212 protein-coding genes, 4 pseudogenes and 2 riboswitches (2 of these 218 running past the window's edge) are annotated in these 226,931 nt (G+C 67.2%); of the genes and pseudogenes, 117 read left to right on the top strand and 99 right to left on the bottom strand.

Features of this window, described 5'->3' with window-relative positions:
* On the bottom strand, positions 1-560 hold part of the coding region annotated (locus IB225_RS17060) for a DUF11 domain-containing protein (RefSeq protein WP_192312791.1) (this coding region is incomplete at its 3' end). 2,936 nt of the annotated region lie to the left of the window's left edge; 560 of 3,496 annotated nt are visible.
* A 408-nt stretch (positions 561-968) separates the two neighbouring features.
* Positions 969-1,718, bottom strand: a complete 750-nt coding sequence (locus tag IB225_RS17055; protein WP_162338810.1) for a GntR family transcriptional regulator — start codon at positions 1,716-1,718, stop codon at positions 969-971.
* 122 nt (positions 1,719-1,840) lie between these two features.
* Between IB225_RS17055 and zwf the strand changes: the two genes are divergently transcribed.
* From zwf to IB225_RS17035, 4 genes are all read left to right on the top strand, one after another.
* Entirely contained in the window at positions 1,841-3,319 is a 1,479-nt protein-coding gene (zwf, locus tag IB225_RS17050; RefSeq protein ID WP_192312788.1) for a glucose-6-phosphate dehydrogenase, read from the top strand.
* 88 nt (positions 3,320-3,407) lie between these two features.
* Positions 3,408-4,121, top strand: coding sequence for a 6-phosphogluconolactonase (gene pgl / locus IB225_RS17045; protein WP_192312785.1), 714 nt, complete (start codon positions 3,408-3,410; stop codon positions 4,119-4,121).
* A gap of 134 nt (positions 4,122-4,255) precedes the next feature.
* Complete coding sequence (locus IB225_RS17040; RefSeq protein WP_192312782.1) at positions 4,256-4,774, top strand: c-type cytochrome; 519 nt, start codon at positions 4,256-4,258, stop codon at positions 4,772-4,774.
* A gap of 334 nt (positions 4,775-5,108) precedes the next feature.
* Positions 5,109-6,833 carry an ExeM/NucH family extracellular endonuclease gene (locus IB225_RS17035; RefSeq protein ID WP_192312779.1) on the top strand — a complete coding sequence of 575 codons (1,725 nt, stop codon included), beginning with the start codon at positions 5,109-5,111 and terminating at the stop codon, positions 6,831-6,833.
* Positions 6,834-7,162: 329 nt separating this feature from the next.
* Here IB225_RS17035 and IB225_RS17030 read toward each other — a convergent pair whose 3' ends face one another.
* The 8 genes from IB225_RS17030 to IB225_RS16995 form a co-directional block, all read right to left on the bottom strand.
* Positions 7,163-7,585: a hypothetical protein gene (locus IB225_RS17030; protein ID WP_192312774.1), complete on the bottom strand. Its 423-nt coding sequence runs from the start codon at positions 7,583-7,585 to the stop codon at positions 7,163-7,165.
* Between the two features lie 33 nt (positions 7,586-7,618).
* Complete coding sequence (locus IB225_RS17025) at positions 7,619-8,164, bottom strand: DUF1697 domain-containing protein (protein WP_192312771.1); 546 nt, start codon at positions 8,162-8,164, stop codon at positions 7,619-7,621.
* Between the two features lie 502 nt (positions 8,165-8,666).
* Positions 8,667-8,897, bottom strand: coding sequence for a DUF1653 domain-containing protein (locus tag IB225_RS17020; protein WP_192312769.1), 231 nt, complete (start codon positions 8,895-8,897; stop codon positions 8,667-8,669).
* 59 nt (positions 8,898-8,956) lie between these two features.
* The gene (locus IB225_RS17015) at positions 8,957-9,349 is read right to left on the bottom strand and encodes a hypothetical protein (protein WP_192312767.1); all 393 of its coding nucleotides are present in this window, start codon (positions 9,347-9,349) and stop codon (positions 8,957-8,959) included.
* Between the two features lie 77 nt (positions 9,350-9,426).
* Entirely contained in the window at positions 9,427-10,089 is a 663-nt protein-coding gene (locus IB225_RS17010) for a type II CAAX endopeptidase family protein (protein ID WP_192312765.1), read from the bottom strand.
* Between the two features lie 194 nt (positions 10,090-10,283).
* The gene (locus tag IB225_RS17005) at positions 10,284-11,111 is read right to left on the bottom strand and encodes a hypothetical protein (RefSeq protein ID WP_192312763.1); all 828 of its coding nucleotides are present in this window, start codon (positions 11,109-11,111) and stop codon (positions 10,284-10,286) included.
* Between the two features lie 105 nt (positions 11,112-11,216).
* Complete coding sequence (gene ggt, locus IB225_RS17000) at positions 11,217-12,983, bottom strand: gamma-glutamyltransferase (RefSeq protein ID WP_225583931.1); 1,767 nt, start codon at positions 12,981-12,983, stop codon at positions 11,217-11,219.
* A gap of 16 nt (positions 12,984-12,999) precedes the next feature.
* Positions 13,000-13,632, bottom strand: coding sequence for a tetratricopeptide repeat protein (locus IB225_RS16995; protein WP_345776639.1), 633 nt, complete (start codon positions 13,630-13,632; stop codon positions 13,000-13,002).
* A gap of 155 nt (positions 13,633-13,787) precedes the next feature.
* Between IB225_RS16995 and IB225_RS16990 the strand changes: the two genes are divergently transcribed.
* On the top strand, positions 13,788-17,495 hold the full coding sequence (locus IB225_RS16990; protein ID WP_192312761.1) for an indolepyruvate ferredoxin oxidoreductase family protein: 3,708 nt from the start codon (positions 13,788-13,790) through the stop codon (positions 17,493-17,495).
* A gap of 42 nt (positions 17,496-17,537) precedes the next feature.
* Here IB225_RS16990 and IB225_RS16985 read toward each other — a convergent pair whose 3' ends face one another.
* The gene (locus IB225_RS16985; protein WP_192312759.1) at positions 17,538-18,371 is read right to left on the bottom strand and encodes a hypothetical protein; all 834 of its coding nucleotides are present in this window, start codon (positions 18,369-18,371) and stop codon (positions 17,538-17,540) included.
* Between the two features lie 211 nt (positions 18,372-18,582).
* On the opposite strand from IB225_RS16985, the gene IB225_RS16980 reads away from it, so the two are divergent.
* Together IB225_RS16980 and IB225_RS16975 are read left to right on the top strand one after the other, a co-directional pair.
* Positions 18,583-19,305 (top strand): iron-containing redox enzyme family protein, encoded by a 723-nt coding sequence (locus IB225_RS16980; protein ID WP_192312757.1) that lies wholly within the window; start codon positions 18,583-18,585, stop codon positions 19,303-19,305.
* Positions 19,302-19,736 carry a VOC family protein gene (locus tag IB225_RS16975; RefSeq protein WP_345776638.1) on the top strand — a complete coding sequence of 145 codons (435 nt, stop codon included), beginning with the start codon at positions 19,302-19,304 and terminating at the stop codon, positions 19,734-19,736. The genes IB225_RS16980 and IB225_RS16975 overlap by 4 nt, the downstream gene beginning before the upstream one ends.
* Positions 19,737-19,788: 52 nt before the next feature.
* Here IB225_RS16975 and IB225_RS16970 read toward each other — a convergent pair whose 3' ends face one another.
* From IB225_RS16970 to IB225_RS16960, 3 genes are all read right to left on the bottom strand, one after another.
* Positions 19,789-23,523 (bottom strand): M48 family metallopeptidase, encoded by a 3,735-nt coding sequence (locus tag IB225_RS16970; protein WP_192312944.1) that lies wholly within the window; start codon positions 23,521-23,523, stop codon positions 19,789-19,791.
* Positions 23,524-23,783: 260 nt separating this feature from the next.
* A complete protein-coding gene (locus tag IB225_RS16965; RefSeq protein WP_192312754.1) occupies positions 23,784-24,383 on the bottom strand; it encodes a DUF938 domain-containing protein in 600 nt (199 codons plus the stop codon).
* Positions 24,383-25,219: an NYN domain-containing protein gene (locus IB225_RS16960; RefSeq protein WP_192312751.1), complete on the bottom strand. Its 837-nt coding sequence runs from the start codon at positions 25,217-25,219 to the stop codon at positions 24,383-24,385. The genes IB225_RS16965 and IB225_RS16960 overlap by 1 nt, the downstream gene beginning before the upstream one ends.
* 124 nt (positions 25,220-25,343) lie before the next feature.
* Here IB225_RS16960 and IB225_RS16955 point away from each other — a divergent pair, with 124 nt between their 5' ends.
* The 12 genes from IB225_RS16955 (at position 25,344) to IB225_RS16900 (ending at position 45,079) form a co-directional block, all read left to right on the top strand.
* The gene (locus tag IB225_RS16955) at positions 25,344-26,972 is read left to right on the top strand and encodes a TldD/PmbA family protein (RefSeq protein ID WP_192312748.1); all 1,629 of its coding nucleotides are present in this window, start codon (positions 25,344-25,346) and stop codon (positions 26,970-26,972) included.
* Positions 26,973-27,266: 294 nt separating this feature from the next.
* Positions 27,267-28,901 (top strand): TldD/PmbA family protein, encoded by a 1,635-nt coding sequence (locus tag IB225_RS16950; RefSeq protein ID WP_192312745.1) that lies wholly within the window; start codon positions 27,267-27,269, stop codon positions 28,899-28,901.
* Positions 28,902-28,927: 26 nt separating this feature from the next.
* Positions 28,928-30,262: a TldD/PmbA family protein gene (locus tag IB225_RS16945; RefSeq protein WP_192312742.1), complete on the top strand. Its 1,335-nt coding sequence runs from the start codon at positions 28,928-28,930 to the stop codon at positions 30,260-30,262.
* 190 nt (positions 30,263-30,452) lie between these two features.
* Positions 30,453-31,124, top strand: a complete 672-nt coding sequence (locus IB225_RS16940) for a DUF4159 domain-containing protein (RefSeq protein WP_225583929.1) — start codon at positions 30,453-30,455, stop codon at positions 31,122-31,124.
* 187 nt (positions 31,125-31,311) lie between these two features.
* Complete coding sequence (locus IB225_RS16935) at positions 31,312-32,304, top strand: MoxR family ATPase (RefSeq protein ID WP_192312736.1); 993 nt, start codon at positions 31,312-31,314, stop codon at positions 32,302-32,304.
* Between the two features lie 13 nt (positions 32,305-32,317).
* Positions 32,318-33,208, top strand: a complete 891-nt coding sequence (locus IB225_RS16930) for a DUF58 domain-containing protein (RefSeq protein ID WP_192312732.1) — start codon at positions 32,318-32,320, stop codon at positions 33,206-33,208.
* Positions 33,205-34,368 (top strand): BatA domain-containing protein, encoded by a 1,164-nt coding sequence (locus IB225_RS16925; protein ID WP_192312729.1) that lies wholly within the window; start codon positions 33,205-33,207, stop codon positions 34,366-34,368. Before IB225_RS16930 ends, IB225_RS16925 begins: the two co-directional genes overlap by 4 nt.
* Positions 34,365-36,536: a DUF4175 domain-containing protein gene (locus IB225_RS16920; RefSeq protein ID WP_225583927.1), complete on the top strand. Its 2,172-nt coding sequence runs from the start codon at positions 34,365-34,367 to the stop codon at positions 36,534-36,536. The genes IB225_RS16925 and IB225_RS16920 overlap by 4 nt, the downstream gene beginning before the upstream one ends.
* A complete protein-coding gene (locus IB225_RS16915; RefSeq protein WP_192312726.1) occupies positions 36,533-38,356 on the top strand; it encodes a carboxypeptidase-like regulatory domain-containing protein in 1,824 nt (607 codons plus the stop codon). The genes IB225_RS16920 and IB225_RS16915 overlap by 4 nt, the downstream gene beginning before the upstream one ends.
* Before the next feature lie 59 nt (positions 38,357-38,415).
* Entirely contained in the window at positions 38,416-38,781 is a 366-nt protein-coding gene (locus IB225_RS16910; RefSeq protein ID WP_192312724.1) for an I78 family peptidase inhibitor, read from the top strand.
* A gap of 240 nt (positions 38,782-39,021) precedes the next feature.
* Complete coding sequence (gene gltB / locus IB225_RS16905; protein WP_192312721.1) at positions 39,022-43,494, top strand: glutamate synthase large subunit; 4,473 nt, start codon at positions 39,022-39,024, stop codon at positions 43,492-43,494.
* A 136-nt stretch (positions 43,495-43,630) separates the two neighbouring features.
* Positions 43,631-45,079 (top strand): FAD-dependent oxidoreductase, encoded by a 1,449-nt coding sequence (locus tag IB225_RS16900; RefSeq protein ID WP_192312718.1) that lies wholly within the window; start codon positions 43,631-43,633, stop codon positions 45,077-45,079.
* Between the two features lie 47 nt (positions 45,080-45,126).
* On the opposite strand, the gene IB225_RS16895 is transcribed toward IB225_RS16900, so the two are convergent.
* Positions 45,127-46,179, bottom strand: coding sequence for an NAD(P)-dependent alcohol dehydrogenase (locus tag IB225_RS16895; protein WP_192312715.1), 1,053 nt, complete (start codon positions 46,177-46,179; stop codon positions 45,127-45,129).
* A 145-nt stretch (positions 46,180-46,324) separates the two neighbouring features.
* On the opposite strand from IB225_RS16895, the gene IB225_RS16890 reads away from it, so the two are divergent.
* From IB225_RS16890 to IB225_RS16880, 3 genes are all read left to right on the top strand, one after another.
* Positions 46,325-47,209, top strand: coding sequence for a methylglyoxal synthase (locus IB225_RS16890; RefSeq protein WP_192312712.1), 885 nt, complete (start codon positions 46,325-46,327; stop codon positions 47,207-47,209).
* Between the two features lie 98 nt (positions 47,210-47,307).
* Positions 47,308-48,486: a benzoate/H(+) symporter BenE family transporter gene (locus tag IB225_RS16885; protein ID WP_192312709.1), complete on the top strand. Its 1,179-nt coding sequence runs from the start codon at positions 47,308-47,310 to the stop codon at positions 48,484-48,486.
* Positions 48,487-48,615: 129 nt separating this feature from the next.
* The gene (locus tag IB225_RS16880; protein ID WP_192312706.1) at positions 48,616-49,074 is read left to right on the top strand and encodes a PepSY domain-containing protein; all 459 of its coding nucleotides are present in this window, start codon (positions 48,616-48,618) and stop codon (positions 49,072-49,074) included.
* A 54-nt stretch (positions 49,075-49,128) separates the two neighbouring features.
* Here IB225_RS16880 and IB225_RS16875 read toward each other — a convergent pair whose 3' ends face one another.
* The 3 genes and pseudogenes from IB225_RS16875 to IB225_RS16860 all read right to left on the bottom strand — a co-directional run bounded on the left by IB225_RS16875 (position 49,129) and on the right by IB225_RS16860 (position 53,243).
* Positions 49,129-50,370 (bottom strand): TCR/Tet family MFS transporter, encoded by a 1,242-nt coding sequence (locus tag IB225_RS16875; RefSeq protein ID WP_345776637.1) that lies wholly within the window; start codon positions 50,368-50,370, stop codon positions 49,129-49,131.
* 199 nt (positions 50,371-50,569) lie between these two features.
* A pseudogene (locus IB225_RS20430) lies at positions 50,570-52,575 on the bottom strand (lytic murein transglycosylase).
* Between the two features lie 245 nt (positions 52,576-52,820).
* Positions 52,821-53,243: a protease inhibitor I42 family protein gene (locus IB225_RS16860; RefSeq protein ID WP_192312696.1), complete on the bottom strand. Its 423-nt coding sequence runs from the start codon at positions 53,241-53,243 to the stop codon at positions 52,821-52,823.
* Positions 53,244-53,312: 69 nt separating this feature from the next.
* On the opposite strand from IB225_RS16860, the gene queF reads away from it, so the two are divergent.
* The 9 genes from queF (at position 53,313) to IB225_RS16820 (ending at position 60,304) form a co-directional block, all read left to right on the top strand.
* A complete protein-coding gene (gene queF, locus IB225_RS16855) occupies positions 53,313-54,131 on the top strand; it encodes an NADPH-dependent 7-cyano-7-deazaguanine reductase QueF (RefSeq protein ID WP_192312693.1) in 819 nt (272 codons plus the stop codon).
* Between the two features lie 107 nt (positions 54,132-54,238).
* Positions 54,239-54,544: a LysM peptidoglycan-binding domain-containing protein gene (locus IB225_RS16850; RefSeq protein ID WP_192312690.1), complete on the top strand. Its 306-nt coding sequence runs from the start codon at positions 54,239-54,241 to the stop codon at positions 54,542-54,544.
* 32 nt (positions 54,545-54,576) lie between these two features.
* Positions 54,577-55,062 (top strand): hypothetical protein, encoded by a 486-nt coding sequence (locus IB225_RS16845; RefSeq protein WP_192312687.1) that lies wholly within the window; start codon positions 54,577-54,579, stop codon positions 55,060-55,062.
* Between the two features lie 254 nt (positions 55,063-55,316).
* Positions 55,317-57,542: an NADP-dependent isocitrate dehydrogenase gene (locus IB225_RS16840; protein WP_192312684.1), complete on the top strand. Its 2,226-nt coding sequence runs from the start codon at positions 55,317-55,319 to the stop codon at positions 57,540-57,542.
* Between the two features lie 234 nt (positions 57,543-57,776).
* Positions 57,777-58,502 carry a hypothetical protein gene (locus IB225_RS20425; protein ID WP_225583925.1) on the top strand — a complete coding sequence of 242 codons (726 nt, stop codon included), beginning with the start codon at positions 57,777-57,779 and terminating at the stop codon, positions 58,500-58,502.
* Positions 58,499-59,050 (top strand): ATP/GTP-binding protein, encoded by a 552-nt coding sequence (locus tag IB225_RS16835; protein ID WP_345776636.1) that lies wholly within the window; start codon positions 58,499-58,501, stop codon positions 59,048-59,050. The genes IB225_RS20425 and IB225_RS16835 overlap by 4 nt, the downstream gene beginning before the upstream one ends.
* On the top strand, positions 59,043-59,459 hold the full coding sequence (locus IB225_RS16830) for a roadblock/LC7 domain-containing protein (protein WP_192312677.1): 417 nt from the start codon (positions 59,043-59,045) through the stop codon (positions 59,457-59,459). The genes IB225_RS16835 and IB225_RS16830 overlap by 8 nt, the downstream gene beginning before the upstream one ends.
* A 54-nt stretch (positions 59,460-59,513) precedes the next feature.
* Positions 59,514-59,873, top strand: a complete 360-nt coding sequence (locus IB225_RS16825; RefSeq protein ID WP_192312665.1) for a hypothetical protein — start codon at positions 59,514-59,516, stop codon at positions 59,871-59,873.
* Between the two features lie 86 nt (positions 59,874-59,959).
* On the top strand, positions 59,960-60,304 hold the full coding sequence (locus IB225_RS16820; RefSeq protein ID WP_192312662.1) for a gamma-glutamylcyclotransferase family protein: 345 nt from the start codon (positions 59,960-59,962) through the stop codon (positions 60,302-60,304).
* 103 nt (positions 60,305-60,407) lie between these two features.
* On the opposite strand, the gene IB225_RS16815 is transcribed toward IB225_RS16820, so the two are convergent.
* Positions 60,408-60,635 carry a hypothetical protein gene (locus IB225_RS16815; RefSeq protein ID WP_192312660.1) on the bottom strand — a complete coding sequence of 76 codons (228 nt, stop codon included), beginning with the start codon at positions 60,633-60,635 and terminating at the stop codon, positions 60,408-60,410.
* A gap of 109 nt (positions 60,636-60,744) precedes the next feature.
* Between IB225_RS16815 and IB225_RS16810 the strand changes: the two genes are divergently transcribed.
* Complete coding sequence (locus IB225_RS16810; RefSeq protein ID WP_192312658.1) at positions 60,745-61,623, top strand: LysR substrate-binding domain-containing protein; 879 nt, start codon at positions 60,745-60,747, stop codon at positions 61,621-61,623.
* A 29-nt stretch (positions 61,624-61,652) separates the two neighbouring features.
* Positions 61,653-63,362 carry a bifunctional isocitrate dehydrogenase kinase/phosphatase gene (aceK, locus tag IB225_RS16805; protein ID WP_192312656.1) on the top strand — a complete coding sequence of 570 codons (1,710 nt, stop codon included), beginning with the start codon at positions 61,653-61,655 and terminating at the stop codon, positions 63,360-63,362.
* Here aceK and IB225_RS16800 read toward each other — a convergent pair.
* Entirely contained in the window at positions 63,359-63,913 is a 555-nt protein-coding gene (locus tag IB225_RS16800; RefSeq protein ID WP_192312654.1) for a hypothetical protein, read from the bottom strand. The two genes, aceK and IB225_RS16800, sit on opposite strands and share 4 nt — an antisense overlap.
* 81 nt (positions 63,914-63,994) lie before the next feature.
* On the opposite strand from IB225_RS16800, the gene IB225_RS16795 reads away from it, so the two are divergent.
* Together IB225_RS16795 and IB225_RS16790 are read left to right on the top strand one after the other, a co-directional pair.
* On the top strand, positions 63,995-66,700 hold the full coding sequence (locus tag IB225_RS16795; protein ID WP_192312652.1) for a bifunctional acetate--CoA ligase family protein/GNAT family N-acetyltransferase: 2,706 nt from the start codon (positions 63,995-63,997) through the stop codon (positions 66,698-66,700).
* Positions 66,697-67,617: a hypothetical protein gene (locus IB225_RS16790; RefSeq protein ID WP_192312650.1), complete on the top strand. Its 921-nt coding sequence runs from the start codon at positions 66,697-66,699 to the stop codon at positions 67,615-67,617. The genes IB225_RS16795 and IB225_RS16790 overlap by 4 nt, the downstream gene beginning before the upstream one ends.
* Before the next feature lie 10 nt (positions 67,618-67,627).
* On the opposite strand, the gene IB225_RS16785 is transcribed toward IB225_RS16790, so the two are convergent.
* The gene (locus tag IB225_RS16785; RefSeq protein WP_192312648.1) at positions 67,628-68,656 is read right to left on the bottom strand and encodes an NADP-dependent oxidoreductase; all 1,029 of its coding nucleotides are present in this window, start codon (positions 68,654-68,656) and stop codon (positions 67,628-67,630) included.
* Between the two features lie 143 nt (positions 68,657-68,799).
* Between IB225_RS16785 and IB225_RS16780 the strand changes: the two genes are divergently transcribed.
* Both IB225_RS16780 and IB225_RS16775 read left to right on the top strand, forming a co-directional pair.
* Positions 68,800-69,663: a class I SAM-dependent methyltransferase gene (locus IB225_RS16780; protein ID WP_192312645.1), complete on the top strand. Its 864-nt coding sequence runs from the start codon at positions 68,800-68,802 to the stop codon at positions 69,661-69,663.
* A gap of 62 nt (positions 69,664-69,725) precedes the next feature.
* Positions 69,726-70,262, top strand: coding sequence for a pseudouridine synthase (locus tag IB225_RS16775; RefSeq protein WP_192312642.1), 537 nt, complete (start codon positions 69,726-69,728; stop codon positions 70,260-70,262).
* A 26-nt stretch (positions 70,263-70,288) separates the two neighbouring features.
* On the opposite strand, the gene IB225_RS16770 is transcribed toward IB225_RS16775, so the two are convergent.
* From IB225_RS16770 to IB225_RS20650, 3 genes and pseudogenes are all read right to left on the bottom strand, one after another.
* Positions 70,289-70,663 (bottom strand): hypothetical protein, encoded by a 375-nt coding sequence (locus IB225_RS16770; protein WP_225583923.1) that lies wholly within the window; start codon positions 70,661-70,663, stop codon positions 70,289-70,291.
* 114 nt (positions 70,664-70,777) lie between these two features.
* Positions 70,778-72,535, bottom strand: a pseudogene (hrpB, locus tag IB225_RS16765) (ATP-dependent helicase HrpB); the annotation flags it as partial.
* A gap of 174 nt (positions 72,536-72,709) precedes the next feature.
* Positions 72,710-73,399 (bottom strand): annotated as a pseudogene (locus IB225_RS20650) (DEAD/DEAH box helicase); the annotation flags it as partial.
* Positions 73,400-73,559: 160 nt separating this feature from the next.
* Here IB225_RS20650 and IB225_RS16755 point away from each other — a divergent pair.
* Positions 73,560-74,357: a TatD family hydrolase gene (locus IB225_RS16755; RefSeq protein ID WP_192312639.1), complete on the top strand. Its 798-nt coding sequence runs from the start codon at positions 73,560-73,562 to the stop codon at positions 74,355-74,357.
* Between the two features lie 12 nt (positions 74,358-74,369).
* Here the strand turns inward: IB225_RS16755 and IB225_RS16750 are convergent, their stop codons facing one another.
* The 5 genes from IB225_RS16750 to IB225_RS16730 all read right to left on the bottom strand — a co-directional run bounded on the left by IB225_RS16750 (position 74,370) and on the right by IB225_RS16730 (position 79,240).
* On the bottom strand, positions 74,370-74,885 hold the full coding sequence (locus IB225_RS16750) for a hypothetical protein (protein WP_192312636.1): 516 nt from the start codon (positions 74,883-74,885) through the stop codon (positions 74,370-74,372).
* Between the two features lie 72 nt (positions 74,886-74,957).
* Complete coding sequence (locus IB225_RS16745) at positions 74,958-76,481, bottom strand: OmpA family protein (protein WP_225583920.1); 1,524 nt, start codon at positions 76,479-76,481, stop codon at positions 74,958-74,960.
* A gap of 94 nt (positions 76,482-76,575) precedes the next feature.
* A complete protein-coding gene (gene panE, locus IB225_RS16740) occupies positions 76,576-77,505 on the bottom strand; it encodes a 2-dehydropantoate 2-reductase (RefSeq protein WP_192312630.1) in 930 nt (309 codons plus the stop codon).
* The gene (locus IB225_RS16735; protein WP_192312627.1) at positions 77,505-78,275 is read right to left on the bottom strand and encodes an ABC transporter permease; all 771 of its coding nucleotides are present in this window, start codon (positions 78,273-78,275) and stop codon (positions 77,505-77,507) included. Before IB225_RS16735 ends, panE begins: the two co-directional genes overlap by 1 nt.
* Positions 78,272-79,240, bottom strand: coding sequence for an ABC transporter ATP-binding protein (locus IB225_RS16730; protein ID WP_192312624.1), 969 nt, complete (start codon positions 79,238-79,240; stop codon positions 78,272-78,274). Before IB225_RS16730 ends, IB225_RS16735 begins: the two co-directional genes overlap by 4 nt.
* A gap of 99 nt (positions 79,241-79,339) precedes the next feature.
* On the opposite strand from IB225_RS16730, the gene IB225_RS16725 reads away from it, so the two are divergent.
* From IB225_RS16725 to IB225_RS16710, 4 genes are all read left to right on the top strand, one after another.
* Positions 79,340-80,092 (top strand): ferredoxin--NADP reductase, encoded by a 753-nt coding sequence (locus IB225_RS16725; RefSeq protein ID WP_192312621.1) that lies wholly within the window; start codon positions 79,340-79,342, stop codon positions 80,090-80,092.
* Between the two features lie 92 nt (positions 80,093-80,184).
* On the top strand, positions 80,185-81,690 hold the full coding sequence (locus IB225_RS16720) for an alpha/beta hydrolase (RefSeq protein WP_192312618.1): 1,506 nt from the start codon (positions 80,185-80,187) through the stop codon (positions 81,688-81,690).
* Between the two features lie 42 nt (positions 81,691-81,732).
* Positions 81,733-82,479, top strand: coding sequence for an ATP-binding cassette domain-containing protein (locus tag IB225_RS16715; RefSeq protein WP_192312615.1), 747 nt, complete (start codon positions 81,733-81,735; stop codon positions 82,477-82,479).
* Positions 82,476-83,657, top strand: a complete 1,182-nt coding sequence (locus IB225_RS16710; protein ID WP_192312603.1) for an ABC transporter permease — start codon at positions 82,476-82,478, stop codon at positions 83,655-83,657. The genes IB225_RS16715 and IB225_RS16710 overlap by 4 nt, the downstream gene beginning before the upstream one ends.
* A 366-nt stretch (positions 83,658-84,023) precedes the next feature.
* Here the strand turns inward: IB225_RS16710 and IB225_RS16705 are convergent, their stop codons facing one another.
* The 5 genes from IB225_RS16705 to rpmH form a co-directional block, all read right to left on the bottom strand.
* Positions 84,024-85,016 (bottom strand): energy transducer TonB, encoded by a 993-nt coding sequence (locus IB225_RS16705; protein ID WP_192312601.1) that lies wholly within the window; start codon positions 85,014-85,016, stop codon positions 84,024-84,026.
* A 234-nt stretch (positions 85,017-85,250) separates the two neighbouring features.
* Entirely contained in the window at positions 85,251-86,591 is a 1,341-nt protein-coding gene (mnmE, locus tag IB225_RS16700; protein ID WP_192312599.1) for a tRNA uridine-5-carboxymethylaminomethyl(34) synthesis GTPase MnmE, read from the bottom strand.
* An 88-nt stretch (positions 86,592-86,679) separates the two neighbouring features.
* The gene (gene yidC / locus IB225_RS16695) at positions 86,680-88,386 is read right to left on the bottom strand and encodes a membrane protein insertase YidC (protein ID WP_192312597.1); all 1,707 of its coding nucleotides are present in this window, start codon (positions 88,384-88,386) and stop codon (positions 86,680-86,682) included.
* Between the two features lie 13 nt (positions 88,387-88,399).
* Complete coding sequence (gene rnpA / locus IB225_RS16690) at positions 88,400-88,840, bottom strand: ribonuclease P protein component (protein ID WP_192312595.1); 441 nt, start codon at positions 88,838-88,840, stop codon at positions 88,400-88,402.
* 85 nt (positions 88,841-88,925) lie between these two features.
* On the bottom strand, positions 88,926-89,066 hold the full coding sequence (rpmH, locus tag IB225_RS16685) for a 50S ribosomal protein L34 (RefSeq protein WP_027083663.1): 141 nt from the start codon (positions 89,064-89,066) through the stop codon (positions 88,926-88,928).
* Positions 89,067-89,335: 269 nt separating this feature from the next.
* Between rpmH and dnaA the strand changes: the two genes are divergently transcribed.
* The 12 genes from dnaA (at position 89,336) to IB225_RS16625 (ending at position 102,234) form a co-directional block, all read left to right on the top strand.
* Positions 89,336-90,664 (top strand): chromosomal replication initiator protein DnaA, encoded by a 1,329-nt coding sequence (gene dnaA / locus IB225_RS16680; RefSeq protein ID WP_192312917.1) that lies wholly within the window; start codon positions 89,336-89,338, stop codon positions 90,662-90,664.
* A 473-nt stretch (positions 90,665-91,137) separates the two neighbouring features.
* Positions 91,138-92,238, top strand: a complete 1,101-nt coding sequence (dnaN, locus tag IB225_RS16675; RefSeq protein ID WP_192312593.1) for a DNA polymerase III subunit beta — start codon at positions 91,138-91,140, stop codon at positions 92,236-92,238.
* A 204-nt stretch (positions 92,239-92,442) separates the two neighbouring features.
* The gene (gene recF / locus IB225_RS16670) at positions 92,443-93,525 is read left to right on the top strand and encodes a DNA replication/repair protein RecF (protein WP_225583986.1); all 1,083 of its coding nucleotides are present in this window, start codon (positions 92,443-92,445) and stop codon (positions 93,523-93,525) included.
* Positions 93,526-93,646: 121 nt separating this feature from the next.
* Positions 93,647-96,112, top strand: coding sequence for a DNA topoisomerase (ATP-hydrolyzing) subunit B (gene gyrB / locus IB225_RS16665; protein ID WP_192312585.1), 2,466 nt, complete (start codon positions 93,647-93,649; stop codon positions 96,110-96,112).
* Between the two features lie 10 nt (positions 96,113-96,122).
* Positions 96,123-96,956 carry a CPBP family intramembrane glutamic endopeptidase gene (locus IB225_RS16660; protein ID WP_192312584.1) on the top strand — a complete coding sequence of 278 codons (834 nt, stop codon included), beginning with the start codon at positions 96,123-96,125 and terminating at the stop codon, positions 96,954-96,956.
* 69 nt (positions 96,957-97,025) lie between these two features.
* Positions 97,026-97,832: a M48 family metallopeptidase gene (locus IB225_RS16655; RefSeq protein ID WP_192312583.1), complete on the top strand. Its 807-nt coding sequence runs from the start codon at positions 97,026-97,028 to the stop codon at positions 97,830-97,832.
* Positions 97,833-97,966: 134 nt separating this feature from the next.
* Positions 97,967-99,163 (top strand): tetratricopeptide repeat protein, encoded by a 1,197-nt coding sequence (locus IB225_RS16650; protein ID WP_192312582.1) that lies wholly within the window; start codon positions 97,967-97,969, stop codon positions 99,161-99,163.
* A gap of 158 nt (positions 99,164-99,321) precedes the next feature.
* Entirely contained in the window at positions 99,322-99,996 is a 675-nt protein-coding gene (locus IB225_RS16645) for an energy transducer TonB (protein ID WP_192312581.1), read from the top strand.
* A gap of 73 nt (positions 99,997-100,069) precedes the next feature.
* Positions 100,070-100,819 carry a TonB-system energizer ExbB gene (exbB, locus tag IB225_RS16640; RefSeq protein ID WP_192312579.1) on the top strand — a complete coding sequence of 250 codons (750 nt, stop codon included), beginning with the start codon at positions 100,070-100,072 and terminating at the stop codon, positions 100,817-100,819.
* Positions 100,820-100,865: 46 nt separating this feature from the next.
* Positions 100,866-101,291 carry a biopolymer transporter ExbD gene (locus IB225_RS16635; RefSeq protein ID WP_192312577.1) on the top strand — a complete coding sequence of 142 codons (426 nt, stop codon included), beginning with the start codon at positions 100,866-100,868 and terminating at the stop codon, positions 101,289-101,291.
* Positions 101,292-101,294: 3 nt separating this feature from the next.
* Positions 101,295-101,705: a biopolymer transporter ExbD gene (locus IB225_RS16630; RefSeq protein ID WP_192312575.1), complete on the top strand. Its 411-nt coding sequence runs from the start codon at positions 101,295-101,297 to the stop codon at positions 101,703-101,705.
* A gap of 133 nt (positions 101,706-101,838) precedes the next feature.
* Positions 101,839-102,234 (top strand): biopolymer transporter ExbD, encoded by a 396-nt coding sequence (locus IB225_RS16625; protein ID WP_192312573.1) that lies wholly within the window; start codon positions 101,839-101,841, stop codon positions 102,232-102,234.
* Positions 102,235-102,258: 24 nt separating this feature from the next.
* Here the strand turns inward: IB225_RS16625 and IB225_RS16620 are convergent, their stop codons facing one another.
* The 3 genes from IB225_RS16620 to cls form a co-directional block, all read right to left on the bottom strand.
* The gene (locus IB225_RS16620) at positions 102,259-103,029 is read right to left on the bottom strand and encodes a pyridoxine 5'-phosphate synthase (RefSeq protein WP_192312571.1); all 771 of its coding nucleotides are present in this window, start codon (positions 103,027-103,029) and stop codon (positions 102,259-102,261) included.
* Positions 103,026-103,286: a hypothetical protein gene (locus IB225_RS16615; RefSeq protein ID WP_192312569.1), complete on the bottom strand. Its 261-nt coding sequence runs from the start codon at positions 103,284-103,286 to the stop codon at positions 103,026-103,028. Before IB225_RS16615 ends, IB225_RS16620 begins: the two co-directional genes overlap by 4 nt.
* 65 nt (positions 103,287-103,351) lie before the next feature.
* The gene (gene cls, locus IB225_RS16610; protein ID WP_225583982.1) at positions 103,352-104,797 is read right to left on the bottom strand and encodes a cardiolipin synthase; all 1,446 of its coding nucleotides are present in this window, start codon (positions 104,795-104,797) and stop codon (positions 103,352-103,354) included.
* 66 nt (positions 104,798-104,863) lie between these two features.
* Between cls and IB225_RS16605 the strand changes: the two genes are divergently transcribed.
* Positions 104,864-105,952: a PA0069 family radical SAM protein gene (locus IB225_RS16605; protein ID WP_192312565.1), complete on the top strand. Its 1,089-nt coding sequence runs from the start codon at positions 104,864-104,866 to the stop codon at positions 105,950-105,952.
* An 84-nt stretch (positions 105,953-106,036) separates the two neighbouring features.
* Positions 106,037-106,588: a nucleoside 2-deoxyribosyltransferase gene (locus IB225_RS16600; RefSeq protein ID WP_192312563.1), complete on the top strand. Its 552-nt coding sequence runs from the start codon at positions 106,037-106,039 to the stop codon at positions 106,586-106,588.
* Here the strand turns inward: IB225_RS16600 and IB225_RS16595 are convergent.
* Genes IB225_RS16595 through IB225_RS16585 form a run of 3 tightly spaced genes read right to left on the bottom strand, consistent with a single transcriptional unit; the run spans position 106,571 to position 108,908 of the window.
* The gene (locus tag IB225_RS16595) at positions 106,571-107,269 is read right to left on the bottom strand and encodes a 2OG-Fe(II) oxygenase (protein WP_192312561.1); all 699 of its coding nucleotides are present in this window, start codon (positions 107,267-107,269) and stop codon (positions 106,571-106,573) included. The two genes, IB225_RS16600 and IB225_RS16595, sit on opposite strands and share 18 nt — an antisense overlap.
* A gap of 16 nt (positions 107,270-107,285) precedes the next feature.
* Entirely contained in the window at positions 107,286-107,843 is a 558-nt protein-coding gene (locus IB225_RS16590; protein WP_192312559.1) for a hypothetical protein, read from the bottom strand.
* A gap of 33 nt (positions 107,844-107,876) precedes the next feature.
* Positions 107,877-108,908, bottom strand: coding sequence for a class 1 fructose-bisphosphatase (locus tag IB225_RS16585; RefSeq protein ID WP_192312557.1), 1,032 nt, complete (start codon positions 108,906-108,908; stop codon positions 107,877-107,879).
* Positions 108,909-109,005: 97 nt separating this feature from the next.
* Here IB225_RS16585 and IB225_RS16580 point away from each other — a divergent pair, with 97 nt between their 5' ends.
* Complete coding sequence (locus tag IB225_RS16580) at positions 109,006-110,241, top strand: DUF4010 domain-containing protein (protein WP_192312555.1); 1,236 nt, start codon at positions 109,006-109,008, stop codon at positions 110,239-110,241.
* 105 nt (positions 110,242-110,346) lie between these two features.
* Here IB225_RS16580 and IB225_RS16575 read toward each other — a convergent pair whose 3' ends face one another.
* From IB225_RS16575 to phhA, 8 genes are all read right to left on the bottom strand, one after another.
* Entirely contained in the window at positions 110,347-110,976 is a 630-nt protein-coding gene (locus IB225_RS16575) for a response regulator transcription factor (protein WP_192312553.1), read from the bottom strand.
* The gene (locus IB225_RS20645) at positions 110,973-111,683 is read right to left on the bottom strand and encodes a histidine kinase (protein WP_345776640.1); all 711 of its coding nucleotides are present in this window, start codon (positions 111,681-111,683) and stop codon (positions 110,973-110,975) included. Before IB225_RS20645 ends, IB225_RS16575 begins: the two co-directional genes overlap by 4 nt.
* 477 nt (positions 111,684-112,160) lie before the next feature.
* The gene (prpF, locus tag IB225_RS16565; protein WP_192312549.1) at positions 112,161-113,354 is read right to left on the bottom strand and encodes a 2-methylaconitate cis-trans isomerase PrpF; all 1,194 of its coding nucleotides are present in this window, start codon (positions 113,352-113,354) and stop codon (positions 112,161-112,163) included.
* Positions 113,355-113,366: 12 nt separating this feature from the next.
* The gene (locus IB225_RS16560; protein ID WP_192312547.1) at positions 113,367-113,753 is read right to left on the bottom strand and encodes an endonuclease domain-containing protein; all 387 of its coding nucleotides are present in this window, start codon (positions 113,751-113,753) and stop codon (positions 113,367-113,369) included.
* Positions 113,754-113,836: 83 nt separating this feature from the next.
* Positions 113,837-114,301: an SRPBCC family protein gene (locus tag IB225_RS16555; RefSeq protein WP_192312546.1), complete on the bottom strand. Its 465-nt coding sequence runs from the start codon at positions 114,299-114,301 to the stop codon at positions 113,837-113,839.
* 43 nt (positions 114,302-114,344) lie between these two features.
* On the bottom strand, positions 114,345-116,960 hold the full coding sequence (gene acnD, locus IB225_RS16550) for a Fe/S-dependent 2-methylisocitrate dehydratase AcnD (protein WP_192312544.1): 2,616 nt from the start codon (positions 116,958-116,960) through the stop codon (positions 114,345-114,347).
* A gap of 151 nt (positions 116,961-117,111) precedes the next feature.
* Entirely contained in the window at positions 117,112-117,567 is a 456-nt protein-coding gene (gene azu, locus IB225_RS16545) for an azurin (protein WP_192312542.1), read from the bottom strand.
* A 45-nt stretch (positions 117,568-117,612) separates the two neighbouring features.
* Positions 117,613-118,497 carry a phenylalanine 4-monooxygenase gene (phhA, locus tag IB225_RS16540; RefSeq protein ID WP_192312540.1) on the bottom strand — a complete coding sequence of 295 codons (885 nt, stop codon included), beginning with the start codon at positions 118,495-118,497 and terminating at the stop codon, positions 117,613-117,615.
* A 129-nt stretch (positions 118,498-118,626) separates the two neighbouring features.
* Between phhA and IB225_RS16535 the strand changes: the two genes are divergently transcribed.
* The 4 genes from IB225_RS16535 (at position 118,627) to IB225_RS16520 (ending at position 120,872) form a co-directional block, all read left to right on the top strand.
* Complete coding sequence (locus IB225_RS16535; RefSeq protein ID WP_192312538.1) at positions 118,627-119,109, top strand: Lrp/AsnC family transcriptional regulator; 483 nt, start codon at positions 118,627-118,629, stop codon at positions 119,107-119,109.
* Positions 119,106-119,786, top strand: a complete 681-nt coding sequence (locus IB225_RS16530) for a hypothetical protein (RefSeq protein ID WP_192312536.1) — start codon at positions 119,106-119,108, stop codon at positions 119,784-119,786. Before IB225_RS16535 ends, IB225_RS16530 begins: the two co-directional genes overlap by 4 nt.
* A 44-nt stretch (positions 119,787-119,830) precedes the next feature.
* A complete protein-coding gene (locus IB225_RS16525; RefSeq protein ID WP_192312534.1) occupies positions 119,831-120,133 on the top strand; it encodes a putative quinol monooxygenase in 303 nt (100 codons plus the stop codon).
* 127 nt (positions 120,134-120,260) lie between these two features.
* Positions 120,261-120,872 carry an N-methyl-D-aspartate receptor NMDAR2C subunit gene (locus IB225_RS16520; protein ID WP_192312532.1) on the top strand — a complete coding sequence of 204 codons (612 nt, stop codon included), beginning with the start codon at positions 120,261-120,263 and terminating at the stop codon, positions 120,870-120,872.
* Between the two features lie 4 nt (positions 120,873-120,876).
* Here the strand turns inward: IB225_RS16520 and IB225_RS16515 are convergent, their stop codons facing one another.
* The gene (locus IB225_RS16515) at positions 120,877-121,914 is read right to left on the bottom strand and encodes a patatin-like phospholipase family protein (RefSeq protein ID WP_192312530.1); all 1,038 of its coding nucleotides are present in this window, start codon (positions 121,912-121,914) and stop codon (positions 120,877-120,879) included.
* Positions 121,915-121,993: 79 nt separating this feature from the next.
* Entirely contained in the window at positions 121,994-123,013 is a 1,020-nt protein-coding gene (locus tag IB225_RS16510; RefSeq protein ID WP_192312528.1) for a TIGR00266 family protein, read from the bottom strand.
* A gap of 263 nt (positions 123,014-123,276) precedes the next feature.
* Between IB225_RS16510 and IB225_RS16505 the strand changes: the two genes are divergently transcribed.
* A complete protein-coding gene (locus IB225_RS16505; protein ID WP_192312526.1) occupies positions 123,277-125,562 on the top strand; it encodes a TonB-dependent receptor in 2,286 nt (761 codons plus the stop codon).
* A 72-nt stretch (positions 125,563-125,634) separates the two neighbouring features.
* On the opposite strand, the gene IB225_RS16500 is transcribed toward IB225_RS16505, so the two are convergent.
* From IB225_RS16500 to IB225_RS16490, 3 genes are all read right to left on the bottom strand, one after another.
* Positions 125,635-126,759, bottom strand: a complete 1,125-nt coding sequence (locus tag IB225_RS16500) for a glycoside hydrolase family 18 protein (protein WP_192312524.1) — start codon at positions 126,757-126,759, stop codon at positions 125,635-125,637.
* A 53-nt stretch (positions 126,760-126,812) separates the two neighbouring features.
* Complete coding sequence (locus tag IB225_RS16495; RefSeq protein WP_192312522.1) at positions 126,813-127,592, bottom strand: rhomboid family intramembrane serine protease; 780 nt, start codon at positions 127,590-127,592, stop codon at positions 126,813-126,815.
* Positions 127,593-127,682: 90 nt separating this feature from the next.
* Complete coding sequence (locus IB225_RS16490) at positions 127,683-128,642, bottom strand: TerC family protein (protein WP_192312514.1); 960 nt, start codon at positions 128,640-128,642, stop codon at positions 127,683-127,685.
* A 242-nt stretch (positions 128,643-128,884) separates the two neighbouring features.
* On the opposite strand from IB225_RS16490, the gene IB225_RS16485 reads away from it, so the two are divergent.
* Together IB225_RS16485 and IB225_RS16480 are read left to right on the top strand one after the other, a co-directional pair.
* Positions 128,885-130,054 carry a class I SAM-dependent rRNA methyltransferase gene (locus IB225_RS16485; protein WP_192312512.1) on the top strand — a complete coding sequence of 390 codons (1,170 nt, stop codon included), beginning with the start codon at positions 128,885-128,887 and terminating at the stop codon, positions 130,052-130,054.
* A 1-nt stretch (position 130,055) separates the two neighbouring features.
* Positions 130,056-130,724, top strand: a complete 669-nt coding sequence (locus tag IB225_RS16480) for a DUF1080 domain-containing protein (protein WP_192312510.1) — start codon at positions 130,056-130,058, stop codon at positions 130,722-130,724.
* A 138-nt stretch (positions 130,725-130,862) separates the two neighbouring features.
* Here the strand turns inward: IB225_RS16480 and fabV are convergent, their stop codons facing one another.
* The 3 genes from fabV to IB225_RS16465 form a co-directional block, all read right to left on the bottom strand.
* Positions 130,863-132,080 carry an enoyl-ACP reductase FabV gene (fabV, locus tag IB225_RS16475; protein WP_192312507.1) on the bottom strand — a complete coding sequence of 406 codons (1,218 nt, stop codon included), beginning with the start codon at positions 132,078-132,080 and terminating at the stop codon, positions 130,863-130,865.
* A 170-nt stretch (positions 132,081-132,250) separates the two neighbouring features.
* The gene (locus IB225_RS16470; RefSeq protein WP_192312505.1) at positions 132,251-133,687 is read right to left on the bottom strand and encodes an amino acid permease; all 1,437 of its coding nucleotides are present in this window, start codon (positions 133,685-133,687) and stop codon (positions 132,251-132,253) included.
* Between the two features lie 156 nt (positions 133,688-133,843).
* Positions 133,844-134,551 carry a suppressor of fused domain protein gene (locus IB225_RS16465; protein ID WP_192312503.1) on the bottom strand — a complete coding sequence of 236 codons (708 nt, stop codon included), beginning with the start codon at positions 134,549-134,551 and terminating at the stop codon, positions 133,844-133,846.
* A 94-nt stretch (positions 134,552-134,645) separates the two neighbouring features.
* Between IB225_RS16465 and rmuC the strand changes: the two genes are divergently transcribed.
* Entirely contained in the window at positions 134,646-136,001 is a 1,356-nt protein-coding gene (gene rmuC, locus IB225_RS16460; RefSeq protein ID WP_192312501.1) for a DNA recombination protein RmuC, read from the top strand.
* Positions 136,002-136,036: 35 nt separating this feature from the next.
* On the top strand, positions 136,037-136,579 hold the full coding sequence (locus tag IB225_RS16455; RefSeq protein ID WP_192312499.1) for a glutathione peroxidase: 543 nt from the start codon (positions 136,037-136,039) through the stop codon (positions 136,577-136,579).
* A gap of 69 nt (positions 136,580-136,648) precedes the next feature.
* On the opposite strand, the gene IB225_RS16450 is transcribed toward IB225_RS16455, so the two are convergent.
* Genes IB225_RS16450 through IB225_RS16425 form a run of 6 tightly spaced genes read right to left on the bottom strand, consistent with a single transcriptional unit; the run spans position 136,649 to position 140,723 of the window.
* Positions 136,649-137,653 (bottom strand): VacJ family lipoprotein, encoded by a 1,005-nt coding sequence (locus IB225_RS16450; protein WP_192312491.1) that lies wholly within the window; start codon positions 137,651-137,653, stop codon positions 136,649-136,651.
* Positions 137,654-137,681: 28 nt separating this feature from the next.
* Complete coding sequence (locus tag IB225_RS16445) at positions 137,682-137,984, bottom strand: STAS domain-containing protein (RefSeq protein ID WP_345776635.1); 303 nt, start codon at positions 137,982-137,984, stop codon at positions 137,682-137,684.
* Positions 137,968-138,630 carry an ABC transporter substrate-binding protein gene (locus IB225_RS16440; protein ID WP_192312914.1) on the bottom strand — a complete coding sequence of 221 codons (663 nt, stop codon included), beginning with the start codon at positions 138,628-138,630 and terminating at the stop codon, positions 137,968-137,970. Before IB225_RS16440 ends, IB225_RS16445 begins: the two co-directional genes overlap by 17 nt.
* Positions 138,631-138,638: 8 nt before the next feature.
* On the bottom strand, positions 138,639-139,178 hold the full coding sequence (gene mlaD, locus IB225_RS16435) for an outer membrane lipid asymmetry maintenance protein MlaD (RefSeq protein WP_192312487.1): 540 nt from the start codon (positions 139,176-139,178) through the stop codon (positions 138,639-138,641).
* 4 nt (positions 139,179-139,182) lie between these two features.
* A complete protein-coding gene (locus tag IB225_RS16430; protein ID WP_192312485.1) occupies positions 139,183-139,935 on the bottom strand; it encodes an MlaE family lipid ABC transporter permease subunit in 753 nt (250 codons plus the stop codon).
* On the bottom strand, positions 139,935-140,723 hold the full coding sequence (locus tag IB225_RS16425; protein WP_192312483.1) for an ATP-binding cassette domain-containing protein: 789 nt from the start codon (positions 140,721-140,723) through the stop codon (positions 139,935-139,937). The genes IB225_RS16430 and IB225_RS16425 overlap by 1 nt, the downstream gene beginning before the upstream one ends.
* Before the next feature lie 214 nt (positions 140,724-140,937).
* Between IB225_RS16425 and recC the strand changes: the two genes are divergently transcribed.
* The 5 genes from recC (at position 140,938) to IB225_RS16400 (ending at position 151,455) form a co-directional block, all read left to right on the top strand.
* Entirely contained in the window at positions 140,938-144,261 is a 3,324-nt protein-coding gene (gene recC / locus IB225_RS16420) for an exodeoxyribonuclease V subunit gamma (RefSeq protein WP_192312481.1), read from the top strand.
* Positions 144,258-147,887, top strand: a complete 3,630-nt coding sequence (locus tag IB225_RS16415; protein WP_192312479.1) for an exodeoxyribonuclease V subunit beta — start codon at positions 144,258-144,260, stop codon at positions 147,885-147,887. The genes recC and IB225_RS16415 overlap by 4 nt, the downstream gene beginning before the upstream one ends.
* Positions 147,884-149,749: an exodeoxyribonuclease V subunit alpha gene (recD, locus tag IB225_RS16410; RefSeq protein ID WP_192312477.1), complete on the top strand. Its 1,866-nt coding sequence runs from the start codon at positions 147,884-147,886 to the stop codon at positions 149,747-149,749. Before IB225_RS16415 ends, recD begins: the two co-directional genes overlap by 4 nt.
* A 31-nt stretch (positions 149,750-149,780) precedes the next feature.
* Complete coding sequence (locus IB225_RS16405) at positions 149,781-150,824, top strand: virulence RhuM family protein (protein ID WP_192312475.1); 1,044 nt, start codon at positions 149,781-149,783, stop codon at positions 150,822-150,824.
* A 322-nt stretch (positions 150,825-151,146) separates the two neighbouring features.
* Complete coding sequence (locus IB225_RS16400) at positions 151,147-151,455, top strand: hypothetical protein (RefSeq protein ID WP_192312474.1); 309 nt, start codon at positions 151,147-151,149, stop codon at positions 151,453-151,455.
* Positions 151,456-151,517: 62 nt separating this feature from the next.
* Here the strand turns inward: IB225_RS16400 and IB225_RS16395 are convergent, their stop codons facing one another.
* On the bottom strand, positions 151,518-153,755 hold the full coding sequence (locus tag IB225_RS16395) for a CocE/NonD family hydrolase (protein WP_192312473.1): 2,238 nt from the start codon (positions 153,753-153,755) through the stop codon (positions 151,518-151,520).
* 213 nt (positions 153,756-153,968) lie between these two features.
* On the opposite strand from IB225_RS16395, the gene IB225_RS16390 reads away from it, so the two are divergent.
* From IB225_RS16390 to IB225_RS16340, 11 genes are all read left to right on the top strand, one after another.
* On the top strand, positions 153,969-154,805 hold the full coding sequence (locus tag IB225_RS16390) for a restriction endonuclease (protein ID WP_192312472.1): 837 nt from the start codon (positions 153,969-153,971) through the stop codon (positions 154,803-154,805).
* A 227-nt stretch (positions 154,806-155,032) separates the two neighbouring features.
* Positions 155,033-155,980 (top strand): retron St85 family effector protein, encoded by a 948-nt coding sequence (locus IB225_RS16385; protein ID WP_192312471.1) that lies wholly within the window; start codon positions 155,033-155,035, stop codon positions 155,978-155,980.
* On the top strand, positions 155,977-156,906 hold the full coding sequence (locus IB225_RS16380) for a retron St85 family RNA-directed DNA polymerase (RefSeq protein ID WP_192312470.1): 930 nt from the start codon (positions 155,977-155,979) through the stop codon (positions 156,904-156,906). Before IB225_RS16385 ends, IB225_RS16380 begins: the two co-directional genes overlap by 4 nt.
* Before the next feature lie 155 nt (positions 156,907-157,061).
* A complete protein-coding gene (locus IB225_RS16375) occupies positions 157,062-157,532 on the top strand; it encodes a hypothetical protein (RefSeq protein ID WP_192312469.1) in 471 nt (156 codons plus the stop codon).
* A 127-nt stretch (positions 157,533-157,659) separates the two neighbouring features.
* Entirely contained in the window at positions 157,660-158,100 is a 441-nt protein-coding gene (locus tag IB225_RS16370) for a GNAT family N-acetyltransferase (protein ID WP_192312468.1), read from the top strand.
* A gap of 8 nt (positions 158,101-158,108) precedes the next feature.
* Positions 158,109-158,507, top strand: coding sequence for a hypothetical protein (locus IB225_RS16365; protein ID WP_192312467.1), 399 nt, complete (start codon positions 158,109-158,111; stop codon positions 158,505-158,507).
* A gap of 14 nt (positions 158,508-158,521) precedes the next feature.
* Positions 158,522-158,890, top strand: coding sequence for a GFA family protein (locus IB225_RS16360; RefSeq protein ID WP_192312465.1), 369 nt, complete (start codon positions 158,522-158,524; stop codon positions 158,888-158,890).
* Between the two features lie 74 nt (positions 158,891-158,964).
* On the top strand, positions 158,965-159,543 hold the full coding sequence (locus IB225_RS16355) for a hypothetical protein (RefSeq protein WP_192312463.1): 579 nt from the start codon (positions 158,965-158,967) through the stop codon (positions 159,541-159,543).
* 30 nt (positions 159,544-159,573) lie between these two features.
* Complete coding sequence (locus IB225_RS16350) at positions 159,574-159,984, top strand: hypothetical protein (protein ID WP_192312461.1); 411 nt, start codon at positions 159,574-159,576, stop codon at positions 159,982-159,984.
* A gap of 21 nt (positions 159,985-160,005) precedes the next feature.
* Positions 160,006-160,356, top strand: a complete 351-nt coding sequence (locus IB225_RS16345; protein WP_192312459.1) for a PDZ domain-containing protein — start codon at positions 160,006-160,008, stop codon at positions 160,354-160,356.
* An 82-nt stretch (positions 160,357-160,438) separates the two neighbouring features.
* Entirely contained in the window at positions 160,439-161,491 is a 1,053-nt protein-coding gene (locus IB225_RS16340; RefSeq protein ID WP_192312457.1) for a prolyl oligopeptidase family serine peptidase, read from the top strand.
* A 17-nt stretch (positions 161,492-161,508) separates the two neighbouring features.
* Here IB225_RS16340 and IB225_RS16335 read toward each other — a convergent pair whose 3' ends face one another.
* Positions 161,509-162,438: an alpha/beta hydrolase gene (locus IB225_RS16335; RefSeq protein ID WP_192312455.1), complete on the bottom strand. Its 930-nt coding sequence runs from the start codon at positions 162,436-162,438 to the stop codon at positions 161,509-161,511.
* 99 nt (positions 162,439-162,537) lie between these two features.
* A complete protein-coding gene (locus IB225_RS16330) occupies positions 162,538-163,287 on the bottom strand; it encodes an SDR family oxidoreductase (protein ID WP_192312453.1) in 750 nt (249 codons plus the stop codon).
* 105 nt (positions 163,288-163,392) lie between these two features.
* Here IB225_RS16330 and IB225_RS16325 point away from each other — a divergent pair, with 105 nt between their 5' ends.
* The 4 genes from IB225_RS16325 to IB225_RS16310 all read left to right on the top strand — a co-directional run bounded on the left by IB225_RS16325 (position 163,393) and on the right by IB225_RS16310 (position 166,052).
* Positions 163,393-164,313 carry a LysR family transcriptional regulator gene (locus IB225_RS16325; protein WP_192312451.1) on the top strand — a complete coding sequence of 307 codons (921 nt, stop codon included), beginning with the start codon at positions 163,393-163,395 and terminating at the stop codon, positions 164,311-164,313.
* A 137-nt stretch (positions 164,314-164,450) separates the two neighbouring features.
* Positions 164,451-164,936, top strand: a complete 486-nt coding sequence (locus tag IB225_RS16320; RefSeq protein WP_192312449.1) for a hypothetical protein — start codon at positions 164,451-164,453, stop codon at positions 164,934-164,936.
* Between the two features lie 9 nt (positions 164,937-164,945).
* Positions 164,946-165,500, top strand: a complete 555-nt coding sequence (locus IB225_RS16315) for a hypothetical protein (protein WP_192312447.1) — start codon at positions 164,946-164,948, stop codon at positions 165,498-165,500.
* A gap of 90 nt (positions 165,501-165,590) precedes the next feature.
* Positions 165,591-166,052, top strand: a complete 462-nt coding sequence (locus IB225_RS16310; RefSeq protein WP_192312445.1) for a hypothetical protein — start codon at positions 165,591-165,593, stop codon at positions 166,050-166,052.
* 67 nt (positions 166,053-166,119) lie between these two features.
* Here IB225_RS16310 and IB225_RS16305 read toward each other — a convergent pair whose 3' ends face one another.
* The 3 genes from IB225_RS16305 to IB225_RS16295 all read right to left on the bottom strand — a co-directional run bounded on the left by IB225_RS16305 (position 166,120) and on the right by IB225_RS16295 (position 168,589).
* The gene (locus IB225_RS16305) at positions 166,120-167,223 is read right to left on the bottom strand and encodes a hypothetical protein (protein ID WP_192312443.1); all 1,104 of its coding nucleotides are present in this window, start codon (positions 167,221-167,223) and stop codon (positions 166,120-166,122) included.
* A 55-nt stretch (positions 167,224-167,278) separates the two neighbouring features.
* Complete coding sequence (locus tag IB225_RS16300; RefSeq protein WP_192312441.1) at positions 167,279-167,974, bottom strand: class I SAM-dependent methyltransferase; 696 nt, start codon at positions 167,972-167,974, stop codon at positions 167,279-167,281.
* A 66-nt stretch (positions 167,975-168,040) separates the two neighbouring features.
* Positions 168,041-168,589: a DUF2058 domain-containing protein gene (locus IB225_RS16295; protein ID WP_192312439.1), complete on the bottom strand. Its 549-nt coding sequence runs from the start codon at positions 168,587-168,589 to the stop codon at positions 168,041-168,043.
* 68 nt (positions 168,590-168,657) lie between these two features.
* On the opposite strand from IB225_RS16295, the gene IB225_RS16290 reads away from it, so the two are divergent.
* Positions 168,658-169,158 (top strand): M48 family metallopeptidase, encoded by a 501-nt coding sequence (locus IB225_RS16290; RefSeq protein ID WP_192312437.1) that lies wholly within the window; start codon positions 168,658-168,660, stop codon positions 169,156-169,158.
* A gap of 34 nt (positions 169,159-169,192) precedes the next feature.
* On the opposite strand, the gene IB225_RS20565 is transcribed toward IB225_RS16290, so the two are convergent.
* The 4 genes from IB225_RS20565 to IB225_RS16275 all read right to left on the bottom strand — a co-directional run bounded on the left by IB225_RS20565 (position 169,193) and on the right by IB225_RS16275 (position 171,410).
* Positions 169,193-169,324 carry a hypothetical protein gene (locus tag IB225_RS20565; protein WP_255527988.1) on the bottom strand — a complete coding sequence of 44 codons (132 nt, stop codon included), beginning with the start codon at positions 169,322-169,324 and terminating at the stop codon, positions 169,193-169,195.
* 3 nt (positions 169,325-169,327) lie between these two features.
* Positions 169,328-169,798: a LuxR family transcriptional regulator gene (locus IB225_RS16285; protein ID WP_192312435.1), complete on the bottom strand. Its 471-nt coding sequence runs from the start codon at positions 169,796-169,798 to the stop codon at positions 169,328-169,330.
* 69 nt (positions 169,799-169,867) lie between these two features.
* Complete coding sequence (locus IB225_RS16280) at positions 169,868-170,911, bottom strand: lipid A deacylase LpxR family protein (protein ID WP_192312433.1); 1,044 nt, start codon at positions 170,909-170,911, stop codon at positions 169,868-169,870.
* Positions 170,912-170,981: 70 nt separating this feature from the next.
* Complete coding sequence (locus IB225_RS16275; RefSeq protein ID WP_192312431.1) at positions 170,982-171,410, bottom strand: hypothetical protein; 429 nt, start codon at positions 171,408-171,410, stop codon at positions 170,982-170,984.
* Between the two features lie 142 nt (positions 171,411-171,552).
* Here IB225_RS16275 and IB225_RS16270 point away from each other — a divergent pair, with 142 nt between their 5' ends.
* Positions 171,553-172,104 carry a YdeI/OmpD-associated family protein gene (locus tag IB225_RS16270; protein ID WP_192312429.1) on the top strand — a complete coding sequence of 184 codons (552 nt, stop codon included), beginning with the start codon at positions 171,553-171,555 and terminating at the stop codon, positions 172,102-172,104.
* A 65-nt stretch (positions 172,105-172,169) separates the two neighbouring features.
* Here the strand turns inward: IB225_RS16270 and IB225_RS16265 are convergent, their stop codons facing one another.
* Together IB225_RS16265 and IB225_RS16260 are read right to left on the bottom strand one after the other, a co-directional pair.
* A complete protein-coding gene (locus tag IB225_RS16265; RefSeq protein WP_192312427.1) occupies positions 172,170-172,658 on the bottom strand; it encodes a nuclear transport factor 2 family protein in 489 nt (162 codons plus the stop codon).
* Positions 172,659-172,685: 27 nt separating this feature from the next.
* Positions 172,686-173,072 (bottom strand): Atu4866 domain-containing protein, encoded by a 387-nt coding sequence (locus IB225_RS16260; RefSeq protein ID WP_345776634.1) that lies wholly within the window; start codon positions 173,070-173,072, stop codon positions 172,686-172,688.
* Positions 173,073-173,173: 101 nt separating this feature from the next.
* Between IB225_RS16260 and IB225_RS16255 the strand changes: the two genes are divergently transcribed.
* Positions 173,174-174,070, top strand: coding sequence for a LysR family transcriptional regulator (locus tag IB225_RS16255; protein WP_192312426.1), 897 nt, complete (start codon positions 173,174-173,176; stop codon positions 174,068-174,070).
* Here IB225_RS16255 and IB225_RS16250 read toward each other — a convergent pair.
* Together IB225_RS16250 and IB225_RS16245 are read right to left on the bottom strand one after the other, a co-directional pair.
* Positions 174,067-174,372 (bottom strand): putative quinol monooxygenase, encoded by a 306-nt coding sequence (locus IB225_RS16250; RefSeq protein ID WP_192312425.1) that lies wholly within the window; start codon positions 174,370-174,372, stop codon positions 174,067-174,069. The two genes, IB225_RS16255 and IB225_RS16250, sit on opposite strands and share 4 nt — an antisense overlap.
* Positions 174,372-175,049: a type 1 glutamine amidotransferase domain-containing protein gene (locus IB225_RS16245; protein ID WP_192312424.1), complete on the bottom strand. Its 678-nt coding sequence runs from the start codon at positions 175,047-175,049 to the stop codon at positions 174,372-174,374. Before IB225_RS16245 ends, IB225_RS16250 begins: the two co-directional genes overlap by 1 nt.
* A 123-nt stretch (positions 175,050-175,172) precedes the next feature.
* Between IB225_RS16245 and IB225_RS16240 the strand changes: the two genes are divergently transcribed.
* Positions 175,173-176,099, top strand: coding sequence for a LysR family transcriptional regulator (locus tag IB225_RS16240; protein WP_345776633.1), 927 nt, complete (start codon positions 175,173-175,175; stop codon positions 176,097-176,099).
* Here IB225_RS16240 and IB225_RS16235 read toward each other — a convergent pair.
* The 3 genes from IB225_RS16235 to dcp form a co-directional block, all read right to left on the bottom strand.
* Positions 176,081-177,283 carry a glycosyltransferase gene (locus tag IB225_RS16235; RefSeq protein ID WP_192312423.1) on the bottom strand — a complete coding sequence of 401 codons (1,203 nt, stop codon included), beginning with the start codon at positions 177,281-177,283 and terminating at the stop codon, positions 176,081-176,083. The genes IB225_RS16240 and IB225_RS16235 overlap by 19 nt on opposite strands.
* A gap of 58 nt (positions 177,284-177,341) precedes the next feature.
* Entirely contained in the window at positions 177,342-177,725 is a 384-nt protein-coding gene (locus tag IB225_RS16230; RefSeq protein ID WP_192312422.1) for a hypothetical protein, read from the bottom strand.
* A gap of 161 nt (positions 177,726-177,886) precedes the next feature.
* A complete protein-coding gene (dcp, locus tag IB225_RS16225; RefSeq protein ID WP_192312421.1) occupies positions 177,887-180,034 on the bottom strand; it encodes a peptidyl-dipeptidase Dcp in 2,148 nt (715 codons plus the stop codon).
* A 242-nt stretch (positions 180,035-180,276) separates the two neighbouring features.
* Here dcp and folE point away from each other — a divergent pair, with 242 nt between their 5' ends.
* Both folE and IB225_RS16215 read left to right on the top strand, forming a co-directional pair.
* Positions 180,277-180,882 (top strand): GTP cyclohydrolase I FolE, encoded by a 606-nt coding sequence (gene folE / locus IB225_RS16220; RefSeq protein ID WP_192312420.1) that lies wholly within the window; start codon positions 180,277-180,279, stop codon positions 180,880-180,882.
* Positions 180,883-180,985: 103 nt separating this feature from the next.
* A complete protein-coding gene (locus IB225_RS16215) occupies positions 180,986-181,369 on the top strand; it encodes a YchJ family metal-binding protein (RefSeq protein WP_192312418.1) in 384 nt (127 codons plus the stop codon).
* Positions 181,370-181,420: 51 nt separating this feature from the next.
* Here IB225_RS16215 and IB225_RS16210 read toward each other — a convergent pair whose 3' ends face one another.
* Positions 181,421-182,749: a M20 family metallopeptidase gene (locus IB225_RS16210; protein WP_192312905.1), complete on the bottom strand. Its 1,329-nt coding sequence runs from the start codon at positions 182,747-182,749 to the stop codon at positions 181,421-181,423.
* Positions 182,750-182,941: 192 nt separating this feature from the next.
* Here IB225_RS16210 and IB225_RS16205 point away from each other — a divergent pair, with 192 nt between their 5' ends.
* Positions 182,942-183,730 (top strand): TSUP family transporter, encoded by a 789-nt coding sequence (locus tag IB225_RS16205; RefSeq protein ID WP_192274131.1) that lies wholly within the window; start codon positions 182,942-182,944, stop codon positions 183,728-183,730.
* A gap of 97 nt (positions 183,731-183,827) precedes the next feature.
* Here IB225_RS16205 and IB225_RS16200 read toward each other — a convergent pair whose 3' ends face one another.
* Positions 183,828-185,132 (bottom strand): M20 family metallopeptidase, encoded by a 1,305-nt coding sequence (locus IB225_RS16200; RefSeq protein WP_192312416.1) that lies wholly within the window; start codon positions 185,130-185,132, stop codon positions 183,828-183,830.
* Positions 185,133-185,283: 151 nt separating this feature from the next.
* On the opposite strand from IB225_RS16200, the gene IB225_RS16195 reads away from it, so the two are divergent.
* Positions 185,284-186,621, top strand: coding sequence for an APC family permease (locus tag IB225_RS16195; RefSeq protein WP_192312414.1), 1,338 nt, complete (start codon positions 185,284-185,286; stop codon positions 186,619-186,621).
* 123 nt (positions 186,622-186,744) lie between these two features.
* Here IB225_RS16195 and purU read toward each other — a convergent pair whose 3' ends face one another.
* Together purU and IB225_RS16185 are read right to left on the bottom strand one after the other, a co-directional pair.
* A complete protein-coding gene (purU, locus tag IB225_RS16190; protein ID WP_192312411.1) occupies positions 186,745-187,596 on the bottom strand; it encodes a formyltetrahydrofolate deformylase in 852 nt (283 codons plus the stop codon).
* A gap of 20 nt (positions 187,597-187,616) precedes the next feature.
* A complete protein-coding gene (locus tag IB225_RS16185) occupies positions 187,617-187,934 on the bottom strand; it encodes a hypothetical protein (RefSeq protein ID WP_192312410.1) in 318 nt (105 codons plus the stop codon).
* Positions 187,935-188,036: 102 nt separating this feature from the next.
* On the opposite strand from IB225_RS16185, the gene IB225_RS16180 reads away from it, so the two are divergent.
* Entirely contained in the window at positions 188,037-189,095 is a 1,059-nt protein-coding gene (locus IB225_RS16180; protein WP_192312408.1) for a linear amide C-N hydrolase, read from the top strand.
* A gap of 175 nt (positions 189,096-189,270) precedes the next feature.
* The gene (locus IB225_RS16175) at positions 189,271-191,319 is read left to right on the top strand and encodes a DUF11 domain-containing protein (protein WP_192312406.1); all 2,049 of its coding nucleotides are present in this window, start codon (positions 189,271-189,273) and stop codon (positions 191,317-191,319) included.
* Positions 191,320-191,395: 76 nt separating this feature from the next.
* On the opposite strand, the gene IB225_RS16170 is transcribed toward IB225_RS16175, so the two are convergent.
* Positions 191,396-192,652, bottom strand: a complete 1,257-nt coding sequence (locus tag IB225_RS16170) for a serine hydrolase domain-containing protein (protein WP_192312404.1) — start codon at positions 192,650-192,652, stop codon at positions 191,396-191,398.
* Positions 192,653-192,821: 169 nt separating this feature from the next.
* On the opposite strand from IB225_RS16170, the gene IB225_RS16165 reads away from it, so the two are divergent.
* The 3 genes from IB225_RS16165 (at position 192,822) to IB225_RS16155 (ending at position 196,829) form a co-directional block, all read left to right on the top strand.
* The gene (locus tag IB225_RS16165; RefSeq protein ID WP_225583917.1) at positions 192,822-193,328 is read left to right on the top strand and encodes a hypothetical protein; all 507 of its coding nucleotides are present in this window, start codon (positions 192,822-192,824) and stop codon (positions 193,326-193,328) included.
* Between the two features lie 42 nt (positions 193,329-193,370).
* Positions 193,371-193,605: riboswitch (cobalamin riboswitch) on the top strand.
* A 197-nt stretch (positions 193,606-193,802) separates the two neighbouring features.
* A complete protein-coding gene (gene metE / locus IB225_RS16160; protein WP_192312400.1) occupies positions 193,803-196,094 on the top strand; it encodes a 5-methyltetrahydropteroyltriglutamate--homocysteine S-methyltransferase in 2,292 nt (763 codons plus the stop codon).
* A gap of 99 nt (positions 196,095-196,193) precedes the next feature.
* Entirely contained in the window at positions 196,194-196,829 is a 636-nt protein-coding gene (locus IB225_RS16155; RefSeq protein WP_192312398.1) for a nicotinamidase, read from the top strand.
* A 116-nt stretch (positions 196,830-196,945) separates the two neighbouring features.
* Here the strand turns inward: IB225_RS16155 and IB225_RS16150 are convergent, their stop codons facing one another.
* Positions 196,946-197,353 carry an acyl-CoA thioesterase gene (locus tag IB225_RS16150; protein WP_192274141.1) on the bottom strand — a complete coding sequence of 136 codons (408 nt, stop codon included), beginning with the start codon at positions 197,351-197,353 and terminating at the stop codon, positions 196,946-196,948.
* Positions 197,354-197,585: 232 nt separating this feature from the next.
* On the opposite strand from IB225_RS16150, the gene IB225_RS16145 reads away from it, so the two are divergent.
* Positions 197,586-199,634 (top strand): S9 family peptidase, encoded by a 2,049-nt coding sequence (locus tag IB225_RS16145; RefSeq protein ID WP_192312396.1) that lies wholly within the window; start codon positions 197,586-197,588, stop codon positions 199,632-199,634.
* 237 nt (positions 199,635-199,871) lie between these two features.
* Here the strand turns inward: IB225_RS16145 and IB225_RS16140 are convergent, their stop codons facing one another.
* From IB225_RS16140 to IB225_RS16115, 6 genes and pseudogenes are all read right to left on the bottom strand, one after another.
* On the bottom strand, positions 199,872-200,891 hold the full coding sequence (locus IB225_RS16140) for a ribonucleotide-diphosphate reductase subunit beta (protein ID WP_192312394.1): 1,020 nt from the start codon (positions 200,889-200,891) through the stop codon (positions 199,872-199,874).
* Positions 200,892-201,210: 319 nt separating this feature from the next.
* On the bottom strand, positions 201,211-203,547 hold the full coding sequence (locus tag IB225_RS16135) for a ribonucleoside-diphosphate reductase subunit alpha (protein WP_225583976.1): 2,337 nt from the start codon (positions 203,545-203,547) through the stop codon (positions 201,211-201,213).
* A 274-nt stretch (positions 203,548-203,821) separates the two neighbouring features.
* Positions 203,822-204,041: riboswitch (cobalamin riboswitch) on the bottom strand.
* A 132-nt stretch (positions 204,042-204,173) separates the two neighbouring features.
* Positions 204,174-205,538: a VOC family protein gene (locus IB225_RS16130; RefSeq protein WP_192312390.1), complete on the bottom strand. Its 1,365-nt coding sequence runs from the start codon at positions 205,536-205,538 to the stop codon at positions 204,174-204,176.
* Between the two features lie 78 nt (positions 205,539-205,616).
* Entirely contained in the window at positions 205,617-206,480 is an 864-nt protein-coding gene (locus IB225_RS16125) for a sterol desaturase family protein (protein ID WP_192312388.1), read from the bottom strand.
* 33 nt (positions 206,481-206,513) lie between these two features.
* Positions 206,514-206,783: pseudogene (locus IB225_RS20560) on the bottom strand (hypothetical protein); the annotation flags it as partial.
* A gap of 109 nt (positions 206,784-206,892) precedes the next feature.
* Positions 206,893-207,417 carry a hypothetical protein gene (locus IB225_RS16115; RefSeq protein ID WP_192312384.1) on the bottom strand — a complete coding sequence of 175 codons (525 nt, stop codon included), beginning with the start codon at positions 207,415-207,417 and terminating at the stop codon, positions 206,893-206,895.
* A 192-nt stretch (positions 207,418-207,609) separates the two neighbouring features.
* Here IB225_RS16115 and ompR point away from each other — a divergent pair, with 192 nt between their 5' ends.
* The 3 genes from ompR to IB225_RS16100 are packed head-to-tail and all read left to right on the top strand — an operon-like array spanning position 207,610 to position 210,526.
* A complete protein-coding gene (gene ompR / locus IB225_RS16110; RefSeq protein ID WP_192312382.1) occupies positions 207,610-208,329 on the top strand; it encodes a two-component system response regulator OmpR in 720 nt (239 codons plus the stop codon).
* The gene (locus IB225_RS16105) at positions 208,326-209,591 is read left to right on the top strand and encodes an ATP-binding protein (RefSeq protein ID WP_192312372.1); all 1,266 of its coding nucleotides are present in this window, start codon (positions 208,326-208,328) and stop codon (positions 209,589-209,591) included. Before ompR ends, IB225_RS16105 begins: the two co-directional genes overlap by 4 nt.
* Positions 209,592-209,617: 26 nt before the next feature.
* Positions 209,618-210,526 carry an alpha/beta hydrolase gene (locus IB225_RS16100; RefSeq protein WP_192312370.1) on the top strand — a complete coding sequence of 303 codons (909 nt, stop codon included), beginning with the start codon at positions 209,618-209,620 and terminating at the stop codon, positions 210,524-210,526.
* A gap of 144 nt (positions 210,527-210,670) precedes the next feature.
* On the opposite strand, the gene IB225_RS16095 is transcribed toward IB225_RS16100, so the two are convergent.
* The 5 genes from IB225_RS16095 to IB225_RS16075 form a co-directional block, all read right to left on the bottom strand.
* Positions 210,671-211,342 carry a hypothetical protein gene (locus IB225_RS16095; RefSeq protein ID WP_192312368.1) on the bottom strand — a complete coding sequence of 224 codons (672 nt, stop codon included), beginning with the start codon at positions 211,340-211,342 and terminating at the stop codon, positions 210,671-210,673.
* A 75-nt stretch (positions 211,343-211,417) separates the two neighbouring features.
* Positions 211,418-211,852, bottom strand: coding sequence for a hypothetical protein (locus IB225_RS16090; RefSeq protein ID WP_192312366.1), 435 nt, complete (start codon positions 211,850-211,852; stop codon positions 211,418-211,420).
* Between the two features lie 164 nt (positions 211,853-212,016).
* Positions 212,017-212,793 carry an NAD-dependent deacylase gene (locus IB225_RS16085; protein WP_345776632.1) on the bottom strand — a complete coding sequence of 259 codons (777 nt, stop codon included), beginning with the start codon at positions 212,791-212,793 and terminating at the stop codon, positions 212,017-212,019.
* 4 nt (positions 212,794-212,797) lie between these two features.
* On the bottom strand, positions 212,798-213,949 hold the full coding sequence (gene zapE, locus IB225_RS16080) for a cell division protein ZapE (protein WP_192312364.1): 1,152 nt from the start codon (positions 213,947-213,949) through the stop codon (positions 212,798-212,800).
* Positions 213,949-214,608 (bottom strand): alpha/beta fold hydrolase, encoded by a 660-nt coding sequence (locus IB225_RS16075; RefSeq protein ID WP_192312362.1) that lies wholly within the window; start codon positions 214,606-214,608, stop codon positions 213,949-213,951. Before IB225_RS16075 ends, zapE begins: the two co-directional genes overlap by 1 nt.
* Before the next feature lie 130 nt (positions 214,609-214,738).
* Here IB225_RS16075 and IB225_RS16070 point away from each other — a divergent pair, with 130 nt between their 5' ends.
* Positions 214,739-215,653 carry an AEC family transporter gene (locus IB225_RS16070; RefSeq protein ID WP_192312360.1) on the top strand — a complete coding sequence of 305 codons (915 nt, stop codon included), beginning with the start codon at positions 214,739-214,741 and terminating at the stop codon, positions 215,651-215,653.
* 6 nt (positions 215,654-215,659) lie between these two features.
* Here the strand turns inward: IB225_RS16070 and IB225_RS16065 are convergent, their stop codons facing one another.
* Positions 215,660-217,111 (bottom strand): PLP-dependent aminotransferase family protein, encoded by a 1,452-nt coding sequence (locus IB225_RS16065; RefSeq protein ID WP_192312358.1) that lies wholly within the window; start codon positions 217,109-217,111, stop codon positions 215,660-215,662.
* A gap of 60 nt (positions 217,112-217,171) precedes the next feature.
* Between IB225_RS16065 and IB225_RS16060 the strand changes: the two genes are divergently transcribed.
* Both IB225_RS16060 and IB225_RS16055 read left to right on the top strand, forming a co-directional pair.
* A complete protein-coding gene (locus tag IB225_RS16060; protein ID WP_192312356.1) occupies positions 217,172-217,852 on the top strand; it encodes a hypothetical protein in 681 nt (226 codons plus the stop codon).
* The gene (locus IB225_RS16055) at positions 217,849-218,691 is read left to right on the top strand and encodes a PhzF family phenazine biosynthesis isomerase (RefSeq protein ID WP_192312354.1); all 843 of its coding nucleotides are present in this window, start codon (positions 217,849-217,851) and stop codon (positions 218,689-218,691) included. The genes IB225_RS16060 and IB225_RS16055 overlap by 4 nt, the downstream gene beginning before the upstream one ends.
* A 13-nt stretch (positions 218,692-218,704) precedes the next feature.
* Here IB225_RS16055 and IB225_RS16050 read toward each other — a convergent pair whose 3' ends face one another.
* On the bottom strand, positions 218,705-219,844 hold the full coding sequence (locus IB225_RS16050; protein WP_192312352.1) for a hypothetical protein: 1,140 nt from the start codon (positions 219,842-219,844) through the stop codon (positions 218,705-218,707).
* A gap of 174 nt (positions 219,845-220,018) precedes the next feature.
* Here IB225_RS16050 and IB225_RS16045 point away from each other — a divergent pair, with 174 nt between their 5' ends.
* The 10 genes from IB225_RS16045 (at position 220,019) to IB225_RS16000 (ending at position 225,097) form a co-directional block, all read left to right on the top strand.
* Entirely contained in the window at positions 220,019-221,176 is a 1,158-nt protein-coding gene (locus tag IB225_RS16045) for a hypothetical protein (protein WP_192312351.1), read from the top strand.
* 85 nt (positions 221,177-221,261) lie between these two features.
* Positions 221,262-221,594: a hypothetical protein gene (locus IB225_RS16040; RefSeq protein WP_192312349.1), complete on the top strand. Its 333-nt coding sequence runs from the start codon at positions 221,262-221,264 to the stop codon at positions 221,592-221,594.
* Positions 221,595-221,781: 187 nt separating this feature from the next.
* On the top strand, positions 221,782-222,111 hold the full coding sequence (locus IB225_RS16035) for a hypothetical protein (RefSeq protein ID WP_192312347.1): 330 nt from the start codon (positions 221,782-221,784) through the stop codon (positions 222,109-222,111).
* 71 nt (positions 222,112-222,182) lie between these two features.
* Positions 222,183-222,572 (top strand): molecular chaperone DnaJ, encoded by a 390-nt coding sequence (locus IB225_RS16030; RefSeq protein WP_192312345.1) that lies wholly within the window; start codon positions 222,183-222,185, stop codon positions 222,570-222,572.
* 64 nt (positions 222,573-222,636) lie between these two features.
* On the top strand, positions 222,637-222,933 hold the full coding sequence (locus IB225_RS16025; protein WP_192312343.1) for a hypothetical protein: 297 nt from the start codon (positions 222,637-222,639) through the stop codon (positions 222,931-222,933).
* Between the two features lie 42 nt (positions 222,934-222,975).
* Positions 222,976-223,161 carry a hypothetical protein gene (locus IB225_RS16020; protein WP_192312341.1) on the top strand — a complete coding sequence of 62 codons (186 nt, stop codon included), beginning with the start codon at positions 222,976-222,978 and terminating at the stop codon, positions 223,159-223,161.
* 277 nt (positions 223,162-223,438) lie between these two features.
* Positions 223,439-223,846: a hypothetical protein gene (locus IB225_RS16015; protein WP_192312339.1), complete on the top strand. Its 408-nt coding sequence runs from the start codon at positions 223,439-223,441 to the stop codon at positions 223,844-223,846.
* Positions 223,847-223,927: 81 nt separating this feature from the next.
* Positions 223,928-224,170, top strand: a complete 243-nt coding sequence (locus IB225_RS16010) for a hypothetical protein (protein ID WP_192312337.1) — start codon at positions 223,928-223,930, stop codon at positions 224,168-224,170.
* A gap of 34 nt (positions 224,171-224,204) precedes the next feature.
* Complete coding sequence (locus IB225_RS16005) at positions 224,205-224,609, top strand: VOC family protein (protein ID WP_192312335.1); 405 nt, start codon at positions 224,205-224,207, stop codon at positions 224,607-224,609.
* Between the two features lie 23 nt (positions 224,610-224,632).
* Positions 224,633-225,097, top strand: coding sequence for a hypothetical protein (locus IB225_RS16000; RefSeq protein ID WP_192312333.1), 465 nt, complete (start codon positions 224,633-224,635; stop codon positions 225,095-225,097).
* A 57-nt stretch (positions 225,098-225,154) separates the two neighbouring features.
* On the opposite strand, the gene IB225_RS15995 is transcribed toward IB225_RS16000, so the two are convergent.
* Positions 225,155-226,654: an AAA family ATPase gene (locus tag IB225_RS15995; protein ID WP_192312331.1), complete on the bottom strand. Its 1,500-nt coding sequence runs from the start codon at positions 226,652-226,654 to the stop codon at positions 225,155-225,157.
* A gap of 156 nt (positions 226,655-226,810) precedes the next feature.
* Between IB225_RS15995 and IB225_RS15990 the strand changes: the two genes are divergently transcribed.
* Positions 226,811-226,931, top strand: partial view of a ParA family protein gene (locus IB225_RS15990; RefSeq protein ID WP_192274192.1) — the start only. The gene runs 512 nt beyond the window's last position; 121 of the gene's 633 nt are visible here — the first part of the coding sequence; the start codon lies at positions 226,811-226,813; its stop codon lies off the right edge, out of view.

The raw sequence follows: 226,931 nt of genomic DNA, 5'->3' as shown, positions 1-226,931 counted from the left end.
GTACCGCCGTTGTCGTTGATAACCGTCTTGACCAGCGTCAGCGTCGCCGCCTGGTCATTGTTGGTGATGGTGCAGGTGGCGACATCGCCGCCCACCAGGCTAATCGTGTTGGCGGCGACGGCCGCACCACCGTTCTTGACGCAGTTCCACGTGCTGGCCGCGTATCCGGCGGGGCCGCCGGACTCCGTCAATGCATACGAGCCTGCCTGCACTGCCGCGGACGTGACGGCGGCGGTACCCGTCGCTCCTGAAATCGTGGTGGCGGGGCCTGTCGCCGTGAGCGTCCAGGCCGTCGCGACGGCCGTGCCGCCGTTGTCGTTTACCACCTGCTTGACCAGCGTCAGGCGGGGCAGCGCCTGGACCGCCACCGTCACGCTGGACGTGTTGTTGGCCGTATTGGAATCGACGATCCCGGTCGGCAGCGTGACATTTGCCGTGTTGGTGACCTGGGTCTGCGCCAGCACCGGTGTCGCGAACGCGCCATGGAGAGCCAGTGCTCCGAGTACAAGGAGGGAGCGGCTCTTCTGGGCCAAACGACGGAAGTGAGTGGAGACGTACACGGTGGTCCCTTACGCTGGATCGGGAGAAAAGCCAGCCGGGACTGCCTCCCCCAAGGCTGTCTTGAAGTCGCATTACCCCTCGGCGGCCTGATTGGCCTGCCTGAATGGGCATACGTCACAAATCGCGCTTCGCTCTGTAGAGCGGACATCTCTCACAATGAAGTGAGATGTCTATTACACATTTACTTTAAATTAACGTCAACTCATTGACGTCAATAGGTAAGCGCGTGAACTTCATCACAGAAGCACATCAAGGCGGCGTCAGGATGTCGCCGCGGCCGACCAAAGGTTCGTCCTGACGGATCAGCGGCGAGGGATTTGCGCGGAAACGACGGCTACCCCGCCCATCCAGGCGAGGACAGGCAGGGTCAGAGATAGGCGGGAAAGGCCGGTCTTGCCGGCCGGAAGTCAGTCGCTCTGAAGCTCGGCGACGAAGTCGTAGGCGTCGCCGCGGTAGTACGAACGAGTGGACTCGACCACCCGGCCGTCTTCGAGGAAGGCGCGGCGCTCCACCAGCAGGCCCGGGGCGCCGACGGGCAGTTCCAGATGGCGGGCTGCCTCCTCATCTAGAGCAACGGCGCGCAGGCGCTGGAGGGCCCGGCGAGGCCGATGGCCATAGGCATCCAGCGCCTCGTACAGCGAGGTCGTCACGCTGTCGGGGTCCGGCAGCAGGGCGTAGGGCACCAGCGTGCGCTCGATGGCGATCGGCGATCCGTCCACATGCCGCAACCGGTACATGCGCACCACGCCACTGCCCGGCGACAGGTTCAGGGCCATCGATTCTTCCGGCGTCACTTCGCCGACGGAGCGCTCCAGGAACTTCACCTGCGGATTCAAGCCGCGCTCGCGCAGGTCGTCGGTGAAGCTGGTCAGGCGCGAGAACTGGCGCAGGATCCGCTCGGCTACGAACGTGCCCGCACCCTGCCGCTGCACGAGCAGACCACTTTCGATCAGGCCGGCCAGCGCCTTGCGAATGGTCACCCGCGACAGGTCCAGCAACTGGGCCAGGTCGCGCTCGCTCGGCAGCGCCTGCCCGGGCCGCAACACGCCGGCATCCATCAGGTTCTGCAGCGCGCGACGCAGGCGCAGGTAAGCCACGGCCCGGGTGGACTCACCGGTCTGCAGCCGCTGGTATTCCTCGAGCAGGTTCGTTTGCATGCGAATCAAGATACCAGTGACGTACCAATACCGCAACAATCCTTTTACAAAGCGGACCTGTTGGCATCCCGTGGTACCGCGGTGGTATTGTTGCCTCTCACTTCAGCTGCACCGAGACGCCCGTGACCGCGAAGACCCTGCCCGTCGACACTTTCGATCTCGTCATCTTCGGCGGCACTGGCGACCTGGCGCTGCGCAAGCTGCTGCCCGGCCTGCTGCGTCGCTACGCCGACGGCCAGATCCCCGAGGACAGCCGCATCATCGGCGTCGCCCGCGACAAGCAGGGCGATGCCGAATACCAGACCAAGGTCGGCGAAGCGCTGGCCCGCATCGCCGCCAGCGATGAAACCCTCAAGGCCAAGCTGCCCGCCTTCCTGCAGAAGCTCGGCTATCTGGCGCTGGATGCCACCAAGGACGAAGGCTGGGACGAGTTCGCCAGCCGCCTGCAGTCCACGGGCGACCGCATCCGCGTCTTCTACCTGTCCACCAGCCCGACCCTGTTCGTGGCCATCTGCGACCGCCTGCGCGCGCACGGCCTGAACACTGGCAACGCCCGCGTGGTCATCGAGAAGCCGATCGGCCACGACTCGGCCAGCGCCGCGGTCATCAACGACGCCGTCGGCAGCGCGTTCGCGGAAAACCAGATCTTCCGCATCGACCATTACCTGGGCAAAGAGACCGTCCAGAACCTGCTGGCCCTGCGCTTCGCCAACATCCTGTTCGAGCCGCTGTGGAATGCCAGCCGCATCGACCACGTGCAGATCACCGTGGCCGAAACCGTCGGCCTGGAGAAGCGCGCCGGCTATTACGACACCTCCGGCGCGCTGCGCGACATGGTGCAGAACCACCTGCTGCAGTTGCTGTGCATGGTGGCGATGGAACCGCCGGCCGCGCTGCAGGCCGATGCCGTGCGCGACGAGAAGCTCAAGGTGCTGCGCTCGCTCAAGCCGATGCGCGGCGAAGACGTGGGCCACCTGTCCGTGCGCGGCCAGTACCGCGCCGGCGCCAGCAGCGGTGCCGCCGTGCCGGGTTACCTGGAAGAACTCGGCAAGCCCGATTCGCGTACCGAGACCTTCGTGGCGCTGAAGGCCGAAGTGGACAACTGGCGCTGGGCCGGCGTGCCGTTCTACCTGCGCACCGGCAAGCGCCTTTCGGAGCGCGTGTCCGAGATCGTCATCGCCTTCAAGCAGATCCCGCACTCCATCTTCGAGGACAGCGCCGGCCCGGTGATGGGCAACAAGCTGGTGCTGCGCCTGCAGCCGGACGAAGGCGTCAAGCTGTGGCTGATGATCAAGGACCCCGGTCCGGGTGGCCTGCGCCTGCAGCACGTGCCGCTGGACATGAGCTTCGCCGAGGCCTTCGGCGTGCACCAGCCGGAAGCCTACGAGCGCCTGCTGATGGATGTGGTGCGCGGCAACCAGACGCTCTTCATGCGCCGCGACGAAGTGGAAGCCGCGTGGGCGTGGATCGACCCGATCCTCGCCGCGTGGGAGACCCAGCGCGACGCGCCCAAGCCCTACACCGCCGGCTCGTGGGGCCCCAGTGCCGCGGTGGCCCTGGTCGAACGCGACGGCCGCACCTGGCACGAAGACACCGTCTGACGCACCCGGCCCCGCGTTCGCGGGGCCTTCTTTCCGGCGCACCGCCGGCCTGTCTTCCCCCGGGAAGCCCCCACTCCCGAGACCCGCAATGCCCCCCACCGATCTCTCGCTGCAGATCCAGCTGCACCCGTTCCCCGACGGCGACGCCGTCGCCTCCGCCCTGGCCCAGGCGGTCGCCGACGACCTGCGCACGGCGCTGACCCTGCGCGGCCACGCCAGCGTGGCGCTGTCCGGAGGCACCACGCCGCGCCGCTTCCTGCAGGCCCTGTCTAAGCAGCCGCTGGACTGGGCGAACGTCACCGTGACCCTGGTCGACGAGCGCTGGGTGCCCGACGACCACGACCGCTCCAACGCACGCCTGGTCAGCGAACACCTGCTGCAGCACGAAGCCGCCGCTGCCCGCTTCGTTCCCCTCTACCGCCCCACCACCACGCCGGACGACGCCCTGGCCGACGTCGCCGCCGCGCTGCCGGCAACCCTGGATGTCGCAGTGCTGGGCATGGGCGGCGACGGGCACACCGCGTCGTTCTTCCCCGGCGGCGACCGCCTGGCCGACGCGATGGACCCGGTCACGACCGCGACCGTGCTGCCGATGCGCGCCCCCGGTGCCGGCGAACCCCGCATCACCCTGACCCTGCCCGTCCTGCGCGATGCCGGCCAGCTGTACCTGCATATCGAAGGCGGCGAGAAGCGGCAGGTGCTCCAGCAGGCCCTGTCGGGCCATGGTCCGGGTGCGCAGTACCCGATGCACCAGGTGCTGCAGGCCCTGCGCGCGCCGCTGCAGGTCTACCTGACCGCCTGAGCCGAGGCCGCCGGTGTTGAGGCAAAGCCGGCCGCCCTGCTTATAATGTGGTCTTGTCCGCGGCACCCCGGTGCGCGCCGACCCCCGTTTTCGTAGCCATGCGCGGCCAGCGGCCGTGCTGCCAAAGGTGGAAAGTGCGTAACTACGACCTCGAATTCCTCAAGCATTTCTCGATGGTGATCGGCTTCCTGATGCTGGTCACCGCGGGCCTGATCGTCGGCGCGTACTTCCTGCACGACAGCATCCCGCCGGAAGTGAACCCGAAGGCCGTGCAGATCACCGAGGCGCGCATCGCGCCGGCCGGTTCGGTCTATGCCGGTGAAACCGGTGCCGCCGCGCAGGCCGCTGCAGCGGCCGCCGCCGCTGCCGCCGCTGCGTCCCAGGTCGCCTACGGCGGCACGCTGGATGGCGGCGAGATCTACAAGAACCTCTGCGGCGCCTGCCACACCAACGGCGTGGGCAAGGCCCCGATGCTGACCGCCGCCGGCATGGGCGCACGCGCCAGCAAGGGCGTGGACACGCTGTACAAGCACGCCATCGAAGGCTTCACCGGTCCGGACGGCGGCATCATGCCCCCGAAGGGCGGCAACCCGGCCATCACCGACGAGCAGATCCACGCCACCGTCGACTGGATGCTGGCCAACAGCAAGTAAGGCGCACCGCCTTCCAGAAAACGCCGCCTCCGGGCGGCGTTTTCGTTTGTGTCGCCCAGCAGCGCTGCCAGAGATATCCCTTCTCCCCCGCCACGGGGGAGAAGGTGGCCGAAGGCCGGATGAGGGGGCGAACGAAGTCCGCATCCAACGATCCAAGGCCACCTCTCCACACTCGACCTGTCGCGACAACGCTCGTTCCATGGCGCCGTCGCCCCTCACCCGCCCTCCGGGCACCCTCTCCCCGCAGGCGGGGCGAGGGGAAGCACGTGGCCGCCACATCTCCCGTCACCCAATCCGTTTACCCTTGCCGCCTCGCTTCAACGGTCGCCTCACGATGACGTCCCCCCACTCGCTGCTCACCCTCGCCCTGCTCGCCTCCCTCGCCCTGCCCGCCTGCGCGGCGGCGCCGAAGGAGCGCGTCATTCCCATCGGCCACGTGCAGGGCGAAGGCGAACGCAGCGCGCTCGACGGCCAGACCGTCACCATCGAAGGTGTCGTCACCGGTGCCTTCCTCGAAGGCCTCGGCGGCTTCTTCGTGCAGGACAGCGGCGACGGCAATCCGAAGACCTCCGATGCCCTCTTCGTCGCTCTGGAAGAAGGCGCGCCGCCGCCTTCGGTCACCGCAGGCGACCGCGTCCGCGTGCGCGGCATCGTCGGCGAGCGCAAGGCCGGCGGCGACGGCACGCTGACCGCGCTGCATGCGCCGGTGATCCAGCCGCGCGGCAAAGGCGACGTTGCACCCGCCGTGCTGGCCTCGCAGCCCAGCGACTGGGAACGCTACGAGGGCATGCTGGTACGCATCGACGCCCCGCTCACACTCAGCGGCACCCACACGCTGGAGCGCTTCGGCGAACTGATCGCCAGCTTCGACGGCCGCCTGTGGCAGCCCAGCGAACGCGCCACGCCCGGCAGCGCGGAAGCCAAACAACTGGCTGCCAACAACGCACGCCGCACCCTGCTGCTGGACGACGGCAGCAGCCAGCGCGATCCCGCCACCGTCTGGTACGTGAAGGGCGGCCAGCCGCTGCGCACCGGCACCGTGCTGACCGGCGTGCAGGGCATCGTCGAACAGCGCCTCGGCGGCTGGCGCCTGCAGCTCACCGCAGCGCCGACCATCGCCGCGCCGCAGCGCCCGGCCGCGCCGCAGGTCGCCGGCAACGTGCGCGTCGCCGCGTTCAATCTGGAAAACCTGTTCAACGGCGACGGCAAGGGCGGCGGCTTCCCCACCGAGCGCGGTGCGAAGACGCCGGAACAGCTGAAAGCCCAGGTGGCCAAGCTCACCGCCGCGATCCGCGGCCTGAACCCCGACATCGCCGCGCTGATGGAACTGGAGAACGACGGCTACGGCGCCGACTCCAGCCTGGCGCAGCTGGTCGCCGCATTGAACGCCGGTGGCGGCACGTGGCGCTTCGTCGACGCGAAGCAAGGCCCCGGCCCGGACACCATCCGCGTCGGCCTCATCTACCGCAGCGACAAGGTGAAGCCGACCGGCAAGCCCGCCACGCTGGAGGAAGGCCCGTTCGGCGAACGCAGCCGCAGCCCGCTGGCGCAGGCGTTCGTGCGCGGCAATGGCCAGCCGTTCGTCGTGGTCGCCAACCACCTGAAATCGAAGGGCTGCTCCGAAGCGACCGGACTCGACACCGACCAGAAGGACGGCGCCGGCTGCTGGAACGCGCTGCGGCTGGATTCGTCCAAACGCCTGGACGCCTGGCTGAAGACCGACCCCACCCGCACGCGCGGCGACCGCGTGGTGATGCTGGGCGACTTCAACGCCTACGCGATGGAAGACCCGGTGCGCTGGCTGCGCGACGACGCCGGCTGGATCGACGCGTTCACGCAGGCCGGCGTCGAACAGCCCTACAGCTACGTCTACAACGGCCTGACCGGCCGCCTCGACCACGCCCTGCTCAGCCCGTCACTGGCGAAGCAGCTGCGCGGCGCCGCCGAATGGCACATCAACGCCGACGAACAGGACGCGCAGGGTTACGCCGATGGCGACGCCAGCGTGCCCTTCCGCAGCTCCGACCACGACCCGCTGCTGCTGGGCTTCGACCTGTAACGCAGCGCCGACGACGGGTGCGGTGTTCCCTCACCCGTCCTGCAGGGCCGCATCAAGGCTCGGAAGTCCGCTGGTGAAGCTTTTTTCTTCGACGTCGAAGCACTTAAGTGCCATGACGAGGCATTGAAGTGAGTCGACGAAGCTTCAAGGTGAGATGCCGCACCACGGAGGTGCGGACCTCGATGCTTTTTTGTTCGATGACGAAGCATTGAGGTGAGATGACGAGGCTTTTCTGTTCCATGACGAACAAAAATGCCTCGCTCACGAAGCTTCTTTCTTCGGCGTCGAAGAAAAAAGCTTCGCCAGGGAAGAAAAGAACCTCGACGGCCTTACTGTCGGGGTGCCGGTCCCGCCTCGAAGCGCGCCGCGACCGGTGAAAAATACGCCAGCGCCAGGCAGGCGCCCCAGAGCAGGTTCGATGCATCGGTCAGCATCGATTCCAGCGGCGACGACAGCGTGGGACCCGTCAGCAGATACAGGGGGAAGGCGAGCACGGTGAGGGCCAGCGACAGGGCGCGGCCCCAGCGCATCAACAGAAAGAGGCCCACGTACCCCGCGATCATGAGCGCCAGCGCCACGCCCCCCACCCCGACCATCAGCCCTTCGTGTTCGAACAACCACGGCGGCGGCTCGCTGGCATAGGCATCGGCCAGCGCCTGCGAGTAACCGTCGGGCAGGAAGACCGTCGCGATCGTCGCGAGGGAGAGGATCACGGAAGCGGTCAGGAACAGGCGGAAGCGCGCGATCGTCATGGGCGAAGGTGTCGGCAGGGAAAGGGACGGACGTCAGGCATCGATCTTGTCCACCAGCGCCTGCAGCTTCTGCACGGTGCCCCAGTTGCGGGTGGTGGCCGCCTTGCCTGCCTTGCCCACCAGCGCTTCCCCTGCCTTGCTCTCAAGAATGCCACTGGCGCAGTGCAGGTACGCGGCGTGCGCGCCGACATGGAACTGTTCGGGCGGTGTCACCAGCGGCGCAATGCTGGAGACAGCGGACAGCGCGGTGGCGTCCGGCACGAAGGCGATCAGCAGGCGCGAAGGATCCGGGGCCGTCTTCGCGAAGGGATTTTCTTTCGCGATCAGCGCGAAGTCCTTCGCCGACACCACGATGACGGGCACCTCGATGCCCAGTTGCGCCGCGATGGCGGCCGAGATGTCGGCAGCGAGCTTCTTCGGCGTTCCCTTGCCGGCCTTGAAGACGACATTGCCGCTGTTGAGCAGCGTGGCGACATCGGTGTAGCCGAGGCTTTCCAGCAACGCGCGCAGGTCGGCCATCGCAATGCGCTTGGCCTTGCCGACGTTGATGCCGCGGAGAAGGGCTACGAAGATGGGCACATCGTCACCTGGCATGGGATGGGAACGGGTCGGACAGCGGATGGGACAATGGCATACGGCGCGCAGGCGGCATCAAGCACCCAGCACATACACCCTGGCGCCTTTGGATGCGAACGACACTCTGTGGTTCGATAGATTCCTCATGAAATCCACCGCAGAAATGTCGACTTCGGCTCGCGGCGATGTCCCCAGCGATTCAATGCACACGCTGTAGATCTTGCTTCCACGCCGGGTTCGTTCGAGAGCACTCACGAACCTGCCTAGCGCTTCGCGCGAGGCTCTGCTTAGTTCATCCTCTGGGGTTCCGATGTCCAGAAGGTCCCAACCACAACCACATCCCGTGTGTGGCGCGAGGTAGTAGACATACTTGGACCCCAGCGTAGAGCGAACAGTCTTTGCTTCGGGTGACCCCGATGGCACGAGAGTGACCGAAAAGGCCTCCGTTCGGGCCTCATCGAGCTGCTTGTCCACGCCGACATAGAGCTGCGAGCAGTTCACGAGCTCATTCCACCGGCGCAAAGCGGCGCACGGTGTGCCCGTCCACCACCACGTCCTCGCAGAACATCGCGAACGGCCGCACCCACAGGCCGCCTTCGCCGTACAGCGCGCGGTACACCACCACCGGCTCCAGCGTTTCGCTGTGCCGCGCCACCGCGACGACTTCGTAATCGTTGCCCTTGTAGTGGCGATAGAGGCCGGTGGCGAGTTCGGGAAGGGCGGGCAGTGTGGCCATGGTTATGATCTCTTCAGTGCGTAAGGCGGGGCGTGGACCACCGTCGCGGTCATTGTCCATCAACCGGAAGATTGCCGGGACTCCAGCCGGAGATAGGCTCCCAGGATCTCGTCGCGCAGTCCGACCGGCATCCGCTGATAGTCGTCCGCCCGATCCTGGAACTTGTCCAACGGATCGAACGTGTCGTCGTAGCCGCTCTGGACGGCCTGCAACAGCAACATCGTGCAGAAGAAGAACTCCCGCTCGTGCCCGGGCTGCAGCTGATGCGCACCCAGCGCGATCACCTCGTGCGGATACCAGGACTGATCGCGCGTCAGATCGCCGTCCTGCTCGAAGATCAGCTCGCGCAGCGCATCCCGATGGCGGTCGGAGCCCTCGCCGTAGTCCAGCCCGGCGATGAAGGCGAGCTCCTGCTCGGTGATCGTCTTCAGCAAGGGAGTGATGAGGGGCATGGGACGCCGCTGTTCGTAGGATGGGTGGAGCCGTAGGCGGCTTTCAACGGCGAAGCCGGTCTACCCATCCTACGTGCTCAGCCCTGACTCAACACCACCGGCACGATGTCGCCCAGGATGTGCGCGAAGACCACCGGCCACAGGCGTCCGGTGCGCACATAGAACGCGGTCAGCACCAGCCCGAACGCGAGCACCGACACGGCGCCCACCGGTCCCTGGTACGTGTGGTACAGCAAGCGCACGAGCAGCGAGAGCCCCGCCGCGAACAGCACGCCGTGGCCCTTGAGTCCGCGCACCAGCACGCCCAGCAGGAAGACCTCTTCGAATGTCCCGTTGACGATCGCGAAGGCGACGGTCGAGGTGAGGGAGACGCCCTCGAACGAGAACGCCACCATGGGCGCCGAGCCGTCGTCCGCAACGAGGGGCCCGGTAGCCAGCAACGCCAGCGCCACCGCAACGACGTAGATGGCCGCGCCCTGCAACGCGCCGATCCAGTCCGGGCGCGGATACAGCGGGCGCAGATCGAAACGACGGGCCCGCAGGTAAAGCAGTGCGCAGACGGCGAGGACCAGTTCGGTCAGGATGCCGTAGATGTTGCTGGCATCGGAGAACTCGGCATCGGGGTAACCCGCCAGCATGGCCTGGGTGGAGGTCGCGATGAACAGGCCGAAGCAGATCGTGGAGACGATGAAGGCATCCATCAACGACAGGTCGGATGCCGGTGTCCGTGTCTGCTCCATGTGATCGAGTTCCTTCCCTGGTGAGTCGAGTGTTACCGGCGTCGTAGTACGGTTTATGCGCCCCTCAGTGCGAGGCTCTGCACACGACGTTCGCCAAGCTGCAAACTGTTTTCAACGGCGGACTTGGTCTACACATTGCGCGAGCTCGTTACATCACGACGATGGGTATCGCTCCGCTCAACCCATCCTACGTGCTAGCAGCTTCTGGTCATGCGCAATGAAGGAATGTGTACGTCTGGAATTGCGCAGATAGTCTGCATTGCACGAGCGTCGGGAGCTGGGAGCTTGGTTCTATCAATGAAAAGACGACGCAGTCCATTCTTACCTTCAAGGAATCGCCAACTACTGATTTCCGCACACGAATCTATCATCAGCTCTTCCACATCTTCCGGGATGGAGTCATAGTCAAAATGGTCTCTACCCACGAATGAGATATCAAGCTTCTTTACAGACTCGATCCTCGGTATCGATGAAACATCTCTAGCTCGACTAATCATTAGCGCATCAAGAGTCGCCACTTGGTGACCAAGATCAACCACGCTTCGCGCGTACCGGACAAAATCGCAAATCCTAACCCCTGAAGGAAGTTCTATACCTTCTCCCTCATCGCTTCCTGTAACACCAAAGAACCGGACCTTCCTTAGGGAATGAAGGGCATGCAACCCGGCCGGAAAGCTATTCCAGTGGTAGATAAGGTGCTCGATTCTGTTGAATGATCGAAGGTCAAGGTCGACCTTGATGTCAGCGACCCCCAGCATGAGTGCATTCTTCAGGATCCCCGTATCGACGCTCTTGAATGACTTGTCAACGTTGGAGAACAGGAATCTGTCGAGTGTTCTGACTTTCTCAAGGAAGCTCCATTCAACGACCTCTTTACCACTGACGAATACGCCATCACACCTTCCTTCTTGATTGAGCGCGAGGGCCATCTCGGCTGCCTCAGCCTCTCTTCCCGGAAGAACTTGAACCAAGAGCTCATCATGGCAGCGAAAATCATCGATTCGTTGAACCTTCTTTTCCATCAGCGACCTCTTATCTTTCTCCCTGGGACACGCTGACCCTGCACCGCTGCGATGTTGGGGTTCACTCCGTTCACCCCAACCTATGACAGCCTGCGCGCGCCTCCCTCAATACCCCGCCGCCTGCCCATCCTTGCGGCTCTCGCTGGCACCGTAGTACACGCCGCTTTCCGGATCGCGCTGGATGGCCTGGTAGCCGCCATACGGGCCTAGTGCCCATTCGACGTGGTGGCCCTTGTCCATCAACGCGCGCACGGTTTCGTAGGGGAAGCCCGATTCCAGCTGCACCACGCCGCCGTCGCTCATGACGGTGGCGCTGCCGACCGGCTCGGTGGAGCCGTCGTGCTGCACGCGCGGCGCGTCGCCGGCCTCCTGCAACGTCATGCCGAAATCCACCAGGTTCATCACGATCTGCACGTGGCCCTGCGGCTGCATCGCACCGCCCATCACGCCAAAGCTGACCCACGGCTTGCCATCCTTCGTGATGAAGGCCGGGATGATGGTCTGGAACGGGCGTTTGCCCGGCGCGTAGCAGTTGGGATGCGGCGTGGCGCCGTCGCAGTCCTTCAGCACGAACATCTCGCCGCGGTCCTGCAGGATGAAGCCCAGGCCGGTCGGCGTCATGCCGCTGCCCATGCCGCGATAGTTGGACTGGATCAGCGAGACCATCATGCCGTCCTTGTCGGCGACGGTCATGTAGATGGTGTCGCCCTCTTCCAGTTCCTTCGGCGTGCCCGGCTGCACTTCGCGCAGCACCTTGTCGGGCGAGATCAGCTTCGCGCGTTCGCGCGCGTAGGGCTTTGAGATCATGCGCGCGACCGGCAGCGGCTGGAACGCAGGATCGGCGTACCAGCGCGCGCGGTCGGCAAAGGCCAGCTTCTTGGCTTCGACCAGCAAGTGCACGTGCTCGGGACTGCCGAACGGAATCCGGCTGAAGTCGTAGCCTTCCAGCACGTTGAGCATCTGCAGCGCGGCGATGCCCTGCCCGTTCGGCGGCAGTTCCCACACGTCGTAGCCACGGTAGTTGGTGCTGACCGGCGTGACCCATTCGCCGTGGTGCGCGGCCATGTCTTCGTACGACAGGAAGCCGCCATTCGCCTTGAAGTAGGCGTCGATGGTGCGCGCGATGTCGCCGGTGTAGAACGCGTCGCGACCACCGTCGGCGATCTTCTGCAGCGTGTCGGCCAGATAGGGGTTCTTCCACATCTCGCCGGTGCGCGGCGCGCGGCCATCGATCGTGAATTGCTCGGTGAAGCCGGGGAACTTCGACAGACGCGGCACCGAGCGCTGCCAGTAGTACGCGATCGTCTGGTGGACCGGGTGGCCCTCGCGCGCGTAACGGATGGTCGGCGCCAGCACCTCGCGCATCGGCAGCTTGCCGAAGCGCTCGTGCAGCGCGAACCAGCCGTCGACGGCGCCGGGCACGCTGACCGGCAGCGGCCCGTGCGCGGGAATGTCGGTGATGCCCTGCTGTTTGAAGTGGTCGAGCGTCAGCGACTTCGGCGAACGGCCGGAACCGTTGTAGCCGTGCAGCTTCTTCGTCTTCGGGTCCCAGACGATGGCGAACAGGTCGCCGCCGATGCCGTTGCCGGTGGGTTCCATCAGGCCGAGCGCCGCGTTGGCGGCGATGGCGGCGTCCATCGCGGTGCCGCCCTGCTTCATCACGTCCAGCGCGATCTGCGTCGCCAACGGATGCGAGGTGGCCGCCATCGCGTGCGGCGCGATGACATCGGAGCGGGTGGCGAAGGCGCGACCGGTGATGCGGTCGGCGGCGGAAGCGGGAATACCGGCGGCGGCGGTCAACGCCGTCGCCAGGCACAGCGAAGCAAGGGTGCGCATCGTGGACGGAGGATGGCGCGCGGTGCGCGCCTTCATCCGCCGATCTTACGCGTTACGGCCAGGCCGGCGGATTGGCTTGCCAAGCGCCGAGGATCTCGGCCAGCGTGTCGCGGTCTTCTTCTCGCCACGCCGGCAACAGGGTGGCGTAGTTGCGCGCGTCGGTCCACAGCATCGGCTCAGTGCGCACGGCGGCTCCGTACCACTGCACGGCCTCTTCCTTGCGGTCCAGCTTCCATAGCGCCAACGCCAGCGTGGGGGGCGCCCAGGAAGCGCCACCCACGGCACCGACCAGCGATGACCACTGGTCCAGCGCGGCCTGGTGCTCACCCTGGCGATACAGGTCCCAGCCATAGTTCCAGCGGATCGAGCGCCAGGTGCTGCTGCCGTTCTGCGCCGTGGACAGCGCCTGCTGGTAGAGCTGGTCGCCCAAGTCGGCGCGTCCACCCGCGTAGGCGACATGCGCGAGTTGCGCGGTGGCCTCCAGGGTTTTGCGGCCGCGCTCGCGCGCCTTCATCAACTGGTCGACCAGCGCGTCCCCCTCGACGCCCGAGATCGCCACGACCGGGACCGCAGCGCGGTCTTCGTCGAAATAGAATTCCTTCGGCTTCGGCACTGTCTGTGCCTGCACGGAAAAAGCCGCCGATGCCAGCACGATGGCCAGCAGTGTGGACTTGCCTGCTTTCACTACGTTTCCCCCGGACTACAACAGCCCCCCGGCGCATCCTAACCGCTGCAACGCACAACGATGGAGTGATGGGCGTCACAGAAAAAGCCGCTGTTACAATGCGCGCCTTAACGCCCGAGGGGTTTTCGGGCCACGCCAGCCGCTTTGGGCCCGCCATGACCAGCACCGCCGAACTCACCTCGCCCTCGTCCGCCAATACGCCGCAGATCGGGGTGATCGACAGCGACTACACGCTGGAACACAAGTACACACGCACCGACGGGCGCATCTACCTGAGCGGTGTGCAGGCACTGGTGCGGTTGCCGCTGATGCAGCGGCTGCGCGACCAAGCCGCGGGGCTCAACACTGCCGGCTTCATCAGCGGCTACCGCGGCTCGCCGCTGGGCGGCTTCGACCTGGAGCTGTGGCGCGCACGCAAGCACCTGGAAACCGCAGGCGTGAAGTTCACCCCCGGCCTCAACGAGGACCTCGGCGCGACGATGGTGTGGGGCACGCAGCAGACCAACCTGTTCCCCGGTGCCACCGTCGATGGCGTGTACTCGATGTGGTACGGCAAGGGCCCCGGCGTGGACCGCTGCGGCGACGTGTTCAAGCACGGCAACGCCGCGGGTACTTCGAAGTTCGGCGGCGTGCTGGCACTGGCCGCGGACGACCACAACTGCCGCAGCTCGACGCTGCCGCACGGCTCGGAAGACGAGTTCGTCAGCGCGATGATGCCGGTGCTGAACCCCGCCGGCGTGCAGGACATCCTCGACCTGGGCCTGGTGGGCTGGGCGATGAGCCGCTACACCGGCCGCTGGATCGGCTTCAAGACGATCGCCGAGACGGTGGAGTCGTCGGCGTCGGTACAGGTGGATCCGTTCGCGCGCGAGATCATCCTGCCGGAAGACTTCGCGATGCCGGCCGGTGGCTTGAACATCCGCTGGCCCAACCCGCCGCTCGACCAGGAAATGCGCCTGCACAAGTACGCGGTCGCCGCGGCGCAGGCGTTCGCCCGTGCGAACAAGGTGGACCGGATCGTGCTGGACTCGCCGCGCGCGCGCTTGGGCATCGTCACCACCGGCAAGAGCTACCTGGACGTGCTGCAGGCGCTGGAATACCTGGGCCTGGACGAACAGGCCTGCGCCGACATCGGCATCCGCGTCTACAAGGTCGGCATGACCTGGCCGCTGGAGCCGGTGGGCATCACCGAGTTCGCCAAGGGGCTGGAAGACATCGTCGTGGTGGAGGAGAAGCGTGCCTTCATCGAGCGGCAGATGAAGGAGTACTTCTACAACTGGCCGGCCAGCGCGGGCACGCGGCCGTCGATCGTCGGCAAGTACGACGAAGCCGGCGAGTGGATCCTGCCGTCCACCGGTGAGCTGACCCCGGCGACGATCGCCGGCGTGATCGGCCGCCGCATCCAGCGCTTCTTCACCACGGAGTCCATCGAACAGCGCCTGCGCTGGATGGAGGAGAAGGAAGCGGAGATGGCGCTGCCGCGCGCCAACTTCCCGCGCGTGCCCCACTACTGCAGCGGCTGCCCGCACAACACCTCGACGGTGGTACCGGAAGGTTCGCGCGCGCTCGGCGGTATCGGCTGCCACTACATGGTCACGTGGATGGACCGCGACACCGACACCTTCACCCACATGGGTGGCGAAGGCGTGACGTGGTCGGGGCAGGCGCCGTTCACCGAAACGCAGCACGTGTTCCAGAACCTCGGTGACGGCACGTTCTTCCACTCCGGTTCGCTGGCGGTACGCCAGTCGGTCGCCACCGGCGTGAACATCACCTACAAGATCCTCTACAACGACGCGGTGGCGATGACCGGCGGCCAGCCGGTGGACGGCACGCTGTCGGTGCCGCAGATCGCGCACATGATGCGCGCCGAGGGCGTGGACACGATCGTTGTCGTCAGCGACGAAGTGGGCAAGTGGAGCAAGCGCGAGATCTTCCCGTCCGGCGTCGAGTTCTTTGACCGCAAGGAGCTGGACGACGTGCAGCGCCGCCTGCGCGACGTAAAGGGCGTCTCCATCCTGATCTACGACCAGGTCTGCGCCACCGAGAAGCGCCGCCGCCGCAAGCGCGGCAAGCTGCCGGATCCGGCCAAGCGCACGATGGTCAACACGCTGGTCTGCGAAGGCTGCGGCGACTGCGGCGTGAAGAGCTTCTGCGTGTCGGTGCTGCCGAAGGAAACCGAGTTCGGCCGCAAGCGCGAGATCGACCAGTCGAACTGCAACAAGGACTTCCGCTGCGTCGACGGCTTCTGCCCCAGCTTCGTCACCGTGCACGGCGGTACGCCGCGCAAGGGCAAGAAGGCGAACGCCGCGGACCTGCTGGCCGCCTTGCCGGCACCGGCGTTCAAGTCCGGCCTCGACCAGCCCTGGAACATCCTGATCACCGGCGTCGGCGGCACCGGCGTGGTGACCATCGGCGCGCTGCTCGGCATGGCCGGCCACCTGGAGGGCAAGGGCGCCAGCGTGCTCGACCAGACCGGCCTGGCGCAGAAGGGCGGTGCGGTGACCACGCACATCCGCATCGCGCGCACGCCGGAAGACATCCACGCCGTGCGCATCGCCGCCGGCGAAGCCGACCTGGTGCTGGGTTGCGACATGGTGGTGGTCAACGACTACTGGGTGCTGTCGAAGGTGCGCGGCGAGCGCTCGCAGGTGGTGCTGAACACCTACGAGGCGATGCCGGGCACGTTCACCACGCACCCGGACATGCAGTTCCCCGCCACCGACATCATCGCCGGCGTGAAGGTCGCCCTCGGCGGTCGCGACCCGATGCTGGTCGATGCCACGCAGATCGCGACCGCGCTGATTGGCGACGCCATCGGCAGCAACCTTTTCATGCTGGGCTACGCCTGGCAGCAGGGCCTGGTGCCGATCTCGTTCGACGCGATCATGCGTGCGGTCGAACTCAATGGCGCCGCCATCGAGATGAACAAGACCGCGTTCGCCTGGGGCCGGCTGGCGGTGGTCAATCCGCAGGCGGTGCAGGAAGCGGCCGGCCTGATCCGCAATACGCAGACCGAAAGCGAGCGCACGCCGGGCGCGCTGCAGATCCTGCCGCCGGGCGAGTGGGAAAGCAGCGAATGGGGCGCCAACAGCGCACCGCGCAACCCGGGCAACGAAAGCGAGCTGCGCGGACTGCCGGAAGGCGCCAGCGGCGGCGGCGATGTCGCCTTCCTGCCGCTGGACGACCTGCGCCTGTCGCGCTCGCTGGACGAACTGATCGCCCGCCGTTCGACCTTCCTCACCGAGTACCAGGACGCCGCCTACGCGCGCCGCTACACCGACCTGGTGGCGAAGGTGCGCTCGGCCGAGAACATCAAGGCGCCCGGCTCGACCGCACTGACCGAAGCGGTGGCCCGCTACTGCTTCAAGCTGATGGCGTACAAGGACGAGTACGAGGTCGCCCGCCTGTACACCAGTGGCGACTTCCAGCGCCGTCTGCAGCAGCAGTTCGACGGCGACTACGAGGTGCACTTCCACCTGGCGCCGCCGCTGTTCGCCAAGAAGGATGCGCACGGCCGCCTGATGAAGAAGGAATACGGCCCGTGGATGTTCAAGGCGTTCGGCCTGCTGGCGAAGCTGCGCTTCCTGCGCGGCGGCACGTTCGACGTGTTCGGTTACACCGACGAGCGCAAGGGCGAGCGCCAGCTGATCGCCGATTACGGCAAGACGGTGGACGAGTTGCTGGGCGCGCTGGACGCCGACCGCCTGGGTCTGGCGGTGGAAATCGCCAGCATCCCCGAACACATCCGCGGCTACGGCCACGTCAAGGAAAAGCACCTGCATACCGCGAAGGCGCGTGAGGCCGAACTGCTCGGCCTGTGGCGCAATCCCAAGTCGCTGCACATCGTGCAGGCGGCGTAAGCAGACAGAAGACCCCGCTCCGGCGGGGTTTTTTCTTGCGACCTAGGACCGCGCGCCGCGCAGGCGCAGCGTGGCCAGTGCGCTGCGCAGCGGTGGCTTCAACGGCAACGCCAGCGTGCGGTACACGAAGGACAGCGCGCGGCGCGAACGCGGCACGCGCCACGCGAGGCCCTCCTCGATCGTGTAGACGCAGGGCGCGCACGCACCGCACGGTCGCCCCCGCACCGGGCGGTGGCAGAACCAGGTCATGTCCATCAGGGCTTCCCAGCCTTCGCGACGGGCTTCGTCTTCCATCGCGCGCTTGTCGATGGGAAACAGCGGGAAGCTGAAGTAGCGGAACAGCGTGTACTCCGGCGTACCAGCATGGCGTGTATCCATGCGGAAACTGCGGTAGGTGCCGGCCTGTTCGAACGCTTCGACCTTCGACGACAGCAGTGCCTGCACCTTGTCGTCCACATGCACGCTCAGCTCGATACCTTTCAGCCCATGCCGTTTGCAGAAGATCGGCAACCACGCGTACTGGCTGCCGATGTACATCCGGCGGCGCACACGGCGCAGTGCATCGCTGATGTCCGCGTCCTGGCCCAGCTCGGCCACGCGGAACCGCCGCAAGGGCCGCAACAGCTCGCGCGTGTGTGGGTGCTGCTCATGCAGGGCCCCGGTGATGCGTTGCAGCGTCTGCAGTTCGGTCGCCGTGGAGGGACGCGTGGGGTCTTCGAGGTAATACGGCGTCACCGCGAGCCGGTGCTTCAGCAACAGACGCAGCACCTGGAACGTCGAGTCCCACCCGCTCGTCCACAGCAGCCGCACCCCGTCGTTGTCGGAGGCGGGCGATGCACGCTCATGCAGGCGAACGTGGTGATGCGGCGTTGTCATGCGCTCGATGCTAGCAAGCCGATCGCCGCGGGCTTTCCGCTTCTCTTCACCTTGCTGCGTGCTCGCTAAATCCGGTGTATCCGCACGGCTCCCTGTTCATCGGACTCTGCACGTTCTTGTCACGCCGGCGATCACCATCATCGAGGCGAACGGCGCGCTCGTGCGTGTGAGCGCGGGTGATGCGCCGCGTCCCATCTGCAGGAGTCCATCGATGCATGCGCAGCCCATGAACCGGGAGCAATTCTGGCGTTTCGCCGACGCCGCCAAGGAACAGACCGAAGCACTGGCCGTCGAGCGCATGAAGATCCTCCCGACGCTCGACGTGGAGGCACTGCGCGGCTTCTGCATCCAGTACCGGTTCTTCACCATCGATTACATCAGCGACCTCGCCCTGCTGGTCGCGCGCCTGCCGTTCGGTGGCCTGCGCAGCCTGCTGGGACAGATCCTCACGGAGGAACTGGGCGAAGGCGACCCGGCGCGCGCGCATCCGACGGTCTACGACCGCTTCCTCACCAGCATCGGCGTCGAGCCGGCGCAGCTGTCGCGTGTGCTGCCGGCCAACGAGCGCATCCTGCAGGGGCTGACGCGCGACATGACTCGGCATCCCGTCGCGTACGGCGTCGGCCTGCGCGGCATGGGCGGCGAGTGCCTGTGCCAGACCTATCTGTCGGTGATGTTCGACCACATGCGCACGCACCCCTACCTGCAGGCGAACGCCGACACGATCGACTGGGAGTTCTGGACCATCCATACCGGCGAGGAAGACATCATCCATGGCGAGCTGACGCGCGCCGCCATCGACGAGTACCTGCGGCACGATCCGGGCGTGCTGCCCGAACTGGCCCGTGGTTACGAGCGCAGCATCAGCGCCTGGAACCTGTTCTGGCAGAACATCCTGGATACCTACGCCCCGCCGCTGGAGGTCGCCTCGTGAACGCGGTGGCGGAAGCGTCAATCGCGCAGTTCCACCTCGCGTTCCCGGTACGCGACCTGGACGAGGCCCGCGGCTTCTACGGCGGCGTGATGGGCTGCACGATGGGCCGCAGCGACACCTCGTACCAGGACTTCGATTTCTTCGGCCACCACCTGGTGGCGCACATCGGCGGCGATGGCCGCCCGCTGCACGCCGGACGCTTCGATGGCGAGGCGGTGCCCGTCCCGCACTTCGGCATGAACCTGGACCGCGCCGCGTGGGAAGCGCTGGCGATGCGGCTGAAGTCCGCCGGCATTCCCTTCCACGAGGAACCGCATCTGCGGCTCAAGGGCAAGCCTGGCCAGCACGTCACCATGTTCCTGTTCGACCCGTCGGGCAACGCGCTGGAGTTCAAGTCCTTCGACGATCCCGAACAGACGTTCATTCCGTGAATCCGTTCCACCTCCGTGCCGGCGCACCTACACGGAGGGAGGAACGGCGGGGTCAACCGAAGTAGGGGCGTTCCGGCGCGAACAGCAGGCGCTTGGCCGCCTGTCGCCAGGCTTCGGGGCACTGGCGTCCCTTCAACACCACGGCGGCGCTGTACGCCAACCCGCGCGAGCGCGGCGCCACCGCGCCCAGGGTGCTCTCCGCCTGGGCGATGCTCGCTCCCCCTTGCACCGCATCGATGAATCTCAGGATGTCCGGTGCATCGTCCGGATCGGAATCCAGCGCGGCCTGGCGCAACGCAGCGGCCGGCTGGTGTTCGCGCAGGGCGAGCGCCAGCGACGGCCATACCGTGTCGGGATCGATGCCGGACCCTGCCGGCAACGACAGGGCGAGCTTCACCGTCGCGGCATCGGCGCCGTCCGACGCTCCCAGCAGGCGCAGGATGCGCGGACCGGTGTCGGCCTCCGCCGCCACGGCCCGCGTCGTGGCCTGGTCCAACTGGCCGGCGGCCATCAGGTGATACGCGTGCATCGGCGAGTCGCCGGTCTGCTCACCCGACTCCAGCGCCATCATCTGGCGCAGGCGGCTGGATGCCGCCACCGACTTGGCCGGCACGGCACCGTCACCGACCACGCGCTGCACGCGCGCCACATCCAGGCCTACGTAGTCGCCGATCTCCGGCAAGCGGCTGCCCTGCTGCAGCAGTTCCATCGCCGGCTGCCATTGCTGGCGTTCGGCATGCACGTAACCGGCTGCCATCGCGAACCAGGCATCCTTGGGCCAGCGCGCATGGCCATCCAGGAAAGCCTGGTCACGCGCCCGTTCGTCCTCGGTGCAGCGCGCGGCGATGTACTGCAGCGACGGCTCGCCGGCTTGTGCCTGCGCCAAGGCGCGATGGCGTGTGCAGACCGCCGCATGGGCCTCGCCTTCGGTGAGGTCCTGCTCCATGCGAAGCAGGCCTACCGCCCGCGGCTCATGCTTCAGGCGCAGCTCGATCAGATCCTGCAGCTCTCCCCGTTCGCTCGCCCGGCCCCACCACTCGCGTGTGTGCGGTGAAGTCACCGCATCCCAGCGCGCGTGCGCATCCACCACCTTCGCCTGCTCCGGCCCTTCCGGCAGCAGGCCCAGGATGTCGCCCGGCGCGGCGTCGCCGAAACCGCTGAGCACCGTCCGCCATCCCGACCCGCTGCGACTGCTGATCTGTTCCGGCGGATCACTGAAGAGATGGTCCACCTTGGTCGATGTCCAGCGCACGGCACCGAGCCGGCGTTCGGGACGTTCGCCGGCCGAACCGTAACTCGCCGTCCATTCCACCAGGGGTGCGGCGCCGGCGATGCTGTAGACCAGGTGCTCGCTGCCCGCCGGCGCCTGCTCGTCGAAACGTTCGACCAGTTCGCCACTGTCGCCGGTGTGGGTCTGCACGCTGTAGCGCGATTGCTCGGGCAGCGTCAGCTCCTTGTGCGAGAACGCCGGCACGTCCACGGTCTGGCCGGCCACTTCGACGCGCATGTCGCGCGCCAGTCCGTTGTACACGGTGAGCGTGGAGTGGCCGACCGCGCCGCCAAGCAGGAAGACCGACCCGACGATACCGCCTGCCACCACCAGCCGCGTGGCGGCGGGCACGACGCCGGTCGCCGTCTGGAAGCGATCCCACCACCCCAGCCTGTGCTGCAGCGTGCGGCCCTTGCCGGGTACCAACAGCGGATATTCGCGCGGCGCCGCGGCCACCGTGACCGGCGGCGGCAGTGCCACCGTCGTGCGCAACTGGTCGGCTACCCGGTCCTCGGTGGTCAGCAACGCCTCCAGCGCGACGTGGCGCAGCCCGCCCAGGGCTCCCTGGGTAGCGTCCACCCAGCCCTGGACCACCTTCATCCACTGGTTGATGTTCTGTTCCGAAGCGCGCGGCAGCTCGAACGGCTGGTGCAGGGCCGCGCTCCACTCCGTCACGCCCAGGCCGGTAGCCATGGCGTCGTCCAGCATCACCTGCGGGGCTTTCGCATAGATGGTGTCGAGCGCGGAATGGACCTGGTTGCAGGCGGCCACCAGCCGTCGCAGTTCGGTCTCGGAGACGCGGTTGTCGGCGGTGACGACATGGAACGTGTTGACGAACACCGCGTGGGCATCGTCCAGGTCGGCCCTGGCATGCTCGGCGTAGTGCAGCACGTCGAGTTGCCCGCGAAGCGCTTCGGCCCAGCGGCCACCCAGCCGTTCGGCGGCAGCGCAATGCAGGCTGCGGCATTGCCGGTCGTGCGCTTCCACGGCCGTGCGCAGCGGCGATATCTCCGCGTCCAGCTCGGCCAGGATGCGCGGCACGTTCTTGCGCGGCACCTGCGAGCCGCGCCAGTTGACCATGCCACCTTCGGTTTCCATGGCACCGATGCGGATCGCATCCAGCATCGCACGTTGCTGCTCGAGCTCGCGCAGCTGCTCGATCTCGTTGCCCACCTGCGGCGAGTAGAGCGCATCGATCCGCGCCAGCAGATCGGCATCGGCCGGCACTGCCTCGTACAACTCGTGGGCTTTCTGGCACCGGCGCACGAACGAACGCCCGAGGTAGGCACCGCGGTAACGGCGCGACATCGCGATGGCTTCGTACTCTTCGTCCAGGTGGCCCAGCGACACCGAGGGCTCAGCGAAGGTCTCCGGGACCTGCGGCAGCAGGCGGGACGAGAGTGTCTCCTTCAACCCCTGGGCATCGCGCAGCAGCTCGATCGCGGGGCGCGTATCGATGCCGCACGCCACGTAGACTTTCTTGACGTTGTGCTCGCGCGCGTTGTTGGACGGATGCGTGGACCACATCTGCGGCGGCGGGGCCAGCTCGGCGGCGAATACCCGGTGCCCGCTGGCGTCGCCATGGCCGGCGGCCGGTGCCGCGCCGTAGGCCGGATCGTCCAGCACGTCGCGCAGGCGTTCGATGATGCGGGACTGGATCGCGAATACGTCCTTGACCGCGTGACCGCGCGCCGCCTCGCGCGAGGCGAACTGCAACGCACGCTCCCACGCCTCGTCGGCGGCGCCGAGCTTGTGCAGTGCATGCACCAGCGCATCGCTGCCGGTCAGCGATGCCGCCACCAGGTCGGCCTGGAACTCCATTTCGCGCGACAGCGCGCGTTGCGCGATCAGCACCCAGCGGAACACGATCTCCACCAGCGAGCGGATCGACCACACCACCAGCGACAGCGCCCAGCCGATCCACGCGATGCGCAGGTCCAGCCGCGACAGCGTCGCCAGCACGGTATCCAGCGCGTCGCGCTTGGCGACGATATGCGCGGCGATCTGCTGCGCCACGTAGACCCAGCGGCCCACCGCCATCGAACGTTGGGCGAAATGGCCGAACTCATGCGCCAGCACGGCCTTCAGTTCGCCCAGGCTCAGCACGTTGACCAGCGCCAGGCCGATTTCCAGGTTCTTGCGCGACGGCAGCAGCAGGTTCAACAGCGTCAGGTCGTAGAACACGCTGGCGTTGACGCGGGGCGACAGGAACACGCGATAGGGGCGCGGCGCGCGCGCCTCGTCGGCCAGCCGGTGCAGGAAGGCAAACAGCTCAGGATGCTGCGCGGCGGTGATCTCGATGTCGGCGGAAGAAACCTCGGTCTTGCGCCGGAAGATCAGCGCCTTGGCCATGAACACCGCCAGGAACGCGGTGCAGCCGGCAACAAGCAAGGTGATGAACGCGCTGTCGCCGGCCCCCGAGCCCGCCAGCAGCTTGGCGACGAGCCGGTAGGCCGTCCAGCCGAACCACGTCATCAACCCCAGATAGGCCAGCATGAAGCCGGACAGGCCGAGCATGGCCAGCCACGCGTTGCGGCGGTAGTTGCCAGTGGGCGCGGTCAGGCCTGCAGGCACCGACGCCGGCCCGGCGGGATACAGAGAGTCCATCGATTTCCCCCTTGGTGTGGACACGCCCCACGTCCAGGCCAAGGCGCCGGCCATCCGTGGGCGGTGCAATTCGCCCATCGTCCCCCGACGACAGGCGAGCAGACACTAGCGCGCGCCGCGCGGGCTGTCCATGCGGCCGGCGGCCGGCCACCCGCGCGGCCCTCGGAGGGTCAGTCCTCGCGTCGCCAGACGAGGCTGCGGTTGTTCGCCGGCATCGCGTTGTCTTCGACCAGCACCAGCCCGATGGAACGCGCCAGCGCGTCCACGGCTTCGAAATCGCGGATGCCCGAGGCGGGATCGCGATCCTTCAACCAGTGCTCGAACGCGCGGTTGCTGTCGCTGGTGAAGTCGCCGCCATAGTTGAAGGGGCCGTAGACGATCAGCAGACCATCCTTCGCGAGGACCCGGCCGACACCGGCGAAGAACGCCTCGACCTGGGGCCAGCCCATGATGTGCAGGCTGTTGGCGGTAAACACCGCATCGAAGGTCGCGCCAGGCCACGGGCCGTCGACATCGAGTTCGATCGTGGGCGGCGTGTTCGGCAACGCCGTGTCATCGAGCCAGGCCGTGATGCCCGGGAGATTGTCTGCCCGGTCGCTGCATTGCCAGATCACCCATGGCATCGCGGCGGCGAAGTGCACCGCATGCTGGCCGGTACCGCTGCCGACCTCGAGCACGCGACGCGTCTCGCCCAAGTGGCGCTGCAGGACTTCGAGGATCGGTCCCTGGTTGCGTTCGCAGGAGGGCGCGAAGGGCTTCTCCGCCGCCATCAGCCGGCCGATCGCACGTAGATGCGCTTCAGGCCGTTGTCGCTACCGCGCTCCTCGACGGTGAAGTGGCGCGGATGCGCCTTCACCAGGTCGCTGAGCTTCTTATGCCCGTACAGGCGGGTGTCGAAATCCGGACGCACCTTGTTGAGGTAACTGCCCACGCTGCCGAGGAAGGCCCAGCCCTGGTCGTCGCTGGCGTCTTCGATGGCCTGGCGGATCAACTTCAGTGGCAGGGACTCGTGCTTGCCCGGCTCGACCACCGGTGCGGCGGTCGGTTCGGCCTGTGCCACCGGCTTCTTCGCCGCCGGTTTGGCGGCCTTCTTCGCAGATTTCTGTGGCGCCGGCGGCGCGGGCGGTGCCGGCACCTCGCTGCGCAGCACCTCGACGTAGATGAACTTGTCGCAGGCCTGCACGAACGCGTCCGGCGTCTTGCGCTCGCCGAAGCCGTACACGGTCAGCCCTTCCTCGCGCAGGCGTTGCGCCAGGCGGGTGAAGTCGCTGTCGCTGGACACCAGGCAGACGCCGTCGAACCGGCGTGTGTACATCAGGTCCATCGCATCGATGATCAGCGAGCTGTCGGTCGCGTTCTTGCCGCTGGTGTAGGCGAACTGCTGCACCGGGTTGATCGAGTGCTTCAGCAGCGCCTGCTTCCACTGCGTCATGCGCGTGCTGGTGAAATCGCCGTAGATGCGCTTTACGCTGGCGACGCCGTACTTGGCGGTTTCCGCGAGCAGTCCCTCGATGACGGCAGGCTGCGCGTTGTCGGCGTCGATCAGCACCGCCAGCCGCGGCTGTTCGTCGTCGTTCTCGGGCCGGGCGACCGGACGGGATTTCATGTGCGCCATTCCTGTGCGGGATGAGGCGCATTGTGCACCACGTTAGCGCGGCATGACCGGCGTCACTTGACGTTGCGACGCCTGCCGACGACAGTCCGGGGGCTTCCGTTCCAGGACCCGATTGATGCAACGACGCGACTTCCTCGCCCTCGGTGGCCTCACCCTCGCCGGGCTCGCGCTGCCCGGCACGCGCGTGATCGCCGCTGAAGCGCTGCTCGAACCGGGCGACGTGGCGAAGAAGAAGCGCCTGGCCGACGCTGCGCTCGCCGCCGCGACGGCAGCGGGCGCGAGCTATTGCGACGTGCGCATCGGCCGCTATCTGCGGCAGTCGCTGATCACCCGCGAAGACAAGGTGCAGAACGTGGTGAACACGGAGTCCTCCGGCATCGGCGTGCGCGTCATCGCACAGGGCGCCTGGGGCTTCGCCGCGACCAACGACCAGACCACCGACGGCGTCGCCGCAGCGGCAAGGCAGGCAGTCGCCATCGCCCGCGCCAATGCGCGCATCCAGGGCAAGCCGGTGCAGCTGGCACCGCTGACCGGTACGGGCGAAGTGGCGTGGAAGACACCGATCGTGAAGAACGCGATGGCGGTACCGGTGAAGGAGAAGGTCGACCTGCTACTGGGTGCCAACGCCACCGCGCTGTCGGCCGGCGCCAGCTTCGCGGCGTCGCGCATGTTCGTCATCAACGAACAGAAGTACTTCGCCAGCACCGACGGCTCCTACATCGACCAGGACGTGCACCGCATCTGGGTGCCCTTCACCGTGACCGTGGTGGACAAGGCGACCGGCAAGTTCAAGACGCGCGACGGCCTGTCCGCGCCGATGGGCATGGGCTACGAGTACCTGGATGCCAATCCCGCCGACAAGATCGCCCTGCCCGGCGGCGTGGTGGCCTACGGCGCGTCGTACGACCTGCGCGAGGACATCGTGGCGGCGGCGAAGCAGGCGCGGGCCAAGCTGACCGCGCCCTCGGTGAAGCCCGGCAAGTACGACCTGGTGCTGGATCCGTCCAACCTGTTCCTCACCATCCACGAAAACGTCGGCCACCCGCTGGAACTGGACCGCGTGCTCGGCTATGAGGCCAACTACGCCGGCACCAGCTTCGCCACGCTGGACAAGCGCGAGCAGCGCTTCCAGTGGGGCAGCCCGATCGTGACCTTCACGGCCGACAAGACCGAGCCGCGCAGCCTGGGCGCGGTGGGTTACGACGACGAAGGCGTGAAGACGCGCCGCTGGGACCTGGTGAAGGATGGCGTGCTGGTCAACTACCAGGCCACCCGCGACGAGGTCCACATCCTCGGCGAGAACGCCTCGCACGGCTGCAGCTATGCCGACTCGTGGAGCAGCGTGCAGTTCCAGCGCATGGCCAACGTCTCGCTGGCGCCGGGCAAGGCGCCGCTGACCGTGGCCGAGATGGTCAAGGACGTCGAGAACGGCATCTACATCCACGGTCGCGGGTCGTACTCGATCGACCAGCAGCGCTACAACGCCCAGTTCGGCGGCCAGCTGTACTTCGAGATCAGGAACGGCCAGGTCACGCGGCAGATCGAGGACGCCGCATACCAGATCCGCACGCCGGAGTTCTGGAACGCCTGCACCGCGATCTGCGACGCGCGCGACTTCCGCCTCGGCGGTTCCTTCTTCGACGGCAAGGGTCAGCCCAGCCAGGTATCAGCGGTCTCGCATGGCTCGGCGACGACGCGCTTCAACGGCATCAACATCATCAATACCGCGCGCAGCCTAGGGTAGATCATCGATCGTCGTCCCAGCGCACGCTGGGACCCATTTTGCTCCCGATTCTGCACGTCTATTCCGAGGCCAAGAGCCAATGGATCCCAGCGTGCGCTGGGATGACGGGATCGGCACCTCCACCAGGCCGCGACGAGCGCGACGTCTCCTCTTCTATGCCGAAAGTCATTTGACGCTGTCTCCACCGCGGCGCAAGAATCGGGGACGACCCGCGCGGTGGACATGGCGCGGGCCACAACGCGTCCGTCGCAGTCCCCGCCTGCCCTCGCGCAGGCCCAACGGTGGAGAACAGCCTTGCAACGTCGTGACTTCCTGGCCCTGACCGGCCTGACCGTGGGCGGCCTGATGGTGCCGTCCTACTTCGGCAAGGCGATCGCCGCCGAGCAACTCCAGTCCACCCTCGACGTCGCGTTCAAGAAACGCCTCGCCGACGCTGCGCTGGCCGCCGCCAAGCAGGCCGGCGCCACCTACTGCGACGTGCGCATCGGCCGCTACCTGCGCCAGTTCGTGATCACCCGCGAGGACAAGGTGCAGAACGTGGTGAACACCGAGTCCACCGGCGCCGGCATCCGCGTGATCGCCAACGGCGCTTGGGGCTTCGCCGCCACCAATACGCTGACCGCCGAGGGCGTGGCCGCCGCCGCGCGCCAGGCTGCCGCCATAGCGAAAGCCAACAGCAAGACGCAGACCGCGCCGGTGCAGCTTGCCAAGGCGCCGGGCTTCGGCGAGGTGTCGTGGAAGACGCCGATCAAGAAGAACGCGATGGAGGTGCCGATCAAGGAGAAGGTCGACCTGCTGCTGGGCGTCAACGCCGCGGCGATCAACGCCGGCGCCGACTTCGTCAACTCGATGATGTTCGTGGTCAACGAGCAGAAGTATTTCGCCAGCACCGACGGCTCCTTCATCGACCAGGACGTGCACCGCATCTGGGTGCCGATGACGGTCACCGCCATCGACAAGGCCAGCGGCAAGTTCCGCACCCGCGACGGCCTGTCCTCGCCGGTCGGCATGGGCTACGAATACCTGGACGGCGACGCCTCGCAGAAGTACGCCACGCCGAACGGCGTCATCAACTATGGCTTGTCCTACGACATGAAGGAGGACGCCATCGCGTCCGCCAAGCAGGCCCGCGCCAAGCTGACCGCGCCGTCGGTGAAGCCCGGCAAGTACGACCTGGTGCTGGACCCGTCGCACACCTGGCTGACCATCCACGAGTCGGTCGGCCATCCGCTGGAACTGGACCGCGTGCTCGGCTACGAAGCCAACTACGCCGGCACCAGCTTCGCCACGCTGGACAAGCGCGAGCAGCGCTTCCAGTACGGCAGCGAGCTGGTCAACCTGTTCGCCGACAAGACGCAGCCGGGCAGCCTGGGCGCCGTGGGTTACGACGACGAAGGCGTCAAGACCAAGCGTTGGGACCTGGTCAGCGCTGGCAAGCTGGTCGACTACCAGACCATCCGCGACCAGGCCCACATCCTCGGCAAGACCGAATCTGACGGCTGCTGCTATGCCGACTCGTGGAGCAGCGTGCAGTTCCAGCGCATGGCCAACGTGTCGATGGCGGCCGGCAAGACCAAGCTGTCGGTGGCCGACATGGTCAAGGACGTCGAGAACGGCATCTACATCATCGGCGACGGCTCGTTCTCGATCGACCAGCAGCGCTACAACGCCCAGTTCGGCGGCCAGCTGTTCTACGAGATCAAGAACGGCAAGATCACCCAGCAGATCGAGGACGTGGCCTACCAGATCCGCACGCCGGAGTTCTGGAACGCCTGCACCGCCGTCTGCGACGAGAGCGACTACCGCCTGGGCGGTTCGTTCTTCGACGGCAAGGGCCAGCCCGGCCAGGTGTCCGCGGTCTCGCACGGGTCGTCCACCGCGCGCTTCAACGGCATCAACGTCATCAACACCGCCCGCTCGCTCGGCTGACCGGCGCTTAAGGAGATCACCAGAACATGAGCATCCTCACCGAAGCGCAGGCCAAGGCCATCCTGGACAAGGTCCTCGCGCTGTCCAAGGCTGACGAGTGCACCGCCTCCCTCAGCGGTTCGATCGACGGCAACATCCGGTTCGCGCTGAACAACGTCTCCACCAGCGGCATCGTCAGCAACACCGATCTGGCCGTGCAGGTCGCGTTCGGCAAGCGTACCGGCGTGGCGACCATCAACGAGTTCGACGACGCCTCGCTGGAACGCGTGGTCCGCCGCGCCGAAGACCTCGCCCGCCTGGCGCCGGAGAACCCCGAGTTCATGCCGGCCGTCGAGAAGCAGACCTACACGCCGTCGCCGACCTTCAGCGAATCCACCGCCGCCATCACGCCGGAATTCCGCGCGCAGGTCGCCGCCGATTCGATCGGCCCCTGCAAGGCCGAGAAGCTGATCGCCGCCGGCTTCCTGGAAGACGGCCAGAGTTTCGTCGCCTTCGCCAACAGCAAGGGCAACTTCGGCTACCAGAAGGCCACCGCGTTCAACTACACCTGCACGGTGCGCACCGAGGACGGCCGCGGTTCCGGCTGGGTCGGTCGCAACCTGAAGGAAGCGAGCGCGTTCAAGGCCGACAGCGATATCCGCACCGCGATGCGCAAGGCCAGCGAATCGGCCGAGGCGAAGGCGCTTGAGCCGGGCAAGTACACGGTGATCCTGGAACCGGCCGCGGCCGCGGGCCTGATCTCCTTCATGATGAACTTCTTCGATGCGCGCCAGGCCGACGAAGGCCGCAGCTTCCTGTCCAAGAAGGGCGGCGGCAACAAGCTGGGCGAGCAGGTCTACGACCCGCGCGTGAACATCAGCGCCGACCCGTGGCACCCCGGCGCCGAAGTGATGCCGTGGGACAACGAAGGCCTGCCGCGCGAGAAGATGGCCATCGTCGAGAACGGCAAGGTGGTCAACCTGGAGTACTCGCGCTTCTGGGCGCAGAAGCAGGGCAAGCGCGCGACCGGTTCGCCGGGCAACCTGCTGTTCGCCGGCGGCACCAAGTCCACCGCCGAGCTGGTCGCCGGTACGCAGAAAGGCATCCTGGTCACGCGTACCTGGTACATCCGCATGGTCGATCCGCAGACCGTGCTGCTGACCGGCCTGACCCGCGACGGCACCTTCTACATCGAGAACGGCCAGATCAAGCACCCGGTGAAGAATTTCCGCTTCAACGAATCGCCGGTGATCATGCTCAACAACATCGAGGAGCTGGGCAGGCCGGTCCGCGTGGCCGGCGACGAATCCAGCTTCGTGATGATGATCCCGCCGATGAAGCTGCGCGACTTCACCTTCACCTCGTTGTCGGACGCGGTGTAACGCTTGTCTCCTTCTCCCTGCGGGAGAAGGTGCCCGAAGGGCGGATGAGGGGCGAGCGCAGTCCAAGATGCTTGAACCGTCAGGACTCCATCGCCCCTCACCCCAACCCCTCTCCCGCCGGGAGAGGGGCTTTCAGAGACTCCCGGCTTTGCTCCACTCCCGGCTAACGCGAGCACAATTCCTGCACCTCATGCTCGGCGGCGCGGTGACGGCCGCACTGCCCAGGCAAGCACGCGCCCAATCCGGCAACTACGACTTCTGGTTCACCCGCCTGAAGTACGACTCGGGCGACTGGGACGTCGACGCGCGCATGCCGTCCAACGTCATCACCTCGCTGATCGACTACACCAGCCTGCGCGTGGATCCCAAGGAGCACGTGCTGGCGCTGGCCGACCCGCGCATGCTGGCCGCACCGTTCTGCTACCTGGCCGGGCACAAGCTGGTCGACTTCAATCCGGCCGAGCGGCGCAACTTCGAACGCTACGTGCGCAACGGCGGCTTCGTCTTCGTCGACGACTGCAACCACGACATCGACGGCCTGTTCGCCAAGTCGTTCGAGGCGCAGATGGCGGCGATCTTCGGTGCCAAGGCGATGAAGAAGCTGCCGAACACGCACGGCATCTACTCCTCGTTCTTCAAGTTCGACGGGCCGCCCGCCACCAGCTTCGAACTCAACGGCTGGGGTGACGACCTCGTGCACGAGTACCTGCACGGCATCGAGATCAACGGACGCCTCGGCGTGCTCTACAGCAACAAGGACTACGGCTGCGAGTGGGACTACGACTGGCGCAACAAGCGCTTCCTGGCCGAGGACAACACCAAGTTCGCGGTCAACCTGGTGATCTACGCGTTGACGACATGACCGTATCCGCCCACCCCACACTCTCCGCCGTCATCCCAGCGAAAGCTGGGATCCAGTTTGACCTTGCCTTTGCATCTTCCATCGGCCGTCCGCACTCAGCGCGAAGATCACGATGGATCCCAGCTTTCGCTGGGATGACGGCGATCCTTACTGCAACCCGCTGCATTGGAGTCAGCCAGGAAACACCATGACCACGATCACCGAATCCGACCTCCAGCAGCAGCTAGCGAAGCTGGGCGAACTCCGCGCCGCCATCGGCCAGGCCATCGTCGGCCAGCAGGACGTGGTGGAGCAGTTGCTGATCGGCCTGCTCGCCGGCGGCCACTGCCTGCTGGAAGGCGTGCCCGGCCTGGGCAAGACGCTGCTGGTGCGCTCGCTGGGCCAGGCGCTGCACCTGCAGTTCCGCCGCGTGCAGTTCACGCCCGACCTGATGCCCAGCGACATCCTCGGCACCGAGCTGCTGGAAGAAGACCACGGCACCGGGCACCGCCATTTCCGTTTCCAGCCCGGCCCGATCTTCACGAATCTGTTGCTCGCCGACGAACTGAACCGCACGCCGCCGAAGACGCAGGCCGCGCTGCTGGAGGCGATGCAGGAACGCACCGTCAGCTACGCCGGCACCACGCATGAACTGCCCTCGCCGTTCTTCGTGCTGGCCACGCAGAATCCGCTGGAACAGGCCGGCACGTATCCGCTGCCGGAAGCGCAGCTCGACCGCTTCCTGCTGCACATCCGGGTCGACTATCCGACCGAGCAGGAAGAGCACGACATCCTGGCGCAGACCACCGGTCGCGCCGGCGGCAACGTGCCGCGGGTGATGGAAGGCGACGCGGTGCTGGCACTGCAGAAGCACGTGCGCGACGTGCACGTCAGCGACGACCTGCTGCGCTGGATCACTCGACTGGTGCGCGCCAGCCGTCCCGGCGACGGCGTGCCCGAAGAGCTCCGCAAGTACGTCCGCTGGGGCGCAGGTCCACGCGCTGGTCAGTCGCTGGTGCTAGCGGCGAAGGCGCGTGCGCTGCTGCACGGCCGCCTGGCGGCGACGCGCGAGGACATCGTCGCACTGGCCAAGCCGGTGATGCGCCACCGCCTGCTGCTGTCGTTCGCTGCCGAGGCCGAACAGGTCAGCGCGGACGACGTGATCGCCGCGCTGCTGCGCGGCGTGCCGCTCGCCGCCTGACCGGTTCCACGCCGTGGCGTACGACCTGATCCCCGCCGACGTCCGCAGCCGGTTGAAAGACCTGCGGCTGACCGCGCGCCGTGCCGTTGGCGCGCAGGGGATCGGCGTGCACCACAGTCGCAGCCGCGGTGCCGGGCTGGAGTTCGCGCAATACCGTGCCTACGAGCCCGGCGACGAACTGCGGCAGATCGACTGGAAGTTGTACGCGCGCTCGGACCGTTTCTTCGTCCGCGAAGCCGAGCGCGAGAGTCCGCTGACGGTGTGGATCGTGCTCGATGCGACCGCCTCGATGACGCAACGCGATGGCGAACGTGGCACGCGCTTCGATGCCGCGCGTCGGCTGACCGCCTGCATTGCCGAACTGGCGTTGCGACAGGGCGACCGTTTCGGCCTGCTGGTCCTGCATGGCGATGGCGTGCGCCTGGTGTCTCCGGGCAACGGCGCGCGACAGCGCGATCAGCTGCTGTTGGCGTTGCACGGACTGGCGGCGGGCGGCACGTTTCCCGCCGCGGAGAAACTTGCGCCGGTGTGGGAACGCATCGGTGCTGGCGATCTGGTGCTGGCACTGAGCGACGGCTTCGATGAAGCGATGATCGCGCTGATCGAACGCCTGGCCGCCGCACGCCGCGAAGTGTTGGCGATCCAGCTGCTCACCGCCGAGGAACGCGACTTCCCGTATACCGGCGGCCATCGCTTCCGCGATCCGGAGACCGGTGAGGAACTGCTCGGCGACGCCGTCGCGCTGCGCAACGATTACCTGCAGCGTTTCGCCGACGCGCAGCGCCTGCTCGATGCGCGGCTGGACGCCAGCGGCATCCGTCATGCGCGCTACTACACCGACCAGCCGCTGGACCTGCCGCTGCGACGGCTGTTCGGTGCGCGCGACGCGGCGGAGTACGCATGAGCCTCGCTCTATTGCTCCCGGCAGGCCTGGCGGCGTTCGCGGCGCTGCTGCTGCCGCTGCTGCTACACCTCGCGCGCCGCCACGAGCAGACGCCGACCGACTTCGCCGCGTTGCGCTGGCTGCGGCAGAAACCGAAGCCGCGGCATCGCATCCGCTTCGACGAGTGGCCTCTGCTGCTGCTCCGGCTGCTGCTGCTCGCGCTGCTGGCGCTGTGGCTGGCGAAGCCGGTGCTGTCCGGCGCGGACGACACGCGTCCGTGGATCGTCGCTGTGCCGGGCGTCGATGCCGCGACGGTGCGCAAGCACGCCAGTGATACGGATGCGCGACTGCACTGGTTGGCGCCGGACTTCCCGTCACTGGAAGAGCCTCTGCCTGCGAGCGCTCCGGCCATCGGCAGCCTGTTGCGGCAGCTGGACGCCGAACTGCCGGCAGGGACCCCGTTGACCGTCGTCGTGCCGGCGATGCTGCAAGGCGCCGATGCGGAGCGTCCGAGGTTGTCGCGTGCAGTGACATGGACGGTGGTCGACGGCGAGATGACCGCAGCGCCTTCTCCCGTATCGCCGCCGCCCGCGCTTGTTGTTCGCCACGCTGCGGGCAATGACACCGGACTGCGCTACCTGCGTGCCGCGGCGCTGGCGTGGCAGCCGGCCGCTTCGACGTCGTCGACCCTGCAGGTCGGCACCCAGGACGAGGCTTTGCCTGCGACCACGGTCCCACTCGTCTGGCTGGTTCCAGGTCCCGTGCCAGCGCCCGTCATGCAATGGATTGAATCCGGTGGCACGGTGCTGTTGGCGAACGACAGCACGCTCGACGGTTTCGCGCCGACCTCGACGCCATGGCGCGACGACGACGGCACCGCGTTGGTCGAGGCAGGCGAGCGCGGTAAAGGCCACGTGATGCGCTTCACCCGCCCGCTGCGCCAGGACGTGATGCCGGCGCTGGTCGAAGCCGATTTCCCGCAACACCTGCGTGCCCTGTTCGATCCACCTGCCGTATCGCCTGCCCGCGTACTCGCCAACGACTACGCCCCGGTGACCGGCGGTGCGACCTATCCCGTCGCGCCACGCGACCTGCAGCCTTGGCTGGCGCTGCTGATCGCGCTGCTGGTGCTGATCGAACGTTGGATGGCGACGCGACGGACACGGAGCGTGGCGCCATGACGCTGTCCGCGACGGATCGTCTCGCGCAGGTACGCCGGCACGCATGGCTCGGGCAGCTGCTGCTCGGCGCAGCGATCCCGCTGGCCGTGGGCGGCGTGATGTGGCGGCTGGCGTCGCCCGGTGTCGCGATCGCCATCACCGTCGCGGGCATCGCGCTGCTTGCGTTCCTCGCCTGGCGGCGAACGCACGCCTTCGACACAGCGTGGCTCGTCCGCCAACTCGATGCGAAGCGCAAGGATCTCGACGACAGCACCGACCTGATCCTGGCGCCGCCCGCTGCATTGACGCCGTTGCAGCAACTGCAGCAAGCCCGCGTGCGCGAACGCCTTCGCACGCAACCCGCACCGGACTTGCGCACGCCCTGGCCGTGGGCGCGCATCGCCGCCCTGTGGATCGCGACAGCTGTCGTGATCGCGACGGCGGCGCTATGGCCAGGACGCACCGGCCAGCCCGGTGCGCTCCAGCCTTCCGACGAACCGGTGCCGACGGCGCCCGGCATCCCGCATCTGGTCGCGCAGCGCCTGCATGTCGCGCCACCCGCCTACACCGGCATCGCCGCCCACGACGAAGTCACCCTCGACGCCAAGGCGCCGGTGGGTTCGCGGCTGGCATGGACGCTGCGCTTCGAACCGCAACCGACGGCGGCGGCGCTGGTCTTCCACGATGGCCAGCGCATTGCGCTGTCGCAGGACGGCGACACCTGGCAGGCGACGCATGTGCTGGCCAAGTCGACGCTGTACCGCGTCGTCGCCGCCGGCACCGAAGCTCAGCCACCGACCAAACTGCGACGGCTCGATGCGATTCCCGATCGCGTGCCGGAGGTAAAGGTGCTGGCACCGGATCGCGGACTCAGCCTGGTGACGGTCGGGCAGACGCGCTGGGCGCTTGCGTTCGAGGCGCGCGACGACTATGGCATCGCGCCAACGGCGACGCTGAAGCTGACGCTCGCGCAAGGCAGCGGCGAGAACATCGCCTTCAAGGAACACGTGATGACGCTGCAGGGCAGCGGGCCAGCGAAATCGCGTCGCTTCACCGCCCCGCTGGATCTCAGGGCGTTGGGCATGGCCGTGGGCGATGACCTGATCGCGCAGCTCACCGTGCAGGACAGCCGCTCGCCGTCGCCGCAGCGCGCGCAGAGTCCCGGCCTGATCCTGCGCTGGCCGGCAGACCTCGGCCAGGAGAGCACCGGGCTGGAAGGGCTGGTGAAGAAGGTGATGCCGGCCTACTTCCGCAGCCAGCGCCAGATCATCATCGATGCCGAAGCGCTGCAGAAGCAGAAGCGCAACCTGGCGACGGATACGTTCGTCACCCGTTCCGACACGATCGGCGTGGACCAGCGCATTCTGCGCCTGCGCTACGGACAATTCCTCGGCGAGGAAGCGGAAGGCGAGCCGCAGCCCCCGCCGACCAACGATGCCGACGATGAACACACGGACGACGACGGCCACGACCATGCCGGCGAGACCGCGCAGGCCGATGATGGCCACGGTCATGGCGAAGCGACCAGCGCGACCGGTGCCAGCTTCGGCCGCGAAGCCGATGTGCTGGAGGCCTACGGGCACACCCACGACCATGCCGAAGCCGCAACCCTGCTCGACCCCGAGACGCGCGCCACGCTGAAGAAGGCGCTGGACCAGATGTGGCAATCGGAACTGCACCTGCGCCAGGGTCATCCCGACCAGGCGCTGCCGTTCGCCTACAAGGCGCTCGAGTACATCAAGCAGGTGCAGCAGGCCACGCGCATCTACCTGGCCCGCGTGGGACCGGAGCTGCCGCCGATCGACGAGACGCGCCGGCTCGGCGGCGACCGCAAGGGCATCGCGCCGCGCACGCTGGGCGAGCTCGATCGCCCGAAGGACGACGATGCCGCTCCGGCACGCGTTTGGGCAGCACTGGCGAACGACGCCACGCCCGCGAATGTTGGCGATCTCGACGCCTTGCAGGCCTGGCTGCGGACCAACGAAGCCCGCGTGCCGGATGCGCTGGACCTGTTCGCCGCCATCGACGAAGTACGCGGCGATCCCGCCTGCGCGGCCTGCCGGCAACGCCTGCGCGCACTGCTGTGGTCGGCTTCCTCGCAACCGCCAGCGCAGGTACCGCGACGCGGTGCCGTGGATGCGGCGGGTCGTCGCTATCTCGACGCCTTGCGGCAGGAGCCGACGCGATGAACGTCTCCGCTTCGCTGCCGCTCCTGTTGGCCGGACTGCTGACGCTCGCCGTGCTGATGGCCTGGGTGCGCCTGGCGCTGTGGCGTCGTCGCGCGCCCAGCGACCAACGCGGACGGCCGCTGCGCTTCGCCCTGCTCTGCCTGCTGCAGCCGGTGGTCGCGCTGCTGCTCTACGTCACCCTGCTGCCACCACGGCAGGTCGCGACGACCGGCACGCTGGTAGTGCTGACGGCGCAGGCGGACGGCGTGGCCTTGCCGGCCGACCTGCAGGGACAGCCCCGCGTCGCGCTGCCGGACGCGCCGGCGATAACCGATGCCGAACGCGTGCCCGATCTCGCCACCGCGCTGCGTCGGCATCCCGAGATCCACAGCATCCATGTCGTCGGCGCCGGACTGGAAGCGCGCGACCGCGATGCCGTCGGCGATCGCGGACTCGCGTTCTCGCCGACGCCGCTGCCGCGCGGACTGGTGCAGCTGTCGCCGGTCGCGACCGCGACACCGGGCGCACCCTTTGACGTCAGCGGCCGCGTGCAGGGCGTGCCCAACGCGACCGTCGTGCTGCGCGATCCCGCCGGCCAGCGCATCGCGGCTGTGCAGGCGGATGCGCAGGGCAGCTTCCATGTCACCGGACTTGCCCGCCTGCCGGGACCTGCGCTGTTCCGCCTCGAGGTGCTGGATGGCGCACGCCGCGTTGTCGATGACGCCACGGTGCCGGTCTGGACGCAGGCGAGCACTGCGCCGCGTGTGTGGGCATTGGCGGGCGCGCCGAATGCGGAATGGAAGTACCTGCGCCGCTGGGCCGCCGATGCCGGCGTTGCGCTGCACCTGCAGATCAGCCTCGGGGGTGGCCTGCAGCTGGGCGACGCACCGCTGCCGATGACAGCCGATACGCTGCGCCGCTTCGATCTGGTGCTGCTGGACGCACGCAGCGCGGCGGCGCTGGGCGACGGGCAGCGCGCGACGCTCGCCGCGGCGATGCGCGATGGCGTCGGCGTGCTGGTCCGCACCGACGGCGCACTGCCGCCGGGCGTGCAGCGGATGCTGGGGCTGTCGCTGGCTGGAACCGACGAGACCGAATTCCACCTGCCGCGTCCGGCACCCGATGACGACGCATGGCGCGCCCGACGCGGTGCCGGCACTACGGATGCGCCCGTCGACGCCGACGCGATACCGGCAGGCCTGCCGACGTTGGCGCGCCGCGCGCTGCGGACGGCAGTGCCGGACGCGATCCCGCTGCTGCGCGACGCCGACGGCACCGCCGTCGCCTGGTGGCGCGCGGAAGGTCGCGGGCGCATCGGCGCATGGACACCGACGGATACCTATGCACTGGTGCTGGCGGGGCATCCGGACGCGCATGCCGCACTCTGGTCGCAGGCGGTCGGGACGCTGGCGCGCACGACGGCGGACACATCGCGCACCCCGCCGGAGGATGCGCGCGTCACGCAACGCGTCGTGCTCTGCGGCCTCGCCGATGGAGCCCGCGTTACCTCACCGGACGGCGACGTCACCCGGCTGCAGCGCGATCCGGCGACCGGCGGCGCGCAGTGCGCCGGCTTCTGGCCGCGCGTCGCCGGTTGGCATCAGCTGGGCATCGGCGAGACGACGACGCCGTTCCATGTGCGCGCGACGGATGACGCACCGACGCTCCACGCCATGGCGGTGCGCGAACAGACCCAGCGGCTGGCCGCGCGGACGCGGTCCGACACCGTTTCCTCCACGGTCGACGGCCCGCGCGGACCGGCATGGCCGTGGTTCCTCGGCTTCCTGGTCGCTGCCGGCCTGCTCTGGTGGCTGGAGCGCCGCCGTCCGACGGCCGGTTAACGAGTCCCGAATGTCAGATGCGTAATTCTTCCTTCAGTCCCATTCTTCCGGAGTGCCGCATGATCCGAACCGCGATCCCCGCCCTGCTGCTGACCCTGTCGCTGGCCGCGTGCTCCGCGCCCGATGCCGACGAGCAGACCGCCGCCGCCGAACAGTCGCAGGCTGCCGCCAGCGAAGCCGCCACGCCACCACCGGCAGAACCGGCGCCGACCGAACTCGCCGGCACCTGCGACGACACCCAGGTGCAGTGGATCATCGGCAAGGTCGCGGCCGAGAAGGACATCGAACAGGCGAAGACGGACAGCAAGTCCGAGAGCGTGCGCGCACTGAAGCCGGGCGATGCCGCGACGATGGATTTCAATCCGAACCGCCTGAACATCATCCTCGACGACAAGGGCGCGGCGACCTCGGTCAACTGCGGCTGACAGCCTCCGCGAAACGCGTCGCCGACCAGCCGCCTGTGTCCGCACAGGCGGCTTTTTCATGGGTGAAGAAAGGCTGTCGGCACTGCAGAAAAAGTTGCCGTTGCAACCAACAAGTGGCTACTAATAGGTGTTGTTGCGGCATCGCAACAACTATGGTCTAGTCGGGCTTCCGGTGACATTTCGAAGTGCCGCTGCGCGGGCAGGGCACGGTGTCGCCGTCACTCCCGTTTGAGGCAACACATGGCCCCTCGCAATCGCCAAGGCGGCTTTGACCACGGTCTGTACGACCCGAACGACGAACGCGACGCCTGCGGCTTCGGCATGATCGCGCAACTCGACGACCAGCCCTCGCGTGCGCTGGTCGATACCGCCATTGCCGCGCTCTCGCGCATGACCCACCGCGGCGGCGTTGCCGCCGACGGTCTTACCGGCGATGGCTGCGGCCTGTTGATCCGCAAACCGGACGCCTTCCTCCGCGCGCTCGCCGCGGAAGCCAACATCGCGCTCGGCGCGCGTTTCGCCGCCGGCCTGGTATTCCTGCCGCACGACGAGGCGCTGGCTGCGCAGTGCCGCGCCACGCTGGAAGCCGAACTGTTCCGCGCCGGCGCCACGCTCAAGGGCTGGCGCGTCCCGCCGACCAACGACAGCGTCTGCGGCCAACTGGCGAAGGACACGCTGCCGCGCATCGAGCAGGTGTTCGTCGAGGCGGGCGAAACCCAGAAGGATGAAGCCTTCGGGCTGGCCCTGTTCCTTGCTCGCCGTCGCAGCGAACAACAACTGCGTGCGATCACGCCCGACTTCTACGTGGTGACGCTGTCGCCGCACGCCATCGGCTACAAGGGCATGGTGCTGCCGGACAAGCTGGCGGTGTTCTTCACGGACCTGCAGCGCGCGGACCTGGCCAGCAGTGCGGTGGTGTTCCACCAGCGCTTCTCGACCAACACGCTGCCGCGCTGGCCGCTGGCGCATCCGTTCCGCCTGCTGGCGCACAACGGCGAGATCAACACCATCGAAGGCAACCGCCGCTGGGCGCAGGCCCGCAGCAAGGTGTGGAAGACGCCGCGCTTCGACATCGCCGAGTTCGATCCGGTCATCTCCATGCATGGCTCCGATTCGCAAAGCCTGGACAACATGCTGGAGCTGCTGGTCGCCGGCGGCATGGAGCTGATCCAGGCGCTGCGTATCCTGGTACCGCCGGCGACGCAGTCGCTGGAGTTCAAGGACGCCGACCTCGCCGCGTTCTACGAGTTCTACGGTCTCAACACCGAGCCGTGGGACGGCCCCGCCGGCATCGTCTCGATGGATGCACGCTATGCCGCGTGCACGCTGGACCGCAACGGCCTGCGTCCCGCGCGCTGGATGCTGACCAGCGACCGCCACTTCATCGTCGCCAGCGAAGCCGGCGTGTGGGAAGTGCCGGCCGAGCGCGTCACCCGCAAGGGCAAGCTCGGCCCGGGCGAGATGATGGCCATCGACCTGCGCCGCGGCGACCTGCTCGACAGCGAGGCGGTGGATCGCATCAACCGTGGCCGCGCGCCGTATAAGCAATGGCTGCAGCAGGGCGTCACCTACCTGCAGACCGAACTGATCGACCCGTCGCTGGTCGAGGAGCCGTTCGACGAAAGGACGCTGCGCGGTTACCACAAGCTGTTCCAGCTGACGACCGAGGAAGTCGAGCAGGTGCTGCGCCCGCTCGCGGAGACCGAGCAGGAAGCCACCGGCTCGATGGGCGACGACACGCCGATGGCGGTACTGAGCCGGCAGACGCGACCGCTGTACGACTATTTCCGCCAGGCGTTCGCGCAGGTCACCAACCCGCCGATCGATCCGTTGCGCGAAGACTGCGTGATGTCGCTGACCACCCAGCTGGGCCGGGAGACCAACATCTTCCATGCCGGCGCGGAGACGGTGAACCACGTCATCCTCAACTCGCCGGTGCTGAGTCAGCGCAAGCTGCGGCAGCTGCTGAAGATGCCGCAGTACGTCGAGAAGAACCGCCTGATCGACCTGTCGTACTCGCCCGAGGAAGGCCTCAAGGCCGGCCTGGAGCGGATCTGTCGCGAAGCCGAACAGGCCGCGCGCGACGGCGACGTCATGCTGCTGCTGTCGGACCGCTACCCCCAGCCGGGCCGGCCGATGGCGCACGCGCTGCTCGCCACCGGCGCAGTGCACCACCATCTCTGTCGCGCGGGCCTGCGCTGCGACGCCAACCTGATCGTCGAGACCGGCACCGCGCGCGATCCGCACCACATGGCCTGCCTGATCGGCGTCGGCGCGACGGCGGTGTATCCGTACCTCGCCTACCAGACGCTGTTCGACCTCGGCCGCCGCGGCATCCTGCAGATCAAGAAGGGCGGCGAGCAGGCGCAGATCGGCCGCAGCTACCGCAAGGGCGTCTACAAGGGCCTGTCCAAGATCATCTCGAAGATGGGCATCTGCACGATCAGCAGCTACCGCGGCGCGCAGCTGTTCGAGATCGTCGGCCTGGATCCGGACGTGGTCGACCTGTGCTTCGCCGAAACCCCGTCGCGCATCGGCGGCGTCGGCTTCGAGCGGCTCGACCTGGAAGCGCGCCAGCTGGATGCGCGCGCCTGGGACGACCGGCAGTCGCCGGACGTCGGCGGCCTGCTGAAGTACGTGCACGGCGGCGAGTACCACATGTACAACCCGGACGTGGTGATGACGCTGCAGCGCGCGACGCGCAGCGGCGACAGCCGCGACTGGCAGGCCTACGCCGACGTGGTGAACTCGCGTCCGCCGTCCGCGCTGCGCGACCTGCTGCAACTGAAGAAGGCGGACACGCCGACGCCACTCGACGAGGTCGCCGACGCATCCGACCTGTTGCGCCGCTTCGACACCGCCGCGATCTCGCTGGGCGCGCTGTCGCCGGAAGCGCACGAGGCGCTGGCCATCGCGATGAACCGGTTGGGCGGCCGCAGCAACTCCGGCGAAGGCGGTGAAGACCCCGCGCGCTACGGCACCGAGAAGCGCAGCAAGATCAAGCAGGTCGCGTCCGGCCGCTTCGGCGTGACGCCGGAATACCTGGTCAACGCGGAAGTGCTGCAGATCAAGGTCGCGCAGGGCGCCAAGCCCGGCGAAGGCGGCCAGCTGCCCGGCCACAAGGTCAACGACCTGATCGCGCGGCTGCGCTACGCCAAGCCCGGCATCGGCCTGATCTCGCCGCCGCCACACCACGACATCTATTCGATCGAAGACCTCGCGCAGCTGATCTACGACCTGAAGCAGGTCAATCCGCAGGCGCTGGTCTCGGTGAAGCTGGTCAGCCACGCGGGCGTCGGCACGATCGCCGCCGGTGTGGTGAAGGCCGGCGCCGACCTGATCACCATTTCCGGCCATGACGGCGGCACCGGCGCCAGCCCGGTCAGTTCCATCCGCTATGCCGGCGTGCCGTGGGAACTCGGCGTGGCCGAGGCGCACCACGCATTGGTGGTGAACCAGCTGCGCGACCGCACGGTGCTGCAGACCGACGGCGGCCTGAAGACCGGCCTGGACGTGGTGAAGGCCGCGCTGCTCGGCGCCGACAGCTTCGGCTTCGGCACCGGACCGATGATCGTGCTGGGCTGCAAGTACCTGCGCATCTGCCACCTCAACAACTGCGCCACCGGCGTCGCCACCCAGGACGAGCGCCTGCGCACGCAGTACTTCACCGGCCTGCCGGAGCGCGTGGAGAACTTCTTCCGCCTGCTGTCCGAGGAAGTGCGGCAGTGGCTGTCGTACCTGGGCGCACGTTCGCTGGACGAAATCGTCGGCCGCACCGATCTGCTGCAACAGATCGACGCCTCGCCGCGACAGGGCGTCAACGTCGACCTGTCGCGCCTGCTGAAGGGCGCGCAGTTCGACAGCAGCACCTGCGCGGCGCAGCGCCTGTACGAATCGCCGGACAGCCTGGCCACCCAGCTCGACGGCCTGCTGGCCGAACCGATCCGCAAGAAGAGCGGAGGCGACCATCGCTTCCTGATCCATAACACCGACCGCAGTATCGGCACGCGCCTGTCCGGCGCCATCGCGCGCCAGCACGGCAACCAGGGCATGGCCGACGCGCCGTTGAACCTGCGCTTCCGCGGCACCGCCGGGCAGAGCTTCGGCGCGTTCAACGCCGGCGGCCTGCAGATGGAGCTGGAAGGCGAAGCCAACGACTACGTCGGCAAGGGCATGGCCGGTGGCCGGCTGGTGGTGCGTCCGCCGCGCGGTGCGCGCTTCGAGGCGCGCAACACGCCGATCATCGGCAACACCTGCCTGTACGGCGCGACGGGCGGCGAGCTGTTCGCGGCCGGTCGCGCGGGCGAGCGCTTCGGCGTGCGCAACTCCGGCGCGCTGGCCGTGATCGAAGGCGCCGGCGACCACTGCTGCGAGTACATGACCGACGGCATCGTGCTGGTGCTGGGCAAGGTGGGCCTGAACTTCGGCGCTGGCTTCACCGGCGGCCTGGCCTACGTGCTCGACCTGGACCGCGATTTCGTCGACCGCTACAACCATGAGCTGATCGACATCCACCGCATCAGCCCGGAAGGCTTCGAGAGCCACCGCCAGCACCTGCACACGCTGATCAGCCGCCATCGCGAACTGACCGGCAGCATCTGGGCGCAGCAGATCCTCGACGAGTTCCGCGATTACGTGGGCAAGTTCTGGCTGGTGAAGCCGAAGGCGGCGAGCATCGACTCGTTGAACGAGACCCTGCGGAGGGCCGCATGATGCGCTCCGGACCGTCATTCCGGCGAAAGCCGGAATCCATCTTGCCGTTGCATCTGATGGCGATGGGGAGAAGCAAGATGGATCCCAGCGTGCGCTGGGATGACGATGGGTACATCGCGATGAAGAGCAGCACGCCATGAGCAAGAAGCAGGTATTCCAGTTCCTCGACCTGCCGCGGACGATGCCGCAGCGCATTCCATTGGAACTGCGCACGGGTGGCGACTGGGGCGAGCTGTACGGCAAGTTCGGCAAGGACGAAGCGCAGTACCAGGCCGGTCGTTGCCTCGACTGCGGCAATCCCTACTGCAGCTGGAAGTGCCCGGTGCACAACGCCATCCCGCAGTGGCTGCAGCTGGTGCAGGAGAACCGCATCGAGGAAGCCGCGGCGCTGTGCCATTCCACCAACCCGCTGCCGGAAGTCTGCGGACGCGTGTGCCCGCAGGATCGCCTGTGCGAAGGCAGCTGCACGCTGGAGGAATTCGGCGCGGTCACCATCGGCGCGGTCGAGAAGTACATCGTCGACACCGCACTGGCCAACGGCTGGCGCCCCGACCTCAGCGACGTGCAGCCGACCGGCAAGCGCGTGGCCGTGATCGGCGCGGGTCCGGCCGGCATCGGCTGCGCGGATCGTCTTGCGCGCGCCGGCATCCAGGCCGTGGTGTACGACCGCTACGAGCAGATCGGCGGCCTGCTGCAGTTCGGCATTCCCAGCTTCAAGCTCGACAAGAGCGTCATCGCCACGCGCCGCGAGGTGCTGGAAGGCATGGGCATCGAGTTCCGTCTCGGTGTGGAAGTCGGTCGCGATATCACGCTGGCGCAGCTGCTGGAGGAATACGACGCCGTGTTCCTCGGCACCGGTGCCTACCGCTATACCGATGGCGGCCTGCCGGGCCAGGACCTCGAAGGCGTGCTGCCCGCCCTGCCCTTCCTGGTGCAGAACGGCCGCATCGTCGGCGGCAACGATCCGTGGGGTCGCCCCATCGCGGGCTGGGAAGACAAGCTGCAACTCCCCGACCTGCAGGGCAAGCGCGTCGTGGTGCTGGGTGGTGGCGACACCGGCATGGACTGCGTGCGCAGCGCGATCCGCCTCGGCGCGGCGAAGGTCACCTGCGCTTATCGCCGCGACGAAGCCAACATGCCTGGCTCCGCCCGCGAAGTCGCGAACGCGCGCGAGGAAGGCGTGCGCTTCCTGTTCAACCGCCAACCGCTGGGCATCGTGGCCGGCGAGGATGGCCTGGTCGCCGGCGTGCAGGTGGTGGAAACGAAGCTGGGCGAACCCGACGAACGCGGCCGCCAGAATGCGGTGGCGATCGAAGGCAGTGAATCGGTGCTGGAGGCCGACGTGGTGATCATCGCGTTCGGCTTCTCGCCCACCCTGCCGGAATGGCTGTCGGAACAGGGCGTCGAAGGCACACCGAACGGCCGCATCGTCGCCGGTGGCGGCGACCGCCTGCCGTTCCAGACCACGCACCCGAAGCTGTTCGCCGGCGGCGATGCCGTCCGCGGTGCGGACCTGGTGGTCACCGCGGTCGCCGAAGGTCGCGACGCAGCGGGCAGCATCGCGCAACTCCTGCTGACGCCGTAGACGAAAAGAGCCGGGCCATGCCCGGCTCTTTTCCGTCACCGCGACGCTCAGGCCTTCAGCGTCGCCATGTCGATGACGAAACGGTACTTCACGTCGCCCTTCAGCATGCGCTCGTAGGCATCGTTGATCGCGTCCATGCGGATCGTCTCGATGTCGGACACGATGCCGTGCTTCGCACAGAAATCCAGCATCTCCTGCGTCTCGCGGATACCGCCGATCAGTGAACCGGCAATCGAACGGCGCTTCAGGATCAGGTTGAACACGCCCGGCGACGGGTGCGGCTGGTCGGGCGCGCCGACCAGGGCCATCGTGCCATCGCGCTTCAGCGCATTGAGGAACGGATCCAGGTTGTGCGGCGCCGCGACCGTGTTGACGATGAAGTCGAGCGTGCTGGCCTGAGCGGCCATCTGCGCGTCGTCCTTCGAGACCACGACTTCGTCGGCGCCCAGGCGCAACGCGTCGTTGCGCTTGTTCGGCGAGGTGGTGAACAGCACCACGTGTGCGCCCATCGCCTTGGCGATCTTCACCGCCATGTGGCCCAGGCCGCCGAGTCCGACCACGCCGACCTTGCTGCCCGGACCGACCTTCCAGTGGGCCAGCGGCGAGTAGGTGGTGATGCCGGCGCACAGCAGCGGCGCCACCGCGGCGAGCTGGGCTTCATCGTGGCGGATCTGCAGTACGTACTTGGCGTCGACCACGATCTGGTCCGAGTAACCGCCGTAGGTGTTCTCGCCACCGAACAGCGGGCCGTTGTAGGTGCCGGTGAAGCCGTTCTCGCAGTACTGCTCCTCGCCTTCCTGGCAGGACGAGCAGGTGCGGCAGCTGTCGACGATGCAGCCCACGCCGGCCAGGTCGCCAACCTTGAAGTCCTGCACGTTGGCGCCGACCGCGGTGACGCGACCGACGATTTCGTGGCCCGGCACCGAGGGGTACAGCGTGTTCTGCCACTCGTTGCGCGCGGTGTGCAGGTCGGAATGGCAGACGCCGCAGTAGAGGATGTCGATGCGGATGTCGTCCGGACCGGGTTCGCGACGCTCGAAGGCGAACGCGGTGAGGGGTTGGTCGGCGCTGCGCGCCGCATAACCGTGAGCAGTGCTCATGGGAGTCTCCGATCGGGGGATAGGACGGTAATTCTAGAGGGCGCGGTATTACGGGCAATGCCGATTTCACCGATGTCCTTGCCTGATCCTGCACGTGCCTTGGCGCTTGGCTTAGACTGGCGCTCCCTCACATCGATGTCGCCGCATGCGCCTGGGCCTGGCTGCCAACCGCCTGCATCACCAGACCGAGGACGCCGCGCTGTTCCGCTGGCTGCGCGCCTGTGAACCCGGCATCCGCGAACTGCGGCTCGCCTTGCATGCAGTGGGCCGCACGCACGATGCGATTGCCGCCGCCGGCATGCTGCGCGGCTACGACGGACTCAAGCGCTATCCGTACGGCCGCGATGGCGGACTGATGAAACTGGTGGCGGAAGTCGTCGGGCTGGAAGGTGCGGAGCGCAGCCTCGATGGTGCGATCTACTTCATCGATCCGGTCGATCCGTCGTCGATCTTTCCGGAAGCCACCGCGCTGAAGCGCCAGTGCGTGATCCACGGCAAACCGTTCCTGTCGACGGTGGCATCGGCGCGCGACTGGGTCGAGATGGAGCGCATCCATGCCGGCTTCGCACCGGACCGCGGCGCCGACCGCTTCCATGCACTGGAATCGCAGACGCTGGCACTGATCGCGCACGATGCGATGAAGCCGCAGATGCTCGCCTTCGTCGATACCCACTTCGACGTGCTGTCGCGCTTCGCGCACCGCATGGCGACCGGCACCACCGGCCAGCGCCTCAACGAACTAGCCTGGAGCCGCGGCTGGCCGCAGGACACGCCTTGGGTCGAGCGCTTCCAAAGCGGCCCGCTCGGCGGCGACGCCCAGATCGCCGACCGCGTACTGGAGCACCGCTGCCAGCGCGTGATCTTCTTCGAAGACCCGCACGTCGCGCGCCAGCACGAAGCCGATATCCAGCTGCTGGAGCGTGCGGTGACCACGGTCACCGACGAGGCGGTCTGCACCACCTCGCTGGCGGTGGCGAAGCGGTGGTGCGAGGCGGTCAACAAACGCCTCGCTCTTGTGGGAGCGACGTAAGTCGCGAAAGCGCGGTAAGTATCGAGGACGAAGTGGCCCCTGCAACAAGGTGAGAAAGCGTTCGCGACTTACGTCGCTCCCACAGGACTGATGAGCTCATGAACTCCAACCCTCCCCGCCATCTCCTCAAGGACCTCTCCCTCTCCGCCATCGCGGCCGGCTTCGTCACCGTGCTGGTCGGCTTCGCCAGTTCGGCGGTGATCGTGTTCCAGGCGGCGCAGTCGCTGGGCGCGTCACCGGAGGAGATCAGCTCGTGGATGTGGGCGCTCGGCCTGGGCATGGGCCTGACCTGCATCGGACTGTCGCTGCGCTACCGCATGCCGGTGGTGACCGCGTGGTCGACGCCGGGCGCGGCCATGCTGATCAGCAGCGCGGCCGGGCTGCCGCTGTCCGATGCTATAGGCGCGTTCCTGCTGTCGGCGCTGCTGATCGCGGCGTGCGGCTTCTCCGGCTTCTTCGAGCGCATGATCAGCCGCATCCCGGTGTCGCTGGCCTCGGGCATGCTGGCCGGCGTGCTGCTGCGCTTCGGCATCGACGCGTTCGCCGCGATGAAGACGCAGCTCGGCATGGTGCTGACGATGTTCGCGGTCTACCTGCTCGCGCGCCGCCTGCTGCCGCGCTATGCGGTGATCCTGACGCTGCTGGTCGGCATTGCGTTCGCGGCGGGCCTGGGGCTGCTGCATGTGGAGGGGCTGACGCTGCAGTTGGCGAAGCCGATCTTCACCATGCCCACGTTCTCGTTCGCGGCCATCATCGGCATCGCGTTGCCGCTCTTCATCGTGACGATGGCCTCGCAGAACGTGCCGGGCGTGGCGGTGATACGCGCATCGGGCTACCCGATCCCGATCTCGCCGGTGGTCGGCTGGACCGGCATCACCAACCTGCTGCTTGCGCCGTTCGGTGCGTTCGCGCTGAACCTCGCAGCGATCACCGCGGCCATCTGCATGGGACGCGAAGCGCACGAGGACGCGTCGCGCCGCTATGTCGCCGCCGTTGCGGCCGGCGTGTTCTACGTCATCGTCGGCCTGTTCGGCGCGACGGTCGCGGCACTGTTCGCGGCGTTCCCGAAGGAGCTGATCCTCGCCATTGCCGGCATCGCCCTGCTCGGCACCATCGGCAACAGCCTCGCGGCCGCGCTGCGCGAGGAAGCGGATCGCGAGCCGGCACTGGTGACGTTCCTGGTCACGGCATCGGGCCTGTCGCTGGCCGGCATCGGCTCGGCGTTCTGGGGTTTGGTGGCGGGTGTCGTCACCCTGCTGGTACTGCGCCGCCGCTGAGCGCTGTTCGCACACGGCTCATGCAGGTGAACGCGGTGTGGAGCATTCAGTTCCAGCGCACGGGATTCACCTGCAGGTGATGTCGGCATGGGCAGGATCGCCACTCCATCCTTGCAGGAGACGATCCCCATGCAGACCATCCGCTTCCGCCATCGCCTGTTGATGCTGGCCACCCTGGCCGCCCTGTCCGGTGCCGCGTTCGCGCAGGCGCCTGCGCCTACCGCCGGCAAGGACGCGCTGAAGGAACCCGAGGTACGCGCGCTGCTGACCGAGAAGGGCTACACCAAGGTCGATGACCTCGATTTCGAGGACGGCCAGTGGGAGACCGATGCGACCAGCGCCAACGGCGAGCGCGTCGACGTGCGCATCAATCCGGCGACCGGCGATATCGTTGCCGAGAAGCTGGTGTCGAGCCTCAGCGAGAACGACGTGAAGGCGAAGCTCGCCGCCGCCGGTTATTCGAAGATCCATGACGTCGATTTCGACGACGGCGTGTGGAAGGCCGAAGCCGAACGCGCCGACGGCAACGACGTGGAAATCCACCTGGCCGCCAACACCGGCGAGATCATCCACGTCGAGAACGACTGATCGGTCATGCGATCGACGGAATGAAGAAGGCCGCCTTCGGGCGGCCTTCTTTCATCAGCGCGTCGCACCTGCGTGGCGCGCGAAACGCCAGCCGACCAGGGCACCGCAAGACAGCAGCAGCGCGGCCAGGTACCACGGGGCACCCGGGACATGCGCGGGCGCCTGTTTGCCGATGAACAAGGCAAAGGTTCCTGCGAACAGCAGCGGTCCGAGGATGCCGGAGACGCTGACCAGGCTCATGAGCGCGCCTTGCACGCGACCTTGTTCGCGCTCACCAACCTGGCGGGTAATCATCGCCTGCACGGCGGGTGTGGCCAGCGCCCACAACGCACTGATCGGCAAGCCAATCAGGAATGCACTGCCGACCGGTGCCCATCCGTAGATGACGAACCCGACCACGCCGCACAACAGGCCGAGCAGCATCGTGCGGCGCTCACCGAGTGCGCGCACTACCCGGCCTACCAGGAGCGCATTCACGATGATGCTGCACACCCCGACGGCCGCCAGTACCCAGCTGACTTCCTTCGGCCCCCACTGGAATCGGTAACTGGCGAACAGCACGAACACGCTCGGATAGACGAAATGCGCAAGATTCGCGATGAACACCACGGCTGCCAGTCCGAACACCTGCGGGTACCCGCGCAACAACGCGATGGAACCCAGCGGGTTCGCATGCTTCCAGTCGATCCGCTCGGTGCGCTTTTCTGCTGGCAGCGACTCGGGAAGCACAAACCATCCGTACATGAAGTTCAGCAGTGCCAGTCCCGCAGCGAACCAGAACGGATAGCGGAGGTTGATGTCACCCAGCATGCCGCCGATCAATGGCCCGATGACGAATCCGACGCCGAACGCAGCACCGATCATCCCGTATGCCTGCGCGCGCTTTTCCGGCGCTGTAACGTCCGCGATGTAGGCATTCGCGGTGGTAAAGCTGGCGGAGAACATGCCCGAGAACACTCGCGCCAGCAGCAGCAGCGGAAGCGTCCCTGCCACCGCCATGAGGACAAAGTCGGCGGCGAGCCCCAGGCACGACAACAGGATCACCGGCCGACGGCCGTAGCGGTCTGAGAGCGCGCCCTGTACCGGCGAGCTGACGAACTGGATGGCGTAAAAGACGGTGCCGAAAATGCCCACCCAGATCGCTGCACGGGCCTCGTCGCCACCGGTGAACGTTTCCACCAGCCCCGGCAGTACCGGAATGATCACGCCGAACGACAAAATGTCGATCAGCACCGTGACGAAGATGAAGATCAGGGCGGCACGGCGGCCGGCGTGTGCGGGAGCTTCAGCGTTCACGGAAACGGAACCGGCGAAAAGGTGCGCAAGTGTAGGGCATGGTGCGGAGTGGTGGAGGCTCCTCGTGGGAGCGACGTAAGTCGCGATCGCGACCCTTCCGCGTGGGAGGTCTTCGGACTGCAGGAAGCGCGCCGATCCTTGGAGGAGGCGGCCACCGACAGTCCACGATCGCGACTTACGTCGCTCCCACAGGTCGGTTCTACAGTGCGGACACCGAGATCACCTGGCTCAGCCGGTGCCGCTGACCGGGCTCCAGTTCGATGGCGTCCTCGCCGGCATTCGCCGCCTCCAGGCAGACGAAGCCACGCCAGCCGTCGTCCGGCATGTCCGCGATGCCCGCCGCGCCGGCTGCGCCCGGATTCCACACCACCAGCGAACGGCTACCGAAGGTATCGAGCCGCATGCGGCGCCCACCGGCGGGATCGTGCAGATCGAACCGGTGCCCGGTGCCCGCGTAGATGCGGTCGCTACGACCGGGGTCACGCGGATCGTGCAGCGACCAGTCGCCATCCTGCACGTGCGTGCCACCGTCGTACTTGTCGTCGTAACGCAATCCGTCGAGGCCGCTCACCGTGGCCTGCGTGGCATCGGCGACACGGAAATACGTGTGCAGCGCCTGCGTCAGCCGGTAGGGCGCGTCGCCGCGATGCAGGGAATCGATGCTCTGCCGCAGCTCGCGGCCGACATGGATCGACATCTGCAGTTCCAGCGGTACGCCATCGCGCAGCGGCAGGGCGAGCTTCAGCACCACGGTGCCGTCGGCTTCGCGCTTCACGTCGGTCAGCGGCCAGCGCGAGACCCGCGCATGGCCGTGCTGGAGGGCATCGTCCGGCTGTCCCTGCCTGCCGAAGTACGGCCAGCAGACCGGTACGCCGCCGCGGATCGCCTTAGGCGGCAGCGCGCTGGTCGGCGACACCCATAGCAGGTCGTCGAAGCCGGTCGGCACGAACGACAGCAGTTGTGCGCCATGCAGGCTGAGGCGGGCGACGGAGAACGGCGTCTCCACGCGCAGCACATCGATGCCCTGCCAGGTCTCGCGGGCCACGCCTTCGGCAAGGGCATTCATGGCTTCGGCACTTCCGCGGGCGCGACCGGCGGACCTTCGGCCTTCAGCGCGGCGAGGATCTTCGTACCGGCGCGCCCGTCGGCGGGCAGCAGGCCTAAACGCTGCTGCTCGACCACGATGGCGCGTCGCGTCTGCGTGCCGATCATGCCGTCCGCCGTGCCGATGGCATGGCCACGTGCGAGCAGCAGCGTCTGCAGTTCGCGGCGCTGCGGTCGTCCGATACCGGGATCGTCCGTCGGCCAGGCGGCAACGAGACCCGTGCCGCCACGCAGACGGTCCGCCAGCAACGCGATGGCAAGCGCGTAGCTCTCCGCCGCGTTGTACGAGTAGATCGCATCGTAGTTCTTGAACACGACGAACGCGGGACCGTTGACGCCGGTCGGCACCAGCACAGAGGCGTTGCGGTCGTCGGCCGGTAATGGCTGGCCATCGACGCGGGCGATGCCTTGCACCACCCACAGGTTCAACGGCTTGCGATTCGTGCGCCCGGCCTGGGCGACATCGAAGCCGGCCGGCAGCTTCACTTCGTAGCCCCACGGTTCGCCGGTGCGCCAGCCGGACTTGACCAGATAGTTCGCGGTCGATGCCAGCGCGTCGGGAATGCTGTCGATCAGGTTGCGGCGGCCATCGCCATCGAAGTCGACGGCGATGCGCTGGTAGGTGCTGGGCATGAACTGCGTGTGCCCGAACGCGCCGGCCCACGACCCGTTGAGTCCTTCCACGCGCACGTCACCCGCCTGCAGCAGCTTCAGCGTGGTCAGGAACTCGCCGCGGAAGAACGCCTGCCGGCGACCGAAGCACGACAGCGTGGACAGCGACACCAGCAGCGGTCGCTTGCCGAACACGCGGCCGTAGTCGCTCTCGACGCCCCAGACCGCGACGACGGTGGCGGGATCCACACCGTATGCCTGCGCCACCCGGCCCAGCAGCTCGGCATGCGTGGTGAGCATCGCCTGCCCATCGCTGACGCGCTGGTCGTCGACCAGCGCCGCCAGGTAATCCCACAGCGGCGTGGTGAATTCCGGTTGCGCATCCAGCAGGTCCAGCACGCCCATGTCGGCGGCCAGATCCTTCGTGTACGCGTCGAAGCTGGCCGTCGTGACGCCCTGCTTCTCGGCCGCGCCGCGGAGGCTGGCCATGCAGGCGGTGAAGACCGGGTCGGCGGCAATCGGGGCCGCGACCGGCGGTGCGATGGGTGGCACCACCGCGGGTGAGGTCTGCGCCACGGCGGGAGCGGCAGCGACCAACGCCAGCCAGAGAACGGATGCGCGCGAAATCATGACGGCCTCCCTGGCCTTCGGGGGAGGGATCACTTTGCCTTGCGCACGCATCGAAGCCAAGCCGATGCACGTGCAGCGCGTGCCTCAATGCCGCACGGATCGCGTCAGCGGACGATCACCGTGTATTCCGCCACTTCCGCCGGCGGCACCGTTTCCCACGAGCGCCGATAGACCATCCGTATCTTGACCTCGCCCACCTGGTCCGCACGGAACCACCAGCGCGCGATCGACGGCGCACCCGGCATAGGCGGCTGGGTATCCATCGGTGGGGGCGTGGCCGGACCGGTCGTCCGCGACAGCACCGGCGCGCCGTCCGCGGTGAACTCCCACTGGAAGCCGGTGCTCGCGTTGGCCATCTTCGCGATCTCCAGCACCTGGCCCACCCGCATCGATACCGGTTCCTTGCCCTGGGGTCGGACCAGGCCGTCGTCAGGCAAGGTGGCCGGCGGCGGACCGCTCCCGATGGCAGGGCCACTGACGCAGGCGGACAGCAGCACGCACAGGCCGGGCAGCAGCAGTGATCGCATGGTCGCGTCCTCCCTGGAGACGCGGCTTTTATACACCCCGGCTTTAGGGCCCGTCCGTAAAATGGCGGCATGAACAACACCCCCCAGGACTCCTCGCTGGGTCGCGAGGTCGCGTATCCCGCGCACTACGACCCGACCCTGCTGTTCCCGATCCCGCGTCAGGGCGCGCGCGACGAGATCGGCATCGCCGCCGATGCCCTCCCTTTCGTCGGCCACGACCGCTGGCATGGCTACGAACTGAGCTGGCTCGATGCCCGCGGCAAGCCGCGCGTGGCGACCGCCACGCTGACGGTGCCCTGCACGTCGCCGTGCCTCATCGAATCGAAGTCGCTCAAGCTCTACCTCAACTCGCTCAACAGCACCCGCTTCAACAGCGACGCCGCCGTGCTCGAACGCATCGCCACCGACCTGTCGGCGCGTGCAGGGGCGGATGTGCAGGTGGTCTTCGGTCTGCCGCCGATGGCGGACGCGCCGGAGGGCGAGTCGATCGACGGGCTGGATGTCGAGATCGACCATTACGGTCCGCCACGCGCCGAGTTCCTCGCCGCCGACCCGGAAGAGCAGGCCGAGGAAGTCCTGTCGTCCGAGCTGCTGAAGTCGAACTGCCCGGTCACCGGCCAACCCGACTGGGCGACCGTCGTCATCCGCTACGCCGGCCCACGCATCGACCGCGTCGAACTGCTTCGCTACCTGGTGAGCTTCCGCGACCACGCCGAATTCCACGAGCAGTGCGTCGAACGGATTTTTCACGATCTGCTGGCGCACTGCCGCCCGATTTCGCTGTCGGTGGAGGCGCGATACACGCGTCGCGGCGGCCTGGACATCAATCCCTGGCGCGCCACCGCCGACATGAATGTCCCGCTCATGAAGCGCGACGTACGACAGTAAAGTTACTCAAGTAACAATAGAGCTGTTTCACGCGCGCGCTATGGTTTCTTAACAGCGCGCGTGCAACGCTTTGCCCATTCCTCAGCCTGCCAGGAAGGGTGGTTGCAATGAGCACAGAGAAGAAGGCCGATTTCTCGGATGTCAGCGCCAAGGTGACGTCGACCGAGCAAGTCGTCGAGAAAGCGGATTTCTCGGATGTCACCGCACGCGTCGACAGCACCGAAGAGATCGTCGGCGAGCAGAGCTACACCATCGAGAAGGGTGACACGCTCTCCAAGATCGCGAAGACGCACTACGGCAGCGCCAATGCTTGGAAGCAGATCTTCGAAGCCAACCGGGACGTTATCGACGATCCCGACCGCATCTTTCCGGGTCAGGTCATCAAGTTGCCGCCGAAGCCCGCTGAAGCCTGATCGCTACCCACTTCATTACAAGGACCGGACCCATGAAGCAGAACCGCATCTCTTATGCCCTGGCCGCAGCACTCGTGGGCACCGTCGCGCTCGTCGGCTGCAAGAAGAAGGAAGAGCCCGTCGCGACGCCGCCCCCGGCCGCTGTCGAACCCGCCCCCGCGCCTGTTGAGCCCGTACCGGCACCGGCACCCGTCAGCGCCACTGGCGTCACCGTGGGCAATACGGTCGCAGCAGACAAGTCCGTGGCAGCCGTTGGCATGTTTGGCGTCAAGGACAAGATCATCGTGTCGGTGAAGACCGATGCAACCACGCCTGCAGATGCAACTGTCGAAGCCAAGCTGACTTTCCAGGACGGTCAGGAAGCCGGCAAGCAGTCTGCGACGATCAAGGCCGAAGACGCCGGCACCACCAATATCGAGTTCACCAAGGCGACCGACTGGCCCGCCGGCAAGTACAAGGTCGACGTGACCTTGAACGGCCAGCCGGTTGGCATCACGCAGGAAATCGAAGTCAAGTAATCCCGCAGTATCAGGTCTCTCTCCCACGTGTGTGGGGCAAGCTCGGGCGTGGAGTAATCCACGCCCGCTTTTTTTGCGCGGCGTCCACCGCCTGACCGTTCCCGTCGCAACGACCCTGCGCGCCGGGCCGTGTCCCGGGACACCGCATTCGGTAGCGCCGGCATCCATACCCCCACGTTTTGCCCTGCGTGCGATGGCGCGCGACAATGGCGCGCTGAATTCCCCATCGCCCCTTGTCGAGAGTCCTGATCCCCATGTCGGATACGCCCCGCATCATCTACACCCTCACCGATGAAGCCCCGTTCCTCGCCACCCAGTCGCTGCTGCCGATCGTCGAAGCGTTCACCGCGCCGGCCGGCATCGCCGTCGAAACCCGCGACATCTCGCTGGCGGGTCGCCTCCTGTCGCAGTTCCCGGAATACCTGAGCGACGCGCAGAAGATCAGCGACGACCTGGCCGAGCTGGGCCAGCTGGCCACGCAGCCGGAAGCCAACATCATCAAGCTGCCGAACATCAGTGCCTCGGTGCCGCAGCTGAAGGCCGCCATCAAGGAACTGCAGGCGCAGGGCTACCCGCTGCCGGACTATCCGGACGAGCCGAAGGACGAGAAGGAAAAGGACGCCAAGGCGCGCTACGACAAGGTCAAGGGCAGCGCGGTGAACCCGGTGCTGCGCGAAGGCAACTCCGACCGTCGTGCGCCGCTGTCGGTCAAGAATTACGCCCGCAAGCACCCGCACCGCATGGGCGCGTGGAGCACGGACTCGAAGTCGCACGTCGCGCACATGGCCGCCGGTGATTTCTTTGGCAGCGAGCAGTCCGCCACGCTGGCCGCCGACGGCACGCTGAAGATCGAATTGGTCGCCGCCGACGGCACGGTCACCGTGCTGAAGGACAAGGTGAAGGTGAAGGCCGGCGAGATCGTCGACGCCGCCTCGATGAGCCGCAAGGCGCTGGCCGCGTTCGTCGCCGCCGAGATCGCCGACGCCAAGGCCAAGGGCGTGCTGTTCTCGCTGCACCTGAAGGCCACGATGATGAAGGTCTCCGACCCCATCATGTTCGGCGTGGTGGTCAACGAGTTCTACAAGACCGCGCTGGCCAAGCATGCGGCCGTGCTGGAGCAGATCGGCTTCGACGCCAACAACGGCATCGGCGACCTTTACAGCCGCCTGGGCGCGCTGCCGGCCGACCAGCAGGACGCCATCAAGGCTGACCTGCAGGCCGTGTATGCCGACAGCGCCGCGGTGGCGATGGTGAACTCCGACAAGGGCATCACCAACCTGCACGTGCCGAGCGACGTGATCGTCGACGCCTCGATGCCGGCGATGATCCGCGACTCCGGCAAGATGTGGAACGCCGAAAGCAAGCTGCAGGACACCAAGGCGGTGATCCCGGACCGCTGCTACGCCGGCATCTACCAGGCCGTGATCGATGACTGCCGTGCGAACGGCGCGTTCGATCCGGCCACGATGGGCAGCGTGCCCAACGTCGGCCTGATGGCGCAGAAGGCCGAGGAATACGGCAGCCACGACAAGACCTTCCAGATTCCGACCGACGGCACCGTGCGCGTCAGCGACGACGCCGGCAAGGTCGTGTTCGAGAGCAAGGTGGAAGCGGGTGACATCTGGCGCATGTGCCAGACCAAGGACGCGCCGATCCAGGACTGGGTGAAGCTGGCCGTCGGCCGCGCGCGCCTGAGCAAGACGCCGGCGATCTTCTGGCTGGACAAGGCCCGCGCGCACGACGCGCAGGTGATCGCCAAGGTCGAGCAGTACCTGAAGGACTACACCATCGACACGCTGGACATCCGCATCCTGCCGCCGGTCGAGGCCATGAAGGTCTCGCTGGAGCGCACCCGCAAGGGCGAGGACACCATCTCGGTGACCGGCAACGTGCTGCGCGACTACCTGACCGACCTGTTCCCGATCATGGAACTCGGCACCAGCGCCAAGATGCTGTCGATCGTGCCGCTGATGGCCGGTGGCGGCCTGTTCGAGACCGGCGCCGGCGGCTCCGCGCCGAAGCACGTGCAGCAGTTCCTGGAAGAGGATTACCTGCGCTGGGATTCGCTGGGCGAATTCCTCGCGCTGGCTGCCTCGCTGGAACACCTGGGCCAGCGCTACCTCAACACGCCGGCCAAGGTGCTGGCCAACGCGCTGGACGTGGCCAACGGTCGCATCCTCGACGAGAACCGCTCGCCGGCGCGCAAGGTCGGTGAACTCGACAATCGCGGCAGCCACTTCTACCTGGCCCTGTACTGGGCGCAGGCGCTGGCCGCGCAGGACGAGAACGCCGAACTGAAGGCGAAGTTCGCGCCGCTGGCGAAGGCGCTGGCCGACAACGAGGCGACCATCATCGGCGAATTGAACGGCGCGCAGGGCAAGGCGCTCGATATCGGCGGCTACTACCATCCCGACATCGCGAAGACGTCGGCAGCGATGCGCCCGAGCAAGACGTTCAACGACGCGCTCGCCGCGCTGTAAACCGCAACGCGATGCCTCCATGGCATCGCTGTACGGTTTTCCCTGTCAGGAAAAACCCGCGCTTCGGCGCGGGTTTTTCTTTGCGCGCGCGCCGCACATCAGGTTCATGCAGATACGTGGCGTGCAACGCGCGGTTCTGTGGTTCTCCGCACGAATCCTCCGCAGCGGTTTGCATACCGTACGTCGCACACCACGTCCACGCAGCGGCAGTGCTTTCTTTCAAGGGGGAAGAGCATGGCCATGATCCTCGCGGCCGACCCGGACCATAGGGAACGGCCCGCACCGTCATCACTGCCCGCCACATCCGGCGACGCGTTGCCTGCCGTCACGGGCAGCAAGCCGTTGACACGACGGCTGCGCCAGCACCTGTGGCAGAAGACCGGCTGCGCCCTGTTGTCGTTGGATGGGCAGCCCCGGCTGCTGCTGGATTTCGCGCATGACCACGGCGTACCACTGTCGGCGAACATCGCCGCGTCGCCGATGTCATTGGCGCGCGTGCTGGGCGAAGGCTTCGGACGCATCGTGATGCAGGAGCTGCCCGCCGAACGCTTCGAGGCACTCGCACGACACCAGTTCCACCAGCCCCTGCGACCGATCCTGTGGCAGATCGCACAACACGGCGGCGACTGGGACGACCTGGACCGCCGGTTGCTGCTGCATGCGCGCATCCGCCTGCTGCGATGGCCGGATTTCCGCCTGCTGGCACACCAGCACGACGGCTTCCGCCTGTGTTCGCTGCTGCTCAAGCGCGCATGCTCGGTGGACGAGTGCAGGCAGTTGCTCGATCTCGATGGCGACACCGTGCAGGTGTTCGTGCGCTCGGCCTACCTATGCGGCTACGCGATGGTGGAAACCCCCGAAGGCACCGGAACGCACGTCGCTACGCCCGCGCGCAGCACCGCGCCCGCGGGATCGCTGCTGGCGCGCATGTGGCGCAACCTGCGGGGCACGGCGTCGTGAGTCCGCGCGAGCACAAGATCGTGGTGCTGGGCGCGATGGGCGCCGGCAAGTCCACGCTGGTGCGCGCGCTGGCCGGTGACCACGTGGTCGATACCGACGTCGCCAACACCGACAGCACGTCCGACAAGCTCTCGACCACCGTGGCGATGGACTACGCCGACATCGATCTGCCCAACGGCGATCGCCTGCGGCTGTACGGCGCGCCGGGCCAGGCCCGTTTCGACTTCATCTGGCCGGTACTGCTGCAGGGCGCCAGCGGCGTGCTGGTGCTGGCCGACGCCAGCACGTCGTCCGTCGTGGATGACCTGGACCGCTATCTGCTGGCGCTACGCGAGCATGCGCCCGACGTTCCGGCCGCGATCGGACTGTCGAAGCTCGACCTCGCCCCGCAAGTCGACATCGACGCACTGGCGGCGCGCGCCGGCGACCTGCTGCGACCGCTGCCGGTGGTGCCGTTCGATCCCCGCTCCGACATCGCGGTCATGCTGCTGATGGACGTGCTGATGTCAGAGATCGAAGCCATCGAGCTGGTGGGTGCGCATGGCTGACGGACAGCGTCATCGCGGGCTCGGCGAGCAGCAGCGCGCCAACGTGGAGCGCCGCCTGCGCGAGTTCTCCGATGCGGTCGACGGCGTTCGCACGGCGGTCGTGGCCAGCGTCGACGGCTTCGCGCTGGCGCAGTCCAATCCGGCGTCGGCCAATGGCGAACGCCTGGCCGCGATGACCAGCGCAATGCTGGCGCTGGCCGCCGCGATCGGCCGTGAACTCTCGCTCGGCCAGCTCGGCGTGCTGATGCTCGAATCCGAACACGGCAAGGTGCTGATGCTGTCGTTGCGCACGGAGCACGAGCCGTTCCTGCTGATGGCCGCCTGCGATCACCGCAGCGTGATCGGCAACGTGTTGTGGAGTGCGAAGGAATGCGGCCGGAGTGTCCTGGCCGAACTCGACGGGTCCTGAGCCGGCCCGCATCGAGGCATGCATGGCTCTTACCGATAACCACAGGGGTGCAACATGGCGGGACTTGGCGATTCGTTGAACGAACTGATGACCATCGACGGCGCGCAGGCGGTCGCCCTGGTGGACTACGAGAGCGGCATGCTGCTCGGTGAAGCCGGCAGCGGCATGGACATGGAAGTCGCCGCGGCGGGCAACACGGAAGTGATCCGCGCCAAGATGAAGACCGCCAGCGCACTGAAGCTCAACGACACCATCGAGGACATCCTGATCTCGCTGGGCAAGGCGTACCACATCATGCGCCCGGTGGCGGCCAAGCCGGGCCTGTTCTTCTACGTGGTGCTCGACCGCAACAAGTCGAACCTGGCACTCGCGCGCCGCAAGGTGCTCGACGTGGAAAGCCAGCTGACGATCTGAACCCTAGAACGCCGGGCGGCACGTGCCGCCCGGTGGCGACGCATTGCGACGCAGCCCCGGCCGCGCCATGCTGGGCGCGCCACGCCATGACGGATCCGGACATCCTGCTGTTCTCCTACGGCACGCTGCAGCTGGAAAGCGTGCAGCTGTCCTCGTTCGGTCGCCGCCTGGAGGGCGAACCCGATGCGATGACCGGCTACGCGCGCACGATGGTGGAGATCACCGATCCCGATGTGCTTGCCGCCAGCGGCGAACGCTTCCATCCCATCGTCAGTCCCAGCGACGATCCCTCAGACGAGGTCGCCGGCACCGTATTCCACGTCACCGCCGATGAACTCGCGGCGGCGGACCGCTACGAAGTCGCCGACTACACGCGCGTGCAGGTGCGCCTGAAGTCCGGACGCGATGCCTGGGTGTACGTGAAGGCCTGAGCCAAGCACGGCAATCGGTGTGGGAGCGACGTCAGTCGCGATGAACTGCCGCGGCGGCCATTTCGCGACTGACGTCGCTCCCACAACCAAATGGACCGCTGCCTCAGCGGAACAGCGACAACGACGTCATCGCACGCAGGCGGCGCGCGCTCAGGCGTTCGAGTGCCAGGCGGTGCCGCACTTTGCCCGCCACGTCGTGTCGATGATGCGGGCGCTCGGTGGACGCGGCACCCGTCGTGTCGTCATGGACCAGATGGCCATGCAGGAACAGCATGCCCTGGCTCATGCCACCCAGTTGCTGCCACCACTGCTTCTTGCTTTCGGCTTGCATGGGACTGCTCCGTGGCGCCGGTGTCCGGCTTGAACGAGTACCAAGGTAGGCGCATCATCGGCACCGAAAAAGCGAAAGCTCCGCAACCCAGCCTTGAGGTGGATTCAAGATGAGCCGGCTGCCGCTGGACCAGGTGGACGCCTTCGTCACGGCCGCCCGCCTGCGCAACCTGACGCGTGCGGCGGAAGCCATGCACCTGACCGTCAGCGCACTGAGCCATCGCATGCGGCTGCTCGAGCAACGGCTGGGCCACAAGCTGCTGGCGCGCGGTCCGCGCGGCGTGGAACTGACGCCGGATGGCCAACGCCTGTTCGATGCGATCTCCGGGCCGCTCGACACCATCGACCACGCCCTGCGGCGCGCCACGCTGCGCAACGACCACACGGTGACGCTCAGCCTCATTCCGTCGATGGCGACGGCGTGGCTGGTTCCGCGGCTGCCCGCGTTCCTCGCCGCGCATCCCGAGCTGGGCCTCAACCTGCAGTCGAGCACGCACGTGGTCGATTTCGAGCGCGAACCGGTGGACTTGGCACTGCGCCTCGGCGGCGGTCGCTGGCCGAACGTGCACGCCGAGTTCCTGTTCCACGAATGGATCACGCCGGTGGCCAGCCCCGCGCTGGTCAAGAAGCACGGCAAACCGGCACCCGACCAGATGGCGAAGCTGCCGCTGCTCGGCGATCCGGCGAACCGCTGGAAGGACTGGTTCGAGCATTTCGGCGGGCAGGCACCGGCGCGCTACGTGGCCCAGTTCGACGACACCGAGACGCTGCACCAGGCCGCGGCGCAGGGCGTCGGCGTGGCGCTGGCGCGCTGGACGCTGGCCGAGCCGCTGGTGAAGGCCGGCCGCCTGGTGACGCTGACGAAGAAACGCCTGCAGGCGGACTTCGCGCATTATCTGGTGTATCCGGAGCGCAGCCTGTCGCATCCCGGCTTCCGCAAGGTCCGTGGCTGGTTGCTGGAACAGGCCGGCATCGCGGTGGAGCGATGACTCCAGCGCGCCACCGCTAACATCGCCCCATGGTCCATCCCGATGCCATCGCCCGGCTGATCCACGACGCCTTCGCGGACTACCACGCGCGCTTCGCGGAGATCACGCGACGCGCCAAGACCCGGTTCGAAACGATGGACTGGGCCGGCGCGCGCGCCGATGCCGTGGAGCGCATCGAGCTGTACGACCAGTGCATCGCCGAATGCGCCCTGCGCCTGCAGTCTTCCCTGCTCGGTCGCGCGCACGATCGCGAACCGTGGATCGCGGCCCGTGCCGCCTTCGACCAGATGATCGCCGGGCAGATCGACCGCGAGCTGTACAAGACGTTCTACAACACGCTCAGCCGGCGGTTCTTCCGGACCCGTGGCGTGGACCCCGCGCTGGAGTTCGTGGCGCTGGACGTGGAACCGACCGACGCCATCACCCACCCGGTCGCGCGGCACAGCTATGCGGTCTCCGAGCAGCGGCCCACCGATACTTTCGCCCGCGTACTGGCCGACTATGGCTTCGGCGTGCCCTACGCGCACCGCACGCGCTGCGCCGCCGCCATCGCGGTGCGCCTGCAGGACGACCTGGCGCATTGGGGTGCGAACCCGGTGCGCGGCATCGAGTTGCTGGACACCGTGTTCTACCGCGAACGTCGCGCCTACCTGGTGGGTCGCGTGTTCGGCGAACATCGTTTCTCGCCCTGCGTCATCGCGCTGGTCAATGACGGCGGCCAATTGAAGGCCGAAGCCGTACTGACCCATCGCGGCGACGTGGCGCACCTGTTCGGCACCTCGCGCAGCTACTTCCACGCCGACCTGACCACGGTCGGCGATGCGGTGGTGTTCCTGCGTTCGCTGCTGCCCGGCAAGCCGATCGACGAGATCTACACCGTGCTGGGCCGCGCCAAGCAAGGCAAGACCGAGCGCTATCGCACCTTCTTCCACCACTTCCATGCGCATCCGGACGAACGGCTGGTGCATGCCGAAGGCACGCCTGGCATGGTGATGGCGGTGTTCACCCTGCCCAGCTACCCGCTGGTGTTCAAGGTGATCCGCGACCGCTTCGCCTATCCGAAGGCGATGAGCCGGCAGGACGTGGAAGACAAGTACGACCTGGTGTTCCATCTGGATCGCGTCGGCCGGCTGCTGGACACGCAGGCGTTCCGATTCCTGCGCTTTCCGCGTGCGCGCTTCGCTCCCGAACTGCTGGACGAACTGCGCACGAGTTGCGGCCAGAGCCTCAGCGAGGACGGCGACGACCTGGTCATCCATCTCTGCTACGTGCAGCGCCGCCTGCGGCCGTTGAACCTGTACCTGCGCGAGCAGAAGGCCGACGCCGCCCGCGCGGCCGCGCTCGACTACGGCCAGGCGATCAAGGATATGGCGCGCAACAACATCTTCCCCGGCGATATGCTGCTGAAGAACTTCGGTGTGTCGCGCCATGGCCGCGTGGTGTTCTACGACTACGACGAGCTGCGCCTGGTCGCCGACTGCCGCTTCCGCGACTGGCCGCAACCGGCCACGTACGAGGAACAGATGGCGGATGGGCCGTGGTTCCATGTGGACGCCGGCGACGTGTTTCCCGAGCGCTTCCCGCAGTTCCTCGGCTTGCCCGACCTGCAGGCGAAAGCCTTGAAGGCGGCACATGGCGACCTGTTCCGGCCGGCGTGGTGGCGCGACCTTCAGTCGCATCTCGCCGCCGGCGATTACCCGGATACTGCGCCTTATCCGGATACGTTGAAGCTGGCCTAGGGGTGTTTGGGCATCTGGATGCCCACCGTGGTGACGCCGAGGAACGACTCGAGCGTATGCACCCAGACCACACTTTTTCGGGCCGCCGGAATGCCGCCACGTCTTCCCACGCATTGCGCCATCCGGATCACCCGGCCCGTATCCACATGAACATCTGCTGCCAGGTGCGTGCACCCCTCGCCCCGGGAGCGTCCCCGGCGGGAGATCCCGTTGTTGTAGTGCGCATCGACCACGACCACGACCACGACAGCCTTGCGCACCTGCGGATCGGCGAGAACGGGAGACAACAAGGCGAAGCCCGCATACGCAAGCATGAAGTACCCGAATGCGCCGACCAATGGCACGAACAGCCAGACGGGAATGGCAAGCGACCGGGAGAAGTAGGACGTCTTCTTCCGCGCCACCGCACGCCGGTGCCGCAGGTAAAGGTAAGCAGTGACGGATATCGACAGCACGGCGGCGAGGACCTGCGCGGCCAGCGAAGGATGGAACGTCGTGGCGATGAGCATCGCAAAGCGGAACAGGATCAGTATGGCGACAACCAGCGCCATGACCGCCAGCAACTTCCCTATCGCGCGCATCGTCGTCCTTTCTCGATCCCAGGTCAGTCCTGAGAGGTATCCTAGCGCCGCATGAGCACCTACCGCCTCAACTCGATCTTCCGGCCGCGTGCGGTGGCGGTCGTCGGCAGCCAGTCGCGTCCGCGTTCGGTGGGTCGTGCGGTGGTGGAGAACCTGCTCGCCGGTGGCTTCGAGGGCCAGATCGGGCTGGTGAACAAGCACCCGACGCCGATGGATGGCGTGGCCACCGTGCGCCATCTGCGCGATCTGCCGTGGACGCCGGATCTGGTGGTGATCGCGACGCCCGCTGCGACCGTGCCGCAACTCGCGGCCGAGGCGGCGGAGAAAGGTGCTGGCGCTGTAGTGGTGCTGACCGCAGCGATGGGCAGCGGACCCGGATCACCCGCAGCACAGCTTGAAGCGCTGACGCGCGAGAAAGGCCTGCGCGTGTTGGGGCCAAACTGCCTGGGCGTGATCGCGCCGCACGCGCGCCTCAATGCCAGCCTCGCCAGCCGTTTCCCGAAAGCCGGCGACCTCGCGTTGATTTCGCAGTCGGGCGCCATTTCCGGCGGCTTGGTCGAGTGGAGCATGAGCCAGCCGGTCGGCTTCTCCGCCGTGGTATCGCTGGGCGATGCGCTGGATGTCGACTTCGCCGACCTGCTGGACTATTTCGCCACCGACCACCGCACGCGCGCGATCCTGCTGTACGTGGAAGCGATCCGTGACGCGCGCAAGTTCATGTCGGCCGCGCGTGCGGCAGCACGTACCAAGCCGGTCGTCGTGGTGAAGTCCGGACACAGTGGTCGCGCGCAGGTCACACCGGCTGGCAGTACCCACACGCAGAACCTGGCGCGACCCAACGCGGTGTACGGCGCTGCATTCCGTCGCGCCGGCTTGTTGCGCGTGCGTTCGCTGCACGAACTCTTCGCTGCCGCACGCACGCTCGGCCAGGTACGGCCGTTCAACGGCCGCCGCCTGGCGATCCTCACCAACGGTGGCGGTGTTGGCGCGCTGTCCGTCGATCATCTCTACGAACAGGGCGGCACGCTGGCGACGCTGTCGGATGCCACGCGTGATGCGCTCGACAAGATCCTGCCGGTAGGCTGGTCGCGCACGAATCCGGTCGACCTGCTCACCGACATCGATGCGGAGCGCTACGCCGCCACCATCGAGGCGCTGCTGGCCGACCCGGAGAACGACGCGCTACTGGCGGTCAACGTACCAACCGTGCTGTCGTCGTCGTCGGAAGCCGCGCATGCCGTGACGCGCGTGCTCTCGCAGCGACCGGCGCACAGCGCACGCAAGCCGGTCTTCACCGTCTGGCTGGGCAACGATCCGCAGGCCGAAGCCGTGCTCGATGCCGCGCAGATCCCGCGTTATCCGAACGAGTCCGACGCGGTCGCCGGCTTCATGCACCTGGTCCGCCATCGCGAGGTGCAGGCCGCGCTGATGGAGACGCCGCCCAGCCTGCCGGAGGATTTCAGTCCGGACGTCGCCACCGCGCGCGCGCTGGTCGATGCCGCGCTCGACGCCGGCCAGACGTGGCTGGATCCGCTCGCCACCACACAGCTGCTGGCGGCGTACGGCATCCCGATGGCGCCGGTGTGGCGCGCGGAAGATGCCGACGATGCCGCGCGCATCGCCGCACCGTTGCTGGCCGAAGGCGCGACGGTGGCGGTGAAGATCCTGTCGCCCGATATTCCGCACAAGTCGGATGTCGATGGGGTTCGCCTCAACCTGCCCAACGCCAACGCCGTACGCGAAGCCGCCGCCGGCATCCTGCAGCGCGCACGAGAGCGGCGGCCGGAAGCCCGCATCGAAGGCGTGCTGGTACAACCGACGCTGCTGCGCCCGAAGGCGCGCGAACTGATCGCAGGCATCGCCGACGATCCGGTGTTCGGCCCGGTCATTGCGTTCGGCCGTGGTGGCACGGCAGTCGAGGTCATCAACGACCAGGCCGTCGCGCTTCCACCGCTGGACCTGCGCCTGGCACACGAACTGATCGCACGTACGCGGGTGTCGCGGGTCTTGAAGGCATATCGCGACGTCCCCGCGGCCGACGAGCGCGCCGTCGCGCTGGTGCTGGTGAAGCTGGCGCAGCTGGCCGCCGATATCCCCGAGATCCAGCAGCTCGACATCAACCCGCTGCTGGCCGATCGCGACGGCGTGGTGGCGGTGGACGCCCGCATCGCAGTCGCGCGTGGACGTGCGCTGCACAAGGGCCGCGGCCATCCGCGCTTCGCGATCTTCCCGTATCCCACGGAGTGGGAGCGCACCATCCCGCTCGCCGACGGCCAGCCCGCGCTGGTGCGGCCGGTACGACCGGAAGACGATGCGATGTTCCGCGAGTTCTTCACCCACATCACCGACGAAGACCTGCGCCTGCGCTTCTTCCAGTCGGTGCGCCACTTCAGTCACGAGTTCATCGCCCGGCTGACCCAGCTCGACTACGCGCGCTCTATCGCGCTGGTCGCCGTGCATCCGGACACGCACGAGATGCTGGGCGCGGTGCGCCTGCATGCGGATGCGAACTACGAGAAGGGCGAGTACGGCATCCTCGTGCGCTCGGATCTCAAGGGCCATGGCATCGGCTGGAAACTGATGCAGATCATGATCGAATATGCGCAGTGGCAAGGCCTGAAAGTCATCGAAGGCCAGGTGCTGCGCGAGAACCGCACCATGCTGGCGATGTGCGAAAGCCTCGGCTTCGCGGTGAAGCTGGATCCGGATGATCCCACGCTGATGAATGTCAGCCTGCCGGTGCCGCCGGCAACATGACACGACGCGCCATCCTCGTCACCGCCACGCTGGCATCGCTGGCGCTGATCGGCGGCGTCCTCGTGTGGCAGCGTGCACGCCCCGCGCCTGCATCCGTCGCTGCTCCTGTCTCCGTCGCACGCATTCCCGCCACGGCCACGCTGCTGGAAACGTCGCACTATCGTGTCCACAGTACCGCCACGCCGGCACAGACACGGCAGGTCACGGATGCGGTCGAAAGCCTGCACACCGCGTACATGACCCTGTTCGCGGACCAGGTGCGGCCCTCTTCCCGGCCACTCACGCTGGTGCTGTATGCCGATCGCGAGGAGTTTCAGCGCAACAACCGCAGCCGTCCGTGGGCCGAGGCGTACTACCTGCGACCGGCGTGCTACGCGTACTACGGCGGCGATGGAAAGGAGAATCCGCACCACTGGATGCTGCACGAGGCCGTGCACCAGTTGAACACTGAAGTCGCGGGTTGGCGCTTGCCTGCGTGGGCCAATGAAGGCGTCGCCAGCTACCTGGGCGCAAGCTGGCTGGAGGACGGTGTGCTGACGCCGGGTCGCAGCGATCCCGACACGTACCCGATCTGGTGGCTCTCGCGCATGGAGCTGACGGGCAGTCTGCAGGCGGACGTCGCGGCTGTCCGCTTCATTCCGTTACGCGCCCTGCTGGAGGGGCAGGGGCCGGACATCAACCAGCACGTCAATCTCTACTACCTGCACTACTGGGGCCTGACGCACTTCCTGTTCCATTACGAGAACGGCAGGTATGCCGCGGCTTACAAGCAGCTGCTCGCGCGCGGCGCGTCGACAGCCGACTTCGAGCGCCTGATCGGTCCCGTCGAGGAGATCGAGAAAGCCTGGTACACGTACCTGCTGGACGCCATCGCGACGATGCAGAAGTACGAAGCCGAGAACGGTATCGAGCGCTGAGTAGCGACCTTCAGAGCTTCACCACCACCTTGCCGAAATTCTCCCCGCGCAGCAGGCCGATCAACGCACGCGGCGCGTTCTCCAGCCCTTCGACCAGGTCCTCGCGGTAACGGATCTTCCCTTCCGCGAGCCAGCCGCCCATCTCCCGCAGGAACTGCGGGTACAGCGCGATGAAGTCGTGCTGGATGAAGCCGCGCACCGTCAGGTGGCGGGTCAGGATCTGGCTCATCAACCACGGCATCCGGTCGGGCCCGGACGGCAGCGCCTTGTCGTTGTAGTGCGCGACCAGGCCACAGACCGGAATGCGGGCGAAGTCGTTGAGCAACGGCACGACCGCATCGAACACGGCGCCACCGACGTTCTCGAAATAGACGTCGATGCCGTCCGGACATGCCGCACGCAGCTGCGCGGCGAAATCCGGCGCACGATGGTCCAGTGCCACATCGAAGCCCAGTTCGTCCTGCAGGTAGGCGCGCTTCCGCTCGCCGCCTGCGATGCCGACGGTGCGGGCGCCCTGCAGCTTCGCGATCTGGCCGACCGTCGCGCCCACCGGTCCACTGGCCGCGGCCACCACGACGGTTTCACCGGCCTTGGGCTTGCCGATCTCGTGCAGGCCTACATAGGCCGTGAAACCCGGCATCCCGTAGACGCCCAGCGCCGTCGTCAGCGGTGCGATGCTGGCGTCGAGCTTGCGCTTCAGCGTCCTGCCGTCGGCGATGGCATGCGTCTGCCAGCCGCCGTGCGCCAACACGATGTCGCCGACCTGAAGGTCGGGATGCCGCGAATCGATCACTTCCGACACCGTGCCACCGTCCATCACTTCGCCAATCTCCACCGGCTTGGCGTACGAACGTCCGGCGTTCATGCGACCGCGCATGTACGGGTCCAGCGACAGATAGCGGTTGCGCAACAGGACCTGGCCATCGGCAGGCGCTGGCATCGGCGCCTGTTCGATGCGGAAGTCGTCGGCCACCGGTTCGCCCTGCGGGCGCGCGGCGAGCACGATGCGGGTGGTGTGGTCTGCGTCGTGGCTGCCCATGCGTTGTCTCCGATATCGTCGATCTCTGCAGTCTAGCCACCGCAGTTGCGGATGCGGTGAAGCGTGCCGGACCCGCGGCGACTGCCATGCCGGCTGAACATGCCGCGTGCTAGGCTCCGCGCACCTTTCTGGAGGGCTGACGCATGACTCGCATTTCGCTTTCTCTGGCCGTCGTGGCCGCACTCGCCGCCGCGCAACCGGCGTTCGCCGCATCGCCTGCCAAGCCCGCACCCGCCGCGCAGACCCTGCCCGCCGCCGATGCCGCGGCGCTCGACACTGCGCTGAAGGGCGAATGGCGCGATCCGAAGAATGCGGCGCGCGACATCTACCGCCACCCGAAGGAGACGTTGTCGTTCTTCGGCGTGAAGCCGACGCAGACCGTGGTCGAAATCACGCCGGGCGGTGGCTGGTACTCCGAAATCCTCGCGCCGTACCTGAAAGCCGGCGGCACCTATGTCGCCGCCGTGGTCGACCCGGCCAGCGTGGCCGAGAAGAGCCGCAACTACTACCAGCGCGGCGTTGACGGGCTGCAGAAGAAGTTCACCGATGGCCCCGCGCAGTACGACAAGGCGACCACGGTGAAATACGATCCGTCGGCACCGGTGTTCGGTGCGCCCGGATCGGCCGATGTGGTGCTGACCTTCCGCAACGTGCACAACTGGCGCAAGGCCAGCCAGGCCGAAGGCATGTTCAAGGGCTTCTTCGCCGTGCTGAAGCCGGGCGGCGTGCTGGGCGTGGTGGAACACCGTGCCAACCAGGATGTCGCGGCCGACGATGACACCGGCTACGTCAGCGAGGCACAGGTGATCGCGCTGGCCGAGGCCGCTGGCTTCCAGCTGGAGGCGAAGAGCCAGGTCAACGCGAATCCGAAGGACACCAAGGACTACGCGAACGGCGTATGGACGCTGCCGCCGTCCAACAACCATCCGGAAGCCGAGCGTGCGAAGTACCAGGCGATCGGCGAGAGCGACCGCATGACGCTGCGGTTCGTGAAGCCACACCACTGATCATGTCGTTGCGATGACGCCACACTCCACCGGGGTGTGGCGTTGCCGTTCCCCGAGCTTCCATGCTGATCGCGTTCAACAAGCCCTTCAACGTGCTCTGCCAGTTCACCGACCGCAGCGAGCCGCCGCGGCGGACGCTGGCGGAGTTCGGTCTGCCGCCGAACGTGTATGCGGCGGGCCGGCTGGATTACGACAGCGAGGGTCTACTGCTGCTGACCGACGATGGCACGCTGGCGAACCGGTTGACCGATCCGCGCCACAAGCAGCCGAAGACGTACTGGGTGATGGTGGAAGGCACGCCGTCGGATGAGCAGCTCGATGCGCTGCGTCGTGGCGTGGCGTTGAACGACGGGCCGACGCGGCCCGCACAGATAGAGCGCCTGGACCCTGCACCGGCGCTATGGCCACGCGATCCGCCGGTGCGATTCCGCAAGACCGTGCCGGATGCATGGTTGTCGGTGACGATTACCGAAGGCCGCAATCGTCAGGTACGACGCATGACCGCGGCCGTCGGCCTGCCGACGCTGCGGCTGGTGCGTGCCGCCCTGGGCGGGACGCAGCTGGGTGACCTGGCACCCGGGGCGTGGCGCGCGCTCTGATGCGGCGCGCGCACGATTGAAGCAGATCAGCTTTCCGTGGAACGGGCGGTGCTGCGCGGCTTGCGCGGCGTGCCGGTCTTGCGCGCGGTGGACGCCTTGCCGTTGACCTTGCGGGCTTCGACGCGACGCGACTTGCCTTCGATCGGACCGTTCGCCGCGTCGCGCTTGCGCTTGCGGTAGGCCACCAGCGCCAACAGGCCGACACCGATGCCCGTGGCGACCGCGACGGCGGGATTGCGCCGGACGAAGTTCACCGCGAGCTTGCCACCGGTCTTGGCGACACCCAGCGCGGCGCCGGTCTGCAACAACTTGTCTGCGCTTGGAACCGCATGCTTGATGCTGCTGCCCGCTTGGCTTGCCAGTTCCAGCGCGCGGTCGGTGATGGTGGTCAGCTTGCTCATGGGGGGTCTTCCCTGAAAGATGGGTAGGAGTCCAGTGTCCGGCCGGGGATGTTTACGTGGTGTTAGTTCGATGGCCTGGCGCTGGCCGATGGCTGAACGGGACGCGACGAACCACTACGTGCCGCGAGGTTTCGCTCGATGGGTCGCCTGTGCCGACCAGGGGTCGTCCGGCCAAGGATGCTTCGGGTACCGCCCCTTCATCTCCTTCTTTACCTCGGCGTAGGTCGAGTTCCAGAAGTTGCGCAGGTCCGAGGTGACCTGCAGCGGCTTGCCACCGGGCGACAGCAGATGCAGCAGCACCGGCACGCGGCCATCGGCGACGCGCGGGGTGTCGGCCAGGCCGAACAGCTCCTGCAGCTTCACTGCCAGCACCGGCGGCTGCCCGTGCGCGTACTCGATGCGGCGCTCCATGCCCGAGGGCACGGTGATGCGGGTCGGTGCCAGCTGGTCGATGCGCTGGCGCAGCGACCAGTCCATGCCGGACTTCAGGGCGTTCGCCAGATCGTCTTCGCCCAATGCCTCCAGCCGGGTCTTGCCGGCAAACGCAGGCTTCAGCCAGCCGTCGAGCGTCGCCATCAGCGCCTCGTCCGACAGATCCGGCAGACCGAGGTCCGGCATCCAGTCGCGCAGGCAGCGCACGCGTTCACGCCACTGCTGCAGCGACTCGGGCCACGACAAGGCGTCCAGTCCGAGGTCGCGTACGGCATCGGTCAACGCGGCGGCGGCGAGCGCGGGATCGACACGGCCGGCGGGGCGCGCGTCGAACACGATCTGGTCGAAGCGCGACTCGCGTTGCGCCACCAGTGCGCGGCGTGCCGCATCCCAGCGCACCGTGTCCTCGGTGACGAAGCGGTCGGCGAAGTCGCGGCGCAGGCGCTGTTCGTCCACGGGCGCACCGCGCTGCACCAGCGCATCGCGCGCCTCGTGGCGCAACTCGCTGACGACGATCCAGGGTTCGCCGAACAGCGCGCTGTCGTCGAACAGCTTCGCGCTGCGTCCGTTCGCCAGCAGGTAACGGCGCGCGTCCTGCGAATGCTGGAAGCCGATGCGGTCGGGAAACGCATGCATCAGTACGTCGCCAAGGCGATGCGCCTCGACCGACGCCGGCGGCATCGCGTTCTCACGGACACGGCGGCGCCACTGCTTTGATGCCGCGTCGATGGCGGCCAGTCCGGAGCGGTTGGCTTCGCCCGGCGCGCGTCCCGTGCGGAAGGCCGCCAGCCCGCGCCAGCGTGCCGCGAGCGCATCGCCGCCCATGCGCAGCGGATCGCGTGCCTCGACCAGCGCCGCGAGATCGCAAGCCAGCGCGCGGTCCTCGCCCTCGCCCGCCGACAGCAACATCGCCGCCAGTCGCGGATGCGTGCCCAGCGCCAGCATCCGCTTGCCCAGCGGCGTGATGGCATTCGATTTCGTCAATGCGCCGAGCCGGCGCAGCAGGTCGCGCGCAGCGTTCATCGCGCCCGATGGCGGTGCGTCGACGAAGCGCAGCGCGTCGCTGCCCCAGGCGGCCAGCTCCAGCGCCAGCGCGCCGAGTTCGACCAGCGCGATCTCCGGCCGCCGCTGCGGATCGAGCCGCTGCGACTGCGGCCACAGCCGGTAGGCCCAACCGTCGGCGACACGGCCCGCGCGACCGGCACGCTGGTCGGCGGAGGCTTGCGAGATGTTCGTCACTTCCAGCCGCGAGAAGCCGCTGTTCGGATCGTACGAAGGTTCGCGCGCGAGGCCGCTGTCGATCACCACGCGCACGCCGGGCAACGTCACCGACGATTCGGCCACGTTGGTCGCCAGCACCACGCGACGGCGGCCCTGCGGATCGGGCTGCAACGCCTCGGACTGCTTTTCGACCGGCAGTTCGCCGTGCAGCGCCAGCACCACGAAACTTTCCTTCCCTTCTCCCCTCGGGAGAAGGTGCCCGGAGAGCCTGCCCCGGACGTGATCCGGGGGCGGATGAGGGGCGAGCGCAGACGTGTTGCCGGAACCATCGCGTCCTTCGTCGCCCCTCACCCCAACCCCTCTCCCGGCGGGAGAGGGGCTCAGCATCGCGTCAACACGCGCGATCTCGCGCTGGCCTGGCAGGAACACCAGCACGTCGCCGGGATGCGACTGCACCGCGTGCTCCACCGCGCGCCGCACCTGTACCTCCAGCGATTCGTCGCGGCGCGCCGGGAAATGCGCGACCTGCACCGGATAACTGCGTCCCTCGCTGCTCAGGCGCGGCGCGTCGAGGAAACGCGCCAGCTTCTCGCCATCCAGCGTGGCCGACATCACCACCAGACGCAGGTCCTCGCGCAGCTGCGCCTGTACGTCCAGCGCCAGCGCCAGGCCGAGATCACTAGCGAGATGGCGTTCGTGGAATTCGTCGAACAGGATCGCGCCGACCTCTTCCAGCATCGGGTCGTCCTGGATCATCCGGGTCAGGATGCCCTCGGTCACCACTTCGATCCGCGTGTCCGGACCGACCTTGTTCTCGAAGCGGATTCGATAGCCGACCGTCCCGCCGACGGCTTCGCCGCGCTGTTTCGCCATGAAGCCCGCGGCGGCGCGCGCGGCCACGCGGCGCGGTTCCAGCATCACGATCTTGCGGCCCTGCAACCACGGCTGGTCCAGCAAGGCCAGCGGCACCTGCGTGGTCTTGCCGGCGCCCGGCGGCGCTTCCAGCACCAGGCGCGGGTGCTCGGCCAGGGAGCGGACGATGTCCGGCAGCAGCGGGGTGATCGGGAACGTGGGCGACGGCATGCGGCGGAAAGGATAAGGCCTGCGCGGCGCGAATCATGAAAATTCCTGTGGGAGCGACGTCAGTCGCGATGGGGCTTCACCGACAGTCTTTCGCGACTGACGTCGCTCCCACACCTGACATTGCTGCCGCCTTGGATCGAGAGGGCTTAAAATGCCCGCCATGGATCTCATCGACATCGGCGCCAACCTCACCCACGAAAGCTTCGACCACGACCGCAACGCGGTATTGCAGCGTGCGCGCGAAGCCGGCGTGGTGCAGCAGGTGGTGACCGGTGCCAGCCGCGAACACTCGCCCACCGCACTTCGACTGGCACAGGCGCATGCGGGTGAGCTGTTCGCCACCGCGGGCGTGCATCCGCACCACGCCACCGAGTACACCGACGAGTGCGACGCCGAGATGCGCGCGCTGCATGCGCATCCCGAAGTCGTGGCGGTCGGTGAGTGCGGGCTGGACTACTTCCGTGACTTCTCACCGCGCCCGGCGCAGCGCAAGGCGTTCGAGCGCCAGCTGCAGATCGCGGTCGACACCGGCAAGCCGCTGTTCCTGCACCAGCGCGACGCGCACGACGACTTCGTGGCGATGATGAAGAACTTCGACGGCAAGCTCGGTCCCGCCGTCGTGCACTGCTTCACCGGCACGAAGAAGGAACTGTTCGACTGCCTGGACCAGGACTGGCATATCGGCATCACCGGCTGGCTGTGCGACGAGCGCCGCGGCCTGCACCTGCGCGAGCTGGTGAAGAACATCCCGGCGAACCGGCTGATGATCGAGACCGACGCGCCCTACCTGCTGCCACGCACGGTGAAGCCGCAACCCTCGCACCGGCGCAACGAACCGATGTACCTGGCGCACATCGTCGCCGAGCTGGCCCGCGATCGCGGCGAGGACATCGAGGTCACCGCCGCCGCGACGACAGCGACGGCGCGTGCGTTCTTCCGTTTGCCGACACCAGCGTAGGGCGGCACGCCCTCACTCGACCTTGCTGTCCTCGGACTTGGCCTGCTGCATCGCTTCGGGCTCGAGTTCCTCCGCACTGCGGTTGAGACGGACGAACACGCCCCACGCCACCAGCAGCAGCGCCGCCGAACCGCCGATCGCGATGACGTACGGCAGCTGCCGCGGATCCTCGTGCATCAGTTCGAAGGTCGCGACCAGCGTCTCGATCGACAGCGCGATGACGATGACGACGAGGAAGCGCGACAGGTAACGGCGCACGCGGGTTGGGCCGCTGACCTTGACGTCGCGCTGCACCTCTTCCTCGAACACCGTCTGCGCCAGTTCCAGCGCCACCAGGGCGATCGTCAGCATGCCGATGCTCTCAAGCAGGCTGTCGAAGCGCTGGCGCAGGCCGATGTCCTGGCCCGCGGCCAGCATGCCGTGCCAGAGCTCACCGCCGGCCAACACGACCAGTGACAGTGCGCACAGGAAGAACAGCGCGACGATGACGACATGGCCGACCAGGAACACCGCGCTGAGATGCTTCATGGAGATATCCGACGGGAACGGTGGCGCAGCATGGCGACCGTCCCCGTCGGTACCGCGTGAAGCCCGCCCGGGTCAGGACTTCTTCACCAGCTCCACGCGGCGGTTCTTCGCGCGGCCCGCGTCGGTGCCGTTGTCGGCGACCGGCTTGTCCTGGCCGAACCCGGCCGGCGTCAGCCGCTTGGCCTCGATGCCCTGCCCGGTCAGCGCCGCGACCACCGAGGTCGCGCGCGCCGTCGACAGCGTGCGATTGCGCTCCGCCGTGCCGGTGTTGTCGGTGTGGCCTTCGACCGACAGCGACAGCGACGAATCCTGCTTCAGCAGTGCCAGCACCTGGTCCAGCTGCGGCTTGGAGTCCGGCAGGAGGTCGGCCTTGTCGGTGGCGAAGTTGACCTGGATCGCGACGCGGCCGCTGGTATCGAGCTGCTTCTTCAGCGCATCGGCCGGCAGCAGCGCGGCGGTCTGCACCAGGCCCTTGCGCTCGACGACGACCCAGCCCGCGCTGAGGTATTCCAGCCGCGCATGTACCCAGACCTGGCGACCATCGGGCAGGTCGGCGCGGTAGATCAGCGAGTCGTAACCATCCCAGCCGAAGCTGGTGCCATCGCTGTACGGGCTCTTCTGTTCGAAGGTGATGCTCTCGGCGGCGTCTTTCGGGATGCGGCCATCGAAAACCTTGGTCGCGCCGGCCTCGGCCATCATCGCTTCCAGGTTGCGCCGTACCTCATGCATCGAGTGCTGGCCTTCCTTCGCCTTGATCGATGCGACGTAGGTCTTGCCCTCCACGTTCTCGAATGCAGTGCCGGTCCAGAACGGATAGGCATCGAAGTCGCGCTGCCTGGGCCGGTTGCCATCTTCGTAGTTCGTCGGCGGCACCAGGTGCGGGAACGCGTCCTGCCAGTGCGCGGTCGCGACGAACGGACGTTCCTCCACGATCGCCATGCCGGTGGAATAGCCGTCCATCGCCATCTGGATCCACACCGTGCGATCGGCCTGGCGCAGCACATAGACCAGCGTCGGCGTGTCTTCGCCCATGTTGACGGCATCGATGAAGCCGCCGCCGATCTCGTCTTCCAGCGTGCCGTAATAGACGTCGCGCTTCAGCGGGCCTTCGAACACCTTCTTCGCGCCGGCCTGTTCCAGCACCGCCTCCAGATTGCGACGCAGTTCGAGTGCGGAGTACTCCTTGTCCGGCGCCACGTCGTCATCGATGCCGATGCGGGTGCTCCAGCTCGGGCCTTCGACCCAGTGCAAACCATCGCCCAGGCGGAACGGGAAGCGCGCGTACGCCCGCTGCTCGACACGATTGACCGGCCCGTAGCCGGTCGGCATGGAGAAGAACGGAAGATCGTCGCCGAGCGCTTGCGTGCTGACCGGCACGCTGGCGGGATCGAAGGGGACGAGGGCGACGGGATTTCCTTCCTTGTCCAGCAGGGTGTCGCCGGCGGTGCCCTCGGCCGGGGCCGGCGTCGCCGCGTCGGTCGCCGCAGGCGTATCCGCAGGTGCCGGTGTCTCCGTTGCCGCCGGTCCGGTGGCTGCATCCTTGTTGCCGCACGCCGACAGCACCAGTGCCGTGGCACAGGCTGTGGCCAGCATCATGCTCCGCATTCGTCCTCGCTCCTGAGTGTTGGGGGAGCGGCGAGGGTAACCGATGGATGTTCAGCAGCCGTGGAAGCGCGCCGCTGGCGCGCGGTCAGCCGGCGCGCTGCGCTTCGTACGCCTGCAGGTGGACCCAGGCGGCGTGCAGGCGGGGTACTTCGATGCCGTGCGCGGTGGCGCGATGAACCATATCGCCGACGATGTGCGCGGCTTCCACGCGCTGGCCGGCTTCCAGGTCGCGCAGCATCGAGGCCTTCATCGGCGATCCGGCTGCCGTCAGCGTCTCGCGTGCGGTCGCCTGCGCGGACGCGGGCACCGGCTGGCCGGACGCGGCGGCCACGGCGAGGCATTCCTCATGCAGCGCGGTCATGTACTCCGCCCCGCCCTCGCCCGCCACGATGACGCCGATCGGCGCACGCATCGCGCAGGTGCCGGCCGCCAGCGCGGTGAGGAAGCTGTACTTCACCCACTGTGCCTGCGCGATGTCGGGCGCATGCAGATGGTCGATGCCGGCCTGCGCGCAGGCCGCGGCGAGTGCCTGCAGGCGCGGATCCGGCGCCTGCCCGACGCGCTCGCCGAACGTCATCGACGCCGGCTTGCCCAGGTGCAGGATCTCGCCCTCCGCACCCAACGCGGCACTGATGAAACAGAGACCGCCCAGCACCTGGTCGAAACCGAAGCGCGCATCCAGCGCATCGTAATGACGCAAGCCGTTGAGCACGGGCAGCACGCGTGCGCCTGCGTCCACGGCCGGCGCGATGGCGTCCATCGCGCTGTCCAGGTCGTAGGCCTTGGCACTCAGCAGCACCAGATCGAATGGAGCAGCGTCCGCCAGTTCATCGGCCGTCAGCACCTGCACCGGCAGGTCCGCGTCACCGAGCGGACTGCGGATGCGCAGGCCGCGTTCACGCAGCAGCACCGCACGCGCAGGGCGCACCAGGAAGCTGACGTCGATGCCGGCCTGCGCGAGGCGACCGCCGAAATAACCGCCGGTTCCGCCGGCACCGAGCACGAGCAGCCGCATCAGCTGCGCAGCCCCACGCCTTTCTTCAACAGCCACAGGCCGAGCGAGGCCAGGCCGACGACGAAGGTCAGCATCAGCGCGTACGCGATCCACAGCGGCACGTCGCTGGTGCCCAGCAGGCCGTAGCGGAACGCGTTGACCATGTAGAAGATCGGGTTGGCATGGGTCAGCGCCTCGGCCCATGGCGGCAGCAGCGTCACCGAATAGAACACGCCGCCCAGGTAGGTCAGCGGGGTCAGGATGAAGGTCGGCACGATGGCGATGTCGTCGAACTTCTTCGCGTACGCCGCGTTGACGAAGCCGGCCAGCGAGAAGATCGTCGCGCCCAGCAGCACGGTGGTGATGGTCACCAGCGGATGCGGGACGCGCACCTTGGTGAAGAACATCGCGATGACCAGCACGATGGCGCCCACCATCAGGCCGCGCAGCACGGCACCGGCCACGTAGCCCAGCAGGATCACCCAGTTCGGCATCGGGCTGACCAGCAACTCCTCGACGTGGCGGCCGAACTTGGCGCCGAAGAATGAGGACGAGATGTTGCCGTAGCTGTTCTGGATGATGCTCATCATCACCAGCCCCGGCACGATGAACTCCATGTAGCTGTAGCCGCCCATGTTGCGGATCTGGCTGCCGATCAGGCCACCGAAGATCAGGAAGTACAGCGTCATCGTGATCGCCGGCGGCACCAGGGTCTGGCCCCAGATGCGCAGGATGCGGGCGACTTCGCGGCGGACGATCGTGCCCAGCGCGACCATGTTCGGGTGGCTCATGCCGCCTTCTCCTTGTTGGCGTCGCCATTGCCCGTCATGCGCACGAACAGCTCCTCCAGGCGGTTGCTCTTGGTGCGCATCGAACGCACGCGGATGCCGGCATCGTTGAGCGCGGCGAACACGCGGTTGAGGTCCATCGCGCGCGGCATGTCCAGGTCCAGCGTATGCGCATCGGTGGCGACCAGGGTGGTGCCCTCGATCACTGGCAGCTGCGCCGGCAGGTCGCCGTCGATGTCGAACAGGAAGCCTTCGACGTCCAGCTTGGCCAGCAGCGCGCGCATCGGGCCCTGCTCCACGATCACGCCGTGGTCGATGATGGCGAGGTTGCGGCAGAGGCTTTCGGCCTCTTCCAGATAATGCGTGGTCAGGATGATGGTCGTGCCGGCCGCATTGATCTCCTTCAGCGTCTTCCACATGCCGCGGCGGATCTCGATATCGACGCCGGCGGTGGGCTCGTCGAGGATCAGCAGCTTCGGCCGGGTCATCATGGCGCGGGCGATCATCAGGCGGCGCTTCATGCCGCCGGACAACGTGCGGCTCATGACGTTGGCCTTCTCCCACAGCTGCGCGCGCTTGAGTTCCTCTTCGGCGCGGACCAGCGCCTCGGCGCGCGGGATGCCGTAGAAACCCGCGTAGTTCACGCAGATGTCGAGCGGCTTCTCGAACATGTTGAAGTTGATTTCCTGCGGGACGAGGCCGAGCAGGCGCATCGCGCCGTCGCGGTCGCGGTCGATGTCCACGCCGAACACACCGACCTGGCCGCTGCTCTTGTTCACCAGCGAGCTGACGATGCCGATCAGGGTGGACTTGCCGGCGCCGTTGGGGCCGAGCAGGGCGAAGAAGTCGCCGGGTTCGACCTGCAGCGACACGCCCTTGAGGGCCTGTACGCCGGTGTCGTAGACCTTGCGCAGGTCGGAAATGGCCAGCGCGGGAGTTGCGGCCGATGCCGCGGAAAGAGACGCCATGGGAGCCTTGCGGTGCGCGCGGGGGCGCGGTGGGAGGGCGAGCGCTTATTATAGGCGTCCCGCCGGGGCCGCCCCGGGCCACACAGTGTTCCAGCCGCCTTGGCGATCGCGCATTTCCCCCTGAAGCTCGTTGGACGCCGCATGCTGGCTCCCAGCGTGGGCCACTACAGCTTCGTCCGCGACGACGGCCAGCCGCTGGACTTCATCCCCGGCCAGTTCATCCAGGTCCATTTCACCTACGCCGACGGCACGGCGACCAAGCGCAGCTATTCGCTGGCGACCATCCACGACCATGCGATGGGGCCGGGCGAAGCGGTGGAAATCGCGGTCAGTTACGTCCCGGGCGGCGCGGCGACCGCACTGTTCGAGGGCCTGCCCGAAGGCGGCCACGTGGAAGCCAGTGGTCCGTTCGGCCGCTTCTGCCTGATGCCGGGCGACCGCAACGTGCGCTACCTGCTGATCGCCACCGGCACCGGCGTGACGCCCTACCGCTCGATGCTGCCGCAGCTGGAAGCATTGATGGCCGAGCGTGGCGTCGAAGTCGTGCTGCTGCAGGGCGCACGCACGCCGACCGAACTGCTCTACGGCGACGACTTCCGCAGTTTCGCCGACGCGCACCCCGGCTTCCGCTACGTGCCCTGCCTGTCGCGCGAACTGCCTGCCGAACCGCATCCTGATGTGCGCCAGGGCTATGTGCAGCAGCACCTGGCCGAGTTCGTCCCGGATGCCGCGCGCGACATCGCCTATCTGTGCGGCAACCCCGACATGGTGGATACCTGCTTCGACGCATTGAAGGGACACGGCCTGCCGATCCCGCAGATCCGTCGCGAGAAGTACGTGTCCAGCAAGTAGTCCTGGGTCCACGCCTCATACCGTTCGTTGGTCACATCCGTCCCGCAGCATCGTCATGGCATGCTGGGACCCGCCTCCAACGGAACTGATACATGGCACTTCTTCATCGATCACTTGCAATCGCGCTGGGCGCGGGGCTGCTGGCTGGCTGCAACGGCGGCGCCACCGGCCCCGACCAACAGGCCGTGCGCCACTACGGCGACATCGCCTTCAAGCCCTGCACGCTCACCGCGCCCTACCTGACCACCACGGTGGAAGCGCAATGCGCCACGTACGACGTCGCGGAAGATCCCGCCAAGCCGGACGGTCGCAAGGTGGCGTTGAACATCGCGTGGCTGCCGGCGACCAACGAGGGCTCCGCCACCGATGACCCGGTGTTCTTCCTCGCCGGCGGCCCGGGCCAGTCCGCGGTGCAGGTGTGGCCTGCCATCGACGCCGCTTTCCGTGACGTGCGCAAGTCGCGGCACATCCTGCTGGTCGACCAGCGCGGCACCGGCAAGTCGAATCCGCTGTCCTGCAAGGACGAGGAAGGCCGCAATGCCTACAGCGACGCGGAAGACCTGAGCGAAACGGCGGCAATCGCGTTCGCTCGCGATTGCGCCGCTTCGCTCAAAGCGGATCCGCGCTTCTACACCACCACCGATGCCGTGCGCGACCTGGACAGCGTGCGCAAGGCGCTGGGTGCGGCGAAGATCAACCTGGTCGGCGGCTCCTACGGCACGCGCGTTGCCCAGCAGTACGCGATGCGCCACCCGGACAGCACGCGGGCCGTGGTGATCGACGGCGTGGTGCCGAACGAACTGGTGCTGGGCAGCGAGCACGCACGCAACCTCGATGCCGCACTGACACTGCAGTTCCAGCGCTGCCAGGCGACGCCGAGCTGCAAGGAGCGCTTCGGCGACGACCTGCGCGGTCAGCTGCGCACACTGATGACGCGTCTGGCGGCGACGCCCGTAAGCACCGAGTATCGCGATCCATCGACGGGTGAACTCGTCACCGGCGAGGCCACCGCCGGTGCTGTCGCCGGCATCACCCGCATGTACTCGTACTACCCGCAGGGCGCCGCCCTGCTGCCGCTGGTCCTGAACGAAGCACAGCAGGGCCGCTACGGCTCGCTGATGTCGCTGTCCAAGCTGCTGGAAACGCAGGTCGGCGACCAGTTCATGCACGGCATGCAGCTGTCGGTGATCTGCGCCGAAGACGTCGACCTGCTGAAGGCAGACCCCGGCGATGCCGACACGGTGCTGGGCAGCATGCTCGGCGACACGCTGAAGGCGCAGTGCGGTGCGTGGCCGACGGGCAAGCGGCCCGCGGATTTCCACACGGCGTGGACGTCCGACATTCCCACGTTGATCACCTCGGGCGAGCTGGATCCGGTGACGCCGCCGCGTTACGGCGACCAGGTGCTGCGCACGCTGCCCAACGGCCGGCACCTCACGCTGAAGGGCCAGGGCCACGGCACGTTCGCCGTGGGCTGCATGCCCAAGCTGTTGGGCCGCTTCCTGGAGACGGCGAACGCCAAGGATCTCGACGCCACGTGCCTCGACAGCCTGGACTACGTCCCGCCCTTCACCAGCTTCAACGGTTGGGAGCCGTGAGCCGCGCCTTGCGCGCCCGCCACTTTCAATGGACATGACCGAATGATCATCGCCAACGACCTGCACAAGTCCTTCAAGACCAAGACCGGAACGGTCACCGCCGTGGACGGCGTCAGCTTCACCGCCCACGACGGTCAGATCACCGGCCTGCTCGGCCCCAACGGCGCCGGCAAGACCACCACCATGCGCATGCTGTACACCTTGATGACGCCCGACCGCGGCGAGATCAAAGTCGATGGCATCGACACCAACCAGGATCCCGTCGCCGTGCGACGCGCGCTGGGCGTGCTCCCGGACGCCCGTGGCGTGTACAAGCGCCTGACCGCGCGCGAGAACATCGCCTACTTCGGCGAACTGCACGGACTGTCGTCCAAGCAGATCGCCGAACGCACCAAGGCACTGTCCGACGCGCTGGACATGGGCGACATCCTCGACCGTCAGACCGAAGGCTTCAGTCAGGGCCAGCGCACCAAGACCGCGATCGCGCGAGCCCTGGTGCACGACCCGCGCAACGTCATCCTCGACGAGCCCACCAACGGCCTGGACGTGATGACCACACGCGCGATGCGCGGCTTCCTGCGCCAGCTGCGCGAGGAAGGCCGGTGCGTGATCTTCTCCAGCCACATCATGCAGGAGGTCGCCGCACTGTGTGACCGCATCGTGATCATCGCCAAGGGCACCGTGGTGGCCGCCGGTACCGCCGACGAACTGCGCGAACAGGCGGGCGAGGATAACCTGGAGGATGCCTTCGTCAAGGTCATCGGTTCGGAGGAGGGCCTGCTGGCATGAACATGTTCCGTACCGTCTTTACCGTCATGCGCAAGGAACTGCGCGACCTGTCGCGCGATCGGCGCACGCTGGCGCTGGCCCTGTTCCTCGGGCCGCTGCTTTACCCCGCCCTGATGCTCGGCATGGGTTACCTGAGCGAGAACCGCATCCGTACCCAGGTCGACAAGACGCTGGAGATTCCGATGGTGGGCGCCGAACATGCACCGAACCTGGTGAAGTTCCTCGCCACCAACGGCATCACCACCGGCAAGGTGCCGGCCAACCTCGACGCGGCGATCCGCTCGCAGGAGATCGACGTGGCGCTGAGGATCAGTCCCGACTACGCCGAAGACTGGCGCAACGGTCGCCCCGCGCTGGTCGAGATCATCCGCGACAGCACGCGTCGCGATGCCGACATCCCCACCCAACGCGTCAACGCCGCACTGTCCGCCTACAGCCAGCAGGTCGGCGCGCTGCGCCTGCTCGCCCGCGGCGTCGATGCATCGGTCGCGCGGCCGGTGAACGTCGGCATGCAGGACCTGGCCACACCCGAAGCCAAGCAAGGCATGCTGCTGTCCGTGCTGCTGCCCTACCTGCTGATCCTGACGTCGTTCATCGGCGGCGCGTATCTGATCCTCGATGCGACCGCGGGCGAACGCGAACGTCAGTCACTGGAGCCACTGCTGGCCACGCCGGCCCCGCGCAGTGCGGTGGTCAGCGGCAAGATCGCGGCGGCCTGCGTGATCGGCCTGGCGACGCTGCTGCTGACGCTGCTGGCGTTCAAATTCAGTGCGCAGTTCGCGGGGACGCTCGGCCGGCAGTTGAACGTGTCATTCCTGTCGATGGCCAAGATGCTGCTGATCCTGCTGCCGATGCTGTTCATCGGCACGTCGCTGCTGACCTACCTGGCGGCATCCGCCAAGAGCATGAAGGAGGCGCAGAGCCACATGACCTGGCTGATGCTGCTGCCGATGATCCCGACGTTCGCGCTGATGGCCAATCCATTGAAGAGCCAGCCATGGCAGTTCGCCGTGCCGTTCCTGGCGCAGAACCAGTTGCTGCTGAAGGTCATCCGCAACGAGTACATCGGCCCGGAGACGTGGGGTATCTACATTGCGGCAGCATTCGGCGTGGCCGCGCTGCTCTGGTTTGCCGCGGTGCGCCGCTACCACCAGGAGAAGCTGGCGATCGCGGGGTGACGCTGACGCATGACCCGGAACGGAAACGGCCACCTCGCGGTGGCCGTTTTTTTGCTCAGAAGCGGTATTCGTATCCCAGCGTCAGCGTCTGCGCGGTGACGCCGGCGTTGAGCAGGTCGCCCTTGTTGCCTGGTCGAGCGGTCGCGTAGGCCATAGCCGTCCGCGCGCAGCTTCGTGTTGACGCTCTGCGTGCCTGCGCGACCGGCGAGGATGAGGTCCGTGTTGCCGACACCTAAGTTTTCTTGGTCGCCACGTCCATGCGATACAAGACGCCATCGCTCTGACCGTCGCCGAGGTCGGCATCGATTGCAAAAAAGGAAACGCCGGCACTGGGCCGGCGTTTCGCATTACCCAAATGGTCGACGATCAGCCTGGGCTGAAGCCGATCGTGCGGCGTGTCGTCACCGGTGCATCGACCGGTTCGAACCGCCAGCGGCGCACTGCGTTGAGCGCTTCACGATCGAACACGCGGGCCGGATTGGCACGCACCACTCGGGCGTTGGTGACCGAACCATCGGTGCCGACAGTGATCTCCACCAGCACCTCACCGCTCGTGCCCGAACGCAGCGCTTCCGGCGGATAACGCGGTGCCGGCGTGCTGACCGCACGCAGCGATTGCGACTGCGCGGCAGCCGCGGGAACCGCGGCGCGGGCCGCGGCGGCCTGACGTTCTGCCGCTTCGCGCTGGGCAGCCGCCTGTCGCTCGGTTTCCTGGCGCGCCGCTTCCGCACGCGCCGTTTCCTGTTGCTGGGCCAGCTGCTGCGCCGCGGCGGCTTCGGTAGCGCGCTGCTGCTCGGCCTGCTGGGCCAGGCGCTGCTGTTCCTTCAGGCGGGCGTCCTCGTCGGCCTTGGTCTTGGCGGCCTCGTCGGTGACGGCACGCTGAGCCACGGCCTGCTGGGCAGCCGCGATGCTCTGCTGCAGGCGCGGCAATGCGGGCGCCTTCGGATCGGTCTTCTCGATGATCGCGGACAGACGCTGCGCTTCGGTGAACTCTTCGCGCGCGATGCTCTGCTCTGCAGCGATCAGCGTGTACGGCATCAGGTCGGTCAATGCGCTGGTAACACCCGGATCGTTCGGCAGTTTGTCGCGCAGGGCCAGGTAGTACTCCATGGCGTTGTCGCCGCCCGGTGCGTAGATGCGGTTTTCGCGCAGCGCCTTGGTGGCGGACTCGCGCAGTGTGTCGGCGTCCATCGCCTGGACCTGGGCGGATACAGCGGGCGGTGGCGGCGCAGCCGGTGTGGCGGCGGGTGCTGCCGCAGGCGCGGCGGCCTCGTCCTGCTTGGAGCATGCCGCCAGCGCGACGATGAGCAGCAGCGGTGCGGCGTAGCGCAGGCGCCCGGTGGTCTGGATCAAGGACATCGTTTCAACTCCCCCAAGTACGTTTCTAATGTTGTCGACAGGCCGTCGCCCCGCGCATCAAGCACGGGAGCGGGTGTCGCGAATCAGCACGGGCCCGCCACCTGCCAGGCCCCGTCCGGGCTGGAATGGCGCGATGCCTTCCGGGTACCCCTACCCGGACGCCAGAGTACGTCGGCGCATCGGGGGCGACACTTGACGCTCGTCACATTTTTGGCGGACTGCCATCCGACCGCGTCATTTGCCGATGCAGAAGGTGGAGAAGATGTGGCCGAGCATGTCGTCCGCGCTGAGGCGGCCGGTGATGTCGCCAAGCGCGTCATGGGCCAGCCGCAGCTCTTCCGCGGCCAGTTCCAGCTGTTCGTACTGCAGTTGGTCGCCGGCCGCGGCAGCATGGTCGGCGGCCCGATGGAGCGCGTCCACGTGGCGAGCCCGCGCCGAAAACTCGCCGTCGCCCCCCTCGCTGGCAGTTTCACCCGCGAGGGAGCGCAGACGCACATGCAGGCGGTCGAGGCCGATGCCCTCTGCGGCGGAGACGTAGACGCGATCGCCGTCGTCCGGCGGCACGCTGGCCAGCAGATCGGCCTTGTTGTGGATCCACAGGACCGTGCCCACGCCTGCAATGCCGTCGGCGATGGCCGCGCGACCCGCATCGGGATCGCGCGCATCGACGACCGCCAGGGCCACGTCGGCGCGTTCGAGTTCGGCCCGTGCCCGCCGCATGCCTTCGCGCTCGATCGCATCGCCACCGTCGCGCAGGCCGGCGGTGTCCACCAGGTGCAGTTCCAGTCCATCCAGGCGGATGGTTTCCCGCAGCGTGTCCCGTGTGGTGCCGGCCACGTCGGTGACGATGGCGCGGTCGCTGCCGGCCAGTGCATTGAGCAATGAACTCTTGCCGGCATTCGGCGGACCGACGATCACTGCATGCACACCGTCGCGCAGCTTGCGGCCGCGCTCGGCATCGACGATGAGCGTTTGCAAGCGTTGCCGCGTCTCGGACAAGCGTGCGCGTACTTGCTCGCCGCCGAGGGTGTCGATCGATTCGTCGGCGAAGTCGATCGCCGCTTCGACATGCACACGTAGCGCCAGCAGCGACTGGCCAATGGCATCGACGCGTTCGGAGAACACCCCTTCGAGTGAACGTCGTGCCGCACGCGCCGCGCGGGCATCGGAGGCAGCGATCAGATCGGCGATGGCTTCGGCCTGGGCAAGATCGAGCTTGTGGTTGAGGAAGGCGCGTTCGGAGAACTCACCGGGCCGGGCCAGACGCGCGCCCAGCGCGCAAGCCCGCGCGACGAGCTGCTGCAGGACGACGGGGCTGCCATGCGCCTGCAGTTCGACGACATCCTCGCCGGTGAAACTGGCGGGTCCGGGAAACGACAGCGCGATGCCGTCGTCGATGGTGCCGCCATCGGCGTCACGGAAACGTACGTGGTACGCGCGACGTGGCGACAGCGTCCGTGTACAGACGGCTTTCGCGATCGCCAGCGCGGCCGGCCCCGAAAGCCGCACGATACCCACGCCACCGGCGCCGGGAGCCGTGGCGATCGCGACGATGGTGTCCTGGGATGACGTCATGGGTCGGGGTTCGCGATGGAGGTTTTAGCGTAGCGGAAACACGAAGCCCGCCGGAGGGCGGGCTTCGTAGGCTTGCAGCGGGTGAAGATTACTTGGCGACCGCGGTCTTCGGCGGCGTCGCCGACTCGCCGTGGCGCTTGGTCATCCACCACTGCTGCAGCAGGCCCAGCGCACCGTTGGTGACCCAGTACAGCACCAGGCCCGACGGGAAGAAGGCCATCATCACGCCGAACACCAGCGGCATGAACTGCATCATCTTCTGCTGCATCGGATCCATGCCCGGCGCCGGCGTGAGCTTCTGCGTCAGCCACATCACCAGCATGTTGAGCACCGGCAGGATGAAATACGGATCGCGCGCGGTCAGGTCCTGGATCCACGCGAACCACGGCGCCTGGCGCAGCTCGACGGTTTCCACCAGCACCCAGTACAGCGCCAGGAACACCGGCATCTGCACGAGGATCGGCAGGCAGCCGCCCATCGGGTTGATCTTCTCTTTCTTGTACAGCTCCATCATGGCGACCTGGAACTTCTGCTTGTCGTCGCCGTAGCGTTCCTTCAGCTGCTGGATGCGCGGCTGGAACTTGCGCATCTTGGCGAAGCTCTTGTATTGCGCCGCCGACAACGGATACAGGGCCAGCTTCACCAGGATCACCAGGCCGATGATCGACCAGCCCCAGTTGCCGATGAAGCCGTGCAGGAAGTTCAGCACCCAGAACAGGCCCTGGCCCAGCAGCGCGAGGATCGAGAACTGGCTGTAATCAACCACGCGATCGATGCCCGGCGCGTTGATCGCGTGGATCTTGTCGACCAGCTTCGGACCCACCCAGAGGCGAGCGGTCGTCGTGGCCTGCTGGCCGGGACCGACGTTGACGCCCGGACCCATCTCGCGGATCAGCGCGCGCGCGCCGTTGTCGGGATTGTCGAGCGAGATGGTGGTGGTGTCTTCCGCCTGCGGAATCCACGCACTGAAGAAGTGATGCTGCGGGATCGCAATCCAGCCGCCCTTCACCTGCTGGTTGACGCGACCGTCTTCCAGGTAGTCTTCGTTGAACTTGCGGCGCTGATAGCTGCCGTCCCACCAGGTGGCGCCGTTGAAGCTGAAGGACTCCGGGTTGGTCATGCCGCTCTTGACCACCGGCGGCGTGCGCAGCAGCTGGCGATAGACCGTGCCCTGCCAGGAGCCGGTACCCGCGTTGACCACCTGGTCACTGACGGCGATTTCGTAGCTGGCGCGCTTGAACGTGTAGGTGCGGCGGATGGTCACGCCGTCCGGACCCTGCCAGATGAAGGGCACGCTGACGCTGTCGGTGCCCTGCGGCAGGGTAACTTCGCCCGCGCCTTTCTCAGGCACGAACGCATGGTGGTCAGGCGCCTTCGAACCGCTGCTGACCCAGCCGCTTTCCGCGGCATAGAAATGTTGCGGATCTTCGCTGAAGAGGCGAACCGGGCCGCTGCCCGGCGTCTTGCTCAGCGGGTAGTGCAGCAGGTCGGCCTGCAGCACGCTGCCGCCGTCCAGCACCAGGCGCAGCACGTCGGTGTTCACGGTGACCCGCGGCGCGGCAGCGCCCTTCTGGGTCGTGGTCGGCATCGGCGCCACGGTGGGTGCGGTCGGCACGCTGCCCGACGAAGGCGTAGCGGCTGCGACGGCGGCGGGCACGGTGCTCCCGGACGCGGTCGTCGTCTGTGCGGCCACGGCAGGGGCGGCAGGCGCAGCCTTGTCCTTGTTCCACTCCAGCCACAGCAGGGTCGCCACCATCAGCCAGGCGAAGATCAGGAATACACGGGTCTGGTTCATCAGGCAGGCAATCTCAACCGGCGTCGGAAACCGGTTTGGTCGAAGAAGAAGGAGTGGGTGGCGGCGCGGGGGAATTCAAGCCCGGCGGCATTGTGCCGCCCGGTGCCGATGCCGGCAATGCGCCCGCACGCAGCAGGATGCGTTCGAAAGTCGCGCGCAACTGGCCTGGATCGGCTTTCGCCGCAGGCGGACGGGCAACAACGACATAGTCGCCGCCGGGCAACGTGGCACGAAGGCGACGGAAATGTTCGCGTAGCTGACGCTTGATGCGATTGCGGCCTACGGCTCGCATGTCGACCTTGCGGGACACCGCCAACCCGAGACGCGCGGGCGCGTCGCCGGGGAGCCAGTGCAGGCTCATCAGCGGATCGGAGGTGCGACGGGCCTGTTCGAACACGCGCGCATAATCGGCGCTCGCGCGTACCCGCGCGCTGCGCGGGAAAGCGGTGCTCATCTCAGCAAGAAGCCCGCTCGTGAACGAGCGGGCTCCTTTTGATGCAGGGAACGCATGGAAGCATGGCCGCGGTGCGGCCAAGCCATCAGGCGGTCAGGCGCTTGCGGCCCTTGGCGCGGCGACGAGCCAGGATCTTGCGGCCGTCGGCCGTGGCCATGCGGGCACGGAAGCCGTGATCGCGCTTGCGCTTGAGGTTGCTGGGTTGGTAAGTGCGCTTGGTGGCCATGGGGCCCTCGGGCGTGTTCGGGTGGAAAGAACCGGAAATTCTATAGGAACCACCGGGTTACGGTCAACTCCCCGCGTGCTTTCGATACGCGACGCATGGCAGAGCCGCGTATCGGCCACCGTTCGTCCTTTCATCCACATCTTATACACAGGATCGTTGGCGGGCCCGGGCACCGGTGGTAGTCTGGCCGACCCCATTGATTCCGCCCCGTGCTGCCCCCGGCATCGCGGGATGGCCTGTTCGACCCCACACGCGAGTTGTTCCACCTGATGGATGCCTGGCCCCGTTGCCTCGAACGCCTGGAAGCCGAATTGCCGGCCGAGGATGTACACACCTGGCTGAAGCCCTTGCAGGCCGAGCAGCGCAGCAACGCGATGGTGCTTTACGCGCCCAACGCCTTCATCGTGGAACAGGTCCGCGAACGTTACCTCGGCCGGATCCGTGAGCTGCTGGACTACTTCGCCGGGCATGACGACGTCTCGCTGGAAATCGGCTCGCGCAGCAAACCAGTGGAAACACCTGCTGTCGCGTCGTCGGCAGGCTCGGCCGGTGCCGTGGCGCTGGTCGAACCGTTCGCCGGCAACATGGATACGCATTACACCTTCGACAACTTCGTCGAAGGCCGCAGCAACCAGCTGGGTCGGGCTGCGGCCTGGCAAGCGGCGCAGAAGCCCGGCGACCGTGCGCACAACCCGCTGCTGCTGTACGGCGGCACCGGTCTGGGCAAGACCCACCTGATGTTCGCCGCCGGCAACGAGATGCGCCGGCAGAATCCCAATGCGCGCGTGCTGTACCTGCGCAGCGAGCAGTTCTTCAGCGCGATGACCAAGGCGCTGATCGAAAAGTCGATGGACCAGTTCAAGCGCCGCTTCCAGCAGGTCGATGCGCTGCTGATCGACGACATCCAGTTCTTTGCCGGCAAGGACCGGACGCAGGAAGAGTTCTTCCACACCTTCAATGCACTGTTCGATGGCCGCCAGCAGATCATCCTGACCTGCGACCGCTATCCGCGCGAAGTGGAAGGCCTGGAGCCGCGACTGAAGTCGCGCCTGGCGTGGGGCCTGAGCGTGGCGATCGACCCGCCGGACTTCGAAACGCGTGCGGCGATCGTACTGGCCAAGGCCCACGAACGCGGTGCGCAGATTCCCGACGACGTGGCGTTCCTGCTGGCCAAGAAGATGCGCAGCAACGTGCGCGACCTGGAAGGCGCGCTCAATACGCTGGCGGCACGCGCTAACTTCACGGGGCGCGCCATCACGACCGAGTTCGCACAGGAAACCCTGCGCGACCTGCTGCGCGCGCAGCAGCAGGCCATCAGCATCCCCAATATCCAGAAGACCGTGGCAGACTACTACGGTCTGCAAGTCAAGGACCTGCTCTCCAAGCGGCGCACGCGCTCGTTGGCGCGCCCGCGGCAGGTGGCGATGGCCTTGGCCAAGGAACTGACCGAACACAGCCTGCCCGAAATCGGCGATGCGTTCGCCGGCCGTGACCACACGACCGTGCTGCACGCCTGCCGCCAGATCCGCACTTTGATGGAAACGGACGGCAAGCTGCGCGAGGACTGGGACAAGCTGATCCGGAAACTCAGCGAGTAAGCGCACGGCTGCATCGGGCCGCGCTATCGGCGAGTCTTCGATCGGTGCTTCATCTGTCCGGGCAATACAGGTCGCTTTGCGGTACGTGCAGGCCTTCACCGGCCCTGCGTGTGTCGTGATCGGGTACCGGACCGGAAGGTTCGCACTGATCGCGGCGCCGTCTTGCGTCGCCAGCAGGATCGCGCTGCCCAACCTGGAGCGCACTGTAGGCAAGCGGTCCGGGGACGGCAACGCATAACTTCGTGGGCAACCGGGCGCACGATCTGTGGATAAGATGTGTGCGCTTTCAGAGGCAAAAGTTGTCCACAGGTTCCGACACAGCTGCAACCGACCCTGTCCACCGGGTTGGGGGAAGAAAAAACAAAGCGAATTCATGGGGTTAGGTAGGTTTTCCCGGATTTTCAGGCCTACCATCACCACCAGCTTTTAAGCTTTTAGTCTTAAAAATCCAAAGCTAAGGGGCTCCAACACTCATGCGTTTCAGTCTGCAGCGCGAAGCTTTCCTCAAGCCGTTGGCCCAGGTGGTCAACGTGGTAGAACGCCGGCAGACCTTGCCGGTCCTGGCGAATTTCCTGGTTCAGGTACAGAACGGCCAGTTGTCGCTGACGGGTACCGACCTGGAAGTCGAAATGATTTCCCGCAGTGCGGTCGATGACGCACAGGACGGCGAAACCACGATTCCTGCGCGCAAGCTGTTCGACATCATTCGTGCGCTGCCCGATGGCAGCAAAGTCACCGTCAGCCAGATGGGCGACAAGGTCACGGTGCAGGCCGGACGCAGCCGTTTCACGCTGGCCACCCTGCCCGCCAATGATTTCCCCTCAGTGGACGAAGTAGAAGCCACCGAGCGCATCGAAGTGCCGGAAGCGACGCTGAAGGAACTGATCGAACGGACGTCGTTCGCGATGGCGCAGCAGGACGTGCGCTATTACCTCAACGGCCTGCTGTTCGACCTAAGCGAGCGCACCCTGCGCTGCGTCGCGACCGATGGCCATCGGTTGGCCATGTGCGAGTCTCAGCTGGAAGGCGCACCCGTCGGCAAGCGTCAGATCATCGTGCCGCGCAAGGGTGTAACCGAACTGCAGCGACTGCTGGAAGGCGGCGATCGTGCGCTGGAGCTGGAAGTCGGGCGTAGCCACATCCGCGTGAAGCGGGACGATGTCACTTTTACATCGAAACTGATCGATGGACGCTTCCCGGACTATGCCGCGGTGATTCCGATCGGCGCAGATCGCGAGGTCCTGCTGGACCGAGAGGTGCTGCGTGCAGCCCTTCAGCGTGCCGCGATCCTGTCCAACGAGAAGTACCGCGGCGTCCGCGTCGAAGTCTCGCCTGGCCAGTTGAAGATCAGTGCCCACAACCCCGAACAGGAAGAGGCGCAGGAAGAGATCGAGGCCGACACCAAGGTTGATGGCCTGGCGATCGGCTTCAACGTGAACTACCTGCTGGACGCTTTGTCTGCGTTGCGCGACGAGCACATCGTGCTGCAACTGCGTGATGCCAATTCGTCTGCCCTGGTCCGTGAGGCCAGCAGCGAGAAGTCCCGGCATGTCGTGATGCCGCTGCGCCTCTGATCCGTCTGTTCCACGTGGAACACGATCCATCGCCCGGCCCATGCCGGGCGATCTCGTTTCTGACCGTAGAAGCCTCGGGGGTCTGATGAGGCTGCACGCTAGAATTCCCGCCATGTCGCTGCAGCCATCCGCACCTCTAACCGTCTTACCGGACCTCGCTTTCGTGTTCTCCCGCCGGAGCCCCTCCGCGTGGAAGTGACGCGCCTGGAAGCCAGCTGCTTGCGGCGATTCCCTCAGGTCTCGATGACCCCCGAACCTGGCATCAACCTGATCACGGGCGACAACGGCGCAGGCAAGACCAGTTTGCTGGAGGCGCTGCATCTGATGGCCTATGGGCGGAGCTTCCGGGGCAGAGTGCGCGACGGCCTCGTCCGGACCGGGGCGGAGGCAGTCGAAGTCTTCGTGGAGTGGCGGGAAGCCACCCAAGGTCGTCAGCGCCGCGCCGGCTTGCGGCATAGCGGCCAGGCGTGGACCGGTCGTTTGGATGGCGAAAACGTGGCGCAGCTGGGTGATCTATGTGCGGCGCTGGCGGTGGTCAGTTTCGAACCTGGTAGCCATGCCCTGGTTACAGGTGGTGGCGAACCACGGCGTCGCTTCATGGATTGGGGCTTGTTCCACGTGGAACAGGGACGAGAAGGTGGCTTTCTGCCGCTGTGGCGTCGGTATGCCCGTGCGCTGAAGCAGCGTAATGCCCTGTTGAAAGCCGGGGTCGGCGGCGGACAGCTGGATGCCTGGGATCATGAGCTCGCGGAAGCTGGCGAACCGCTGACGGATCATCGCCAGCGGTATCTGGACGCGCTGCAGCAGGACCTCTCGACGGTTATCGCTGAGCTGGCGCCGTCATTGGGCACTGCGACGCTGGCGTTCCAACCGGGTTGGCGCAGGCACGAGTTGGCGTTGGGAGATGCGCTGCTGCTGGCACGGGACCGGGATCGCAGCGCTGGTTACACCACCGTCGGGCCCCATCGAGCCGATTGGCGTATCGACTACTCCAGCCTGCCCCAACGGGAAACGCTGTCGCGCGGCCAAGCCAAGCTGACCGCCCTCTCCTGCCTGCTGGCCCAGGCCCAGGATTTCGCCCGCCGGCGTGGCGAGTGGCCCGTCATAGCATTGGACGATCTCGCCTCGGAGCTGGATCGCCATCATCAGCGGCGCATCCTGGAGCGCTTGCTTGCCAGCGGCGCACAGGTCTTCATCACTGGCACCGAAGTCCCAGCGGGGCTGGATCCCGCCACGGTCAGTCCTTCGCTGTTCCACGTGGAACAAGGCGTCATCAATCGGGTGTGAGGCGTGCTGAGCGGGGGCTAAGTGTGCACCAGTGCTATAATTCCGCATTGATCCCTTGGCTCGCGCAGTGCGCCTACCGACCTGGTGGTGCGGCGTCCGCCATGCAGCCGACACGAAGCGAATGACCGACGAAACGACCTCTTCTGCACCGAACGGCAACACGTACGACGCCAACAGCATCACCGCCCTGGAAGGCCTGGAGGCGGTCCGCAAGCGCCCCGGCATGTACATCGGCGACGTGCATGACGGCACGGGCCTGCACCACATGGTGTTCGAAGTCGTCGACAACTCGATCGACGAAGCCCTGGCCGGCCATGCCGACCACGTGGCAGTGACGATCCACGCGGACGGCTCGGTTTCGGTCTCCGACAACGGCCGCGGCATTCCGGTCGGCAAGCACGCGCAGATGAGCGTCAAGTTAGGTCGCGAGGTCTCGGCGGCCGAAGTCGTCATGACGGTCCTCCATGCGGGCGGCAAGTTCGACGACAACAGCTACAAGGTGTCAGGCGGTCTGCATGGCGTGGGCGTCAGCGTGGTCAACGCGCTTTCCGAAAAGCTGCAGCTGGATATATTCCAGGGGGGGTTCCACTACCGTCAGGAGTACAGCAACGGTGCCGCCCTGGGTCCGTTGAATCAGATTGACAGCACCACCAAGCGTGGCACCACGCTGCGGTTCTGGCCGTCGGTCACCGCCTTCCACAACAACGTCGAATTCCACTACGACATCCTGGCGCGCCGCCTGCGCGAGCTGTCGTTCCTCAATTCCGGCGTCAAGATCGTGCTTGTCGACGAGCGGGGCGAAGGCCGTCACGACGATTTCCACTATGAAGGCGGCATCCGCAGCTTCGTGGAACATCTGGCGCACCTGAAAACACCGCTGCATCCGCACGTGATCGCAGTCAGTGGCGAACAGAACGGCATTACGGTTGAAGTCGCCCTGCAATGGACCGACGCCTACCAGGAAACGATGTTCTGCTTCACCAACAACATCCCGCAGAAGGATGGCGGTACCCACCTGATCGGTTTCCGTGCCGCGCTGACGCGCACGCTGACCAACTACATCGAACAGAACGGCATCGCCAAACAGGCCAAGGTCAATCTGTCCGGTGACGATATGCGCGAAGGGATGATCGCGGTGCTGTCGGTGAAGGTGCCGGACCCGAGTTTCTCGTCGCAGACGAAGGAGAAACTGGTCAGTTCCGACGTCAGGCCGGTCGTTGAGAGCACGTTCGGCGCACGTTTGGAGGAGTTCCTGCAGGAGCACCCCCATGAAGCCCGCGCCATCGCTGGCAAGATCGTCGACGCGGCCCGCGCGCGCGAAGCCGCGCGCAAGGCACGCGACCTGACCCGCCGCAAGGGTGCGCTCGACATCGCCGGCCTGCCTGGGAAGCTGGCTGACTGCCAGGAGAAGGATCCGGCGCTGTCCGAGCTCTTCATCGTCGAGGGTGACTCCGCAGGCGGCTCCGCCAAGCAGGGTCGCAACCGCAAGAACCAGGCCGTGCTGCCGCTGCGCGGCAAGATCCTCAACGTGGAACGCGCGCGTTTCGACCGCATGCTGGCCAGCGCCGAAGTAGGCACCCTGATCACCGCGCTCGGTACCGGCATCGGCAAGGACGAATACAACCCGGACAAGCTGCGTTACCACCGCATCATCATCATGACCGACGCCGACGTCGACGGCTCGCACATCCGCACGCTGCTGCTGACGTTCTTCTACCGGCAGATGCCGGAACTCATCGAGCGCGGCCACGTCTACATCGGCCTGCCGCCGCTGTACAAACTCAAGCAAGGCAAGCAGGAGCTGTACCTGAAGGACGATGCGGCGCTCAACGTCTACCTGGCGAACAACGCCGTGGAAGGCGCATCGCTGATCCCGGCCGATGGCGAGCCGCCGATTTCCGGCGAGGCGCTGGAGAAGCTGCTGCTCGTCTTCACCACCGCCCGTGATGCGATCGCACGCAACGCGCACCGCTACGATTCGGTGCTGCTGGAATCGCTGATCGACTTCACGCCGCTGGATGCGGAACATCTGCAGCAGAACATCGACGAGCGTCACGAGCTTGCCGCGCTCGAAGCCAAGCTCAATCGCGGCAGCATCGGTAGCGCGCGCTACGCGTTGACGCTGCAGCCCGCGACGGACCAGCGCCCCGCTGCACTGCTGTCCACGCGCCGCCACATGGGCGAGGAACTGGTGCAGGTGCTGTCGCTGTCGGCATTCGAGAGTGGCGAACTGCGTCCGCTGCGCGAAGCTGCCGCGTTGCTGCATGGACTGGTGCGCGAGGGAGCGCAGGTCGTCCGCGGCAACAAGGCGCAGCCCGTGGCCACGTTCGCCGACGCGCAGGCGTGGCTGCTGGAAGAAGCCAAGAAAGGTCGCAGCATCCAGCGCTTCAAGGGCCTGGGCGAAATGAATCCCGAGCAGCTGTGGGACACCACGGTTAATCCGGATACGCGTCGCCTGCTCCAGGTCCGCATCGAAGATGCGGTCGCCGCCGACCAGATCTTCAGCACGCTGATGGGCGATGTCGTCGAGCCGCGCCGCGAATTCATCGAAGACAATGCGCTGAAGGTGTCCAACCTCGACGTCTGACGCTGCACGCATGAGCGAGGTTCGCCCCCTGCCCGACGCCACGGATACGACACCTGCTGCGCTGCCCCTGCGCAGCGTACTGCCGGCGTTCGTCCTCGACCTCGCGCTTGCTGTCACGCTGTCGTTCTCGACGCTGATGCTGGGCCTGTTCGGCTGGGCAGCCTGGCGGGGCATACAGCTGGCGCAACAGGCGGGCGGTGCGCCCGACGCGCAAGCCTTGCAGGCTCAACTCGGGACGCCACCGGTCCTTTTCCTGATCGTCATGACGCTGGTCAGCACTGGGGGAAGCGCCCTCGCGCTTTATTTCTGGCGCCGTCGCGCGACTCCGATCGAGCGACGCGAATCCACCTCCCGACTGGCCAAGCCCGCCACGTGGGGATGGGCGCTGGCGGCAGGCCTGGTGACATTCCTCTTCAGTTCGTTGATGAGTGCCGGTGGGCGCGCGCTGGGGCTGGATCTTGAACCCAGCAACCTGGACCTGATCAAGGAAGGGTTCGCCCGGTTCCCGGTCTTCCTGGCGCTGTTCGCGGTGGTCCTGGCGCCGCTGTACGAGGAACTGCTGTTCCGCCGAGTGCTGTTCGGACGGCTATGGCAGGCCGGGTGGCCGACGCTGGGCCTGGTCCTCAGCAGCCTCGCATTCGCGCTGGTCCACGAACTTCCAGGCCTCAACGGCAAACCCGCAGCCAGCACGCTGTTCCTGATCATGGTCTACGCCGGCATGGGCGGCATCTTCGCCTGGGTCTACCGCCGGACGGGCACCCTGTGGGCCGCCATCGCCGCCCACATCCTGAACAATGCGATAGCGCTGGCTGTCCTGCAGGTTTACGGCGGCGCCCAGGTCTAATGTGATTGACGAAAGTTTAAGACGCGCTTGCCCAGACTCTGGTGTCACGCAATGTCGCAGGGGGCGAGCATGAAACTCCGGATCCTCGGAACCGCCATGGTGCTGGGCCTGACCGCCTGTGCCACCACCACCTCGCCCACCGGGCGCACGCAGATGGTCGGCGGTGTGTCGCAGGCGCAGTTGGACCAGTTGGGCGCCCAGGCTTTCGCCGAGACCAAGGCGAAAGAAACCCTCAGCCGTGATGCGAAGCAGAACGCCTACGTCACCTGCGTCGTCAACGCCTTGGTGCGGCAGCTGCCGCCAGAGCAGCGTAGCGTGGCTTGGGAAACTGCGGTCTTTGCCGACAACGAACCCAACGCGTTTGCGCTGCCCGGCGGCAAGGTCGGCGTGAACACCGGCATCTTCACGGTTGCCAAGAATCAGGATCAGCTGGCCGCCGTGCTGGGACACGAAATTGGCCATGTGATTGCGCGACATCACGAAGAGCGCATCACGCGACAGATGGGCGCACAGACCGGCCTCGGCGTGCTGGGTGCCCTGGCAGGTGCCCGCTACGGTGAGGGTGCAGCCAACACCGTCAACCAACTGGGCGGCATGACGGCGCAAGCGGCGTTCCTGTTGCCGGGGTCGCGCACGCAAGAGAGCGAGGCCGATGTCGTCGGACAGCGGCTGATGGCGCAAGCCGGGTTCGATCCGCGCCAAGCCGTTGGCCTCTGGCAGAACATGATGGCCGCCAGCGGCGGACGTTCCCCGCAATGGCTGTCGACCCACCCGGATCCCGCGAATCGCATTCGCGAACTCGAACGTGACGCACCCTCCCTCGTACCCACCTACGAGGCGGCCAGGAAGGCCGGAAACGCACCGAAATGTGGCTGACACACGCCCGGGTATTGCTGCGAAGCAGCACCTGAAACGGTATCCGCCTTCCCTTGGTTTCTGTTAGTTTTGCCGGCCCCGCACGCAGACGGGACGAACGCGTCTCCTTCTGCATGGCCCCACGAGGTTTAAACATGAAGCACCGCATGCCCCGGAAAACCCTTCTCAGTCTGATGTTGCTGGCCGCGTTCGGCGGTGCCGTCGTCGCCGATGCGTCGGCGCAAGGCGCCCGCTCCGCAGACCGCAAGGGCGAGTCTCGCGGCAAGAGCCAGAAGCCTGAGGTGCGGTACCCGGACGCGACCCGCGAGGAACCCAAGACCAAGCCGTCCAGCAAGATGCAGGGCAAGCTCAGCAAGTTGTTCAAGGCTTATGAAAAGGACGACAACGACGCCGAAACGCTGACGCTGGCGAAGGAACTGCTGGCCGAACCTGCCGCCAACGAGTACGACAAGGCGATGGCCGCGCAGCTCGGCGCACAGGCGGCGTACAACATGGACGACACCGCGACCGCAAAGCAGCTGTTGCAGCAGGTCATCGATCTCAACGCGCTGGACAACAACGCGCACTACCAGTCAATGGTGATGCTGGCCCAGCTCCAGTTGCAGGACGACGAATTCGCCCCCGGGATGGCCAACTTGGACCGTTACCTGGCGGAGACCAAGTCCAACAAGCCGGAAGACCTCATCCAGAAGGGTCAGGCGCTCTACCAGATGGAGAAGTACGCCGAGGCTATCCCAGTGCTTGAACAGGCCATTGCTGCTACGCCCGAGCCGAAGGACAACTGGTATGGCCTGTTGCTGGCCTCGCTGATTAGTGCGGAGCGCCCGGCAGAAGCCGTGAAGATCGCCGAACAGATGGCGGCCAAGAACCCGTCCGACAAGAAGACCCAGATGAACCTGGTGGCCACCTACCAGCAGGCGGACCAGTTCGACAAGGCCGCTACGACGCTGGAAAAGCTGCGTGCCGCTGGCCAGCTCACCGACGAGAAAGAGTACCGTCAGCTCTACGTGACCTACGCCAACATGGACGGCAGAGAAAAGGATGTCATCTCGGTCGTCAATGAAGGACTGCAGAAGGGCGTCCTGAAGCCCGACTACCAGACCCAGCTGGCACTGGCGCAGGCCTACTATTACTCCGAGCAGATTCCGCAGGCCATCGAGGCTTGGCAGAAGGCCGCGCCGCTCTCCAAGGACGGCGAGACCTACCTAAACCTCGCACGGGTCCTGTGGCAGGAAGGCCGTATCCCGGAGGCCAAGACCGCCGCGCGTGCCGCGCTTGACAAGGGATTGAAGAAGCCGGAAGACGCAAAGAAGATCATCGCGCTCCCGTAACGTGATTCGTTGACACCGAAGGCCAAAAATCCATACGGATGATGGCACCGGAGCGTCGGATTGGTATAAGCTGGGGGTTCCGCCGGTAAAAACTACCGGCAGGACCCAGAATCAACGAGGCGCTCCGGCGCCCGTATCAACCTTGAGTTAATTGGCGCATGGCTGAACAACTGGTCATCAACAGGTACCGGGAGCAGGAAGAGGACAACAGCCTCAACTGGCCCCGTATCATCGGTATTGCCTTCGTGATCGCGTTGCACGCAGCGGCCCTGCTTGCGCTGCTGATCCCGGCGGTCGCTCCGCCGGCAGAGAAGGAGAAGGAGCGCCGTACATCGGTCGTCATCGTCGATGCTCCCCCGCCGCCTCCCCCGCCGCCGCCGCCGCCGCCGCCGCAGGATACGCCGCCGCCGCCGGTCAAGAACCTGGCGCCGCCGCGCACCACGCCGCTGCCGCCGCCGCCGGAAGCACCGCCCGTCGACATCGCCGAGCCGCGTCCGACCGACATCGTGACGCCGCCCTCGCCGCCGGCTCCCCCGGCAGCGGTCGCCGACATCGGCGCCAGCGTCGACATCTCGTCGAAGAACATGAACCCGCCCCGCTACCCGCCCGCTGCTGCGCGCGCAGGTATCGAAGGTACGGTCATCCTGATCATCGACGTCGACGCGAACGGCAACGTGACCAATGTGTCGGTGGAGAAGTCCAGCCGCAATCGCGATCTCGATCGCGCCGCGATGGACGCTGCACGCAAGTGGCGCTTCAACGCCTCCATCGTCAATGGCCAGAAGGCCGCAGGCCGCGTCCGCGTGCCGGTGGACTTCAACATGGGCGGCTGATGCCACTTGGCATCGATCGTTTTCAACGTAACCCGCAACACTCTCAATCAACACTTATATAAAGGTAAGCGTCATGCTGCAGGAAACCCTTTTCGCCGCCGCCGCCGGGGGCAACAACGCCGCGAATGCCCTGTCGCAGATGGGCTTCGAGCACATGATGAGCGAGATGGTCAGCAAGCCCGGCGAGTTCATCGTCTCCTGGGTCGTGCTGCTCACCCTGGTCATCATGTCGGCCATGTCCTGGTACTGGACCGTCATCAACGTGCTGCGTAGCACCCGCCTGAAGGGTCAGGCTGACCGCGTCACCAGCTCGTTCTGGGAAACCCCGAACGCGCAGGACGCCATCCGTCTGATGGAAGAGCAGCCGAAGAACGAGCCGTTCTCCAAGATCGCGCTCGACGCCGCCCAGGCAGCTGCCCACCACCAGCGTTCGGAAGGTTCGGGCGAAACCCTGAGCCGTTCGGAGTTCGTGGACCGCGCCCTGCGCCAGGCCGTGACCCGTGAGAGCACCAACCTGCAGGGCGGCATGACGCTGCTCGCCACCGTCGGTGCGACCGCGCCGTTCGTGGGTCTGCTGGGTACGGTGTGGGGTATCTACGGCGCCCTGATCCGCATCGGTGCGACCGGCCAGGCCTCGATCGACGCCGTCGCGGGCCCGGTGGGTGAAGCGCTGATCATGACCGCGATCGGTCTGTTCGTCGCCATCCCGGCCGTGTTCGCCTACAACTTCTTCAGCAAGACGAATGCGGCCGTCATCGCCAAGTTCGACACGTTCGCGCACGACCTGCACGACTTCTTCGCCACCGGCTCGCGCGTTCGCTGAGCCGGCGGTACAAGCAGTCAACGCAACGTTCTAGACGGAGCCCGTCATGGCTTTCAGTAGTGGTAATAGCGGTGGCCCGATGGCCGAGATCAACGTCACGCCCCTCGTGGACGTGATGTTGGTGCTGCTGATCATCTTCATCATCACGGCGCCGCTGATGTCGCACAAAGTGAAGATCGATCTGCCGGAGACGGTCCAGATCGCGAAGGAAGAGGACGACGGTCCGAAAACCCCGCCGATCACCATCTCCGTCAAGGAGAACGGTGACCTGTACTGGGGCGATGAGCCGGTCAGCAAGGAAATCCTTGAGTCGCGCCTGTCCAGTACGGCCCAGCTGTCGCCGCAGCCGAAGCTCAACCTGCGCGGCGACAAGACGACCAAGATGGGCGTCATCGCGGAAGTCACCAAGATCGCGCAGGGTCAGGGCATGCTGGACATTGGCTACGTGGCCACGAAAGAGAAGGGGCAGTAAGCCATGGCATTCAGCAGTGGTGGTAGCAAAGGCCCCATGGCCGACATCAACGTCACGCCCCTCGTGGACGTGATGCTGGTGCTCCTGATCATCTTCATCGTGACCGCCCCGATCATGACGTACCCGATCGAGGTCGCCCTGCCGCAGCGTGTGATCAACCCGCCGCCGCAGATCAAGGAACCGCCGCCGCCGATCGAGTTGAAGATCAACGCCGACGGCACGGTTTACTGGAACAACAGTCCGGTGAACGTTGCGGATCTGCAGGAAAGGATGGAAAACGAAGTTCGCCGCGATCCGACCAACCAGCCGGAACTGCGCATCGACGCGAACTCGGAAGCGCATTACGACGTGATGGCCAAGGTCCTGGCAGCCGCCAAGAACGCGCAGATGTTGAAGATCGGTTTCGTGCAGTAAACCTGACGCGCAACACCCCATTGAACGCCGCCCACCCGGGCGGCGTTTTTCTTTGGGCGTTCGCCACCCCTTGCGGTGCGGTGGGTAACGGGCGTAGCGTCGGAATCACGGTTCCGACAGAAGGAGGTGTGCCATGGCGTTCTCCGTTTCCGCAAGCCGTTCCGAACTGGCCGAGATCAACATCACCCCGCTGGTGGACGTGATGCTGGTCCTTCTGGTGATCTTCATGGTCACCGCGCCGATGCTGTCACGCCCGATCGACGCGATGCTGCCTCAGCCCGTCCCGGTAAAGCCGGTCGATCCCCCGAATGACCTGGTGCTCAAGGTCGGGTTGGCGGGTGCCTATACCCTGGACGATCGCGCCGTGACGTTGTCCGAATTGCGTCTGCGGCTCGAGGATGCGCGCGTCTCCGATCCCCGCACGGTGCTGCAGGTCGAAGCCGCGGAAGGTGCCGATTACCAGCAGTTAGTCAGTGCGCTGGCCCAGGCCGAGGCCAGTGGCCTTGGCAACATCGTGATGAGGAACTGACCGCTTCGCGGGGCGGGGCTGTTTTCAGCCCCGGCCTTCGGTCGGTGGCACTGCAAGAATATCCAGATAGCGTCCGATGGTGCTTTCCAGGCCGGCGTAAAGCGCCTCGCCGATCAATGCGTGGCCGATGGAGACTTCGAGCACATCGGGCACGGTGCTCAAAAACAGGCCCAGGTTGTCCTGGCTGAGATCGTGCCCCGCGTTGACGCCCAGGCCAAGCGCCTGGGCTTCCCGTGCGGTCTGGACGCAAAGAGCAAGCGCTTCGGAAGCTTCGCCATGCGCGGCGGCTTCCGCGAACGGTCCCGTGTAGACCTCGATGCGGTCCGCCCCGATGCGCACCGCGTTCTCCAGCCCTTCGCAGCCGGCGTCCACGAACAGGCTGACCCGGCATCCCATCGCCTTGAGCGCGGCTACGAGTGGCTGCAGGCGATCGGTGTCGCGGGAGAAGTCGAAGCCGTGGTCGGACGTGATCTGTCCGTCGCCGTCCGGCACCAGGGTCGCCTGTGCCGGTCGCACCTCGTCGCATAGCGCCAGGAAGCCGGGGTAGTCTCCTCGCGGCGGAGCGAACGGATTGCCTTCCACGTTGAGTTCGACGCCGTTCGCGCGCGTCAGCCGGGACAACGCACGGACATCATCGGGACGGATGTGGCGCTGGTCAGGGCGCGGATGCACGGTGATGCCGTGCGCACCCGCAGCCAGGCAGGCCGTCGCCGCACGTACCACGTCCGGCTCGGCGCCACCCCGGGAATTCCTCAGTACCGCGACCTTGTTGACGTTGACGCTGAGCAGGGTCACGGGGTCGGTGGCTCCGACGGGGGCGGGGCGTTGCGCCGCGCCTCGGCCAGCTCACGCAGTCGGCGGAGTTCGGCCGGGTCGATCATCATCGACGGGTCGCGGCTCATTTCGCCCAGCCGGCGCGAGGCACGCGCCATGAACCACGCCACGAACAGGCCCAGCGCCGCCAGCAGCAGGACGACCATCAGACCAGTCGAGGTCGTGCGCACGGCCATGAACATGCAGCCGATCGCCATCAACAGGAAAAGCCAGTGCATCGTCCACCCCCGGGCTCGGTGGCCGCATCTTACCGCTTCCGTCCCGCCTCAAAAACGGGCGTGCTTCACAGCAACGGCGACATCAGCCGCGCGAGCGCCTCGGGCAGCCGGTGCCGCCACAGCGAGCGTTGACGCTGGAGCTTCACAGGTTCGCTGGCGGCGATCTCGCCTTCCAGCCACTGCGCGAGCGTGCCGGCGACGCCGCGATCGCGGAACATCATCGAAATCTCGAAGTTCAGCCGGAAGCTGCGATGGTCGAAGTTGGCGCTGCCGATGATCGCCAGCGCGTCGTCGCACAGCAGTGCCTTGCTGTGCATCATCCGCGGCCCGTACTCGTACACCTTCACCCCTGCGGCCAGCAACTCATCGAAGTACGAGCGCGCCGCCAGCGTCACCAACCGCGAGTCGCTGACCTTGGGCACCACCAGGCGGACGTCGAGTCCGCCGAGCGCGGCCGACGTCAGCGCCATCCGCGCCGCCTCGCCGGGCACGAAGTAGGGCGTCACCAGCCATACCCGCTGCTTCGCCTCGTGGATCGCCGCCACCTTGGCGCGATGGATCGGTTCCCAGCCCGAGTCCGGGCCCGAGATGAGCGCCTGCACGGCGATACCGCCGCGCACACTGGCATCGTTGGCACTCCACAGTCGCGTGCCCTGGAAGTCCTTGCGCTGCTGGCCGGTCGCGTACACCCAGTCCTCGACAAACACCTGCTGGATGCTGCGCACGATCTCGCCTTCCAGCCGCAGGTGAAGATCGCGGTAGGCATCCTCGCGCAGGGACTCGTCTTCCTCGTCGGTGACGTTGATGCCACCGGTGAAGGCGATGCGTCCGTCGACCACCACGATCTTGCGATGCGTGCGCAGGTTGAGCCAGGGCCGGGTGAAGGGACGGAACCGCGTGGGGTGGAACCACGCGTACTCGCCACCGGCCGCGACCAGTGCATCCAACGCGCGTTTCTTCAACCGGTTGGAGCCCACCGCATCCAGCAACAGCCGTACCTTCACGCCTTCGCGGGCCTTCACCGCCAGCGCATCGAGGATGCGCTGACCCGTGCGGTCGCCATTGAAGATGTAGTACTCCAGGTGGATGTGGTTCTCCGCGATGGCGATCGCATCGAGGATGGCTTGGTAGGTGGCGCAGCCATCGATCAGCTGCTGCACGGACGTTGCCGACGAAGGCGGCAGCCCGGTGGTCTTCTGCGCGAGCATTGGCAACTCGGCGCTCTTGCCATCCGCAGGTGCGAAAACCTCATAGCTCTCCACGCCCGCGCGCGAGCGGGTGCGTCGCAGCTGGTGCCGCTTGATGCGCTGCGGGCCAAGCAGGAAGTAGATCAGGTAACCCACGTAGGGCAGCAGCGCCAGCGACAGCAGCCAGCTGAGCGTGGCAACCGGCTCGCGCTTCTGCAGGACGATCCAGGCGCACAGCGGCACCAGGTACAGCAGCCATGCCAGCGTCACCCACCATTTGAGGTGGGGAAGCGAGGAAAAGAAGTCGCCCAAGGCGCCAAGCATGTCGTGCATGGGACGATTCTATGCGGTGTCGCGTTACATGCGACGACGTCGGCGTAAGCTCCCGGCATGACAACGCGCGGCCGACCGGGCATCAAGGGACGGGGTTCCACCGGATACCTGCCGGGGCGGTTCGCCGTGACCACACCGGATGCGGTCGACGATGGCTGGCACGAGGCCGATACCGAAGGCGACATCACCTCGTCACCGCGCACCGAGATCATCGAGGAGGTCGCGCGCAGCGTCATCACCCGCAACCAGTCCCCGGACATCCCGTTCGACCAGTCGCTGAATCCTTACCGGGGTTGCGAGCACGGGTGTTCGTACTGTTTCGCCCGTCCTTCGCACGCCTACCTCGACCTGTCGCCGGGACTGGACTTCGAGACGAAGATCTTCGCCAAGACCAACGCCGCCGAGGTGCTGCGGCGCGAGCTGTCGAAGCGGGGCTACGAACCGAAACCGATCTCGCTGGGCATCAACACCGACGCCTACCAGCCGACCGAACGCAGGCTGCAGCTGACACGCCGGATCATCGAGGTGCTGGCCGAGACGAAGCATCCGTTCTCGCTGATCACCAAGAACGCGCTGATCGAGCGCGACATGGATCTGCTGGCGCCCATGGCGCGGGAGAACCTGGTGCATGTCTACTTCTCCATCACCACGCTGGACAACGGCCTGTCTTCGCGACTGGAGCCACGCGCCTCGGCGCCGCACAGTCGCCTGCGGGCGGTGAAGCGCCTCGGCGAGGCCGGCATACCGGTGGGCGTGATGTTCGCGCCTGTCATTCCGTGGGTGAACGACCACGAGCTGGAAGCGGTACTCGACGCGGCGCGGGACGCCGGCGCCACCGCGGCCGGCTACGTGCTGCTGCGGCTGCCGCATGAAGTCGCGCCGCTGTTCCGCGACTGGTTGCAGACGCACCTGCCGGATCGCGCGGCGCACGTGATGAGCACGATCCAGCAGCTGCGCGGGGGCAAGGATTACGACAGCCGCTTCGGCAGGCGGCTCCGTGGCGAGGGCGTGTACGCGGACCTGCTGGCGCGACGCTTCGCGCTGGCCTTGAAGCGCGCCGGCTTCGAGGGGCGCCGTCATCCGCCGTTCGATTGCACGCGCTTCGTGCCGCCGCGTGCGTCTTCGCCCCAGGGCGAGTTGTTCTGACCTGCATTGCGCTGCGACGATCGGTCACATCGAAGGAAGCGCGTGCCTGCGGAGAATGCAGGCTTCCCTCCGCGTGCGCACACGATGATCCAGTCGCTCTACCTCGCCGGTCCCGACATCTTCCGCCCCGATGCCGTGGCGCACGGCGAACGGTTGAAGGCGCTGTGCGCGCGCTACGGCTTCGAAGGTCTGTTTCCGCTGGATGCCCAGGTGGCCGGGCATGCCACCGGTGACCGGCTCGAGACGGCGCGCTGGATCTATCGCGCGGACCTCGGCCTGCTCGATGCCGCCGACGCGGTGCTGGCCAACCTCGACTTCTTCCGTGGTGCCGAGCCGGACAGCGGTACGTGCTTCGAAGTCGGTTACGCGATCGCCCGCGGCAAGCCGGTGTACGGGTACGTGCCCGAAGGCGGCAGTCTGGCCGACCGCATCCGTCAGCGGTGTCCACAGTACCTTGGCAAGGCCGACGGTCTCGATGCCGGCGGATGGGAACTGGAGGAGTTCGGCCTGCCGCTCAACCTGATGCTGGCCGTGCCCAGCGTGATCGTCGTGGGTGATGCGGAGACCGCCCTGCGACGCCTGCGCGCCGACGTGGACGCGCAGCGGCGGGCAAGTCTGTCAGCGGCCGCCGTATAACCGCTCGGCGCGCTGGAACAACACCCAGCTGGTCGCGATGTACTTGTCGCCGTGCAGCGGCCGGTTGCCGCGATGGGTGTGGGTGAACGCCGTCGGCGCGATCAGCAGGCTGCCGGTGCGCGGCACGATCTTGCGCTGCTGGTGGAAGAACTCCGTTTCGCCGGCGCCGAAGCCATCGTTGAGATAGATCGTCCACAGCACGTGGCGGTGCAGGGTCTCCGCATCCGGCGCCTTCGGGAACAGCTCGCAATGCCAGTACGGATAGCCACCCTCGCCCGCCGTGTATCGCTGCAGGTTGATCTTGCCCGGCACGAAGACCTTCATCACCAGCTTCATCAGCGCGGCATCGTCCATGCCGGCGACATCGTCGTAGCGCAGGCGGTGCAGCACGCCCTCCGCATCCGGCTGCTGCAGCATCAGCGGTGCGATCAGGCTGAAGGGATAGGTGCGCAGGTACTGCTGCAGGCCGGTGAGTACGGCCAGGTTGAGGCGCTGTTCCACGTCGCGCCATTCGGCGACACCGCTGATGCTGATGTCGCGGCTGTGCTTGAGTTCGGGGTAGTGTCCGCCGCCGACGTGTCCAGGCTGGTCCTGCCCGCTGCCGTCGAAGCGCGCGACGATGGCGCGACAGGTCTCCGCGTCCAGCGCGTCGGGGTAGACCTCGATGAAGTCGTTGCTCATGCGGGCATGCAATCCATCAGGAGGATCCGTCGCCGGTCGACGGGCCGGCATCCTTGCGGCACGCCTCGAGGATCCGCGGTTCCAGCGTCTTCTCCAGCGTGCCTCGCTGGTCTGCAAGCGCCAGCGTGTCGAACACCGCGATCTGCGCTTCCGGGCGTTCGATGCTGATTTCGGCGTAGGCCTTCAGCGCGCTGCGCACACCCGCAACCTGCGGCGCGACCACATCGGCGCGCTGTTCGGGATGGGTGATCTGCCAGGCGGCATTGCCGTACAGCATCTGCATGAAGAGCAGGCCGTCGTAGTGCGACTCCACTTCCAGCTTCGGCTCGAGGAAACGGCACACGGTGACCACCAGATCCGGTGTCCGGACGGCCCACTCCAGCAGCCAGGCGCGCATCGGTTTCGCATCCGGGTCGAGCGGAAACCGTTCCAGGTGGCGCGTCAGCCGGACGAACTTCGCCTGGTCGGTCTCGGCGGGTGCTTGCGCCGTGGCCATGCCGGGCAGGCAGGCCAGCACGATGATCGCCCACAGGGTTTGCGCTCGCGTCACCCGGCTCTCCCGGCGGAGGGACATCTCCGCATCCGCGTCGATTCTAGCCGCGTCCGGTCACGCCGCTGCGGTGTCGTGCGCCCGGTGGTAGCCAACCGCGGCCTCGACTTCCTTCTTCGAGCCCAGGAACACCGGCACGCGCTGGTGCAGCTGGGTCGGGCGCAGCGACAGGATGTCCTCGCGGCCGGTGCTGGCGGCGCCGCCGGCCTGTTCGACCAGCATGCCCATCGGGTTGGCTTCGTACATCAGGCGCAGCTTGCCCGCCTTGCCCGGATCCTTGCGGTCCCACGGATAGATGAAGATCCCGCCGCGGGTCAGGATGCGATGCACGTCGGCGACCATGCTGGCGATCCAGCGCATGTTGAAGTCCTTGCCGCGCGGACCTTCCTTGCCGGCCAGCAGGTCGTCGACGTAGCCCTGCATCGGCGCTTCCCAGTGGCGCTGGTTCGACATGTTGATGGCGAACTCCTTCGTCTCTTCCGGAATCCGCATGTCGCGCTGGGTCAGCACGAAGGCGCCCTGCTCGCGGTCCAGCGTGAACGCGTGCGTGCCGTTGCCGGTGGTCAGCACCAGCATCGTGCTGGGGCCGTAGATGCAGTAGCCGGCGGCGACCTGTTCGCGACCCGGCTGCAGGAAGTGCTCGTCGCCGGGCTTCGTCACACCGTCCGGGCAACGCAGCACCGAGAAGATGGTGCCGACCGAGACGTTGACGTCGATGTTGGAGCTGCCGTCCAGCGGATCGAACAGCAGCAGGAAGCCGCCGCGCGGATAGGCATCCGGGATCGGCTGGCTGTGGTCCATTTCCTCCGAGGCGCAGGCGGCCAGGTGGCCACCCCAGGCATTGGCTTCCAGCAGGATGTCGTTGCTCAGCACATCCAGCTTCTTCTGCGCCTCGCCCTGCACGTTGCCGGTGCCGGCGTCGCCCAGCACGCCGCCCAGTGCGCCCTTGCTGACCGCGATCGAGATGCTGGTGCAGGCGCGGGCCACCACCGCGATCAGCTGGCGCAGGTCGGCGCTGATGCGGCCGGCACGCTGTTCTTCGATCAGGTAGCGGCTCAGCGAGACGGCGGACGGAGCGGGAGCGGGCATGATGGGGTCCACGGCGAAGGTGGCGCGCATTGTCCGGGTTAATGAGACCAATGCAAGACCATTCGCTATGCTCGCGGACCGGATAAGGAAGGATCGGATGGACGAAGCGACCCCGCAGACCTGGCTGGCCCTGTCCTCGGCGCTCGGGCTCGGCCTGCTGATCGGGCTGGTGCGCGAACGTAGCGGCGGGCGCGGCCACAAGATCGCCGGCCTGCGCACGCATGCGCTGGTGGCGCTGGGCGCAGCGGTGGCCGCCTCGCTCGGCCAGCCGGTGCTGCTGGTCGGCCTGGGCATCACCGGCGTGCTGGCGGCGATGGCCTACCGGGCGACCCACCGGGACGACCCCGGCCTGACCAGCGAGGTGACGCTGGTGGTGACGTTCCTGCTCGGCGCCATGGCGATGCGTACGCCGGCACTGGCAACGGGGCTGGCGGTCGTCGTCGCCGTGCTGCTGTACGCCAAGCAGCCGCTGCACGAACTGACCCGCGAAACCTTCAGCGAGCGCGAGGTCTTCGACGGCCTGCTGCTGCTGGCCTCCGCGCTGGTGATCCTGCCGATCCTGCCGGACCGCGCCATCGGTCCGTTCGAGGCGATCAACCTGGCCACGATCTGGAAGCTGGTTGTGCTGGTGATGGCGGTCAGCGCGCTGGGCCACATCGTGCTCCGCCTGGTCGGCAATCGTTGGGGGCTGGCGGCGGCGGGTTTCTTCGCCGGCTATGTGTCGTCGACGGCGGCGACGATCGGGTTCGGCCAGCGGGCGAAGGAAACACCGGCGCTACTGCGTTCTGCCGTCGCCGCGGCGTTGCTGTCCAATCTCGCTTCGCTGACGTTGTGCGTGCCGATCCTGTGGGCGGTATCGCCGCCGCTGGTGCGTGACCTGCTGCCGGAGCTGTGCGCGATCGGTGCGGTGTTGTTGGCGGGCGGACTGGTGGGACTGCGCGCGGGTCGCGATGAGACGGTGAAACCACCGACGTCCGAAAGCCGCATGTTCCGCTTCGGCCAGGCGCTGGGCTTCGCGCTGCTGGTCGCCGTGCTGACGTTCGTCGCGGCGGCGCTGGCCGCATGGATCGGGCCGCGCGGTGCGATGGCGGCGGCCGCGTTGTCCGCGGCGGCGGAACTGCATGCGGCAGTGGCGACGCTGGCCAACCAGTTCGCGCGTGGTGGGCTTGAAGCGTCAGAGGCACGCTGGTGGATGCTGGCGCTGCTGTCGGCCAGCCTGATCGCCAAGTCCGTCATTGCCTGGGTCAGCGGCGGCGCGGCCTATGGGCTGCGCGTATCGGCGGGCCTGCTGATCGCGCTCGCCGCCGGTGCGGCGATGGTGTGGGTGTTCTGACGCGCCCGTGATGCCAGGTGTGGGAGCGACGTCAGTCGCGATGGACGGTCAGTAGAAAAGCATCGCGACTGACGTCGCTCCCACAGGAAGCAGGGTCGGCGTCCTTCAGATGATCCTCAGCGTGATCGCCTTCAGCACGGCGCGGGTGCGGTCGCGCGTTCCCAGTTTGTCTAGGATGGTGGAGACGTAGTTCTTCACCGTGCCTTCGGCGAGGAACAGCGTGCGCGCGATTTCCTTGTTCGAGTAGCCGCCGGCCAGCAGGCGCAGGATCGCGACCTCGCGTTCGCTGAAGGTGTCGGTGGGCGGCGCTTCGTCGCGGAAACGGAAGCGCGCACGCACGGGATCGGTGCTCACCGGCTGCAGCAGCGTCTCGCCAGCGGCCACGCGCTGGATGGCGTCGTGCAGGTCTTCCGGTGCGGCGTCCTTCAGCAGGAAGCCTTGGGCGCCGGCATCGGTGGCGCGCAGCAGCAGGTCGCTGTCGTCGAAGGTGGTCAGCAGCAGGAACGGCGTGCGATCACCGCGCTCGCGCAGCTGGATCAGCGCGTCGATACCATCCACGCCCGGCATGCGGATGTCGCTGAGCACCACGTCCACCGGTTGCGACTCCAGCTTCGCCAGCAGGTCGGCGCCGTCGTCGGCTTCGAACACCACCTCCACCTGTTGCGCTTTCAGCAGGGCGCGCAGGCCCGCGCGGACCAGCGCCTGGTCGTCGGCCAGGGCGACGCGGACGCTCATGCGGGCAACCTCACGTCCATGCGCAGGCCACCGGTGGCGCTGCTGCCGAGCTGCACGTCACCGCCCAAGGCGGCCACGCGCTCACGGATGCCCGACAGGCCGTTGCCCTCGCGCACGCGGCCCTTGAGGCGGCCATCGTCTTCGATCTGCAGGTGCATGCCTGCGTCCTCCTTCTTCAATGACACGGTCAGTGTTTCCGCACTGGCATGGCGGGCTGCGTTCGTCAGGCACTCCTGGACGATCCGCAGCAGCGACTCGGCAACCGCGGGATCGTCGACCTTCACGCCGTCCTCGATGCGCAGGTCCAGCGCCGGTCGCGGCAGCGGCGCGGCCAGAGCGCGAATCGCCGTCTGAAGATCGAGTCCGCGCGAATCGCGCATGGCCTGCACCACGCTGCGGATGTCGTCGAGCAGCTCGGTCGAAAGCTGCTGCGCAATGCGGATTTCCTCGCGTGCCGCCAGTGCCGGATCGCTGGCCAGGGCGCGCAGGTTGAGCTTCATCGCGGTCAGCTTGTGGCCGGCGACGTCATGCAGCTCGCGCGCCACGCGCAGGCGCTCGGCATCGCGCGCGCTGTCGGCCAGCAGAGCGCGCGTCGCAAGCAGGTCCGCGTTAACGCGGGCGAGCGTGTCGCGCGAGTCCTCGGCGCGCCGCGCGTAGTGCACGCACAGTCCCGCGAGCGACTGGAAGCCGAGGTTGATCAGCACCATCGTGAACGGTGCACCGAACTCGTGGTGCACCATCATCAGGTAGAAGCCGAGGTTCAACAGCGCGGTCGCACCGATCAGCCATCGCGGCGACAGGATGTTCGTGGCGCAGGCGACCCAGACGACCAGCAGCACCTGCGCCGTACCGATGCGCGGCGTCAGCCATCCGAGCAGCAGCGCGAGGCCGGCCATCGCGACCAGGGCCAACTGCCGGGGGCGCTCCCACGTCTCTGGCGCCAGCGCGAACAGAAGGAATCCCAGTGCATACGCGGCCAGCGCCGCCGCGGCCGCCGGCAGCACGTCGGGTGGCAGGAAGCGCAGGCCCAGCGCCACGGCGGCCAGGGTGAAGACGCCTGCCAGCGTCATGGGTTCGCGAAGTCGGGTCAGGGACGTCCACATGCGCCCATGCTGTCGCCTGCTCTTTGGCGACGCAATGGCTTTACCGCAAGTGGTGACTTCCGGCAGGTCAGGGGGCGTTCGTCAGAACGCGTCGCCGGGCACGCGCACCGCGCCTTCCATCAGCACGCGCGCGCTGCGGCTCATCACCGCCTTGGTCACGGCCCACTTGCCGTCGACCTGCTTGACGTCCGCGCCGACGCGCAGCGTGCCGGACGGATGGCCGAACACCAGCACGTCGCGTGTGCCGCCACCGGCCGCCGCGTTGACCAGCGTGCCGGGTACGGCCGCGGCGGTCGCGATGGCGACCGAGGCGGTGCCCATCATGGCGTGGTGCAGCTTGCCCATCGACATGGCGCGTGCGAGCAGGTCGATGTCGCTGGCCTGCACCGGCTTGCCGCTGGACGACACGTAGTCCCTCGGTGGCGCGACGAACGCGACTTTCGGCGTCAACGGACGCTTCGCCGCTGCTTCCACGCTGTCGACCAGGCCCATACGGACCGCACCATGCGCGCGGATGGCTTCCAGCTTCGCCAGCGCAGCCTTGTCCTCGTTGATCGCACCCTGCAGCTCGGTGCCGTCGTAACCCAGCGCCGCGGCCTCGACGAACACCACCGGCACGCCGGCATTGATCATCGTGGCCTTGAATACACCTACGCCCGGCACGTCGAGATCGTCGACCAGATGGCCGGTCGGGAACATCGCGCCGTCCCCCTCGCCTTCGCCCTCGTCGGCCGGATCGATGAATTCGAGCTGCACTTCCGCGGCGGGGAACGTCACGCCGTCCAGCTCGAAGTCGCCGGTTTCCTGCACTTCCCCGTTCGTCACCTGCACGTGCGCGACGATGGTCTTGTGGATGTTGGCCTGCCAGATGCGGACGGTGACGACGCCGTTGTCGGGAATGCGCGCGGCATCGATGAAGCCATTGGCGATCGCGAACGGACCGACGGCCGACGACAGGTTGCCGCAGTTGCCGCTCCAGTCGATGAAAGACTCGTTGATCGGCACCTGCCCGTACAGGTAGTCGACGTCATGGCCGGGCTGTGTGCTGGCCGAAATGATCACCACCTTGCTGGTGCTCGACGTCGCTCCGCCCATGCCATCGGTGTGCTTGCCATACGGATCAGGCGAGCCGATGACGCGGCTCAGCAGCGCATCGCGCACCGGCCCTGGCGCCTGCGCGCGTTCGGGCAGGTCCTGCAAACGGAAAAACACGCCTTTCGACGTGCCGCCGCGCATGTAGGTGGCGGGGATGCGGATCTGGGGGGCGTGGGACATGGGCGCGCTCGACTAGGTTTGCGTTTCTCCCCTCTCCCCTTGCGGGAGAGGGGTCGGGGGAGAGGGCGCTCTTTCACGCAGCGCCTGCCAAATAGACTCCAGCACCACATCGGTATGCAGGAGTATCTCGTTGTTCCAGAACCGCAGTACGCGGAATCCCTGTTGCGTCAGCCAGGGATCACGCCCGGTGTCGCCGTGAGATCCATTGTGCTGCCCGCCATCGGCTTCGACGATCAACCGTGCACCGAAATGCACGAAATCGACGATGTAAGGTCCAATCGGTTGCTGACGGCGGAACTTCTCGCCATCCAGGCGATGCGCCCGCAATTGGTTCCAAAGCCGATGTTCTGCATCGGTCATGTTGCGACGAAGTTGTTTCGCGAACGTTCGTGATTCCATGGCGCCCCCTCTCCCCAACCCCTCTCCCGCAAGGGGAGAGGGGCTCGCAACATCCATGTGCAGAGAGAGGAGCATATACATCGTCAGGCCCCGTCCGGAATCTCCGGCTCCACCAGCTTCGCCAGCATCTCCAGCGATTCCTGCCAGCCCTGGTAACAGAAGTCGACCGGGATCGCGGCGGGAATGCCTTCCTGCACGACATTGAGCTCGGTGCCGGCGATGCTCGGCTTCAGCGTCACCGTCACCTGCATCTGGCCCGGCAGGCCGGGGTTGTCGAACTGGTCCGTGTAGCGCAGCAGCTCGTTCTCCACCAGCTCCACGTAGGTGCCGCCGAAGGAGTGGCTGGAACCGGTGCCGAAGTTGGTGAACGACATCGTGTAGCCGCCACCCACGCGAGCATCCATCGAATGGACCTTGCCCGTGAACCCGTGCGGCGGCAGCCACTTCACCATCGCATCCGGATCGAGGAACGCGCGGTAGACGCGCGACGGCGGCGCGCGCAGCACGCGGTGCAGGCGGACGGTGCCGGGGGTGGCGTTGTCGGACATGATCGGACTCCTGTGCGTTGGGTGTACCGAGTCGACGAACGGGTCAGGCCGCTTTCGACGCGTCGAGGAAATCCTGCGCGAACCGCTGCAGCACCCCACCCGCCTCGTAGATCGACACTTCCTCATCCGAATCCAGCCGGCAGGTCACCGGTACCTGCACGGTCTCGCCGTTGGCGCGGTGGATCACCAGCGTCAGGTCGGCACGTGGCCTGCGCTCGCCGACCACGTCGAAGGTCTCCGTGCCGTCGATGCCGTAGGTCTTGCGGGTCTCCCCCGGCTTGAACTCCAGCGGCAGCACGCCCATGCCGATCAGGTTGGTGCGGTGGATGCGCTCGAAGCCCTCGGCGACGATGGCTTCCACGCCCGCCAGCCGCACGCCCTTCGCCGCCCAGTCGCGCGAACTACCCTGACCGTAGTCGGCGCCGGCGATGATCACCAGGGGCTGCTTGCGGTCCATGTAGGTCTCGATGGCTTCCCACATGCGCACCACCTGCCCGTCCGGCTCGATGCGGGCCAGCGAACCCTTCTTCACTTCGCCGCCGACCACTGCCATCTCGTTGACCAGCTGCGGATTGGCGAAGGTCGCGCGCTGCGCGGTCAGGTGGTCGCCGCGATGCGTGGCGTAGGAATTGAAGTCCTCCTCCGGCAGGCCCATCTTCGCCAGGTATTCGCCGGCCGCGCTGGACGCGAGGATCGCGTTCGACGGCGACAGGTGGTCGGTGGTGATGTTGTCGCCCAGCACCGCCAGCGGGCGCATGCCGCGCAGCGTGCGCGCGCCTGCCAGTGCGCCTTCCCAGTACGGCGGGCGGCGGATGTAGGTGCTCTGCGGGCGCCAGGCGTACAGCGGATCGACCTTGCCGCCGTGCTCGACGCGCACGTTGAACATCGGTTCGTAGACCTTGCGGAACTGCGCCGGCTTCACGCTCGCCTTGACGATGGCGTCGATCTCCTCATCGCTGGGCCAGATGTCCTTCAGCGTGATCGGGTTGCCGTCGGCATCTATGCCCAGCGCGTCCTTCTCGATATCGAAACGCACGGTACCGGCAATGGCGTAGGCGATCACCAGCGGCGGCGAAGCAAGGAAGGCCTGCTTCGCATACGGATGGATGCGGCCGTCGAAGTTGCGGTTACCCGACAGCACGGCCGTCGCATACAGGTCGCGGTCGATGATTTCCTGCTGGATTTTCGGGTCCAGCGCGCCGCTCATGCCGTTGCAGGTGGTGCAGGCGAAGGCGACGATGCCGAAACCGAGCTGCTCCAGGTCGGGCAGCAGGCCGGACTCTTCCAGGTACAGCTGCACGGCCTTGGAGCCCGGTGCCAGCGACGACTTCACCCATGGCTTGCGCACCAGGCCCTTCGCGTTCGCGTTGCGCGCGAGCAGCGCGGCGGCGATCACGTTGCGCGGATTGCTGGTGTTGGTGCACGAGGTGATCGCGGCGATGATCACCGCGCCATCGGGCATCAAACCCTGCGCTTCCTCTCCCCTGCCCGCCTGCAGCTTGGCTTCGTCGGCGATGCCGCGCTCGGCCAGCGCGCTGGTCGGCAAGCGCTTGTGCGGGTTCGACGGGCCAGCCATGTTGCGCACGACGGTGGACAAGTCGAACTGCAGCGTGCGCTCGTATTGCGCGGTCTTCAGATCGTCGGCCCACAGACCGGCGGTCTTTGCGTAGGTTTCGACCAGCGCGACCTGCTCGTCGCTGCGACCGGTCAGGCGCAGATAGTCCAGCGTGTTGTCGTCGATGAAGAACATCGCCGCGGTCGCGCCGTACTCGGGCGCCATGTTGGAAATCGTCGCGCGGTCGCCGATGGTCAGCGCCGCGGCGCCTTCGCCACGGAACTCCAGGTACGCGCCGACGACTTTCGATTGGCGCAGGAATTCGGTCAGTGCCAGCACCACGTCGGTTGCAGTGATGCCGGGCTGCGGCCTGCCACTGAGTTCGACGCCGACGATGTCCGGCGTGCGCATCCACGAAGCGCGGCCGAGCATGACGTTTTCCGCTTCCAGTCCACCGACGCCGATCGCGATGACACCCAGCGCATCGACATGCGGTGTGTGGCTGTCGGTACCGACGCAGGTGTCGGGAAACGCGACGCCGTCCTGGATGTAGACCACTGGCGACATCTTCTCCAGGTTGATCTGGTGCATGATCCCGTTGCCCGGCAGAATCACGTCGACGTTCTTGAACGCGAGCTTGGTCCAGTCGATGAAGTGGAACCGGTCCTCGTTGCGGCGGTCCTCGATGGCGCGGTTCTTCGCGAACGCATCCGGGTCGTAGCCGCCGCACTCCACCGCCAACGAGTGGTCGACGATCAGCTGCACCGGCACCACCGGGTTCACCTGCGCCGGATCGCCGCCCATGTCGGCGATGGCATCGCGCAGGCCGGCCAGGTCGACCAGTGCGGTCTGGCCGAGGATGTCGTGGCAGACCACGCGCACCGGGAACCACGGGAAATCCAGGTCGCGGCGGCGCTCGATGAGCTGGCGCAGGTAGTCGTCGCGGCGCGCGGGATCGGCGCGGCGGACGATGTTCTCGGCGTGGACGCGCGCGGTGTACGGCAGCGCGGCCCAGGCGCCGGCCTGCAGCGCATCGACGGCGGCGCGCGCGTCGTAATAGTCGAGCTTCGTGCCCGGGAGCGAGGTGCGGTAATCGGTATTCATGGCGTGCCGTCAGCTGTGAACGAGGCGCGCGTGGCGCAAGCCCGGCGCGTGGTCACTATGCTACCGGAGCCCCTGCCCGCCCACGTGCAGCGAAGACCCGCCGTCGGAAAGAAATCGCCGATGCGTTGACGGAAACCATCAACCTACAGGGTCATTCGAAGACCAGCACGCCCTTCATCATGTTCCAGTGGCCGGGGAAGCTGCAGAAGAAGGTGTAGTCGCCGCCCTTGCGCAGACGGGACGTCGGGAACACCACCTCGGTCGTCTGTCCGCCGCCGATCACCGGCGTATGCGCGATCACGCGGGCATCGTTGCGCGGGACATAGGCATCGGCCAGTTTCATGCGACCGCCGGCCAGTCCCACCTCGCGGTGATGGCGCGTTTCCGTCAGCACCCAGTTGTGCCCCATCGCCTGCGCCGGCATGCGGCCCACGTGCTTCAACACCACGCGCAGCTGCGCGCAATCGCCGGGCACGCGGATGGTTTTCAGGTTGAAGGTCATCATGTCCGTCGCCTCGATCGTCACCGCGCAGTTGCGGGCGAAAGCGGCGTTGGAGAGGGACAGCAGCGCGCAGAGCGCAATCAATGGAAGCAGGCGTCGGAGCATCGGGCATCCACGGGAGCGAGGGATGCCACGATTGTAAGCGTTGCGTCAGACGTCGCCGCCGTCGGCCCAGCCTTCGCCGGTGCCACGCGTATACACCTTGTCGTCTTCGCGTACGTCACCGGCCGGGATCGCGTCCTGCTTCTCCAGCCGCGCATAGATCGGCGTGAAATCCGGCGCAGTGGCGTTCATCAGCTGCTCGAAGCTGTCGATGACGAAATACGTCTTCTGGAATGTGTCGATGCGGTAGCGCGTGCGCATGATCCGTTCCAGGTCGAAACCGATGCGGTTGGGCGCGTCCGACTCCAGCGAATACAGCGACTCGCCCTTCGACGACACGATGCCGGCGCCGTAGATGCGCAGGCCGTCCTTCGTGTTGATCAGGCCGAACTCCACCGTGTACCAGTAGAGCCGCGTCAGGTGCTGCAGCGCGTCCGTGCCGATGCCGTGCGCCTTCACGCCGCCCTTGCCGTACGCCTCCATGTAGTCGGCGAACACCGGGTTCATCAGCAGCGGCACATGGCCGAACAGGTCGTGGAACAGGTCCGGTTCGGCGATGTAGTCGATCTGGTCCGGGCGACGGATCCACCACGTCACCGGAAAGCGGCGGTTGGCCAGATGGTCGAAGAACTCCAGCTCCGGCAGCAGGCCTTCCACGCCGACCAGCGTCCAGCCGGTGGTGGCGCGCAGCACCTCGTTCAGTTCGTCGAAGCGCGGAATGCGGTCCGGCGTCATGCCCATGGCGTCCTGCGCCTGCAGGAACTCGTCGCAGGCGCGGCCGACCAGCAACGCCCGCTGGCGCTCGTACAGCGTGCCCCAGGTGGCGTGGTCATCGGCCGGGTAGTCCGCGGGTTGGTCCACGATCGCGGTCGTATAGACCGGCACGTACCCCTTGTCGGTCTGCTGGTGCTCGACGCGGCGCGGCTCGTTCATGGCGGTTTCCCGGGTGGCCTGATGATTCGACGATGCTAGCCGCTGAGCCGCGCAACAGGCTTGCAAAGTTGCGCTCATGCCGCCAAATGGAGCAATAATCGTGCACACAATTGATATTTTGTGCATTAAATGACCGAATCAGCCTCGCTCGACCGAACCGACCTGCGCCTGCTCGCCCTGCTGCAGCGCGATGGCCGTGCCACCAACGCCGATATCGCTGCCCAAGTGAACCTGTCGCCCTCGGCCTGCCTGCGCCGCATCCAGCGGCTGGAGGCGAACGGCGTGATCGCCGGGTACGGCGCGCGTGTCGATCCAAAGGCGGTCGGCCTGGGCCTGCAGGCGTTCGTGCGGGTCCAGCTGGAGCGGCACGACCCGGCCAGCGTCCAGCACTTCGGCGATGGCGTGCGAGCGAGGGATGAGGTGGTGGCCTGCTACGCGTTGACCGGCGACATGGACTACCTGCTGCACGTGGTGGTGCAGGACCTGGAGCACTTCTCGCGCTTCCTGCTGGACGGCCTGCTCAACGCCAGCGGCGTGGCCGACGTGAACTCCAGCTTCGTGCTGCGCGCGGTGAAGACCGATGCTGGCCTGCCGCTGGGGGATGCACGATGACGTCGATCATGATCGCTTCTGCGACACGCCGGACGGAGCAGGCGTTCTGGGAAGGCAGCGCGTTGGGTGCGTCGTTGCGCCGGCTCTCGTTCGATGGCCGCATCCGCGGACGGATCGCCTACCAGAACCAGCGTGGCTTGCCCGACGTCTACAACCAGGCGATCGAGGAGAGCGAAGGCAGCGATGTGCTGCTGTTCGTGCATGACGACGTGTGGCTGGATGACTGCTTCCTGGCGGATCGTATCGGAGACGCGATCCGTCGCTACGACATCGTCGGTGTGGCGGGCAACCGGCGCAGGCAACCGGGACAGACCGCCTGGGCATTCGCCGATGCCTCGCTCGCGTGGGACGACAAGGCCTATCTGTCGGGTGCGGTCGCGCACGGGCCCTATCCGTTCGGCGCGGTATCCCACTTCGGTGACGTCCCCGCCGACTGCGAGCTGCTGGACGGCGTGTTCCTTGCAGCCAACCGTGCGCGCATCGTCGAGAAAGGAGTGCGGTTCGATCCGTGCTTCGCCTTCCATTTCTACGACATGGACTTCTGCCGTTCGGCCCGGGGGGCCGGACTGGCCCTGGGGACTTGGCCGATCAGCCTGACCCACCAGAGCGGCGGCGCCTTCGGGTCGGCGCCATGGAAGAAGGGGTACGAACGCTACATGGCCAAGTGGGGCGACTAGCGGAGCGTGTGCTACAACGCACGCCATTCCGACGGAGAACACCGATGTACGGACTGATCGGCAAGATGCGCGCCACGCCCGGCCAACGCGATGCCTTGCTTGCCATCCTGCTCGAGGGCACGGACGGCATGCCGGGCTGCCTGAGCTATGTCATCGCGCAGGATCCGGCCGACGCCGATGCGATCTGGATCACCGAGGTCTGGACCGATGCCGCCAGCCACAAGGCATCGCTGTCGTTGCCGGCGGTGCAGCAGGCCATCTCGAAAGCGCGGCCACTGATCGCGGGTTTCGACAGCCATGTCGAGACGGTGCCGGTGGGCGGGCATGGGTTGCCGTCCACGCGGTGATCGCACAGAACATTGGTGTGGGAGCGACGTAAGTCGCGATGGCGGTATCGTCGCAATTCATCGCGACTTACGTCGCTCCCACACCTGTACTCCCGGTGCTTGCAACTCTTTCGCCCTAGACTGCGCCATGGATCTCTTCCTCACCTCTTGGCAACGCGCATGGACCGGCATCGGCGCGCCGGGCGAGGGCGGTGCGCTGTTCGAACAGCTGAAAACCGCTTACGCGGAACCGCAGCGCCATTACCACACGCTCCAGCACCTCGGTGAATGCCTGGCGGCCTTCGATGACGCCCAGGTACTCGCGGACCACCCGCATGCGGTCGAGATGGCGCTGTGGTTCCACGACGCTATCTACGACGTCAAAGGCCACGACAACGAACAGCGCAGCGCCGACTGGGCGCGCGATGCGCTACTTGCAGCCGGTGTCCCGGGCGAGTCTGTCCGGCATGTGCATGACCTGGTGATGGCAACGCGGCATACCGCGGTGCCGTCGGGCCGCGATGAGCAGCTGCTGGTCGATATCGACCTGTCGATCCTCGGCGCGGAGCGCGCACGCTTCGACGAGTACGAACAGCAGATCCGCAAGGAATACAGTTACGTGCCGGGGTTCCTGTTCCGTCGCAAGCGGAAGGAGATCCTGCTCGGCTTCATGGAACGTCCGGCGATCTACAGCATGCCGCATTTCCACGATGCGCTGGAGGCGAGGGCACGCGACAACCTGCGTCGCGTGACGTCCTAGACGATTACGGTTTCACCGGTTGCCCGGCGGCATCGCACTTCACGTCGCGACCGAACAGGCGGCCCAGCCGCGAGGGTTCTTCCAGGCAGCGCGGATCGGGCTTCGGCGGTGCATGCTTCGCAGCGTGTGCGGCCGTGCGGGTGCGTTGCAGTTCGGCGAGCTTGGCCTTGATCTGCGGCATCGCCGCCAGCGCGGCGCGTTCGCCCTCAAGGATGGCGTTGTTCTTCTGCTCGAAGTCGGCCGGGCCGATGTCGTTGACCTTCGGACGGATGACGATGTCGGCGCGCGCCAGTTCCTGTTCGCCCAGGCGCTGGCCCATGATGCTGATGGACTGGTTGACGATGCCCAGCATGCTGCCGGGCTTGGTGCCGGGCGCCTTGGTGGAGATGTCCACCGCGATGACGAAGTCGGCGCCCAGCTGGCGCGCGGCATCCACCGGCACCGGGCTGACCACGCCGCCATCCACATAGCTGGCCTTGCCGATCACCACCGGCTCGAACACGCCCGGGATGCTGCTCGATGCGCGCACCGCCTGGCCGGTGTTGCCACGCACGAACACCGTGCGCTCGCCGTTCTCAAGCTGCGTGGACACAGCGGCGAACGGCTTCTTCAATTGCTGGATGGTGCGCTTGCCGACCAGGTCGTTGACGTAGTCCTGCAGCTTCTGGCCCTGCACCAGGCCACCGGAGAACAGCCGCACGTCGCGGATGCTGGCTTCGTCCAGCGAGAAGGCCTGCTTCTGCATCTGGAACGGGTCCATGCCGCTGGCATACAGCGCGCCGACGACGCTGCCAGCACTGGTGCCCGACACGACCACCGGCTCGATGCCGTTGGCTTCCAGCATCTTGATCACGCCGATATGCGCGAAGCCTTTTGCCGCGCCACCGCCCAATGCGATGCCCACCTTGACCTTGGGCGCCGGCGGCACCGTCGCGACCGGCACCGGTGGCGGCGCGGGCTTGACGTTGTCGCCGCCGCACGCGGCCAGCAGGACGGCGCAGAAGGCGAGCAAGAAAGGACGCGAGCGACGGATCAGGTGCATGGGGGCAGGGTGGGGTGGGGCGACCAGCGGCGGAGCATACAGGGCGACGCCGAAACGAAGACCAACCGCGGTCGCGTCTTCAGAAGCTGTTGTCGCCGTCCAGCATGCGGCCCAGGCCGCCGAGCACCGAACCCTCGCCGCGGTTCTGACCGCCCCCCTGCGGCGCGGCCTGCAGCATGCGGCCGGCCAGGCGCGAGAACGGCAGCGACTGCAGCCACACTTTGCCCGGGCCTGTCAGCGTGGCGAGGAACACGCCTTCGCCGCCGAAGAACATGCTCTTGATGCCGCTGACCGGCCGCACGTCCATGTTGACGCTGGCGTGGTAGGCCACCACGCAGCCGGTGTCCACGTCGATGCGCTCGCCGACCTTCAGTTCGCGCTCCACCACGGTGCCGCCGGCGTGCACGAACACCCAGCCATCGCCTTCCAGCTTCTGCATGATGAAACCCTCGCCGCCGAACAGGCCGGTGAGGATCTTGCGCTGGAAGTGGATGCCGATCGATACGCCGCGTGCGCCCGCAAGGAAGCTGTCCTTCTGGCAGATCAGACGGCCGCCGTGTTCGTCCAGCTTCATCGCCAGCACGGTGCCGGGGTAGGGCGCGGCGAAGGCGACCTTCGCCTTGCCCTGGCCCGTGTGCGTGTACAACGTGGTGAACAGGCTTTCGCCGGTTAGCACGCGCTTGCCGGCGGAGAACAGCTTGTCCATCAGGCCGCCGCCCTGGCCGCTATGCGAGCCGTCGCCGAACACGGTGTCCATCTGCACGGCGCTGTCCTTGAACATCAACGCGCCGGCTTCGGCGATGGCGCTCTCGCCCGGATCCAGTTCCACTTCGACGAACTGCATGTCGCCGCCCACGATGCGGAAATCGATCTCGTCGGCGACCTTGCGGGCACCGCTCCCGGGCAGTGGCGGCAGGTGCGCCGGAGGCGCTGCGGCGGCGGCAAGTTCGGGCAGCTCGCGCACCGGCTTCCACTCGCGCATGCCTTCGCGCCAGGCCAGGGCGGCGGGCGAGCGCCGGGCGAAGTCGCGGGCCGCCATTTCGTCCAGCGGACCGTGGCGCTGGTTGTCGGCGGGGGTATGGAAGAACCACTGGCTCATGACGGCAATCCGGAGGCGGGAGAGGGCGCCGAGTCTAGCCGTCGGGCCGGGCGTCCCGTCATCTGCCGGCGGTCATGGTGCGGCTACCTGAACGTACCGCAGGGGCGGCCCGGGTACGGAAAGGCGGTGCGATTCGGGCAACCACCGTTACCTTCGTCGGCAGGGGGACTTCCGGCCATTGCCCCCCTTGTTGCTGTAATGCAACATTCGCGTGCTAGCGCCGCCGCGCGCCCCGACTCCCACCCACTCGGAAAGCCACCGCCATGTCCCCAGTCCGCCCGGCCGCTGTCCGGCCGCATCGCCTCGCCTTTGCCATCGCCGCGCTGCTGCCCTTCGGCACCGCTTTCGCCCAGGAGTCGGCACCCGCCGCCACCGACGCCGCCACGCTCGACACCGTGCAGGTCACCGCGCAGCGCAAGGTCGAGAACATCCAGGACGTACCGGTCTCCATCAGCACGGTCAACGGCGAACAGCTCGGCGTGCTGGCTTCCGGCGGTACCGACATCCGCTTCCTGTCCGGACGCGTGCCCAGCCTCAACATCGAGTCCTCGTTCGGCCGCGCGTTCCCGCGCTTCTATATCCGCGGCTACGGCAACACCGACTTCCGCCTCAACACCTCGCAGCCGGTCTCGCTGGTGTACGACGACGTGGTGCAGGAAAACCCGATCCTGAAGGGCTTCCCGCTGTTCGACCTGGAGCAGGTGGAAGTGTTGCGCGGTCCGCAGGGTTCGCTGTTCGGCCGCAATACGCCGGCCGGCGTGGTGAAGTTCGAATCGGCCAAGCCGTCGCAGGAGACCAGCGGCTACGGCAAGGTCGGCGTCGGCAGCGACAACATGTGGAACCTGGAAGGTGCGGTCGGTGGTGCGCTGAGCCAGAACTGGTCGGCGCGCGCGTCAGTGCTGTACCAGCGCCGTGACGACTGGGTCACCAACACCTACCCGGGTCCGAACGACGGCTTCGAAGGCTACGACGAGTCCGCCGGCCGCGTGCAGTTCCTGTACGAAGGCGATGGCTTCGAAGCGCTGCTCAATGCGCATGCGCGCAAGCTCAACGGCACGGCCCGCCTGTTCCGCGCCAACATCATCCAGCCCGGCACCAACAACTTCGTCCCCGGCTTCGACGAAGACAAGGTCTCGCAGGATGGCCTGAACTACTCCGAGCTGGAGTCGCAGGGCGCCAGCGCACGCCTCAACTGGAACGTGGGCGACTACACGCTGTATTCGATCACCGGCTACGAGAGCGTCGAGACGATCAACCGCGGCGACATCGACGGTGGCTACGGCGCGTCCTTCCTGCCCGACTCCGGTCCCGGCGTGATCCCGTTCGCGTCGGAAACGGCCGATGGCATCCCGGACCACTCGCAGTGGACGCAGGAATTCCGCATCGAGTCCAATTACGCGGGACCGTGGAACTGGCAGGCCGGCGTGTTCTATTTCAAGGAAGACTACCGCGTCGAAAGCTTCAGCTACGACTCGCTCAACAACAGCGCACAGGACGGCTACCAGCGCATCCGCCAGACCAACGATGCGTGGGCCGTGTTCGGCGCGGCGACGTGGCAGGCGACTGACAAGTTGGAACTGCGTGCAGGCCTGCGCTACACCGTCGACGAGAAGAAGCTGACGGTCGAGGACTACTGGAACACCGGCTTCGCCGCCTGCGTGCTGGCGGGCAAGTGCACGCTGGCGCAGCTGACGGCGCTGGAGCCCGACGGCGACCTGTCCGCATCGCCGGAAGATAAGAAGTTCAACTGGGACCTGTCGGCCACGTACGCGGTCAGCGACGACGTCAATCTGTATGCGCGTGCCGCCACCGGTTTCCGTGGCAGCAGCATCCAGAGCGCGGGTGCGTTCAATGCCAAGTCGGTTGCCGACCCCGAGACCGTCACGTCGGTCGAGACGGGCGTGAAGGCGGACTTCTGGGACAAGCGCGCGCGCCTCAGCGCCGGCGTGTACTACTACCGCGTCAAGGACCAGCAGCTGACTGCCGTCGGTGGCGCGGCCAACGCCAACATCCTGCTCAACGCCGAGAAGTCGGTGGGCAAGGGCTTCGAGCTGGACTTCCAGGCCTACGTGCTGGACAACCTGCTGGTGACCCTGGGCAGCAGCTACAACGACACCGAAATCCAGGACGAAGACCTGGCCGTCGCCGTGTGCGCCGCGTGCACTGTCACTGATCCGCGCACCGCCGGCGGACTGGCGCTGATCGATGGCAACGACCTGCCGCAGGCGCCGAAGTGGGTGCACAACCTGACCGCGCGCTACAGCTTCGGCCTGGGCGACGGCAGCGAGCTGTACGTCTACACCGACTGGGCCTACCGCAGTGAAGTGAACTTCTTCCTGTACGACTCGATCGAGTTCACCGGCAAGTCGACGCTGGAAGGCGGCCTGCGCGTGGGCTACGGCTGGGGCTACGGCGACTACGAGGTCGCACTGTTCGGCCGCAACATCACCGACCAGCGTCGCATCGTCGGCGGCATCGACTTCAACAACTTGACCGGCTTCATCAACGAGCCGCGCACGGTGGGTGTGGAGTTCAGCGCGAAGTTCTGATCCGGCGGTTCCCTTTCACGGGAACTCTGCATCGACGGAAGGCGCCATCCTCGCGGGTGGCGCCTTTTCTCGTCATGGGCCGTACAGGCCGTCGCGCAGCGCGTCGAGCAGGGTGCCGTCGTCCTGGCGGTGTTCCCAGTACATCACGCCTCCCAGGCCGCGCTCGCGCACGAAGGCGGCCTTCGCACGCAGTGCTTCCGGACTCTCGTACGTGACGAAGCTCGCGTCGGCCTCGTTCCATAGCCACGCCGCCTGTGCCTCCTTGTCCCAGTGACGCACATAGCCGTTGCGGTCGATGTAGTCGGCCTGCAGTTCGCGCCACGACAGGAACGCCGCATGCTCACCGTAGGCCTGATGCAGGCCGTGGTTCGCGCGCTGTACACGCACGAACTTGCGCCCGTAGAACGCGGCGCCGACGTTGAGCTTCGCGGGGGGCACGCCACCGGCCAGGAATTCGTCCACGGCCGCGATCGTCGTGCGTGCATCTGCCGGGGCACTGGCTGAGCGACCGAGCGCCGCATGATGGCCCGTCACCGGCGTCAGGCTGCCGAAGAAGTCGTAGGTCATCAGGTTGATCCAGTCCAGCAACGGCACGATGCGTGGCAGGTCGAGCCCGCGTGCTGCTTCGCCGTCCGCGGCCGCGATCGTCAGCAGATAGTGGTGTCCATCCTTCTTGCCGAGCGCATCAAGCTGGTTGCGCACGGCCTGCAGCATCCGGGTGAAGTTGTCGCGGTCGGCCGGACTGTGGCTGATGCCCGGGCCGGGCAGGGTGGGGTACTCCCAATCGATGTCGATGCCGTCCAGCCTGTGCTGCACGACCAGCCGTGCGGCGCTCTCGGCGAATGCGGCGCGTGCGGTGTCGTTCGCCGCCGCTTCGGAGAAGTGGCCCGATCCCCAGCCGCCGACTGACAGCAGCAGCTTCAGGTCGGGATTGTCGGCTTTCAGTGCATTGAGGCCCGCGAGCGCGGGCGTTGCCGTGTCGCCACGCAGGAAGATCTCATGTGCCTCGTTGACGTGCGCGAACGCGAAGTTGATCGCATCCAGCTTGCGTGCATCGATGGGTGGCAACGTGGCGCCGTCCATCACGTAACCGATCACGATGGGACGGTGCACAGGTGTTTCGGCGTTTGTCTCGGCGTTGCCGGTGAAAGGCAGCAGCGCGATCAGCGCCAGCAGGCAGGTGGCGAAGCGGGGCACGGGCACTCCACGGTCGTCGCCACGCGGGCGGGACCGCCACTATAGCCGCGGGTTCATTCCTGCTTGCGCGGCGGGAAATTGAGCACGACGCCGCGCTGTTCCTCTTCCGGGTGTTCCGGACGCACCCACAGCAGCGGGACTTCGCGCGGCGCCGGCAGTTCGAGTTCGTCCTCGCCGCGGGCGGCCGCTTCCTCTTCCTCGATCTCCCAGCTGTACTTCTTGCGCGGCAATTCGGGATCGAGGCGACGGAACAGGAATGCCGCGATCAGGCCCGCGACGGCACCGCCCAGGTGCGCCTGCCACGACACACCGGCTTCGCGTGGCAGGATGGTCAGCACCATGCCGCCGTAGAACAGGAAGGCGATCATGCCGGCCGCGATCGCCGCGCGGTCGCGGCGCAGCAGGCCCAGCATGAAGATCATGAACATCAGGCCGTGGGTCAGGCCGCTGGCGCCCAGCGTATGCGTGCCGGGATCGGCCAGCAGCCAGGGCCCCAGGCCGGAACCCAGCCACACCAGCGGAATCGCCCACAGCGTCGCGCGCGGATAGACCGCGCCGGCGAGCGTGCCGAGGATCAGCAAGGCCGACGCGTTCGCCGCGATGTGTTCCAGCGAACCGTGCAGCAGCGGCGCGGTGAGGATGCCGAGCAGACCTTCTGTCGACAGCGGCGAGATGGTGAAGGGCCGCAGGTCGAAGCTGCCCTGCGCCGAGTACACGATGGCCAGCACCAGCACGAAGGCCAGGCTCAGGTTGAGCGCCCGCAGGATGCGCTTGCGGTCGTAGCGCTGCTGGCTGTCCGGGTCGTACGCCGGGTCGTCGGGATGCAGGTCCATGAACCAGTTCTGGCGGCGGCCCGGGCGATTGCAAGCCCGTGCCGCGATGGACAGACCATCCCGCGGGCGGGATGGTCTGCCATGGCCGGATCAGACGGCCGGATCAGTCTTTTGTGGCCGCGCCAGGCTCAGCGCGACGGTGACGGCCAGGATCGCGGCCACCGTGCCCAGCGCCCACGGCACCGGGATCTTGTAGATGTCGATCAGCAGCATCTTGGTGCCGATGAAGCCCAGCACCACCGCCAGTCCGTACGGCAGCAGGTGGAAGCGGTCGGCCATGCCGGCCAGCAGGAAGAACATCGCGCGCAGGCCCAGCACCGCGAACACGTTCGACGTCAGCACGATGAACGGGTCCGAGGTGATCGCGAAGATCGCCGGGATGCTGTCCACCGCGAAGATCACGTCGGTCACGCCGATCAGCACCAGCACCACGAACAGCGGCGTGAACCAGCGCGTGCCGTTCTCGCGCACGCTCAGCTTGTCACCGCGGTAGCCATCGGTCAGCTTCAGGTGGCCACGCATCCAGCGCAGTGCCGGGTTCTTCTCCAGGTCCGGTTCCTTGCCCGCGGCGAACCACATCTTGATGCCGGTCAGCAGCAGGAACGCGCCGAAGAGGTAGAGCAGCCAGTGGAACTTCGCCAGCAACGCCGCGCCCGCGAAGATCAGGATGCTGCGCAGGACAATCGCGCCCAGGATGCCGATCACCAGTACGCGCTGGCGCTGTTCCTCCGGCACCGCGAAGTAGGTCATCACCATCAGGAAGACGAAGATGTTGTCGACGGCAAGCGCCTTTTCGACCAGATAGCCGGTCAGGAACTCCAGGCCCACGCGGTTCGCTTCCACCAGGCCGGCGGTTTCATTGACGTACCACCACAGGCCGCCGTTGAAGGCCATCGCCAGGGCGACCCAGCCCAGGCTCCACCACATCGCCTCCTTGAACGTGACCTTGTGCGGCCCGCCGTGGCGCATCAGCACCAGGTCGACCAAGAGCGCGATCACCACCAGGCCGCCGAAGCCGGCCCACAACCAGGGGTTGCCAATCGTTTCCATGAGATTCCCGAAAAAATGTGGAGGACGGCCGCGGGCGCGGACATCTCGGGAACCGGGAAACGGGGATCCAGGGTATGCCTTCGCCATCGCGGCGAAGGTCTCGCTCACAGCCCGGTGGGCTGCCGTGGGACCGGAGCATCGCTGCTCGAAATGACGGCCGGCACGTTGGGAGCTACTCCCCTTCTGCGGCGAATTGTCCGGATGGCGCCCGGCCGGGTCAACCACGCGGGTAAAATGCGTTCATGAACACGCCCAACCCGACCGTACGCCTGAAGAACGCCTGGCGTTCCAGCCACCCGTGGATCTTCCAGAAACTGGTCGAGAAGCCCGCCCAGAAGCCCAAGCCCGGCAGCCTCGTCGAGGTCGTCGGCGTGGATGGCGAATGGATCGGCCGCGGCTTCTACAACGGCCATTCGCGCATCGCCGTGCGCATCCTGGAGACGCATCCCGACATTCCGGTGGACGCTGGCTGGTTCTCGCGCAAGATCGCCGATGCGGTGTCGCTGCGTCGCGACGTGCTGAAGCTGGACGCGATCACCGATGCCTGGCGCGTGGTGCATGCCGAGGGCGACGGCCTGTCCGGCCTGGTGGTGGACCGCTACGGCGACCTGATCGTGGTCGAGTTCTTCGCCGCCGGCATGTTCCGCCACCGCGAGTGGATCTACGAGGCGCTGCGCGAGCAGTTCCCCGGCTGCCGCTTCCACAGCTTCGCCGACGAGCATGTGCAGAAGCAGGAGAGCTTCGAGTTCCACGGCAACACCACCACCGAAGCGGCGATCATTACCGAGTACGGCGTGAAGTTCCGCGCCGATCCGGCGGGCGCGCACAAGACCGGCTTCTTCGCCGACCAGCGCGAGAACCGCGAATGGCTCAGCCGCCAGGTCGAGGGCAAGAGCGTGCTCGACCTGTGCTGCAATACCGGCGGCTTCGCGGTGTACGCGGCCGCGCGCGGTGCGTCCGAGGTGGTCGGCGTGGACATCGACCAGGACGTCATCCAGATCGCCAAGGGCAACGCCAAGCTCAACAACGCGCGACCGAAGTTCGTGCAGGCCGACATCTTCCCGTACCTGCGCGATGCGGCGAACCGCGGCGAGCAGTACGACGTGGTGATCCTCGATCCCGCCAAGATGACGCGCGACCGCGAGCAGGTGATCGCCGCGCTGAAGAAGTACCTCGACATGAACAAGCTGGCGCTGGGCGTGGTGAAGCCGGGCGGCCTGTTCGCGACCTTCTCGTGCACCGGCCTGGTCAGCGAGGAACAGTTCCTCGACATGCTGCGCCGCGCCGCCTACTTCTCCGGCCGCACCATCCAGATCCTCAAGGTCGCGGGTGCCGGTCCGGACCATCCGTTCATGGCGCACGTGCAGGAATCGCGCTACCTGAAGGCCGTGTTCTGCCGCGTGGTCGACTGAGATGCGCGGCGCGCGGATCGCAACCGTCCTGCTCGCCGCACTGTTGGCAGGCTGCGCATCCACCCCGGATGCGCCGTGGCAGTCGCTGGCCGATGCCAGCCAGTGGCGCAGCGTCGGCGCCTCCACGCTGGACGCGCGCTGGCAGGTCCGTGACGGCGAACTCGCACTGACCGTGGCCGGTGGCGGCGACATCATCAGCGTCGACACTTACGGCGACTTCGAGCTGGAACTGGAATGGCGCCTGCCTGCCGGCGGCAACAGCGGCCTGTTCTATCGCGCGGTCGACGCGTCGCCGATCTGGGCGCGGGCGGTGGAGTACCAGCTGCTTGATGATCGGGAAGCCGAGGATCGCATCGTGCCGAGCCATCGCGCGGGAGCCGTGTACGACCTCGTCGCGCCGGCGCGCGATGTGTTGCGTCCCATTGAGGAATACAACCAGGCACGCATCGTCGCCTGCGGTCCGCGCGTGGAGCACTGGCTCAATGGCGTCCGTGTCGCTGCGTACGACACGGACAGCGATGGCTGGCGTCGGCGCGTAGCCGCCAGCAAGTTCGCCGGGCAAGCAGAGTTCGCCAAGGCACGTCGAGGACATCTCGGACTGCAGGATCATGGCAACGCGGTGTATCTGCGCAACATGCGCATCCGCTCGCTTGGGCAGGGCTGCCCGTAGCTTCTGTTGTGGGAGCGACGTAAGTCGCGATGACGGATCGCTGCACAGGCTCATCGCGACTTACGTCGCTCCCACAGACAAGATCAACAAAAAAGGCGGGCCGAAGCCCGCCTTTTCTTCATGCGCCAATAAAGACGCTCAGCTCTCCGGCGTCAACTCGATGCAATCGAACTGCACATTCGGATTCACGTCGGCGTCGTAGTCCACGTCGCTGCGCTCGAAGCCGAACAGCTTCAGGAACTCGTGCTTGTAGTTGGCGTAGTCGGTCAGCTGGAACAGGTTCTCGCTGGTGACCTGCGGCCACAGCGCCTTCGCCTGAGCCTGCACTTCCGGCTTCAGTTCCCAGTCGTCCAGGCGCAGGCGGTTCTCGTCGTCGGTCTCGGCCGGCGCGCTGTCGGCGCGGTACATGCGGTCGCGGAACAGGCGGTCGAGTTGCTCGATGGTGCCTTCGTGCAGGCCCAGTTCCTTCATCACCTTGAACACGATGCTGATGTACAGCGGCATCACCGGGATCGCGGAACTGGCCTGCGTCACTACCGACTTCAGTACCGCGACATTCGCCGTGCCGCCGGTGGTCTTCAGGCGTGCGTCCAGGCGCTGCGCCGTCTGGTCCAGGTCGACCTTGGCGCGGCCCAGCGCGCCGTGCCAGTAGATCGGCCAGGTGATGTCGGTGCCGATGTAGCTGAAGGCCACCGTGCGCGCGCCGTCGGCCAGCACGCCGGCGGTGGCCAGCGCATCGATCCACAGTTCCCAGTCCTGCCCGCCCATCACGGTGACGGTGTCTTCGATCTCCTGCTCGGTCGCCGGCTCGATCGTGGCCTGGGTGATCTGGTCCTTGTTGGTGTCGATGGCGGTGGAGGTGTACGGCGCGCCGATCGGCTTCAGTGCCGAGCGCTTCACTTCACCGGTGGACGGCAGCTTGCGTACCGGCGAGGCCAGCGAATAGACCACCAGGTCGACCTGGCCGCCCATCTCGTTCCTGATCAGCTCGATGACCTTGGCGCGCGCCTCGTCGGAGAACGCATCGCCGTTGATCGAACGGCTGTACAGGCCGGCTTCCTTCGCCGCCTTGTCGAACGCAGCCGAGTTGTACCAGCCCGCAGTGCCGGCCTTCTTCTCGCTGCCGGGCTTTTCGAAGAACACGCCCAGCGTGTCCGCGCCATAACCGAATGCCGCGCTGATGCGCGCCGCCAGGCCGTAGCCGCTGGACGCGCCGATCACCAGCACCTTCTTCGGGCCGTTGTTGCGCACGCCCTGTGCGCGCGTCGCGGCGATCTGGTCACGCACGTTGAGCTCGCAACCGAGCGGATGGGTGGTGGTGCAGATGAAGCCGCGGACTTTGGGATGGATGATCAACGTCGTAACCCGGGGGATGGTGTGCCTGCGCGGCATCTTAGTGCCGTGGGCGCCGGGATTGAAGCATCGATCCTGCACACGCATGCGTATGGCGTGCGCGGGTCCATCCTGCGCGGGCAAAGAAAAAGCGGGCCGGAGCCCGCTTCTTCGATATGAGGATGGCAACGCGATTACGCGTCGCCGCCCTTGGCCAGCATGCTGTTGCGACGGCTGTAGGCGAGATAGACGACGATGCCGACCACGTTCCAGATCAGGAACCACAGCTGCGTGCGGTGCGGCAGGCTCCAGAACAGGTAGAGGCAGCCGAGGATCGCGACCGGACCGACCAGCCACGCCAGCGGCGTGCGGAACACGCGCGGACGATTCGGTTCGCGTGTGCGCAGCACCAGCAGGCAGACGCCGACGGCGACGAACGCCGCGAGCGTACCGGCGTTGGCGAGCGCGGCGATTTCATCCAGGCGCGCCACGCCGGCCAGCGCCGCGACCAGCACGGCGGTGAACACCGTGATCGCCACCGGCGTGCCGGTGCGTGCGTTGACTTTCGACAGGCTGCGCGGCAGCAGGCCGTCGCGCGACATCACGAAGAAGATGCGGCTCTGGCCGTAGAAGAACGCCAACAGCACCGTCGGCAGGGCGACGATCGCCACGATGCCGATCACCAGCGCAGCGGTGCCGTGGCCGAGTTCGCGCATGATCAGCGCCAGCGGCTCGGCACTCTGGCCGAACACCGTGTAGCTCAGCGCACCGACCGCCGCCACCGCGACCACCAGGTAGATCAGCGTGCAGCCGACCATCGATCCGATGATGCCGATGGACAGGTCGCGACCGGGGTTCTTGGTCTCTTCGGCCGCCGTGGAGATCGCGTCGAAGCCGTAGAACGCGAAGAAGATGATCGCCGCCGCCGCCATCACGCCGCGTTCCACGCCATCCGGCCCGATCGACTTCGGGAAGCCGTACGGCATGAACGGCTGCAGGTTGTCCGGGTTGAATGCCGGCAGCGCGACCGCGATGAACACCGCCAGCGCGATCAGCTTGAACACCACCAGGATCGCGTTGAGCGTGGCGCTCTCGCGCGTGCCGGCGATCAGCAGGCCGGCGACGGCGAAGGTGATGACGATGGCGGGCAGATTGATGATGCCACCGGCATGCGGACCGGCCGACAGCGCGGCGGGCAGGGTGACGTTCCAGCCGAAATTCTGTTGCACCCATTCGAGGAAGCCGACGAAGTAACCGGACCACCCCACGGCCACCGTGCTGACGACCAGCGAGTATTCGAGGATCAGGCTCCAGCCCACGATCCAGGCGATGGATTCACCCAGCACGCCGTAGCTGTAGGTGTAGGCGCTGCCGGCGGCCGGCATCATCGTCGACAGTTCGGCATAGGCCAGTGCCGCACAGGCGCAGACCACGCCAGCCACGACGAAGGAGATCAGCACCGCGGGGCCGGCCTTCTCGGCACCCACGCCGATCAGCGTGTAGATGCCGGTGCCGACGATCGCGCCGATGCCCAGCGCCACCAGGTGCGGCCAGCTCAGCGTGGGGACCAGTCGCCGGCCTTCTTCGTGCTCGGTGATCCGGTCGATGGATTTGCGCCGTAGCCAGGTCATGGAAACTCCTCGGGATGCGTCAACGGAACAACGCCGGCAGCGCGCCGGCGTGGCAAGGATGTGGGGAGGGCGACCCGTGGGCGTATCCCCGCCCCGGGACCGCCAGCAGCCTAAGCGCGCACGGCAGCGCTGGCAATTGGCGCCGCAGCACGCGGCTCAGAGATACGACGCCCGCGCCGGATCGAAGACCTGCGGGTAGCGGTGCACGTCGAGCAGGTCCAGGAACACGTCCAGGCCTTCGTCCGAGCGCACCAGGTCGTACTCGGCATCCGACAGCAGGTGTACGACCAGCGCCTCCACGCCATGGCCGTGCAGGTGCAGGTTGTCGAACAGGTGGCGGTCGGCCGGCAGGGCCGGTGGCAGCAGCAGGAAGGTGGAGAACGGCGACGCCTCCAGTGGCGGCGTCGGCAACGGGACGGTGTGGCCGTAGCCGAGCCAGCTGTCCTCGGTGAACGGCAGCTTCGCCAGCCAGCGCAGCCGTTCGATGAAGTCGGACGTGGGTTCGCGCACGTACCAGAACAGCTCGCGCGCGGCGGACTCGTCGCCGTCGTAGCCGGCGGGCATCGTCATCAGCCGGTCGCTCATGCCACTGGTGGCCAGCATGTAGCCAGGGACGCGGTCGTCGGCAAAGGTCCGTGCGTAGACATGCACGTCGACGCGATGGCGGCGGTCCGGGTCGAGGTCGACGCGTATCGGTTCGCCCAGTGCGTCGTGCAACGCGGCCGCCCGTGCCGCCGCAAAGGCAGGCAGCGGATCGGGCGCGGCGCCCATCAGCGTGCGGAGGCGTTGCAGCATGCCGGCTTTCCCCAGGCGGTCAGTGCGCCGCGACTGTGCGATGGCGGACGGCAGGGGGTCAAGGCGCATGTCCGCTTCCGTGATGCCGCGCGCGCTTCGCTTGCGAGGCCGTTCGCGATGTCGCCGGCGCAGGCGATGAGACGCCAGCGGCTACACTGTCCGCATGGATTCCCAGACCCTGCTCCTCCTCCTGCTCGTCCTCGTGGCCATCGCTGTCGTCCTGCTGGCGGTACTGGTGCTGCGCCGCCCGGAGGCGCGCATCGGCGACCTGCTGGAGCGCGCGCTGCGCGACGAGCAGCGCGAAGGCCGCGGTGAACTGCGCGAACAGCTGGAAGGGCTGTCGCGCGCGCAGGAAGTGCGTATCGATGGCTTCGGCCGCAGCCTGGCCGATCTCAGCACGCGCACCGACCAGCGCCTGGACGTGTTGCGCGACACGCTGACAGAAGACGCCCGCAAGGGACGACTGGAAGCCTCCGAGTCGCAGCAGCGCTTCGCCGACACGCTCAGCCAACGGCTCAACGAACTGACCCAGCGCAACGAGCAGCGCATCGGCGAGATGCGTACCACGCTGGAAGGCCGCCTGAAGGAACTGCAGACCGACAACGCGCAGAAGCTGGAACAGATGCGCGCGACCGTCGACGAGAAGCTGCAGGCGACCTTGACCCAGCGCCTGGACGCGTCGTTCTCGCTGGTATCGGAGCGACTGGAAGCCGTGCAGCGCGGCCTGGGCGAAATGCAGCAGCTCGCCACGGGCGTCGGTGACCTCAAGCGCGTACTGACCAACGTCAAGGATCGCGGCGGCTGGGGCGAAGTGCAGCTGGAGAACCTGCTGGAGCAGGTGCTGACCGCCGAGCAGTTCGCGCGCAGCGTGAGGGTGCGCCCCGACAGCAACGAGGCGGTGGATTTCGCGATCCGCCTGCCGGGTCGCCAGGATGGCGACGTGCCGGTGTGGCTGCCGATCGACGCCAAGTTCCCGCGCGAGGACTACGAGCGCCTGCTCGACGCGCAGGAGCGCGGCGATGCCGACGCCATGCGTACCGCCGCCACGCAACTGGAGCGCGCGATCAAGGTGCAGGCCAAGTCGATCAACGAGAAGTACGTGGTGCCGCCGCACACCACCGACTTCGCCGTGTTGTTCCTCGCCACCGAAGGGCTTTATGCGGAAGCGATCCGCCGCCCTGGCCTGGTCGATACGCTGCAGCGCGAGCACCGCATCGTCGTCGCCGGCCCCACCACGCTGGCCGCGCTGCTCAACAGCCTGCAGATGGGCTTCCGTACGCTGGCCATCGAAAAGCGCTCCAGCGAGGTGCGCGTGCTGCTCGGTGCGGTGAAGACAGAATTCGGCAAGTTCGCCACCGTGCTGGAGAAAGCGAACAGCCAGCTGGACACGGTGCAGAACAGCATCAAGCAGGCCGGCGTCCGCACGCGTGCGATCGAGCGCCAGCTGCGCGGCGTCGAAGCGCTGCCGGGCGAAGAGTCCCAGCGACTGCTGGGCGATGTCCCCGACGACGACGCGTGATCGTTTCCTCTTCCTCCTCTCACCAGGCCATCGCCATGAGCACTCCGCTGCAATCCATTCCCCTCACCGCGCTCGACGGCCAGCCGGCCACGCTCGCCGATCACGCCGGCAAGGTGCTGCTGGTGGTCAACGTCGCCTCCAAGTGCGGCCTGACCCCGCAGTACGAAGGTCTGGAGAAGCTCTATCGCGAACAGCACGACGCCGGGCTGGAGGTGCTGGGTTTCCCGGCCAACGATTTCATGGGCCAGGAGCCGGGCAGCGAGGACGAGATCCGCCAGTTCTGCTCGCTGACCTACGACGTGACCTTCCCGATGTTCGCCAAGATCGCCGTCACCGGCGACGGCACGCATCCGCTCTACCAGGCGCTGATCGACGCGCAGCCGGCGGCTACCGGCGAAGGTCCGTTGCGCGAGAAGCTGGCCGGGCTTGGCCTGCCGACGAACCCGGCCCCCGGCATCCTGTGGAACTTCGAGAAGTTCCTAGTCGGCCGCGACGGCCAGGTGATCGCGCGCTTTGCCCCCGACGTCACCGCCGACGATGCGCGCCTGCGCGAGGCGGTCGAGCGCGCGCTGGCCTGATCGCTTGTCGCCAGCCAAAGAAAAAGCCGGCGCATGCGCCGGCTTTTTCGTTTCCACGTCAGCGTTGGCTCAACCGCCGCCGCTGATCTCCGGCATCGGCATCGCATCCGCCGGCACGGTCGGGTTGTTTTCTTCCTGCAGGTACTCCGGCAGTTCGTCTTCGGTCTGCTGCTTGGAACTGCGGTGGCTTTCGATCTGGTAGTTGCGGCGCTGCAGCCACGAATCGCGGACCAGCGCATAGTCGTCCACCGCGCCTTCGCGCAGGCTGTCCAGCGACAGCAGCTGCGCACGCGTGTCGACCAGGTTCAGGCCCTGCAGGAAGATCCGGGCCTTGTCGTCCTCCACGTAACGCGTCGGACTGAGCGGCATGTCGCCGGCCAGGCCGAGTACGTCGCGCACCGTGCGCGGACCGAAGAACGGCAGCTCCACGTACCGCGAACGACGCCAGCCCCACGTGCCCAGTGTCTGGCCGAAGTCCTCGCTGCGACGCTTCATCTTCAGGTCGCTGGCGGGGTCGAAGATGCCGCCGATGCCGACCGTCGAATTCAGCAGGAAACGTCCCAGCGTCTGCGTGGCATCGCGCGGGCGACCCTGCAGCAGCTGGTTCACCATCGTCAGCGGCTGGCGCAGGTTGTCGAAGAAGTTGCCCACGCCCAGGCGCACCGGCCGCGGTACGGCCGCGACGTAGGCTTTTGCCAGCGGTCGCGCGATGGCACGGTCGACCGCGTTGTTGAACGCGTGCACCTTGCGGTTGAACTTCTCCCACGGGTCGTAGGCGACCGGCGACTGCGCGGGCGCAGGCAGGGTCGGGTCGGCAACCGGGTCGTACGCGCCCTGGCCGTAGATCGCGGCGAAGTCGTCTTCGCCTTCGGACGCCGTGGCCACATCCGTCGCCGGTGCGGGCGCGTCGATGCTCGCGGGATCGATGGGAGGTTCGGGCGGCAGCGGGGCGGCGACGGTACTGTCGATCACCACCGCCTCGGCCGGCGCATCCGCCGAGGACTTGGGAGCCGATGCACAGGCGCTTGCCAGGGCGGCCAGCAGGACGACAGTGCTGAGGCGGAACAGATTCATCCTGATTCCTGGGACTGCGGGGGAGGGGTTACGCCGGGAAATCCAGTTCCGGCGTCAGGCGGTACGCGGCCTGGAGATCGGTCAGGCCAGTGGGCTGGCCTTCGAAACGGGGGGTGATGCCGCCGGCGCGCAGGCGCGCGGCCAGCTCCGCCAACAGTGCCAGCCCGGCACTGTCGACGGTAGTGACGTTGGTCAGGACGAAGCGTTGCGCACCGGCCAGCTGCGTCGAGGCCTGTGGCCACAGCGCGGCGGCGGCCGCACGGTTCAGCGCGCCCGCGAACACGAGCGCATCGCCGTCCCGCCGGACGCTGGCGTCAGTTGCTGCTGCCACTACCATTGACCTGCAACTTGCCGGACTTCAGGTCCGCCGCCACCTGGGCGATGGACTTCTGCCGCAGCGGCGTATCGAACTGGGTCTTGAACGTCTGCACGAAGGACACGCCTTCCGGCAGCACGTCGAACACCTTCCACTGGCCGCCCACGTTGCGCGCGTAGAAGGTGATCGGGGTGACGGTCTGGTCGGCCTGCACGAACTCGGTATCGACCTTCACGCCACGGCCGCCGGGCAGCGGCGTCTCGGACTTCACGCGCACCTTCAGGCGGGCGTTGAAGTCGGCCAGACGCGCGCCGTAGGCGGACAGCAGGCGCTCGGTCAGGGCCTGGCCGAACAGCTTCACGTCGGCGTCGGAGGCGCCGCGACCGTGCACGCCCAGTACCAGACGGGCGGCGTAGTCGCCGTCGAACAGCGTGTTGAACTCGCCGGTGACGAACTGGCGCAGCGCGGCGGGGTTCGACTTGAACTCGGCGCGGCGCTGGTCGAGCGTGGTCAGGATGCGCGTGCTGCTGCTCAGCACGACCTGGCTGGCGGTGTTCGGCTTCGTGGCGGCGGCGGGTGCCGCGGCCTGTGCGAAGACGCTGGCCGGCGCGGTCGCCAGCAGGGCGGCCGACAGGGCGATGGAGAGGAAGGAATGCTTCATCAGGGTCTTCATGGCGTGGGTTCTTCCGTAACGGGGGGCGCGGCGGTCTCGCCGCTGGCCGGGGTTTCCCCGGAGCCTGCGGCATTGTTGGCGCCGCCACTGAACATGTACTTGCCGGCCAGCTGCAGCAGGTCGACCGCCGGCTGGGTGAAGGCGATCTCTTCGCCCGGCTTCAGCACTTCCGGATCGCCGCCGGGCGACAGCCCGATGTAGTTCTCGCCCAGCAGGCCGCTGGTGAAGATGCCGGCGGCGGTGTCGGCCGGCAGGTCCTTGTACTGGCTGTCGATGGACAGGGTCACGATGGAGTCGAACTTGACCGGATCCAGCTGAATGTCGGCCACCTGCCCGATCACCACGCCACCGATCTTCACCGGTGCCTGCTTGCGCAGCTGGCCGAGGTTGGAAAAGCGCGCGGTCAGCTCGTAGCTGCCGCCGCCCACGCCGAAGCGCTTGTTGGTGGAGGCCAGCGCCAGCACCAGCAGCGAGGCCAGGGCCAGCAGCAGGAAGGCGCCGACGGCGAACTCAAGACGGGGTCCACGGACGGACATGGGGTCAGCTCCTGAACAGCAATGCAGACATGACGAAATTGAACATCAGCACCAGCAGCGAGGCGTTCACCACCGCGCGGGTGGTCGCCACCGAGGTGCCTTCGATGGTCGGCTCGGCGTGGAAGCCCACGTAGGCCGCCACCAGCGCGCTGGTGCCACCGAACACGGCCGACTTCAGCAGTGCCACGCCGAAGTCGTCCCAGAAATCGACGCTGTTCTGCAGCGCCGACCAGAACGTGCCGTTGTCGAGGCCGAGCACATGCACGGCTTCGAAGTAGCTGGCGCTGATCGCAAGCGAGCAGAAGAAGCCGGTCAGCAGCGGCACCGTCAGCACCGCCGCCCAGAAGCGCGGCGCCACGGCCTTGGCGACCGGGTCGATCGCCATCAGTTCCAGCGCCTTGATCTGGTCGGTGGCGCGCATCAGGCCCAGTTCGGCGGCGATCGAACTGCCGGCGCGGCCGATGAACAGCAGCGCGGTCAGCACCGGGCCCAACTCGCGGTACAGCGACAGGCCCAGCAGCGTGGACAGCGCATCGCTGGCGCCGAACGTGGTCAACGTGCGGTAGCCCTGCAGCGTCAGCACCAGGCCCACGAACGCGCCGCCCACGGCGATGATCGGCAGCGAACGGCCGCCGATCTTGTAGATCTCGCGGGTCAGCTCGGCGAAGAAGTCTCGAGTGGGTTTCGAGGCACGGAAGACCGACAGCGAGAACAGTCCGGCACGGCCCAGCGAACGGGTGGCGTCAACAAACGGCATCAGGCGGCCTCCCCGCGTGTGACCGTGTCGAATGCGATCGGGCCGTCGGGCTCGCCGCGCAGGAACTGCTGCACCAGCGGGTCGGTGCTGGCTTCCAGTTCGGCCGGCGTGCCGGAGAACACCAGGCCGCCGTTGGCGATGACGACCGCCTGGTCGGCGATCGGCAGCGTCTCGTGCACGTGGTGGGTCACGATGATGCTGGTCAGGCCCAGCGTGTCGTTGAGGCGCTGGATCAGGCTCATGATCACGCCCGAGGCGATCGGGTCCAGCCCGGTCAGCGGCTCGTCGTAGATCATCAGCGGCGGGTCCAGTGCCAGCGCACGGGCCAGCGCCACGCGGCGCGCCATGCCGCCGGACAGTTCGCGCGGGTAGGCATCGGCGGCGGCACGCAGGCCGACCGCGTTCAACTTGAACGCCACCAGCCGGCGGATCAGCGCGTCCGGCAGCTTGGTATGCGTGCGCAGCGGCAGCGCGACGTTCTCGGCCACCGTCAGGTCGGTCAGCAGACCGTTGCCCTGAAGCAGCACGCCCACGCCCTTGCGCATTTCCAGCAGCGCGCGGCTGCGGTGCGGCACCGGCTGGCCGAATACCTCCACCGTGCCCGCCGCCGGCGGCAGCTCGCCGGTCAGCGCGGCCAGCATCGTCGACTTGCCGCTGCCGGACGGACCGAGCACCGCAGCGATGCTGCCGCGGGGAACGGTCAGGTCGATGCCGCGCAGGATGGTGCGGCCACCGCGATCGAGGCGGAGACCGGACAGGTGCACGGCAGGGGCGTCGGCAGGCGTCATGGGCGTCGTCGGCGGACCAGCAGGGGGTTAACGGAAAAACAACGGCGTAGCTTCGCGGCCAGCGGCTGAACATAAACCGTACCGCGCAGTTTGATTATTGTGGCACCCATGTCGCGTCCTTGTCGTATTTGCGTGCGGCATTCGCGTGGGATGCTGTGGCCCAGACCGCGTCATTCCGGGCTCGCCATCCGTATCCGGCACAATGCCCGCGACGATGACGACGCCCGCCACTCCCGACTTCCGCCTCTATCCGTCCAACGTGCTGGGGCTGCTGGCGGCGTTGCTGGCGGACGAACTGCGTCGGCCGGTGCCGGGACAATCGCCGCTGGCGCCGGACGTGGTGCTGATTCCGCAGGTCGCCATGCGCCGCTGGCTGCAGGCCACGCTGGCGGCGGAATACGGCATCGCCGCGAACCTGGAATTCCTCACCCCCGGCGAATTCGTCGCCCGCGCGCTCGACGCCAACCTCGGCCCGGCGGGCGAGGACGACCTCGATGCCGCATCGCTGCAGTGGCGCCTGTATGCGGCGCTCGGCGAACCAGGACTGCGTCGCGATCCCGCGCTGGCCACGCTCGACGGCTGGCTGGCCGACGGCGATCCGCTCAAGCCATGGCGACTGGCGGGCGAACTGGCCGGCGTCTACGAGAAGTATCAGGCCTGGCGCCGCGACTGGCTGCTGCGCTGGGAGGCCGGCGCCGACCGCGACGATCCGCAGGCGCGGCTGTGGCGTGCGGTCGCTGCCGGGCGCGACTATCGTGCGCGCCGCATCGATGCCTACCTGGCGCGCTTCGGCCGCGACGACGGCCCGCTGCCGCAAGGCCTGCCGAAACGCCTGCTCGTCTTCGCCACGCTCAACATCTCGCCCGACGTGCTGCGCGTGCTGGCCACGCAGGCGCGCGTCGGCACGCTGCATTTCTATCTGCCCACGCCGGCGCGCGGCTACTGGGGCGACCTGCAGACGCTGCGCGAACGCCGTCGCGACGGCGAGGCCATGCTGTTCGCCGACGACGTGCAGGAAAACCCACTGCTGCAGGCCTGGGGCGCGGCCGGTCGCGATTTCATGGCGCTCCTCGGTGACTACGAAGTGGTGCATCCGCGCGCCGAGATCGATGTCTACGCCGATCCGCTGGACGAGACCGGCCCCGACACGTTGCTGCACCGCCTGCAGTCGGACCTGTTCCATCGCCGCGCACCGGCGGTACCGCCACCCCACCTCACGCCCGACCTCACGGACGCCAGTCTGCAGGTGCATGCCTGCCACACGCGCCTGCGCGAACTACAGGTGTTGCACGACCAGCTGCGCGCGCTACTGGAAGATCCACGCTTCGATCCACCGCTGCAGCCGCGCGACATCGCCGTGCTGGCGCCGGACATCGATCCCTACGTGCCCTACCTCGACGCCGTGTTCGGCGGCAGCGGCCACGACGACGCGCTGCCATGGGCACTGGCTGATACCAGTCCGCTGGCCAGCGAGCCGTTGGCGGAGGTGTTCCTGCGCCTGCTCGACCTGCCGCTGTCGCGCTTCGGCCTGGACGAAGTGCTGGACCTGCTCGCCAGCGCGCCCGTCGCCGAAGCGGCCGGTCTCGATACCGACGCCATCGACCGCCTGCACGGCTGGCTGCGCGACGCCGGCGCGCGCTGGGGACTGGACGCGACCCACCGCGCTGCCTCCGATGCGCCGGCCGACGACGCCTACACGTGGCAGTTCGCACTCGATCGCCTGCTGCTGGGCCATGCCAGCGGTGCGGACGACGCGATCGCTGGTGTCGCACCGTGGCCGCAGCTCGAAGGCAGCGCACTCGATGCGCTGGACACGCTGGTGCGGCTGCTGCGCGAACTGGCGCGCCAGCGACGCGCGCTCGGCGAGGCGCTGACGCCATCGCAGTGGCGTGAACGCCTGCTGCACTTGTTGGCCGTACTGCTGCCGGAACAGCCGTCTTCGCCCCGCGCGCAACGTGCGCTCGATCGCCTGCGCACACTGATCGATCGCTTCGCCCGCGACGCCGATACCGCCGGTTATGGCGGCGGCGTGCCGCCGGAGGTCGTGCGCGCCCACTTCGCCGACCTGCTGTCGCAGGCCGACACGCGTGCGCCGCTGCTGACCGGCGGCATCAGCGTGGGCCGCATGGTGCCGATGCGGCTGCTGCCGTTCCGCGCGATCTGCCTGCTCGGTATGAACGACGGCGACTTTCCCCGTCGCGATCCCGCCGCCGGCCTCAACAAGCTCACCGCCGAACTGCATGCCGGCCGACGCCAGCCCGGCGATCGCTCGACGCGCGAGGACGACCGCTTCCTGTTCCTGCAGCTGTTCGCCGCGGCGCAGGACGTGTTCTATCTCAGCTATCTGGGCGCCGATCCCCGCGATGGCAGTGTGCGTGAGCCGTCAGTGCTGCTCAGCGAGCTGCTCGACGTCGCCGCGCGCTACCACGCCGATGCCGAGGCGAAGACGCACCTCGTCGTCCGCCACACGCTGCAGCCGTTCGCGCCGGCAGCGTTCGGCAGCGCAGGGGAACCGCGCCGCTTCAGTTACCGCGCGGCCTGGCGTCCGGCGGCCGATCGTGTGGATGCCGCGCGACGCGCACTGCCCCCGTGGGCGGAAGCGTCGCTGTCCTTGCCGACGGAAGACGAACACGATCTTCCGCTCGACGCGCTGCGCCGCTTCCTGCTCGATCCCGCGCAGGCGTTCCTCACCCAGCGCCTCGGCCTGCGCCTGCCCGAGTCGATCGAACAGACGGAAGACACCGAGCCGCTGACCGGGCCCGCGCGCGGTCGTGATCGTGCGCAGGTGAGGCGCGAAGCGTTCGACTGGTTGCTCGATGCCACGCACACGAAAGACGCGCGCATGCCGGCAGCGCTCTATGCCCATCTGCGTGCACGCGGCCAGCTGCCGACCGGTCCGCTGGGCGAAGCCGCCGCCGAGCAGGTGCTCGTCGAGGTGGAACCCTATGCGGCGGTCTTTGCCGACTGGCTCGGCCAAGCCACCCGGGAAGATCCGGACGCCGCATCGCGGGGCGTGGTGGTCGACGGCGCGCGCGTGCATGGCCGCATCGCCGATGTCTATCCGCACGGTCTCGTACGCGTGCATGTCGGCGCGCTCAATGGACCGGCGGTCCTCCGCCACGGCCTGGACGCCCTGCTGCTCAATGCCTGCGGCGTGCCGGTGCCGCTCGTGCAGATCCACGACGGCGCCGACGGCATCCGCGCCTACGTCACGCCGGCACGATCGGTCGACGAAGCGCAGGCGGCCCTGCGCGTGCTGTTGGCGCTGCGTCGCGACGGCCTGCGCGCGCCGCTGCCGTTCGCACCGCACACCGGCTGGGCCGTCCACACCGCCGATCCGGCGTTGCGCGCCGAAGCAGCACGCGAGGCCTGGTATCCCGGCGACTATCGCTGGGGTGAAAGCACCGGCGACGCGATCCAGCTCGCGTTCCGCGGTCGCGATCCGCTGGCCGATGCCGAAGGCATGGCCGCTTTCATCGACACCAGCCTGCGCGTCTTCGCTGCCGTACGCGGCGCCGGTCCGGAGGGCGCCGCATGACGGCTTTCGATCTTGCCCGTGAGCCCTATCTGACGCGCGCCCTCGACGGCGTGCAGCTGATCGAGGCCAGCGCGGGTACCGGCAAGACCTACACGCTGGCCACGCTGTTCACGCGGCTGATCGTCGAGCAGCGACGACGCATGGGCGAAGTGCTCGCGGTCACCTACACCGAGGCCGCCACGCAGGAACTGCGCAAGCGCATCCGCGAACGCCTGGCGCTGGCCGCCACGCTGGTCGGCACGCCGTCGCGCGAGGACGAATCGCACGAAGCCGCGCTCACGCGCTTCGTGCTCGACCGCCATCTCGCGCAGGGAGACGAGACCCCGGCGCAGCTCGCGCGCCGGCTGCGCATCGCGGCGGAAGAGACCGACCTCGCCGCCATCTTCACCATCCATGGCTTCTGCGCCCGCGTCCTGCGCGAACACGCGCTCGACGCTGGCCAGGGCTTCGATGCCGGCGAGCTGCTCGGCAACGCGCGTGCGCTGCACGCCGACCTCGCCGCCGATCTGTGGCGCAGCCATGCCGCCGATCCCGCGACGGTGGCTGCGCTGACCGGTTTGTGGAGCGGCCCCGAGGCGCTGGCCGACGACCTGCCGGCGCTGTGTGGCCCGCTGCCGCTGTTGCCCCCGGCGCCGACCTCCATCGCAGGCGATGAGGTCGCGTCGCTGCTGGCGCTTGCACGCACACGCCTCGCCGAAGGTGTGTCGACGGAGGGAGAGGCCTACTTCACCGCGCTGCTCGCGGCCGTGGACGGAGGCATCCTCAACAAGACGTCCTACAAACCGGACTGGCTGTCGCAACTGCACCGCCAGGTGGTCGCATGGGCGCGGCACCCCGCGTTCGATGCGCCCATGCAGGACAAGCTCTTCAAGCTGACGCTGGATGCGCTGACGAAGGGCACCAAGAAGGATTACGCGGGAAAGACGCCGGTCTCGTCGTTGCAGCCGCTGATCGCGGACTATGCGGTGGCGCTCGAGCGTTACACGCAATGGCGCCGGGACCAGTCGATCCTGCTGCTGCATCGCCTGCGCGACGACGCTCGCCGTCGCCTCGACGCGCTCAAGCGTACGCGGCGCGTGCAGACCTACGACGACCTGATCGAACGCGTCGCCACCGCGCTCGATGGCCCGCGCCGGCAGACGCTGGTCGCCGCCCTGCGCGCGCAGTACCGCGTCGCCCTGGTGGACGAGTTCCAGGACACCGACGAACGCCAGTGGCGGATCTTCGCGCGCGTGTTCGGTGACTCCGACGAGGTGCGTGCGCTGGGCGAAACACCCGCGCTGTTCCTGATCGGCGATCCCAAACAGGCCATCTACGGCTTCCGTGGTGGTGATGTCGCCACCTACCTGCTCGCGCGCGGTGCCGCCGATGAGGCGCCGCGGCTGGCGCACAACTTCCGTTCGCGGCCGTCGGTGCTGCAGGCCGTGCGCGCGCTGTACGACGGCGCGGCGTCGGCCGGACAGGACGCGTTCGCGCATCCCGACATCCGCTTCGAGCCGGTCGAACCCGGCGGCAAGCGTCATGATGATGATTACCTCGAAGGCGAGACGGCGGCTCCCGCCTTGACCTTGCGCCTGCTGCGCAACGCCGACGGCGGCGCGTTCGACGCCGAGACCTCGCGCGAGGCCGCGACCGCCGCGTGCGTGGCCGACATCCATCGCGTGCTGGCCGAGGCGCGCGATGGCGGCGCACGGATCGATGGACGTCCCGTGCGGCCCGGCGACATCGCCGTGCTGGTGCGCAACCACAAGGACGCTACCCGCATGCAGCAGGCGCTGGCGCGTGCCGGCGTGCCGGCGGTCGCGGCCGGCAAGCAGAGCCTGTTCGCCAGTCCCGAGGCGGGCGAACTGTGCACGCTGCTGCTGGCGCTGCTGCATCCGGCCGACAGCGGCCGCCTGCGCGCCGCGCTGGCCACCGTGCTGCTGGGCGAAGACGCCCCGGCGCTTGCCGCGCTGGAGGACGACGGCGAGGCGCAACGCCAGCACCAGGCGCGCCTGCTGCACTGGCGCGAACGCTGGCAGCGCGGCGGGCCGTTCGCGCTGGTCTCCGAGTTGTGCGCGGCACAGGCCGAACGCCTGCTGGGCCTGCTCGACGGCGAGCGCCGCCTGACCAACTACCTGCAACTCGGCGAGCACCTGCAGGAAGCCGCGGCGCATACGCTGGGCCTGCATGGTCTGCTGGACTGGCTGCAGGCGCGCATCGCCGACGCCGATCCCGACGACGAGGCGCAGCTGCTGCGGCTGGAGTCCGATGCCCTGCGCGTGCAGATCGTCACCCTGCACAAGAGCAAGGGGCTGGAGTACCCGCTGGTCTACCTGCCGTTCGCCGGGCTGGGCACCTCGCGCCCGGACAGCGGCCGGTACCGCGTGGTGCACGACGGCACGCAGCGCGTGTTGCTGTGGAAGCTCGACAAGGACGATCCCGCCTGGAGGGCTGCCGGTGAGGCGAAGAAGCGCGACGACCAGGCCGAAGACGCGCGCCTGCTGTACGTCGGCCTGACCCGCGCCGAGCACGCGCTGTGGATCGCCGCGGGCGATGTCGCCGACCTGCCGAAGAGCCGGCTGGCGCCGCTGCTGGCCGATATCGCCACGCTGGCCGCGCAGCCCGGTGTCCGCATCGTCGAGGGTCCGCCGGAACCGCCGCCGGCACGCTTGCCGCCCGAGCGCGAGACCGCCGTCGCACCAGCGCGTGTCGCCACGCGCCGCATCACGCCCGACTGGTGGGTCTACAGCTTCACCCAGCTGGCGCATGCCGACGGTGGCGCCGATCCCCTGGCCGCCGCCACGCAGGCCGATCCCGGTGGCGAAGACGAAGCACCGTCCTCCGATACGGAGGCCTTGCCGGAGGCCGTCGCTGCGCCGCTTGCCGTCGTCGATCCGCGTTTCGCCGGCAGCCGTTTCGGCGTGGTCATGCATGCCGCACTGGAACACGCCGACTTCGCCGCGTGGCGCGACTGGCAACCGGGCGACGCCGCCCCGGCGGGCCAGGACGTCGTCATCGCCGAAGCCTTGCGCGAAGGCGGCTATGCCGAAGCCGAGGTCGCCGACGGTCTCGCCGTGCTGGTGCCGCTGGTAGGCCACACGCTGGGCACGGCACTGCCGGAAGGGGTGCGCCTGGCCGACCTGCCCGTCGACCAGCGCCGTGCGGAAATCGAATTCCACTTCGCCATGCAGCCCACGGCCGTCGCCACGCTGCTCGCGCTGCTGCACCGGCACGGGCTGCTGCGCCAGCGCACGGCGTTCGGCGTGCGCCCGCGGCTGGAAGGGCTGATGACCGGCCTGATCGACCTGACCTACGTGCACGACGGGCGCTGGTACGTACTCGACTACAAGTCCAACCAGCTGCCGGCTTACGACGCGGCCGCCATGCAGCAGGCGATGGCGCACAGCGAGTACGACCTGCAGGCGTTGATCTACACGCTCGCCCTGCACCGCTGGCTGCGCTTCCGCCTGGGCGAGGCGTACGACTACGCGCGCGACTTCGGCGGCATCCGCTATCTGTTCTGCCGTGGCCTGGACCTGGCGCGCCAGGCCTCGCCCGGCGTGCATGCGCAGCGCTTCGCGCCCGAGCTGGTGCATGCGCTCGATGCCTTGTTCGCCGGTGATGCGCCGGGAGCGGCCGCATGAGTCTGCTCGACGCGCTCTATCGCGGCGGCCATCTGCGTACGCTCGACCACGCGCTGGCGCAGAGCCTGCGCCGGCTGGATCGCGACACGCCCGACGCGGTACTCGCCGCCGCCGCGCTCGCATCGCTGGCCGTGGCGAAGGGGCATGCCGGCGTAAAGCTGCTCTCGCCGCAGGCAATGCTGGACGCCGAGGCCGAGGTGATCTGGCCGCAGAGTGACGAATGGCGCGCGCAGCTCGCCGCGTCGCGCTGGGTCGCCACGCCGACGGCGTCCGCCGAGGTCTCCGACCCGCGCGCGCCGCTGGTGCTGGAAGGCGACCTGCTCTATCTGCGTCGCTACCGCGAGTACGAGCGTGCACTCGCACTGGGCCTGCACTGCATCGCCACGGGCGCGATGCCGGAGGTGGGACTCGAACCGCTCGCGCCGCTGTTCGCCACGTTGTTCCCGCAGGCCACGCACGACGACCACCAGGCCCGCGCCGCCGCGCTCGCGTTGCGGCACGCGCTGCTGCTGGTCACCGGCGGACCGGGCACCGGCAAGACCACCACCACCGCGCGACTGCTGGTGCTGCTGGCCACGCAGGCGCGACATGCCGGCGGGGCCGCGCCACGCATCGCGCTGGCCGCGCCCACCGGTCGTGCCGCGGAGCGCATGGCCGAAAGCGTGCGGCTTGCAGTGCAGGGACTGGCGGCGTCCGGCGTGGAAGCCGATCTGCTGGCGACGCTGCCGGCCACCGGCACCACGCTGCACCGCCTGCTGGGCACGATTCCGGACTCGCCGCGTTTCCGCCATGACCGCGACAACCCGCTGCCGTTCGACGTGGTGGTAGTCGACGAAGCCTCGATGATCGACCTGCCGCTGATGGCCAAGCTGGTCGATGCCGTCGCCGACGGCACGCGCCTGGTGCTGCTGGGCGACCCGGACCAGCTGCCTTCGGTGGAAGCCGGCGACGTGCTGGCCGCCATCCTCGCCGCGGCCGGCGACGGCGATCGCCTCGCACACGACGATGCGGAAGCATTGCGCCCCTTGCTGGGCGAGACCGACCCGGGCGTGCGCGAAGACGCACCCCGCTTCGCCGGCGTCCGCGTGCACCTGCAACGCGGCTGGCGTCAGAGCGAGGCGCTGCACCTCGCGCCGCTGGCCGCCGCTGTACGTGAAGGCGATGCCGACACCGCCCTCGACCTGCTGCGGCGCGATGCGCTGTCGAACGTGCACTTCCACGAAGGCCTCGCCGATCCGCTGGAGACGCATCGCGACGCGCTGCTCGCGCACTGGCGTGCCCTCGCGCAGGCGGACACGCCGGCCGAGGCGCTCGCGCACTCCACGCGCCTGCGCCTGCTCACCGCCGTGCGCGAAGGACCGCAGGGCGCGCGCACGCTCAATGCGCGCATCGAACGTCTGCTGGTGGACACGGGCACCGGCAGCACGCGCGGCGCGCCCGGCCACTTCCACGGCCAGCTGCTGATCGTCACCGAGAACAGCTACCGCCACCGCCTGTTCAATGGCGACATCGGCATTTGCCTGCGCGACGACCGCGGTGCGCTGGTGGCGTGGTTCCCCGGCGAGGATCCCGCACAGCCGCGCGCCTTCCATCCCGCCGCGTTGCCGGCGCACGAGTCGGCATTCGCCATGACGGTGCACAAGGCGCAGGGCTCGGAGTTCGATGCGGTGTGGTTGCTGCTGCCCGCACGCAGCAACCGCGTGCTTTCGCGCGAGCTGGTCTACACCGGCATCACCCGTGCCCGCCGCGAACTGCACATCGCTGGCAGCGATGCCGTGATCCGCGATGCGCTGGCGCGGCATGCAACTCGGTGGTCCGGGTTGGAGTGGCGCTTGCGACAAGGCGTAGAGGCGGTACGCTGATGGCTGGCTTGGGCGTGCGCAGGGAGGTGAGATGAGCGCCGAAGGAAACGGGGATCCGGTGTCGGAACTGATCGTATTTCGCAGCGAAGATGCCAAGACGCGCATCCAGGTAAGGCTGGAGGGAGGAACGGTGTGGCTGACGCAAGCGCAGCTTGCGGAGCTGTATCAGGTCACCGTCAAGACGGTGAGCGAACACCTGCAGAACATCATTGCCGAACGAGAGCTCGAACCTGAACGAACTATCCGGAAACTCCGGATAGTTCAAACCGAGGGCCAGCGTGAGGTGCGCCGCAGCGTGGAGCACTATCACCTCGATGCCATTCTCGCCGTGGGCTACCGGGTCCGCTCCGTCCGTGGCACGCAGTTCCGGCAGTGGGCCACGGCGCAGCTGTCCGAGTACCTGGTCAAAGGCTTCGTCATGGACGATGCCCGCCTCAAGGATCCCGGCGGTGGGGATTACTTCGACGAACTGCTGGCGCGCATTCGCGACATCCGTGCGTCGGAGAAGCGCTTCTACCAGAAGGTCCGCGACCTGTTCGCGCTCAGCGTCGACTACGGCGACAGCGAACAGCAGGCGTCATTGTTCTTCGCTGAAGTACAGAACAAGTTGCTGTATGCCGTCACCGGCAATACCGCCGCCGAGCTGGTGGTGGCCCGTGCCGATCCCGGGCAGCCCAACATGGGGCTGTGCACATGGGAGGGCAGCCGCGTGCGCAAATCGGATGTCATCGTCGCCAAGAACTACCTCACTGCGGATGAAGTCGATTCGCTCAACCGACTGGTCGTTATCTTCCTGGAGCAGGCCGAGCTCCGCGTGAAGGACCGGAAGATGCTCTCGCTAGACTACTGGCGCGAGAACATGGATCGCCTGCTGGCCTTCAATGACCGCGCGGTGCTGGAGAACGCGGGATCGGTCAGCAGTTCGACCATGAAGGACATCGCGCACGAGCGCTACGGACAGTTCGACGCTCAGCGCCGACGAGCTGCGGCATTGGCGGCCGATGCGGACGACCTGAAGGCGCTGGACGCCGCAGAACAAGCGCTCAAGGCGCGGAGCAAGCCCAAAGGCACGTGACCGTCGTCATGTCGCGGCACGCATAACGTGATGCCGATCCGTACGTTTGCGGTCCGGTCCCCAAGGGCGTATACCTGTCCAGGCTGACTGGCAGTCTTCTGCGCCGCATTCGCCGGCCGATTCCCCTCCCTCTCGGCTTACCGACGCGATCACGCGCGTGCCGACGAGGTGTGTGTGCCCAGCCCGCAAGTCTCCGTTCTTCTTCTGCATCGCCGTCTGCCGCCTCCGCGCGCGTGGAGGGCGGGTGCCTGTGCCGTTGCGCGGTTCCTGTCGTCCGGGAGGACTCATGGCGTTTGATGTCGGGATCGGAAAGTGCCGGTCGGTGTCGTCCGATTCGGTGGATGTGTGGGTGGATGGTTCCATCGTGCGGCGCCTGGCGCCGGAGACGAAATGGCAGCGCGACGGCATCAGCGTGCTGCAGGTGCCGGTGAAGGTGTGCAGTCCGCGGCATTCGCTGGCCGCCGGGGCCGAGGTGTTCCTGGATGCCGGCCTCATCACCGCTACCAGCGCGGGCAAGCTGGATGTCGAAGGCAGCGGCCAGTTCGCCAAGGCGCGCCTGTCGCTGCTGGTGCCCACCATCGACGAAAGCCCCGCGCCACCGCCGCCGTCGCGTCGCGCGAGCTGGCGCTGATCCAGCCAGAAGAGGGAGCCCTCGCGGAGCTCCCCATGCGTTGAAGCCAGCCGTGGCGCCCGCTAGTCGCGCACGCCGAACGTAAGGCAACTGGTGCCGTGCCATGCGATCTCGAGTGGCGTTCCCGCATCGGCGATCGTCTCGTCCGACGGATCCTTGCCGCTGCCGAGATTGAGCTGGCGATCGGGCTGCTTGCCGACGCCGATCGTCACCACCAGGCGGCTGCCCGCCGCCAGCGTGCGTCCCAGCAGACGCGTGTCCTTCACCGCGAGACGCTGCGGCACGCCGGGTTGCAGCAGGCGACGCTGCCGGCGGTCCTCGCCGTAGCTCGCGCGCTGGAGCCACCACGCCAGGTCGAGGTACTCACCGTCGGCGGTGCGCTCGTACACGCCGATGGCGACGTCGACGTCGCGCGCATTGACGGTGAAATCGAGCGTGCCGCCGAACGGCCCCGCCAGCTCCGTGTCCCGCGGCATCGGTGCGCTGGCGAACACCAGCCCCCCGTGCGGATCGAGTTGCGGATTGAGCACGTGCTCGGACGGCGTCCAGTCGGCGTCACTGCGGTCGCGGAAGTCCACGCGCTGTACCACGACGGCATCGGGCTGCGGCTGCGGCGCCAGCACATGTTCGCCGTCACTCACGCCCGGCGCCAGACACAGCGACTGCGTGCGCGTGGCCATCGTGTCCAGCGTCGACGCGTGGCGCCAGGTGTCGGCACCCATGACCTGCCAGTTCACGCGGTCGGCCAGCAGCGGCGGCTTCGGCGCGCCCTTGAGGACATGGTCGAACCACGCCAGCCGCAGCGCCTGCAGGTTGATGCGCGCGGACGCATCCGGCGTGTAGCCCTGCACGGTCGGCGGCACGCCGGTCTGCATCGTGATGTGTTCATAGGGGCCGATCACCAGCGTGTGGTCGGCGTCCGGGCGGTGGCGCAGATGCTCGCGCAGGTAGTGCAATACGCCGGCCTGCCCGCCATCGAAATAGCCCGTCGTCGCAAGCACCGGGATGTCGATGCCGGCGTACTGCGCGCCCTGCGGAATCATCGCCTGCCAGTACGCGTCGTAGGCCGGATGCTGCAACCATTCGGCGAACACCGGGTTCGCGCTGCCGTCGATCGCTGGCCGGTCGCGGTAGGCGCGGCCGCTGGCGTAGGCCTCGCGGTCCAGCTTCGCCCAGCGTGTGCTGTCGTTGTAGCGCGCGTCGTCCAGCCAGCGGCTGCTGGCGGCGTACAGCGGCCACGGGTACATGAAGTTGAGGAAGACGTTGCCCTCCATCGGGATGTCGATGCCTGGTGCTGCCGACGCGGACGTGGCAATCGCCCTCAGCGCGGGTGGCCGGTGCTTCAGCGCAGCCCACTGCGCGAAGCTGTTGTAGCTGCCCCCGAACATGCCCACGCGGCCATCGCTCCAGGCCTGCGTCGCGATCCATTCGATCACCGCAGCCGCATCGTCGCCGTCGTGCACGAAAGGCGCGATGGCGTCCGGGCTGCGGCCCTTGCCGCGGCTGTAGGCGACCGCGCCCACGTAGCCGTGCGCCGCCATCGTCTTGGCATCGTGGAAGGCCACGTCGTCGTTGGCGTAGATGGTGAACTCCAGCAGCGTCGGCAACGGTTGCGCGTTCGCCGGACGCACGACGAGGGCGGCGATGTGCACGCCATTCGGCGTGCTTACCAATACATCGCGGTCGATGCGGTAACGGCGCGCGTCGTCCGCTTCCACCGCCGCGACGACCAGCGGCTGGAAGGCGGCGTAGGCGGCATGCACCTGATAGGCGCGCAGCAGGTCGATGGCGTCCGGCAGCGACAGCGTGCGCTTGCCCGCCACCTTCGCCAGTGCCGCGTCCAGCTCACCACGCAGCCGTACCGGCGACGTGCCGAAGCTGAATTCCGCTTGCAGTGCGGTCCGGTCATCGAGCGCACCGAAGCGCTCGGCGAACACCTGCCGCCAGGCCGGCGCGAACGCGATGTTCTCGCGTGCCTGCAGTGCCCTGGCGCGCGCATGGATCTCGTACTGCAGGTAGAGCGGCGGTTGCGAGACGGAATCGTTGCGCAGCGTGCGCAGGGTCTCGATGCTGTCGATCGCCTGCGTGTACTGGCCGGTCACCAGTTGCAGGCGGAACAGGGTGGTCAGGTAGCGCGCGCGGTCTTCGTCGCGATAGGCCTTAGCCATGTCGCGCGCGAGCACCCCCATCGCCACGTCGACGTCGCCCCCCTTCAGTCCCGCCGGGATGCGGACCTCGGGCGCCTGCGCGAAGGAGGACAGGGAGAGCGTCGCCAGCAGGAACCCCAGGAGCAAGCGCATGTCGGTCCGTTACAGGGAGGCGGACGCCGAGCTTTGCATGCGTGCCGCGGGACGGGGAAGGGGCATGCGACGGAGGCACCGCCCGCCCGATGAAGCCGTGTTTCCGCGTCGCGACCGCCCGGACCGGGGCTCGCCGACGAGCGGCGCAATCTCCGCCTATACGCCTCCCCGTGGATCGCGCTAAGGTCCGCGACGGGGTGAGAGGGGCGCCACATGGGACGTGGTAGGACGCATTTCTTCAGGGAACTCGCTGCGCTGCCTTGGCCGGTCGGCCTGGGTGCGGGCGCGCTTGGCTATGCCGCCATCGCGTACGGCATTCCCCTGGTCTTCGGGCGACACAGCGGTGCGATGGCGTCGGCCTTCACCGCAGGCAACCATCCGTTCATGCCGTTGGCGTGGGTCTTCCTGGGCCTGTGCGTGATCGCGTCCGCGTCGTCGTTCCTGGCGGCGCGCCGCAGGCGCCGGTTGCTGGACACGCGCACGGGACTGGAAAGCATCGCGGCACTCGGCTGGCGTGATTTCGAGCGGCTGGTCGGCGAGGCATTCCGGCGTCGCGGCTACACCGTGGAGGAAACCGGTCTGGGCGGTGCCGATGGCGGCATCGATCTGATCCTGCGCCGCGACGGCAAGCGCACGCTGGTGCAGTGCAAGCAGTGGCGGCGCGAGAAGGTGCCGGTCAACGTGGTGCGCGAGATGTACGGTCTGCTGACGCACCACCGTGCCGACGCGGTGCGCATCGCGGCGCTGGGTGGGTTCACCGAGGACGCAGCGAAGTTTGCGGAAGGCAAGCCGATCGAACTGATCGATGGCACGGCGTTGCTGGGGATGATTCGGGAGGTGCGGGCTAGCACCGATGCACGAACGAGGTTGCCATCTAACTTTGAGGACGAGCTGGGTAAAGATATGGCGAGTGAACATGCTGCGCCGCACTGTCCAAAGTGCAAAGTAACCATGGTGCGGCAGCGCCACAGCGCCACAGGAAAATCATTCTGGGGTTGTGTAAGCCTTCCCGGATGTAGTGGACAGGACGTTCTCCGTTGCCTTGATTGAATGTGGCATCTCTTGACGCTCAAGCGCTTTACGAATCTACTGTACGAACTCTTCACGCGATTGGCGATGGAACGCCGCTGCGAAAGGACTGGGTCCGGCGTTGCGCCGGACGGGTATGGATTGTTGACTCTTATCGCCCCGTACAGCCGGCTAGGCCTCACCGCCACCTGCTCGGTGGTGGTAAGGCCTAGCCGGCTGTACGGGGCGGTTTCTTGGTGAAGAGTGAAATGGCGGATCCCAGGGCAGTGTTTCTCGCTCGAATCGATCTGAGCGCCACGCGTGTGAAGCCATTTGAGGGCTTCGTATTCCTATGTGGTGGTCCACAAGATATTAAGAATCTCACGCCCGAACGTTCGGTGCGTAATGTTCTCTATAACGCCATCACTTCTGGCCGCAACTCTGATCTTGCTCAGCGCCTAAAGCTAGCTGAAGACATTCAAGATTGGTATAGAGGCGGGAAGTACGATGATCTGGTGACATTCGAAGAGCATCTAGCCAGTCTGTCATCCGTAATCCTTCTAGTTGTGGAAAGCGCTGGCTCCATTGCGGAGTTGGGGGCATTTGCAGTGACGGACGTTATTGCCGAAAGGCTCTTGGCTCTCATATCCGAGGCTCACTTCGAAGAAGATTCGTTCATCAAGTTGGGGCCTATAAACAGACTTGAGTCAAGAACAGGAAGGAAAGTTCTCGTATATCCCTGGCACGACAAAGGGGTTGGCGGAACTCTTGTCGAGAACTTTGACCTGTTGAAAAGAGATTTGCCAGACATCCTCGCCGAAGTAAGGACTCTTCTCGGATCAAACAACTCGGAGCGAGTTTTCAAGCAAGCAAATCCAGCTCATGTGATGATGTTCGTTTGTGAGATGTGTGATCTATTCGGTGCGCTATCCGAGAACGAAATAGCTTCATATTTGAGGGAGGTTGGTTGTGAAGTGGATAGGGCTCAGCTTGAGCAGTACCTATTCCTGCTAGAGAGATGCGATCTTTTGCTTAGCAAGGCTCGAGGGCATGGAAGGTACTTCTACGCTCCCAATTGGCGATCGCACATTGTTTTTGGATTTCGCGATAGCAAAAGAGTAGATAGAGATCGTCTTACATCGGATGTCATCGACTACTACCGTGGATCTAACAAAACAAGATTTTCTGTTATCTCTGAGCTGAGGCAGGCCTTATGAATGGCGACCTTCTGAGCTTCGTGGTTGCTCAGACCGGCCTCTCCAGGCAGGCAGTGATCAGAATTTCTGAAACGGCTAGACATCGCTACAAAGTATTCTCCATCGACAAGAAGCGCGGCGGGAAGAGAATCGTTGCTCAGCCAGCAAGAGAAGTGAAAGCGGTCCAGAGAGCTATAGTTGCGGCGCTAAGTTCGCGCCTGCCAGTTCACGAGTCTGCGACTGCATACGTACCGGGATCAAAGCTCATAAATAATGCGATTCCTCATGCAGGGCAGAAATATCTGCTGAAGTTTGACTTTGAGAACTTTTTTCCATCGATAGACGATTCTGCGATAAGGAAAGCGCTTTCAGGGGAGACACAGAATGGGTTTTCTCAAGATGACATTCTTCTTGTAGTTGGGTCATGTCTATGGAGGCCTCCGGGAAGTAGTCTGCTCGGTCTCTGCATCGGGGCGCCGTCATCGCCATTTTTATCTAACGCTGTGATGTTCGAATTTGATGGCATCGTAAGTCGTTTAGCGCGAGAGCTTGGAATTTCTTACACTCGCTTTTCTGATGACGTGACTTTCTCCGGCCCGGACGCGTCTTCATTGTCAAAGATGGAGCTTGGATTTCGCGAGACATGTCGCGAGTTGAATGCTCCTAAGTTAGTAGTCAATGAGAAGAAGCGCACTTTCTGCTCACGCGGCGCAGCGATGCGGGTTACAGGTTTGACGCTTTCTAATGGCGGTGGAGTGACAGTGGGGAGAGCCAGAAAGCGAGGTGTGAGAGCCGGTGTGGACAACTATTTACGGGGGACTCTCGATCTAAAGAAGGTGGAGCGACTCAGAGGAGAAGTAGCTTTCGTTATCTCTATTGAGCCTCTGTTTCGGGACGTCCTCATTGCCACGTTTGGAGATAGGGTGAGAGATGTTCTTCCTTCTTGAGAGAACAAACTCACTGTACAGACGCGATACGTGCCTAGAATCGACGAATTAGATCCTGCATTGGAGTCCCCAACATCGCACACCTCGAGTGCCGATGGGTTCGTGTTCGCATGATCCCCCGACCGATGACTAAATCAAGCGTTGGGTCGCGCATCATGAAGAAATCTCTTCTTCACCGAGTACTGGAGGGCAACGAAGAAGCCATCGCTATGTTCGGTGAGGCGGATAACTGCGCTGTCATCGATTGGAAGGCTGGGCCCCTCGATATCGTCGAAGCCATTGCAGATTTCCTGCCGGATGGATATCTCACCTTGGGCCGTGTAACCGCCACGAGTTGCGAACTCATGGTCACAGGCAAGCGGCCATTCTGCGCCCAAATTTTGTCCCGGGCTACACAAGAGAATCTCCTTCTCAGCATCAATCAGGCTGTACAGCCCGAATACGAACTGCGGCAGTTTCGTCCGTCTTATGGAGACGGCTATTCGCTCTATGTTGCGCCACGATCCGTCTGGTCCGAGATCGAACGGAGCAACCCGGAGGCTTCGGAGAGCCTCTTTCTCAGTGCTCCCCGCCTCGCGGCGTACTGGAGTAAGAGCTACCTCGTTCGCATGTTCAGCAAGCCGTGAGGCAGTGATCCGAAAGTTCGTGCAACTCAAACCCGCTTAGCGGCTCGGTTTGATTCAGTCGTTCAATGTCCTCGCCAAGCGTAAACAGACATCGCCATCTGACCAGGCAACGCAGAGAGTGCACTCAATGACCTTCTCCCTCAGCCCCTGCGACGCCACCGGTACGCCCGCGCCACCGCTCACCCACATGCCCGACGCCCTTACCACCAATTGCCAGGGCACGGCGACGTTGTACCAGCGCGTCGGCTTCGTGCCGCCATGGATCGGCTATGTCGCCGTGGTCGATGGGCGTGGCGTAGGTGGTGGTGCGTTCGTAGGTTCGCCGCAGGATGGCGTGGTCGAGATCGCCTACTACACGCTCGATGACGAACAGGGCCGCGGCTACGCCACGCAGACCGCCGCCGCGCTGGTCGCCCTGGCGCGCGCCCACACACCCGATATCGGACTCAAGGCGTACACGCTGATGGAAGAGAACGCCTCCACCCGCATCCTCCACCGCCTCGGCTTCAGCCGCGTCGGCGTGGCCCACGACGCCGATGCCGGCGACGTCTGGGAATGGCGCGCCTGATAGTGGCGATGGCCCGCATCCCAGAACCCCTTCACGTCGTCGCGAGGCAAGGCACCGATATGGCGCATCTCCGCTTCCTTCCCGCCTCGCTCGTGTTGATCGCCCTCATCGGCTGTGGCCCGCCCAAGCCTTTGCCGGCGTGTGGCAGTCGGCCGAACGAGAACACGCTGAGTACGGCCGAGAAAGCGGCGCTGGCCGACGCACTCGCCCGCTACGGCGGTCGCTGCGAAGGCGAACATCAGTGCGGCATCAGCCTTCGCCACAACAAGGATGGCCACATCAGCGTGCTGGTGAACAGCGTTTATGCGGACCGGAAGACCGGAAAATGCCTCTATCGGATAGGCGCCCAGAACCTGACCGAATACAGTGCGGACGGCCAGTTCATCCAAGAACACCTCATGCTGTAGGGAGACGAAGCGTGATGCACACCGTCAAAGGCACCTGCCACTGCAAGGCCGTCGAGTTCGAAGTCGATCTCATCGACGGCCACCGGAACATCCGGCGCTGCAACTGCTCCATGTGCAGCCGTCGCGGCGCCATCATGGCCGGCGTCACCCTCGACCGCCTGCGCATCACCCGCGGCGAGGACAAGCTCAGCCTCTACCAGTGGAATACCAGGATCGCCAAGCATTGGTTCTGCAGCGTCTGCGGCATTTACACCCATCACCAGCGCCGCAGCGTACCCACCGAGTACGGCTACAACCTTGCCTGCATCGAGGGCATCGACCTCACCACCCTCGGCGAGATCGGCGCCAGCAACGGGGCGGCACAGACACTGGTGTCATCATGAAGGAGCAGGCTCGATGACATAGATGGCCCGCAGACCGACAGACCATCGCTCCAGCCGCTTGAAGGACTGATGCAATGAAAACGAAAGGACTCCTCCTCATGCTACTGGCGGGCGCAGCCACGTCAGGGTTCACGGCCCATGCGGAGGAGGTCGCATCCGGCGAGCGGATCACTACTCCTTACATGTCACTGAGTGTGCCGGCTGGAGCAGGGTGGCAGGTGCAACGCCGTTCCGATACCGCCATCGCACTCGCGCGTGGCGAGGCCGACAACTCGTTCGCGGTGGCCGCTCTGCTGTCCCGCATGGGGCCCGCAGACTCTCCGGAAGAGTATGAAGCGTTGATCGAGCAAGCCGTCGCCAAAGACGGCGATCCAGCCAACCCGGATCGCTACAGACTGCTGGAGCAATCGGTCAAGTATTCCAACGAGCGGCCGTATCCCTGCGTGCGGTACACAGCCACGTCGGAGGACAGGGCAGCGAGAGGTGCGACAGTGCCGCTGTTCCTGGAGCTGCATGGACTCTACTGTCGTCACCCGGCCGACCCTTCCATCGGTGTGACCATCATGTATTCGCACCGTGGCGTGACGCGCCATCCCCATCTTGCGGAAGACGCCGAGGCCTACCTTCGCGATGTCGTACTGACAACGCCCTGATCTTCGCCCGCCACGACAAGGAGTCTCTGGATGAGTCGCCCCCTGCATTGCCTGATTCTTCTCCTGCTGGTTCCTGGCAGTGCGCTGGCCACCAACACGATGTGCGTTATCGATGCGGCCGATGCTTCGGGAACCTACGAATTCGAACTCATCGGCTACGGGGAGCTGGCGATGATCCAGATCAACAGCCCGCGCGGCAAACGCGTCGTGCCGTTTCAGGTCAACCGGTTCAGCGAGAAGGACATCGACATCGACGTCGTTCATCCCGGATCGGATGACCCGGGCGTCATGCCGCCTTTCACCCTGAAGGGCCAGAAGGGCCATGTGGTGCTGACCATCGAAGGCCGACGCATCGTCGGCGAGATGAGATGTCCGTTGGCGGGGGATGTGGAGTCCTCGCCGCCCACGCGCACCGCGATACCCAAGCTTTCGCCGCGCTGAGTGCGGAGCCCCGGAGACACCATGCGCCCGATCCTTCGCCTCACGGCTTTCCTTCTCGCTACGTTGCTGGTGTTCTCCGCCCACGCCGCGCAGGGCAAGCTCGGCTTCACCGTCGATGCGAAGTTCGACCGCAAGCTGCTGGACGCCGACATCAAGCAGGTCGTCGTCAAGAGCGTCGCGCCGGCGTCCGCCGCCGAGCGTGCCGGCATGAAGGCCGGCGACGTGCTGCAACAGCTCAACGGCACGCCGCTGGTGGGCAGCTCGGCGCGGAAGTTCTTCGCCGCCATGGGCAAGGTGAAGCCGGGCGACAAGGTGGCACTGGTCGTGCTGCGCGCCGGCAAGCCGATCGCGCTTACCCTGGTCGCCGAGTAGCATCGACCACGCGCTGACCGGGCCGCCTTAAACGCTTCGCGCCGTTCCCGCATCGCAGAACCGACACCCGTTGGAGTTGCCGATGAAGCTGCTGAAATCCATCCTGTTGCCGCTGATGCCGCTGATGCCGCTGATGGCGCTGATGGCGCTGATGGCGCTGATGGCGCTGATGGCGCTGATGGCGCTGGTGTGTGCGCCGGCCCTCGCAGCGAATGGCATCGCCTTCCGCGATGTCCACGAAACCACCACCGGCACCACGATGCCGGCCATGGTGTTCTATCCGGCCATGGCCTCCGCCAACGCCGGGCCGAGCGACCTGGGCCCGTATCGCGTCGCAGCGACACCGGGCCTGCCCATCGCGGAAGGACGCCATCCTCTTGTGCTCATCTCGCACGGCCACGGCGGCAGCGCGTTGGGTCACCATGATCTGGCGACCACGCTGGCCGACGCCGGCTTCATCGTCGCGTCGATCGAACACGCCGGCGATAGCCATCGCGACCAGAGCGGCTTCGGCACCGAGCGCGTGCTGCTCGGCCGCGCGTGGCAGGTGTCCGCACTGCTCGATCTGCTGCTGGCCGATCCGCAACTGGGTCCGCACATCGATGCGGATCGCGTCGGTGTCGCCGGCTTCTCCGCCGGCGGCTACACGAGCCTGCTGCTGCTCGGCGCCACGCCGGACTTCTCGCGCCGCGCGGCGTACTGCGCCGCGCAGCCGGCCGACGCGGAAGTGTGTGTGGAGGTTCCCGCCGTGATCGAACGCCTGCCGGTCTCGCGCGCCACGGTCGATCCGCGCATCCGTGCCGGGTTCGTGATGGCGCCGTTCGCCATCTTCTTCGACGCCGCCACCCTGAAGAAGATCGACGCGCCGGTGTTCCTGTATGGCGCGATGGCCGACCGCGTGCTGCTGCCCGGCTACAACGTGTTGCCGGTGCGTGATGCATTGCCGCGGCTGCATACGTTCCGCGGCATCGTGGGGGCGGGCCACTACGTGTTCCTGGCTCCGTGCAATCCGGGGATGGCCGAGGCCCTGCCCGTGCTGTGCGTGGACCCGCCGGGCATCGATCGCCAAGCGCTGCATGCGCAGATCAACGCCGACGCCGTGGACTTCTTCCGGGAGACGCTGGCGCCGCGTTGAACGCGGCGAGCCGACGGCTAGCGGTCGAGGAAGGCCACCAGCGCCGTCATGGTCTGCTCCGGCGCTTCTTCCATCAGCCAGTGGCCTGAGCCCGTGATGATCACGCCCTCGACGTTGCTGTCGACCATGCGGCCCTGGTCGATCAGGAACTGGCCGCCGGCCTTCTCGCCGGACAGCACCAGCATCGGCATGGTCAGCTTGGTCTGGGCGAAGCCGGCGAAGTCCTTCGCGTCCTGTTCGAAGTTCTTGAAGTACTCGAAGCCGGCGCGCATGCCGCCGGGGCGGGCGTACTCGGTCGCGTAGAACTGGCGGTCAGCTTCCGGGATGGAGTGCGTGCGGTCGGCGGCGAAGTCGTTCCAGAAGTGCTCGAAGTAGGTGCGCTCGCGGCCGGCGACCAGCTTCAGCGGGGTTTCGCCGTAGAAGTGGAAATGCCACAGGTCGCGCAGCAGCCACACCTTGGTCCAGTCACCCACGCCCGGCAGGAAGGCATCCATCAGCACGACGCTGTCCACTTCGTCCGGGTACTGCGCGGCGTAGGCATAGGCGACCATCAGGCCGATGTCGTGGCCGACGATCCTGATCTTTTTGTAGCCCAGTGACTGCACCAGCGCATGGATGTCCTGCGCCATCGTCTTCTTGTCGTAACCGCCGTCCGGCTTGGACGAGGTGCCGGCGCCGCGCAGGTCGGGCGCGATGACGACATGGCGGTCGGCCAGCTTCGGCATCAGCGGGCGCCACATGTGGCTGGTTTCGGCGTAGCCGTGCAGCAGCACGACCGGCGACTCGGTGCCCTGGCCGGCCTGCAGGTAGTGCAGGGTGACGCCATTGACGGTGGCGGTGTGGTCCTGGATAGCGGGTGCCGGTGCCGCGTGGGCGGTCGACTGCAGGGCCAGGCAGGCCAGCAGGGCGACGGCCGCCTGCTGGATGGAACGCAATACGGTGTTCATGACGATCTCCTCGGGGGTGGATGTCGCTGGACCGGAGCTGCTCCGTTGGCAACGCCGAAGCGGAGGGTCGCCGGCCAGCAGGGAGGGCGCGGGCGGCACCTACAGTTGACTCATACCGCCGTCGGCGATGATCTCGGTGCCGATGATGAAGGCCGATTCGGGCGAGGACAGGTGCAGCACGGTGCTGGCGATCTCGTCCGGCGTGCCGAAGCGGCCCAGCGGCACCTGGGTCTGGATCTGCGCCGCGGTGGCGTCCAGCGTGGCGGCGTCCAGGCCGAGCTTGCCGTACAGCGGCGTGGCCACCGGGCCCGGGCTGAGCACGTTGACGCGCACGCCGCGCGGCAGCAGTTCGGCCGACAGCGTCTTCGCCAGCGAGATCACCGCGGCCTTGCTCGCGGCATACACCGAGCTGTTCGGCATGCCGATGTGGGCGTTGATCGAGCCGTTGATGACGATCGAGGCGCCGGCGTTGAGCCGCGGCAGCAGCGCCTGCACCTGGAAGTACGGGCCCTTGATGTTGGTGTCGAAGATCTGGTCCCACAGCGCCTCGTCCACATCGGGGAAGGCGGCGAACTTCGCCACGCCGGCGTTGAGGAACACGGCGTCCAGGCGCAGGTCGCGGTCGGCCAGCGCGGCGGCGAGCGCCTTCGCTTCGCCGAGGCGGCCGGCGTCGTTCGCCAAGGCGATGGCGTCGGGGCCCAGCGAGGTGCGGGCCTGTTCGAGCGCGGCGGCGTCGCGGCCGGTGATGACGACGCGGGCGCCTTCGGCGGCGAACGCCCGGGCGGCGGCCAGGCCGATACCGCTGCTGCCACCGGTGACGAGGATGGTCTTGCCGTTGAAGCGGTTCATGGTGAAGTCCTTCGATGCCCAGCGGGATGCTGTGAGGCTATGGTGGCGGGGCTCGCGTCGCTTTCCGTGCCACAATCGCGACGGACTCGTTCGAAGGGATCGAACATGTTGTCGGCGGACGAACTGGCCCTGCTGGACGCCATCCGCGAGAGCGGCAGCCTGTCGCGTGCGGCCGCCCGCCTGGGCAAGGCGCCGTCCACCGTGTCGCACGCGGCGCGGCAACTCGAAGCGCGTTTCGATGCGCTGCTGTTCGACCGTCGCCGCTACCGTTTGCAGCTGACGCCGGCCGGTCATCTGCTGGCGCAGGAAGCGGCACGGCTGATGCTGGATGTGTCGCGGCTGACCCAGCGGGTGAAGCAGGTGGCCGGCGGCTGGGAAGACCGCCTGTGGATCGTCACCGACGAGATCCTGGAATTCGAAACACTGCTGCCGGTGATCCGCACGTTCGACGCGCTGAAGTCAGGCGTGACCCTGCGCATCACCCATGAAGTGCTCACCGGCACCTGGGATGCGTTACGCGACGGGCGCGCCGACCTGGTGGTGGGCGCGACCAACGAGCCACCGCTGATTCCCGGGCTGCGCTGGTTCGAACTGGGCGTGATGGAGTGGGTGTTCGCGGTGTCGCCGCGGCATCCGCTGGCGAAGGCGAGCGAGCCGGTGGAACGCGCCACGGTACTCCAGCATCGCGCCGTCGTCGTGGCCGATACGTCGCGCCGCGTCGATGTGCGCGGCTACGGCGTGCAGAGCGGACAACCCTCGCTTGCCGTACCCAGCATGCGCGCGAAGATCCAGGCGCAGTGTGAAGGTCTTGGTGTCGGCTGGTTGCCGCGCGATCGCGTGGCCGGGCTGCTCAAGCGCGGCGACCTGGTGGAAAAGAAGATGGCCGATCCGCGCGAACCCAACCTGCTGTACGTGGCCTGGCGCGGCGACCACCAGGGACGCGCGCTGGAATGGTGGCTGGCGCAGCTGCAGAACAAGCGGCTGGCGTCGCGGCTGGTGAGGGGGATCGAGATCGCGGCGGGGTGAGTCCCGGAAAGCGGAGAGGCCGGGATCGCGCGTTGCTGCATCCTGGCCTGCGCCTGTCCGGGCGTGGTCGACCTGGGCCGTGGCGGGACGGTCGCATGGACCTTCGTTAAGCTGCGTCCATGGCAAGGAGGAGGCGCATGGGACCACGCTGGCTACTGGGGATGTGTCTGCTGGCCGCGTCGGCCGGGGCGACGGTGCCCACCACCCATTACTGCGGACAGCAGGTGTGCGTGGCGCTGGCCGACCACCCGGACCTGGAGTTCAAGGACACCTATGTCCATACCGCGAAGGAGGGCATCGAGCATCGCGTCATCCGCTACATGGACGGTACCGTGCTCTCGGTGCTGATGTCGCCCAAGCCGCGGATGGCCTGCAAGACGCACACGATCGACATGCAATGGGAAGTCAACGGCGACTTCACCGGGATCGGATGCGCGAAGGGGCTGCAGGGAATGCCGGACAGGCAGATCTATGTACTGGTCAGGCAAGGCAACGCCGACCTGCTGCACTTTTTCGGCAAGACCGGGCTGCACCTCTGGACCACGGGCCGGGATTCCGAAGGCCGCTGGCACGCGTTCGCCAGCGAGATCGTCGCTGTCCGTGTCCATCCGTGGCCGAACTAGGCCGAGCACATGCACGACGGCGACATCGACTATTCGCGCTACACGGAGCGGGAGCTGGAAGAGGCGCTCGCCGGCATCGACCGCACGCGGTATCCGCGCAACTTCGCCAACCTTGGCGCGGCCTACCAGGCATTGACGTCGATGCCGGTGCCTCCGCCGCGCGAGAAGGACCTCGACGTGCTGGACGACGAGCCAGCGCCGCCGGTGCCGAAGTACCACGCCGACGGACGCTACCTGCCCAACCACATCCCGGTCGAGGATCGGGTGGTCCACCTGGTCTCAGCGGTGTTCCTGTTCGCCTACGGCAGCATCGGCGTGTGGCTCAACGACCTGCCCTTGCCCGGACGGCGCGGCATCCTGCATCTGCGCGACTTCGGCGCGTGGGCGATGTACGCCGCCATCGTCAGCGCCTGCCTGGCCCTGCTGGTGCTGATCGCGGACCACTACGACCGCCGCGACAACGAGATCCGCTACTGGCATGCCGCCCGCATGCTGCGGGGACTCGGCTGGTCGTGCTTCGGCGTGTCGATCATCGGCGCGATCGTGCAGAGCGCCGCGGGCTGACCTCCTGCAGCACCTGCGGCGCTGTGGTCGGGTCTTGCTGCGTGGCGCAGGCATTCCTAAGATCGGAAGAGATCAAGGAGCGAACGGCCGATGAGCGAAGCAACGGAAGGCACGTGCGGCAGGATTGAGGCATTGCGTGGAAGCGCCGTCGTCCTTCGCGTGTCCTTTGGGCTGCTCCTGCTCTGCCTGGCGGGCTGTGGCGCCGTGTACACACCCGGTGGGCCCAATATGTATTCGGACATCGCATCCGAGGCACTGGTCGCGCAGGGCTACTGCGAGACCATTGCGGACTGCGCCGGCAAGGGATTGATCACCACCGGCCGGTTCGAAGAGTCCGGTGTGTCGGCGGGTCGCTACGTCACGCAGCGTGGCATCTACATCGCGCTCCATGATGTCGGGCCAGGTCTCGTGGAAGAGATTTCCAGTGAGATCGGGTCCCGCCTGTCCCAGCCGGACGTTCCTTGCGTCAGGATTTCGAAGGAGCCCAAAGGGCAGGCTCCCTCCCGGCGGACGCAGGAGCGCATCTACGTCTGCCGGCCAGACAGCGGTTGACGGCGCGGACGAGGCTGTTCTGCTCCGATCGCGGCGCTGGCTCCGTGCCTACGGCGGGCAGCGGATATCACGGGGTTGGACGCGCTCCCGTCTCCACCCACTCGGTCAGCACGCGGAACGCGTCCTGGACCTGCTCACCCGAGAAGTCGCAATGCCCGCCAGGGGCAGGCGGCAGTGTCAGGGGCGGCACCGCCGCGCCTTGCGCGCGCTGTGCATAGACCGGGCGGAAGCGCGGGGCGATGGTCGGGTCGTCGGCGTTGTCCAGCAGCACCAGCGGCTTCTGCAGGCGACCGGTCAGCGCCGGCGCAGAGTTCGCGTAGTCCATCGCTTTCGCATCGCCGGCATAACGCGGTACGGCGGCGTTGAACGCGTCGTCGTTGCCGAAGTCGGTGTAGCGCACCCTGCGGTTGTCCACCGGCATGCCGCCGGCACGCGTCACCATGTCGCGGAAGACCAGGTAGTGCAGGCCGATGATGCCGGGCAATGCCTCGGCGGGGACTTCCAGCTTGGCGGCGAGCGATTTCGTCGCAGCGGCATCACGCGGCAGCGCCGTTGAGACGATGTCCATCACCTCGCCCTGTCCGAGCGTGGGCGAGGCGGGATCCGACAGCCGCGACGCGGGCTTGCCCTCGCCCGGCGGAAACAGTGCGTCGAACGCGGCCAGCGAAGTGAACAGCTCGTTCGCCAGCACGTCGCCCGGCAGGTTGGCGCCACACAACGAAAGCGCACCGTCGTAGTGCACTGCCTGCTGTTCGAGCGTGGCGATGGCGATACCGCCGCCCATCGACATGCCGACGAACCAGGTGCGTTTCGGCTGTCCGTGCCGCTGCACGAAATGCGCGCGCAGGCGCTCGCTGTCGGCGACGCCGTCGCGCACCGCCCAGCCCTGCGAGGCGTAGCCGCTCTGCGCCACCGCATAGCCTTTCGAGGTGAACATCGGCGTGGCGGGGTCGGCCGGCCACGGCGATGCGCGTGGCACGCCGACCGGTTCGAAGCCGTGCGCCAGCACCACCAGTTCGCCGTTCCAGTCGGCCGGGATGTCGATGCGGTACGGCGCCTCGGCCAGCGTGCCGGTGTCTTCCACCGGTGGCGATACCGCAGTGGAGGCGTCCTGCGCGAAGGCGGGCGACACGGCGAGGCACAACGCGAGCGACAGGCAGGTCAGGCGCATGACGGTCTTCCTTGGCGTGGGAGGAACGAGGTGGCGTCGGGGTGACGCAAGCCTATCAAGGGGTGCGTGCGCACCATCCGTGGATCATCCCGGCCTGGTGGAAACGCAGCGGAGGCAGGAAGCCGCCGGCCTGCGCCAGCGTGGCGACGCGGTCGGGCGGCAGGATGGCCACGTCCCGGGCGTAGTTGGCGCGGATCTGCTCCAGCGCATCATCGTCGAGGCCGGCGCCGGACATCGTTTCCATCCACAGCCTCAGCATCGCCGGGTAATCGGGTGCGTCGGTATCCCAGGCGAGGTCGGCCCAGGCCAGCGTGCCGCCCGGGCGCAGCCGGCGCGCGATCGACGCGAAGAACGCGGCGCGCACGGCGGGATCGAGCAGGAACTGCGACACCAGCAGGCAGGTGGCGCCGTCGAAGGCGGCCGTCTCCGGCAGCGTGTCGACCAGGTCGGCATGGAACTGGCAGCGGTCGGCGAAGCCTTCGCGCTCGGCCCGTGCGCGGCAGGCGGCGATCATCTGTGTGGATGGATCCAGCGCGACGAAGGTCCAGCGCGGGAAGCGCCGCGCGAAGTGCGCGATCTCGGCGCCCGTACCCGCACCTACGCACAACACGTGCGCGTCTTCCGGCAGTCCCGCAAACACGGTTTCCATCAGGAACAGCAGGCTCTCGCGGATCGGCGCCATGCGCACCCAGCGCGCGTCGTAGCCGGCGGCCTGCTGGTCGAAGAGGGCATCGAGTTCGTGCTGCTGCATGGCGGTCTCCGCGGGGGTCTCATTCCACCCTACACGGGTCGTCAAGCCCGGCGTGGCGACCCGATGTCACCACATGAGGTCATCAGGAACCTTGAACTGCGCGTAGTAGGCGTCGTCCTCGGAGGTGCTGGCCGTGGCGTCGGCCGGTTGGCCGTGGTCGAGCACGATCAGGCGGGCGTCGCGTTCGCGCACCTTCTCGGCGGCGACGCGCGGCAACAGCTCGTAGCGGTTGTCGAACTGGACGATCACCAGCACACCGGCAGCGAGTTTCTTCTTCAGGTCGTCGTTGACCAGCACGGTGCGGATGGCGCCATCGGCGGTGAAGCGGTACTCCACCTCGCCGGTGCGCGGCACCTTGCGGTCGCTGATGATCTGGCGTGCCTGCGCGCGCAGTTCGGCGGTGCGTGCCTGCGCCTTGCGTTCGGCTTCCAGCGCGCGGTCGCGCTCGGCCTTCTCGGCGCGTGCGCGCTCGGCGTCGCGCTGGATCTCGCTGGGCGCGGCCGGGCCCTTGCCGTGGCGGGCCTTGTTCTGCTCGCGCGCAACCTCGGCCAGCTTGGACTTCTTGACCAGCCCGGCCTTCAGCAACTGCTCCTGCAGCGGATTTCCCTTTGCCATGTCGTACGTGCTTCGTGGTGATTTCGCGGCATCATACTCGCCCGCTACGCCGTCATCGCCCGCCTTCGATGGACCCGTTGAAGTACCTCGCCGGCTATCCGCAGGACCTGCAGGCCCGCGTGCGCGCGTTGATTGCCGAGGACCGCCTGGCGCCGATGCTGGCGAAGAAGTACGCCCAGCCGCACGCGGTGCGCAGCGACGGCCAGCTGTACGACTACGTGCAGGGGCTGAAGGAGCAGTACCTGCGCCGCTCGGTGCCGCTGGGCAAGGTGGTGTACGACAGCACGCTGCAGGTGATGAAGCACGCGCTGGGCACGCACACGACGGTGTCGCGCGTGCAGGGCAGCCGGCTGAAGGCCAGTCGCGAGATCCGCATCGCCACCGTGTTCCGCGATGCGCCCGCCGACTTCCTGAAGATGATCACGGTGCACGAACTCGCGCACCTGAAGGAAGCCGACCACAACAAGGCCTTCTACCAGCTCTGCACGCACATGGAGCCGGACTACCACCAGCTGGAGTTCGATCTGCGGTTGTATCTGACGCTCAAGGAGCGCGACGTGGACAGCTAGTGTCGTGGCGCGGGGCGCAGGACGTGCGGTCGAGTCAGAACGCCTTCTTCCTGCGCGGGAAGAAGCGTTCGAGTGCCATGGCGCCGACCATGAAGAGCGCGAGCACGAAAAACAGGTTCAGCAAGACCAACGACGGATGGGCCAGCAGCGCAAGAAACTCCGCCATGCTTCACGGCAGGCGCTTGAACGTCGTCGTCTGCAGCACCGGCTGGCCGTCCTTGGTGAAGAACGCCTTGGTCTCGGTCAGCGTGGCGCCATCGACGCTCACCGAATAGATGCGGGTGGACGAGGGCGTGCCCTGGTAGGCGAGTTGCACCACCACCACGTTCGGTGCCGGCATCTTCGCCGTGCCCACGTCGGCCCAGTAGCTGCCGGTGACCTTGCCGGGCGTGCCGTCGAGCGACAGCGTGGCGGCGGAATCCATCTTGCCGCCATCGGGCGCGATGATCTGGATGTCTGTCTGCCACGTACCGGCGTCGGGCTGCGCGAACGTCAGCGTGACGCTCTTCGGCCGCGCTTCGGGCGGCATCGGCAACGACGCGATGTCGAGCGCCCAGCGGCCGACCAGCGGTGATGCGGCGAAGGCGGGTGCGGCGTGCAGCGTGAGCAGTGCAAACAGGGTGGCGAACAACGTCTTCATGCAACCTCCGTGTGGACAGGACCGCGCGGCGACGATGCCACCGCGGCGATGACGCTGTCCAGTCGGTGGTTACAGCGCGCGGCTGATGGTGAAGCTGCCGAACACCGGCGCTTCCTGCTGGCCTTCGAACTCGCGGCTACGGTAGTAGCGCGCCAGGGCGAACTTCCAGCGGCCCTTGGTGATCGCTAGGCCCGCGCCGACTTCGCCGACGAAGGCCTTCTTGTCCACGCTGTGGCTGTCCTTCCACGTGTTGCCGTCCAGGGTGATGTCGCGCAGCACCCAGCGCGCATCGGTGGTCAGGAACAGGTGGAAGCCGACCGGGCCACCGGGTGAGCGGCTGCGCGTGGGCGCGGTGTTTTCGCCGGCCGGGCGCAGCGGCGTGCTGCCGAAGTCGTCCGGCAGGTGGCGGCCGAAACGCAGTTCGGCACCGGCGTTCGCGTAAGTCGCAAGATTGCCGAGGCTGCCGCCGTAGTGGGTGATCGCATCCCAGCCCCAGGTGCCTTTCTCTTCCGGCGAGAAGCGGCGCATGCGTTCGTGGACGATGCGGAACACCGGCTCGTCGCGCAGCTGGTTGTCCCAGCCCTGGAAGGGCTCGTCGCCGAGCATCTTGTGCACTTCGTTCTGCACCTGCTCGCCTCGCGCGGACGGGCCGACGATGCCGAACTGCAGCTGCGTGGTGCGCAGGTGATCGCCGTTGCGGGCGTTGTAACCCAGCCCGACCAGCAGCGCCGCCGCGTACGGGCGGTCATCGACGATCAGGTCGCTGCGGGTAAAGTCGGTGGGAGTGAAGATCGCATGCGCGAACGTGGCCACCATGTTCTGCTGCTCGAAGCCTTCCGGCGTCAGCGCGTTGAGATAGCCGTTCACCCAACGGGCGAGCCGCGGCAGGCAGGGGTCGTCGGTGTAGTCGGTCAGGTTGGGCGACACAAGCGTGAGCTGCACGCCATTGCTGTAGCCCTGGTCCTGGTTGCCGAACAGGTCGTTGTCGACGCGGAAGTTGACCGTGGGCGGAAGATCCGTGCGCTGCTCGCACTGGTCGGCGGCGAAGGCCGCGGTGGAAGCGAGAGCGGAGAGAGCGAAGAAGCGGCTTGCGATCCGTGCGCGCGACAGCATCAGGACACCTGGCCTGGGGACGTGGGGGTAGGCACATGGTGTCCGCCCCCACGTGAAGACCGCATGCGCGTCAGTGCACCAGGCGTGCCGCCACGCTGTCGAGGTCGTAGCCGAAGCCGCCGTCCATGCGGCGCACGATGTCGGCACTCGCCGCGGCATGCAGGAAGGCCGGCGTGATCTGGTAGCCGTCGGCGGAGACACCGATGTGCGCCGCGATGCGGCTGTCGCCTTCGGCCTGGCTCACCAGATCGCCGAACGCCACCACGCGCAGCACCAGCGAGGCTTCTTCTTCCAGTGTCAGTCCGTGGCCGCCTATCTGGCGAGCGATGACGTTCATGCCGGTGCAAGCAAGGTCGTCGCCGTCGTACTCGCCGACGGGCATCGCACCGTTCATCACCGCCTGGAAGACGTCGATGCCGAAGTTGAGCAGCGCGGGATCGACCGCGACCACATCGACCGCGTGACGGGGCATGTCGTCATACCGCTGGATCTGGGGCATGGTCGGCTCCTCGGTTCATCGGGGGAGATGTCCGTTCTAGGCAGGCGGGCGGAAACATCGCGTGATGGCCGTGGATGCACGCTGTTCACAAGCCGGAACCCTGCACAACGCGACCGCCCCGGCAGCGTTACCATCGCCCGCCATGAGCCCGACATCCGCCCCGATCCGTTTCAGCGCGACCCTGCGACGCCCGGCCGAACCGAAGGGCGCCGCGTGGACCTTCCTGGTACTGCCGAAGATCGCCAGCGCAAAGCTGCCGGCGCGCAGCATGACGACGGTGGAGGGCACGTTCGCCGGCCAGCCATTCCGGGCCACGCTGGAACCTGATGGTGAGGGCAGCCACTGGCTGAAGGTCGAGAAGGCGTTGCGCGAAGCCGCCGGTGTCGCGGCCGGCGACACCGTCGAGCTGGCGATCGCGCCGGTGAAGGAAGAACCCGAACCCACCGTGCCGCCCGATATCCGCAAGGCGCTCACCGCCGCGCCCGAAGCGAAAGCGATCTGGAGCAGCCTGACGCCGGTCGCGCGCCGCGACTGGATCCACTGGATGACCTCGGGCAAGAAGGCCGAGACGCGCGTCAAACGCATCGCCTCGGCTTGCGACATGCTCGCGTCGGGCAAGCGCCGCGCGTGCTGCTTCGACCGCTCCGGCATGTACAGCAAAGGCAACATGGGCGCGCCGGTCGCAGCGGACTGACGCGGTCAGTCCTCAGTCGTTGCGACGCCCCGGTCCGCCCCGGCATTGTCGGTGTACTTCCGTGGTCACTCCATCAACTGCTGCAGCGCCCAGGTATCGAGGAAGGCCGTGACGCGGACGATGCGGCCCTCGTCGAAGACCATGTGCCAGGCATAGCTGTTGCGGTAGAGGCCGCCCTCGACGGTGGTCGCCGTGCCGTCCCACAGCACGACAACGGCGTCGTCCTGCGCCATCACGTGCTTCACCTCCGGTGTGATGCGGGTGGCCAGGCGGGCCGTGATCGGTGCGACGGCCTGGTCCATGAAAACCTGCTTCGACCGATAGGTGCCGGACACCGGGCTGTGCCCGGCGACGGTCCAGACGGCCTGCGGATCGAGCAGGTCGAAGACGGTGCCGGTGCCCGCGCGCCAGGCATCGAACGCCGCGCGGGTCCGTGCGGTGTTCTCCTGTTCCGTGGAAGACGCGGTGTCTGTGGCCAGTGCGGGTGCGCTGAGCATCGCGACGGCGATCAGGCCGGGCAGGCTGTGCAGGCGGCGGACGGTGTGTGCGGACATAGGCGGTCTCCGTGGTGTGCGGCCGGATCAATCGGTATCGCGGAGCGTGTCCGCGCGCTTCGGCACGGCGGCGCGGCGCAGCACCATGCCGCCGTGGTACAGCACGCCGTCGATGAATTCGCCGTCGGCGATGAACCCGGTATCGTCCACGTAGTCGATGTGGTTGCCGGTGACGGTGTAGCGCCCCTGGTAGGCGCTCTCGCGCCGGCCGCGGGCTTCGTCGTAGCGGCCGTTGGGGAGCAGTTCGTGGCGGACGCGGCCATCGTCGGTCACCCACATGCCGACGTAGGGATGGGGCGCGGCGGCGGGCGTGCCGGATTCCGTGGCGCCCAGGCTGGTGGCGGCGAGGAGGGTCGGGGCCAGCGCAGCGCCCAAGGCGCGGCGGCGCAGTGTGTCGGGGGAGCGGGAAGTCATGCGGGTCATCTCCAGACGTGGGGGGTGTGACCACCGTAGGTCCTGGCGACTGTCGAGAGAATCCACCCGCCGCTAACCAGATTGGTTAGCATCACTGGACGATGGAGCCAGACCTCAACCTGCTGCGCGTACTGAATGCCGTGGCCGACGCGGGCAACTTCCGCGCCGCTGCCGACCGGCTGGGCGTCACCCGTTCGGCCGTCAGCCAGGCCATCCGCCGGCTGGAAGACAGCGTCGGCATCGCGCTGGTGCAGCGGTCCACCCGCAGCGTGCGCCTGACCGAAGCCGGCGAACGCCTGCATCACCAGACCGCCCTGCCGCTGGCCGCGATCGACAGCGCACTGGAAGGTGCACTCGGCGAGGGTCCGCCGCGGGGCCTGCTGCGCGTGGCGGTCACCTCCATCGCCGAGCGCTTCCTGTCCGGCCCGCTGGTGGCGGGCTTCGCCGAGGCCTATCCCGGCATCACCCTCGACGTGACCGTCACCGACGAAGAGTTCGACATTGTCGCCGCCGGCTTCGATGCCGGCGTTCGGCTGGGCGAAGTGATCGAGCAGGACATGATCGCGATCCCGGTGGGCGGCCCCCAGCGCGAGATCGCCGTGGCATCGCCGGCCTACCTGCAGCGGCACGGCACGCCGACGCATCCGGACCAGCTGGTGGCGCACCGCTGTATCGGCTGGCGCCGGGCGCCCGAGGTGGCGCCGCATCGCTGGGAGTTCAGCGATGCGGGGCGTGCCTTCGCGGTGGAAGTGGCGCCGCAGGTGACCACCAACGACCTGCACGTGATGCTGCGCACGGCGCTGGCCGATGGCGGCATCACCTTCGCGCCCGAAGACTGCTTCCTGCCTTGGCTCGCGAGCGGCGCGCTGGTGCCCGTGCTGCTGGACTACGTGCAGGCGTTCCCGGGCTTCTTCCTCTACTACCCCAGCCGGCACAACCCGCCGCCGAAGCTGCGCGCGCTGGTGGCGCACGTGCGCGCCTTCAACGACAGCGTCTAGGCACTCGGCGCCTGCAGCAGCTCCACGCGCCGGTCGGCGAGCAGTGGCAGGATGCGTTCGACCACCAGCGCGCCGTAGTGCGGCGACTGGCGATGCGCGTCGACTGCGGCCGCGTCGCGGTACCGCTCGACCAGCAGCAGCTCGTCGGCTGCCTCGATCGACCGGAACGCGGCGTACTCCAGACAGCCGGGTTCCTCCAGCGAGGCGGTGCGCAACTCGGCGACATGCGCGAGCACGTCGTCGAGGTGGCCTTCCTTGACCCGCCAGCGCGCAACCACGGTAATCGTCGTCGACGCCTCCATCACGAAGCACTCCGCAGGGCCGCGACGATCGCTTCGCCGACCAGCGTGCCCGACGCGGGGTTCTGCCCGGTGATCAGGCGGCCGTCGACTTTCAGGTTCGGCTGCCACGGTTCCGCGGATTCGTACACGCCGCCTTCCTCGCGCAGGGCGCTTTCCAGGTCGAACGGCACGTCGGCGCGGGCGTAGCCGTCTTCCTCGGCGGTGGAGAAGCCGGTGATCTGGCGGCCACGCACCAGCGGGGTGCCGTCAGCGAGGGTCACGCCCAGCAGGGCGGCCGGACCATGACAGACGGCGGACACGATCTTGCCGGCGTCCCAGGCGCGACGGACCAGCGCCTGCACGTCCGGATTGCCGGTGATGTCGACCATCGGCCCCAGGCCGCCGGGGAAGAACACCGCGTCGTAGTCGAGTACGTCGACCTCGGCGAGCTTGCGGCTGCGGTTGAGGCGGCGGAACGCGGCGCTGTCCAGGAACGCGGCCTGCGCCGGGTCGTTGCCGTCGAAGCCGTCGTGCGGGGTCAGGCCGCCCAGCGGCGAGGCGAACTCGACGGCGATGCCGGCGTGGTCCAGCACCTCGAACGGGTGCGCGATCTCGGGGAAGAAGAAACCGGTGGCGCGGTCGTGCGGGCCGATCGTGCCGGCGTTTGTCACAACAAACAGGACATGCTTGACGCTCATGACACACTCCTTCGTTCGGTAAGCCCGGCGATTCCGGGCGAAAAGAACAGTAGGCGCATGCCAGGCGGGCGAGTAGCACCGCCGTGATTGACGCATTGTCAAATCAGAGATGACAATCGGGCCGTGAGCCATCATCCGTCCCCCATCCTGGACGAACTGCGCGCCATGGCGGTCTTCGCCACGGTCGTGCGCAGCGGCAGCTTCGCCGCCGGCGCCCGCGCGCTGGGGCTGACCCGCGCCGTCGTCAGTCACCACATCCGCGTGCTGGAAACCAAGCTCGGCGTGCCGCTGGCGCAGCGGAGCACGCGCAGCTTCAGCCTGACGCCCGCGGGCGAGGCGTTCCGCGTGCACTGCGAGCGCCTGCTCGACGAAGCGCACGACGGCATCCGCGGGATGGAACTGCTGCGCGCCGAACCGCGCGGCGAAGTGCGCATCACCTGTTCGCACCACTTCGGCAACAAGCGCATCCTGCCGGCCCTGCTCGAGTTCCGGCGCCGTTATCCGGCGATCCGCCTGCATGTGGCGATGAACGATGCCAACGTGGACCTGGTGCAGCAGGGCATCGAGCTGGCCGTGCGCGCCGGGCCGCTCGCCGACTCCGACCTGGTCGCGCGCCGACTGGTGCGCGAGCCGACGCTGCTGTGCGCCGCGCCTTCGTACCTGCGCCGCTATCGCGCGCCGACGACGGTGGCCGAGCTGGACCAGCATCGCTGGGTGGTCTATCCGCCCAGCCTGCGGTCGGTGAGCGTCAGCCTCGACGGCGCGTCCATCGACGTGCCGGTACAGGGCGATCTGGTCACCGACAGCGCGGCCTCGCGGCTGGCGTTCGTGCTGGCCGGCGAAGGCATCGCACGCCTGCCTGCGTACGATGCGGCGGCGCCGATCGCGTCCGGCGATCTGGTGCGCGTGCTGCCCGAGGCCGAGACCGCGCCGCTGGAGATCTTCCTGGTTCACGGCCGTCGCATCGGACCGAGTGCGCGCCTGCTGCGGGATTTCCTGCTGGAAGACGCAGGGAGCGCCGCCGCCGAGCCTCAGCCCGGCATCGCGTAACGTTTCACCAGAGCTACGGCGGTAGAGCAGCCATCCTCGTGACGCATGGCGTGGCCGAGAATGGATGCGTGCTCGCGCGCAGTGTCCGTACTGGCATAAGCGACCGCATCGCGCAGGGCCGACGCGGTGATCGATGCGCCTTTCAACGCATGCCGCATCACGCCGGCATCGCGCAGCCGCGCGTTCCAGAAGAACTGGTCGCCGGCGAAGGGCACGATGACCGACGGGATGCCGGCGCGACACGTGGAATGCGTGGTGCCCGAGCCGCCGTGATGGATCGCCAGCGCGCAGCGGGGCAGCAGCCAGTCGTGCGGTACGTGGCCGATGGCATGAAAGTTCGCCGGTAGCTGTGTCGTGTCGATGCCGCTCCAGCCTGCGTTGAACAGGGTGCGCCGCGAACCCAGTGCACCAACCACGGCGTCCACCAGTCTCGCGTTGTCGAAGCCGGCCATGCTGCCGAAGCCGACATAGACCGGTGGTTCGCCGGCATCGAGAAAGGCGCGCAGGTCGTCCGGCGGTGCGAACGTCGTCGCCAGCGGCGGTATCCACTGCCCGCAGACATGCGCGTTGTCCGGCCAGTCGGTGGGGCGCGGCACCAGTGCGGGCGACACGCCGTACAGCATCGGGTGGTCGGTCCACAGCGTGCGTCGCGGCGGCAATCCCGCCTGCGCACGCGCCGCGTTGGTGGCCTTGCGGAACAGCTGCCAGCTCAAGCGCCCGAACAGCGTGTGGCTGGCGCGGTTGAACAGGCGTGGCGGCGTGAACGGCAGGAACGGCGACGCAAAGGCGGAGGTCGGCGAGATCGGAATCAGCATCGCGCCGATGGCCGGCACGCGCAGCGCTTCCGCCGCCGACAGGCCGACGAAGGCCGCCAGCCCGGACACGATGACGGCATCGCAGCCGCGACCGGCGTCGATCGCCTGGCGCAGCCAGTCGCCGCTGTGCTCGATGGTGAGCCTGGCCAGGTTGCGGGTGATGTCGCGCATCGCGCCGTCGGCGGCGATGGTCGCGCGGATGTCGCCGGCCAGTGCCTGAGCGGGAATGCCCAGGGCCTGCGCGACACCGAGCGTGCTGGCGTCGCCCAGCAGCTCGACCTCGTGTCCGGCCCGCACCACCGCATGACCGAGCGCGGCCAGCGGACGCGTATCGCCCTCGGTGCCGTAGGTGATGATCAGCAGCTTCATGCGCGGAGGATACGCACGCGGGATCCCCGTGCAGTGAAGCGGCAGGCGGTCCGGGACCTCAGGGAAGGAGCGGCTGCGTGCCGTCGGCGTGGATCATGACCAGGCGCTCGCTGCGGAACGGCAGGCTGACTTCCACCGTACCCGCGTCATCCAGACGCGTGCCCTTCACCATCGTCGTGCAGTCGCCGCGGATGGGGCAGCGGTCGATCACCACCTGCAACGCATTATCCGTCGTCCGATAAGACACGCCGGCCGCGTAGTAGAGGCTTTCCGGCGGCGAGACGAAGCGGATCCGCACGTTGTCGTCATCAACCGCCTGCACCACGACCGGCTGCACGGCGTTGCGGGAATAGTCCGGTTCCAGCGCCGCACCCGCGCAGGTGGTGACGGATGTCAGCATGAAGATCAGCAAGCCGACTGGCAGGAGAGAGCTGTGCGTCATCGCGCGTGATCCTCTGGCAGTCCTGTTGTCCGATGCCACCCGACTCTAGGGCGTACATCCGTGTAGGACAAACCATCGGTCCTCGTCCGCGCGAATGCACGGCGGAAAGAAGAAGGCCCGCTTGCGCGGGCCTTCTTCCGTGTTGCGGGTGCCGCGTGGCCTTACTTCAGGCCGCGGTGCTCCAGCAGCGGTTCGACGCTGGGATCCTTGCCGCGGAACTCGCGGTAGGCCGTTGCCAGGTCGCGCGAATGGCCGATCGACAGCACCTTGTCGCGGAAGGTCTGGCCGTTCTCACGCGTCAGGCCGCCGTTCTCGCGGAACCACTGGAAGGCATCGTGGTCGAGCACTTCCGCGCCGAAGTAGGCGTAGTAGCCGGCCGCGTAACCACCGCCCCAGATGTGGCTGAAGTAGCTGGTGCGGTAGCGCGGCGGCACCGCGGCGATGTCCACCTTGTACTTGGCCAGCGCCTGCTTCTCGAACGCGTCGACGTCCTGCTTGCTTTCGCCCGGCGGCAGCAGATGCCACGCCAGGTCGAGCAGGGCCGCCGACAGGTACTCGGTGGTCGCGTAGCCCTGGTTGAACGTGCGGGCCTTGACGATCTTGTCGACCAGCGCCTGCGGCATCGCCTCACCGGTCTTGTGGTGCTTGGCGTAGTTGGCGAACACCTTCGGGTCCAGCGCCCAGTGCTCGTTGAACTGCGACGGGAACTCGACGAAGTCGCGCGGCACGTTGGTGCCGGCCACGCTGGGGTACTGCGTCTTCGAGAAGAAGCCGTGCAGCGCATGGCCGAACTCGTGGAACAGCGTGGTGACGTCGTCGAAGCTCAGCAGCGCGGGCTGGCCGGCGGCCGGCTTGGTGAAGTTCTCCACGTTGTAGACCACCGGGATGTCGCCGGTCAGGCCGTTCTGCTCGACGAAGTTGCCCATCCACGCGCCGCCCTGCTTGCTCTCCCGCTTGAACGGATCCAGGTAGAACAGCGCCAGCTGCTTGCCGTCGGCGTCCATGATGTCGAACACGCGCACGTCCGGGTGGTAGACCGGGATGTCCTTGCGCTCCTTCGCGGTGATGCCGTACAGCTCGTGCGCGGCGAAGAACACGCCGTCCTTCAGCACGCGGTCCAGTTCGAAGTACGGCTTGATCTGCGACTCGTCCAGGTCGAATTCGGCCTTGCGGACCTGCTCGGCGTAGAAGTCCCAGTCGGCGGCGCCGGCGGTGAAGCCGCCCTTCTGCGCGTCGACCACGCCCTGGATCTTCGCCAGCTCGGCGCGTGCACGCGCGGTGGCGGCGGGCACGGTGTCGGTCAGCAGCTTCAGCGCGACTTCGGGCGTGCCGGCCATCTGGTCGTCGATGCTGTAGGCGGCGTAGTTCGGGAAGCCCAGCAGCTGCGCCTTGCGCGCGCGCAGTTCGGCCAGGCGCTGGATCGTCGCACGGGTGTCATTGCCGTCGCCCTTCTCGGCGCGGCCCAGCGAGGCAGCCATCACCTGCTCGCGCAGCGCGCGATCCTTCAGCGAGCCCAGGACCGGCTGCTGGGTGGTGTTCTGCAGGCTCAGCAGCCACTGGCCATCCTTGCCCGCGGCCTTGGCGGCATCGGCCGCGGCGGCGATCGCACCTTCGTCCATGCCGTCGAGCTTCGCCTTGTCGGTGACGAACACGCCGCCGGCATTGCCCGCCGCCAGCAGCTTGTTGCCGAACGCGGTGGTCAGCGAGGACTCCTCGCTGTTGAGCTTGCGCAGCTCGGCCTTGTCGGCGTCGGACAGTTGCGCACCGGCGCGCACGAAGCCGTCGTAGGTGTGCTCGACCACGGTCTTCTGCTCGGGCGTCAAGCCCAGCGTGTCGCGCTGGTCGTAGACCGACTTCACGCGGGCGAACAGCTTCGGATCCAAGTGGATGCTGTCGCTGTGGTCGGCCAGCTTCGGCGCCAGCGCTTCTTCGGCGGCCTGCAGCGCGGGATTGGTGTTGGCGCCGGTCATCGCGAAGAACACCGTGGTCGCGCGGGTCAGCAGCGTACCGCTGCGCTCCAGCGCTTCGAAGGTGTTGGCGAAGGTGGCCGGCTCGGTGCTGTCGGCGATGGTGCGCACCTCGGCGAGGTGCTGGCGCATGCCTTCCTCGATCGCGGGCTGGTAGTCGGCGTCCTTGATCTTGTCGAACGGCGGCGCCTGGAACGGCAGCGCGCTGGCGGTGAGCAGGGGATTCTCGCCCTGGGCGGGCGTGGCGGCGGTGGCGGGCATGGTGGATTCGGCAGCAGGGCGGTCGCCGCAGGCAGACAGGGCGACGGCGATGGCGGAGGAGAGCAACAGCGTACGCAGCATGGAGAGGCTCCGGAACGGGACGACAGGGACTTCGACGGGATCGCCCGTCACGGTGGTGGACCGCCGCATAGCGTGCGCCTGCACGCGCGGCTTGGCGAGTGCCGGACGGCGGGCCGGCGCCTGTGGTGCCACCATCCGCCGCATCCGGCAAGGCTCGGCCCGCATCCGCGGGGCGGCATGCGCCGTAGAGGGCCGGAAAGACAGATGCGTTATCCTCCACGCCCCCCGCAGGAATCCATCCGATGAGCCAGTCCGACGACAAACCCGGCAAGGTCAGCCAGGCGCAGGCCGAGGACGCCGTGCGCGTGCTGCTGGAATGGGCGGGCGAGGACCCCACGCGTGAAGGCCTGCTGGACACGCCCAAGCGCGTGGCCAAGGCGTACCGCGACTGGTTCAGCGGCTACCAGATGGATCCGCGCGAGTACCTGGCGCGCACGTTCGAGGAAGTCGCCGGCTACGACGAGATGATCGTGCTGCGCGACATCGAATTCGAAAGCCATTGCGAGCACCACATGGCGCCCATCATCGGCCGCGCGCACGTGGGCTACCTGCCCGACGGCAAGGTGGTGGGCATCAGCAAGCTGGCGCGCGTGGTGGACGTGTACGCGCGCCGTTTCCAGGTGCAGGAGAAGATGACCGCGCAGATCGCGCAGTGCATCCAGGACGTCCTGCAGCCGCGCGGCGTGGCCGTCGTGGTCGATGGCGCGCACGAATGCATGACCACGCGCGGCGTGCACAAGCGCGGCGTCAGCATGGTGACCAGCAAGATGCTGGGCACGTTCCGCGAGGACGCGCGCACGCGCGCCGAGTTCCTGCGCTTCATCGAGACGGGTCACGGGCGTCGTTGACGCACGCCGATGTCAGGTGCAGGTGTGGGAGCGACGCAAGTCGCGATGACGCACCGCGGAGGCCGATCGCGACTTACGTCGCTCCCACAGGAGGCATCCAGGCATGACCCTCTGCCCCTGCGGCACCCAGCGCGACTACGCCGCCTGCTGCGGCCGCTACCACGCCGGTGAAGCCGCGCCGGATGCCGAGGCGCTGATGCGCTCGCGCTACAGCGCCTTCGTGGTCGGCGATGCCGACTACCTGCGCATCACCTGGCATCCCGATACGCGCCCGGCCGAGCTGGGCCTGGACGCGCCGGGTGCGCCGAAGACCGTGTGGCTGGGGCTGACCGTGAAGTCGCACCGCATCACCGGTCCGGACACCGCCGAGGTCGCGTTCGTTGCCCGCTACCGCATCGGCGGCGGCAGCGCGGTGCGGATGCAGGAACACAGCCGCTTCGTCCGCCTCGACGGACGGTGGCTGTACGTGGATGGCGAGCACCGCTGAAGCCTGTCTCCTTCTCCCTGCAAAGCGGAGAGAAGGAGATGCCGCAGATACTCAGCCCTTCGGCTTCTCCAGATAATCCAGCGTCACCTGCAGCAGTGCGCGCAGGCCGACATCAAGCGAGGCTTCGTCCAGCATGAACTCCGGGGAGTGGTTGCTGGGGGCGGTGACGGGATCGATGCCCTTGGCGGTGCTGCCGACGAAGAAGAACATCGACGGCACTTCGCGCGCGTAGAACGAGAAGTCTTCGGCGCCCATCTGCAGCGACGGGGTGATCACGTTGTCCGCACCGACCACCGCCTGCAGGCTGGGGAGCATGCGGGCGGTGAGCTCCGGGTTGTTGACGGTGACCGGGTTGCCGTCGTTGTCGGGCACGCTGGCTTCCACCTTCGCGCCATGCGCGGCGGCCACATTTGTGGCCACGTTCTTCAGGTCGGCGAAGATCTTCTGACGCATGCCGTCGTCGAACGTGCGGATGGTGCCGACCACTTCCACATCATCGGGGATGATGTTGTAGCGGATGCCGCCCTTGATGGCGCCGAAGCTGACCACCGCCGGCAGTTTCGAGATGTCGGTGCGGCGGCTGACAATCGTCTGGGTGGTGCCGATGATGTCGGCCATCGCCACGATCGGATCGATGCCGCCCCACGGCCGCGAGCCGTGCGTCTGCCGGCCGATGACCTTCAGCGTGAAGCTGTCCGATGCCGCCATCAGCGGTCCCTGGCGCACGCCGATCTGGCCGGCCGGAATCGACGAGAACACGTGCAGGCCGAACACCGCTTCGGGCTTGAACTCCTTGAACACGCCTTCCTTCAGCATGAACTCCGCGCCGCCTTCCTCGCCCGCGGGCGCGCCTTCCTCGGCCGGCTGGAACACCAGCAGCACCTCGCCCGCCAGCGTGTCCTTCATGCCGACCAGCGCCTTCGCCACGCCCAGCAGGATGCCGGTATGCGCGTCATGGCCGCAGGCGTGCATGACGCCGACGGTCTCGCCGCGATAGGTCGCCGTTGCCTTTGACGCGAATGGCAGGCTGTTGCGTTCGGTCACCGGCAGCGCATCCATGTCGGCACGCAGCGCGATGCGCGGACCGGGTCTGCCGCCCTTGATCACCGCGGTGACGCCGTGGTGCGCGATGCCGGTGCGCGGTTGCAGGCCCAGTTTGCGCAGCTCGTCGGCCACGCGCTTGGCCGTCTGCTCTTCGCGATTGGACAGCTCCGGGTGCTGGTGGAAATGCCGGCGCCAATCGACCACCTGCTGTTGCAGGGCCTTGCCGGCGGCGGCGACTTCGGGACGCTGCGTGGCGGCATCCTGCGCCGCGACGGGAAGCGCCGTGCACAGCGTGGCGGCGAGCAGGGAAACGATCAGCGGTCGTGCATGGCGCATCATGTCGGACTCCGGACGGGATACGGCGATGCTAACCGCAATGATGGGGTGTTGTAGGAGGGGCTTCAGCCACGACCGGATGCCATCGCAGACAGCGTCGGGGCTGAAGCCCCTCCTACAGCCGCACCACGGCTTCTAGAATAGGCGGGCGTCACAGGTGCGGAAACGCACCGACTCCCGTCCGGAACCCCCATGCCCGACCTCGCCCTGCAGGTGCTCCTGCTGCTGTTCCTTGCCGCCATGCTGGCCGGCTTCATCGATGCGATCGCTGGTGGCGGTGGCATGGTCACCATTCCCGCGATGCTGCTGGCCGGCATTCCACCGCTGCAGGTATTGGGCACCAACAAGCTGCAGTCGCTGTTCGGCTCGGGCTCCGCCAGCTGGGCGTATGCGCGGCACGGCCACGTTGATCTCAAGGGCCAGTTGCCGATGGTGCTGACCGCCGCGCTCGGCGCGGTCGGCGGCGCGCTGCTGGCGACGGTGATTCCGGTCGAATGGTTGAAGTGGGCGCTGCCGTTCCTGCTGGTCGGCATCGCCATCTACTTCGGATTGAAGCCGGACATCGGCCATGTCGACCGCCATCAGCGCATGCGCCCGCAGGTGTTCGCGCTGACCTTCGTGCCGGTGATCGGCTTCTACGACGGCGTGTTCGGACCGGGCACCGGCTCGTTCCTGATGCTGGGGTTCGTGGCGCTGGCGGGCTTCGGCATCCTCAAGGCCACCGCGCATACCAAGTTCCTCAACTTCGGCTCCAACCTCGGCGCGTTCGTGGTGTTCCTGCTGCACGGCTCGGTGCTGTGGAAGGTGGGCCTGCTGATGGGCGCGGGCCAGTTCCTCGGTGCGCAGCTCGGCTCACGTTTCGCGATGAAGCAGGGCGCACGCATCATCAAGCCGCTGTTGGTGACCGTGTCGATCGCGCTGGCGATCCGCCTGCTGGCGGATCCGCAGCATCCGTTGCGGGTGTGGGTGGCGTCGTTCTGAGCCGGCCGGCAGTTGTGGGAGCGACGTAAGTCGCGAGCTTTTCGGATGGCCCGACGAAGAGCATCGCGACTTACGTCGCTCCCACAATCATTCTCCCTCAAGGCGTGTGCAGGTAATCCCATGCCACCTGAAGCATCGCCTTGCTGCCGGTCTCCAGTGCCTGTTCGTCGAGCAGGAACTGCGGCGAGTGGTTGATCGGCGCGGTGGCCGGATCGATGCCCTTCGCGGTGGAGCCGACGAAGAAGTAGAAGCCGGGCACGGTGTTGGCGAACTGGGAGAAATCCTCCGCCACCGTCACCAGCGGCATCTCCTGCACGTTGGCCGCACCGACCGCCTTTTCCAGCGATGGCCGCACGCGTTGGGTCAGCGCGGGCTGGTTGATCGTGGCGGGGGCGTTGTTGACCACCTGCAGTTCTGCCGTGCCCTCGCTGGCGTGGGCGTAGTCGGTCGCAATGCGGCGGAAGCGGGTGATGACGTCCTCGCGCACGGCGGGATCGAAGGTGCGCAGCGTGCCGACCAGCTTCGCTTCGTCGGGAATGATGTTGAAGCGCACACCGGCCTGGAACTGGCCGGCGGTCAGCACCACCGGACTGGTGGCGATGTTGACCTGGCGCGCGATCATGCTCTGCGTGCCCAGCAGGATCTGTGCGCCCAAGGTGATCGGATCCACGCCGTCCCACGGGCGCGAGCCATGCGTCTGCTTGCCCTTCACCACGAGCGACCACTCGTCCGCCGCCGCCATCAGCGGTCCGCTGCGATAGCCCACGCTGCCGACCGGCAGTCCGGCCCAGACGTGCAGTCCGAACACGGCGTCCGGCTTGAAGTCCTTGAACACGCCTTCCTGCAGCATCAGCGCCGCGCCGAACACCTCACCGGCCACCGGCGGACCTTCTTCCGCGGGCTGGAACACGAACATCACCTCGCCTGGCAGTTCGTCCTTCGCGGCGACCAGCGCCTGCGCCACGCCCATCAGGATGGCGACATGCGCGTCATGGCCGCAGGCATGCATCACGCCGACCGGCTGGCCGCGATACTCGGCCTTCACTTTCGAGGCGAACGGCAGGTCGGTCTGCTCGGTGACGGGCAGCGCATCCATGTCGGCGCGCAGCGCGATGCGCGGGCCGGGCTTGGCGCCCTTCAACACGGCGACCACGCCCGTCTTGCCGACGCCGATGCGCACGCTCAGGCCGAGTGCGCGCAGATGGTCGGCGACGAGCTTCGCGGTGCGCGTTTCCTGCTCGCCGAGTTCGGGATGCTGGTGGATGTCGCGGCGCCATTGCACGAGCTTCGGTTGCGCCTGCTCCAGCGCGGTGAAGGCGGTGTCCTGCGCCCGCGCGTCCGTGCCGGCCAGCGAGGCGGTGGCGACGAGCAGGGCGGCGAACAGGCGGTGGGCGCGAAGCATGGCGGCATCCGGGACGGGCGGGGAGCACGATGCTAGCCCGTGCGGCGCGCGCGTCCAATGGCGAATCACCATGAGTGCATGCCTGCACGCGGCTCGCATTCGATCCGCGTGCGTGTCAGGCTCGCAGGCCACTGAAGAGCCCTGCACGCCCATGACCCGCGACGCCGATCCTGCTTCCTCCCGTCCGCTGCAGGGCGACGCCGCGTTGCTGCGTGCCGTGGGCAGCCTGGCGCTGGCCGCAGCCGTCATCAACATCATCGTTGGCGGCGGCATCTTCAAGATGCCGGCGGCGCTGTCGTCACAGGTCGGTGCCGCCGCGCCGCTGGCGCTGCTGGCCGGTGCGCTGGTGATGGTGCCGGTGGCCTTGTGTTTCGCCGCGATCGGCAGCCGTGCGTCCGCCACGGGCGGGCCTTACACCTATGTCAGTGCCGTGTTCGGTACGTTGCCGGGCTTCCTGGCCGGTGCGCTGATGTGGATCTGCAACGTGGCCTCCAGTGCAGGCGTCGCTGCCGCGCTGTCGCTGCAGGCCGCCAGTCTGTGGCCGGTCTTCGATGCGCCGCTGCCACGCGCGTTGCTGCTGCTGGGCGTGTACGCCGCCATCTATGCGCTCAACGCGTTCGGGGTGAAGCTGGGCGCGCGCGCGGTGATGACGCTGGCCACGCTGAAACTGGTGCCGCTGTTCCTGCTGGTGGTCGTGGGGCTGGCGTTCGTCGACGCCACGCAGATCAGCTTCGCCTTCGCCGACGTGCCGTCGTGGACCGCGCTGGGTGCGGCGATGGTGATGGTGGTATTCGCCTACTCCGGCGTGGAGACGGCGTTGATTCCCGGCGGCGAAGTGCGTGATCCGTCGCGCAGCGTGCCGCGCGCGGCATTGAGCGCGATCCTGCTGGTGGTGCTGCTGTACCTGGGCCTTCAGATCGTCTGCCAGGGCGTGCTCGGTCCGGCGCTGGCGAGCAGCAGCGTGCCGATCGCCGAGGCCGCGGGCCGGCTGTGGGATCCAGCGCGCATCGCATTGCTGGTCACGGCCTGCCTATCGATGGCGGGCTTCCTGCTGGGCAACCTGCTGGGCTCGTCGCGACTGTTGTTCGCGCTGGGTCGCGACGGCTACCTGCCGCAGGCCTTCGGTCGCGTGAGCGCACGCCACCGCGTGCCGCTGCTGGCCCTGGCCGCGCATGCCGGCATCGCCTGCGTGCTGGCGGTGCTGGGCAACTTCGAAGCGCTGGTGCTGATCTCCGGCGGCGCCGTCTGCCTGGTCTACGTGATGGTCTGCATCGCCGCGTGGCGTGCGCAACGGACCGATCTGCGCGAGCGCGGTACGCCGTTCGTGCTGCGCGGCGGTCCGCTGGTGCCGGGCCTGGCCGTCGTCGGCATGCTCGCCATCCTCACCACGCTGAGTGCACGCGAATGGACCGCGATCGGCGTGGCCGTGGTGGTGCTGGCGGTGGTGTATGCGGTGCTGGTCGGGCTTCGGCGGCGGGCCGGAGGCTGAGTTCCAGACGAGGTGGGATGGCTGGTTGTGGGAGCGACGTAAGTCGCGAGCTTCTGCTGTCACCGGAGGAAGAGCTCGCGACTTACGTCGCTCCCACACCTGTTCTCCCCATTCCTGTAAGGATCAGCGGAACACCACCGTCCGGTGTCCGTTCAACAGGATGCGGTGTTCGACATGGCGGCGCACGGCGCGCGCCAGCACCAGCGATTCGATGTCGCTGCCCATGCGCACCAGTTCCTTCGGCGTCATCGCGTGGTCCACGCGGGCGACGTCCTGCTCGATGATCGGGCCTTCGTCCAGGTCGCGCGTCACGTAGTGCGCGGTGGCGCCGATGATCTTGACCCCGCGCTGGTGCGCCTGGTGGTACGGCTTGGCGCCCTTGAAGCTGGGCAGGAAGCTGTGGTGGATGTTGATGGCACGCCCGGCCAGGGCGTCGCACAGCTCGGGCGACAGGATCTGCATGTAGCGTGCCAGCACCACCAGGTCGATGTTCTCGCGCTCGACGAGGTCGACGATGTGCCGTTCCTGCTCGGTCCGGTTGTTCGCCGATACCGGCAGGTGGTGGAAGGCCACGCCGTAGGACTGCGCCAGCGGCGCGAAGTCGGCATGGTTGGAGGCGATGCAGGCGATCTCCACCGGCAGCTGCCGGCTGTGCACGCGGAACAGCAGGTCGTTGAGGCAGTGACCCTGCTTGCTGACCAGCACCATCAGGCGCGCCTTGCGACGGGCGTCGTGGATCTGCCAGTCCATGTTGAAGACTTCCGCGAGCGAGGCGAAGCCTTCCTGCAGCACGTCGATCTCGGCCGCGCCGGGCACATCGAAGTGCACGCGCAGGAAAAAACGGCCCGATTCGTCGTCGCCGAACTGCTGGGCATCGAGGATGTTGCAGCCGGACTCGTACAGCAGGCCGGTGACGCGGTAGACGATGCCCGTGGTGTCGGGGCAGGAGAGGGTGAGGATGTGGTCGTGGCGCATTCGGGGGTCGGTCGGGGAGGTTATTCGCAGCGGGCGGCCGTGATGCGGTTCTGCGTGTCGATGTAGACGCGCAGGCGGTCGTTGCGTGCGTCGTGCTTCACCACGGTGGTGGGACCGATCGGATTGACCAGGCCGGCGCCGCTTTCGCTCGACAGGCGCTTGAGCGTGGCTTCATCCGCCGGCTGTCCGACGGCCCAGCCCAGTGACGCGTCGCTGCACGTGCCGCCGCCGGCGACCTGCGGACCCGGCGTGCTGACGCAGGCCGACAGTGCCAGCACGGCGACGGCCACGCCGACGCAACGGAAAGACGAACGGCGGAACGAGCGGGGAAAGGCCATGGCAGTATCTCCGTCTGCAGACAGCCCTGCAGGTGCACCGCTGTTTAGCACACTCGCCGGTGCAGCGCGCGCCGGTACGCCACCCCGTCGCTGGAGATCGTCATGGATCGTCGCTTCGCAGTGCCGTTCGCGTTCGCCCTCACCCTGTTGTCGTCTTTCGCCGCCCTCCCCGTCGATGCCTGTACCCGCGTGGTCTACTTGGGCGCCAACGACGACGTCATCACCGCCCGTTCGATGGACTGGAAGAACGACGTGGCGACCAACCTGTGGATCTTCCCGCGCGGCATGGCGCGCAGCGGGCAGGCCGGGCCGAACTCGGTCAAGTGGACATCGAAGTACGGCAGCGTCATCGCCACCGGCTACGACATCTCCACCACCGACGGCATGAACGAGGCCGGGCTGGTCGCCAACGTGCTGTGGCTGGTCGAATCCGAATACCCCGCCTACGACGGCCGCGGTCCGGGGTTGAGCATCGCCGCGTGGGCGCAGTACGCGCTGGACAACTACGGCAGCGTCAAGGAAGCGGTCGACGCGCTGGGCAAGCAGCCTTTCACCGTGGTCACCGACAAGGTGCCCGGCGAGGACCGGCTGACCACCCTGCACCTGTCGCTGTCCGACGCCAGCGGCGACAGCGCGATCATCGAATACATCGACGGCAAGCAGGTGATCCACCACGACCGCGCGTACCAGGTGATGACCAATTCGCCGGTGTTCGACCAGCAACTCGCGCTCAACGCGTACTGGAAGCAGATCGGCGGCACGGTGATGCTGCCGGGCACCAACCGCGCCTCGGATCGCTTCGCGCGCGCTTCGTTCTACGTCAACGCGATCCCGAAGGCCGAAGACCCGGTGAAGGCGTTGGCCAGCGTTTTCAGTGTGATCCGCAATGCGTCCGTGCCGTTCGGCATCAACACGCCGGAAGAGCCGAACATCTCGTCGACCCGCTGGCGCACCGTCGCCGACCACAAGCGCAAGCTGTACTTCTTCGAGTCCGCGCTGACGCCGAACACCTTCTGGGTCGACCTGAAGGATGTCGACTTCTCGAAGGAGTCCGGCAAGGTGCTGAAGCTCGACCTCGGTGCGGACCAGCGCAATGTGTTCGCCGGCAACGCGGTGAAGGATTTCAGGGCTGCGGCGCCGTTCGTATTCCAGGGTCTGTAGCCACACGTCCAACGCCGGCAGGTCGTGCCCGATGGCCGCGTGCACGACCCCTTCGGTAAAGCCCATTACCGTTGCCACCGTTGGTCGGCACGGCCTCGCGTTCCTCCCGATGTCACTTAGACTCGCGCCCAGTGCCCGCCCGGTGCGGGCACGTGGTCTATGGGGGGGGTGCCGCATGGACAACGACCGGAACGGTCGCATCGTGTATCGCCAGCGCCTGGCGAGGGCGCTGTCCTTCGGACTGCTGATGGGCGCGGCCTTGCCGGCCAGCGCGCAGTTCAAGATCGCCGACTCGTTCCAGGGCAGCACCCAGGCCGGTTGGACCATCAGCGGCACCAACAACGCCGGCACCAATGACAGCGGCATCCTGACCGGCGGTTACGGCGCCATTCCAAACAACGTCAACGACGCGGTTGGCAGTGGCTGGCTGCGCCTGACCACCAACCTGGCCAACCAGCAGGGTGGTGCGCTCTACACGTCCAGCACGTTCTCGCCAGCCAACGGCGTGGTGGTGGAGTTCGAATACGTTGCCTGGGGAGGCAACGGTGCCGATGGCCTGTCCATGTTCTTCTACGACGCGAGTGCCAACATGTCCGGTGCGCTTTCCGGTGCCGGCCTGCGCTATTGCAGTGGCGCAGGCGGCTACCTGGGCGTGGGGCTGGATGCATTCGGCAATTTCTCCAGCCCCGCCGCCACCGGCGCCTGCCCCAACTTCGACGGGCCGGGTAATCGGCCCGATAGCGTGGTGGTGCGTGGCCCGCGGTCGGCCAACAATCCCTATGTCGGGGGTGCCACCGTGGCCGGCGGCATCGACGTGCCGTCGGTCACCACGCGGCCCACCCCCAACCGCGTGCGCTACTTTCTGGTGCCCAACGGCAGCGGTGGCTACCGGGTGACCGTGGCGCACGGCGTCAACGGTGCCACGCCCACCCCCGTGTTGAACAACCTCAACTTTCCGTACGCGGCACCAGCGCTGCTGCGCCTGGGTATCGGTGGTTCCACCGGCGGCTTCAACAACATCCACGAAGTGCGCAGGGTCGTGGTCGCCGCACCGGCGGATATCGGCATCACCAAGACGGTGTCCGCGGCGGGGATCGCTCCCGGGCAGCCGCTCACCTACACCGTGGTGGTCAGCAACAACGACATCAATCTGGCCGACGCGGGCAATCAGGCGCCGCCGATCACCGCGGCGAATGCGCCCGACATCACCGACACGTTGCCTGCCGCGCTCACCGGTGCATCGTGGACGTGCGCGGCGACGGCGGGCTCCACGTGTCCGGCTGCCAGCGGCACCGGCAGTCTCGCGTTCACCGGTGGCTACACGCTGGCACCCGGCGGCAGCCTCACCTTCACGATCAATGCCACGCTGACCGCCACGGCAACGTGCGGCGCCACCATCACCAACACCGCGTCGGCGGTGTTCTCCGATACCGACGGCTACACCGACATCGCGCTGGCCGACAACAGTGCCAGCGTGGGATTCACCGTGGCCTGCGATGATCTGGCGATCAGCAAGACCAACGGGCAGACGGAGTATCGGCAGGGGCAGGCGTTTGCGTACACGCTGGTGGCGAGCAACCCCGGCACGACCCTGGTCAACAACGCGGTGTTCACCGATCCAGCCATCGCGAACTTCACCGTGGCCTCGGTGACCTGCGGCAGCGCCGCCGGCGGTGCGAGTTGCCCCACGGTCGCCAACACCACCGTCGCGCTGATGCAGGGCAGCGGCATCGTGATTCCGAGCCTGCCGGCCGCCGGCAGCGTGACGTTCACCGTCACGGGCACGGTGTCACCCAGCGCCACCGGCAACCTGGTGAACGTGGCCAGCATCGCGGTACCGACCGGTCGCTTCGACGGCACGCCGGTGAACAACACCGCCACCGACAGCGACACGCTGGCCACGGCGGACGTGTCGGTGATCAAGACGCGCGTGGGCAGTGGCGCGGTGCTGCCAGGCGCTGTGGTCACTTTCAATCTACTGGTCAGCAACAGCGGCCCCAGCAGGGCCGATGGTGCGAGCCTGTCCGATCCCGTGGTGCCGGGCCTGGACTGCACGGCCATCAGCAGTTGTTCCGCAGCGGGTGGCGCGGTCTGTCCGGCGACCGGTGCGGCGCAACTCACTGCGCTGAAGAGCGTTGCCGGCCTGGTGATTCCCACGCTGCCCAGCGGAGGTTCCGTCACGCTGGGACTGAGCTGCACGATGACGGCAACCGGCGTGCCCTGACGCCGGACGCCTCTGCGCCGGCAGCGCGATGAAGCACGTCAAGGTCGCCTGACGCTTCGTGCGCCAGCGCCAGTCGTCAGAGATCGAACGCCAGCAGGTCGAGGCCGGTGGCCGCGCGCACCACGCGCCGGTACAGCACGTTGCCGCTGCCGCCGTTGGTCAGCGTCACCAGCGCGCGCTCGCCGCGCAGGTCGCCCAGGGCGAAGTTCTTGAAGATGCCGCCGTTGCTGCCCGAGTGGTAGAACACGGGGCCACGCGGCGTGGCCTCCAGGTTCCAGCCCAGGCCCTTGTCGGTCCAGCGGCCGGGCACATCGATCTGCTTCGTCAGCATCGCCGTCCGCGTGGCCTCGGTGATCTGCCACGGTTCGCGCCGTGTGCGGACCATCACCGCCATGAAACGGGCGTAGTCCTGCGGCGTGGTGCGCAGGCTGGCGGCGGCGTTGGCGAGGAGGTCGCCGGGCCAGTTCACCAGTCCTTTCGGCGTGATCGCTTGTACCTCGGGCAGGGCGCGCACCGCGTCTTCGTAGCGCCATGCCGAGAGCGGCTTGCCCCAACGCTCGGCAACGGTCTGCGCGGCGTTCCACGTATCACGCAGCATCTGCGGCGGCATGCCGGTCTCCTCGTCCTCGACCGCGCGATGGCCGTACACGGAGCGCGTGGCGAGATCGCGATCCCACGTGTAGCTGCTGTTGCGCATGCCGGCCGGGCCGAACAGCAGGCGCTGCATCGATGCGTCCAGGCTTTCGCCGGTCAGCGTTTCCACCACCAGTTGCAACCAGAAGATCGCTTCGCCGGAATAGTCGATGCGCGTGCCGGGCTTCACGGCGGGCACCAGCTTCTCGTTGGCCGGATCCTTGCGCCAGTTCGACATGCCGGTGGAATGACGCAGCACGTCGCGCGCAGTGACCAGGTCCACCCACGGGTGGTCGGCCAGGTAGTCCATGCGCCGGTAGCGCACGAGCGGGGCATCGAGATCGATCACGCCCTGGTCCGCCAGCTGCAGGACGGCGTAGGCGAACACCGGCTTGCTCAATGACGCATCCTCGAACAGCGTGTCGTCCGCCACCGGCGTCCGTGTTTCGGCATTCAACACGCCCAGGTTGCGCGACCACACCACTTCGCCGCGCTCCACGACCGCCATGCCGATCGCAGGCACGCGCAACGCCTGCATCAGGCGCGGCAGATCGGCGAGGAAGTCGTCGGGCGGAATCCAGTTCGCGGCGTCGTCGCAGGCGGCGGCGGATGCCATGCGAGGCCAGGCAACGGCGGCGAGCGGCGCAGCGGCGAGCGCGGTCAGCCAGCGGCGGCGCGTGAGGGAGTCGGGTGGTTTCACAAGCGTCATCATGGGCCTGCGTCGACAAGGAGCTGATTCAGCAAGACGAACAAGTCGGGTCGATCCCGCCTGGCAGGAGATGCTCTGACCTGCCCGAGGTATCATCGTTCCGTCAAAGGACGTTCGTTGCGCAATGCGACCTATCGGCTACATGTACAAGCGGGTCGACATGCCCGAGGGGCTCGATCTGCCCGGGGTATCGGATGTCTATTCGCTGGGCGACTGCGTCAACGACAACTTCACCGACTACATCGATTTCTGGAAGCACAACGGGTACTTCCTGTTCGACACCCCCACCATCATGCGCGCGCTGGCCGACGAGCACGCCATTTCGTTGAAGGGTATGCGGCTCTTCTATTACGAAGCGCATGATCTCCAGTTCGATGGAGAGACCGGGGAATGGATGCCGTTCAGCCCGTTCCACAATGAAGTCAACGTCCTGCCACCTGTTCGCGCGACCTTGGAGGGGTTCGATATCACCTCCTTCTGGGCGGGCGCCGGCCCCGAGTGCTCGCCGCTGTCCTGCAACTACCTCGCCAGGAGTATCCACACCAATGCGCACTGCCTGCTTCCGACCTTCGAAGCAGCGGTCCATGTGCTGGAGAGTGGTGAGTTCAAGGACGCAGAGCCCGGTCCCTATCGGATCATTGCCGTGTACTCGATCGCCGAACATTGAGTTCGCGCTGTCCCATCGCTTGACGTCCTGCCGGCCCGGGCGTAACGTTCGCCCCGCCAAGGTTTCCATCGCTTCATCCCAATGAAGCGATGGAATTAAAAGGGAAGCCGGTGCGGCCTGTTCCACAGGTCAATTCCGGCGCTGCCCCGCAGCGGTATTTGGAAACGAACCTCGCCAACAGCACTGGTCCTTGCGGACCGGGAAGCGGCGGGAAGTAGGCCAGCGCACCCGCGCCCGTCCATGAGCCCGAAGACCTGCCCTGGCCGGAGGACACGACCGTCCTCCGACTGACCTGGAGCTTCCGAGGGGAGGTGGCCGGAGCCCGTGTCCGCGCGCGCCTGCCCGGATGCGTCCTCCTGCGCCCGACCTCGGCACTCCGGCTCGCCCGCGGGGGCGAAGGTCGCTGGCGTGGCGGGCTCCGGTCCGGCGCGCGGTTCCTTCGTTCCTCATCCGCCACGCATGAGGACACGCACCATGACCACCGTTACCACCCTCGGCTTCCCGCGCATCGGCGCGAAGCGCGAACTGAAGACCGCCCTGGAAAGCTACTGGCGCGGCGACACCACCGCCGACGACCTGCAGGCCACCGCACGCGACCTGCGCCATCGCCATTGGCGGCTGCAGCGCGAGGCCGGCGCCGATGTCGTGCCGTGCAACGACTTCGCGCTGTACGACCACGTGCTCGACACCGCCTTCCTGTTCGACGCCATCCCCGAGGCCTACCGCACGCTGGCCGATGCCGATCCGCTGGCCGGCTACTTCGCGCTCGCGCGCGGCGTGCAGCGCGACGGCATCGACCTGCGCGCGCTGGAGATGACCAAGTGGTTCGACACCAACTACCACTACCTGGTGCCGGAACTGCACGCCGGGCAGACGTTCCGCCTGCGTGGCGACAAGCCGGTGGCGGAGTTCCGCGAGGCGCAGGCGGCCGGCCACGCCGCACGTCCTGTGCTGCTGGGACCGGTGAGCTTCCTGCTGCTGGCAAAGACCGTTGACGGCAGCGACCGGCTCGCACTGCTGGAGCGCCTGCTGCCCGTGTACGCCGAGCTGCTGGCGAAGCTGCATGACGCCGGCGCGGACTGGGTGCAGATCGACGAACCCTGCCTCGTGCTCGACCTCGACGATGCGGCGCGCAATGCCTACATACGCGCATACGCCACACTGGCGAAGGGCGTGCGTCCCTCGTTGCTGCTGGCGACGTACTTCGGCCGCCTCGGCGACAACCTGCCGCTGGCCTGCGCGCTGCCGATCGATGGCCTGCATGTCGATCTGGTGCGCGGCAAGGAACAACTGGACGAAGTGCTGAAGCAGTTACCCAGAGGTCGCGTGCTGTCGGCGGGCCTGGTAGACGGCCGCAACATCTGGCGCACCAACCTCGACAACGCGCTGATCCTCGCCAAGTACGCGCTAGGCCATGTCGGCGACAACGCGCTGTGGCTGTCGCCGTCGTGCTCGCTGCTGCACGTGCCGGTGGATGTGGCCGGCGAGAAGGCGCTGCCGTCCGACCTGAAGTCGTGGCTGGCGTTCGCCCGCCAGAAGATCGAAGAACTGCGGCTAATTGCCGACGCACTGCAGGATCCGCGCGCGGCCGACGCCGGTCTGGCGCTGGCGCGCGACCGTATCGAGTCGCGTCGGCAGTCGCCGCGTGTGCATCGTGCCGCGGTCGCCGCGCGGCTTGCGTCAGCGGACGTCGAGGACATCGATCGCGATTCGCCGTATCCGCAACGCCGCCTCGCGCAGGCGGCGTTGCTCGGGTTGCCCGACTTCCCGACCACCACCATCGGCTCCTTTCCGCAGACCCATGAGGTGCGCGACGCGCGTGCACGCAACAAGCGCGGCAAGCTGTCCGATGCCGACTACGAGGCCTTCCTGCGCGAGGAGACCGAACGCTGCGTCCGCTTCCAGGAGGACATCGGCCTCGACGTGCTGGTGCACGGCGAGTTCGAACGCAACGACATGGTGGAGTACTTCGGCGAGCAGCTCGATGGCTTCGCCTTCACGAAGAACGGCTGGGTACAGAGCTACGGCTCGCGCTGCGTGAAGCCGCCGCTGATCTACGGCGACGTGTCGCGCCCAGCGCCGATGACGGTGCGCTGGTCGCAGTACGCGCAGTCGCTGACCGACCGGCCGATGAAGGGCATGCTGACCGGGCCGGTGACGGTGTTGCAGTGGTCGTTCGTGCGCGACGACCAGGCGCGTGCGAAGACCTGTCGGCAGATCGCGCTCGCCCTGCGCGACGAAGTGCTCGACCTGGAAGCCGCCGGCATCCGCGTCATCCAGATCGACGAGCCCGCCCTGCGCGAAGGCCTGCCGCTGAGGCGTGCCGACTGGCAGGCGTACCTGCACTGGGCCGTCGAGTGCTTCCGCATCGCCGCCGCCGGTGTGGCCGACGATACCCAGGTGCACACCCACATGTGCTACTCCGAGTTCAACGACATCATCGACGCGGTGGCGGCGATGGATGCCGACGTCATCTCCATCGAGACCTCGCGTTCGCGGATGGAACTGCTGGAGGCCTTCGTGAAGTTCCGCTACCCCAACGAGATCGGGCCAGGCGTGTACGACATCCATTCGCCGCGCATTCCGACCGGCGGCGAGATGATCGGGTTGCTGGAGAAGGCGCGCGCGGTGCTGGCACCGGAACAGATCTGGGTGAACCCCGATTGCGGGCTGAAGACGCGCGGTTGGTCGGAAGTACGTGAGGCCCTGACGCGGATGGTCGCGGCTGCGCAGGCGATGCGGAGCGGGCTGGTCCGCGCGGCATAGCGCAGGCGGTTCGGCGCGTGATGCCTTGCGCGAACGCAAGGTATTCCAGTGCGGCGGCTGCTAGGCTGCAAGTCGCCGCTCTGGATCTCCCCTGCCGCCATGTCGACGTCGTTCGCTCCTTCCATCGCCCTGCTGGTCATCGACCTGCAGCCCGACTTCATGCCGGGCGGCGCGCTCGCGTGCCACGACGGCGACGCGATCGTGCCGGGTATCGCCGCGCTGCTGGCATCGCGGCGATACGCCACCGTGGTGGCGACGCAGGACTGGCATCCGCCGGGGCATGCGTCCTTCGCTTCAAGCCATGCGGGTCGTGCGCCGTTCGACACGATTTCCCTGCACGGGCAGCCGCAGGTGCTGTGGCCGGACCATTGCGTGCAGGGGACATCCGGTGCCGCGCTCGCTGAAGGTGTGGACTGGACGCCGGCCGATCTGATCCTGCGCAAGGGCACGCGGTCGCAGGTGGATTCGTACAGCGCCTTCCAGGAGAACCACGGGCCGGACGGCACGCGTCCGACCACCGGTCTGGCCGGCTGGCTGCGCGAACGCGGTATCGAGGAAGTCCACGTCTGCGGACTGGCGCGCGACTACTGCGTGCTGTGGTCGGCACAGGACGCCGCGACGGCAGGATTCCGTGTGCGTTTCCTGTGGGACCTTACGCGGCCGGTCACGCCAGCGGGTGATGCGCCGACCGAGGCGGCGCTGGCAGCAGCCGGCATCGCGATCGAACGCACGTAGGGCGGGCTCAAGCCCGCCATTGCCATGCTCCGTGCTCGCGATGGCAACCATCGGAGCGCGTCCTTCGATCAAATCCCACGGCGTTCGATCTGTGCGACGGCGGGCCAGGGCCCGCCCTACGCGGTAGTGGGAAGTGGCGGCGCCTGCGTCGGCCGGCCTAGCGGGTCCAGCGCGATCATCACGAAGTGCCCGCGTGTACAGATCTTGCGGTCGCCGGTCAGCAGGTTCTCGGTGATCACTTCCACGTCGACATTCATCGAGCTGCGTCCGACCTTGACCACGCGCGCCACCACTTCCACCAGGTCGCCCTTGTGGATCGGCTGGTTGAAGTCCACCTGCTCCGAGCGCGCGGTGACCACGGTCGTGCGCGCATAGCGCGAGGCGGCGATGAAGGCCGACATGTCCATCCACGCCAGCGCCTGCCCGCCGAACAGCGTGCCCAGGTGGTTGGTGTGGTCGGGGAAGACCATGTGCAGCAGGCGCGCCTCGGTGGGGCGTGCTTCGGCATTGGGCAGATCGGTCATGGTGGTGCTCCGGTGTGCGTACTCCCGGCGGGAGGATAGCGCGATGGATGTTGTGGGAGCGACGTAAGTCGCGAAGCGATGCGGAGAAGCATCCTGATCGCCTTGTGTGCAAGGAAGGGTGATGGCCTGCGGTCGAGGCGATCGCGACTTACGTCGCTCCCACAGAAAGCACCACCACGCATCGACCAGCGTCGCATTGCACCGCTCGCTCGCCCACGGTTAGTCTTCAGGCATGAAGCCCTATGCCCTTTCCGCGCTGGTCGCGACGTTCGCCCTTGTTTCCCTGACGCCGGTCTCCGCGAAGGAGGCGATGAAAGCGGAAGACATCTACGTCCTCTCGATGGTGACCAATCCCGTGGTCGCACCGGACGGCAAGCGCGTGCTGTTCACCCGCGCCGCGTTCGACCAGGCACAGGATCGCCGCACCGGCGAGCTGTGGCTCGCGCACCTGGACGACCAGGGTGCGATCGTCGACCGGCGCCTGCTGGTGGCGCGCGATGTGGGTCCGCGCGATGCCGTGTTCTCGCCCGATGGCGGTCGCATCGCCTACGTCGCCACGTCGATCGACAAGCCGCAGGTCTTCGTGATGGCGCTGGCCGACGGCGTGGGCCAGCCGGTGACGACAGGCGAACTGTCGCCCGGTGGCCTGCGCTGGTCGCCCGATGGGTCGCGTATCGCCTTCATCGGTCGGGAAGAAGCCAAGCCCGCCACGATCCCCGGCATGCCGGAAAAGCCGAAGGGTGCCGAAGCGGCGGCCGACGCCAAGATCATCACCGACCTGTTCTGGCGCGCCGATGGCGCCGGCGAGATCAAGCCCGGCGCCAGCCATCTCTATGCGGTGGAGGTGGCAAGCGCCAAGGTCACCCGCATGACCCGTGGCGACACCAATCAGATCGACAGCAGCGGCATCGCCTGGCTGCCCGATGGCCGGCACGTGGTCGGCAGTTACACCGCCGATCCGATCAACGGTCCGCGCGAAAGCGACCTCTATCTGTACGACGTCGCCGGCAAAGCCCAGAAGCAGCGACTGACCTCGCGCGCCGGCAGCGAGTACGCACCGGAAGTCTCGCCCGATGGACGCCGCATCGCCTTCGTCGGCAGCGAGGCGTCGACCGAGTTCTACGACATGCCGCGCCTGTGGACGACCACGCCGGCACCAGGCGCCTCGGTGGACGCGTTGGCCGCCGACCTTGATCGTCCGGTGGCGGGGATCATGTGGCGCGAAGACAGCGCCGCCCTGCATACGCTGTACTACGACCGGGGTGTGCAACGTATCGCCACCATCGATGCGACGACCGGTGCGCGCACCGGGGTCGTCGACACCGTCGGCGGCACGCGCCTCTACCTGCCCTCGTCGGGCGGCCAGTTCTCGGCCGCGCAGGGCACGTTCGCCTACACCTCCAGCTTCACCGACCGCCCCGCCGGCCTGGGCGTAAGCCGCGGCCACGGTGAAAGCGGCGCGATCGACTTCAACCGGGCGTGGGCCGACGGCAAAAATGCCGCACGGATCGAAGAGGTGACCGTGAGCAGCCGTGCCGGCGGCCTGCCGGTGCAGGGCTGGGTCGCGTTCCCGCCCGGCTTCAGCGCGAACAAGCGCTATCCGCTGATCCTGGACATCCACGGCGGACCGAACAGCGACTACGGCCCGTTCTTCTCGATCACCCACAGCCTCTACGCGGCCGCCGGCTACATCGTGGTGTTCGCCAACCCACGCGGCTCGATCGGTTACGGCGAGCGCTTCGCCAACGCGATCACCAACGCCTACCCGGGCCAGGACCACGACGACCTCATGTCGATCGTCGACGAAGTGGCCAAGCGCCCGTATGTCGACCGCAGGAACCTCTTCATCGGTGGCGGCTCCGGCGGCGGTGTGCTGACGCTGTGGGGCATCGGCAAGGAACCGGACAAGTTCCGCGCGGCCGTCGCGTTGCGACCGGTCGTGGACTGGACCGACCAGGTCACCACCGCCGACCTGCCGTCGTTCTTCATGAAGCACTGGATGGGCGCCGCGCCGTGGGACAAGCCCGATCTCTATTTCGCGCGCTCGCCCTACAGCCTGGCCGGCCAGGTGAAGACGCCCACCATGCTGATCACCGGCGAACAGGATTACCGCACGCCGATGAGCCAGACCGAGCAGATGTTCGGCGCACTGAAACTGCGTGGCGTCGAGGTCGAAATGGTCCGCCTGCCCGGTGCGGGTCACGGCATGGGTCGGCCCAGCCAGTGGCTGCAGTCGGTGCTGGCGCCGGTCGACTTCTTCAACCGGCACAAGGCTAAGTAGCTCGGGCCGTTGGTCGCGGCGTGCGGGGCAACAGGTGTGGGAGCGACGTAAGTCGCGAACGCACGAACGAAGGGCCCGCTTGTCTGGCGGGCCCTCGATACTAAAATGCCTATGGCTGATGCAGTCCGTGACGGTGCAGCGTCATGACGGCTTCATCGCTACGATCGCGACTTACGTCGCTCCCACACCTGACATCCGGCATCCTACTCGCCCCAGTATGTGCGACGGGGCAACGCCTCAGAACGCGTGGTCGAAGCCCACTTCGCCCTGCACGCCCAGCTGGTAGGCCGAGACGCGGCGTTCGAAGAAGTTGGTCAGTTCCTGCACGTCCTGCAGCTCCATGAAGGGCAGCGGGTTGCGTACGTCGTAGCGCTTGGGCATGCCGAGCTTGGCGAAGTGCTGGTCGGCGCAGTGCTGCAGGTACTGGCGCATGTCGCGGGTCGAGATGCCGGCGACGCCACCGGACAGCACGTCCTCGGCGAACTGCACTTCGCATTCGATCGCCTCTTCCAGCATGTCGTAGACCTGCTGCTGCATGCGGTCGTCGAACAGGTCCGGTTCTTCCTCGCGCACGGTGCGCACGCACTCGAACGCGAACTCCATGTGGCAGCTCTCGTCGCGGAACACCCAGTTGGTGCCGCTGGCCAGGCCTGGCAGCAGGCCGCGCGAGCGGAAGAAGTACACGTAGGCGAACGCGGCGAAGAAGAACAGGCCTTCGATGCAGGCGGCGAAGCAGATCTGGTTGAGCAGGAACTGGCGGCGCTGCTCGCGCGTGTCGATGCGCTTCAGGTCCTGGATGCTGTCGATCCACTTGAAGCAGAAGTCGGCCTTCTTCTTGATCGCCGGGATGTTCTCCACCGCGGCGAACGCCTTGAAGCGCTCCGACGGGTCGGGCAGGTAGTTGTCCAGCAGGGTCAGGTAGAACTGCACGTGCAGCGCTTCTTCGTACAGTTGGCGCGACAGATACATGCGCGCTTCTGGCGCGTTGAGGTGCTGGTACAGGTTCAGCACCAGGTTGTTCGACACGATCGAATCGCCGGTCGCGAAGAAGGCGACCAACCGGTGGATCAGATGGCGGTCGGCCGGCGTCATCTTCGAGTGCAGGTCGGTGATGTCGATCTGGAAGTTGATCTCTTCCACCGTCCACGTGTTCTTGATGGCGTCGCGGTACATGTCATAGAACTGCGGATAGCGCATCGGGCGCAGCGTCAGTTCAAAGCCGGGATCGAGCAGCATCTGCTTGGGTTGTGCGGACATGGTGCGGTGTTCTCGTGGTTCCCCTTCTCCCGCCGGGAGAAGGTGCCCGAAGGGCGGATGAGGGGTGCCGCAGTCGCTTATCCGGTACTTGTATTGCAAAGCGAGCCACAGCGAGTGGAAGTGGTGAACAGCCGGTGGCCGCCCTTCATGACTCGCTGCGGCTCGCTCAACATCATTGAGTCGCAACGGCTATCAAGGCGCCCCCAACCCCTCTCCCGGTGGGAGAGGGGCTCTAATAAGAAGCTGGCGCCTCCATGCGCCGGGAACATCCATGTTCCTGTTCCAGGGTCCGTCGGCCGGAGCCGACGCAGGGGGGCGGTTACTGGCAGGCCTCGCAGGCTTCCGGGTTCTCCAGCGAGCAGGCGATGGCTTCGGTCGGGGTGTACTCGCGCTTCGGCTCGGCGGCGGCGACGGTGCTGACCGTGGTCTTGGCGATCTTGGTCGCCGGGCGCGAACGCAGGTAGTACGTGGTCTTGATGCCCTGCTTCCACGCGTACATGTACATGGACGACATCGCGCCGATGTTCGGGCTTTCCATGAACAGGTTGAGCGAGGCCGACTGGTCGATGAAGGCGCCACGGCCGGCGGCCATGTCGATCAGCGAACGCATCGGGATTTCCCACGCGGTGCGGTAGACCTGCTGCAGCGTGTCCGGGATCTGCGCGATGCCCTGGATGGAACCCTCGGCGAGTTTGATCGCGTCGCGCGTTTCCGGCGTCCACAGGCCCAGCTTCTTCAGCTCGCCCACCAGGTAGCGGTTGACCTGCAGGAAGTCGCCCGACAGCGTCTCGCGCTTGAACAGGTTGGACACCTGCGGCTCCACGCACTCGTAGCAGCCGGCGATCGAGGCGATGGTCGCGGTCGGCGCGATCGCGATCAGCAGCGAGTTGCGCAGGCCGTGTTCCTTGATGCGCGCGCGCAACGCGTCCCAGCGTTCCACGTTCTCGGGCGTGATGTTCCAGGCGTCGAACTGCAACTCGCCATGGGCGGCACGCGTGTCGGCGAACGACGGATGACGGCCGCGTTCCTGCGCCAGTTCCACCGAGGTCTCCAGCGCATGGAAGTAGATGGTCTCGGCGATCTTCGCCGACAGTGCGCGGGCTTCGGCGCTGTCGAACGGCAGGCGCAGCTTGAAGAACACGTCCTGCAGACCCATGCAGCCCAGGCCCACCGGGCGCCAGCGCAGGTTGCCGCGACGCGCGGTCTCGATCGGATAGAAGTTCAGGTCGATCACGCGGTCCAGCTGACGCACGGCCAGACGGACGGTTTCGGCCAGCTTGTCGAAATCGAACCAGCCATCGTCATCGAAGTGGCGGCCCAGGTTGATCGAGCCCAGGTTGCACACCGCGGTCTCTTCGGCCGAGGTGACCTCGAGGATCTCGGTGCACAGGTTGGACAGGTGGATGACGTTGCCGGCGCGCAGGGTCTGGTTGCTGGCGGCGTTGCACTTGTCCTTGAACGTCATCCAGCCGTTGCCGGTTTCGGCCAGCGTGCGCATCATCCGGCCGTACAGCTTGCGCGCGGAGGTGGTCTTCATCGCCTTGCCCTGCGCTTCTGCCTGCGTGTACGCCAGCTCGAACGCGGCGCCGTACAGGTCGGTCAGCTCCGGCACCACGCGCGGATCGAACAGCGACCATTCCTGGTCAGCCTCGACGCGCTTCATGAAGAGGTCCGGCACCCAGTTGGCCAAGTTGAGGTTGTGGGTGCGGCGCGCTTCGTCGCCGGTGTTGTCGCGCAGCTCCAGGAAGTCCTCGATGTCGGCGTGCCAGGTTTCCAGATACACGCAGGCCGCGCCCTTGCGCTTGCCACCCTGGTTGACCGCCGCGACCGAGGAATCCAGCGTCTTCAGCCACGGCACGATGCCGTTGCTGTGGCCGTTGGTCGACTTGATCAGCGAGCCGCGCGAACGCACGCGCGTGTAGCTGACGCCGATGCCGCCGCTGAACTTGCTCAGCTGGGCGATATCGCCGTACTTGGCGTAGATCGATTCCAGCGTGTCCTGCGGCGAGTCCAGCAGGAAGCACGACGACAGCTGCTCGTGCGTGGTGCCGCTGTTGAACAGCGTCGGTGAACTGGGCAGGTAGTCCAGGTTGCCCATGCGGCGGTACAGCGCCAGCGCTTCCGGCACGTCTTCACTCAGTGCGCAGGCGATGCGCAGGAAGAACTGCTGCGGCGTCTCGATGACCTTGCGCGTGTGCGGGTGGCGCAGCAGGTAGCGGTCGTACAGCGTGCGCAGGCCGAAGTAGTCGAAGTGCAGGTCGAGCGAGGCGTCCAGCGCGTCGTTGAGCTTGCGCGCGTTGGTCTGCACGAAGTTCAGCAGGCGATCATTGATCAGGCCGACCTCGTGGCCGCGGGTGACCGACTGCGAGAACGCGTGGATCTCCTGGCCGGTCACTTCCTTGACGATGTAGCCGGCCAGCAGGCGCGCGGCCAGGCGGCTGTATTCGGGTTCTTCGCCGGTCAGCAGCGCGGCGGTGCGGATCGACAGTTCGTCCAGTTCGCGCGTGCTGGCGCCGTCGTACAGGCCGGAGATGGTGCGGGTGGCGACGCGCATCGGGTCGATGGCGTGCAGGCCTTCGCAGTTGCGCTGCACCGCGCGCACGATCTTGTTGAGGTCCACCGGCTCGCGGCCGCCATTGCGCTTGGTCACGCTCATCGCGGTGGCGGTGGGCGGCGGGGTCAGGGCGAACGCGTCCTTCTGGGACGGGGTGGTGCCGGCGTCGGCGACGGCGGTGTCGGTTTGGGTCACGAGAATCCTCCATGCGTGGTGCACGCGGCGGCCCGTCCCTCGCGGGGCTGCGCAAGGCCGGATGGAGGATCACAGTGGGGAAGCGGCGTCGCAGGAGGCGAGATCGCGCGGACAGAAGACCGGCGTGCCCTGCTTCACCAGCCCTCTCCCCCCGGAGATTCCGCGGCCGGCACCGCGCGGTGTGCAACGCGCGGCTGTCGGCAGGTCTTCGGACTCATGGGCGCGAAGGGCGAGCCTTCTTCCTACGTCCGCCGCTTCCCAGGGCTAGGCCCCAGTGCTGGTGGCGGGTTCGTTCCCAATTACCGCTGCGGGGCAGTGCCGGAGTGGCGCGAACGCGTCACCGGCTTCCCGTTTTAATCCCGTGGCTTGCGACCACCGGAACCGACGGCCACAAGATAGTGGGGGGTCATGGAGGCGTCAACACCAAATGTTGTGTGGAACAGCGGGTGTCGATGCGATGCGGGTTTCACGGTTTCGACGCATTGCGTCGCAGAGTCCTTCTCCCCGCCTGGCGGGGAGAAGGGAAAGATCCGTCAGCCGCGCAGCGCGGCGATCGAAGCGTCCTGCGCCTGCGCATACAGCGCGAAGGGATCGTGGATCGTTTTGCCCAGCGCGGCTTCGAACGCTTCCTGGTTGGCGTGCGCGTCGTACGCGCGCTGTTCGCCGCCGCCCAGGTTGGACTGGAAGATGCCCGCCGCGCTGACCGGCAGGAAGTCTTCGTAGACGATCGGATCGACGACGGCGTGGCCGGCCTCGACCAGGGCGTCCGGCGTCATCGCCGCGCGCTCGGACGCCGGCAATGCGGCGCCGGTGTCGGTCAGGCGGTAGCGGAAGTAGCCCAGGCCGTCGCGACGCAACGTCGTTTCGTCGTCCGGGAACGCCACGAACGCCGCTGCCAACCGCTGCGGATAGTCCGCCGACGTATTGCCTGCGCCGCCTGCCTGCCGCACCTCCGCCAGCAGCCGGTCGTAGAGGTCACGGCCGGCGGGCGTCAGCGCCAGGCCGCGCTGCTCGATCTCGCCGAAGCGCGCGGTGTGGCTGCCGGGCACCAGCGTGCCGGTGGCGTCGGGGAAGGCGACCTGCTCTTCCAGCGCCTTGAAGCTGGTCTGGCGCAGCAGGATCGGCACCGCGCGGCGCGGCGGGCCTTCGATCTGCGCCTTGGCCTGGATGCCGCGTTCCAGCATCGCCGCCTGCGCGGCGTCGATGTCCAGCGTGCGCGGGGTCAGGTGGTTGATGTGCGGGCCACGGAAGCTGACCACGTCGGCGACCAGGCGATGCAGGCCGTGCAGTGCGTGGTAGGTCTCCAGCGAAACCGTGGCGTCGCCATGCCAGCGGAAGGTTTCCAGCACCTCGGCGACGAAGCGCTGCGCATCGGCTTCGCTCAGTCCGCCGTCGCGCTCGGCCTGGTCCACCAGCGCGCGTGCGCCGGCAGTGAAGATGTCGCGCTTGGCCAGGATCGCCTCGGCCTCGGCCCGCAGCGTGGCGTCGCCGATCAGCTCCAGCCGCAGCAGCGAGGTGAAGATGCGGAACGGGTTGGCGGCCAGGGCGGCTTCGGTCAATGGGCGGAACGCGGTCGCATGCACCGGCACGCCGGCCACGGTCAGGTCGTAGTAGCCCACCGGGTGCATGCCCATCAGCGCGAACACGCGGCCCAGCATCGCCAGTTCGGCCGGCGTGCCGACGCGGATGGCGCCGTGGCGCTCCAGGTCCAGGCGCTCGGTTTCGCCGGTGCGCTGCAGGCGCTCGGCCAGGGCGGCGTCGCGCTGCAGCGTCGCCATGTTGATGTCGCCGACCAGCGTGATCAGGTCGCCGTACAGCGGCACCTCGGTGCGGTACATGTCGGACATGGCCTGGGCGAACAGGCCGCGGATGCGGTCGGGGGAAACGAAGGCGGTCATGGGGTTCTGCATGGAGGCGGGCGGCGTGGGGCCGCCGGGGGCGCGTATTGTCGCCGGCCGCGCCGGCCCGGGCCACTCTCAGCGTTCCGGGTGGACGCCGTCCGTGTCGCCTGGCACGTAGCCGGGGGGTCCGAACAACGTCATCCCGATCTGCCGCAGGCCCCGCGCGCGGCGCAGGTCGCGGGCCAGCTTCACCCAGGCATGGAAGGCAATGGTCACCGGGTTGTAGCTGCGTACCGGTTCGACCAGCCCGTAGCGCAGTGGCACGTCCGCGCGTTCTTCGCGGAAGGTGCCGAACAACCGGTCGAACACGATCAGCACGCCGCCGTAGTTGCAGTCCAGGTATTCCGGATTGCTGGCGTGGTGCACACGATGGTGCGAAGGGGTGTTGAAGACGAACTCGATGGCGCGCGGCAGCCGCGGCACCAGCTCCGTATGCAGCCAGAACTGGTACAGCAGGTTCACCGCCAGCGCACCGACTACGTACGGCACCGGGAAGCCCAGCCAGACCAGCGGGCCGAAAAACACCGCCGCGCCGGTCAGCTTGCCGGTCCAGCCCAGGCGGTACGCGGTGGACAGGTTGTATTGCTCGGCCGAGTGGTGCACCGAGTGGTTGAGCCAGAACCAGTGCACGCGATGGTCGGCGCGGTGCATCGCGTAGTAGCAGAGCTCCTGGCCAAGGAAGAGCGCGATCCAGTGCCAGGCCTGGTCCATCGCGATCGTCGTCAGCCGGAATTCCCAGATGGCGAACAGCAGCACGCCGACCACGCCGCCCTGGATCACCAGCCCGAGTACGGCACGCCCGGCGGCATCACCTAGCGAAGCCCAGTAGCCCTTCCAGTCGTAGCGGTGTCCACGCCGCATCAGCCATGCGGCTTCCGCGGCGGCGACCAGGGCGAGCAGCAGTAGCGGCAGTCCGGCGAAGGCGCGCAGGCCGTCCATCGCGTGGGCTCAGCGTCCGCCGCGCTCGGCCATCTTCTGGCCGGCCGCACGCAGTTCTTCGGGCGACAGTTTGCCGTCGCGGTTGGTGTCGAGCGCGTCGAAGCGCTTGGCCACGCGCGGCAGCTTCGCGTCGGCTTCGGCGCGGTCGATCAAGCCATCGCCGTTGGTGTCGGCGTCCTTCAGTCGTTCGAGCAGCGTGGCTTTCTGCTCTTCGGTGAGCGTGCGCTGCTGTGCGTTGGCGGGGGCCGCCAGTGCGAACACGGACAGCGCGGTGGCGAACGGAAGCAGGATGGAACGGGACATCGGGAATCTCCGGTGGGGAAGAAGGGCAGGCGCGGCGGCGCGGGAATGCATCCGTGCGGCAGAGGGGGGGCCAGGCCGCCGCGCCTGCAGGAAACACGAGGGGACGGAATCAGTTGCCGCGCGGGCAGGCGATGGTGTCGCCACTGGCATTCGTGCAGGTGGCGGTGCGGGTCACGCTGCCGTCGGTGACCGTGGTGCTGCCGTTATAGCTGTTGCCGTTCGCACCGGTGGCGGTGGTGCTGCGGGCACCATTAACGTTGCCGTCGGCGTCGCGGCTGATGCCGCCGCTGGTGCTGGCGGTGCCGCCGTTCGGGCCGTTGGCGTAGGCGCTGCCTTGGCGGCCGGCGCTGCCGTCTTCGTTGCGGTAGGCGCTGCCTTGGTAGCCGGCGTTGCCGCCGTTCGCACCGGCAATGTTGCCGCTGCGCGAACCGGCCGCATTGCCCTGGCCGTCGGCCTGCCAGTCGCGCTGGCGCTGGCTGTCGAAGCGCGCGTTGCTGCGGTCGACGGCGACGCTGCCGCCCTGTGCCGTGCGCTGCACGGCGCGGCTGCGTTCGCGCGCTTCGGCATGGTCGGCGAACAGGGTGGTGGCGCACAGGGCGAAGGCAGTGGCGATCAGCAGCGGGGTCTTGCTCATGTCGGAATCCTCGTCGGGAAGGGGATGGCCGCACGGGGACGCGGCGGCAGGACCACGGTAGGGCGCGCCACGGCGGCAGGTGTGTCGGGGTTGCGAGTGGATGTGTCTGCCAGCGGCGCCTGAAACATCTGCTTACAAAGCCGCCGCCGTCGGGGTTTGCCGGCCGTCGCGACGGCGGGCGATAGTGGCTCCATGGACGAGACTTCTCCCCGCCTGCTGCTGGTCGACGACGATCTGCGCCTGCGCGAACTGTTGCAGCGCTACCTGCAGTCGCAGGGCTTCGACGTGCGTGGCGTGGGCGACGGCGCACAGCTGCGGCAGGCGCTCGACCGCGGCCACTTCGACCTGATCGTGCTGGACCTGATGCTGCCCGGCGAGAACGGCCTGGACATCTGCCGGCGCCTGCGCGGGCAGGGCGACGTCACGCCCATCGTCATGCTGACCGCGAAGGGCGACGAGATCGACCGCATCGTCGGGCTGGAGATCGGCGCCGATGACTACGTGCCCAAACCGGTCAATCCGCGCGAACTGCTGGCGCGCATCCGTTCGGTGCTGCGGCGCACGCGACCGGTGCCGGGCGCACCGCAGGCCGAGGGCGGCGAGGTGGTGTTCGGGCCGTTTACGCTCGACCTCGGCCGGCGCGAACTGACCCGCGACGGCGCGCTGCTGCGGCTCACGAGTGGCGAGTTCGCCGTGCTGTCGGTGCTGCTGCGCCATCCACGCCAGCCACTCAGTCGCGACCGCCTGATGAGCCTGGCGCGCGGCCGCGAGCACGACGCCTTCGAGCGCAGCATGGACGTCACCATTGCGCGCCTGCGACGCCTGCTGGAAGACGATCCGCGCCAGCCGCGGCTGATCCAGACGGTGTGGGGCGTGGGCTACGTGTTCGTGCCGCCGGAGACCGCGGCATGAAGGCGCCCGTGCCACGCAGCGTGTTCGGCCAGTTGGTGCTGGTGATCGCCCTGGTACTGGTCGGTGCCGGCGCGCTGGCCCTGCTGCTGGGTCGCGAGTTCGCGACACGTCCCGCGGCGGACCAGCTGCTGCGCGCGATGCAGGGTTTCGCCGAAGTGGTGGAAGCGCTCGATCGCCACCAGCCGCATGCGCGCACCGTGCAGCAGTTGCGCGATGCCGGGCTGGAGGTGCGCGTCACGCCACCCGCGGATGCGCGGCCCCGCTTCGCGCCGTTGCTGCGCGAACTGCGCGAACAGGCCGGCGACACGCTCGGCACCGGGCGCGCGCTGCGGATCGACGCGGACCGGAGTTCGCGGGTGATCTGGCTGAAGCCGGCGACGCGCGAACCGCTGTGGGTGGCGTTCTCGTACGACCGGCCGATGACCGGCGCGCGGCGCTTCCCCATGCTGATGCTGCTCGGCTGCGTCGTGCTGGTGTGGCTGGCTGCCGCGTACTTCGCCCGTCGCCTGGTGCAGCCGCTGCGCCAGCTCGCTGCCGCCGCACCGGCCATCGTGCGCGGTGATGCGCCCCCCTCAGTACATGCGCGCGGCCCGCGCGAAGTGGTCGAACTGGCGCAGGCGCTGGGCGATGCCAGCCGCGACGTGCGCGCCGCCGCAGAAGAACGCGCGCTGCTGCTGGCCGGCATCTCGCACGACCTGCGCACGCCGCTGACGCGGCTGCAGTTCGCGCTGGAGATGGTGCCCGACACCGATCCCGAGCTGACCCGCAGCATGCACCGCGACATCGCCGAGATGGACGCCATCCTCGGCCAGTTCATCGCCTTCGCGCGCGACGGGCGCGACGAGGGCAGCGAATCCGTCGACCTGGCCGCGATCTGCCGGCACGCCGTCGCCGCCGCCTCGAAGGCGTGGCGGGTCGACCTGCCCGAGCACGCGCTGCTGCCGGGCAAGCCGATGGCGCTGCTGCGCGCGGTCGAGAACCTGTTGGTCAACGCCGAGCGGCACGGCGCGTTGCCGTTGTCGTTGCAGCTGTGGGCGGAAGGTGCGGCCTGGGTGGTCGAAGTCGCCGACGGCGGCCAGGGCCTCTCCGCGGACGCCGCCGAGCGTGCACGCCAGCCCTTTGTCCACGACCAGGCACAAGGCGGCAGCGGGCTGGGCCTGCCGATCGTCGACCGCGTCGCGCGCCAGCACAGCGGCGAACTGCGGCTGCTGCCGAATACACCCCACGGCCTGCGCGCGCAGCTTGTGTTGCGCGCCGGTTGATCCCGATGTCCCCACGAGGTGAAGCGATGAAGACGTTGCTCCGTGCCGGCCTGCTGACCGGTGTCCTGATCGCGGTCGTGTCGCCGCTCGCGGCGCAGACCTTCCGCGAACGCCTGCAGGAAATGCGCGATGCCTCCCGCGAGCCTGCGGCACGCACGCCGACGTTGCCGGCCGGCACACGCGCATTGCGTGATGTCGCCTATGGCGACGATCCTCGCCAGCGCTTCGACGTCTATCTGCCGGCGCAACCGAAGAGCGCACCGATCATCCTGTTCGTCCACGGCGGCGGCTGGGCCAACGGCAACAAGGACAATCCGGGTGTGGTCGAGAACAAGGCCGCGTACTGGTTGCCGAAGGGGTACATCCTGGTCTCCACCAACTACCGCATGCGGCCGGATACGGCGCCGCTTGACCAGGCGCGCGATGTCGCCCGCGCGCTGGCGGCGGTGCAGAAGCGCGCGCCCGAATGGAAGGGAGATGCCTCGCGCGTGCTGCTGATGGGCCACTCCGCCGGTGCGCATCTGATAGCGCTGGTAGGTGCGTCGTCGACGCTGTGGCGCGAGGCCGGGGCCACCAGGCCACGTGGCGTGGTCTCAGTGGACAGCGGTGCGCTGGATGTTCCGCAGACGATGCAGCGCCCGCCGTTTCCCGGCGTCTACCAGCGTGCGTTCGGCAACGACCGCAACGACTGGATCGCCGCCTCGCCTTACCACCAGCTCACGCGCGACGCAGTGCCGATGCTGTTCGTCTGTTCCTCGCGCCGCAAGGACGCGTGTCCGCAGGGGCGATCGATGGCGGAGAAGGCAAAGACGCTGGGCGTGGCGATGGAGGTGCTGCCAGAGGATCTCTCGCATGGCGAGGTGAATCGCGAGCTTGGCTTGCCTTCCGGCTACACGAACACCGTTGATGCATTCGTGCAGCGTCACCTGCAGTAGTGCTCGGTGTGGGAGCGACGTAAGTCGCGATGGGGCTTTACCGATCACCCATCGCGACTTACGTCGCTCCCACAAGAACCTCACATCGCGCTTCTCCCTTGCCCCGACCTTCTCCCGCGGATCCGGAGAGAGGGAGCAGCGCTATCAGCGCGTAATCCGCACCGCGCCCAGCGCTTCCTGCAAGCGCGCACGTGCCGTCGCTTCATCGAACGGCGGTGTGGTGGGCGGGTCGTAGACCTCCGGACGCGTACCAGTGATCAGCAGGTCGATGGCGATGCAGCGCTCGTTGCGCACATGGCGATACGCATCGACCGACTGGTAATGGCTCATCGCTGCATCACCGGCGCGGAAGTGGCGGAACGCCTGGCCGTCGATGCGCACCTCGTCGGGTTCTTCCGTCGTCGCGCCCTCCGGCGGATCCAGACAGGTCACCACCGCATGGCTGTCGGTGCTGGTGCCGATGCGCAGCTCGGCGGCCGTGATCTTGTCCGAGCCGTCCAGCACCAGCGCGACCAGCGGTTCGCCGCGGACGTCGGGCGCGGCGAACGTCTTCCATGCGCCGTCGGACAGGTAGCTGCGGCTGAAGTCGCGATGCAGCGTGAAGCCCGGCGTGGGCGCCAGCGCAATGCCGATCTCGTCGTCCGAGAACTGGAACTGCGGCGCCTCCCGGCCGGTCACGGGCGGTGCCGGATCGGCGATCTCGACCGCGGTCTGCGCGGCGGCTTCGACATCCTTCTCCTCCGGCGCGCGTTGGCAGCCGGCCAACAGCACAGCGGCCAGGGCGGCGTAGAGCGGGATACGGGCGATCGACATCATGGTGGTCTCCTCCGCGGCAGTCGTCCAGAGTCTGGCAAACCGCACGTGAAGCCGTTGCGTGAGCGCCCTGTGCCCTCAGCGAGGCTGTTTGACGGGCGGCGGTGGCGGTGGCGGCGGCGTGCCATCTGTGCGGCCGGCGATCCACGCCGGCGGGTAGTTGTCTGGAAGAGGCGTGACCCCGTAGATGGCTTGGATAACCGGCAGGATCTCGGGCCTCCGCAAGTTGCCCTTCAGATCCCCGGGATCGTAGAAACCATCGAGATCGAGCAGCGAGCCATCCGCTGCCGCCAGCGGAATCGTGTCGCCCTTCGCATCGGTGGCAATCAGGTAGTGGTGACCGACAACAAGATCGAGTCCGCCACACCAGGTGCTATGGAACGTGAGGTGCTTGTAGCCCGATGCGTTCCCGAAGAGGTTCTGCACGGGCGTGATCTTTCCTTCCGCCCACACCCTGCGGGCGGTGGATCCTTCCTCGTGGTACCGGGTTTCATCCAGACGGAAGACAAACACCGCCGTCGCACGTTTGAGGGCGCTCCGGAACGTCGGAGGCTCGGGGTAAGAGCAAGCGTGAGCCGCAAACGTGGCGCACGAAAGCGACACGCCCAACAAGACAACTGCAGCCCATCGGATCATTGACGACCTCTCCGCACTGCTGGCGACTATCACCGTAGCGATCAGGAGCCGTCAAACGAGGGCAGCTGCGCCATCAAATGGGGAAGTGCCTGCGCCGCCGTCGCCCGCCAGACGTGGTCCGCCTCCGCAGACAGCGCGGTCGGTTCCGGATTGATCTCCACCACCGTGGCGCCATGACGTCGCGCCAGCGCAGGCAGGCCGGCGGCGGGATACACCAGCCCTGACGTGCCCACGACCAGCATCAGGGTGCAGCGCGTCGCGGCCTCGGTGGCGGCGTCCCACGCATCGTCCGGCAGCGGTTCACCGAACCACACCACGCCCGGTCGGATGCGATCGCCGCAGGCCGTGCAGCGCATCGGCTCGACGCGCTGCAGGCCGTCCGCGTAGTCGTCGAGCGCGCCGTCACAGGTGTGGCCGCAGGCGAAGCAACGCAGCGCAAAGAGGCTGCCGTGCACATGCGCGTCGACCGTGCTGCCGCCGCGTTCGTGCAGGTCGTCGACGTTCTGGGTGACCAGCGACAGCGTCACGCGCCGCGCAAGATTCGCGAGCGCGCGATGACCGGCGTTCGGCTGTGCATCGCGGACCAGCTGCATGCGCCAGCGGTACCAGCCCCAGACCAGCGCGGGATCCTCTCGCCATGCCTCGGCCGTCGCCAAGCGCATCGGATCGAACCGCGACCACAGGCTGTCGTGGGTACCGCGGAAGGTGGGGATGCCGCTCTCGGCCGACATGCCGGCGCCGGTCAGCACGCAGAGGCGGCCGCCATTGGCGATCGTCCGCTGCAACGCGTCGGTGATCGCGGCAGGCACCGTGTCCACGCGCTCAGGCCTTGTGCGGCGCGGCCAGGTACTCGGCGCTCTGCATCTCGATCAGGCGCGAGGCCGTGCGTTCGAACGCGCCCTGCAACCGCGTGCCGGTGTATAGCGCGGTCGGCGTCGCCGCCGAGGTGCAGACCAGGTTGACGTGGCGGTCGTACAGCTCGTCGATCAGGTTGACGAAGCGGCGCGCCGCATCCTCGTTCATGCGATCGAACGTCGGAATGCCGCCCAGCAGCACGGTGTTGAACTCGTGCGCGACCTCGATGTAGTCCGTGGTGCCACGCGGGCCTTCGCACAGCGCGGCGAAGTCGAACCACGCGATGCTCTTGCCGCGGCCGCGCACCGGGATCTTGCGGCTGTCGATCTCGATGTTGCCCGCGGTCGCGTCTTCGCCGCCGGTCAGCTCGCGCCAGCGCGACGCCAGCCAGCCGTCGGATTCGCCGTCCAGCGGCGTGCGGTAGACCGGCGACCGCGTCAGTGCGCGCAGGCGGTAGTCTTCCTGCCCGTCCGAGCGCAGCACCACGCAGTGTTGCTGCAGCAGATCAATCGCCGGCAGGAAGCCCGCGCGCTGCAGGCCGTCCTTGTAGAGGTTTTCCGGCGCCGTGTTGGACGTGGTCACCAGGCTGATGCCCTCGGCGAACATGCGGTCCAGCAGGCGTGCCAGCAGCATCGCGTCGCCGATGTCGGTGACGAAGAACTCGTCCAGCACCAGCACGCGCAGCTTGCCGCGCACCTCGCGCACGATCTTCGCCAGTGGATCGCTCTCGCCTGTATGCGCACGCAAGCGCTCGTGCACGCCGCGCATGAAGCGGTGGAAGTGCGTGCGGTACTTGCCGCCGCCCTCCCCGTGCGCCTTGTTCTGCGACACCGAATACGTCGGCAGCGGCAGGTTGTCGTAGAACAGGTCGACCAGGAAGGTCTTGCCGCGTCCCACCTCACCCCAGTAGTACAGACCCTTCACCGTTTCCGGTGGCTTGGCGAACAGGCGGCCGAACAATCCGGACGAAGAAGGCTCCGCCAGCAACGCCGTGTGGATGCGGTCCAGCTCGGCCAGCGCGGGATGCTGCGCCGGATCGTCCTGCCATTGGCCCTGCGCCGCGCCGCGCGCGTAGATCTGCGACGGCGTCGGTGCCGTGTCCCGTGCCGCGTCCGTCATCACGCCGGCACGTAGGCTTTCATCGCGTGCTTGATGGCGCCGCGCAGGTCCATCAGCTTGCGGTGGAAGAAGTGGCTGGTCTCCGGCATGCGGATCAGTTCCGGCGGCTGCTTCAGGCCGTCGATCCAGTCGTACACCGCCTGCGGTTCGACAATCTCGTCCTGCTCGCCCTGGATCACCAGCCACGGACACGCCGGTGGCGTGATCGCGCTGAAATCCCAGCGGCCTGCCGGCGGCGCGATCGAGACCAGCGCGTCGGGCTGCAGTGCCTCGGTGGCGCGCAGCGACACATACGCGCCGAAGCTGAAACCGGCCAGCCACAGCTGCGTGCCGGGCCGCTGTTCGCGCACCCAGTCCACCACCGCGCGCAGGTCGTCGACTTCGCCGTCGCCGTGGTCGAACAGGCCACCCGACGCACCGGTGCCGCGGAAGTTGAAGCGCACCGTCACCGCGCCCAGTTCGCGCAGGCTGCGCGCCGCCATCACCACCACCTTGTTGTGCATGGTGCCGCCCTCGGTGGGCAGCGGATGGCAGACCACGGCGGTGATCGCCGCCACCGGCTCGCCGTCTTCCGGCCAGTCGACATGGGCTTCGAGCGGCCCATCGGGGCCGTCCAGGGTGATCGGGCCGGACGCAGCGGGGAAGGCGGGATTCGTCATGCCGCCATGATAAGCCCTGTGCCGTGGTGCGTTCGGCACCGGCGGCGGAACGCACTACCGACGAAAGCCCAACGGCATCGCGCGGCGCGGTATGCGATCCTGCCCTCCCCACGTCGTATCCCGCTGCACCATGGCATTCGATGCCTTCGCCCTGATCCTGGCCTTGCTGGCGCTCGGCATGCTGTTCGCGCGCCTGCGCGTGTTTCCCGAGAACGCGGCCGACGTCATCAACCGCGTCGTGCTGTACGTCTGCCTGCCGGCGGCCGTGCTGACCTACGTGCCGCGCCTGCATCTCGATGCCTCCCTGCTCGGCGTGGTGGTCACGCCCTGGCTGCTGGCCGCCGCGTCCGTCGCGCTGGTCGCGCTGGCCTCGCGGCTGCTGAAATTCCGTCGCGACGAACACGCGGTGCTGCTGCTGTGCGTGGCGCTGTGCAACAGCAGCTTCATCGGCTATCCGATGGTCAGTGCGCTGCTGGGCCAGCACGCGCTGCCGTATGCGGTGGTGTACGACCAGTTCGGCGCCTTCATCCTGCTATCGACGTTCGGCCTGTACGTGCTGGCGCGCTACGGCGGCGACGCGCCGCCGACGGCGCGCGAGATCATGCTGCGCATCGTGAAGTTTCCGCCGGTGTGGGCGCTGTTGTTCGGCCTGACGCTGATGCCGGAGCAGCCGCCGGCATGGATCGGGTCGGCCCTGCAGAAGCTGGCTGACGCCATGCTGCCGCTGGTGATGCTGGCGGTCGGCCTGACGATCCAGTTGAAGCTGCCGCGCGACGAAGTGAAGCCGCTCGCCGTCGGCCTGCTGCTGCGCCTGCTGGTGATGCCCGCGCTCGCCATCCCGCTGTCGCTGGCCTTCGGCATGACCGGCGAGATGTTGCAGGCGAACGTGCTGGAGTCCGCCATGCCCACCATGATCACTGCCGCCGCGCTGGCGATCTCGCACCAGCTCGCCCCGCGCCTGGCCGCGGCGCTCGTCGGCTACGGCATCCTGCTGTCGCTGGTCACGCTGCCGATGTGGGCGTGGGTCGTGGGTCGGATCGCGTGATCCGCGTCAGGCGATCAGCCGCCTCGCATCGCCACGCCGTGCGGTGGACTCGCGCGGCAACTGCGTCCACGTCTCCGCCATCGCCTTCACCGCACGCACCAGCGTGTCCTCCGGTTTGGCGTACGGAATCCGCAACCAGGTGTCCGCGCCGCCTTCCACGCTGAAGACCGGGCCGGGCGCCAGATAGACGCCCTTGCGCTCGACCTCGGTGGCCAACTGCGTGGCACTGCCGTGCGGCACGCGCACCCATAGCGACAGACCACCGTCGGGCAGGCGGAAACGCCAGTCGGGCAGGTGTTCGCGCAGCGCATCGGCGAGCGCGTCGCGTCGCTGCCGCAGCTGTTCGCGCCGCGTGGCCAGCACATCGTCCGCGGCGAGCATCTCCGCCACCACCAGCTGGTCGAACAGCGAGCTGCCCAGGTCCATCTGCACGCGCGTGGCGATCAGGCGGTCGACTGCGTCGCGCGGTGCGCGGATCCAGCCCACGCGCAGGCCGCCCCAGCACAGCTTCGACGCGCTGCCGACGGTGAACGCGTCCGGCGCATGCAACGCGAACGGTGTCGGCATCGGCGTGTCGGACAGGCAGGTCGACTGCAGCGTCTCGTCGACGATGGCGGTGGTGCGCGTCGCGCGCAGTGCGGCGGCATAGCGCACGCGTTGCGCCTCGCCCATCAGGAAACCGGTGGGATTCTGGAAATCGGGAATCAGGTAGGCCAGCCGCGGTGCAGTCTGCCGCAACGTCGCCTCGATCGCGGCCACGTCCCAGCCCTCGTCGCCGAGGGGATCGGCCATCGGTGCACTGACCAGCCGCGCGCCGCCGAGGCGCAACGCCTCGATCGCGTTCGAGTACACCGGCGATTCGATCATCACGCGATCGCCGGGACGCGTCAGCGCCCGCGCGATGATGGCGATGGCCGACAGCGCGCCCGAGGTGATGACGATCTGCTCCGGCGTGGTCGACAGGCCACGCTGTACGTAGTGCGTCGCGATGAGCGCCCGCAGTGCGGGCAGGCCCGAAGGCAGGTAACCATCGCTGGCCAGATAGGCGGGCAGCGCGTCCAGTGCGCGCGCATACGCTGCGGCGACGCCGGGCGTGGCGCCGCCCGCCGCGCAGTTCAGGTCGACCGCGCCGTCCTGCGATGCCGCCACGCCGACCGCATGCAGCGCGTGGTCGTGCGCGCGCCGGCGGTCGAGCGGCACCGCGGCGTACGTGCCGGCGCCCTGTCGCGCGGTGGCGAAGCCGGCGGCCACCAGGTCCGCATAGGCGCGCGTCACCGTATTGCGCGATACCCCGAGCACCGCGGTCACGGCGCGCTCGCTGGGCAGGCGCGTGCCAAGCGGGATGCGGCCGTCGCCGATCAGTTCCTGCAGGGCCTGGCGCAGGCCGCGGTAGGCGGGCGTGCGCGGGAAGTCGCCGACCAGGGTGGCGAGACGGTCCGGAGCCAATATGCGTTCCATGGGGCCACTATCCCACGATTGGCTCTATCGAAAAGAGCCAATCCGGAGGAAGGTGGCCCCATGAAACCGACCACGCCCCCCGCCGGACTCGTCAATCTCGGCCCGCTCGCGCAATTGAAAGCCGGCCGCCTGCCCGAACGCCTGCTGCGCCTCCTCGTCGGGCTGTGGCTGTACGGCCTGGCCATCGCGCTGATGATCGAAGGCGCGGTCGGCGCCTCGCCGTGGGACGTCTTCCACCTGGGCGTGTCGCAGCACGTGCCGCTGTCGTTCGGCATGGTCATGGTGGTGACCGCGGTCGCGGTGCTGCTGGCGTGGATCCCGCTGCGGCAGATGCCGGGCCTGGGCACGGTGGCCAACACGCTGCTGCTCGGGCCGTTCGCCGACCTCAATCTCGCCCTGCTCGGCACGCCGGACGGCCTGCCGCTGCGCTGCGCCTATCTGCTAGCCGGCGTGGTGCTGTGTGCGGTCGCCACCGCGATGTACATCGGCGCGCAACTCGGCCCCGGCCCGCGCGATGGACTGATGACCGGCCTCGCACGTCGCACCGGCTGGTCGATCCGCAGCATCCGCACGCTGATCGAAGTCACCGTGTTGGTCATCGGCGTGCTGCTGGGCGGCGTGGTGGGCGTGGGAACGCTGGTGTTCGCGTTCGGCGTGGGCCCGCTGACGCAGTTCTTCCTGCGCTATCTGGTAGTGCGCCTGGACACCCCCGTACGCACCCCGCTCGGAGACACGCCATGACCGCTGCCGTCCTGCGCTACAGCGCGTTCACCACCGATCCCGCGGGCGGCAATCCCGCCGGTGTGGTGCTGGATGCGCGCAGCCTGGATGACGCGGCCATGCAACGCATCGCCGCCGATCTGGGCTATTCGGAAACCGCCTTCCTGCTGCCGCGTGCCGATGGCGACCTCGATGTGCGCTACTTCAGTCCGCTGGCCGAAGTGAGCTTCTGCGGACACGCGACCATCGCGGCGATGGTGGCGCGCGCACGCGCACACGGCCCCGGCGATGTCGTGCTGCACACGCAGGCCGGACGCGTGCGCGTCACGGTCGGTGACGATCTCGCCGCCACGCTGACGAGCGTGACGCCGCGCGTCGATGCGTTGTCGGCCGAACATCTGGATGCACTGCTCGCGACGCTCGGCTGGCGCCATGACGATCTCGATGCCACGCTGCCGCCCGGACTCGCGTACGCGGGCGCGTGGCATCCGGTCGTCGCGGCCGCATCGCGCGCACGCCTGGCCGAGCTGCACTACGACTTCGATGCCCTCGCCGCGTTGATGAAGGTGCGCGGCTGGACCACGGTGAACCTGGTGTGGCGCGAGGACGCGCAGACACTTCACGCGCGCAACCCGTTCCCGCCCGGTGGCGTGGTGGAAGACCCCGCCACCGGCGCCGCCGCGGCCGCGCTCGGCGCCTACCTCGCCGCGCGCGACCAGCTGCCTGCGTCGCGTGCGTTCGTCATCCACCAGGGCCACGACCTTGGCCGGCCCAGCGTGCTGAAGGTGGAGGTCCCGGCCGAGGTACGTGACGGCGTGCGCGTCAGCGGGACGGCGGTCGAGATCAGCGCGACAGATTGAAGCGGTGGCGCCGTCATTCCTCGTCCGGCCTTCCCTGCAGGTAGTCTTCCCAGGCTTCCAGATAGTCCGCCCGCTGCGGAATCGCGCGTGCGGGATCAAGCTGGATCAGCGTGGCTCCGGAAGGTGCGAGCAGAGCGCTCGCCTGTGCAAAGCGCTCCGCGTCGAGCAGCAGGTAAAGACGCGGCCAGGCACGCATGCCGGGATGGAAGCTGGCGGCTTCCTGCTTGAGCAGATCCAGCAGCGCGTCCTGTGACAGCGCGCCGAGCATGATCACGTCCCGCGCCTTCGCGTCCTGCAGGCGTGCATGCAGCCTCCCCACTTCCTTGGCGTAACCCGGATCGGCCGGGGAGGGCACGACGAATGTCGCGGGAAACCCCGCTTCGTCCTCGTCGAGTCGCGAGAATGCCTCGCGCAGATAGACATGCCAGTCGAGCGGCTCGCGGGAATCCGGCGGCAGCAGCGGCACGACCGCCTGTTCAAGCTCGTCAGCGAGCAGCGCCCGTTGCGTGGCCAGCGCGGTGGCCGCTTCTTTCTGGGCGGGCATCCAGACCTCCGGCGCGGGGAGCGCGACCGATCCGTCGCGGGGGTCGAAGACCACATCGACGAACTGCGTGTGCGTGTCGTCCTCTTCCTCGGCGCCTTCTGACGGCACCACCACCGGCACCACAATCCTGATGCCGTCCCTGTCGATGCGCGGACTATCGCGCCAGTGCAGCGAGCTCACGCTGCGCGGCAGCGCCATCACGTACTCCCTGGGGAGGAAGTCGACCAGCGCGTACTTTGCTATGAGCGAACCTGCCGGGTCGTACAGCACCACCGCATGCGGGCCGAAACCCATGCTGACCCAGTTGTCGAGCGTCATCACGTAGCCGCCTTCGGTCACCAGGACGCTCACCGGGGCCACTTCGTTGAGAAGGTGGTGCTGCCATGCGCGGCGGCATGTGCCGCCGATGCAATGCTCCATGGTCCCGCGCGCGGACGTCCGCGCATCATTGGCGACTTCGCCCGATCGATCCTCGCCTGCGGTCTGGTCGCCCACGTGGGCGCCCTGATCAGACGACACGGAGGGTTCGATGGTGAGCCGCCATGCATCATCACTGGACGCGTATGTCTGCGTGGTCGCGGGGCGCCACGTATCGGCATTCGCGACCATCGTGGCCTGCAGTGTGGTCAGCAGAAGGGCGAGACGGCACAGGTCGCGCAGGGGCATGGCGTCTATCCATGGAAGAAGAACCGCGACGATACCGCACGCGGAGCCGCGCGCCGGCTTGAATCCATCGCGGCAGGCATGCGACGGTGCTCCCTCGTTTCCCGACAGGAGTGGGGCATGCGCAAGGCAGGGCAGGTGGGGCTGTGGCTGGTGTTGGTGGTGGCGTCATGGATGCCGGTGTCGGCAATGGCGCAGGACGGTCCGCCGGAGTCGCCCCCCTCGCGAATCGAGTCCGATCCCGCGCTGAGCGCGGCCAGCGAGGCCTGGCACGCCGCATGGCGCAAGGACGTCCAGGCATACCTGCGCACCGTCGCGGCGCGCGGGATGCCACGGGACCTGCTGATCGCGGGCTGGTTGTGGCCCGTGGAAAGCGATGACACGTCCCGTCCCGAGGACGTCGCGGCCGCGAACGAACAGGCGCGCCTCTGGATACAGGCCGCCTACGACACTGCACGCGGCGACGACGCACTGGTGGACTGGGCACTGCTGGAGGTCTGCAGGATGACGGGTGCGACCTGCGATCGTGCCCAGCTACTGCAGCGGCTGGTCTCCGCCGATCCCGGCAACGCCGAGGTTCTGCTTGCCGCGTACCAGGACGCCGTCGAACGCCGGGACACGGCAGCGGCCGAACGCTACTGGCAGGCCGCGGCTGCGGGTACGCACTACCACCCCCGCATCAATGCGCTGGGCACGCTGATGGTGTCGGCACTGCGGCAGGCGCCCGCGCCAGCCCTGGACCCTGCGCTTGCTGCCGCGATAGGCGAGGACATCCAGCTGGGGCGCGACGCCACGCCACGCGACATGGCGGACATTGTGGTCATGGCGCGGAACTCCGCCGTTGCCGTCCCGACGCTTGTGCCTATCAGGCAGCGCTGTACTGCCCAGGTCGGGGCGATTCCGCCAGCCACGCGTTTGGCATGCAAGCGGATCTATACGTTGCTGGCCAATGACGAGACGACGCTGATCACGTCGATGCTGAGTCTGCCGCGCCTGGTCGAGTGGGCGGAGACCGATGCCGAGCGCGATGCCGCTCGCGAGCGTCTGCGGCGCTTCGCCTGGGTCTACGAGAGCCTGCATCGTCTGGACGACCCTTCCGCCCCCGAGCAGAAAGTCCCTGGGGACTACATCGACGTTCTGTTCCGGGATGGCGAGTTCGCCGCCCTGCGTCTCCGGCTGGAAATCAATGGCATTCCCACCGAACCGCCCTCGGGGTGGCTGCCCGAACATCCGGGCTGGCGCGCCCTGCTGACAGGTGCGCAGTCCCGCGATCCTTGACGTAGCGGAGGGCGAAAGTGAGTATCCGCGCTGTCGCCCCGGGATGGGGTCTGTCAGGCGTCAGGCGCCCAGGCGGATGGATCGCATGCCGCACCCACAATACTTGATTGCCCACGCCTGCTTTGATTGCTGCAAGAGCTTCAAGGTCGCGCCCCGGCTAACGTATTCCGCGGTGTGCCCGGGCTGCGGCGGCACACTCCATGAGATGGGCCGCTCGTTCAAGGCGCCGCCCGCCAGGAATCTGGAGCAGTGGGCAAAGGTGCAGGCGTTGTTTGAGGCCGGCTTCCGCTTCTTCAGCTATCGCAGCACCTCCGGTCCCTCGTTGCCGGACAGGCTCGCGGAAGTGGAAGCATTTATTCGCGACAATCCTGCGCATCCCCTCCGCGTGGCGGCACCCAGCAACGTATCCAGCGCATAGGTTGGGGTGAACGGATTGAACCCCAACATCGTTATCCACAAACGCCGATGTGTTGGGGTTCGCAGGCTCACCCCAACCTATGCACTGGCCAGCGAGCGCTTCCAAGTGAGATCGTGCGGCGGCCCCCGATGAATCAAACCACGGCCGTCCGGACACCATGATCTCAAGGCGTTGGAAGAAGCGTGGTTTGATCTTTGCCGTAGTGGTCATCGCAATCCTGATGATTGGAGCAATCAAGACGGACGTGCCCGCCCACCTGCAAGGATCCCTCGTGATCCAGGGCCGGATTGTGGACTGCGATTTTCAACAGATCGGGCGTCGCGGCGGCGATTTCTTCATGGGTATCAGGCTCGACGAGCCTGCTGCTCCCTATCTCAGGTTCAATGGGCGAAGATCGGAAAGGTCGGTGTACGAAGCGCTCTGCGCCCGCAAGCCGACGGTTCGCGTCACCTATCATGCGGTCAAGCGCATCATCGGCCCTGTTCGCTTCTGGATTGATGATGTCGTAGAGGGCTGACAAGATCATTCAACCCGAAGCCGCGTCGCGGCTAAGTTCAACGCAGGCATGAAGCCTCTGGGGATATTTCGATGAGAAGGTTGGCGTTGGTGGCAATGCTCGGGCTGGGGATCAGTGCCGCTGCGTTCGCGCAGGACATCGCGGAGTCTCCGGACTCGGATATCGGGTACGCCAGTCCGGAGGCGGCACTCGAGGCTCTTCGCAACAAACCCGGCGTCACGCTCAAGGAGCAGAACGACTGGGTGGTACTCAACGACCGCGAAACGCTCACGCTGTGGTCCATCACCACCGCCCAGCACCCGGCCCATCCCACGGCGGTGAAGCGCGCCGTGCTGGAGAAGGACGGAGGGGTGTACCTGGACATGCAGGTGAAGTGCGGCGCCTCGAAAGCCGTATGCGACGAGGTGGTGCGACAGTTCCAGCAACTCAACGACGGCATCCGCAAGTCGATGGGTCAGTAGGCCCGCACTCCAGTCGAGCTGACCGCAACTTCGTCGCGCTGTTCAATCCAGGCACCGGATACCCATGGCAAGAACCTTGGCAATCGCTTATCTACTCACTTTTGTTGCCCTGGGCATGATGGTCGTGCTGGTTCGTAGTGCATTGCCGGGTGTTGATGGCCTGACCACCTTCTTCTACATGAACCTCGTCGGTTTGCTCATGCTGCCTGCGGCGGTGCTGTTCTTTCGGGGTGGACGCTCTTCGTCAGGTGCCCTGCGCAAGCTGCTGGCCTACGGACTGTCGATCGCCACGGCGTTCATGGGTGTGGGGTCGTCAGTGGCGGTCGTGCTTTTCCTGCTGGGCGTCGTGGAACCCAGTTGATGCCAGAAGCCCCACCAGCGCATAGGTTGGGATAGGAACGGAGTGAGCCCCAATGTCGTCATCCCCAAACGCCGATGTTTTGTGGCTTGCAGGCTCACCCCGATCGATGCGCTGCTTGCCTTCTGGCTGACGGGCGCGGTGCTCTTTCCGTTCCTGGCGCCCCTCCGTGCACGCATGGCGCAGCAGTCCATCACCGTGCCGGGCATGGCCGGGACCCTCGCGCTCTGACTGACTGTCGCCGTGGATGCGCATGCGCTCCTCCGGCGCAGGACCCTGGGCCTGACGCCCAGCCCCGCGCCGGTGATCGTCCTGGCGTTCTCCGGCCAGCCGGCCTGAGCGCTTGCCGTCGCCACCTCCTGGGCCGTCGTGTTTGCCGCCCCGTTTCTTCTCGTACTATCGCGGAGCTTGCCGGGGACCGCATCCGGGCCGAAGGCACGCTTGTCGCCGGATCGGCCCATGCCATGCGCAGGCGCTCGCCGCCATCCGCTCACTTCAGGGGATCATCGTGGACCTCAGCAACATCACCTTCAACAAGAACCACAAGCTGGAAGCGGCGGCGAAGGACGCCGCCACGGGCATCAAGCTGTTGACGCTGGCCTTCGCCGCAGGCGTGCTCGCCATCGTGCTGGCGCTGGTGGCATCACAGGCGCAGACGTCCAACACGCTGCTGACGATCGTCAGCTTCGCGTTCTCCTTCATTGCTTTCGCGGCCGGTGCGTACGGCGCGTATCTGGCGGCCACGGCGCTGGACTGGGCCGGTTACATCACCGCGGCGATCATGTTGGGCGCGATCATTCCCTACCTGAAGTTCCTGTTCTTCATCGTGCTGCTGGCGTTTTCGATCGACCTGGTGCGCAAGGCGGGCTACGTGTTCTCGTTCGTCGGTCCACTGCGCAAGCGGGCGACGCCCTGACCCGCGATCGCTTGCCGGACCGGACCTATGGAAACACAAGGTGCACGGCGAGCATGGCAACGACGTCACCTCAGACAGACCGTGATCGGGACGGGTATCGTCGGTGCCGTCATCGGCGTGCTGCCGTGGCTGGCCATGCTGGTGTTGGGATCGCGTGGCAGGGCCGGCGCGGTGCCCGCGAGGCCGCTGTTGCTGCACCTGTGGGAGGCGGGCCTTTTCGTGCTGATGTGCGTGGTCGGCTGCGTCGTCCTGTTCGGCCTGTTGCCGATGGCGTTGCAGTACGCTTTCGTCCGCGGCGCGCGGTGGTGGACAGGCCGCGACTGACGGTATCCAAACGATCTACCTGGAGAGGTGAGCGATGGCAAAGGTCACGGGCATTGGCGGCGTCTTCTTCAAGAGTCGGCATGACAGCGCCGCCCTGGCGGCGTGGTATCGCAAGCACCTGGGCATGCCGTTCGAGGACTGGGGCGGCGCGGTGCTGCGCTGGCCGGAGGACACGGCGGACGACAAGGGCCTGACCGTGTGGACCATCGCGGAAAAGGACAGCCAGTGGTTCAGTCCCAGCGACTCCGCTTTCATGATCAATTACCGCGTCGACGATCTGGACGGATTGCTGGCGAACCTGCGCGCCGACGGCGTGGAGATCGTGAAAGGCCCCGAGTCGCACGAGAACGGCAAGTTCGCCTGGGTCATGGATCCGGAAGGCAACAAGGTGGAGCTGTGGGAACCGATGGCGTGGGATGAGAAGAACAAGGGTGCCTAGCGTTCGTCCGTCGCTGGCAAGCGATGACGTTTCCCGACATTTCCCGATTCCAGGCCACCATGACATTCGTTGACGTTTTCGGAGACAGGCTCACGGCGCTGATTGCTGCCATCGCCGTCGCCTATTTCTTGATCGCGCTGGTGCCGGTCTGGTGGCCTGCGCTGCATGCCCGCCGCCGCAGGCCGCGCCTGCCGAGGCCGTTCCTGTTCGTGGGGACTGCCGCTGCGCTGATCTATGGTGTTTCGACCTTCTTCATGTTCGCGGTCATGCTGCCCCTGTCGGCGGTGCGCATCTTCCTCGTGCCGGAGCTCGATCACGCGGGTGTGGGTTACGCCATGCCGCTGGGGCACGTCAGCAACCTGTTCTACGAGCACGGCTGGATCATGATCGTGCCGGTCGAACTGGTGCTGACGTGGTACATCACACGCCGGCTGGCGGGGCGCTGGGCGCATATCTGTTCGCAGCCCGCGGCGAACGAACAGGTGTAGCGGGTACGGAAGATGTGCGGTCGCGACTGACGTCGCTCCTACAGAGGAGCAACACTGTCAGTCGGCAGGAACGGTCCGTTCCCGCGCCCACTCGCGCAGGGCCTGCACCTGTTCGGCCATCAGCACGGACAGCGGGCGGGTGCTGCGGATCTCGTGCATGACGAGGTCGGTGTCCAGCGGCTTCTGTTCGGCATGCGCGGCGTACATCGCCGAGACGATGGCCTGCTCGAGTTCGGCGCCTGAGAAGCCGTTCGCGGCGGCGGCGAGCGCCGGCAGGTTGAAGCCTTCCGGGTCGAGCGCGCGGCGCACCAGGTGCACGCGCAGTACTTCCACACGTGCGTCGGGCGAGGGCAGATCGACGAAGAAGATCTCGTCGAAGCGGCCCTTGCGCAGCAGTTCCGGCGGCAGGTCCTGCACCTGGTTGGCGGTCGCGACCAGGAACACCTGTCCGCTGCCGGCGCCGGCCTTGCGTTCGGCCATCCACGTGAGCAGGTAGCCGAGCACGCGACGCGAGACGCCGCCGTCCTCGTCGCCACCACTGGCCAGGCCCTTCTCGATCTCATCGATCCACAGCACGCACGGCGCCAGCTGTTCGGCCGAGGCCAGCGCGGCGCGCAGGTTCTTCTCGGTCTCGCCGTGGTACTTGTCGTACAACGTGCCGAAATCCAGTCGCAGCAGTGGCACGCCAAAGCCGGCCGCGGTGGCCTTGGCCAGCATCGACTTGCCGCAGCCCTGCACGCCGAGCAGCAGCACGCCCTTGGGCAGATCCAGGCCGGGCGGCGGATTGCCGGACACGAACACCGCGCGGCGCTGCTCGATCCAGCGCTTGAGCCGTGAGGCGCCGGCGACGTCGGCGAACTTCGCCGTGTCGTACTCGTAATGCAGGTGGCCGCTGCGATTGAGCAATTCGAACTTCAGTTTGTTCAGCGCCGGCAGGTCGCTGGCGGTCAGCGCGCCGTCGGCGAAGATCAGCTGCCGCGCGATGCGGCGCGCGTCGACCAGGCTCAGGCCCTGCAGGTTGCGCACGATCTGCTTGACCGCGTCGCCATCGGCTTCCACCCGGCGGCCACCATGCTCGCGGGCGTAGTGCTCGGCTTCCTCGCGCACCATCTTCAGCAGCGCGGGGCCGTCGGGCAGGCGCGGGTTGAAGCGCACGGCCAGGGCTTCGAGTTCGGCCGGCAGTTCGATCTTCGCGCCGACCAGCACCACCACGTGCGGCAGGCTGTGGCGGCGCTGCATGATGTCGCGCAGCTGGCGCTGGCTGCTGGCGTAGCCCAGGTACGGATGGAAATCGAGCAGCAGGTAGATGCCGCGCTGCTCGGCCTGCTTGATGGCCTGCAGGGCGGCGCTGGCGTCGGGCGGGCCGACGGCGTCGTCCTCGCGGTCCATGTCCAGCCGGCGCAGGCCCTCGGTGATGCTCCAGCGGAACAGCGCCCGCCATACCTGGCCCAGCGCCTGCCGGAACAGTTCCACCACGCGGGCTTCGTCCTGGGTCTCGATCACGATCAGCGGGGTGTTGGCGCGGATCAGCGCGGTCAGGTCCTGCAGCTCGTTCATGGGGCATCCAGTCCGTGGGGACGCGCACGATAGCAAGCGCCGTACGGAACCGGGAGCCGACGGGCCCGCGGCACCGGGTCGCACGCGTGCCGGCGCCGGTTCCCGCTTCACTTGCCGCGGTGTACCCTCCGGTTTCCCGAGCAACGAGGTGCGCGCATGAAGACGATTCTGGTCGCCAGCTCCAAGGGCGGCGCGGGCAAGACCACCCTGGCGACCAATCTGGCCGCGTACTTCGCACTCGATGGCAAACGCACCGTGCTGGTGGACGTGGATCCCC

Source organism: Pseudoxanthomonas sp. PXM02 (assembly GCF_014851805.1).
In the GTDB taxonomy this organism is placed as follows: Bacteria; Pseudomonadota; Gammaproteobacteria; order Xanthomonadales; family Xanthomonadaceae; genus Pseudoxanthomonas_A.
This window is presented reverse-complemented; position numbering and strand designations above follow the sequence as displayed.

Bases quoted from the DNA above. Each gene is read 5' to 3' on its own strand.
- IB225_RS16520 (WP_192312532.1), top strand. From the start codon at position 120,261: ATGGATCTCTTCCTCACCTCTTGGCAACGCGCATGGACCGGCATCGGC.
- IB225_RS16425 (WP_192312483.1), bottom strand. From the start codon at position 140,723: ATGACGCCTGCCGACGCCCCTGCCGTGCACCTGTCCGGTCTCCGCCTC.
- IB225_RS16285 (WP_192312435.1), bottom strand. From the start codon at position 169,798: ATGAAGACGTTGTTCGCCACCCTGTTTGCACTGCTCACGCTGCACGCC.
- IB225_RS16810 (WP_192312658.1), top strand. From the start codon at position 60,745: ATGAGCCGGCTGCCGCTGGACCAGGTGGACGCCTTCGTCACGGCCGCC.
- IB225_RS16830 (WP_192312677.1), top strand. From the start codon at position 59,043: ATGGCTGACGGACAGCGTCATCGCGGGCTCGGCGAGCAGCAGCGCGCC.
- IB225_RS16655 (WP_192312583.1), top strand. From the start codon at position 97,026: ATGAAACTCCGGATCCTCGGAACCGCCATGGTGCTGGGCCTGACCGCC.
- IB225_RS16380 (WP_192312470.1), top strand. From the start codon at position 155,977: ATGAATGGCGACCTTCTGAGCTTCGTGGTTGCTCAGACCGGCCTCTCC.
- IB225_RS16295 (WP_192312439.1), bottom strand. From the start codon at position 168,589: ATGGCAAAGGGAAATCCGCTGCAGGAGCAGTTGCTGAAGGCCGGGCTG.
- IB225_RS16530 (WP_192312536.1), top strand. From the start codon at position 119,106: ATGACGTCGATCATGATCGCTTCTGCGACACGCCGGACGGAGCAGGCG.
- ompR (WP_192312382.1), top strand. From the start codon at position 207,610: ATGGACGAGACTTCTCCCCGCCTGCTGCTGGTCGACGACGATCTGCGC.
- IB225_RS16210 (WP_192312905.1), bottom strand. From the start codon at position 182,749: ATGCGCCATGCACGACCGCTGATCGTTTCCCTGCTCGCCGCCACGCTG.
- IB225_RS16560 (WP_192312547.1), bottom strand. From the start codon at position 113,753: ATGGAATCACGAACGTTCGCGAAACAACTTCGTCGCAACATGACCGAT.
- yidC (WP_192312597.1), bottom strand. From the start codon at position 88,386: ATGAACCAGACCCGTGTATTCCTGATCTTCGCCTGGCTGATGGTGGCG.
- IB225_RS20645 (WP_345776640.1), bottom strand. From the start codon at position 111,683: ATGGTGCTGATCAACCTCGGCTTCCAGTCGCTCGCGGGACTGTGCGTG.
- IB225_RS17015 (WP_192312767.1), bottom strand. From the start codon at position 9,349: ATGCCCCTCATCACTCCCTTGCTGAAGACGATCACCGAGCAGGAGCTC.
- IB225_RS16430 (WP_192312485.1), bottom strand. From the start codon at position 139,935: ATGCCGTTTGTTGACGCCACCCGTTCGCTGGGCCGTGCCGGACTGTTC.
- IB225_RS17055 (WP_162338810.1), bottom strand. From the start codon at position 1,718: ATGCAAACGAACCTGCTCGAGGAATACCAGCGGCTGCAGACCGGTGAG.
- acnD (WP_192312544.1), bottom strand. From the start codon at position 116,960: ATGAATACCGATTACCGCACCTCGCTCCCGGGCACGAAGCTCGACTAT.
- IB225_RS16825 (WP_192312665.1), top strand. From the start codon at position 59,514: ATGGCGGGACTTGGCGATTCGTTGAACGAACTGATGACCATCGACGGC.
- IB225_RS16025 (WP_192312343.1), top strand. From the start codon at position 222,637: ATGGCAAGAACCTTGGCAATCGCTTATCTACTCACTTTTGTTGCCCTG.
- IB225_RS16055 (WP_192312354.1), top strand. From the start codon at position 217,849: ATGACCGCTGCCGTCCTGCGCTACAGCGCGTTCACCACCGATCCCGCG.
- IB225_RS16885 (WP_192312709.1), top strand. From the start codon at position 47,308: ATGAACTCCAACCCTCCCCGCCATCTCCTCAAGGACCTCTCCCTCTCC.
- IB225_RS16245 (WP_192312424.1), bottom strand. From the start codon at position 175,049: ATGAGCGTCAAGCATGTCCTGTTTGTTGTGACAAACGCCGGCACGATC.
- IB225_RS16370 (WP_192312468.1), top strand. From the start codon at position 157,660: ATGACCTTCTCCCTCAGCCCCTGCGACGCCACCGGTACGCCCGCGCCA.
- IB225_RS16040 (WP_192312349.1), top strand. From the start codon at position 221,262: ATGCCGCACCCACAATACTTGATTGCCCACGCCTGCTTTGATTGCTGC.
- IB225_RS16785 (WP_192312648.1), bottom strand. From the start codon at position 68,656: ATGGGCAGCCACGACGCAGACCACACCACCCGCATCGTGCTCGCCGCG.
- IB225_RS16645 (WP_192312581.1), top strand. From the start codon at position 99,322: ATGGCTGAACAACTGGTCATCAACAGGTACCGGGAGCAGGAAGAGGAC.
- recD (WP_192312477.1), top strand. From the start codon at position 147,884: ATGAGTCTGCTCGACGCGCTCTATCGCGGCGGCCATCTGCGTACGCTC.
- IB225_RS16470 (WP_192312505.1), bottom strand. From the start codon at position 133,687: ATGACCTGGCTACGGCGCAAATCCATCGACCGGATCACCGAGCACGAA.
- panE (WP_192312630.1), bottom strand. From the start codon at position 77,505: ATGCGGCTGCTCGTGCTCGGTGCCGGCGGAACCGGCGGTTATTTCGGC.
- recC (WP_192312481.1), top strand. From the start codon at position 140,938: ATGACGACGCCCGCCACTCCCGACTTCCGCCTCTATCCGTCCAACGTG.
- IB225_RS16325 (WP_192312451.1), top strand. From the start codon at position 163,393: ATGTTGTCGGCGGACGAACTGGCCCTGCTGGACGCCATCCGCGAGAGC.
- purU (WP_192312411.1), bottom strand. From the start codon at position 187,596: ATGCGCCACGACCACATCCTCACCCTCTCCTGCCCCGACACCACGGGC.
- IB225_RS16710 (WP_192312603.1), top strand. From the start codon at position 82,476: ATGAACATGTTCCGTACCGTCTTTACCGTCATGCGCAAGGAACTGCGC.
- IB225_RS16315 (WP_192312447.1), top strand. From the start codon at position 164,946: ATGCACGACGGCGACATCGACTATTCGCGCTACACGGAGCGGGAGCTG.
- IB225_RS16280 (WP_192312433.1), bottom strand. From the start codon at position 170,911: ATGCTGTCGCGCGCACGGATCGCAAGCCGCTTCTTCGCTCTCTCCGCT.
- IB225_RS16030 (WP_192312345.1), top strand. From the start codon at position 222,183: ATGAGAAGGTTGGCGTTGGTGGCAATGCTCGGGCTGGGGATCAGTGCC.
- IB225_RS16405 (WP_192312475.1), top strand. From the start codon at position 149,781: ATGAGCGCCGAAGGAAACGGGGATCCGGTGTCGGAACTGATCGTATTT.
- azu (WP_192312542.1), bottom strand. From the start codon at position 117,567: ATGCTCCGACGCCTGCTTCCATTGATTGCGCTCTGCGCGCTGCTGTCC.
- IB225_RS16000 (WP_192312333.1), top strand. From the start codon at position 224,633: ATGACGTTTCCCGACATTTCCCGATTCCAGGCCACCATGACATTCGTT.
- IB225_RS16850 (WP_192312690.1), top strand. From the start codon at position 54,239: ATGAGCACAGAGAAGAAGGCCGATTTCTCGGATGTCAGCGCCAAGGTG.
- IB225_RS17030 (WP_192312774.1), bottom strand. From the start codon at position 7,585: ATGACGATCGCGCGCTTCCGCCTGTTCCTGACCGCTTCCGTGATCCTC.
- IB225_RS16440 (WP_192312914.1), bottom strand. From the start codon at position 138,630: ATGAAGCATTCCTTCCTCTCCATCGCCCTGTCGGCCGCCCTGCTGGCG.
- IB225_RS16205 (WP_192274131.1), top strand. From the start codon at position 182,942: ATGCCCGACCTCGCCCTGCAGGTGCTCCTGCTGCTGTTCCTTGCCGCC.
- IB225_RS16455 (WP_192312499.1), top strand. From the start codon at position 136,037: ATGAGCACTCCGCTGCAATCCATTCCCCTCACCGCGCTCGACGGCCAG.
- IB225_RS16075 (WP_192312362.1), bottom strand. From the start codon at position 214,608: ATGACGAATCCCGCCTTCCCCGCTGCGTCCGGCCCGATCACCCTGGAC.
- IB225_RS16945 (WP_192312742.1), top strand. From the start codon at position 28,928: ATGAGCATCCTCACCGAAGCGCAGGCCAAGGCCATCCTGGACAAGGTC.
- IB225_RS16535 (WP_192312538.1), top strand. From the start codon at position 118,627: ATGACCGAATCAGCCTCGCTCGACCGAACCGACCTGCGCCTGCTCGCC.
- queF (WP_192312693.1), top strand. From the start codon at position 53,313: ATGAACAACACCCCCCAGGACTCCTCGCTGGGTCGCGAGGTCGCGTAT.
- prpF (WP_192312549.1), bottom strand. From the start codon at position 113,354: ATGTCCCACGCCCCCCAGATCCGCATCCCCGCCACCTACATGCGCGGC.
- IB225_RS16395 (WP_192312473.1), bottom strand. From the start codon at position 153,755: ATGCGCTTGCTCCTGGGGTTCCTGCTGGCGACGCTCTCCCTGTCCTCC.
- IB225_RS20425 (WP_225583925.1), top strand. From the start codon at position 57,777: ATGGCCATGATCCTCGCGGCCGACCCGGACCATAGGGAACGGCCCGCA.
- pgl (WP_192312785.1), top strand. From the start codon at position 3,408: ATGCCCCCCACCGATCTCTCGCTGCAGATCCAGCTGCACCCGTTCCCC.
- IB225_RS16515 (WP_192312530.1), bottom strand. From the start codon at position 121,914: ATGCACCTGATCCGTCGCTCGCGTCCTTTCTTGCTCGCCTTCTGCGCC.
- cls (WP_225583982.1), bottom strand. From the start codon at position 104,797: ATGCTTGGCGCCTTGGGCGACTTCTTTTCCTCGCTTCCCCACCTCAAA.
- IB225_RS16200 (WP_192312416.1), bottom strand. From the start codon at position 185,132: ATGCTTCGCGCCCACCGCCTGTTCGCCGCCCTGCTCGTCGCCACCGCC.
- IB225_RS16350 (WP_192312461.1), top strand. From the start codon at position 159,574: ATGAGTCGCCCCCTGCATTGCCTGATTCTTCTCCTGCTGGTTCCTGGC.
- IB225_RS16635 (WP_192312577.1), top strand. From the start codon at position 100,866: ATGGCTTTCAGTAGTGGTAATAGCGGTGGCCCGATGGCCGAGATCAAC.
- IB225_RS16955 (WP_192312748.1), top strand. From the start codon at position 25,344: ATGCAACGACGCGACTTCCTCGCCCTCGGTGGCCTCACCCTCGCCGGG.
- IB225_RS16525 (WP_192312534.1), top strand. From the start codon at position 119,831: ATGTACGGACTGATCGGCAAGATGCGCGCCACGCCCGGCCAACGCGAT.
- IB225_RS16345 (WP_192312459.1), top strand. From the start codon at position 160,006: ATGCGCCCGATCCTTCGCCTCACGGCTTTCCTTCTCGCTACGTTGCTG.
- IB225_RS17005 (WP_192312763.1), bottom strand. From the start codon at position 11,111: ATGGAAAAGAAGGTTCAACGAATCGATGATTTTCGCTGCCATGATGAG.
- mlaD (WP_192312487.1), bottom strand. From the start codon at position 139,178: ATGTCCGTCCGTGGACCCCGTCTTGAGTTCGCCGTCGGCGCCTTCCTG.
- rpmH (WP_027083663.1), bottom strand. From the start codon at position 89,066: ATGGCCACCAAGCGCACTTACCAACCCAGCAACCTCAAGCGCAAGCGC.
- IB225_RS16250 (WP_192312425.1), bottom strand. From the start codon at position 174,372: ATGGAGGCGTCGACGACGATTACCGTGGTTGCGCGCTGGCGGGTCAAG.
- IB225_RS16155 (WP_192312398.1), top strand. From the start codon at position 196,194: ATGTCGACGTCGTTCGCTCCTTCCATCGCCCTGCTGGTCATCGACCTG.
- IB225_RS16450 (WP_192312491.1), bottom strand. From the start codon at position 137,653: ATGAATCTGTTCCGCCTCAGCACTGTCGTCCTGCTGGCCGCCCTGGCA.
- IB225_RS16195 (WP_192312414.1), top strand. From the start codon at position 185,284: ATGACCCGCGACGCCGATCCTGCTTCCTCCCGTCCGCTGCAGGGCGAC.
- IB225_RS16105 (WP_192312372.1), top strand. From the start codon at position 208,326: ATGAAGGCGCCCGTGCCACGCAGCGTGTTCGGCCAGTTGGTGCTGGTG.
- IB225_RS16050 (WP_192312352.1), bottom strand. From the start codon at position 219,844: ATGGTCGCGAATGCCGATACGTGGCGCCCCGCGACCACGCAGACATAC.
- IB225_RS16795 (WP_192312652.1), top strand. From the start codon at position 63,995: ATGAGCACCTACCGCCTCAACTCGATCTTCCGGCCGCGTGCGGTGGCG.
- IB225_RS16480 (WP_192312510.1), top strand. From the start codon at position 130,056: ATGCGCGGCGCGCGGATCGCAACCGTCCTGCTCGCCGCACTGTTGGCA.
- IB225_RS16845 (WP_192312687.1), top strand. From the start codon at position 54,577: ATGAAGCAGAACCGCATCTCTTATGCCCTGGCCGCAGCACTCGTGGGC.
- IB225_RS16340 (WP_192312457.1), top strand. From the start codon at position 160,439: ATGAAGCTGCTGAAATCCATCCTGTTGCCGCTGATGCCGCTGATGCCG.
- IB225_RS16230 (WP_192312422.1), bottom strand. From the start codon at position 177,725: ATGACGCACAGCTCTCTCCTGCCAGTCGGCTTGCTGATCTTCATGCTG.
- IB225_RS16630 (WP_192312575.1), top strand. From the start codon at position 101,295: ATGGCATTCAGCAGTGGTGGTAGCAAAGGCCCCATGGCCGACATCAAC.
- IB225_RS16290 (WP_192312437.1), top strand. From the start codon at position 168,658: ATGGACCCGTTGAAGTACCTCGCCGGCTATCCGCAGGACCTGCAGGCC.
- IB225_RS16300 (WP_192312441.1), bottom strand. From the start codon at position 167,974: ATGCAGCAGCACGAACTCGATGCCCTCTTCGACCAGCAGGCCGCCGGC.
- IB225_RS15995 (WP_192312331.1), bottom strand. From the start codon at position 226,654: ATGAACGAGCTGCAGGACCTGACCGCGCTGATCCGCGCCAACACCCCG.
- IB225_RS16880 (WP_192312706.1), top strand. From the start codon at position 48,616: ATGCAGACCATCCGCTTCCGCCATCGCCTGTTGATGCTGGCCACCCTG.
- IB225_RS16065 (WP_192312358.1), bottom strand. From the start codon at position 217,111: ATGGAACGCATATTGGCTCCGGACCGTCTCGCCACCCTGGTCGGCGAC.
- IB225_RS16215 (WP_192312418.1), top strand. From the start codon at position 180,986: ATGACCCTCTGCCCCTGCGGCACCCAGCGCGACTACGCCGCCTGCTGC.
- IB225_RS16260 (WP_345776634.1), bottom strand. From the start codon at position 173,072: ATGACTTCCCGCTCCCCCGACACACTGCGCCGCCGCGCCTTGGGCGCT.
- IB225_RS16960 (WP_192312751.1), bottom strand. From the start codon at position 25,219: ATGAAATCCCGTCCGGTCGCCCGGCCCGAGAACGACGACGAACAGCCG.
- IB225_RS16585 (WP_192312557.1), bottom strand. From the start codon at position 108,908: ATGCCCGCTCCCGCTCCGTCCGCCGTCTCGCTGAGCCGCTACCTGATC.
- IB225_RS16255 (WP_192312426.1), top strand. From the start codon at position 173,174: ATGGAGCCAGACCTCAACCTGCTGCGCGTACTGAATGCCGTGGCCGAC.
- ggt (WP_225583931.1), bottom strand. From the start codon at position 12,983: ATGAAGGCGCGCACCGCGCGCCATCCTCCGTCCACGATGCGCACCCTT.
- IB225_RS16265 (WP_192312427.1), bottom strand. From the start codon at position 172,658: ATGTCCGCACACACCGTCCGCCGCCTGCACAGCCTGCCCGGCCTGATC.
- IB225_RS16335 (WP_192312455.1), bottom strand. From the start codon at position 162,438: ATGAACACCGTATTGCGTTCCATCCAGCAGGCGGCCGTCGCCCTGCTG.
- IB225_RS16390 (WP_192312472.1), top strand. From the start codon at position 153,969: ATGGGACGTGGTAGGACGCATTTCTTCAGGGAACTCGCTGCGCTGCCT.
- IB225_RS16900 (WP_192312718.1), top strand. From the start codon at position 43,631: ATGAGCAAGAAGCAGGTATTCCAGTTCCTCGACCTGCCGCGGACGATG.
- IB225_RS16060 (WP_192312356.1), top strand. From the start codon at position 217,172: ATGAAACCGACCACGCCCCCCGCCGGACTCGTCAATCTCGGCCCGCTC.
- IB225_RS16860 (WP_192312696.1), bottom strand. From the start codon at position 53,243: ATGCGATCACTGCTGCTGCCCGGCCTGTGCGTGCTGCTGTCCGCCTGC.
- mnmE (WP_192312599.1), bottom strand. From the start codon at position 86,591: ATGACGTCATCCCAGGACACCATCGTCGCGATCGCCACGGCTCCCGGC.
- zapE (WP_192312364.1), bottom strand. From the start codon at position 213,949: ATGACGGACGCGGCACGGGACACGGCACCGACGCCGTCGCAGATCTAC.
- IB225_RS16895 (WP_192312715.1), bottom strand. From the start codon at position 46,179: ATGAGCACTGCTCACGGTTATGCGGCGCGCAGCGCCGACCAACCCCTC.
- IB225_RS16750 (WP_192312636.1), bottom strand. From the start codon at position 74,885: ATGAAGCATCTCAGCGCGGTGTTCCTGGTCGGCCATGTCGTCATCGTC.
- dnaA (WP_192312917.1), top strand. From the start codon at position 89,336: ATGGATGCCTGGCCCCGTTGCCTCGAACGCCTGGAAGCCGAATTGCCG.
- IB225_RS16925 (WP_192312729.1), top strand. From the start codon at position 33,205: ATGAGCCTCGCTCTATTGCTCCCGGCAGGCCTGGCGGCGTTCGCGGCG.
- IB225_RS16005 (WP_192312335.1), top strand. From the start codon at position 224,205: ATGGCAAAGGTCACGGGCATTGGCGGCGTCTTCTTCAAGAGTCGGCAT.
- IB225_RS16770 (WP_225583923.1), bottom strand. From the start codon at position 70,663: ATGAGCAAGCTGACCACCATCACCGACCGCGCGCTGGAACTGGCAAGC.
- gyrB (WP_192312585.1), top strand. From the start codon at position 93,647: ATGACCGACGAAACGACCTCTTCTGCACCGAACGGCAACACGTACGAC.
- IB225_RS16305 (WP_192312443.1), bottom strand. From the start codon at position 167,223: ATGCGCCTGACCTGCCTGTCGCTCGCGTTGTGCCTCGCCGTGTCGCCC.
- IB225_RS20565 (WP_255527988.1), bottom strand. From the start codon at position 169,324: ATGGCGGAGTTTCTTGCGCTGCTGGCCCATCCGTCGTTGGTCTTGCTG.
- IB225_RS16715 (WP_192312615.1), top strand. From the start codon at position 81,733: ATGATCATCGCCAACGACCTGCACAAGTCCTTCAAGACCAAGACCGGA.
- IB225_RS16940 (WP_225583929.1), top strand. From the start codon at position 30,453: ATGCTCGGCGGCGCGGTGACGGCCGCACTGCCCAGGCAAGCACGCGCC.
- IB225_RS16095 (WP_192312368.1), bottom strand. From the start codon at position 211,342: ATGATGTCGATCGCCCGTATCCCGCTCTACGCCGCCCTGGCCGCTGTG.
- IB225_RS16485 (WP_192312512.1), top strand. From the start codon at position 128,885: ATGAACACGCCCAACCCGACCGTACGCCTGAAGAACGCCTGGCGTTCC.
- IB225_RS17010 (WP_192312765.1), bottom strand. From the start codon at position 10,089: ATGGAGCAGACACGGACACCGGCATCCGACCTGTCGTTGATGGATGCC.
- IB225_RS17020 (WP_192312769.1), bottom strand. From the start codon at position 8,897: ATGGCCACACTGCCCGCCCTTCCCGAACTCGCCACCGGCCTCTATCGC.
- IB225_RS16385 (WP_192312471.1), top strand. From the start codon at position 155,033: ATGGCGGATCCCAGGGCAGTGTTTCTCGCTCGAATCGATCTGAGCGCC.
- folE (WP_192312420.1), top strand. From the start codon at position 180,277: ATGAGCCAGTCCGACGACAAACCCGGCAAGGTCAGCCAGGCGCAGGCC.
- IB225_RS16180 (WP_192312408.1), top strand. From the start codon at position 188,037: ATGGATCGTCGCTTCGCAGTGCCGTTCGCGTTCGCCCTCACCCTGTTG.
- IB225_RS16625 (WP_192312573.1), top strand. From the start codon at position 101,839: ATGGCGTTCTCCGTTTCCGCAAGCCGTTCCGAACTGGCCGAGATCAAC.
- IB225_RS16070 (WP_192312360.1), top strand. From the start codon at position 214,739: ATGGCATTCGATGCCTTCGCCCTGATCCTGGCCTTGCTGGCGCTCGGC.
- IB225_RS16580 (WP_192312555.1), top strand. From the start codon at position 109,006: ATGGACGAAGCGACCCCGCAGACCTGGCTGGCCCTGTCCTCGGCGCTC.
- IB225_RS16310 (WP_192312445.1), top strand. From the start codon at position 165,591: ATGAGCGAAGCAACGGAAGGCACGTGCGGCAGGATTGAGGCATTGCGT.
- IB225_RS16115 (WP_192312384.1), bottom strand. From the start codon at position 207,417: ATGAGCAAGACCCCGCTGCTGATCGCCACTGCCTTCGCCCTGTGCGCC.
- IB225_RS16330 (WP_192312453.1), bottom strand. From the start codon at position 163,287: ATGAACCGCTTCAACGGCAAGACCATCCTCGTCACCGGTGGCAGCAGC.
- metE (WP_192312400.1), top strand. From the start codon at position 193,803: ATGACCACCGTTACCACCCTCGGCTTCCCGCGCATCGGCGCGAAGCGC.
- IB225_RS16415 (WP_192312479.1), top strand. From the start codon at position 144,258: ATGACGGCTTTCGATCTTGCCCGTGAGCCCTATCTGACGCGCGCCCTC.
- IB225_RS16595 (WP_192312561.1), bottom strand. From the start codon at position 107,269: ATGAGCAACGACTTCATCGAGGTCTACCCCGACGCGCTGGACGCGGAG.
- IB225_RS16615 (WP_192312569.1), bottom strand. From the start codon at position 103,286: ATGCACTGGCTTTTCCTGTTGATGGCGATCGGCTGCATGTTCATGGCC.
- IB225_RS16130 (WP_192312390.1), bottom strand. From the start codon at position 205,538: ATGACCGCCTTCGTTTCCCCCGACCGCATCCGCGGCCTGTTCGCCCAG.
- IB225_RS16815 (WP_192312660.1), bottom strand. From the start codon at position 60,635: ATGCAAGCCGAAAGCAAGAAGCAGTGGTGGCAGCAACTGGGTGGCATG.
- IB225_RS16840 (WP_192312684.1), top strand. From the start codon at position 55,317: ATGTCGGATACGCCCCGCATCATCTACACCCTCACCGATGAAGCCCCG.
- IB225_RS16355 (WP_192312463.1), top strand. From the start codon at position 158,965: ATGAAAACGAAAGGACTCCTCCTCATGCTACTGGCGGGCGCAGCCACG.
- IB225_RS16800 (WP_192312654.1), bottom strand. From the start codon at position 63,913: ATGGCGCTGGTTGTCGCCATACTGATCCTGTTCCGCTTTGCGATGCTC.
- IB225_RS16735 (WP_192312627.1), bottom strand. From the start codon at position 78,275: ATGAGCCACCCGAACATGGTCGCGCTGGGCACGATCGTCCGCCGCGAA.
- IB225_RS16920 (WP_225583927.1), top strand. From the start codon at position 34,365: ATGACGCTGTCCGCGACGGATCGTCTCGCGCAGGTACGCCGGCACGCA.
- IB225_RS16705 (WP_192312601.1), bottom strand. From the start codon at position 85,016: ATGTCCTTGATCCAGACCACCGGGCGCCTGCGCTACGCCGCACCGCTG.
- IB225_RS16235 (WP_192312423.1), bottom strand. From the start codon at position 177,283: ATGAAGCTGCTGATCATCACCTACGGCACCGAGGGCGATACGCGTCCG.
- IB225_RS16270 (WP_192312429.1), top strand. From the start codon at position 171,553: ATGAGCCCGACATCCGCCCCGATCCGTTTCAGCGCGACCCTGCGACGC.
- IB225_RS16495 (WP_192312522.1), bottom strand. From the start codon at position 127,592: ATGGACCTGCATCCCGACGACCCGGCGTACGACCCGGACAGCCAGCAG.
- IB225_RS16820 (WP_192312662.1), top strand. From the start codon at position 59,960: ATGACGGATCCGGACATCCTGCTGTTCTCCTACGGCACGCTGCAGCTG.
- IB225_RS16360 (WP_192312465.1), top strand. From the start codon at position 158,522: ATGCACACCGTCAAAGGCACCTGCCACTGCAAGGCCGTCGAGTTCGAA.
- dnaN (WP_192312593.1), top strand. From the start codon at position 91,138: ATGCGTTTCAGTCTGCAGCGCGAAGCTTTCCTCAAGCCGTTGGCCCAG.
- IB225_RS16125 (WP_192312388.1), bottom strand. From the start codon at position 206,480: ATGGACGGCCTGCGCGCCTTCGCCGGACTGCCGCTACTGCTGCTCGCC.
- phhA (WP_192312540.1), bottom strand. From the start codon at position 118,497: ATGAACGAGCCGCGCCGCGTCGAGCACCAGCAGACCGACAAGGGGTAC.
- IB225_RS16150 (WP_192274141.1), bottom strand. From the start codon at position 197,353: ATGACCGATCTGCCCAATGCCGAAGCACGCCCCACCGAGGCGCGCCTG.
- IB225_RS16745 (WP_225583920.1), bottom strand. From the start codon at position 76,481: ATGATGCTGGCCACAGCCTGTGCCACGGCACTGGTGCTGTCGGCGTGC.
- IB225_RS16720 (WP_192312618.1), top strand. From the start codon at position 80,185: ATGGCACTTCTTCATCGATCACTTGCAATCGCGCTGGGCGCGGGGCTG.
- IB225_RS16970 (WP_192312944.1), bottom strand. From the start codon at position 23,523: ATGCTCGGCCTGTCCGGCTTCATGCTGGCCTATCTGGGGTTGATGACG.
- IB225_RS16965 (WP_192312754.1), bottom strand. From the start codon at position 24,383: ATGGCGGCGGAGAAGCCCTTCGCGCCCTCCTGCGAACGCAACCAGGGA.
- IB225_RS16505 (WP_192312526.1), top strand. From the start codon at position 123,277: ATGTCCCCAGTCCGCCCGGCCGCTGTCCGGCCGCATCGCCTCGCCTTT.
- IB225_RS16100 (WP_192312370.1), top strand. From the start codon at position 209,618: ATGAAGACGTTGCTCCGTGCCGGCCTGCTGACCGGTGTCCTGATCGCG.
- IB225_RS16780 (WP_192312645.1), top strand. From the start codon at position 68,800: ATGACTCGCATTTCGCTTTCTCTGGCCGTCGTGGCCGCACTCGCCGCC.
- IB225_RS16490 (WP_192312514.1), bottom strand. From the start codon at position 128,642: ATGGAAACGATTGGCAACCCCTGGTTGTGGGCCGGCTTCGGCGGCCTG.
- IB225_RS16510 (WP_192312528.1), bottom strand. From the start codon at position 123,013: ATGAGCCAGTGGTTCTTCCATACCCCCGCCGACAACCAGCGCCACGGT.
- IB225_RS16890 (WP_192312712.1), top strand. From the start codon at position 46,325: ATGCGCCTGGGCCTGGCTGCCAACCGCCTGCATCACCAGACCGAGGAC.
- IB225_RS16465 (WP_192312503.1), bottom strand. From the start codon at position 134,551: ATGCGCCTTGACCCCCTGCCGTCCGCCATCGCACAGTCGCGGCGCACT.
- IB225_RS16660 (WP_192312584.1), top strand. From the start codon at position 96,123: ATGAGCGAGGTTCGCCCCCTGCCCGACGCCACGGATACGACACCTGCT.
- exbB (WP_192312579.1), top strand. From the start codon at position 100,070: ATGCTGCAGGAAACCCTTTTCGCCGCCGCCGCCGGGGGCAACAACGCC.
- IB225_RS16985 (WP_192312759.1), bottom strand. From the start codon at position 18,371: ATGACAACGCCGCATCACCACGTTCGCCTGCATGAGCGTGCATCGCCC.
- IB225_RS16275 (WP_192312431.1), bottom strand. From the start codon at position 171,410: ATGCCCCAGATCCAGCGGTATGACGACATGCCCCGTCACGCGGTCGAT.
- IB225_RS16375 (WP_192312469.1), top strand. From the start codon at position 157,062: ATGAAGAAATCTCTTCTTCACCGAGTACTGGAGGGCAACGAAGAAGCC.
- IB225_RS16935 (WP_192312736.1), top strand. From the start codon at position 31,312: ATGACCACGATCACCGAATCCGACCTCCAGCAGCAGCTAGCGAAGCTG.
- IB225_RS16650 (WP_192312582.1), top strand. From the start codon at position 97,967: ATGAAGCACCGCATGCCCCGGAAAACCCTTCTCAGTCTGATGTTGCTG.
- IB225_RS16575 (WP_192312553.1), bottom strand. From the start codon at position 110,976: ATGAGCGTCCGCGTCGCCCTGGCCGACGACCAGGCGCTGGTCCGCGCG.
- IB225_RS16320 (WP_192312449.1), top strand. From the start codon at position 164,451: ATGGGACCACGCTGGCTACTGGGGATGTGTCTGCTGGCCGCGTCGGCC.
- IB225_RS16600 (WP_192312563.1), top strand. From the start codon at position 106,037: ATGATCCAGTCGCTCTACCTCGCCGGTCCCGACATCTTCCGCCCCGAT.
- dcp (WP_192312421.1), bottom strand. From the start codon at position 180,034: ATGCTGCGTACGCTGTTGCTCTCCTCCGCCATCGCCGTCGCCCTGTCT.
- IB225_RS16365 (WP_192312467.1), top strand. From the start codon at position 158,109: ATGGCCCGCATCCCAGAACCCCTTCACGTCGTCGCGAGGCAAGGCACC.
- rmuC (WP_192312501.1), top strand. From the start codon at position 134,646: ATGGATTCCCAGACCCTGCTCCTCCTCCTGCTCGTCCTCGTGGCCATC.
- IB225_RS16605 (WP_192312565.1), top strand. From the start codon at position 104,864: ATGACAACGCGCGGCCGACCGGGCATCAAGGGACGGGGTTCCACCGGA.
- IB225_RS16980 (WP_192312757.1), top strand. From the start codon at position 18,583: ATGCATGCGCAGCCCATGAACCGGGAGCAATTCTGGCGTTTCGCCGAC.
- IB225_RS16910 (WP_192312724.1), top strand. From the start codon at position 38,416: ATGATCCGAACCGCGATCCCCGCCCTGCTGCTGACCCTGTCGCTGGCC.
- IB225_RS16165 (WP_225583917.1), top strand. From the start codon at position 192,822: ATGCCCGAGGGGCTCGATCTGCCCGGGGTATCGGATGTCTATTCGCTG.
- IB225_RS16590 (WP_192312559.1), bottom strand. From the start codon at position 107,843: ATGTCCCTCCGCCGGGAGAGCCGGGTGACGCGAGCGCAAACCCTGTGG.
- aceK (WP_192312656.1), top strand. From the start codon at position 61,653: ATGGTCCATCCCGATGCCATCGCCCGGCTGATCCACGACGCCTTCGCG.
- IB225_RS16135 (WP_225583976.1), bottom strand. From the start codon at position 203,547: ATGAGCGTGACCAAGCGCAATGGCGGCCGCGAGCCGGTGGACCTCAAC.
- IB225_RS16140 (WP_192312394.1), bottom strand. From the start codon at position 200,891: ATGTCCGCACAACCCAAGCAGATGCTGCTCGATCCCGGCTTTGAACTG.
- IB225_RS16555 (WP_192312546.1), bottom strand. From the start codon at position 114,301: ATGTCCGACAACGCCACCCCCGGCACCGTCCGCCTGCACCGCGTGCTG.
- IB225_RS16915 (WP_192312726.1), top strand. From the start codon at position 36,533: ATGAACGTCTCCGCTTCGCTGCCGCTCCTGTTGGCCGGACTGCTGACG.
- IB225_RS16185 (WP_192312410.1), bottom strand. From the start codon at position 187,934: ATGGCCTTTCCCCGCTCGTTCCGCCGTTCGTCTTTCCGTTGCGTCGGC.
- IB225_RS16790 (WP_192312650.1), top strand. From the start codon at position 66,697: ATGACACGACGCGCCATCCTCGTCACCGCCACGCTGGCATCGCTGGCG.
- gltB (WP_192312721.1), top strand. From the start codon at position 39,022: ATGGCCCCTCGCAATCGCCAAGGCGGCTTTGACCACGGTCTGTACGAC.
- IB225_RS16775 (WP_192312642.1), top strand. From the start codon at position 69,726: ATGCTGATCGCGTTCAACAAGCCCTTCAACGTGCTCTGCCAGTTCACC.
- IB225_RS16990 (WP_192312761.1), top strand. From the start codon at position 13,788: ATGACCAGCACCGCCGAACTCACCTCGCCCTCGTCCGCCAATACGCCG.
- IB225_RS16045 (WP_192312351.1), top strand. From the start codon at position 220,019: ATGCGCAAGGCAGGGCAGGTGGGGCTGTGGCTGGTGTTGGTGGTGGCG.
- IB225_RS16145 (WP_192312396.1), top strand. From the start codon at position 197,586: ATGAAGCCCTATGCCCTTTCCGCGCTGGTCGCGACGTTCGCCCTTGTT.
- IB225_RS16755 (WP_192312639.1), top strand. From the start codon at position 73,560: ATGGATCTCATCGACATCGGCGCCAACCTCACCCACGAAAGCTTCGAC.
- rnpA (WP_192312595.1), bottom strand. From the start codon at position 88,840: ATGAGCACCGCTTTCCCGCGCAGCGCGCGGGTACGCGCGAGCGCCGAT.
- IB225_RS16175 (WP_192312406.1), top strand. From the start codon at position 189,271: ATGGACAACGACCGGAACGGTCGCATCGTGTATCGCCAGCGCCTGGCG.
- IB225_RS17035 (WP_192312779.1), top strand. From the start codon at position 5,109: ATGACGTCCCCCCACTCGCTGCTCACCCTCGCCCTGCTCGCCTCCCTC.
- IB225_RS16730 (WP_192312624.1), bottom strand. From the start codon at position 79,240: ATGGCGTCTCTTTCCGCGGCATCGGCCGCAACTCCCGCGCTGGCCATT.